Annotated in this window: 245 protein-coding genes and 2 tRNA genes (2 of these 247 only partly in view); 119 read left to right on the top strand and 128 right to left on the bottom strand. The window is 62.4% G+C overall.

Features of this window, described 5'->3' with window-relative positions; genetic code table 11:
• Both E4S61_RS12525 and E4S61_RS12520 read left to right on the top strand, forming a co-directional pair.
• A protein-coding gene (locus E4S61_RS12525; RefSeq protein ID WP_135304270.1) for a PAS domain S-box protein crosses the window boundary here: on the top strand, nt 1-638 show its final stretch. 1375 nt of this gene lie to the left of the window's left edge; 638 of the gene's 2013 nt are visible here — the last part of the coding sequence; the start codon falls outside the window, past its left edge; it ends in the stop codon at nt 636-638.
• A gap of 67 nt (nt 639-705) precedes the next feature.
• A complete protein-coding gene (locus E4S61_RS12520) occupies nt 706-1218 on the top strand; it encodes a DUF5813 family protein (RefSeq protein WP_135304269.1) in 513 nt (170 codons plus the stop codon).
• Between the two features lie 53 nt (nt 1219-1271).
• On the opposite strand, the gene E4S61_RS12515 is transcribed toward E4S61_RS12520, so the two are convergent.
• Both E4S61_RS12515 and E4S61_RS12510 read right to left on the bottom strand, forming a co-directional pair.
• Nucleotides 1272-1502 carry an Lrp/AsnC family transcriptional regulator gene (locus E4S61_RS12515; protein ID WP_135304268.1) on the bottom strand — a complete coding sequence of 77 codons (231 nt, stop codon included), beginning with the start codon at nt 1500-1502 and terminating at the stop codon, nt 1272-1274.
• Nucleotide 1503: 1 nt separating this feature from the next.
• Nucleotides 1504-2190, bottom strand: coding sequence for a potassium channel family protein (locus tag E4S61_RS12510; protein WP_135304267.1), 687 nt, complete (start codon nt 2188-2190; stop codon nt 1504-1506).
• A 107-nt stretch (nt 2191-2297) separates the two neighbouring features.
• Here E4S61_RS12510 and E4S61_RS12505 point away from each other — a divergent pair, with 107 nt between their 5' ends.
• Nucleotides 2298-2528, top strand: a complete 231-nt coding sequence (locus E4S61_RS12505; RefSeq protein WP_135304266.1) for an Lrp/AsnC family transcriptional regulator — start codon at nt 2298-2300, stop codon at nt 2526-2528.
• Nucleotides 2529-2572: 44 nt separating this feature from the next.
• Nucleotides 2573-2893, top strand: a complete 321-nt coding sequence (locus tag E4S61_RS12500; RefSeq protein ID WP_135304265.1) for a hypothetical protein — start codon at nt 2573-2575, stop codon at nt 2891-2893.
• A 2-nt stretch (nt 2894-2895) separates the two neighbouring features.
• Here the strand turns inward: E4S61_RS12500 and tmk are convergent, their stop codons facing one another.
• Complete coding sequence (tmk, locus tag E4S61_RS12495) at nt 2896-3489, bottom strand: dTMP kinase (RefSeq protein WP_135304264.1); 594 nt, start codon at nt 3487-3489, stop codon at nt 2896-2898.
• Nucleotides 3490-3607: 118 nt separating this feature from the next.
• Between tmk and E4S61_RS12490 the strand changes: the two genes are divergently transcribed.
• The 5 genes from E4S61_RS12490 to cofG all read left to right on the top strand — a co-directional run bounded on the left by E4S61_RS12490 (nt 3608) and on the right by cofG (nt 8449).
• Nucleotides 3608-4513, top strand: coding sequence for a complex I NDUFA9 subunit family protein (locus E4S61_RS12490; protein WP_135304263.1), 906 nt, complete (start codon nt 3608-3610; stop codon nt 4511-4513).
• A 234-nt stretch (nt 4514-4747) separates the two neighbouring features.
• Nucleotides 4748-5932 carry a tubulin/FtsZ family protein gene (locus E4S61_RS12485; RefSeq protein ID WP_135304262.1) on the top strand — a complete coding sequence of 395 codons (1185 nt, stop codon included), beginning with the start codon at nt 4748-4750 and terminating at the stop codon, nt 5930-5932.
• Complete coding sequence (locus tag E4S61_RS12480) at nt 5904-6686, top strand: hypothetical protein (RefSeq protein WP_245180714.1); 783 nt, start codon at nt 5904-5906, stop codon at nt 6684-6686. Before E4S61_RS12485 ends, E4S61_RS12480 begins: the two co-directional genes overlap by 29 nt.
• On the top strand, nt 6686-7291 hold the full coding sequence (gene cofC, locus E4S61_RS12475; RefSeq protein WP_135304261.1) for a 2-phospho-L-lactate guanylyltransferase: 606 nt from the start codon (nt 6686-6688) through the stop codon (nt 7289-7291). The genes E4S61_RS12480 and cofC overlap by 1 nt, the downstream gene beginning before the upstream one ends.
• Nucleotides 7292-7324: 33 nt before the next feature.
• A complete protein-coding gene (cofG, locus tag E4S61_RS12470) occupies nt 7325-8449 on the top strand; it encodes a 7,8-didemethyl-8-hydroxy-5-deazariboflavin synthase subunit CofG (RefSeq protein WP_135304260.1) in 1125 nt (374 codons plus the stop codon).
• A 214-nt stretch (nt 8450-8663) separates the two neighbouring features.
• On the opposite strand, the gene cofH is transcribed toward cofG, so the two are convergent.
• Entirely contained in the window at nt 8664-10016 is a 1353-nt protein-coding gene (gene cofH / locus E4S61_RS12465) for a 7,8-didemethyl-8-hydroxy-5-deazariboflavin synthase subunit CofH (RefSeq protein ID WP_135304259.1), read from the bottom strand.
• A 90-nt stretch (nt 10017-10106) separates the two neighbouring features.
• Entirely contained in the window at nt 10107-11126 is a 1020-nt protein-coding gene (locus E4S61_RS12460) for a sodium:calcium antiporter (RefSeq protein WP_135304258.1), read from the bottom strand.
• Between the two features lie 133 nt (nt 11127-11259).
• On the opposite strand from E4S61_RS12460, the gene E4S61_RS12455 reads away from it, so the two are divergent.
• A complete protein-coding gene (locus E4S61_RS12455; RefSeq protein ID WP_135304257.1) occupies nt 11260-12165 on the top strand; it encodes an NAD+ synthase in 906 nt (301 codons plus the stop codon).
• A 34-nt stretch (nt 12166-12199) separates the two neighbouring features.
• Nucleotides 12200-13234 carry a phosphoribosylaminoimidazolesuccinocarboxamide synthase gene (locus E4S61_RS12450; protein WP_135304256.1) on the top strand — a complete coding sequence of 345 codons (1035 nt, stop codon included), beginning with the start codon at nt 12200-12202 and terminating at the stop codon, nt 13232-13234.
• Here E4S61_RS12450 and E4S61_RS12445 read toward each other — a convergent pair.
• Both E4S61_RS12445 and E4S61_RS12440 read right to left on the bottom strand, forming a co-directional pair.
• The gene (locus E4S61_RS12445) at nt 13231-13866 is read right to left on the bottom strand and encodes an RAD55 family ATPase (RefSeq protein ID WP_135304255.1); all 636 of its coding nucleotides are present in this window, start codon (nt 13864-13866) and stop codon (nt 13231-13233) included. The two genes, E4S61_RS12450 and E4S61_RS12445, sit on opposite strands and share 4 nt — an antisense overlap.
• Nucleotides 13867-14170: 304 nt before the next feature.
• A complete protein-coding gene (locus E4S61_RS12440) occupies nt 14171-15151 on the bottom strand; it encodes a formyltetrahydrofolate deformylase (protein ID WP_135304254.1) in 981 nt (326 codons plus the stop codon).
• A 307-nt stretch (nt 15152-15458) separates the two neighbouring features.
• Here E4S61_RS12440 and purS point away from each other — a divergent pair, with 307 nt between their 5' ends.
• Both purS and purQ read left to right on the top strand, forming a co-directional pair.
• A complete protein-coding gene (gene purS, locus E4S61_RS12435) occupies nt 15459-15713 on the top strand; it encodes a phosphoribosylformylglycinamidine synthase subunit PurS (RefSeq protein ID WP_135304253.1) in 255 nt (84 codons plus the stop codon).
• Nucleotides 15710-16387: a phosphoribosylformylglycinamidine synthase I gene (gene purQ, locus E4S61_RS12430; protein WP_135304252.1), complete on the top strand. Its 678-nt coding sequence runs from the start codon at nt 15710-15712 to the stop codon at nt 16385-16387. The genes purS and purQ overlap by 4 nt, the downstream gene beginning before the upstream one ends.
• Here the strand turns inward: purQ and E4S61_RS12425 are convergent.
• A complete protein-coding gene (locus E4S61_RS12425; RefSeq protein WP_135304251.1) occupies nt 16384-16911 on the bottom strand; it encodes a hypothetical protein in 528 nt (175 codons plus the stop codon). The two genes, purQ and E4S61_RS12425, sit on opposite strands and share 4 nt — an antisense overlap.
• A gap of 226 nt (nt 16912-17137) precedes the next feature.
• Between E4S61_RS12425 and E4S61_RS12420 the strand changes: the two genes are divergently transcribed.
• Entirely contained in the window at nt 17138-17437 is a 300-nt protein-coding gene (locus tag E4S61_RS12420) for a hypothetical protein (RefSeq protein WP_135304250.1), read from the top strand.
• Between the two features lie 30 nt (nt 17438-17467).
• On the opposite strand, the gene E4S61_RS12415 is transcribed toward E4S61_RS12420, so the two are convergent.
• Nucleotides 17468-18544 (bottom strand): archaeosine biosynthesis radical SAM protein RaSEA, encoded by a 1077-nt coding sequence (locus tag E4S61_RS12415; RefSeq protein ID WP_135304699.1) that lies wholly within the window; start codon nt 18542-18544, stop codon nt 17468-17470.
• Nucleotides 18545-18830: 286 nt separating this feature from the next.
• On the opposite strand from E4S61_RS12415, the gene E4S61_RS12410 reads away from it, so the two are divergent.
• A complete protein-coding gene (locus E4S61_RS12410) occupies nt 18831-19010 on the top strand; it encodes a hypothetical protein (protein WP_135304249.1) in 180 nt (59 codons plus the stop codon).
• Between the two features lie 46 nt (nt 19011-19056).
• Here the strand turns inward: E4S61_RS12410 and E4S61_RS12405 are convergent, their stop codons facing one another.
• Nucleotides 19057-20187 (bottom strand): sensor histidine kinase, encoded by a 1131-nt coding sequence (locus E4S61_RS12405; RefSeq protein WP_167768489.1) that lies wholly within the window; start codon nt 20185-20187, stop codon nt 19057-19059.
• Nucleotides 20188-20421: 234 nt separating this feature from the next.
• Entirely contained in the window at nt 20422-20787 is a 366-nt protein-coding gene (locus tag E4S61_RS12400; protein WP_135304247.1) for a VanZ family protein, read from the bottom strand.
• Between the two features lie 105 nt (nt 20788-20892).
• Between E4S61_RS12400 and E4S61_RS12395 the strand changes: the two genes are divergently transcribed.
• The 8 genes from E4S61_RS12395 to E4S61_RS12365 all read left to right on the top strand — a co-directional run bounded on the left by E4S61_RS12395 (nt 20893) and on the right by E4S61_RS12365 (nt 30675).
• Nucleotides 20893-22332 carry an SLC13 family permease gene (locus E4S61_RS12395; protein WP_135304246.1) on the top strand — a complete coding sequence of 480 codons (1440 nt, stop codon included), beginning with the start codon at nt 20893-20895 and terminating at the stop codon, nt 22330-22332.
• A 92-nt stretch (nt 22333-22424) separates the two neighbouring features.
• A complete protein-coding gene (locus E4S61_RS12390; protein ID WP_135304698.1) occupies nt 22425-23078 on the top strand; it encodes a helix-turn-helix domain-containing protein in 654 nt (217 codons plus the stop codon).
• 190 nt (nt 23079-23268) lie between these two features.
• Nucleotides 23269-25116, top strand: coding sequence for an ABC transporter substrate-binding protein (locus E4S61_RS12385; protein ID WP_394346449.1), 1848 nt, complete (start codon nt 23269-23271; stop codon nt 25114-25116).
• A 53-nt stretch (nt 25117-25169) separates the two neighbouring features.
• Nucleotides 25170-25304 carry a hypothetical protein gene (locus tag E4S61_RS26525; protein WP_280663806.1) on the top strand — a complete coding sequence of 45 codons (135 nt, stop codon included), beginning with the start codon at nt 25170-25172 and terminating at the stop codon, nt 25302-25304.
• Nucleotides 25301-26293 carry an ABC transporter permease gene (locus tag E4S61_RS12380; protein ID WP_135304244.1) on the top strand — a complete coding sequence of 331 codons (993 nt, stop codon included), beginning with the start codon at nt 25301-25303 and terminating at the stop codon, nt 26291-26293. The genes E4S61_RS26525 and E4S61_RS12380 overlap by 4 nt, the downstream gene beginning before the upstream one ends.
• The gene (locus E4S61_RS12375) at nt 26290-27210 is read left to right on the top strand and encodes an ABC transporter permease (RefSeq protein WP_135304243.1); all 921 of its coding nucleotides are present in this window, start codon (nt 26290-26292) and stop codon (nt 27208-27210) included. Before E4S61_RS12380 ends, E4S61_RS12375 begins: the two co-directional genes overlap by 4 nt.
• Nucleotides 27207-29309 (top strand): dipeptide ABC transporter ATP-binding protein, encoded by a 2103-nt coding sequence (locus E4S61_RS12370; protein ID WP_135304242.1) that lies wholly within the window; start codon nt 27207-27209, stop codon nt 29307-29309. The genes E4S61_RS12375 and E4S61_RS12370 overlap by 4 nt, the downstream gene beginning before the upstream one ends.
• 4 nt (nt 29310-29313) lie before the next feature.
• Nucleotides 29314-30675 carry a hemolysin family protein gene (locus tag E4S61_RS12365; RefSeq protein ID WP_135304241.1) on the top strand — a complete coding sequence of 454 codons (1362 nt, stop codon included), beginning with the start codon at nt 29314-29316 and terminating at the stop codon, nt 30673-30675.
• Nucleotides 30676-30718: 43 nt separating this feature from the next.
• Here the strand turns inward: E4S61_RS12365 and arcS are convergent, their stop codons facing one another.
• A complete protein-coding gene (gene arcS, locus E4S61_RS12360) occupies nt 30719-32506 on the bottom strand; it encodes an archaeosine synthase subunit alpha (protein ID WP_135304240.1) in 1788 nt (595 codons plus the stop codon).
• A gap of 102 nt (nt 32507-32608) precedes the next feature.
• Between arcS and E4S61_RS12355 the strand changes: the two genes are divergently transcribed.
• The 3 genes from E4S61_RS12355 to E4S61_RS12345 all read left to right on the top strand — a co-directional run bounded on the left by E4S61_RS12355 (nt 32609) and on the right by E4S61_RS12345 (nt 33692).
• A complete protein-coding gene (locus tag E4S61_RS12355; RefSeq protein ID WP_135304239.1) occupies nt 32609-32818 on the top strand; it encodes a ubiquitin family protein in 210 nt (69 codons plus the stop codon).
• Nucleotides 32819-32848: 30 nt separating this feature from the next.
• Complete coding sequence (locus tag E4S61_RS12350; RefSeq protein WP_135304238.1) at nt 32849-33103, top strand: hypothetical protein; 255 nt, start codon at nt 32849-32851, stop codon at nt 33101-33103.
• 61 nt (nt 33104-33164) lie between these two features.
• Nucleotides 33165-33692, top strand: a complete 528-nt coding sequence (locus tag E4S61_RS12345; RefSeq protein WP_135304237.1) for a hypothetical protein — start codon at nt 33165-33167, stop codon at nt 33690-33692.
• 7 nt (nt 33693-33699) lie between these two features.
• Here the strand turns inward: E4S61_RS12345 and E4S61_RS12340 are convergent, their stop codons facing one another.
• The 8 genes from E4S61_RS12340 to E4S61_RS12305 form a co-directional block, all read right to left on the bottom strand.
• Complete coding sequence (locus tag E4S61_RS12340; RefSeq protein WP_135304236.1) at nt 33700-35274, bottom strand: FAD-dependent oxidoreductase; 1575 nt, start codon at nt 35272-35274, stop codon at nt 33700-33702.
• Between the two features lie 185 nt (nt 35275-35459).
• Complete coding sequence (locus E4S61_RS12335) at nt 35460-36068, bottom strand: class I SAM-dependent methyltransferase (RefSeq protein ID WP_135304235.1); 609 nt, start codon at nt 36066-36068, stop codon at nt 35460-35462.
• Between the two features lie 58 nt (nt 36069-36126).
• Nucleotides 36127-36645, bottom strand: a complete 519-nt coding sequence (locus E4S61_RS12330; RefSeq protein ID WP_135304234.1) for a DUF3368 domain-containing protein — start codon at nt 36643-36645, stop codon at nt 36127-36129.
• On the bottom strand, nt 36645-36935 hold the full coding sequence (locus E4S61_RS12325) for a UPF0175 family protein (protein ID WP_135304233.1): 291 nt from the start codon (nt 36933-36935) through the stop codon (nt 36645-36647). The genes E4S61_RS12330 and E4S61_RS12325 overlap by 1 nt, the downstream gene beginning before the upstream one ends.
• A gap of 152 nt (nt 36936-37087) precedes the next feature.
• Complete coding sequence (tgtA, locus tag E4S61_RS12320) at nt 37088-38560, bottom strand: tRNA guanosine(15) transglycosylase TgtA (protein WP_135304232.1); 1473 nt, start codon at nt 38558-38560, stop codon at nt 37088-37090.
• A gap of 45 nt (nt 38561-38605) precedes the next feature.
• Nucleotides 38606-39037 (bottom strand): type II toxin-antitoxin system VapC family toxin, encoded by a 432-nt coding sequence (locus E4S61_RS12315; RefSeq protein WP_135304231.1) that lies wholly within the window; start codon nt 39035-39037, stop codon nt 38606-38608.
• The gene (locus E4S61_RS12310; RefSeq protein WP_135304230.1) at nt 39034-39309 is read right to left on the bottom strand and encodes a hypothetical protein; all 276 of its coding nucleotides are present in this window, start codon (nt 39307-39309) and stop codon (nt 39034-39036) included. Before E4S61_RS12310 ends, E4S61_RS12315 begins: the two co-directional genes overlap by 4 nt.
• A gap of 42 nt (nt 39310-39351) precedes the next feature.
• Complete coding sequence (locus E4S61_RS12305) at nt 39352-39897, bottom strand: NUDIX hydrolase (protein ID WP_135304229.1); 546 nt, start codon at nt 39895-39897, stop codon at nt 39352-39354.
• Nucleotides 39898-39981: 84 nt separating this feature from the next.
• On the opposite strand from E4S61_RS12305, the gene E4S61_RS26520 reads away from it, so the two are divergent.
• On the top strand, nt 39982-40107 hold the full coding sequence (locus tag E4S61_RS26520) for a hypothetical protein (RefSeq protein ID WP_280663805.1): 126 nt from the start codon (nt 39982-39984) through the stop codon (nt 40105-40107).
• 76 nt (nt 40108-40183) lie between these two features.
• On the top strand, nt 40184-40372 hold the full coding sequence (locus E4S61_RS12300) for a hypothetical protein (protein WP_135304228.1): 189 nt from the start codon (nt 40184-40186) through the stop codon (nt 40370-40372).
• Between the two features lie 27 nt (nt 40373-40399).
• Here E4S61_RS12300 and E4S61_RS12295 read toward each other — a convergent pair whose 3' ends face one another.
• The 3 genes from E4S61_RS12295 to E4S61_RS12285 all read right to left on the bottom strand — a co-directional run bounded on the left by E4S61_RS12295 (nt 40400) and on the right by E4S61_RS12285 (nt 42288).
• Nucleotides 40400-40702: a VanZ family protein gene (locus tag E4S61_RS12295; RefSeq protein WP_245180710.1), complete on the bottom strand. Its 303-nt coding sequence runs from the start codon at nt 40700-40702 to the stop codon at nt 40400-40402.
• A gap of 187 nt (nt 40703-40889) precedes the next feature.
• Nucleotides 40890-41486, bottom strand: coding sequence for a tRNA (pseudouridine(54)-N(1))-methyltransferase TrmY (gene trmY, locus E4S61_RS12290; RefSeq protein ID WP_135304227.1), 597 nt, complete (start codon nt 41484-41486; stop codon nt 40890-40892).
• Between the two features lie 139 nt (nt 41487-41625).
• Nucleotides 41626-42288, bottom strand: a complete 663-nt coding sequence (locus E4S61_RS12285) for a hypothetical protein (protein ID WP_135304226.1) — start codon at nt 42286-42288, stop codon at nt 41626-41628.
• A 173-nt stretch (nt 42289-42461) separates the two neighbouring features.
• Between E4S61_RS12285 and E4S61_RS12280 the strand changes: the two genes are divergently transcribed.
• The 3 genes from E4S61_RS12280 (at nt 42462) to E4S61_RS12270 (ending at nt 45829) form a co-directional block, all read left to right on the top strand.
• Entirely contained in the window at nt 42462-44045 is a 1584-nt protein-coding gene (locus E4S61_RS12280) for an ATP-binding protein (RefSeq protein ID WP_135304225.1), read from the top strand.
• 255 nt (nt 44046-44300) lie between these two features.
• Nucleotides 44301-44570: a hypothetical protein gene (locus E4S61_RS12275; protein WP_135304224.1), complete on the top strand. Its 270-nt coding sequence runs from the start codon at nt 44301-44303 to the stop codon at nt 44568-44570.
• Nucleotides 44543-45829 (top strand): tyrosine-type recombinase/integrase, encoded by a 1287-nt coding sequence (locus tag E4S61_RS12270; RefSeq protein WP_342447922.1) that lies wholly within the window; start codon nt 44543-44545, stop codon nt 45827-45829. The genes E4S61_RS12275 and E4S61_RS12270 overlap by 28 nt, the downstream gene beginning before the upstream one ends.
• 22 nt (nt 45830-45851) lie before the next feature.
• Here the strand turns inward: E4S61_RS12270 and E4S61_RS12265 are convergent, their stop codons facing one another.
• The 3 genes from E4S61_RS12265 to E4S61_RS12255 are packed head-to-tail and all read right to left on the bottom strand — an operon-like array spanning nt 45852 to nt 50482.
• A complete protein-coding gene (locus E4S61_RS12265; protein ID WP_135304222.1) occupies nt 45852-47054 on the bottom strand; it encodes an SAVED domain-containing protein in 1203 nt (400 codons plus the stop codon).
• Nucleotides 47051-49366, bottom strand: coding sequence for a ThiF family adenylyltransferase (locus E4S61_RS12260; RefSeq protein WP_135304221.1), 2316 nt, complete (start codon nt 49364-49366; stop codon nt 47051-47053). The genes E4S61_RS12265 and E4S61_RS12260 overlap by 4 nt, the downstream gene beginning before the upstream one ends.
• A gap of 3 nt (nt 49367-49369) precedes the next feature.
• Nucleotides 49370-50482 carry an SMODS domain-containing nucleotidyltransferase gene (locus E4S61_RS12255; RefSeq protein ID WP_135304220.1) on the bottom strand — a complete coding sequence of 371 codons (1113 nt, stop codon included), beginning with the start codon at nt 50480-50482 and terminating at the stop codon, nt 49370-49372.
• A gap of 218 nt (nt 50483-50700) precedes the next feature.
• Between E4S61_RS12255 and E4S61_RS12250 the strand changes: the two genes are divergently transcribed.
• Complete coding sequence (locus E4S61_RS12250) at nt 50701-51177, top strand: zinc ribbon domain-containing protein (protein ID WP_135304219.1); 477 nt, start codon at nt 50701-50703, stop codon at nt 51175-51177.
• 234 nt (nt 51178-51411) lie between these two features.
• Nucleotides 51412-52047 carry a hypothetical protein gene (locus tag E4S61_RS12245; protein ID WP_245180705.1) on the top strand — a complete coding sequence of 212 codons (636 nt, stop codon included), beginning with the start codon at nt 51412-51414 and terminating at the stop codon, nt 52045-52047.
• Nucleotides 52048-52086: 39 nt separating this feature from the next.
• On the opposite strand, the gene E4S61_RS25430 is transcribed toward E4S61_RS12245, so the two are convergent.
• Entirely contained in the window at nt 52087-52251 is a 165-nt protein-coding gene (locus E4S61_RS25430; protein WP_167768488.1) for a hypothetical protein, read from the bottom strand.
• A gap of 364 nt (nt 52252-52615) precedes the next feature.
• Between E4S61_RS25430 and E4S61_RS12240 the strand changes: the two genes are divergently transcribed.
• Nucleotides 52616-53917: a hypothetical protein gene (locus E4S61_RS12240; protein WP_135304218.1), complete on the top strand. Its 1302-nt coding sequence runs from the start codon at nt 52616-52618 to the stop codon at nt 53915-53917.
• 311 nt (nt 53918-54228) lie between these two features.
• Here E4S61_RS12240 and E4S61_RS12235 read toward each other — a convergent pair whose 3' ends face one another.
• Together E4S61_RS12235 and E4S61_RS12230 are read right to left on the bottom strand one after the other, a co-directional pair.
• The gene (locus E4S61_RS12235) at nt 54229-54789 is read right to left on the bottom strand and encodes a hypothetical protein (RefSeq protein WP_135304217.1); all 561 of its coding nucleotides are present in this window, start codon (nt 54787-54789) and stop codon (nt 54229-54231) included.
• A complete protein-coding gene (locus tag E4S61_RS12230; protein ID WP_135304216.1) occupies nt 54786-55658 on the bottom strand; it encodes a ParA family protein in 873 nt (290 codons plus the stop codon). The genes E4S61_RS12235 and E4S61_RS12230 overlap by 4 nt, the downstream gene beginning before the upstream one ends.
• 623 nt (nt 55659-56281) lie before the next feature.
• Here E4S61_RS12230 and E4S61_RS12225 point away from each other — a divergent pair.
• The gene (locus tag E4S61_RS12225; protein WP_135304215.1) at nt 56282-57109 is read left to right on the top strand and encodes a hypothetical protein; all 828 of its coding nucleotides are present in this window, start codon (nt 56282-56284) and stop codon (nt 57107-57109) included.
• Nucleotides 57110-57550: 441 nt separating this feature from the next.
• On the opposite strand, the gene E4S61_RS12220 is transcribed toward E4S61_RS12225, so the two are convergent.
• Both E4S61_RS12220 and E4S61_RS12215 read right to left on the bottom strand, forming a co-directional pair.
• Complete coding sequence (locus E4S61_RS12220) at nt 57551-58054, bottom strand: hypothetical protein (RefSeq protein WP_135304214.1); 504 nt, start codon at nt 58052-58054, stop codon at nt 57551-57553.
• A gap of 239 nt (nt 58055-58293) precedes the next feature.
• Complete coding sequence (locus tag E4S61_RS12215) at nt 58294-61653, bottom strand: hypothetical protein (RefSeq protein WP_135304213.1); 3360 nt, start codon at nt 61651-61653, stop codon at nt 58294-58296.
• Nucleotides 61654-62248: 595 nt separating this feature from the next.
• Between E4S61_RS12215 and E4S61_RS12210 the strand changes: the two genes are divergently transcribed.
• Both E4S61_RS12210 and E4S61_RS12200 read left to right on the top strand, forming a co-directional pair.
• Nucleotides 62249-62704, top strand: coding sequence for a hypothetical protein (locus E4S61_RS12210; RefSeq protein ID WP_135304212.1), 456 nt, complete (start codon nt 62249-62251; stop codon nt 62702-62704).
• 1229 nt (nt 62705-63933) lie between these two features.
• Entirely contained in the window at nt 63934-64587 is a 654-nt protein-coding gene (locus tag E4S61_RS12200; RefSeq protein ID WP_135304211.1) for a 3'-5' exonuclease family protein, read from the top strand.
• Between the two features lie 309 nt (nt 64588-64896).
• On the opposite strand, the gene E4S61_RS12195 is transcribed toward E4S61_RS12200, so the two are convergent.
• Nucleotides 64897-65301 carry a hypothetical protein gene (locus tag E4S61_RS12195; RefSeq protein WP_135304210.1) on the bottom strand — a complete coding sequence of 135 codons (405 nt, stop codon included), beginning with the start codon at nt 65299-65301 and terminating at the stop codon, nt 64897-64899.
• 85 nt (nt 65302-65386) lie between these two features.
• Between E4S61_RS12195 and E4S61_RS12190 the strand changes: the two genes are divergently transcribed.
• From E4S61_RS12190 to E4S61_RS12175, 4 genes are all read left to right on the top strand, one after another.
• The gene (locus tag E4S61_RS12190; protein WP_135304209.1) at nt 65387-65668 is read left to right on the top strand and encodes a winged helix-turn-helix domain-containing protein; all 282 of its coding nucleotides are present in this window, start codon (nt 65387-65389) and stop codon (nt 65666-65668) included.
• On the top strand, nt 65668-66435 hold the full coding sequence (locus tag E4S61_RS12185) for a hypothetical protein (RefSeq protein ID WP_135304208.1): 768 nt from the start codon (nt 65668-65670) through the stop codon (nt 66433-66435). The genes E4S61_RS12190 and E4S61_RS12185 overlap by 1 nt, the downstream gene beginning before the upstream one ends.
• A gap of 119 nt (nt 66436-66554) precedes the next feature.
• Nucleotides 66555-67727, top strand: a complete 1173-nt coding sequence (locus E4S61_RS12180) for a hypothetical protein (RefSeq protein ID WP_135304207.1) — start codon at nt 66555-66557, stop codon at nt 67725-67727.
• Between the two features lie 2 nt (nt 67728-67729).
• Entirely contained in the window at nt 67730-68701 is a 972-nt protein-coding gene (locus tag E4S61_RS12175; protein ID WP_135304206.1) for a hypothetical protein, read from the top strand.
• Nucleotides 68702-68826: 125 nt separating this feature from the next.
• Here E4S61_RS12175 and E4S61_RS12170 read toward each other — a convergent pair whose 3' ends face one another.
• From E4S61_RS12170 to E4S61_RS12135, 8 genes are all read right to left on the bottom strand, one after another.
• The gene (locus E4S61_RS12170; protein WP_135304205.1) at nt 68827-69693 is read right to left on the bottom strand and encodes an AAA family ATPase; all 867 of its coding nucleotides are present in this window, start codon (nt 69691-69693) and stop codon (nt 68827-68829) included.
• 3 nt (nt 69694-69696) lie between these two features.
• A complete protein-coding gene (locus tag E4S61_RS12165) occupies nt 69697-70575 on the bottom strand; it encodes a hypothetical protein (RefSeq protein WP_135304204.1) in 879 nt (292 codons plus the stop codon).
• Nucleotides 70576-70741: 166 nt separating this feature from the next.
• On the bottom strand, nt 70742-73342 hold the full coding sequence (locus E4S61_RS12160) for an N-6 DNA methylase (RefSeq protein ID WP_135304203.1): 2601 nt from the start codon (nt 73340-73342) through the stop codon (nt 70742-70744).
• Between the two features lie 43 nt (nt 73343-73385).
• The gene (locus E4S61_RS12155) at nt 73386-73613 is read right to left on the bottom strand and encodes a recombinase family protein (RefSeq protein WP_135304202.1); all 228 of its coding nucleotides are present in this window, start codon (nt 73611-73613) and stop codon (nt 73386-73388) included.
• Nucleotides 73614-73714: 101 nt separating this feature from the next.
• Nucleotides 73715-74146 (bottom strand): hypothetical protein, encoded by a 432-nt coding sequence (locus tag E4S61_RS12150; protein ID WP_135304201.1) that lies wholly within the window; start codon nt 74144-74146, stop codon nt 73715-73717.
• A gap of 148 nt (nt 74147-74294) precedes the next feature.
• The gene (locus E4S61_RS12145) at nt 74295-74681 is read right to left on the bottom strand and encodes a hypothetical protein (RefSeq protein WP_135304200.1); all 387 of its coding nucleotides are present in this window, start codon (nt 74679-74681) and stop codon (nt 74295-74297) included.
• A 248-nt stretch (nt 74682-74929) separates the two neighbouring features.
• Nucleotides 74930-76372 (bottom strand): ATP-binding protein, encoded by a 1443-nt coding sequence (locus E4S61_RS12140; protein WP_135304199.1) that lies wholly within the window; start codon nt 76370-76372, stop codon nt 74930-74932.
• A 482-nt stretch (nt 76373-76854) separates the two neighbouring features.
• Nucleotides 76855-76927: transfer RNA gene (locus E4S61_RS12135), tRNA-Pro, on the bottom strand.
• Between the two features lie 129 nt (nt 76928-77056).
• On the opposite strand from E4S61_RS12135, the gene E4S61_RS12130 reads away from it, so the two are divergent.
• From E4S61_RS12130 to E4S61_RS12115, 4 genes are all read left to right on the top strand, one after another.
• Nucleotides 77057-78229, top strand: coding sequence for an NAD-dependent epimerase/dehydratase family protein (locus tag E4S61_RS12130; RefSeq protein WP_135304198.1), 1173 nt, complete (start codon nt 77057-77059; stop codon nt 78227-78229).
• A 1-nt stretch (nt 78230) separates the two neighbouring features.
• Nucleotides 78231-79163, top strand: a complete 933-nt coding sequence (locus tag E4S61_RS12125; protein ID WP_135304197.1) for an NAD-dependent epimerase/dehydratase family protein — start codon at nt 78231-78233, stop codon at nt 79161-79163.
• A gap of 63 nt (nt 79164-79226) precedes the next feature.
• Complete coding sequence (gene hpt / locus E4S61_RS12120; RefSeq protein ID WP_135304196.1) at nt 79227-79772, top strand: hypoxanthine/guanine phosphoribosyltransferase; 546 nt, start codon at nt 79227-79229, stop codon at nt 79770-79772.
• A gap of 79 nt (nt 79773-79851) precedes the next feature.
• A complete protein-coding gene (locus E4S61_RS12115) occupies nt 79852-81231 on the top strand; it encodes a uracil-xanthine permease family protein (protein WP_135304195.1) in 1380 nt (459 codons plus the stop codon).
• A gap of 33 nt (nt 81232-81264) precedes the next feature.
• Here the strand turns inward: E4S61_RS12115 and E4S61_RS12110 are convergent, their stop codons facing one another.
• A complete protein-coding gene (locus E4S61_RS12110) occupies nt 81265-82350 on the bottom strand; it encodes a guanosine monophosphate reductase (RefSeq protein WP_135304194.1) in 1086 nt (361 codons plus the stop codon).
• Nucleotides 82351-82477: 127 nt separating this feature from the next.
• On the opposite strand from E4S61_RS12110, the gene E4S61_RS12105 reads away from it, so the two are divergent.
• Nucleotides 82478-83455 carry an NAD-dependent epimerase/dehydratase family protein gene (locus E4S61_RS12105; protein ID WP_135304193.1) on the top strand — a complete coding sequence of 326 codons (978 nt, stop codon included), beginning with the start codon at nt 82478-82480 and terminating at the stop codon, nt 83453-83455.
• A gap of 19 nt (nt 83456-83474) precedes the next feature.
• Here the strand turns inward: E4S61_RS12105 and aglM are convergent, their stop codons facing one another.
• Nucleotides 83475-84779, bottom strand: a complete 1305-nt coding sequence (gene aglM, locus E4S61_RS12100) for a UDP-glucose 6-dehydrogenase AglM (RefSeq protein WP_135304192.1) — start codon at nt 84777-84779, stop codon at nt 83475-83477.
• 167 nt (nt 84780-84946) lie between these two features.
• On the opposite strand from aglM, the gene E4S61_RS12095 reads away from it, so the two are divergent.
• From E4S61_RS12095 to E4S61_RS12080, 4 genes are read left to right on the top strand one after another with little or no spacing between them, the layout of a single operon-like run.
• Nucleotides 84947-85804 (top strand): DUF4129 domain-containing protein, encoded by an 858-nt coding sequence (locus E4S61_RS12095; protein ID WP_135304191.1) that lies wholly within the window; start codon nt 84947-84949, stop codon nt 85802-85804.
• On the top strand, nt 85801-86472 hold the full coding sequence (locus E4S61_RS12090; RefSeq protein ID WP_135304190.1) for a DUF7269 family protein: 672 nt from the start codon (nt 85801-85803) through the stop codon (nt 86470-86472). The genes E4S61_RS12095 and E4S61_RS12090 overlap by 4 nt, the downstream gene beginning before the upstream one ends.
• A complete protein-coding gene (locus E4S61_RS12085) occupies nt 86469-87740 on the top strand; it encodes a DUF58 domain-containing protein (RefSeq protein WP_135304189.1) in 1272 nt (423 codons plus the stop codon). The genes E4S61_RS12090 and E4S61_RS12085 overlap by 4 nt, the downstream gene beginning before the upstream one ends.
• The gene (locus E4S61_RS12080; RefSeq protein WP_135304188.1) at nt 87737-88432 is read left to right on the top strand and encodes a DUF7519 family protein; all 696 of its coding nucleotides are present in this window, start codon (nt 87737-87739) and stop codon (nt 88430-88432) included. Before E4S61_RS12085 ends, E4S61_RS12080 begins: the two co-directional genes overlap by 4 nt.
• A gap of 21 nt (nt 88433-88453) precedes the next feature.
• Here the strand turns inward: E4S61_RS12080 and E4S61_RS12075 are convergent, their stop codons facing one another.
• Entirely contained in the window at nt 88454-89431 is a 978-nt protein-coding gene (locus E4S61_RS12075; protein ID WP_135304187.1) for an AAA family ATPase, read from the bottom strand.
• Between the two features lie 350 nt (nt 89432-89781).
• Between E4S61_RS12075 and E4S61_RS12070 the strand changes: the two genes are divergently transcribed.
• Both E4S61_RS12070 and E4S61_RS25425 read left to right on the top strand, forming a co-directional pair.
• A complete protein-coding gene (locus tag E4S61_RS12070) occupies nt 89782-90036 on the top strand; it encodes a hypothetical protein (protein ID WP_135304186.1) in 255 nt (84 codons plus the stop codon).
• 145 nt (nt 90037-90181) lie between these two features.
• Nucleotides 90182-90322 carry a hypothetical protein gene (locus E4S61_RS25425; protein ID WP_167768487.1) on the top strand — a complete coding sequence of 47 codons (141 nt, stop codon included), beginning with the start codon at nt 90182-90184 and terminating at the stop codon, nt 90320-90322.
• 23 nt (nt 90323-90345) lie between these two features.
• Here E4S61_RS25425 and E4S61_RS12065 read toward each other — a convergent pair whose 3' ends face one another.
• Complete coding sequence (locus tag E4S61_RS12065) at nt 90346-91536, bottom strand: hypothetical protein (RefSeq protein WP_135304185.1); 1191 nt, start codon at nt 91534-91536, stop codon at nt 90346-90348.
• Nucleotides 91537-91597: 61 nt separating this feature from the next.
• On the opposite strand from E4S61_RS12065, the gene E4S61_RS12060 reads away from it, so the two are divergent.
• Nucleotides 91598-92332: a 5-formyltetrahydrofolate cyclo-ligase gene (locus E4S61_RS12060; RefSeq protein ID WP_135304184.1), complete on the top strand. Its 735-nt coding sequence runs from the start codon at nt 91598-91600 to the stop codon at nt 92330-92332.
• A 69-nt stretch (nt 92333-92401) separates the two neighbouring features.
• Nucleotides 92402-92575, top strand: coding sequence for a hypothetical protein (locus tag E4S61_RS25420; RefSeq protein WP_167768486.1), 174 nt, complete (start codon nt 92402-92404; stop codon nt 92573-92575).
• Nucleotides 92576-92578: 3 nt separating this feature from the next.
• Here the strand turns inward: E4S61_RS25420 and E4S61_RS12055 are convergent, their stop codons facing one another.
• The 3 genes from E4S61_RS12055 to E4S61_RS12045 form a co-directional block, all read right to left on the bottom strand.
• Entirely contained in the window at nt 92579-93985 is a 1407-nt protein-coding gene (locus E4S61_RS12055) for a dihydrolipoyl dehydrogenase family protein (protein ID WP_135304183.1), read from the bottom strand.
• 100 nt (nt 93986-94085) lie between these two features.
• Nucleotides 94086-96602, bottom strand: coding sequence for an efflux RND transporter permease subunit (locus E4S61_RS12050; RefSeq protein ID WP_135304182.1), 2517 nt, complete (start codon nt 96600-96602; stop codon nt 94086-94088).
• A gap of 1 nt (nt 96603) precedes the next feature.
• Nucleotides 96604-98535: a COG1361 S-layer family protein gene (locus E4S61_RS12045; RefSeq protein ID WP_135304181.1), complete on the bottom strand. Its 1932-nt coding sequence runs from the start codon at nt 98533-98535 to the stop codon at nt 96604-96606.
• Nucleotides 98536-98719: 184 nt separating this feature from the next.
• Here E4S61_RS12045 and E4S61_RS12040 point away from each other — a divergent pair, with 184 nt between their 5' ends.
• Complete coding sequence (locus E4S61_RS12040; protein WP_135304180.1) at nt 98720-99346, top strand: TetR/AcrR family transcriptional regulator; 627 nt, start codon at nt 98720-98722, stop codon at nt 99344-99346.
• Between the two features lie 94 nt (nt 99347-99440).
• Nucleotides 99441-100049, top strand: a complete 609-nt coding sequence (locus E4S61_RS12035) for a PAS domain-containing protein (RefSeq protein ID WP_245180702.1) — start codon at nt 99441-99443, stop codon at nt 100047-100049.
• Nucleotides 100050-100061: 12 nt separating this feature from the next.
• On the opposite strand, the gene E4S61_RS12030 is transcribed toward E4S61_RS12035, so the two are convergent.
• Nucleotides 100062-100637: a response regulator gene (locus tag E4S61_RS12030; RefSeq protein ID WP_135304179.1), complete on the bottom strand. Its 576-nt coding sequence runs from the start codon at nt 100635-100637 to the stop codon at nt 100062-100064.
• Between the two features lie 146 nt (nt 100638-100783).
• Here E4S61_RS12030 and E4S61_RS12025 point away from each other — a divergent pair, with 146 nt between their 5' ends.
• Nucleotides 100784-101071 carry a hypothetical protein gene (locus E4S61_RS12025; RefSeq protein ID WP_135304178.1) on the top strand — a complete coding sequence of 96 codons (288 nt, stop codon included), beginning with the start codon at nt 100784-100786 and terminating at the stop codon, nt 101069-101071.
• Here E4S61_RS12025 and E4S61_RS12020 read toward each other — a convergent pair.
• Nucleotides 101068-101919 carry an NAD(+)/NADH kinase gene (locus tag E4S61_RS12020; protein WP_135304177.1) on the bottom strand — a complete coding sequence of 284 codons (852 nt, stop codon included), beginning with the start codon at nt 101917-101919 and terminating at the stop codon, nt 101068-101070. The two genes, E4S61_RS12025 and E4S61_RS12020, sit on opposite strands and share 4 nt — an antisense overlap.
• A 111-nt stretch (nt 101920-102030) precedes the next feature.
• Here E4S61_RS12020 and E4S61_RS12015 point away from each other — a divergent pair, with 111 nt between their 5' ends.
• Nucleotides 102031-103089 carry a KaiC domain-containing protein gene (locus E4S61_RS12015; protein WP_135304176.1) on the top strand — a complete coding sequence of 353 codons (1059 nt, stop codon included), beginning with the start codon at nt 102031-102033 and terminating at the stop codon, nt 103087-103089.
• A 24-nt stretch (nt 103090-103113) separates the two neighbouring features.
• On the opposite strand, the gene E4S61_RS12010 is transcribed toward E4S61_RS12015, so the two are convergent.
• Nucleotides 103114-104115, bottom strand: coding sequence for a hypothetical protein (locus E4S61_RS12010; RefSeq protein ID WP_135304175.1), 1002 nt, complete (start codon nt 104113-104115; stop codon nt 103114-103116).
• Complete coding sequence (locus E4S61_RS12005; protein ID WP_135304174.1) at nt 104108-104305, bottom strand: DUF4177 domain-containing protein; 198 nt, start codon at nt 104303-104305, stop codon at nt 104108-104110. The genes E4S61_RS12010 and E4S61_RS12005 overlap by 8 nt, the downstream gene beginning before the upstream one ends.
• 220 nt (nt 104306-104525) lie before the next feature.
• Between E4S61_RS12005 and E4S61_RS12000 the strand changes: the two genes are divergently transcribed.
• Nucleotides 104526-104969, top strand: coding sequence for a universal stress protein (locus E4S61_RS12000; RefSeq protein ID WP_135304173.1), 444 nt, complete (start codon nt 104526-104528; stop codon nt 104967-104969).
• A 63-nt stretch (nt 104970-105032) separates the two neighbouring features.
• Here the strand turns inward: E4S61_RS12000 and E4S61_RS11995 are convergent, their stop codons facing one another.
• The 9 genes from E4S61_RS11995 to E4S61_RS11955 form a co-directional block, all read right to left on the bottom strand.
• The gene (locus tag E4S61_RS11995) at nt 105033-105464 is read right to left on the bottom strand and encodes a universal stress protein (protein WP_135304172.1); all 432 of its coding nucleotides are present in this window, start codon (nt 105462-105464) and stop codon (nt 105033-105035) included.
• A 74-nt stretch (nt 105465-105538) separates the two neighbouring features.
• Nucleotides 105539-106384 (bottom strand): hypothetical protein, encoded by an 846-nt coding sequence (locus E4S61_RS11990; protein WP_135304171.1) that lies wholly within the window; start codon nt 106382-106384, stop codon nt 105539-105541.
• A gap of 39 nt (nt 106385-106423) precedes the next feature.
• A complete protein-coding gene (locus tag E4S61_RS11985) occupies nt 106424-106966 on the bottom strand; it encodes a hypothetical protein (protein WP_135304170.1) in 543 nt (180 codons plus the stop codon).
• Nucleotides 106967-107029: 63 nt separating this feature from the next.
• Complete coding sequence (locus E4S61_RS11980) at nt 107030-108364, bottom strand: ABC transporter ATP-binding protein (RefSeq protein WP_135304169.1); 1335 nt, start codon at nt 108362-108364, stop codon at nt 107030-107032.
• The gene (locus E4S61_RS11975; protein WP_135304168.1) at nt 108354-109421 is read right to left on the bottom strand and encodes an ABC transporter ATP-binding protein; all 1068 of its coding nucleotides are present in this window, start codon (nt 109419-109421) and stop codon (nt 108354-108356) included. The genes E4S61_RS11980 and E4S61_RS11975 overlap by 11 nt, the downstream gene beginning before the upstream one ends.
• Entirely contained in the window at nt 109418-110458 is a 1041-nt protein-coding gene (locus E4S61_RS11970; RefSeq protein ID WP_135304167.1) for an ABC transporter permease, read from the bottom strand. Before E4S61_RS11970 ends, E4S61_RS11975 begins: the two co-directional genes overlap by 4 nt.
• A gap of 2 nt (nt 110459-110460) precedes the next feature.
• Nucleotides 110461-111414: an ABC transporter permease gene (locus E4S61_RS11965; RefSeq protein ID WP_135304166.1), complete on the bottom strand. Its 954-nt coding sequence runs from the start codon at nt 111412-111414 to the stop codon at nt 110461-110463.
• A 16-nt stretch (nt 111415-111430) separates the two neighbouring features.
• Nucleotides 111431-113416, bottom strand: coding sequence for an ABC transporter substrate-binding protein (locus tag E4S61_RS11960; RefSeq protein ID WP_245180699.1), 1986 nt, complete (start codon nt 113414-113416; stop codon nt 111431-111433).
• A gap of 197 nt (nt 113417-113613) precedes the next feature.
• On the bottom strand, nt 113614-114741 hold the full coding sequence (locus E4S61_RS11955; RefSeq protein WP_135304165.1) for a PGF-CTERM-anchored ABC transporter substrate-binding protein: 1128 nt from the start codon (nt 114739-114741) through the stop codon (nt 113614-113616).
• A 59-nt stretch (nt 114742-114800) separates the two neighbouring features.
• Here E4S61_RS11955 and btuC point away from each other — a divergent pair, with 59 nt between their 5' ends.
• Genes btuC through E4S61_RS11940 form a run of 3 tightly spaced genes read left to right on the top strand, consistent with a single transcriptional unit; the run spans nt 114801 to nt 119612 of the window.
• A complete protein-coding gene (btuC, locus tag E4S61_RS11950) occupies nt 114801-115871 on the top strand; it encodes a vitamin B12 ABC transporter permease BtuC (protein WP_135304164.1) in 1071 nt (356 codons plus the stop codon).
• Nucleotides 115868-117151, top strand: coding sequence for a heme ABC transporter ATP-binding protein (locus E4S61_RS11945; protein WP_245180697.1), 1284 nt, complete (start codon nt 115868-115870; stop codon nt 117149-117151). The genes btuC and E4S61_RS11945 overlap by 4 nt, the downstream gene beginning before the upstream one ends.
• Nucleotides 117152-117173: 22 nt before the next feature.
• Nucleotides 117174-119612 (top strand): DEAD/DEAH box helicase, encoded by a 2439-nt coding sequence (locus E4S61_RS11940; RefSeq protein WP_135304163.1) that lies wholly within the window; start codon nt 117174-117176, stop codon nt 119610-119612.
• A 3-nt stretch (nt 119613-119615) separates the two neighbouring features.
• On the opposite strand, the gene E4S61_RS11935 is transcribed toward E4S61_RS11940, so the two are convergent.
• Nucleotides 119616-120482 carry a mechanosensitive ion channel family protein gene (locus E4S61_RS11935; RefSeq protein WP_135304162.1) on the bottom strand — a complete coding sequence of 289 codons (867 nt, stop codon included), beginning with the start codon at nt 120480-120482 and terminating at the stop codon, nt 119616-119618.
• A 229-nt stretch (nt 120483-120711) separates the two neighbouring features.
• A complete protein-coding gene (locus tag E4S61_RS11930; RefSeq protein ID WP_135304161.1) occupies nt 120712-121125 on the bottom strand; it encodes an Lrp/AsnC family transcriptional regulator in 414 nt (137 codons plus the stop codon).
• A gap of 102 nt (nt 121126-121227) precedes the next feature.
• Between E4S61_RS11930 and carA the strand changes: the two genes are divergently transcribed.
• Nucleotides 121228-122274, top strand: a complete 1047-nt coding sequence (carA, locus tag E4S61_RS11925; protein WP_135304160.1) for a glutamine-hydrolyzing carbamoyl-phosphate synthase small subunit — start codon at nt 121228-121230, stop codon at nt 122272-122274.
• A 202-nt stretch (nt 122275-122476) separates the two neighbouring features.
• On the opposite strand, the gene E4S61_RS11920 is transcribed toward carA, so the two are convergent.
• The 9 genes from E4S61_RS11920 to E4S61_RS11880 all read right to left on the bottom strand — a co-directional run bounded on the left by E4S61_RS11920 (nt 122477) and on the right by E4S61_RS11880 (nt 131603).
• Nucleotides 122477-123403 carry a 2-dehydropantoate 2-reductase gene (locus E4S61_RS11920; RefSeq protein ID WP_135304159.1) on the bottom strand — a complete coding sequence of 309 codons (927 nt, stop codon included), beginning with the start codon at nt 123401-123403 and terminating at the stop codon, nt 122477-122479.
• Between the two features lie 121 nt (nt 123404-123524).
• Entirely contained in the window at nt 123525-126776 is a 3252-nt protein-coding gene (carB, locus tag E4S61_RS11915; RefSeq protein ID WP_135304158.1) for a carbamoyl-phosphate synthase large subunit, read from the bottom strand.
• Nucleotides 126777-126907: 131 nt separating this feature from the next.
• Nucleotides 126908-127138: a hypothetical protein gene (locus E4S61_RS11910; RefSeq protein WP_135304157.1), complete on the bottom strand. Its 231-nt coding sequence runs from the start codon at nt 127136-127138 to the stop codon at nt 126908-126910.
• Between the two features lie 97 nt (nt 127139-127235).
• On the bottom strand, nt 127236-127997 hold the full coding sequence (locus tag E4S61_RS11905) for a hypothetical protein (RefSeq protein ID WP_135304156.1): 762 nt from the start codon (nt 127995-127997) through the stop codon (nt 127236-127238).
• A 118-nt stretch (nt 127998-128115) separates the two neighbouring features.
• Complete coding sequence (locus tag E4S61_RS11900; RefSeq protein ID WP_135304155.1) at nt 128116-128652, bottom strand: DUF5815 family protein; 537 nt, start codon at nt 128650-128652, stop codon at nt 128116-128118.
• 59 nt (nt 128653-128711) lie between these two features.
• Nucleotides 128712-129494, bottom strand: coding sequence for a hypothetical protein (locus E4S61_RS11895; protein WP_135304154.1), 783 nt, complete (start codon nt 129492-129494; stop codon nt 128712-128714).
• Between the two features lie 87 nt (nt 129495-129581).
• Nucleotides 129582-129998, bottom strand: a complete 417-nt coding sequence (locus E4S61_RS11890) for a DUF7124 domain-containing protein (protein WP_135304153.1) — start codon at nt 129996-129998, stop codon at nt 129582-129584.
• Nucleotides 129999-130041: 43 nt separating this feature from the next.
• Nucleotides 130042-130263: a hypothetical protein gene (locus E4S61_RS11885; protein WP_135304152.1), complete on the bottom strand. Its 222-nt coding sequence runs from the start codon at nt 130261-130263 to the stop codon at nt 130042-130044.
• Between the two features lie 89 nt (nt 130264-130352).
• A complete protein-coding gene (locus E4S61_RS11880; RefSeq protein WP_135304151.1) occupies nt 130353-131603 on the bottom strand; it encodes an NAD(P)/FAD-dependent oxidoreductase in 1251 nt (416 codons plus the stop codon).
• 129 nt (nt 131604-131732) lie between these two features.
• Here E4S61_RS11880 and E4S61_RS11875 point away from each other — a divergent pair, with 129 nt between their 5' ends.
• Nucleotides 131733-132329 carry a DUF6149 family protein gene (locus tag E4S61_RS11875; protein ID WP_135304150.1) on the top strand — a complete coding sequence of 199 codons (597 nt, stop codon included), beginning with the start codon at nt 131733-131735 and terminating at the stop codon, nt 132327-132329.
• 10 nt (nt 132330-132339) lie between these two features.
• On the opposite strand, the gene E4S61_RS11870 is transcribed toward E4S61_RS11875, so the two are convergent.
• From E4S61_RS11870 to E4S61_RS11860, 3 genes are all read right to left on the bottom strand, one after another.
• Nucleotides 132340-132942 (bottom strand): hypothetical protein, encoded by a 603-nt coding sequence (locus E4S61_RS11870; protein ID WP_135304149.1) that lies wholly within the window; start codon nt 132940-132942, stop codon nt 132340-132342.
• Nucleotides 132943-133101: 159 nt separating this feature from the next.
• Entirely contained in the window at nt 133102-134421 is a 1320-nt protein-coding gene (locus tag E4S61_RS11865; protein WP_135304148.1) for an NAD(P)/FAD-dependent oxidoreductase, read from the bottom strand.
• A 7-nt stretch (nt 134422-134428) separates the two neighbouring features.
• Nucleotides 134429-136669: a sensor histidine kinase gene (locus E4S61_RS11860; protein ID WP_167768485.1), complete on the bottom strand. Its 2241-nt coding sequence runs from the start codon at nt 136667-136669 to the stop codon at nt 134429-134431.
• A 130-nt stretch (nt 136670-136799) separates the two neighbouring features.
• Between E4S61_RS11860 and E4S61_RS11855 the strand changes: the two genes are divergently transcribed.
• Nucleotides 136800-137675, top strand: coding sequence for a homoserine kinase (locus E4S61_RS11855; RefSeq protein ID WP_135304146.1), 876 nt, complete (start codon nt 136800-136802; stop codon nt 137673-137675).
• Nucleotides 137676-137707: 32 nt separating this feature from the next.
• Here the strand turns inward: E4S61_RS11855 and E4S61_RS11850 are convergent, their stop codons facing one another.
• Entirely contained in the window at nt 137708-137923 is a 216-nt protein-coding gene (locus tag E4S61_RS11850; protein ID WP_135304145.1) for a hypothetical protein, read from the bottom strand.
• Between the two features lie 138 nt (nt 137924-138061).
• On the opposite strand from E4S61_RS11850, the gene E4S61_RS11845 reads away from it, so the two are divergent.
• Both E4S61_RS11845 and E4S61_RS11840 read left to right on the top strand, forming a co-directional pair.
• On the top strand, nt 138062-138886 hold the full coding sequence (locus E4S61_RS11845) for an NAD-dependent epimerase/dehydratase family protein (protein ID WP_135304144.1): 825 nt from the start codon (nt 138062-138064) through the stop codon (nt 138884-138886).
• A gap of 46 nt (nt 138887-138932) precedes the next feature.
• Nucleotides 138933-139907, top strand: a complete 975-nt coding sequence (locus tag E4S61_RS11840; RefSeq protein ID WP_135304143.1) for a C-terminal binding protein — start codon at nt 138933-138935, stop codon at nt 139905-139907.
• A gap of 25 nt (nt 139908-139932) precedes the next feature.
• Here the strand turns inward: E4S61_RS11840 and E4S61_RS11835 are convergent, their stop codons facing one another.
• Entirely contained in the window at nt 139933-140385 is a 453-nt protein-coding gene (locus E4S61_RS11835) for a peroxiredoxin (RefSeq protein ID WP_135304142.1), read from the bottom strand.
• Between the two features lie 118 nt (nt 140386-140503).
• On the opposite strand from E4S61_RS11835, the gene E4S61_RS11830 reads away from it, so the two are divergent.
• Entirely contained in the window at nt 140504-141154 is a 651-nt protein-coding gene (locus tag E4S61_RS11830) for an adenylate kinase (protein ID WP_135304141.1), read from the top strand.
• Between the two features lie 34 nt (nt 141155-141188).
• Nucleotides 141189-142082: a DUF106 domain-containing protein gene (locus tag E4S61_RS11825; RefSeq protein WP_135304140.1), complete on the top strand. Its 894-nt coding sequence runs from the start codon at nt 141189-141191 to the stop codon at nt 142080-142082.
• Between the two features lie 34 nt (nt 142083-142116).
• Here E4S61_RS11825 and E4S61_RS11820 read toward each other — a convergent pair whose 3' ends face one another.
• Complete coding sequence (locus E4S61_RS11820) at nt 142117-142746, bottom strand: YIP1 family protein (protein WP_135304139.1); 630 nt, start codon at nt 142744-142746, stop codon at nt 142117-142119.
• A 184-nt stretch (nt 142747-142930) separates the two neighbouring features.
• On the opposite strand from E4S61_RS11820, the gene E4S61_RS11815 reads away from it, so the two are divergent.
• The 12 genes from E4S61_RS11815 (at nt 142931) to E4S61_RS11765 (ending at nt 149576) form a co-directional block, all read left to right on the top strand.
• The gene (locus tag E4S61_RS11815; RefSeq protein WP_135304138.1) at nt 142931-143185 is read left to right on the top strand and encodes a hypothetical protein; all 255 of its coding nucleotides are present in this window, start codon (nt 142931-142933) and stop codon (nt 143183-143185) included.
• A 96-nt stretch (nt 143186-143281) separates the two neighbouring features.
• A complete protein-coding gene (locus E4S61_RS11810) occupies nt 143282-143803 on the top strand; it encodes a stage II sporulation protein M (protein WP_167768484.1) in 522 nt (173 codons plus the stop codon).
• Nucleotides 143804-143869: 66 nt separating this feature from the next.
• Nucleotides 143870-144448, top strand: a complete 579-nt coding sequence (gene cmk, locus E4S61_RS11805) for a (d)CMP kinase (RefSeq protein WP_135304136.1) — start codon at nt 143870-143872, stop codon at nt 144446-144448.
• Nucleotides 144449-144450: 2 nt separating this feature from the next.
• Nucleotides 144451-145341 carry an RNA-guided pseudouridylation complex pseudouridine synthase subunit Cbf5 gene (locus E4S61_RS11800; protein WP_135304135.1) on the top strand — a complete coding sequence of 297 codons (891 nt, stop codon included), beginning with the start codon at nt 144451-144453 and terminating at the stop codon, nt 145339-145341.
• 72 nt (nt 145342-145413) lie between these two features.
• Nucleotides 145414-145484, top strand: a tRNA-Pro gene (locus E4S61_RS11795).
• 229 nt (nt 145485-145713) lie between these two features.
• Nucleotides 145714-145920: a DUF7563 family protein gene (locus tag E4S61_RS11790; RefSeq protein ID WP_135304134.1), complete on the top strand. Its 207-nt coding sequence runs from the start codon at nt 145714-145716 to the stop codon at nt 145918-145920.
• The gene (locus E4S61_RS11785) at nt 145917-146420 is read left to right on the top strand and encodes a hypothetical protein (protein ID WP_135304133.1); all 504 of its coding nucleotides are present in this window, start codon (nt 145917-145919) and stop codon (nt 146418-146420) included. The genes E4S61_RS11790 and E4S61_RS11785 overlap by 4 nt, the downstream gene beginning before the upstream one ends.
• Complete coding sequence (locus E4S61_RS11780) at nt 146417-146785, top strand: hypothetical protein (protein ID WP_135304132.1); 369 nt, start codon at nt 146417-146419, stop codon at nt 146783-146785. The genes E4S61_RS11785 and E4S61_RS11780 overlap by 4 nt, the downstream gene beginning before the upstream one ends.
• Nucleotides 146778-146906, top strand: coding sequence for a hypothetical protein (locus E4S61_RS26515; RefSeq protein WP_280663804.1), 129 nt, complete (start codon nt 146778-146780; stop codon nt 146904-146906). Before E4S61_RS11780 ends, E4S61_RS26515 begins: the two co-directional genes overlap by 8 nt.
• The gene (locus E4S61_RS11775; protein ID WP_135304131.1) at nt 146903-147415 is read left to right on the top strand and encodes a hypothetical protein; all 513 of its coding nucleotides are present in this window, start codon (nt 146903-146905) and stop codon (nt 147413-147415) included. The genes E4S61_RS26515 and E4S61_RS11775 overlap by 4 nt, the downstream gene beginning before the upstream one ends.
• Nucleotides 147415-147921 (top strand): hypothetical protein, encoded by a 507-nt coding sequence (locus tag E4S61_RS11770; protein WP_135304130.1) that lies wholly within the window; start codon nt 147415-147417, stop codon nt 147919-147921. The genes E4S61_RS11775 and E4S61_RS11770 overlap by 1 nt, the downstream gene beginning before the upstream one ends.
• Entirely contained in the window at nt 147918-149576 is a 1659-nt protein-coding gene (locus E4S61_RS11765) for a DUF7845 domain-containing protein (protein WP_135304129.1), read from the top strand. The genes E4S61_RS11770 and E4S61_RS11765 overlap by 4 nt, the downstream gene beginning before the upstream one ends.
• 509 nt (nt 149577-150085) lie before the next feature.
• Here E4S61_RS11765 and E4S61_RS11760 read toward each other — a convergent pair.
• The 19 genes from E4S61_RS11760 to E4S61_RS11670 all read right to left on the bottom strand — a co-directional run bounded on the left by E4S61_RS11760 (nt 150086) and on the right by E4S61_RS11670 (nt 163155).
• Complete coding sequence (locus tag E4S61_RS11760; RefSeq protein WP_135304128.1) at nt 150086-150865, bottom strand: hypothetical protein; 780 nt, start codon at nt 150863-150865, stop codon at nt 150086-150088.
• Nucleotides 150858-151868, bottom strand: coding sequence for a hypothetical protein (locus E4S61_RS11755; protein ID WP_135304127.1), 1011 nt, complete (start codon nt 151866-151868; stop codon nt 150858-150860). Before E4S61_RS11755 ends, E4S61_RS11760 begins: the two co-directional genes overlap by 8 nt.
• Nucleotides 151869-152153: 285 nt before the next feature.
• A complete protein-coding gene (locus tag E4S61_RS11750) occupies nt 152154-152546 on the bottom strand; it encodes a helix-hairpin-helix domain-containing protein (RefSeq protein ID WP_135304126.1) in 393 nt (130 codons plus the stop codon).
• 91 nt (nt 152547-152637) lie between these two features.
• Nucleotides 152638-152853, bottom strand: a complete 216-nt coding sequence (locus tag E4S61_RS11745) for a hypothetical protein (RefSeq protein WP_135304125.1) — start codon at nt 152851-152853, stop codon at nt 152638-152640.
• A 4-nt stretch (nt 152854-152857) separates the two neighbouring features.
• Nucleotides 152858-154249, bottom strand: a complete 1392-nt coding sequence (locus tag E4S61_RS11740) for a hypothetical protein (RefSeq protein ID WP_135304124.1) — start codon at nt 154247-154249, stop codon at nt 152858-152860.
• 70 nt (nt 154250-154319) lie between these two features.
• On the bottom strand, nt 154320-154610 hold the full coding sequence (locus E4S61_RS11735; RefSeq protein ID WP_135304123.1) for a hypothetical protein: 291 nt from the start codon (nt 154608-154610) through the stop codon (nt 154320-154322).
• A gap of 192 nt (nt 154611-154802) precedes the next feature.
• Complete coding sequence (locus E4S61_RS11730; protein ID WP_135304122.1) at nt 154803-156158, bottom strand: hypothetical protein; 1356 nt, start codon at nt 156156-156158, stop codon at nt 154803-154805.
• 4 nt (nt 156159-156162) lie between these two features.
• Entirely contained in the window at nt 156163-156933 is a 771-nt protein-coding gene (locus E4S61_RS11725) for a hypothetical protein (RefSeq protein WP_135304121.1), read from the bottom strand.
• Entirely contained in the window at nt 156926-158587 is a 1662-nt protein-coding gene (locus E4S61_RS11720) for a hypothetical protein (RefSeq protein ID WP_135304120.1), read from the bottom strand. Before E4S61_RS11720 ends, E4S61_RS11725 begins: the two co-directional genes overlap by 8 nt.
• A complete protein-coding gene (locus E4S61_RS11715) occupies nt 158584-158811 on the bottom strand; it encodes a hypothetical protein (RefSeq protein ID WP_135304119.1) in 228 nt (75 codons plus the stop codon). Before E4S61_RS11715 ends, E4S61_RS11720 begins: the two co-directional genes overlap by 4 nt.
• Nucleotides 158804-159172, bottom strand: coding sequence for a hypothetical protein (locus E4S61_RS11710; RefSeq protein ID WP_135304118.1), 369 nt, complete (start codon nt 159170-159172; stop codon nt 158804-158806). Before E4S61_RS11710 ends, E4S61_RS11715 begins: the two co-directional genes overlap by 8 nt.
• Nucleotides 159173-159190: 18 nt before the next feature.
• Nucleotides 159191-159571 carry a hypothetical protein gene (locus E4S61_RS11705; protein WP_135304117.1) on the bottom strand — a complete coding sequence of 127 codons (381 nt, stop codon included), beginning with the start codon at nt 159569-159571 and terminating at the stop codon, nt 159191-159193.
• Between the two features lie 85 nt (nt 159572-159656).
• On the bottom strand, nt 159657-159947 hold the full coding sequence (locus tag E4S61_RS11700; RefSeq protein ID WP_135304116.1) for a hypothetical protein: 291 nt from the start codon (nt 159945-159947) through the stop codon (nt 159657-159659).
• Nucleotides 159948-159951: 4 nt separating this feature from the next.
• Complete coding sequence (locus E4S61_RS11695; protein WP_135304115.1) at nt 159952-160404, bottom strand: hypothetical protein; 453 nt, start codon at nt 160402-160404, stop codon at nt 159952-159954.
• Nucleotides 160394-160732, bottom strand: a complete 339-nt coding sequence (locus E4S61_RS11690) for a hypothetical protein (protein WP_135304114.1) — start codon at nt 160730-160732, stop codon at nt 160394-160396. The genes E4S61_RS11695 and E4S61_RS11690 overlap by 11 nt, the downstream gene beginning before the upstream one ends.
• Nucleotides 160733-160734: 2 nt before the next feature.
• On the bottom strand, nt 160735-161199 hold the full coding sequence (locus E4S61_RS11685; protein ID WP_135304113.1) for a hypothetical protein: 465 nt from the start codon (nt 161197-161199) through the stop codon (nt 160735-160737).
• Between the two features lie 2 nt (nt 161200-161201).
• Nucleotides 161202-162698: a hypothetical protein gene (locus tag E4S61_RS11680; protein WP_135304112.1), complete on the bottom strand. Its 1497-nt coding sequence runs from the start codon at nt 162696-162698 to the stop codon at nt 161202-161204.
• Nucleotides 162695-162979, bottom strand: a complete 285-nt coding sequence (locus tag E4S61_RS11675; RefSeq protein WP_135304111.1) for a hypothetical protein — start codon at nt 162977-162979, stop codon at nt 162695-162697. Before E4S61_RS11675 ends, E4S61_RS11680 begins: the two co-directional genes overlap by 4 nt.
• The gene (locus E4S61_RS11670) at nt 162976-163155 is read right to left on the bottom strand and encodes a hypothetical protein (RefSeq protein ID WP_135304110.1); all 180 of its coding nucleotides are present in this window, start codon (nt 163153-163155) and stop codon (nt 162976-162978) included. The genes E4S61_RS11675 and E4S61_RS11670 overlap by 4 nt, the downstream gene beginning before the upstream one ends.
• A 148-nt stretch (nt 163156-163303) precedes the next feature.
• On the opposite strand from E4S61_RS11670, the gene E4S61_RS11665 reads away from it, so the two are divergent.
• From E4S61_RS11665 to E4S61_RS11640, 6 genes are all read left to right on the top strand, one after another.
• Nucleotides 163304-163579 (top strand): hypothetical protein, encoded by a 276-nt coding sequence (locus tag E4S61_RS11665; RefSeq protein ID WP_135304109.1) that lies wholly within the window; start codon nt 163304-163306, stop codon nt 163577-163579.
• A 52-nt stretch (nt 163580-163631) separates the two neighbouring features.
• Nucleotides 163632-164531, top strand: coding sequence for a hypothetical protein (locus E4S61_RS11660; protein WP_135304108.1), 900 nt, complete (start codon nt 163632-163634; stop codon nt 164529-164531).
• Between the two features lie 233 nt (nt 164532-164764).
• Complete coding sequence (locus tag E4S61_RS11655; protein ID WP_135304107.1) at nt 164765-165046, top strand: DUF7692 domain-containing protein; 282 nt, start codon at nt 164765-164767, stop codon at nt 165044-165046.
• A 218-nt stretch (nt 165047-165264) separates the two neighbouring features.
• A complete protein-coding gene (locus tag E4S61_RS11650; RefSeq protein ID WP_135304106.1) occupies nt 165265-165777 on the top strand; it encodes a type IV pilin in 513 nt (170 codons plus the stop codon).
• Nucleotides 165778-166798: 1021 nt separating this feature from the next.
• Nucleotides 166799-167281 (top strand): type IV pilin, encoded by a 483-nt coding sequence (locus E4S61_RS11645; protein WP_135304105.1) that lies wholly within the window; start codon nt 166799-166801, stop codon nt 167279-167281.
• A gap of 267 nt (nt 167282-167548) precedes the next feature.
• Entirely contained in the window at nt 167549-168544 is a 996-nt protein-coding gene (locus E4S61_RS11640; RefSeq protein WP_135304104.1) for a Cdc6/Cdc18 family protein, read from the top strand.
• 135 nt (nt 168545-168679) lie between these two features.
• Here the strand turns inward: E4S61_RS11640 and E4S61_RS11635 are convergent, their stop codons facing one another.
• Nucleotides 168680-171031: a HEAT repeat domain-containing protein gene (locus E4S61_RS11635; protein WP_167768483.1), complete on the bottom strand. Its 2352-nt coding sequence runs from the start codon at nt 171029-171031 to the stop codon at nt 168680-168682.
• 850 nt (nt 171032-171881) lie between these two features.
• Here E4S61_RS11635 and E4S61_RS11630 point away from each other — a divergent pair.
• Together E4S61_RS11630 and E4S61_RS11625 are read left to right on the top strand one after the other, a co-directional pair.
• A complete protein-coding gene (locus tag E4S61_RS11630; protein ID WP_245180694.1) occupies nt 171882-172148 on the top strand; it encodes a hypothetical protein in 267 nt (88 codons plus the stop codon).
• Nucleotides 172149-172150: 2 nt separating this feature from the next.
• Complete coding sequence (locus E4S61_RS11625) at nt 172151-172927, top strand: DNA adenine methylase (protein WP_135304101.1); 777 nt, start codon at nt 172151-172153, stop codon at nt 172925-172927.
• 2 nt (nt 172928-172929) lie between these two features.
• On the opposite strand, the gene E4S61_RS11620 is transcribed toward E4S61_RS11625, so the two are convergent.
• From E4S61_RS11620 to E4S61_RS11610, 3 genes are all read right to left on the bottom strand, one after another.
• Nucleotides 172930-173178, bottom strand: a complete 249-nt coding sequence (locus tag E4S61_RS11620; RefSeq protein WP_135304100.1) for a type II toxin-antitoxin system HicA family toxin — start codon at nt 173176-173178, stop codon at nt 172930-172932.
• Between the two features lie 6 nt (nt 173179-173184).
• Nucleotides 173185-173481, bottom strand: coding sequence for a type II toxin-antitoxin system HicB family antitoxin (locus tag E4S61_RS11615; RefSeq protein WP_135304099.1), 297 nt, complete (start codon nt 173479-173481; stop codon nt 173185-173187).
• 153 nt (nt 173482-173634) lie between these two features.
• On the bottom strand, nt 173635-173970 hold the full coding sequence (locus E4S61_RS11610; RefSeq protein WP_245180691.1) for an ArsR family transcriptional regulator: 336 nt from the start codon (nt 173968-173970) through the stop codon (nt 173635-173637).
• A gap of 394 nt (nt 173971-174364) precedes the next feature.
• Here E4S61_RS11610 and E4S61_RS11605 point away from each other — a divergent pair, with 394 nt between their 5' ends.
• Genes E4S61_RS11605 through E4S61_RS11590 form a run of 4 tightly spaced genes read left to right on the top strand, consistent with a single transcriptional unit; the run spans nt 174365 to nt 176901 of the window.
• Nucleotides 174365-174829, top strand: a complete 465-nt coding sequence (locus tag E4S61_RS11605; protein WP_135304098.1) for a helix-turn-helix transcriptional regulator — start codon at nt 174365-174367, stop codon at nt 174827-174829.
• Nucleotides 174826-175407, top strand: coding sequence for a DnaJ domain-containing protein (locus E4S61_RS11600; protein WP_135304097.1), 582 nt, complete (start codon nt 174826-174828; stop codon nt 175405-175407). Before E4S61_RS11605 ends, E4S61_RS11600 begins: the two co-directional genes overlap by 4 nt.
• The gene (locus tag E4S61_RS11595; RefSeq protein WP_135304096.1) at nt 175397-175708 is read left to right on the top strand and encodes a hypothetical protein; all 312 of its coding nucleotides are present in this window, start codon (nt 175397-175399) and stop codon (nt 175706-175708) included. Before E4S61_RS11600 ends, E4S61_RS11595 begins: the two co-directional genes overlap by 11 nt.
• A complete protein-coding gene (locus E4S61_RS11590) occupies nt 175705-176901 on the top strand; it encodes a tyrosine-type recombinase/integrase (RefSeq protein WP_135304095.1) in 1197 nt (398 codons plus the stop codon). Before E4S61_RS11595 ends, E4S61_RS11590 begins: the two co-directional genes overlap by 4 nt.
• A gap of 159 nt (nt 176902-177060) precedes the next feature.
• Here the strand turns inward: E4S61_RS11590 and E4S61_RS11585 are convergent, their stop codons facing one another.
• The 3 genes from E4S61_RS11585 to ilvD all read right to left on the bottom strand — a co-directional run bounded on the left by E4S61_RS11585 (nt 177061) and on the right by ilvD (nt 179977).
• A complete protein-coding gene (locus tag E4S61_RS11585; RefSeq protein ID WP_135304094.1) occupies nt 177061-177849 on the bottom strand; it encodes a formate/nitrite transporter family protein in 789 nt (262 codons plus the stop codon).
• Between the two features lie 98 nt (nt 177850-177947).
• A complete protein-coding gene (locus E4S61_RS11580; protein WP_135304093.1) occupies nt 177948-178190 on the bottom strand; it encodes a hypothetical protein in 243 nt (80 codons plus the stop codon).
• A gap of 56 nt (nt 178191-178246) precedes the next feature.
• Complete coding sequence (gene ilvD, locus E4S61_RS11575) at nt 178247-179977, bottom strand: dihydroxy-acid dehydratase (RefSeq protein ID WP_135304092.1); 1731 nt, start codon at nt 179975-179977, stop codon at nt 178247-178249.
• 123 nt (nt 179978-180100) lie between these two features.
• Here ilvD and E4S61_RS11570 point away from each other — a divergent pair, with 123 nt between their 5' ends.
• The 7 genes from E4S61_RS11570 to E4S61_RS11540 all read left to right on the top strand — a co-directional run bounded on the left by E4S61_RS11570 (nt 180101) and on the right by E4S61_RS11540 (nt 185713).
• A complete protein-coding gene (locus tag E4S61_RS11570; protein ID WP_135304091.1) occupies nt 180101-181066 on the top strand; it encodes a beta-ribofuranosylaminobenzene 5'-phosphate synthase family protein in 966 nt (321 codons plus the stop codon).
• Nucleotides 181067-181146: 80 nt separating this feature from the next.
• Nucleotides 181147-181983, top strand: coding sequence for an RAD55 family ATPase (locus E4S61_RS11565; protein WP_135304090.1), 837 nt, complete (start codon nt 181147-181149; stop codon nt 181981-181983).
• Nucleotides 181984-182071: 88 nt separating this feature from the next.
• A complete protein-coding gene (locus tag E4S61_RS11560) occupies nt 182072-182989 on the top strand; it encodes a hypothetical protein (protein ID WP_135304089.1) in 918 nt (305 codons plus the stop codon).
• On the top strand, nt 182982-183545 hold the full coding sequence (locus E4S61_RS11555) for a hypothetical protein (protein ID WP_135304088.1): 564 nt from the start codon (nt 182982-182984) through the stop codon (nt 183543-183545). Before E4S61_RS11560 ends, E4S61_RS11555 begins: the two co-directional genes overlap by 8 nt.
• A gap of 32 nt (nt 183546-183577) precedes the next feature.
• Entirely contained in the window at nt 183578-183901 is a 324-nt protein-coding gene (locus tag E4S61_RS11550) for a transcription factor S (protein ID WP_135304087.1), read from the top strand.
• Nucleotides 183902-184025: 124 nt separating this feature from the next.
• Nucleotides 184026-184307: a hypothetical protein gene (locus tag E4S61_RS11545; RefSeq protein WP_135304086.1), complete on the top strand. Its 282-nt coding sequence runs from the start codon at nt 184026-184028 to the stop codon at nt 184305-184307.
• Nucleotides 184308-185104: 797 nt separating this feature from the next.
• Nucleotides 185105-185713, top strand: a complete 609-nt coding sequence (locus E4S61_RS11540; protein ID WP_135304085.1) for a response regulator transcription factor — start codon at nt 185105-185107, stop codon at nt 185711-185713.
• Nucleotides 185714-185760: 47 nt separating this feature from the next.
• Here E4S61_RS11540 and E4S61_RS11535 read toward each other — a convergent pair whose 3' ends face one another.
• Nucleotides 185761-186633 carry a ZIP family metal transporter gene (locus tag E4S61_RS11535; protein ID WP_135304084.1) on the bottom strand — a complete coding sequence of 291 codons (873 nt, stop codon included), beginning with the start codon at nt 186631-186633 and terminating at the stop codon, nt 185761-185763.
• Between the two features lie 45 nt (nt 186634-186678).
• The gene (locus E4S61_RS11530) at nt 186679-187371 is read right to left on the bottom strand and encodes an SDR family NAD(P)-dependent oxidoreductase (RefSeq protein WP_135304083.1); all 693 of its coding nucleotides are present in this window, start codon (nt 187369-187371) and stop codon (nt 186679-186681) included.
• A 149-nt stretch (nt 187372-187520) separates the two neighbouring features.
• On the opposite strand from E4S61_RS11530, the gene crtD reads away from it, so the two are divergent.
• From crtD to E4S61_RS11505, 5 genes are all read left to right on the top strand, one after another.
• Nucleotides 187521-189008 (top strand): carotenoid 3,4-desaturase, encoded by a 1488-nt coding sequence (gene crtD, locus E4S61_RS11525; protein ID WP_135304082.1) that lies wholly within the window; start codon nt 187521-187523, stop codon nt 189006-189008.
• On the top strand, nt 189005-189886 hold the full coding sequence (locus E4S61_RS11520; protein WP_135304081.1) for a prenyltransferase: 882 nt from the start codon (nt 189005-189007) through the stop codon (nt 189884-189886). Before crtD ends, E4S61_RS11520 begins: the two co-directional genes overlap by 4 nt.
• Nucleotides 189879-190757, top strand: a complete 879-nt coding sequence (gene cruF, locus E4S61_RS11515) for a bisanhydrobacterioruberin hydratase (RefSeq protein WP_245180689.1) — start codon at nt 189879-189881, stop codon at nt 190755-190757. Before E4S61_RS11520 ends, cruF begins: the two co-directional genes overlap by 8 nt.
• A 91-nt stretch (nt 190758-190848) precedes the next feature.
• The gene (locus E4S61_RS11510) at nt 190849-191217 is read left to right on the top strand and encodes a DUF7344 domain-containing protein (RefSeq protein ID WP_135304080.1); all 369 of its coding nucleotides are present in this window, start codon (nt 190849-190851) and stop codon (nt 191215-191217) included.
• Between the two features lie 113 nt (nt 191218-191330).
• Nucleotides 191331-192422, top strand: coding sequence for an NADH:flavin oxidoreductase/NADH oxidase (locus tag E4S61_RS11505; protein WP_135304079.1), 1092 nt, complete (start codon nt 191331-191333; stop codon nt 192420-192422).
• 273 nt (nt 192423-192695) lie between these two features.
• Here the strand turns inward: E4S61_RS11505 and E4S61_RS11500 are convergent, their stop codons facing one another.
• The 4 genes from E4S61_RS11500 to E4S61_RS11485 form a co-directional block, all read right to left on the bottom strand.
• A complete protein-coding gene (locus E4S61_RS11500) occupies nt 192696-193703 on the bottom strand; it encodes a DUF368 domain-containing protein (protein ID WP_135304078.1) in 1008 nt (335 codons plus the stop codon).
• A gap of 100 nt (nt 193704-193803) precedes the next feature.
• Nucleotides 193804-194049 carry a DUF7127 family protein gene (locus E4S61_RS11495; protein WP_135304077.1) on the bottom strand — a complete coding sequence of 82 codons (246 nt, stop codon included), beginning with the start codon at nt 194047-194049 and terminating at the stop codon, nt 193804-193806.
• Between the two features lie 131 nt (nt 194050-194180).
• Nucleotides 194181-194489 carry an SHOCT domain-containing protein gene (locus E4S61_RS11490; protein WP_135304076.1) on the bottom strand — a complete coding sequence of 103 codons (309 nt, stop codon included), beginning with the start codon at nt 194487-194489 and terminating at the stop codon, nt 194181-194183.
• A 31-nt stretch (nt 194490-194520) separates the two neighbouring features.
• Nucleotides 194521-195087 carry a DoxX family membrane protein gene (locus tag E4S61_RS11485; protein ID WP_135304075.1) on the bottom strand — a complete coding sequence of 189 codons (567 nt, stop codon included), beginning with the start codon at nt 195085-195087 and terminating at the stop codon, nt 194521-194523.
• 114 nt (nt 195088-195201) lie between these two features.
• Between E4S61_RS11485 and E4S61_RS11480 the strand changes: the two genes are divergently transcribed.
• Together E4S61_RS11480 and E4S61_RS11475 are read left to right on the top strand one after the other, a co-directional pair.
• The gene (locus E4S61_RS11480) at nt 195202-195552 is read left to right on the top strand and encodes an ArsR/SmtB family transcription factor (RefSeq protein ID WP_135304074.1); all 351 of its coding nucleotides are present in this window, start codon (nt 195202-195204) and stop codon (nt 195550-195552) included.
• Nucleotides 195553-195555: 3 nt separating this feature from the next.
• Complete coding sequence (locus tag E4S61_RS11475) at nt 195556-195831, top strand: DUF7521 family protein (RefSeq protein ID WP_135304073.1); 276 nt, start codon at nt 195556-195558, stop codon at nt 195829-195831.
• Nucleotides 195832-195886: 55 nt separating this feature from the next.
• Here the strand turns inward: E4S61_RS11475 and E4S61_RS11470 are convergent, their stop codons facing one another.
• Nucleotides 195887-197203, bottom strand: a complete 1317-nt coding sequence (locus E4S61_RS11470) for a phosphoribosylglycinamide synthetase C domain-containing protein (RefSeq protein ID WP_135304072.1) — start codon at nt 197201-197203, stop codon at nt 195887-195889.
• 288 nt (nt 197204-197491) lie between these two features.
• Between E4S61_RS11470 and E4S61_RS11465 the strand changes: the two genes are divergently transcribed.
• A complete protein-coding gene (locus E4S61_RS11465; RefSeq protein ID WP_135304071.1) occupies nt 197492-197764 on the top strand; it encodes a DUF7553 family protein in 273 nt (90 codons plus the stop codon).
• Nucleotides 197765-197909: 145 nt separating this feature from the next.
• Here the strand turns inward: E4S61_RS11465 and E4S61_RS11460 are convergent, their stop codons facing one another.
• The 6 genes from E4S61_RS11460 to E4S61_RS11435 form a co-directional block, all read right to left on the bottom strand.
• Nucleotides 197910-198809 (bottom strand): hypothetical protein, encoded by a 900-nt coding sequence (locus tag E4S61_RS11460; protein WP_135304070.1) that lies wholly within the window; start codon nt 198807-198809, stop codon nt 197910-197912.
• On the bottom strand, nt 198806-199222 hold the full coding sequence (locus E4S61_RS11455) for a hypothetical protein (protein ID WP_135304069.1): 417 nt from the start codon (nt 199220-199222) through the stop codon (nt 198806-198808). The genes E4S61_RS11460 and E4S61_RS11455 overlap by 4 nt, the downstream gene beginning before the upstream one ends.
• Before the next feature lie 216 nt (nt 199223-199438).
• A complete protein-coding gene (locus tag E4S61_RS11450; RefSeq protein ID WP_135304068.1) occupies nt 199439-200725 on the bottom strand; it encodes an ornithine cyclodeaminase family domain in 1287 nt (428 codons plus the stop codon).
• A 73-nt stretch (nt 200726-200798) separates the two neighbouring features.
• Nucleotides 200799-201185: a hypothetical protein gene (locus E4S61_RS11445; RefSeq protein ID WP_135304067.1), complete on the bottom strand. Its 387-nt coding sequence runs from the start codon at nt 201183-201185 to the stop codon at nt 200799-200801.
• A gap of 50 nt (nt 201186-201235) precedes the next feature.
• Entirely contained in the window at nt 201236-201988 is a 753-nt protein-coding gene (locus E4S61_RS11440) for a class I SAM-dependent methyltransferase (protein WP_135304066.1), read from the bottom strand.
• A 3-nt stretch (nt 201989-201991) separates the two neighbouring features.
• Complete coding sequence (locus E4S61_RS11435) at nt 201992-202876, bottom strand: aldo/keto reductase (protein WP_135304065.1); 885 nt, start codon at nt 202874-202876, stop codon at nt 201992-201994.
• An 82-nt stretch (nt 202877-202958) separates the two neighbouring features.
• On the opposite strand from E4S61_RS11435, the gene E4S61_RS11430 reads away from it, so the two are divergent.
• Nucleotides 202959-203666 carry an SOS response-associated peptidase gene (locus E4S61_RS11430; RefSeq protein ID WP_135304064.1) on the top strand — a complete coding sequence of 236 codons (708 nt, stop codon included), beginning with the start codon at nt 202959-202961 and terminating at the stop codon, nt 203664-203666.
• A gap of 38 nt (nt 203667-203704) precedes the next feature.
• Here the strand turns inward: E4S61_RS11430 and E4S61_RS11425 are convergent, their stop codons facing one another.
• Nucleotides 203705-204121, bottom strand: a complete 417-nt coding sequence (locus E4S61_RS11425; protein WP_135304063.1) for a hypothetical protein — start codon at nt 204119-204121, stop codon at nt 203705-203707.
• A 61-nt stretch (nt 204122-204182) separates the two neighbouring features.
• Nucleotides 204183-204794: a translation initiation factor IF-2 subunit beta gene (locus tag E4S61_RS11420; protein WP_135304062.1), complete on the bottom strand. Its 612-nt coding sequence runs from the start codon at nt 204792-204794 to the stop codon at nt 204183-204185.
• 197 nt (nt 204795-204991) lie between these two features.
• Here E4S61_RS11420 and E4S61_RS25415 point away from each other — a divergent pair, with 197 nt between their 5' ends.
• The gene (locus tag E4S61_RS25415) at nt 204992-206245 is read left to right on the top strand and encodes a hypothetical protein (RefSeq protein ID WP_167768482.1); all 1254 of its coding nucleotides are present in this window, start codon (nt 204992-204994) and stop codon (nt 206243-206245) included.
• Nucleotides 206246-206269: 24 nt separating this feature from the next.
• Here E4S61_RS25415 and E4S61_RS11410 read toward each other — a convergent pair whose 3' ends face one another.
• Nucleotides 206270-207367: a CapA family protein gene (locus E4S61_RS11410; RefSeq protein ID WP_135304061.1), complete on the bottom strand. Its 1098-nt coding sequence runs from the start codon at nt 207365-207367 to the stop codon at nt 206270-206272.
• 87 nt (nt 207368-207454) lie between these two features.
• Here E4S61_RS11410 and E4S61_RS11405 point away from each other — a divergent pair, with 87 nt between their 5' ends.
• The 3 genes from E4S61_RS11405 (at nt 207455) to E4S61_RS11395 (ending at nt 209882) form a co-directional block, all read left to right on the top strand.
• Nucleotides 207455-208111: a sugar phosphate isomerase/epimerase family protein gene (locus tag E4S61_RS11405; RefSeq protein WP_135304060.1), complete on the top strand. Its 657-nt coding sequence runs from the start codon at nt 207455-207457 to the stop codon at nt 208109-208111.
• Nucleotides 208112-208150: 39 nt separating this feature from the next.
• On the top strand, nt 208151-209260 hold the full coding sequence (gene pdhA / locus E4S61_RS11400; protein ID WP_135304059.1) for a pyruvate dehydrogenase (acetyl-transferring) E1 component subunit alpha: 1110 nt from the start codon (nt 208151-208153) through the stop codon (nt 209258-209260).
• Between the two features lie 94 nt (nt 209261-209354).
• On the top strand, nt 209355-209882 hold the full coding sequence (locus tag E4S61_RS11395) for an HTH domain-containing protein (protein WP_135304058.1): 528 nt from the start codon (nt 209355-209357) through the stop codon (nt 209880-209882).
• A gap of 2 nt (nt 209883-209884) precedes the next feature.
• Here E4S61_RS11395 and E4S61_RS25410 read toward each other — a convergent pair whose 3' ends face one another.
• Nucleotides 209885-210040, bottom strand: a complete 156-nt coding sequence (locus E4S61_RS25410) for a hypothetical protein (protein WP_164509642.1) — start codon at nt 210038-210040, stop codon at nt 209885-209887.
• Nucleotides 210041-210188: 148 nt separating this feature from the next.
• Here E4S61_RS25410 and E4S61_RS11390 point away from each other — a divergent pair, with 148 nt between their 5' ends.
• Nucleotides 210189-210962: a DUF4013 domain-containing protein gene (locus E4S61_RS11390; protein ID WP_135304057.1), complete on the top strand. Its 774-nt coding sequence runs from the start codon at nt 210189-210191 to the stop codon at nt 210960-210962.
• Between the two features lie 55 nt (nt 210963-211017).
• A complete protein-coding gene (locus tag E4S61_RS11385) occupies nt 211018-211578 on the top strand; it encodes an NUDIX hydrolase (RefSeq protein WP_135304056.1) in 561 nt (186 codons plus the stop codon).
• 19 nt (nt 211579-211597) lie between these two features.
• On the opposite strand, the gene E4S61_RS11380 is transcribed toward E4S61_RS11385, so the two are convergent.
• From E4S61_RS11380 to E4S61_RS25405, 4 genes are all read right to left on the bottom strand, one after another.
• Nucleotides 211598-213379, bottom strand: coding sequence for a histidine kinase N-terminal 7TM domain-containing protein (locus tag E4S61_RS11380; RefSeq protein WP_135304055.1), 1782 nt, complete (start codon nt 213377-213379; stop codon nt 211598-211600).
• 81 nt (nt 213380-213460) lie between these two features.
• Complete coding sequence (locus tag E4S61_RS11375; RefSeq protein WP_135304054.1) at nt 213461-213793, bottom strand: hypothetical protein; 333 nt, start codon at nt 213791-213793, stop codon at nt 213461-213463.
• Nucleotides 213786-214832, bottom strand: a complete 1047-nt coding sequence (locus E4S61_RS11370) for a zinc-binding dehydrogenase (protein WP_135304053.1) — start codon at nt 214830-214832, stop codon at nt 213786-213788. Before E4S61_RS11370 ends, E4S61_RS11375 begins: the two co-directional genes overlap by 8 nt.
• 52 nt (nt 214833-214884) lie before the next feature.
• Nucleotides 214885-215046, bottom strand: a complete 162-nt coding sequence (locus E4S61_RS25405; RefSeq protein ID WP_167768481.1) for a hypothetical protein — start codon at nt 215044-215046, stop codon at nt 214885-214887.
• Nucleotides 215047-215161: 115 nt separating this feature from the next.
• On the opposite strand from E4S61_RS25405, the gene E4S61_RS11365 reads away from it, so the two are divergent.
• The 4 genes from E4S61_RS11365 to E4S61_RS11350 all read left to right on the top strand — a co-directional run bounded on the left by E4S61_RS11365 (nt 215162) and on the right by E4S61_RS11350 (nt 218048).
• A complete protein-coding gene (locus E4S61_RS11365; RefSeq protein WP_135304052.1) occupies nt 215162-216085 on the top strand; it encodes a molybdopterin-binding protein in 924 nt (307 codons plus the stop codon).
• A 73-nt stretch (nt 216086-216158) separates the two neighbouring features.
• A complete protein-coding gene (locus E4S61_RS11360) occupies nt 216159-216983 on the top strand; it encodes an aldo/keto reductase (protein ID WP_135304051.1) in 825 nt (274 codons plus the stop codon).
• Between the two features lie 42 nt (nt 216984-217025).
• Nucleotides 217026-217700: an MBL fold metallo-hydrolase gene (locus E4S61_RS11355; protein WP_135304050.1), complete on the top strand. Its 675-nt coding sequence runs from the start codon at nt 217026-217028 to the stop codon at nt 217698-217700.
• A 69-nt stretch (nt 217701-217769) separates the two neighbouring features.
• The gene (locus tag E4S61_RS11350) at nt 217770-218048 is read left to right on the top strand and encodes a hypothetical protein (protein WP_135304049.1); all 279 of its coding nucleotides are present in this window, start codon (nt 217770-217772) and stop codon (nt 218046-218048) included.
• Nucleotides 218049-218205: 157 nt separating this feature from the next.
• Here the strand turns inward: E4S61_RS11350 and E4S61_RS11345 are convergent, their stop codons facing one another.
• The 4 genes from E4S61_RS11345 to E4S61_RS11330 form a co-directional block, all read right to left on the bottom strand.
• Nucleotides 218206-218517, bottom strand: coding sequence for a DUF7126 family protein (locus E4S61_RS11345; protein WP_135304048.1), 312 nt, complete (start codon nt 218515-218517; stop codon nt 218206-218208).
• A gap of 2 nt (nt 218518-218519) precedes the next feature.
• On the bottom strand, nt 218520-219437 hold the full coding sequence (guaA, locus tag E4S61_RS11340) for a glutamine-hydrolyzing GMP synthase (RefSeq protein ID WP_135304047.1): 918 nt from the start codon (nt 219435-219437) through the stop codon (nt 218520-218522).
• Complete coding sequence (gene pyrG / locus E4S61_RS11335) at nt 219437-221098, bottom strand: glutamine hydrolyzing CTP synthase (RefSeq protein WP_135304046.1); 1662 nt, start codon at nt 221096-221098, stop codon at nt 219437-219439. The genes guaA and pyrG overlap by 1 nt, the downstream gene beginning before the upstream one ends.
• Before the next feature lie 116 nt (nt 221099-221214).
• Nucleotides 221215-221282, bottom strand: the 3' end of a protein-coding gene (locus tag E4S61_RS11330) for a hypothetical protein (RefSeq protein WP_135304045.1). Its footprint extends 115 nt past the window's final position; 68 of the gene's 183 nt are visible here — the last part of the coding sequence; the start codon falls outside the window, past its right edge; it ends in the stop codon at nt 221215-221217.

Raw genomic sequence — 221282 nt, 5'->3', positions numbered from 1 at the left:
TGGAGCAGTCGAACGAACGACTGGAGAGCTTCGCCAGCATGCTCGCCCACGAGCTCCGAAATCCAGTTGCGGTCGGGCAGATTTACGGACAACAGCTCTCCTCGAAGTCAGACTCGGACGCGGTCGAGTACGTCATCGAAGCGTTCGACCGTATCGAAGACATGATCAACATCATGCTGGTGCTAACTCGGGGAGAGGAAGCGGTCAGCGACCCAACGGCTCTCCAGCTCGTACCCGTCGCACGGGACGTCTGGGAGGAGATCGACACGACCAGCGGGACCCTCGAGACCGATGGCGACTACACGGTCGCGGCCGACGAGACGTACCTCAGACACCTCCTTCGAAACCTCTTCGACAACGCGCTCCAGCACGGGGGTCGGGACATCACCGTCACGGTGGGCGAACTCCCGACCGGGTTCTACGTCGAAGACGACGGGACGGGCATCCCGCCTGACGAACGCGACACCGTGTTCGAGGCGGGCTATACGACTGCGGCCGACGGGGGCGGGTCCGGACTGGGACTAGCGTTCGTCAGCGAGTTAGCGACCGCGTACGGCTGGGAGGTAACAGTGAACGAGAGCGAAGCCGGCGGCGCGCGCTTCGAGTTCCGAGACATCGATCAGGAACAACGGACGTGAGAGTGCGAATCGGCGACGACTCGACGAGGCGACGCGCTTTTCCGGCTCAGACGGCTATAGAGTCCCAATGACCGACGTTCCACCGGACGTTGCCAACGCCTTCGAGAGCCGCGAGCAGTTCGCCGGGAGCGACGAGGGGTACGCCATCAAGACGACTCGTTTCGACGGTCGCGTGACCGCGAGCGAGGGCGAGACGTGGGAGACGAACTACGCGGTGACGGTTCGAGCGCCGACGTTACAGGCCGCGACGGCCGACGACGTGGGGCCGGCCGTCTGTGATGGTTGGTTCGACACGCTGGAGCGCCGTCTCGAAGACGCGCCCAAGGCGACGCGCGTCGCCGTCGAACTCGACGAGTACGCGGTCGAACGCGACGGCGAGGAAGTCGTCGTCACCTACCGGTTCAGCCTCGGCGGCGAACGGCAGGCCGCCGACGTGGCGAAGGCGTTCGTCGAGTACGTCGAGGGCACCTACGTCGAGGGAATCGTCCCCGGCTACGACTACGTCGGCACCGTCGCCGAACTGATGAACTCGGCGAGTTCCGGCGGCAGCGAGGGGACCCGCGGCGGCACGCCGCTGTAGACGATAGCATACGGCGGCCTCGCCGCCGTTTCACTGCGAGCGCGAAGTGAAAATCAGTCCATAGCGATGTACGTCTGCGTGCTCTCGACGCCCTTGATGTCCTGAATGTGGGTCGCGGCGACGTCTTTGACCTCCGCGGGCGTGTCCACGTTTACCTTGGCGATGAGGTCGACGTCGCCGGCGACGATGTGGGCTTCACGGACGCCGTCGATAGCTTCGATTTCGTCTTTCAGGCGGTCCGCGTCGCCGGTGTGAGCTTTGACCATGACGTAGGCAGTGACCATATCAGGCACCTCCGAGTGCAGTCGCGCGGCCGGATTCACCGGCGACGATGCTTCGGACGTCGCCGAGGGTGTCGAAGTCGGCGAGGACGACGATGTGGTCGCCCTCTTCGAGCGTCTCGTCTGCGTCTGGAATCGTCAGTGCGGCCTTGCCCTTCCCGTGGGCGAGGAGCCGGGCGTTGGCGGGCAGTTCCAGTTCCGAAAGCGAGTAACCGTTCATCGGCGAGGCGTCCGTAATGGTGAACTCGACGAGCTGGAGGTTCTGTGCCACGTCCGCGACAGCGCGGATGTTCCCGCCTAAGAGCGCGTTCTTTGCGGCGATCGCACCGAGTCGTTCGGGGTAGATGACCTCGTCGACGTCACCGGCGTAGCGGCGGTAGATCTCCTCGCGGTAGTCTTCGTCGATACGCATGACGGTTCGACAGCCGTGCTGTTTGCCGATCATGCAGGCGACGAAGTTGTCGTTCAGGTCGCCGGTGAGTGCGCCGACCGCGTCGGCCGAGTCGAGGTCGGCGAGCGACAGCGTCTCCTCGATGGCACCGTCGCCCTCGATGACCTCGAAACCAGCGGTCTGGGCCCGCTCGACGGCTCCTTCGTCCTGTTCGATGAGGACGACGTGGTGTCCGCTCTCTTGCAGTACGCGCGCGGTTCGGAGGCCGACGCGGCCTGCACCCACGATAACAAATCGCATGTCAAGCCGTAAGACACGGGGATGAATAAAAGTATCCCGGCGGGCGGACCGATGGCGAGGGGCGAACGCGGGAAACTTTTTGGTGGCATGGTACATCATCGCACAGTATGGTCACGGCGTTCATCATGGTCAAGACGGTGGCAGGCAAGTCCGACGAACTCCTCGAAGCCGTCCGTCAGTCCGAAGGCATCACCGAGGCGCACATCGTCGCCGGACAGTACGACATCATCGCGGAGGCGAGCGGGCCGGAGGTGTACGACGTGATGCAGTCGGTGGCGACGCGCGTGCGAGACTTAGAGGGCGTCGCCGACACGCGGACGTACATCTGTCTGGAGTGAGTCGGTTCCGACACCGCAAAGAGCATCGCCGTCGTAGCGACTGTATGGTCAGCGTCGTGGGACTCGTCGGCTTGCTCGTCATCGTGCTGGTAAACAGCGCCGTGACGGCACTCATGACCCGCTTTTTCCGGGTTCGGATGAACACCCGCTGGGGCGGCCTGCTCTACTCGATACTACTCTGTCCGGTCGCCATGTTCGTCCTGTTCATGGTGTTGGCGACGCTCGGGTTCGGCGGCGACCTCACGCTTGGCCCGGGGTTCGTCGTCTTCCTCACGATCGTGGTACCGCTGGCGATCGGGATGACCTTCGACTACATCTGGATGCCCGCGCCGGACGATGTCGAACTCCCGACGTCGACGAACTGAGTTCAGAGACGCTCGACGATGGCCGTCCGGACGCGGTCGTACACGTCGTCCGGTTCGGTCGTCGCGTCGACCGTGACGAACCGCTCGGGGTCGTCCGCTCGGAGACGGTCGTAGTTCTCACGGACGCCGGCCAGATAGTCGGCTGTCTCGAACTTGTTGGTGGCACCGCTGCGTCGAGCCGCTGTCTCGGGGTCGAGGTCGAGATACACCGTCAGGTCCGGCGGGCGCGTCCACGGGGCGTGGATCTCGCGGACGTACGCCAGCGGGTCCTCGAACCAGTCGGTCTCGGCGAGCGTCGCGCCCTGATAGGCGTAGCGCGAGTCGGAGTATCGGTCGGAGACGACCAGTCCGCCATCTTCGAGCCCGGGACGAACCGTCTCAGCGAGGTGGGCGGCGTGGTCGGCGGTGTAGAGGAACAGTTCGGCTACCGAGTCGGCGTCGGCGTCGTCGATAGAACGCTGGACGGCCTCGCCGTACCAGCTATCGGTTGGCTCGCGGGTGAACGTCGCGTCGGTCGGCAGGGCGTCGTCGGCCCGTAGCCGCTCCCAGACCGTGGTCTTCCCGCTCCCGTCGAGTCCTTCGAGCGTGACGAGCATATCCGAGCGTCGGCACGGGGGCACGTAAGCGACTCGGACCCCCTCAGACCCCTCCCGCCGCGGACTCCCAAACTGGTTGCGGCGTACCTTTAGGAGGCGGCCGGGCGAGCGTTCGGGTATGGACGTACTTGTCGTCGGCGGAACTGGCTTCGTCGGACAGTATCTGTGTCGGGAACTCGACGATCGAGACCACGAGGTCACCGCGCTGTCGCGGAACCCCCACGACGCCGACCTGCCGACGGGCGTCACCCGAAAGGAGGGCGACGTTACCGACTACAACAGCATCGAAGGTGCATTCGAGGGACAGGACGCCGTTTTCTTCCTTCCCGCACTGACGCCGCTGTTCAAACCCGACGGCGGTAACGAGATGCACGAGGTGGTCCACCTCGGTGGGACGAAGAACGCGGTGCGGGCCGCCGAGGAACACGGTGTCTCCAGATACATCCAGATGAGCGCGCTGGGGGCGGACCCGAACGGGCCGACACACTACCTGCGAGCGAAGGGAAAGGCCGAAGAAGCGGTCAAACGTTCAGACCTCGACTGGACGATTTTCCGGCCCTCTATCGTCTTCGGCGAGGGCGACGAGTTCGTCTACTTCACCAAACGGCTCAAGCAGATCTTCGCCCCCGGCGTGCCGCTGTATCCCCTGCCCGGCGGCGGGCAGAAGGCGCACTTCCAACTCGTCTGGGTCGAGGACTTCGTCCCGATACTGGCTGATGTGCTGGACGGTGAGGAGTACGTCGGCGAGATATACGAAATCGGCGGCCCCGAAGTCCTCTCGCTTCGGGAGGCGACGGAACTCGTCTACGAGAGCGAGGGCAAATCCATCACCATCGTCCCGCTCCCGATGGAACTGGCGAAGGTCGGACTTCCGGTGTTGGGGAGCCTCGGGTTCCCGATGGGCAGCGACCAGTACGAGGGGCTAGACTTCGACAACACGCCCGGCGACAACGACGTCGACGCGTTCGGCTACGACGTGAGTGAGTTCCGGACGTTCGGTGACTACCTCGGGGTACGGCGGTAGGTCGGAACGACGCCCGCGGAAACAAAGTTTCAGCAGTTTGAATATTAGGCCACAGGCACCAGTTTCATCGACACGCCGAGTCGCCGAGATACTGCTCTCGTAGCGCGGCTAGCGCCCGTTCTCACCGTCTAATCGGTGTGTTTTCATTCCTGATTCAGACTTTCAGCGGTGATATTTGGGGAAAAAACTTATAGGCACTATCCTACTTACCCCTTTTAAGCGGAAGACCTAATCATGAAACTCGCGATGATCGGCTTCGGGCAGGCCGGCGGCAAAATCGTGGACAAATTCCTCGAGTACGATCGGAACACGGACTCGGGAATCGTCCGCTCTGCTGTGGCGGTCAACACGGCGAAAGCAGACCTGCTCGGACTGGAACACATCCCGGAGGAGAATCGAGTGCTCATCGGCCAGGCCCGCGTCAAGGGCCACGGCGTGGGCGCAGACAACGAACTCGGCGCGGAAATCGCCGAAGAGGACATCGACGAGGTGCAGGGGGCCATCGACAACATCCCCGTCCACGAGGTCGATGCGTTCCTCGTCGTCGCGGGTCTCGGCGGTGGGACCGGGTCCGGCGGGTCGCCGGTCATCTCGAAGCACCTCAAGCGCATCTACACCGAGCCCGTCTACGGCCTTGGCGTCCTGCCGGGGAGCGACGAGGGCGGCATCTACACGCTGAACGCCGCGCGCTCGTTCCAGACGTTCGTCCGCGAGGTGGACAACCTCATGGTCTTCGACAACGACGCCTGGCGAAAGACCGGCGAGTCCGTCGAGGGCGGCTACGACCACATCAACGAGGAGATCGTCCGTCGATTCGGCGTCCTCTTCGGGGCCGGCGAAGTCGAGGCCGGCGACAACATCGCAGAGAGCGTCGTCGACTCATCCGAGATCATCAACACGCTCGACGGCGGCGGCGTCTCGACGGTGGGATACGCCTCCGAAGACGTCGACATCACGTCCAGCGGCGGCGGGGGGCTCCTCTCCCGGTTCACCGGCGACGACGGCGGCGACGACGGGCTGGATACGGCGAACACGACCAACCGAATCACGTCGCTCGTCCGGAAGGCGGCGCTCGGTCGACTGACACTGCCCTGTGAGATTGAGGGCGCAGAGCGCGCGCTCCTCGTGATGGCCGGACCGCCGGCGCACCTGAATCGGAAAGGGATAGAGCGCGGCCGGAAGTGGCTAGAGGAGCAGACGGGTTCGATGGAGGTCCGCGGCGGGGACTACCCGACGAACTCCCCGAAGGTCGCCGCGTCCATCCTGCTGGCGGGCGTCCACAACGTCCCGCGCATCAAGGAGCTCCAGCAGGTCGCCATCGAGGCCCAGGACAACATCGACGATATCCGTGAACAGAGCGACGGAAACTTGCAGGACTTGGTCGAAGACGATGAGGATGAACTCGATCCGCTATTCTAAGGGCGCCGCCGTCCTCCTGTGCGTAGTGGGGCTTCTCGCCTTCGCTGGCACCGCGAGCGCCTTCTCCGTCTCCGCAGAGGGCGTCCCCGGAGAGACCGCCGTCGGCGACGAAGTATCGGTCACGTACACGGTCGACGACCCGTTCACCGGGACGTCGAACCAGTGGACGCTCCGCGGCCAGACGGAATTGCAGGACGTGAGCTGGACCGTGACGGTGCTTCGGGCCGGCAGCCAGGTCGATCAGACGACCTACGGCGGCCAGAACTTCACCAAGGCGCTCGACATCGACAACAACGGCGACGAGGTTCGGGTGCAACTCTCCGGAACGACGCCGGCCGTCGAGAACTACACCTACGAACCGCCACAGCAGTACACCGTCGCCGAACTCACGCGCGTGAGCGGGAACAACGAGGAGACGTTCCGGAACGACACGGCCCACCACTACACGAAAGAGAGTAGAGAGGCGCGACAGGCAATCGATAGCGCCCAGCAGGCCGTCGACAATGCCGGTGGGAACCAGGAGGCCGAAAACCTCATCGAGAGCGCCATCTCCTCCTACGAGAACGACAACTTCGAGAACGCACAGAATCTCGCCGAGGACGCCGAATCCACGGCCCAGGAGGCCGAGCAGAGCCAGCAGACCACAAAGACGCTGCTGCTGGCCGGCGGTGGGCTGGTCGCGCTCCTCGTCCTCCTCGGTGGCGGCTACGTCCTGTACACGAAGACCCAGGGCGACGACTACAGCAAACTGTAATGCGTGTCGTCGTCCCCGTCTCGGGGTCCGACCCGAAGACGCGACTTTCTCCCGTTCTGTCCCCTGACGAGCGCCGCGAGTTCACGAAGGCGATGCTCACCGACGTGCTCGCTGCCCTCGACGGCGCGGGCTACGACCCCGAGGTCGTCTCGACGGCACCGATAGAGTGTGACGCGCCGGTGACGGTCGACGATCGCGGACTAGACGCCCTCGTCAACGACCTGCTCACCGAGGAGGCGCTCGCCGTGGTGATGGCCGACTTACCCCTGATTACGCCCGAAACGGTCGAGCGCTTGTTCGCACCCGACGCCGACGTGGTACTCGCGCCCGGCCTGGGCGGCGGGACGAACGCCTTCGTCTGTCGCCATCCCGACTTCTACGTGGACTACCACGGCGCGTCGATTCGGGACCACCGCCGTATCGCCGCGGAGGTCGGGGCCGACCTCACGGAGGTGGACTCCCGCCTACTGGCGACGGACATCGACGAACCGGCGGACCTCGCGGAGGTGCTATTACACGGCGACGCCGCGGCCAGCGAGTGGCTCGCCGACGCCGGGTTCGAACTCGCTCTCGACGACGGGCGCGTCGGCGTCGAGCGTGAGTGAACGCTTTTCACCGCGGAGCGTCGAACGGCGTACGTGATTCCCGGGGCCGACGAGTACGACATCGACCTTGCCATCGCCGACGCGGACGTCGAGCGCCTGCTGACGGCGAGGCCGGCGAACGTCCAACGCGCCGACGAGCTCTCGTACTGCCGGAACGTGTTCGTCCCGCTGACGACCGCCTGCCGATACACCTGTACCTACTGCACCTACTACGACCCGCCCGGACAGGCCGACCTCATGTCTCCCGAGGAGATCCGCGAGACGTGTCGGCGAGGGGCCGACGCCGGGTGTACGGAGGCGCTCTTTACCTTCGGCGACGACCCCGACGACCGCTACACGGCGATGTACGACCAACTGGCCGAGTACGGCCACGACACGATTCACGAGTACCTCCGCGAAGCCTGTGAAATCGCACTCGAAGAGGGGCTGCTCCCTCACGCTAACCCTGGCGACCAGACCCGCGAGCAGATGGCGACCGTCGCGGACCTGAACGCCTCGATGGGCGTGATGCTGGAGACGACGGCTGACGTGCAGGCCCACGGCGGCCCGCGCGCGAAGAACCCCGGACAGCGCCTGGCGACTATCCGAACCGCGGGCGAACTCGGCGTCCCCTTCACGACCGGCATCCTCGTCGGCATCGGCGAGGGGTGGCCCGACCGGGCGAAGAGCCTGCTGGCCATCGCCGAGATGCACGAACGCTACGGTCATATTCAGGAGGTCATCGTCCAGCCCGTCGCCGAGAACGAGCGCTGGCAGGGTGGTTCGCCAGACCTGGGAACGATGCGCCGCGTGACCGCGATGGCCCGTGCGGGCCTCCCCGACGACATCTCGGTACAGGTGCCGCCGAACCTCGCGCCGGCCCGCGAGCTGACCGACTGCGGCATCGACGATCTCGGTGGCGTCTCACCGGTGACGGTCGACCACATCAATCCCGAGTACGAGTGGCCCGCCCTTCGGGAGTTAGAAGCCGTCGCCGACGCCGCCGACGTGCCGCTCGTCGAGCGCCTGCCGGTGTACGCGCACTTCGTCGACGACGGCTGGCTCTCGGACCCAATCGAGGACGCCGTCGAAGCCGACACCCCGGCCGGCGAGCGATTTCGGTCGATACTCGCCCGGGGCGAGAACCCGGCTGACACGTCAGGTACACCGCCGAAATGAGAGCGAAAACGGACCACGACGCGTACGACAGGGGCCGCCTAGCCATCTAGGTTGTACATATATACCGGCTCCGCCTCCAATATTTTGCATACCTGGGACATGCCTCTGACAGCTTTCCCGGGTACGACGCCGTTTCGAGTCGGTCACGACTAGTCAGTGGCCGACTCGGTTCTGCCGTCGAGAACGGTTCACCGGAGTGACGACGACGCCACAGTCACTCCAACAGCGGCGTCCCGTCCGCTTTGGGACCGAGCGTCGGTCCCACGACATCGGAATCCGCGTCGACCGTTCGGCGCTGCCGATAGTCCGTCGAGCGCTCGACAGGCGTCCGGCCGAGCGCGGTTATCATGTCGACGTACTCCCGAACCGACCGGAACTCCCCGTAGCCGCCGCCGGCACGTTTGGTAATCTCCTCTGAGAGGATCGTTCCCATAAAGTCGTCCGCACCGCAGTTGAGCATCTTCAGTCCCTGTTCGTCGCCGTATTTCACCCACGAGGACTGGACGTGCTCGACGTTGTCCAGGAAAAGCCGCGAGACGGCGATCATCAACTCGTCTTCGTCGGTGGTGGCTCCGCCCTCGATCATCCCCCGTTCGTACAGCGGCGTCTCTTGGTGGATAAACGAGAGCGGGACGAACTCCGTAATCGCGCCGGTCCGGTCCTGTAACTCTCGTATCGTCCGGAGGTGCATGACGCGGTGTTTCGCGTTCTCGACGTGGCCGTACATGATGGTCGCCGTCGTGTCGAGGCCGACGTTCGCGGCCGCTTCCATCGCTTCGACCCACTCGCCGCTGTCGATCTTACCCGGGCAGATGACGTCTCTGACTTCGTCGACGAGAATTTCGGCGGCGGTGCCGGGGACGCTGTCGAGACCGGCGTCTTGTAGCCGTTCGAACACCGCCTCGTAGGACCACTCCGTCCCGCGGCGGGCGTGGTACGCTTCCTCGGGCGTCATCGAGTGGACGTGGACGCCGTCGACGCTCATCGCGCGAATCTGCTCCGTGTAGGTCCCCGGATCGGTATCGTACTCGCTCGCGGGCCGGTAGTTCAGGTCGCCCCGTTCGCTCGTCTCCAGTATCTCCAGGTGCTCGTCGTCCAGTGCGAGTGCCGGGTGGAGACCGGAGACGGACGTGACTTCGTAGATGCCGCGTTCGACGGCGTCGGCGACGATCTCACGCGATTCCTGGGGTGTCTTCGTGAATCCGCCGTGTTCCTCCTGATAGTCGCTGCGGAACTGCTCGGAGCGGTCCTTGAAGTTACAGAACAGACAGCCCGTGTTGCAGGCCGTCGTCACGTTGTTGTTGAGGTTGGCGACGAACGTCACCTCCTCGCCGACCACCTCGGCGCGCCGCCGGTCGGCCGCTTCGAGGACCAGTTCCTTGCGCTGGTCGTCGAGACCCGCCCGGTCTGTCCCGGTCGTGATGAGTTCGACGCCGTCGTCGACTGTCAGGCGTTCACCGTTCCGGGCCTTGGCCAGCGCGTTCTCGAAGGACTGGTCGGTCGTCGGTTGGTGGGCGAAGTCGAATTCCTCGCCGCTCTGCTGTGCCGCGTCGAAGGCGTCCGACATTGCCCTATCGGACGGTGACGACGGCCAAAAGCGTGTGGGTCGGCGGCGAGAGCGGCAGCAATTTACTCCGATTCGAAGCGCGTCTCGCCGTCACCCCGACGGCAAGATACCGACGACGATTCCGGCTGTCTCGGCGACCACCCACGCGACAAACAGGACGTACGCGCCCAGCAAGGCGTAGGACTCGGTATCGCTCAGTTCGAGATCCGTCCGGAGGACGGTGAACAGCAAGATAGTCGCCGCGGTGAGGATGCCGAACATCGGCACCGCCATGGCGAAGTCGATGGGTGCTGCGCCGGCAATGAGTACGCCAGCCGGAATAGCCACCAGCAGGTCGAACGTGTTCGACCCGAGGACGTTCGCCAGCGACGCGACGCCCCGGTCATCGCGGGCCGCACGCACGCTGACGAGCGTATCCGGTAGACTCGTCGTGGCGGCGAGGATGGTCACGCCAAGTAAGAAGCCTGGGACGCCGAACGACTCGCCGATCAACCGAATCGAGTGGACGAGTCGCTCGACGGCGACGAGGATGACCGCCAGCCCCGCGAGCAAGAAGAGCCATTGGCGGCCAACGGCGATCCCTTCGGCGTCGGCCTCGTCGGCTTCGTGTTCTGTCGTGTCCTGATACTGGATGAAGATATAGAGGCCGTATAGCGCCAGCGGGATGAGCGCGAGCGGCCGCGTGACCGACCCCGAGAGCGTCCCCTCGACGGGATAGTAGATGACCGCCAGTGCGAACGTGATGAGCAACACCGAGACGGCGAGCATGTAGAACTGGGCCTCTTTGTACACCAGCGTCCGGTTGGACTCGATGTAGTCGTCGGTGGCGATGCCCGCCACTGCCGGGATGACGAGGACGTTGAATATCGCCGACCCGACGATGGCCCCGACACCGAGCGCAAGCGACTCTCTAAGTGCCGCGACGACGACGCTCGCCAGTTCCGGAAAGCTCGAACCGATGGCGACGACGATAGCTCCCTGGACGACCTGTGGGAGACCGTAGTACGTCGCCAGCCGTTCGCTCGCCGTCTCCAGCCAGTCACTCCCTTTCCATATCGCCCCCGTCGCCAACAGGATAACGATCCCCTCGACGAGCAGATTCGCGCTCATGTGGTCGGCGCTATGTCGTCGGTAACAAAGTCGTTTCTCTGTGTGACGGGATACCAACACATTGGCACACAGGGATAGTCAATCAATTGTTTAAGGACTAGTCGTATATGTCACCGTTCGGTCTGTCTTATCTATGGAAGAAAACAGCTGTTCGATTCAGGGCGAAGATATGCAGTATCCCGGCACTTACATACCGACACGGATGGACGATCCGACGGCCGTCGAGTCGGCGCTCGTCGCGTTCGTCCGTGAACGGGTCGAAACGGCGAACGCAGCGGGCGTCGTCGTCGCCATGAGCGGCGGCCTCGATTCGACGGTGACGGCGGCGCTGGCCGTCGAAGCGCTGGGAAGCGACCGCGTCCTCGGCCTCGCCCTGCCCTGTCACAAGACCGACGCCTCGGCCGCGATGGAGGCCGGTGCGATCGCAGATCACCTCGGTATCGACTTCGAGCGCGTTCACCTCCGACCGCTGCTCCACCAGTTCGACCAGAGCGTCGCCCCACTACTCGATCCGGACGAGACGGACGAGACGACGCCGACGGTCGACCGCGCGCTCGGCAACGTCGTCGCCCGCTTCCGGATGGTGTGTGCGTACTACGCCGCCAACCGGACGAACCGCCTCGTCCTCGGCACGTCGAACCGCTCGGAACTCCTGTTGGGCTACCTCACGAAGTACGGCGACGGTGCTGCGGACCTGTGCCCGCTGGGGGACCTCTACAAGACGGAGGTTCGGGATCTCGCCGAACACCTCGGCGTCCCCGAGCGCATCGTCAAGGCGGAACCGACCGCCGGCGACTACCCCGCTCAGACCGACGCCGACGACCTCGGTGCGCCCTACGAGACCATCGATCCGTTTCTCGGACGGCTCGTCGACCGAGGCCTCCCGATGAAGGCCGCCGCAGAGGGGTTGGACCTCGGCCTGGAGACAGCCGAACGACTGGTGAGGATGTACCAACAGACGGCGCACAAGCGAGCGGTCCCGCCGACGCCGGGACTGGCCGGGCGGTCTCGACAGTCCTCACCGAGCAGTCGCAAGTGAAAACGTCTTTGTCCCCCCACGCGAAGCGACGCCAATGACGAGCGTCAAGGAGTTCCGCATAGACGAACCCGCAACAGCCACAGACCTCGGCCGCGGGGCGTTCGTGTTCACGGACGACTACTCGGTGTTCGACTGGGGGAAGATGCCGGACCAGATTCCACAGAAGGGGGCCTCACTCTGTGCGATGGGGGCGTTCAACTTCCAACTGCTAGAGGAGAACCACATCCCGACCCACTACGAGGGCGTCCGCGTTGGCGACAGCAACGACGTGTTAGACCTCGGCGAGGCACTGTCGACCGGCGAAGTCCCGGCGGAGATGGTCATCTCGCTGACGCAGGTGCCCGACCTCCCTTTCGAGGACGGGACCTACGACTACGAGGCGTTCCACGACGCCGCCGGGCAGAACTACCTCGTTCCGCTGGAGGTCGTCTTCCGCAACCGCGTCCCTGTCGGCTCCTCCCTGCGTTCGCGCACGGAGCCGAGCGACCACGGACTGGAGTACGACGAGTGGCCCGTCGAACCCGTCGACTTAGACGAACCCATCGTCGAGTTCTCCACGAAGTACGAGGAGCAGGACCGCTATCTCGACCGCGAGGAGGCCGACCGCATCGCCGGTGCGGCGGACATCGACCAACTGGCCGAACTCGCTCTCGCGGTCAACCACATCGTCACCGACCACGCCGCCGATGCCGACCTCGTCCACGAGGACGGGAAGATAGAGTGCCTCTATCACGAGGGACAGGTCCGCGTCGCCGATGTCGTCGGCACCTTCGACGAGAACCGCTTCTCCTACGACGGCCAGCAGGTCTCGAAGGAGGTCGTCCGCCAGTACCACAAACACACCCAGCCCGAATGGGTGGACGCCGTCAGCGACGCCAAGCGCCGAGCGAACGAGGAGAACGTCGCCGACTGGAAGTCCCTCTGTGAGCGCTCGCCCGAACACCTCGACGATTCCGTCGTCGCGGCCGTCCGAGATCTCTACTGCGCCGGGACGAACGCCTACGTCGGCGGCGATATCTTCGACGCCCCGCCCCTCCCCGAAGCCGTCGACGCTGTCCGAGACTTCTAGGCGATATCACGGCTCGTATCGACCACGATTCGCTCTGTGAGTTCCAGTCGCATCGCTTCGGTCAGCGCCGGGCCACCGCGAAACTTTGGGACCGACAGCCAATTCTCGACCGTGTCGCCATCCACGCATGTCTGCAGATCAAAGACGATATCGGCCATGTAGGTCGTCCGGTCGCGCTGGTCGGGCACGTCCCGGCCGTCGAGACAGTGCAAGACGGCGACGCTACCGGTTTCGAGCAAGCGACCGCGGAGCGTGACGAGAAACTCCCTGAGCTGTGCCGGGTCACGTCGCTCGATGACATCCATCGGGTCGACGACGACGACCGACGCCGAGTCGAATCGCCGGACGTATTCGAGGGCGTCCGTCAGCGGGGTGTCGCGGTCCACCGCGTGGACGTTGATGCGCGTGAGGTCGCAGCCGCTGTCCTCGATGGCCGTCCGTACCGATAGTGTCGTCCGTTCAGCGGTTAGATATAGAGTCTGCTGTTCCGAGGCAAGTCCGTAGAGGAGCAGTTCGGACTGGCTGGCCGGCTGCGCGGTGAGCGCGACGATGCTCCCTACCGGAATCCCGCCGCCGAGTTCTCTGTCGAGCGGAACGATACCGGTTCGGTAGCGGTCGGTCGTCGGTGACACGGTTGGCGACAGTCGCCGCTGTTCGGGTATTGTAACGCGTCGTCTACGGTCTCTGACCTCCCGTACAAAGAGCGTGAGAGCCGTGTTAGCCGCCAGCTTCCGTCCGGCAGGCAGCGGCTTCCGTGGACTGTCGCTCGCATTGTCGTGAGTCTCGCTCCGCTCGAATCGTGCGTCTCACGGGTCACTTCGCTCCCCGTTCGACGTTCCGAGGGTCTGACCGAAGGGCAGACCCTCGCTAGTCGTCCGCTTCAATGAGATAGCCGACGAAGGAGTCAGACACGCGCTATCGCGCGTCTTCCATGGCTTAATCGTCTGCCTCAGCTTCTGACTCCGCCTCGTCGCCAGCTACGAACTCGCCGAGTCCGTCGATGGGGCGATCCGGGTTCTCGTCGTCGAGCGTCTCGGGCGCGCCGAGTTGCACGTCGGTCTCCTCGGGGTCGCGGAGTTTCGTCCGGCCGCGGTGGACCGTCACCTCGTCGTTGAGGTGGAGTTTGATGGCCTCGATGAGCGCCTCAGCTTCGAGCGGTTGGCCGAGTTGCTGGAGTTCCTCTTCGGTGGCGTCGTCGGGGACGTTGAACGCTCGCTGGGTGATGATGGGACCCTGATCCAAGTCAGTCGTCACGTAGTGAGCGGTGACGCCGGCGATGCGGACGCCCTCCTCGATGGCCTGCATGTACGCCGACGCGCCGGGAAACGCGGGGAGCAGACTCGGATGGACGTTGATGATACGGCTCTCGTAGCGAAACACCACGTCTGGCGAGAGGATGCGCATGTAGCGAGCCAGTGCGATGAGGTCGGCGTCGTACTCCGCGAGCAGTTCGAGCAAGTGCTCTTCGTCGGGCGTGCCCTTCTCGTCGCCGATGTCGTGGAACGGCACGTCGTACTTCTTCGCCAGCGGTTCGAGGTCGCTGTGGTTGCCGATGACCACCTCGATGTCCGCACCCAAATCGCCGTTGGCCCACGCCTCGAACAGCGCCTCCAGACAGTGCGATTCCTTCGTGACGAGGACGGCGATGGACTGGGTCTCGCGGTCGGCGGGGAACCGGACCTGTACGTCGACGCCCAACTCGTCGCCGAGTTCGGTGAGGTCCTCGCGGAGTTTCTCCTCGGTCGTCACCATGTCGGCGGTGTCGACGTGCATCGTCATCCGGAAGACGCCGTCGCGGACCGCCTGGTCCAAATCCTCGATGTTGATGCCGCGCTCGAAGAGGAGCGAGGTGACCTCCGCGATGAGTCCTGTGTCGTCGTCGCCGACGACAGTTATCTCGGTGAAGCCGCGGGTCACGCCTGCCACCTCCCTACGGTGTAGCGATTCATTGCCACTCTGTTCTGCGGGCGCGATGCAAAAGGCTTCGTTTTGAGCGTGGTGCCGCCGGCTCCACGTTACACGTGAACGGTGAGCGGAGCGAGCCGTGAACGGCGCGAGACCGCAGGCTCCACGGAAAGTGCGGAGGTGAGCGGAACCAGCAGATAACCCGCGACCACGCGCTGCTCACGGCGACGCAGTCGCCGTTCGCCATAGCGCGAGACCGATGGTCTCGCGCTGCCCCAGAACACAAGCGTTTTCTCCGCCGCACGCCCGCCACCGAGTAATGACTGCCTTCACCGCCACCGTCACCGTTCGGCTGAAACACGGGGTCCTCGACCCGGAGGCCGAGACCACCCAGCGCCAACTCGAACGCCTCGGGTTCGAACTCGACGACCTGCGCTCGGCCGACCGATTCGAGATCGACTTAGACGCAGAGGACGCCGCCGGAGCGGCCGAGCGCGCCGAGGAGATGGCCGAGCGCCTGCTGGCGAACCCGACTATCCACGACTACGACGTGGAGGTCGAACAGGCCGAATGACGATTGCAGTGATTCAGTTCGGTGGGTCGAACTGCGACCGTGACTCTGTGCAAGCGCTGGAGTCGCTGGGATTCGACGCCGAACTCGTCTGGCACGAGGACGGACTGCCCGCGGACGTCGACGGCATCATGCTCCCCGGCGGGTTCTCCTACGGCGACTACCTCCGGGCCGGTGCGATGGCCGCTCGCTCGCCCATCATGGAAGAGGTCCGCGAGGCCGCCGACGAGGGGACGCCCGTACTCGGCGTCTGCAACGGCGCGCAGATTGGCTGTGAGTCCGCGCTCACCCCCGGCGTGTTCACGACCAACGAGAGCGCGCGCTTCCAGTGCGAACACGTCCACCTCCGCGTCGAAAACGCCGACACGCCGTGGACCCGCCACTACGAGGAAGGCGACGTCGTCGAACTGCCCATCGCCCACGGCGAAGGCCGCTACGAGATCGACGACGAGCGACTCGACGAACTCGAAGCCGACGACCGTATCCTCTTCAAGTACTGCGACGCCGAGGGTAACGTCACTTCGGAAGCCAATCCCAACGGCTCGAAACACGCCGTTGCGGGCATCACCGGCGAGTCCGACCACGTCGCCGTGATGATGCCCCACCCCGAACGAGCGTCGCTCGAAGACCTCGGTCGTACCGACGGCGAACCGGTTTTGCAGGGTTTCGCCGACTAACCGCTACATCCAATCGTCGTCCCGATGTGGGTCACGCCGGTCTGCCCGTCGGGTTCGACGGCGACGCCGTAGGTCTGGTCGTTACAGTCGAACTCGTCTCCTCGGACCGGAATATCGCTCGTCCCTCTCGCCGTCGTCACTGTCACCACGTAATCCGACGGCCGGTGGAACACGATGACGACGGTGGCGTTGGCGGGCATGGAGACCATCCGTTCGTACACTGTCTCGTTTGTCGGAGAATGGCGGACCGAGAGAGGCAACTCGCGTTCGGGACCGTCGTTCAAGATCGTCACAGCGATTGGCTTTGGACTCCCGTCAGCCCGTTCGCCGACGTGGACGTAGCTCACCGCCCCTGACTGATCGCGGTGGCGAAACGGATACAGCACGTCCTCGGTCGGTTCGTTCTCGGCGACCTGTACCGCCGGCGGTTGCTGGAACGGACCGAAACCGCCACCGAGGGCGGCGAACAAGGCGAAGAGACCGACAGCTCCGAGGAGGGCGAGAACGGCAAACAGGCGTCGCATGACGGAGTAGTGACTCCGGGCCGGTATCTGTCTTCTGCCGTCTCCGGCGGTGAGCAAAGGATAGGATGGGGCCAGTGGAGCGTGTGACAGGTTCCGCGGCCCCTAGAACATCCTATGGAACCGGAGAGGTAAAAGCACCACCCTACCGGAGTGAAAGTGAAAGAGATATTCTCGGTGCGTGAGAGCCGCCGCCAGACTCATTCATCGCTGCGACGTACTATCTGGTATGCAGACAGACGAAGCGAGCGAAACAGCGGACACAGTCCGGGTCTGGCTGGTCGAACGGACCTACTCGGACGACGAGCAGAATCTCATCATCTTGACCTACGCGACGCCGGACGGCGAGCGCGACTTCCGCAAAGAGCGGGCGTTGACCTCCTACACCGGCGACCACCGTGAGACGCCAGTCTCGATGCTGGTCGAGCCGGGCAACCTCGGGAGCGTCGACGACGAGGAGACACGCGACCGCTACGCGAGTGAAGCCGAACGGATGCGCGAGAAGCACACGCCCGACGCCACGCTCTGAGGGCGGTATTGACGATACTGAGGGAGTTCGCTATCGAGCCAGCGGGAGCGAGTAGCTCCGTTCGCGCTCCAGCACGGCGTCCCACGTCGCTTCGCAGTCGCAGTCGACTTGCTCGAAGACGCTCGGGTCCTGCCGCAGGTCGAAGTCCTTGATCGCGCGCTGGACGCGGTCGTCACAGTCCCCGCAGTTGTGTGGGCCGCGGTCGCTGCCGTGGCCGACGGGGTCCGAGACGACGATGACGTCCTCGTCGGCGGTCGCTTCGAGCACCTCGGCGACCGACCAGAGCCACGGCGGGCGGTAGCCACCGTCGTGGTACAGTTCCTCGACCATCGTGTACCGTTGGACGTTACAGGGGTTCATCGAGACGGTGTGACAGCCGTCGACGGCGGCGCAGTTCCTGACGGAGCGCTTCATATCCTCGACGGCTTCGGATTCGGAGAGGAACGGCGGCTTCATCAGGAGGTACGCCTTGATGCCGGCTCCGGCGTCCTGTGCCGCGGCGCAGGCGGCCTCGAAGTCCGCGAAGTCGAAGTACTTGTTCACGCTGTCGTGGCGCACGCGGTCCGTCGCGGTTTCGAGGCCGACGGCCACGTCGGTGTCGAGGCCGACGTCGACGAAGTCGGCGACTCGCTCTTCCTCGACGAAATCGGGCAGGGACTCGACGACGATGCGCTCCCGGTCAGCGAACTCAGAAGCGATGGCCTGTCGCGTCTCGGCGGGGACTTCGCGCTCGTCGAGGAAACTCCCCGAGGTATAAATCTTGATGAGACCCGACTTCCCGTCCGCGTTCTCGGCCTCGTGGTCCAGACAGTGCTGAATCTGGGCCATGAGGTCCTCGTGGGCGACGCTGCCGCCCTCGACGGACTCGGCGACGTACCCGCACATCGTACAGCCACCGGCGCGCGCCCACCGGCAGCCGCCGGTGTTCAAGATGATGGTCAGGCTCTGGTACACCCCACTCGGCGTGTTGTCCTCGTCTAACCAGACGCGAGTCGGTTCGCGCGGGTCGTACGTCGAGTCGTTGCGCGAGCGCACCTCGCGCATCACCGAGTTGTGGGCGTCCATGCCCTTGCCCTGCTCGTAGACGTCGGGACTGGGCTTGCTCATTGTGCCGGGGTAGCCGACGGGCGCGTAAATCCGCTTCGACCGCTCGCTATCGACCAGCATCTAATATTGGATTTCTAATCATTGGTCGACTCGGCAGCTGATTTCGAACGCTCATGCCGGTCGTAGATGTGCCATAAATACACCTGTCAACCGCAGTATAGCGTGAATACGACCTATCAGAAATCGTCTGTCATGCTAAAACGTAAAGAATCCACAATTATACCAATACCGAAAGGAATGTCCGTTCCGACGCTAACCGAGGGAGTAGAGGCTATACTCGTCGCCGATGTATTCGCTACTCTCATCCGCAAGTGAACCGCTGTTCGAGATTGCTATCGCACTGGGACTGCTCTGTCTCAGTTTCGGGTCGATGCTCGCTGTCGTTACGGTGGCTCACATCCAGCCTGGAACGACGGAATCCCTCGGCGAGCGCTCGACGAACTGGGAGCGAAATAGGGCTGACTGAGTGCGGCTGTAGTTACCTTCAGGAATAGATCCGTTTCCAGCGTCGGCTACAGAGAAGAGTATGCGACAATCTGTGCTGTCTCGACCGTTGCCTGAATATCTGACTCGATTGTCGTATCGATAGACGGAAACTCGACTGTGAATACACTTCCGTCCGGACCGGTCTCGGTGAGTTCGATGGTTCCGTTGTACCGCTCGACCAGCACGCTCACGAGGAAGAGTCCGACCTGATGGTTGCCGTTCTCGTTTCGTTCGAAGAGGGTCGCACGTTCCGCCGTCGAGATTCCCGGACCGTTGTCGGCGACGCGGACGGCGACGGTTTCGGGCGTCTGCTCGACAGTTATCTCGATGTGGGGGACGCCGCTATCGTTGTGTTCGACGGCGTTCGACAGGAGGTTACTGAAGATGCGTCGCATCATCTCGTCGCCGAGAACGAACACGCCCTCGTGGATATCTCCCGTCACCTCTACTGAATCGTACGTCGCTCGCAAGTCTGCAAGCTCGGCTTTGAGAAGGGCGGAGAGGTCGATCTCGTCGAGCGAACTGTCGTCTCGGAACGCCTTGATGAGCGTCCGCACGTCGTCGATTACACGGGTCATATCCTCACTCTGGCTCTGAATCGCTCGCAAGTGAGTTTCGATGTCTTCGTCGTGTCCGTCACGGATCAACTCGGCCCGGCCGACGATGACCTGTGCGTTGTTCAGCACCTCGTGACGGAGGAGGCTGTTGAGGTAATCGAGTCGTTCCCGTTCCGCTTCGGTGGCGGCCGCTCTGACTCTGGCACGTTCGGCGGCCTGCGCCTGTTCGATGGCCCGCGCTTCGATGAATCCGATGACGGCTCCACCCGCCGCTCCGGTGGTGAAGACACCGTGTGCCCAACCGACGGCTTGCGACGTGTTCAGGCCGGGCGTGACCAGTATCAGCGGGACGTTGATAGCGAGGAGTATCGCGGCAGTACCGAGACACCAAAGGGCGACTCGGGGGTAACGAGCGGGGCTGGTGGCGGCCCGCCGCAAGAGCAGACCAACGACGATCACGATTCCAGCGAGTAGAGAACTGAACGCGTACACAGAGAGATTTTGCACCGTGTAGAGTTGGTCCATGCCATCGGAAGCGAGTTGGACTGCGAACTGCGAGAGAAGTACGAGGCCACCGAAACCGACGAACAGCCAAGGCACGTGCTTTCGACCACGATTGGGGTTCAGTATCCTCGACATATATGGACTGATACGAGGAGACGTATCTCCTATAAGCGCACGCCCCAGATATCAAATATGGTACTGTTGCGGGGAGCGCCGCATTTGGGCGCGGCACGCGGGCTACAGGAGACTCGTAGATGATACTTTCGTGAATAGGTCCACAGTATCGACTGGACCGAGCACTCACGGCGGCACCGTCGGCCGAGTGACGGGTCACCGCCCGTACCACAGCCAAGCGAGACCGGCGAGGACGGCTCCGATGACGTTAGCGACGAAGTCCAGCCTGCTCGTCCCTCTAGACGGGACCAGCCCTTGCAGGAGTTCGATGCCAGCGCCGAAGGTGACGGCGACGCCGGCGAGGGCGGCGACGGCAGTTACCTTCCGGGCGGTCCGTCCCCACGCGAGCAATCCTGTGAGGACCCCGTAGCCGAACGCGTGAACCCACTTATCCAGCGGGATACCGAGCAGCGCCGGGACCTGTCCGCCAACGCTCTCCGGTGCCGGGAGCAACGAAGTGACCAGGAGGACGACGGCGAACGCGATCGCGGGCAGTTGTCGTCGTGTCCCCGTTCGAGTCATACCGAAGAGAGGCGGTACCCGCGGATAAGTGAGACGGTCACCGCGTCCCGACGCGGAGCGAGCGCTTCATCAGATACTTCCCCGCTACCGGCGAGGACGAGGGTAATGGAAGACGGCTTCCTCGTCGAGACGCGGTTCGGGTGGCTTCCCTCCCCGCAGGCCGTCGGGTTGCTGACGGCTGCCGTCGTCCTCCTCGCAGGCACAACGCTGTCCCCGCCAGCCGACCTATCCGTCGCGGTCCAGCGCGTCCTGTCGGTGTTCGCGGCCGCGCTGGCCCTCTGGTTGACGAGACCGGTCCCGTACGTCGTCTCCAGCGTCCTCAGCGTGACGTTACTGTTCGCACTCGGGACCGTCGATTCGTTCGCCGCGGCAGCGAGCGGGTACGCCTCGACGCTCGTGTTCTTCCTCCTGTTGCTCCTGTTGCTCGGCAACGCCATCTCCGACGTCGGCCTGGACAGGGAGTTAGCGCGCCGCCTCCTCTCGGCGGAGAGCACGCCCCGTCGGGCGCTTCGCTCGGTCGCCGGGAGCGTCCTCGTGCTGGCGCTAGTGATGCCCTCGGCCATGGCGCGGGCGATAACGTTCATCCCCGTCGTCGAGCGACTCGCGTCGGGGTTCGGACTGGAAGACGGCAGCGAGTTCGAGCGAACGGCCTTTCTCCTCTTGGGCCACGTCAATCCCATCGCGTCGATGGCGCTGATGACCGGTGGCGGGATGGCACTCGTCACGTCGGAGATCGTCAATCGGTCGGTGCGGACAGTGACGTGGGTGGAGTGGGCCGTGTTGATGGTCCCGCCGACAGTCCTGCTCTACGTGCTCGCGGCCGTCACCGCCGGCGTGTTCACCGCCGTCGGCGGAACGGCGACCGCGACCGAGGAATCGGCCGCGGACGCACCGCTGGCGGCGGATGGCGACGGGACCGAGTCACTGACGCGCGACCAGCGTCTCGTCGGCGCGGTGGTGGCCGGCGCGGTAGTGAGTTGGATTCTCGGGTCGTTCGTCGGCGTCCCGACGGTGCTTCCGGCCGCCGCCGCCGTCGCCGCGCTCTCGTTCCCCCACGTCGGCATCGTCACGGCCGAGGACATCGCGGAGATTAACTGGGGCGTCATCTTTCTCATCGGTGCGATGCTGTCGATTCTGCACGTCATGGAGACGACGGGGGCCATCGAAGTCATCGTCGACCTCCTCACGCGGTACGTTCCGTTCGCGGCGTTGGCTCACTGGCAGGTCGTCGCCGCGTTGTTAGGTATCGCCGTCGGCGTCCGCGTCCTGTTCTCGACGGGCTCTGCGGCCATCGTCGTCGCGTTGCCTATCGTGTTGGAGTTCGGCGGCATCTTCGGTGTCGACCGCCTCTTCCTCGCGCTCGCGGTGTTGCTCGTCGTCGGGTCTACGACACTTCTCCCGTTCAACACGACGGCGGTGCTGGTTTCGATGGATCGGGGGCCGCTGTCTCACCGCGATGTCGCCGCTTTCGGGCTTCTGACGATGGGGCTCTCGCTCGCCGTCGTCGCCGTCTCCTGGCTCGTCTACTGGCCGCTGGTAGCCTGAGCAGTAGCCGTGACACCTATATGGGCGACCGGATTCTTGCCGACAGGGAGACTGTGCTACGCGTCGAGTTCACGACGATGCCGACGGGCGTGATGGCGAAACTAGCCGAGCGACTCCCGGCCGTCCGGAGCATCGAGCTCGACAACGCGTTCTACGTCGAGGACGGGACGTGGATCGAGTCGCTGACCATCGCGTCGAACGACCCGTTCGACCCCGAGTCGCTCGTCGCGGACATCTCCGGCGTCTCGCTGTTTCACACCAGCGAGATACCAACCGCTTCGGCGGACGTGGACATCCAGCGGCTGACCGTCCTCGCAAACGAGTCGTACCCGTTCATCCTCGGACTGGTGTTGCGCCAGGAAGCCATTCCGAACCGCATCGTCCTCCAGAACGACGAGTTCGAAGTCGTGACGACGACGCGGGACTGGGACCAGTTTCGCTCCTTGGCCGACGAGGTGCAGGCGACGCTCGGAGAGTTCGAGTTGCTGTCGGTCACGCAGAACGAGGAACCCGGCGAACCCCTCGATAGCGGGCGTCTGACGGAGGTGCTCGTCTCGAAGCTCACCGACGACCAGTTGGCGATACTGGAGACGGCGTACAACCACGGCTACTTCGACGTGCCCCGGGAGACGTCGGCGACGGACCTAGCCGAGGAACTCGATGTCGCACAGTCGACGGTCAGCGAGCGATTGCGGACCGCCGAGCGCACGCTTCTGGAACTCATCTATGGTCCCCGCGAGGAGTAATCGGACAGACGCGTCAGTGAGTGACTTGTCGGCCCAGATATTTTCGCCCCGACTTAAAGAACGATAGCTATCGAGCCCCATAGGGAGTAAAACGATTCCAGATAGCCCGCAAGATGGGAGCGAGATGGAGCCGAAAGATGATGATGAATACGCCAGCGGAACCGGTCGAGAACTGACCCGCCGCGGGTACATCGCTGCGACTGCGGCGACGCTCGGGACGGGCGCACTCGCGGGCTGTGGAGGTGACAGCGGCGGCGGGGGCGAGAGTCTCACGCCGGAAGTCCCCGGGGACGCCCCCCAGACAGTCGAAACGCAGTACTGGCGCAACTGGGAGACCATCGACGCCGACTCGCCACCGCTCGATTACAGCGCGTCGGCGGGGGCGGTCCTCGACCCGCTCCCCGTCGAGTTCTCCAGCGAGGACGACCCGTGGATGCGCGAACACGCGCTGATGGTCCAGCGCGGGCTCAACGACGTCGGTATCGACGTCGACCTCAACGACCGGCCGTTGAACCAGTTGTACGCCCAGAGTTGGGCGACGAAGGGGCTCGAAGCAGTCCTCTCGATGAGCACCCACGGCCCGGACCCACAGCGCGGGCTCGACCCGAATCCGCTGTTGATGCGCCGGACGAAGGGGAGCCTCTCGAACTACGATAACTACTATCACCCCAATCTCCAGGAGATTCTGGTAGAACAGGCACAGACGACCGAGCGGGAGAAACGCGAGAGGCTCGTCGACCGGGCACAAGAGCTATTCGCCGAAGACGTCGGCGCGCTCATCACGCTGTTCCCGGACGTCATCACGGCCGTCAACACCGAAAAGTGGGACGGCTACGTCGAGACGCCCGGCAACGGCCCGACGAAGGACTCCTTCGTCTGGAGCGAGGTCAACCTCCAGCCGCGGACCGACGACGCGACCTACGTCAAGGGCGTCACCACGTCGATGAACTCGCTGAACCTGCCGTGGGCCGCCGGCGGCGCGGAGGCCAAACGACTCACGTTCGTCTACGACGGCCTCTTCGACGCGACGCCGGACCTCGACGTGGTTCCCGCGCTGGCGACCGGCGGCGGGTTCGTCGACGACACGACGGTCGAACTCTCCCTGCGTGAGGGCGTCGAGTGGCACGACGGCGAACCGTTCACCGCCGAGGACGTGAAGTTCACCGTCGAACTGTACAAGAAGCAGTCCTCAACCAGTCAGACGCCGTTCTACGAACCCATCGAGTCCGTCGAGGTGCTCGGCGACCACGAGGTTCGGTTCGACCTGAAAGACCCCGACGCGTCGTTCATGACTCAGCGGATGGTCCGTAGCGTCATCATCCCGAAGCACCGGTGGGCGGACGTCGAGAACCCGTCGCGGCACAACCCCGAACCGCCGGTCGGAACCGGCCCCTTCGTATACGAAAACTGGGAACAGGGTACGCGCTTCGAAGTCTCGCGCAACGACGACCACTGGATGTTCGACGACGACTGGCGCGCCGAGGCGCTCGGCGAGCAGGCCGAGAGCGGCCCGGGTATCGACGGCGTCGTCTGGATAAACGTCGGCAACATCGACGCGATGATCGGGTCGCTCCAGAGCGGCGAGATCGACGCCATCGGGACGACGCTCTCGAACATCCAGGCCGACCGCGCGGCCAACAGCGCCGACATCGAAAAGATGTCGACCCCGAACTTCGCGCCACTGGATACGAAACTGATGTTCTCCTGCCCGCTCGTCCGGGACAAGGAGTTCCGCGTGGCGCTGGCAAAGGTAGTCGACTCGAAGGGATTCGCCGAAGACCTCTTGCAGGGACAGGCGACGGCACCTGACGGCGAGAACCCCATCTCGGAAGTCACGCAGTGGCATGCCGAGACGACGGGGTACGACTTCGATATCGATGGAGCGAAGGACATCCTCCGGAAGGCCGGCTACACGTGGGACGGCGACGACAACCTCCGCTTTCCCAACGGCGAAGCGTGGGCCGCGTTCGTCGAGCGAATCCAGCCCGGAAACGCCCACAGACGACGCTCGGAACTCGGACAACCGGACTTCTCGTGAGGACGACGATGCACACAGACAGTAACCGATCCCAAGACAGACAGAGACAGAGAATGTCACACACTGAACTACGCGCCGACCGGCCCGTCGACCGACCCGCTAGCGCGTTGCTCGACGGCCGCGGGACGGCCCACACAGACGCACAGTTCGCGACCCTCGCAGACACGAACCGGGAGGACGCCCGATGACGAAGTTCCAGCGGTTCTTAGCGAAGCGCCTCGCCATCTCCGTGGCGCTGACGCTGGTGGCCGTCTCGGTCATCTTCGTCGTCTTGCGCCTCCTCCCCGGCAGTCCGTTCGAGGCGCTCGTCACCTCGGGCAACCTCAACCAGCAGCAGATCACCGAGATACGGGCCATGTACGGCCTCGACCAACCGCTGTGGCGGCAGTACGTGAGTTACATGGGGAGCATCCTCACCTTCGAGTTCGGCTACTCCATACTGCGGAGCCGGCCAGTCTGGGAGGTTCTCGAACCGCGACTGGTCAACACGCTCATCCTGTTGGTCCCGGCGCTGGTGACCACCGCAGTCCTTAGTTCGGCGCTGGGGATGTATGCGGGCTGGAACCGAGGAAGCCTCTTCGAGAAGTTCAGCATCATCTCGACGACGTTCCTCCGGTCGACGCCGGTGTTCATCACGGGCATCTTCTTCATCATCGTCTTCGGGTACAACCTGGAACTGCTGCCAGCCTTCGGGATGCGGTCGGTGACGGCCTCGCCCGACGGGTACATCGAGACGTTCGCCTCGCTGGACTTCCTCTATCACTACATCCTGCCGTTCACTATCGCGGTGCTGTACTATAGCGGTGACTTCCTCCTCCTCGCTCGCAACGGCGTCATCGAGAAGCGCGGCTCGGAGTTCCTCAAACTCCACCGCGCGAAGGGACTCACCGAGATGCAGCAACTCGCTCGCGCGGGCCGAAATTCGATGCTGCCCATCCTGACGTACTTCGCGCTCCGTCTCGGGATGATATTCCAGGGCCTCATCCTGCTGGAAGTGGTCTTCGGCTGGCCGGGTATCGGCCGCGAGCTCGTCTTGGCAATTCAACAACAGGACTACCCGCTCGTCCAGGCCGCCGTGTTCGTCATGGCGCTTGCGGTTATCATCGCGAACCTCGCCGCCGACATCCTCTACGCGTACTTCGATCCGACCGTCTCGACCAACGGGAGTGCAGCATGAGCACCGAAACGAAACCCAAAGCGGAGTTGTACAAGCGTGTGAATAACCTCGGGTCGGTCGTCCGCGACCAGTTCACGTTCCTGCGGCAGGACCGACTGGCCTTCGGCGGGATGCTCGTCGTCGCGGCGTTCGTCTTCATCGGCCTGTTCGGGCCGATGCTGGCCCCGCACGATCCCATCGAGTTCACCGTCCGAGGCGAGGGTGACGCTGTCCTCCGGCTCACCGGCCCGACCGGGGCCGCGCTGCTCGGGACGACGGCCTACGGGAAAGACGTCCTGAGCCAGTTCCTCGCCGGCGCGCGGCCAACGTTCATCGTCGGTCTGTTCGGTGGACTGGGGACCGGCGCGATCGGCTTCCTCGTCGGCCTCGTCAGCGGCTACTACGGCGGCTGGGTAGACGAGGTCCTGATGCGGCTGACGGACTTGACGTTCTCCCTGCCGTTCATGCCGATGGCGCTGCTGTTGCTGACGTTCGTGACGCCGAGCGTCTGGCTGATGACGGCCATCATCGCCGGTTTCCTCTGGAAGATGCCGGCACGAGTTGTCCGCTCCGAGGTGCTGTCGGTCCGCGAACGGACGTTCGTGAAGTCCGCGCGGGCGAGCGGTGCCAGCGACCTGCGGACGATGTTCTACCACGTCGCGCCGAACGTGTTGCCCATCGGCTTCCTCTACACCGCCTACGGCGTCGCGTGGGCCATCGCTGCACAGGCCAGCCTCGCGTTCCTCGGCTTCGGCGACCCGACGATGACCAGCTGGGGCCGGATGCTCCGGCAGGTGTTCGAGTCCGGTAGCATGCGCATCGCGTGGTGGTGGGTGCTCCCGCCCGCCATCGGTATCGCCGCAGTAACCACCTCCGTGTTCCTCATCGGCCGTTCCTACGAGGAAGTCATCAACCCCGAAATCCAGACCGACCAATGACCCTACTCGAAGTCGAAAACCTCGAAGTCACGTACGCGACCGAAGACGAGACAGTCCACGCCGTCAACGACGTCTCATTCAGCATCGACGAGGGCGTCAACTACGGGCTCGCCGGCGAGTCCGGGTCCGGCAAGTCCACCGTCGCAGAAGCGCTATTGGGCCTGCTCCCGGGTAACGGGACCGTCGAGAGCGGCACCGTCGAGTTCGACGGACGAGACCTCACGTCACTCTCGGAAGCAGAGCGCCGGGACGTCCTCTGGGAGGACATCGCGTACATCCCCCAGAGCGCGATGGACTCGCTCGACCCGGTGATGTCCACCGGCGACCAGATCACACAGGCGATTCACACCCACCGGAACGTCTCGGACGCGAAGGCTCGCGACCGCGTCCGCGAACTGTTCGAGATGGTCGGTCTCGACCCCGACCGCGTCGACGACTACCCCCACGAGTTCTCCGGCGGGATGCGCCAGCGAGTCACTATCGCGATGGCACTCGCCCTCGAACCGGACCTCATCATCGCCGACGAACCGACCACCGGGCTGGACGTCATCGTCCAGGACAAGATCATCGACAAGATTCTGGAGATTCAGGAGCGAATGGACAGTTCGCTGTTGCTCATCACACACGAGATTGGCGTCATCGCCGAGACCTGCGACGAGCTGTCCATCCTCTATGGCGGGAAGGTGATGGAACAGGGCAGCGTCGACAACGTGCTCGTCAACCCTACTAACCCCTACACGATGGGACTGAAGAACTCCTTCCCCGAAATCGACGAGGGGGACGAAGACCCGGTCGCCATCCCCGGGTCGCCGCCGAACCTAAACGGGGAACCGACGGCCTGCGTCTTTCAGGACCGGTGTCCGTTCGTCACCGAGGAGTGTCGGGAATCGCATCCCGACCTCGTCGACCTGCCCAACCGGAACCACCGGTCGGCCTGTCACCGCGTCGAGGAAGCGGCCCAGATGCGCCGGGACGCCGACGACCCGACGACGTGGGACATCCCCGAATCGGACGCGGAGGAGACAGACCGCGGTGAGGTCGTCCTCGAAACCAATGGCCTGGAGAAGTACTACGAGCAAAGTCAGACGCTCCTGAGCCAGTTCCGCGGCGAAGACCCCGACTACGTGAAAGCCGTCGACGACGTCTCGCTGTCGGTTCGGCGCTCGGAGGTCCTCGGCGTCGCCGGGGAGAGCGGATGCGGGAAGTCGACGCTCGGTGAGACCATCGCGCTCCTCGAAGAACCGACCGGCGGCGAGATGACCTTCGACGGGGAGCCGTACGAGTACTATCAGAACAGGAACATACAGGAGTTCCGCCGGAAGGTTCAGATCATCTTCCAGGATCCGTTCGACTCGCTCAACCCCCGTCAGACCGTCCGCAAACTCGTCGGCGAGCCGTTGACGATCCACGACTACCGAACCGAGGAGCGGGAACAGGCCATCATCGAGACGCTGGAGAAAGTCGGACTTACCCCCGCCGAAACGTTCCTCGATCAGTACCCCCACGAACTCTCGGGCGGCCAGCGTCAGCGCGTCGCCGTCGCCAAGGCGCTCGTGCTCGACCCCGACTTCCTCATCTGTGACGAACCGGCGTCGATGCTCGACGTCTCGCTGAAGGTCAACTTGCTGAACCTCTTGCGGGGACTGGCTGACACCGAGGACATCGGCATCGTCTACATCTCCCACGACCTCGCCAGTCTGGTGCAGGTCTCGGACCGACTCGCCATCATGTATCTCGGTCGGATCGTCGAGAAGGGCGACGTCGACCGCATCGCGAACCGGCCAAAACATCCCTATACGACGTCGTTGCTGTCGGCGGCCCCGGAGAAGGACCCGACGGCCGACCGTACCCGCGTCCTCCTCGACGGCGAACCGCCGGATCCAGTCGACCTCCCATCCGGGTGCGCCTTCGCACCCCGCTGTCCGAAGGCCACAGAGGAGTGTCGGGAGGCCGAACCGGGCCTCGAGGAAGCCGGCGACGCGGACCACCGGGCGGCGTGTTACTTCCCCGACGACGAGACGGAGCCGGCCGTCTCCGGCACGTCCGCGAGCGACGACGGGTTCGAGCCCCCAGCCGACGCCGACTCGGTAAGCGACTGACGCCATGGAAGGGTTCGTGTCGAGCGGCGTCCCGGGAGCCATCGTCGATCTCCCGACCGATCTCGCGGCCGTCGCTGGCGTCGGCGCGCTCCTCGTGTTGCTGGTGCTATCGGGGTTCTTCTCGTCGGCAGAGATTGCGATGTTTTCGCTGGCTCACCACCGCATCGACGCGCTCGTCGAGGACGGCGTCGCCGGCGCGGAGACGGTGAAGTCACTGACGGCCGACCCCCACCGATTGCTGGTGACGATACTCGTCGGGAACAACCTCGTCAACATCGCCATGTCCTCGCTCGCGACCGGCTTGCTCGCGATGTATCTCGGGCAAGGCCAGGCAGTGCTGGCGGCGACGTTCGGCGTCACGGCGGTCGTCCTGCTGTTCGGCGAGAGCGCCCCGAAGTCTTACGCCATCGAGAACACCGAGTCGTGGGCGCTGACCGTCGGCCGCCCGCTCAAGCTCACGGGGTACATGTTGTACCCGCTGGTCGTCACGTTCGATACGCTGACTCGCATCGTCAACAGCGTCAGCGGCGGCGGCACCGCCATCGAGACGTCGTACGTGACCCGCGACGAGATCCGGGAACTGATACGGACCGGCGAGAACGAGGGCGTCATCGGAGCCGACGAACGCGAGATGCTCCAGCGCGTCTTCCGCTTCGAGGACACCATCGCAAAGGAGGTGATGACCCCTCGACTCGACGTCACCGCCGTCTCCCGAACGGCGACCGTCGACGAGGCTATCGTCGCCTGTGTCGAGAGCGGGCACGCCCGCCTCCCGGTGTACGAGAGGGACCTCGACGCCGTCTGTGGCGTCGTCGAACTCGGGGACCTCGTCGGCGACCGCTACGGCAACAACACAGGCGGCGAGACGGTCGACGGCGACTCGCTCGATCCGTACGTCGAGGAGACGCTCCACGTCCCTGAGAGCAAACACGTCGACGACCTGTTCCACGAGATGCGCGACCGGCGCGTCGAACAGGTCGTGGTAATCGACGAGTTCGGCACGACCGAGGGCATCGTCACGATAGAGGACATCGCCGAATCGGTCGTCGGCGAAATTCTCGACGGGGACGAGGACCCGCCTATCGAGGTCGTAGACGAGCGAACGGCGGTGGTCGACGGGACGGTCGACGTGGAGACAGTCAACGACGCCGTCGGCATCGACGTACCGGACGGCGAGGAGTTCGAGACGGTCGCAGGAGTCGTTTTCAACTGCGCCGGACGGCTGGTCGAGACGGGCGAGACGTTCACCTACGACGGTATCGAGTTGGCCGTCGAAGCGGTCGACAGCGCGCGAATCGAGCGGGTTCGCATCACCGAACCCGACCCCGAGGCGGTCGAAGAGGGTGACACGGCAGTAGTTGGGTGACGATACGGCGGCGACGCCCGCGACGGCGAGAGGAAGGAGCCGCCTACCGCTCCTCGACGTGGCGCATCTGGACAGCGATCCCGCGCGTCGAAGACTGCATCTCGGGGCCGCTCATCTCCGCGCGGCCGACGCCGAAGGCGGCGTCGCCCCGTACCACCACGTCGTCGCCGATGCGGATGTCGTCGCTGGCGTCGACGATGCCCGGCGCGAGCACCGAACCGTGGGGGACGAACGGTTCGATTTCCACCGTCTTGGTCGGCACGTCGCTCTCGACCCAGCGGCGCGCGCCCGCGGTGGTAAACGAGAGGACGCCGTACTGCTGTGCGAGCGCCGCCAGCTGCTCGCCGTCTTCGTCGTCGACGCGCAGTTGCGGGTAGCGCCCCTGTGTGCCGATGTCGCCGAACAGTTCGTCGCCGGCCCCCTCGCCGAACTGGTAGTCGGCGACGGCCCGGATTGTGTTCGCCTCGCGGGTGGACTTCTGATAGGTGTCCCAGCCTTCGAGTTCGGCGGCGAGATTTCCGAGCGAATCGGCCGTCGTCGGGTGGTCGCGAACGGTGTACGTGAAGTCCAGACCGAGCGATTCTTCGACGCGTTCGCAGATATCGCGGTAGCCCTCGCCGGGGACGTGCGCGATTATCTCGGGGTAGTCGGCGTCTTCGAGGTAGCGTTCGAGGACGCTGGCAACGAACTCGATCTCGTTGGCGCTCCACCGGCCCGTCACCACCGAATCGTAGTGCTGAGCGGGATAGGTGAGTTCGAGTTCCTGTGGGACGACGCCGATGGGGGAGGTCATCGACACCATGTGAGCGCGCCAGTGGACGGCATCGTGGTACTGCTTGTGGCTCTGTGAGTCGCTGTACGGTTTGCGAGCCGAACAGGGGACGAGAACCAGCGGCCGGTCGTCGAATCGCGGGACGTAGCGCTCGGTAACTCGCTGGGCGAAGCGCTGGATCTCGACGCGGCGGATGGCGTCCTCGGTGGCCGCCGAGAGCTGCGCGCGGCGAATGAGCGGCGTGCGCTCCTCGACGTAGCCGTACCCCTGATCGAGTCGGCGGACTACCGCCGTCAGCCAGTTGTCCTGCCGGGCCTGTCCCTCGACGTAGTCTCGCAGGCGGCCGTCTCGGACCCGGCGGCGGACCCGCCGGAGTTCGGCCGCCAGCGCGTTGACGTTGTGTTCGACGCAGTCCTCGCGGGTGAACTCCTCGCGGGGCACCTGACAGGCGGGACACGAACACGGGAGTTCCGCTAGGTCTTCGAGGAAGTACGCCTCGTCGGTCGTGAGATAGCGGCCCTCCGTCCCGCGAATCACGGCGCGGTCCGGGTCCACGAGGTCCACGCCCGCGTAGACGAGCGTGGCGACGTTTCGCGGCGTGGCGACGCCGGGGAGATACAGCGCGGTGTCGGCGGGCGTGCTCTCGCGAGTAGTCGTCACCGCGTCGACGAACGCCGCCGCGTGGCCGACGTAGCCCGGTGCGCCGGAGAGGACGTACGCGTCGCTGCCGTGGTCGGTCGCGGTCCGCGGCGAGACGACAGCGGCGCTCGGGAACCCCACGTCGGGGTAGGAACCGGCGAATGCGTCCTCGACCTCGTCGGGCGTCCCGGCGGGTAGCCCTCGATGGGGGAGTATCGTCACCTGCGAATCGTCGCCCTCGGGCGTCTCCTGAGCCTCGGCCCAGAGCCCGCCCGCGTCGGCGAGAACGGCGTGGACGTCGCCCGGCGTGGTCGCGTCCACGTCGTCCACCAGCGCCGGCGTCGTCACGGACTCGGCGAGGCGTAACTCGCCCAGTCGCGCGGCCCCGTCGCGCTCGTGGACCTCGAAGTAGTCGGTCATGCAAAGGCGTCGGCCACGCGCGACCAACTATCTTGCCTTTGGGCCTGAATCGCTGCGAGCGACCGGACAAGAGTAATTCCCATCGCGCCCGAAACCGGAGCTATGAAAATCAGCATCAGCGGCCAGTTCCGGAGCGCCACGGCCGAAGAGACAGTGAGTACCGACTTCGAGGACGAATCGGTCCGCGAGGCGCTGTCAGCGTTCGCCGAGGAGTACCGAGCGGCCGAGCGCCGCCTCCTCGACGAAGACGCGGGAACCGACGGTCGCCGCCGAGACGTTCGCTCGGAAGGGCGAGACGACTGCGGTCCGTGACGTTTTCACCCTCGGTCGGCAACGGCGACTATGGTCGGCTCTCGAACCGCCACGGCGCTCGTCGGTCTCCTCGTGAGTCTGTTCGTCACCGCCGCGCTGTGGTGGTACTTCGACAGCCTGTTCGTCTTCCTGTTTCTCCCGTTCGTCCCGTTCCTGTTCCGCGGCCTCAGCGAGGACGAGTCCGACCGGCGAGTCAAACAGTGCCCACAGTGTGGGTTCCAGACGGAAGCCGCCGAGTTCGGCTACTGCCCGCGGGACGGGACGCGGCTAGAAACGCGACGCTGACCGCCCCTGCCCACGCTGGCCGCATACTCATATCACGTCCGTGAGTAGCCGCCGTGTGAGAATGAAGATACCACGACTCACCCGAACTGATTCGGGCAGAGAAACGGACGAGTCGACGAGCCGACCGCAAGAGACGACGCTACGTCGTACGGTGTCGCTGGGAGTCAAGGGCGGACTCATCGGCACGGCGGTTATGACGCTGTACCGGCTTCCGATCTTCCGGTCGTTGCCCCCGACCGCCGAGTTCTGGGCGAAGTACGTGGGGAGTGAGGACGCTGAGGCGTACTTCTGGGAAGGGCTACTGCTACACTTCCTCTACGGAGCCGTCGGCGGCGGCATCTTCGGAGTCGGGTTCAACCTGTTCGAGTTCGACGGTGAGAACGACCGGATACGCGCCGGACTCGTCACCGGAACCGTCTACAGTGCCCTCATGTCCGTGTTCGGCGCGCGCGTGCTCCTCCCGTACCTGCTGGACGAGTCCCTCGAACACGACGAGAACCTGGTGTTCCACGCCGGCCACGTCGTCTACGGGTTGTCGCTGGGAACGTGGCTCGGGTCCCGAAACGTCTTCGGCGAAGTGTACGAGTGAGGCGTCCTCACGTAGCCGACTCGTCGCCCGACAGCGATACGTCGTCGAGGTCGACCGCGTCGAGTCGGTCGACGGCTGGCGTGTCGAGGACGTCGCCGTCGCAGTCGAAGCGAGAGCCGTGACACGGGCAGTCCCACGAGCGCTCCCCGTCGTTCCACTCGACGAGACAGCCCAGATGGGTACAGCGAGCGGAGACGGCGTGTAACTCGCCGTCCGCGTCCCGGGAGACGCCTACCGGCGTCCCGTCGTCCCTGATGACGGTCCCCTCGCCTCGGCCCAACGAATCGACCTTCTCGGCTGGCGACGGGTCGAGGCGGTCCCCGACGAAGTGTCGCATCGAGTCGGCGTTGTAGTGGAGAAACGCTCGCAGCGACGCCCCCATCTGCAGCCGATTCGGGTCGTAGACGTCCCTCCACGGTGGCTCCCGACCGAGGACGAGGTCGGCGAGCAGGCGACCGGCGGCGACGCCGTTGGTTAGCCCCCACCCGCCGAACCCCGTCGCGACGTAGACGTGGGTCGAACGGGGCGTGTGCGGGCCGACGAAGGGGACCTTGTCGACGGAGACGTAGTCCTGCGTCGACCAGCGGTACTCGATGGACTCGACATCGAAGCGCTCGCGGGCCTGCCGTTCGAGCGCCCGGTACCGCTCTTCGGTGCTACCGCCCTGCCCTGTCTGGTGGTTCTGCCCGCCGACGAGCACCATCGACTCGTCGCCGCCGGGACGGGGGCGCACCGAGAAGTACGGTTCTTCGGAGTGATAGTACATCCCCTCGACGGGGTCGTCGCGCAGTCGCGCCGCGACGACGTAGGAGCGTTTCGGATACAGGCGGCTGAAGTAGAGCGCGCGGTCGACGAACGGGAAGTTGGTGGCCATCACCACGTCATTGGCGAGCAAGTCGCCGTACTCCGTCTGAACGCGGCACGGGTCCCCGTCGTCGACGTCGAGGGCCTTCGTGTTCTCGAAGACGTAGCTCCCGTCGCCCGGGATGTCCCGAGCGAGAGCGAGCAGGTATTTCCGGGGGTCGAACCGGGCCTGTTCGTCGAAGCGAACGGCCGCTTTCACGTCGTAGGGCAACGGCGTCGATTCCGTGTAGGTGGCCGGGAGCCCCACACGCCTCGCGGCGTCGACCTCGTCCCGGACCTCTCTGCGGCCGTCGCGCGATGTCGCGTACGTGTAGGCGGGGGTCCGCTCGAACTCGCAGTCGATGTCGCGCGCCTCGACGGTCGCCTCCACCTCGTCGATGGCCGCCTGGTTCGCCTCGGCGTACTGTCGGGCCTTCGCCTCGCCGAAGTGTTCGAGCAGGTGGTCGTACCGTAACCCGTGTAACGAGGTGAGCTTCGCCGTCGTATGGCCCGTCGTGCCGGTCAAGATGCGCTCGCGGTCGACGACCGCGACGGACTGCCCGGCCTTCTTGAGTCTCGCCGCCGTCGTAACGCCGGCGATACCGCCGCCGACGACGACGGTATCGACCGAGAGGTCGCGCTCCAGTTGGTCGTAGGTCGTCGGCGACGACGTGTCGAGCCAGATCGACGTCGCCGCCTTCGCCGGACTACCGTCCGAATCGATGTCGTTTCGTTCCATAGACTGCCCGGGACGACAGGAGCGACCGAAAGCCCGCACTCGCCGAGAACTACCGCCCGAACGCACGTACGAGGGTTTCAGTGGCTACTATCGTACCCAGATGTAGTTCGGGTATCGGGCGGAAAAGTTCGGGGCAGGCACTTGCCAGGGTGGGTTCGGAGCAGTTCCCAAGAGTGGGGCGAGACTCAGTCCAGCTGTTCGGCCACCAGCACACCGACCTGGTCGGAGACCATTTCGACGGCCGTGATGGCGTAACCGGCGTCGGTAAAGGCGTCAGCCAGCATTCCGACCGTCGCGGGGTCGTCCACCTCGGGGCTGTAGAACGGGTCCTCGGGGTTCGGCTCGTCGAAGAACATTACGTCGCCCAGCACGATGCGGCGCGGTTCGAGGGCCGCGATGGCGTCGATGGCCTCGCGCTTCTCGTCGTCGGCCAGATGGTGCATGGCGAAGTTCGAGGTGACGATATCGACGTTCCCCTCGAATCCGGGGTCGCGAAAGCGCCCCTCGCCGAACTCGACGTTCTCGATGCCCTGTGCGTCGGCTTTCTCGCGGGCCTGTTCGAGCATTCCATCGCTGATGTCCCGACCGACGACCGACTCGGCGGTCTCGGCAACGCCGAAAGCGATCGCCCCCGTACCGGTTCCCAAATCCAGCACTACGTCGTCGGGTTGGGGGTTGGCGTGGGCCACGACGAGGTCCGCACAGGCACGGTACTCGGGGGAGTTCTGACTTTCGTCGTAGTCGGCGGCGTGGTCGGAGAAGCGGTCCGCGTGTTCGTCGAGTGACTTCTTCATGTGTCGAGCGTGGGTGTCGACAGTGAAGTACGCCGCGGCTCGGTGTCGTACTTCTCGCCTATTCGGCGTCGTCGAGCGTCTCCAGTTTCCGGAGAAGTTTCGCGTACAAGTCGGGCGAACAGTACCAACCAGCGTCTAGCAGGTCGTCGATGAGTTCCCGACCGTCGTCTGCAGTGACCGCTCCGTCACGGACGAGTCTGAGAACGAGATACGCGGTCCCTCGCGTCCGGATGTTCTCCGTCTCCGCGACCGCACGCCCGGCGGTTTCGTCCATCACGGCCGTCGCATCGAGTTCCGCAGCGAGTGCCAGTACGGCCACGTCGGCTTCCGAGAGGTTCGGTATCTCGTCGGCTTCGTCGAATAGTGGACTCTCTTCACAGGCGCGGACGGTGAGGTCACCGTCGTCGATTGCCCGCCGCACTCGGCGGGCGTCGGGGTAGCCAGCCGCAAGTCCGTCTTCGACGACTTCGGCGTGTACGCGCTCCGGGACGAGGCACATCTCGTCGAGGGAAGTGACGATATCGAGATGGTCACTCTTAGCTAGCGTGATGAGCGGCGTCGCATCGAAGACGAACATCAGATATCGTCGATATCGTCGCTCAGTCGGTCGTCGTCAACCCACGAGACATCACGCTCTGCAGCTAGCTGTCGAAACTCCCAGACCGTCGTGTCGGCTATCTCGGCGGCCCGGGAAAGGGTAACTCTCCCTTCGTCTAACAGAGACAGTGCGCGCTCTCGTCGCCATTCGCCCAGTCCTTCCGTGAGGAGTTTCCGGACGGCCGTACTCCGCTCTATGTTCTCCGCTTCGAGGTACTCCTCTAGTTCCGCTTCGAGGTCATCCGGGACACGGGCCGATATCGTTCCCATGCTGTATACGATGTACGCGATGTATACAAAGGTTCGGCCGTTCGCTTTTCCTGGTTCCGAGGATTGCGCTCCGTTCGCCTCTCGCTACTGCTCACGAGTCGCTTCGCTCCTCGTTCGCTTTCGAGGGCCGCTCACTTCGTTCGCGCCCCTCGCTACTCTCGCGCGTGCAAATCCCGCAACCGGACCCGCTCTGGAACCCGTTCTAGCGCCGTCGCCGCCCAGTCGTCGTGAACCAGCGTGAATGACACGTCGGGATGCAACTCGACGAAGCGGGTGACGCCATCGGCCGCCGCCTCGTGGGCCGCTCGGTCCATTCGGTCGGGGACCTCGGCGGTCAGCGGATAGGTGTCGCCGAGTTCTCGCGGGTAGGGACCGAACGGCGGGCGAACCCCCCACGTCTCGTCGTAGCGGTCGTTGGACCCGCCCTCGGTCAGCAACACCTCGTCGCCCTCGATGTCGAAGCGGTCGAGACGCTCGTGGTGGCGCAGGACCTCCGGCCGTCGTGCGCTCTCGGCGGACGTGTAGAAGAACGTCCCCTTCGAGACGCGGTCGGTGCGTTCGAGTTGTTCGGCGTGGTCAAGTAGCGCGCGGTAGCCATCGAGCATCGTCGGGTGGCCGCGGGCGCGGGTGTCGACCAGTTCCAGCAGCGTTCCGGAGCGGATGGCCTGCCGGACGGTCCGTATCTCGCCGTACGTGACATAGAGGTTGTGGCGGGCCAGCAGCTCGCCGCGGACTTTCTCGGCCATCCCGGCGAGTTCCGCGGGCGTGTGGTCGGTACAGACCGGACACTGACACGGAAAGTACTCCATATCGTCGAGGTGCTCGGTGCCACGGACGGTCAGGTAGCGGTCGTCGCGGGCGTACAGCGCGTATGCCGCCGAATCGAAGAGGTCACAGCCCAGCGCGGCGGCCATGGCGAACATCATCGGGTGGCCCGCGCCGAAGAGGTGGACCGGCCCGGACTCGCCGAGGCCCCGTTTGCAGGCGGCGACCACGTCCGCGAGGTCGGCGTAGCGGTACTCGTTCATCAGCGGGACGACCGCACCGAGCGGGAACACGTCCAGTCCCGTCGATTTGGCGTCTTTCGCGGCCCGTTCGCGCAGATCGGGATACGTCGATCCCTGGACCGGCGCGGTGACGAGCATCTCGCCGGTGTCCGCGTCGACTGCCCGTTCGAGTCGGTCCTGCGTGGTCGCTAGTTCGGATTCAGCCTGTTCGCGGTCTACGTCCGGTGGCGTCGGGATGTCCACGGGCGTTCCGATGTCGCTCCCGATATCGCGTTGGAACTGCAGAATCTCCTCGGTCGTCACGTCGATCTCGCCGTACTCCGAGAGCTGGAAGGACCCAGAGTCGGTCATGATCGCCCCCGAGAAATCCAGCAGGTCGTGGAGTCCGCGGTCCAGCGCGGGGTCGCGTAAGTCCTCCGAGCCGTGGAGGATGTAGCTGTTCGTGATGAGAATCTCCGCGCCGAACTCCGATTCGAGCGTCGACGGCTCGACCGTCTGGACGTGCGGGTTCACCACAGGGAGGATGGTCGGCGTCTCGACGGTAACGCCGGCCCGCGGGACGGTCAGTTCGCCCAGCCGACCCGCGGCGTCGTAGGCGCGGACCTCGAAGTTGGTCATTGTCCGTCGTGGGCGGGGCGCGCGCCTAAGGGTTGTGTTCCGCGGCTATACGTCCGCGGGGTCGAGACGCTCGACGAGGCCGTCGAAGTCGTCGTCGAAACTGAGAATCGCATCGATGTCGTTACGTTTGCATTGCGAGACAAGAGTCGCGTCGGTAAAGCTCAGCCGCTGGTCGTCGTACTGCTCGAACACGTCGATAGCAGCGGCGAACAACGACGGTGAGACGTGGAGCATCTCGTACACTGCTGGAAACGACCCCGCGCCTCGGAGCCGTCGTCCGAGTCGCTTGGCTGCCTCGGTGGAACCGCTCCGCTTGAACGTTAGCGTTACCGCCTCGTCGTAAACGTACTCGCTGACGTACGGCTGTCCATATTTTCCGTCGAACACTACTTCGAGCGCTCGGCTCGCGGGTTCGTGCCGCGATGCGTCCGTATCGTGGTCGGCGTAGACGACACCGGTATCGAGCAACACGCTCATCCGTAGAGGATGTCGTCGATGTCTTCTTCGTCCGTCTCAACGCCAGAACTGAACCGACCTTCTCGCATCGCTTCCTTCTCTTCCTCACTCAGCGGAACCGTCGTCTCCCGGAACGAATCGATGACCGCCTCGCGGGACTCGTAGGCGTCGTCGATGAGCCGTGAGAGCAGTTCTTGCTGTGTAACTTTCTTGCCGACCTTCAGTCGAATCTCAGCCTGTAACTCTTCGAGTTGCGCTTTGGCGTCCTCGTCGACCTTGACTGCCGTCGCCATGGTTACTCAGTAACTATTACAACTCAATAACTCTTGGGCTAGCTATCCCTCGAACAGCGCGTAGTACATGATACCGACCGCCGAGCGCCCGTCTCGGAAGTCTCCCGACCGAACGCTCTCGACTAACTCCTCGAATGCCGTCGTCTCGACACGGATGGACTCGTTGAAGTCGAGGTCCTGTTCGGCGCTCGGTTCACAGCCTTCGGCGACGAAGTAATGAAAGACGGAGTCGGCGTAGCCGTTGGCCGGTTCGGCGGTGTAGAGGTGGGACACCGAGTCGGCTTCGTACCCGGTCTCCTCGCGGAGCTCCCGGTCGACGGCCGCCGCGGGTTCGTCGTCGTGGCCTTCCATGCTCCCGGCCGGAAGGCCGCGGTTGAGCCGGTGGACGGCCTGTCGCCACTCTTCGATGACGACCACGTCGCCGTCGTCGGTGAACGGCAGTATCACGACGCTGTCGCCCTCCCGCAGGAAGTCGAAGTCGGTCTCGCTCCCGTCGGGGAGGCGAACGTCTTCGTGAACCACGTCGAAACCCGGACAGGCGTACGCGGTCTCGGCTGCGAGCGTCTCCCACGCGAGGTCGTCTGACATATCAAGGGCTGGGTTCGGCACCGCCAAACCGGTGACGGTCCGGCCATAAGGTGTACCCGTCACCCGCCCGAAGCTGTGGTCGGAATGAAAGCATCCACTCTCGTGCTCGTGTTCGGCGCGCTCTTGTTCGTGCTCCCGATTCCCGGCACGTTCATCGCCGGTGCACTCGTTCTGCTGGCCGGTGCGGTCGTCCGGTGGCTCGGTTCCTAACTGACCCACGGACGAGTACGAACAGTCCGGACTCTCCGTAGCCAACCGTTATGGGGGATTTCGACACCAACCAGTCGTGTCGTCGTCCTTCGGAGACGCGCTCGCCCTCCGAATGCCGATGCTGGTCTTCGGCCTCGGTCTCTTTGCCGTGACCGACGCGCTCGAAACAGAGAGCCTGCTCGTAGGGGCGCCGCTGGCCGGGCTTGCGCTCCTCGTTCTGGCCACCGCCATCCTGTGTCTTCAGCTGGCGGGCATCAGATGGTAGTCGGCCGACACGTCGTGCCAGTGGCCGCTATGAGGGTCGGAACCGTCGAAGCCACGACTGCACGCCGGCGAAGGTAACGTATCGCCGGAGCAGATACCACGGCGCGACCAGCAGTGCGCCCACGATGTTCGCGAGGGCGTCGCCGAGCGAGAAGTACCGACTCGGGAGGAACGACTGGCCGACCTCGATACCGATCCCGTACAGGACGGTGGCGAAGACGACAGCCAGTACGGTCCACCGTCGCTCCAGTAACCAGTCGTCGGTCGCATAGACCAGCGTTCCGGCGAGTACCGCGTATGCGACGAGGTGCCGCCACTTATCTAGAGGCAAGAATAGCAGTCGGAAGCGGTCTATTGCCGTCCCGGGTGGCCCGGCAATGATCGAGGTGTAAAGATGAACCCGCCGACGAGGGCGACGGCGCTCCATCGCAGCCAGCACGGGAGGAGTGGCAACCGAACGGTCATCGCTTGGCTTCCCTCGTCGGCACGCTCTCAAAAGCGTTTCTCCGGCCAGTGGTTCAATAGTCGGTGAACCCGTCGGTATCGAGGTAGTTGTGTGCGACGGTAATCGCGTGATCGGCGTGTAACCGTTCGGGACCGAGCGAGACGCGTTCGGCCGCTCGCTCGCCCAGCAGCGCGGCTTCGTCCTCGGTGAAGTCGTGGTGGTCAGAGAGGACAAACAGCGGATTCGCGGGCGGGTCGACAGAGACGACCGGGTCACCGTCTTCGTGTAACTGGACGACGGTACTATCGCGGGCCGCGTCCTCTAGCGTCCCTTCGAACCCGCGTCGGGTCAGCGAGACGCCGGGCGACGTTTCGACGGGAATGTGACCGATGGCCTCCTCACGCTCTTCGAGCGCGTTGCGGACGAGGGCCGCCGTCGACCGCTCGTCGGGGTTGAGTCGCCGCAGGTCACCGCCGTCGAACGTGACTGTGTACTCGTCGGCCAACACGAGGTGAGCGCGAACGTCCTCTCGGATGTCGTGGCTCAGGAAGAAGGCGCTGTTGACACAGCGACAGAGCACGTCCAACCGACCGGCGGCCCCGGCGAGGTCGTCGAGCGAGAACTCCGGCGATGTCGGGGCGTCGTGGCCGACGACGACGAACTGGCGCATGGGTAGCGATTTCGGCGAGAACGGTTACGTGTGTCGAGTTTCGATCGGCGGAGAGACGGAGAGAAGAAACACCGCACCGCATCGTTCGGCCCGTACCCGGCCGAGTTACCCTTCGTTACGTCGCGGTAATCGCTCGCGTTCAGTCGTCGCGTTGGGTGCGGAGCAGTTCAGCGTAGTACGACTGCATGACGTCGACGGCTTCCTTCCAGTGTTCCTCGCTCTTCATGTCGTGAAGTTCGATCCCGACGAGGTAGCGGGCGGGAAGCGGTCCGAGGCCGGACTGGCTGGTGCCGCGCTTGTGGGGGTACTCGGCGTCGTCGAGCGCCGCGCGGACCTCGTGGAGTTGTGCGCGCATGTGTGGCGTCCAGTAGTCGCCGCCGGTCTTGTGCTTTCTCCAGCCGTCGGTGGTCGCCGTCGCGTACTCGCGGGACATACCCACGATGTCGGCGCGGCGTTCGAGGCACTCAACGACGGGGCTCCAGTCGGCGTCATCGAGCGGCTCGCGATCGAGCGAGCCGTCTTCGAGTACGTACGGTTCTTCGACGTCGTCTTTCGCCCACAGCGCGTCGACGTAGGCGGTCGCGGCTCGATATGCCGCTTCCTCGGAGAGGTGCGGGAACTGGTAGCGGTCGACCTCGAAGAACGCCTCGATGCACGCCTCGCGCTGGCGGTCGTCGTGGGTGATGAAGCCTTTGCAGATGTTCTCTGACATGTGCTCGGCGAGGTCGTCGATGCAACGGTTGGGAGCGTCTGCAACGGTCTCGGTTCGTGCGTCGGTTTGGGTGATTTGCGTGGATGACATCGGTTAGGCCCTGTCTAAACACATCTTGGCCGTTTTCTACCCATAAGTGTAAGCTAACCGAACATTAACTGCGGTCGCTTACCCGCCGGTAAGTGGCCGGTCAGTTACCGACTTCTCCGATAATCCGTAATAATAGTTAACTCCACAGGCACTAACGTCTCCGTGACAGGTTGATGACGCCGTCACTTCACGTTCTCTACGTCGGCGAAGCGATGAGCCCGATTCACGCGTTCAAGGAGCACGAGACGGATTTCACTGTCTGTCTCGCGGCCACGCACGAGGACGCCCTCGCGCGCCTCGGCGGAACGGCTTTCGACTGTGTGGTGTACGCAGGCGAGCCTGGTGATCGGGACATGTTCCTCGACGGGGTGGTCGAGAACCTCCCGACGTTACCGGTCGTCGTCTACGATGGGGACTGTTCCAACCGTTCCAACTGTTCCAACCCTCCCACGGACCGTTGTGACCGCACCGTAACCGACGCCGATACGGTACCGGCGGCCGTTGCCGAGTTAGTTACGGAGTCGAGTCCGCACCTCGACTCGGTCTCGGACGATACCGGTGAAGAGTTGGGGTACGACTATCGGGACACGCCGCTGTGGGACAATCCCGAGTTCATGAAGTCGGTTCTCGACAACCTCCTCGACGCGTTCTTCGTGTTCTCGGTCAACCGCGAAATGGTCGAGTGGAACACCCGTCTCGAAGAGATAACCGGCCGTAGCGGTAAGGAGCTCGCCGAGAGTGACCCGATGGCGTTCATCGCAGAGGAACACCGGGAGGAAGCGTTCGAGAGTCTCGCATCGGTACTCACAGAGGGCCACACGACGGGCGAGTACGACCTCGTCTCTGTGGACGGTGAGCACACACCCTGTGAGTTCGTGGTATCACTGGTCACGGAGAACGGCGAGCCACGCTACATCTGTGGCATTGCCCGCGACATCAGTGACCTCAGACAGAAGCAGGCCGAACTCGAACGGAAACAGGCCGAACTCGACCAGGTGGTCGACGAACTGGAACGCTCGAACGCCGAACTCGAACAGTTCGCCTACGTCGCCTCCCACGACATGAAAGAGCCACTGCGGATGGTGCGCAACTACCTCCAGTTGCTCGAACACCGCTACAGTGACGAACTCGACGAAGACGCCACGGAGTTCATCGGCTTCGCCGTCGACGGCGCGCGTCGCCTTCAGGGGATGATCGATCAACTGCTGACGTACTCGCGCATCGACCGCGAGGGCGACCCGTTCAGAACAGTCGACTGCGAATCCGTCCTCGCGACAGTCCAGCGCAACCTCGAAGTCGCCATCGAGGAGGCCGGCGCAGACGTCGAGAGCGAGCCGCTGCCGGTGGTCACCGGCGACAGCGACCAACTCGTCCAACTGTTCCAGAACCTCGTCAGTAACGCTATCAAGTACAACGAGGAGGCACCACACATCTACGTCGACGCGACCCGCGAGGGAGACGTCTGGCAGTTCACCGTCGAAGACGACGGCATCGGGATTCCTGAAGACCAGGTCGACCAGGTTTTCGACGCATTTTACGGCGACGCCAGTGGCGTGGACGAGGCGGACTCGACAGGCATCGGCCTCGCCATCTGCGACCGCATCGTCCAGCGACATGGCGGCGACATCTGGGTCGAGTCCACCGTCGGCGAGGGGACGGCGTTCCACTTCACGCTACCCGTCGAGGACGCAGAGTTAGAGCCGGAATCCGCCTCACTCGTCGAGATAACGAACACGAACGGCTCGAAAGCGGAGTGAGTGTCGGTGAGAAACATCAGTAACCGTTACTTTTCCACACGAGATCCAGTGACCGTGTAACAGCAGGGCAGCGATACCGCTGGTCGCTGAGAGCGTGTGCGGTTCCGCTCCAACCATCCTACGGGCATCTCTGTAGTCGTCGTTTCCCTGCGTTCACACCGCCGTTACGGAGATCGGTCCCTATTATAGTCAACGCTCGTGTCATTTGACAGTACAAGAATAACATGTATTACTGATTACCAATTATAGTCGTCTGTGGAGGGTGACGAAGGAGCCGGAAGAGAAGACAGACTCTCGTTAGCCGAGCTATTCAGCCGGGAGTTCATGCAGGAATACACGGATTTCGACTCGGTAGCGGAATTCTGGGCTCAGAGCCCGTGGGAAATCCAGTCGAGAGACGACATAGCGCGGATACCCGACAACCCCCTCGATGGATATATCAGCCAGCATTCGGCGTTCGCTGATGCAGACGAGATGAGCTGGGTAGCTGGGACGGAATGGGCGGCGAAGCGAGTCGACGACTAACGCTCACCTGTTACGTGTGTGCCGCTCACGAGTTCGTTCGCGGCGCAAAAATGGGCCGGCCCTCATTACACCAGCGCTACCGTAAGAGCGGTTTCGCGGGTCCGGGCGTGCGGCCGCCTAACGGCGGCCGTTCCGGGCTTCCACCACCGGGGCCACCACGGGATTTTGCGCTTTCCGCGTGGCCGTACGGATCTCGGGCTTCCCGGGGTGCGCGAGGACCGCGCCCTGCGGCAGCACAAATGAACCCTGAAGACCTAGAGCCATTGACTCCTACGGACGGCGTTGAGCTATATAAACAGGATCGACGCGATGAGGTTTCCGAAGCCACGCTGCAATCGCATGGCTACCGACTTGAGCGATTCATCGAATGGTGTGCTCAGGAGGGCATCGAGAATCTAAATGCCGTAACTGGTCGAGACACGCACCGGTTCAAGCTCTACCGGAAAGCCGAGGTGAGCTCGCCCACCCTGAAGAGCCAAATGGACACGCTCCGCGTGTTCTTGCGGTTCTGCGAAGACATCGACGCGGTACGGGACGGCGTCGCCGAATCAGTAACAAGTCCGACGTTAGACGCCGACGAGAAACAGAGCGGCGACATCCTTCCCTCAGAGCGGGCCGCAGACCTCCTCGCGTACCTCGACAAGTACGAGTACGCGACCCATGAGCACGTGATCGCGCGGTTACTCTGGGAATCCGGAGCGCGCACTGGCTCACTCCTGGCAATCGACCTCGACGACGTGCGCCTCAGAAACGCGTACATCGAAATCCGCCATCGCCCCGATACAGGAACACCGCTGAAGAACGGAGCGCACGGCGAGCGAGATATCGCATTGTCGTCGCAGCTGGTCGGTGTGTTACGCGATTACATCGAGGAACAGCGCCCGGAGGTGACTGACGAGCACGGACGGAAGCCCCTGTTGGCGACTGGACATGGCCGGATGACGACGAACACGTTTCGCTACTATACGTACCAGCTGACCCGCCCGTGTGTGACCGGAGAGGAATGTCCGCATGACCGAGATCCGGAAGAGTGCGACGCGCGGGACCGGCGGTACGAGGCGAGTAAATGTCCGTCATCCCGGTCGCCACACGCGCTTCGGCGTGGCGCGATCACGCATTTCCTATCAGAAGACGTGCCCGATACAGTTGTGTCCGACAGAATGAATGTGAGCAAGGAAACACTTGATGAGCACTACGACGCGCGTTCGTCGCGGCAGAAGATGAACCAGCGACGCGAACACCTACCAAGCTTCGACTAAGAAGTCGTCTCAGACCCTCTAATTAATTTTCTAACTCACCTGCCTTCTGGTACTCTCGACTATTATCATCGAATGCGTACGTCTGAATTGGCGGGAAAGTGTTTGTCTGTTGGCCGCAAAGGAACGCGAGACCAGTCGGAACGGCCATAAATAGGTGTATTTTCTTAGTATTCTGTAGCTCGTCAAGCGCGTTCCGAATTCCTTGTTTGAATACGGTTGCCGCATGAGCAGCCTCAGCAGAGGAAAGATGAGTCCCTATTCCATCATCAGGTGTGAATTCGAGTATACCATTAAAACGAGGAAGCTCAGGTTTGGTGTTCCCCACTTCGGGCTCAACTCGGTCAGTAACGTTGACCAGCACTGCTAAATCAGTATTTGACACCGAATTTGTCCTCAATTCCCAATCGAGTCCACTATCTCTGGAGTCTCTGTAATTGGACCAAATTCCGTCTGAGGAGAACGTAGGCTTCCACTCTGCTTGGATTGACGAGGTTGTCGAGGTATGGTAGCCGAGTGCAAAAGAAGCGGGTAGGTGGGCCTGTCCACGGAAAACTACTCGCCGCTCTGGGGCGGATTGCTTGACTTGGTTCAGGATATCCCCTAAGACAGGGAGCAGATAATCGTTCCATTCGTCCTCGATCGGCAACTCCACCGCCTCAAAATAGCTCGACCAGTCTATTTCAAGAGCTAAATCGCTACCATAGGAAGGTTCGGCATAGGTATCTAAGCTACACTCAATCGGCCTATCAGCGTCGATTGATTCGTTGATCGCATCTAATCTTTCTTGTAAAACTGACTTCGCAATCTCCCTGTAAGCGTCTGCACTAGACGAATCCAAGGATTCCATATGCCAATTCGAGAAGTCATACAATGAGCTAGCTTGTTTGAGGACGTCATTTGCTCCGGAATAATCGAGTTCAGGATACAGAGTGATAACAGTAAAGAACGTATCATCGGCCCTCCATCGTTCATGGATGGTAGGGAGTTCAATATCGAGAATCGCCTCCGAATTTGCTACTTCTTTACTGAGTAGAACGACAGCCCCCGAAATTCCCGACTTTCGGAGTTCGTCTTTCAACTCTTGATGCATTGGTGCCGCCCGAAGATGGGATATGTCTCGCCAGAGAGGAATTCCGTGATTCTTTAGCGTCTCTTCAAGTTGGTCCGGCACGTCTGAGTCTTGGTGTTTATAGCTCAGAAAGACGCTTCCCAGGGGGTTTGTCATTTCTTTGCCCCTCCATTAGAAGCGCTGCCATCATCAAGTGTAGTTAACTTCTCCCAGTCACCATCCTGGTAGAATAAGTAGACATTCATCGTGTAGCCTGCTGACTCATCGCCTCCGAGGACAAAGAGGAGAGGGTTCTTGCATGCGTAATCCTTGTTGAATGTGATCTCCTTCATAGAGTCTATATCATCACTGGATAGTTCAGGAGCGCTGGAAGGATGATAGTGCCATTCACCGAGATAGTGGATTCCCATACTATCTCTCGCATTTTTTAGCCACTCATCGACCTTCTCAGTCCCCCGAAGGAAACGGGTTGGTTCCTCAATAGAGTCCCTTGGAGGATCTCTTGCATTAACGACAAGCGCTGTAGTCTCTTCAATATCTGCCCCTGCGACAATCCCACCAGTCTCGCAAGGATGTGACTGGCGAGCACGATCCTTCATAGCGCTGTAACATTCTTGAGGCAACTGCACCTGTGCCTGGGATTTCTCTGCTTCGAATGTTTTGACGTCTTTGAACGGTCTATCAGCTTCAGTTACTTGAGGGAGACTGTCTTCGTCATTCGTCTCTAACACTGTAAATTCGAACCCGCCTCGTCCAATCTCCAGAGATTTACTAAGGAACCGAGAGATGGTACCAGCCCAAGTCATGACTCGATCCATTCGGATGACCGATGCTGGGTGCCAGCACCCGACTCGCTCAGGAACAGCATCGTTCTCGTCATCCCATTCAATTTGCTCTTTCAGCCGCCAAGCTCTCATCACTTCTTGATAGTCCTCGTACGGAAAACTATGGGAGAATGCAATGAAGTTGAATAACCGGTTGCCACGACGTCCCATTGATGCAGAGGAAAACAGTACTGGATTTTCCCATTGACGTTCGTTTAGTGCACGTCGAACGGTCCTTGAGGCAGTACAATCTATGATGATGTCAGCCGAATCAATCTTCTCCATCCGGTCATCAGGTGGAAAGTCTTCGTCAATACTCACAGCTTCGACGTGCGGGGATATTTTTCTTAGCCGCTTAGCTAATGCTGAAGCCTTATTTTCTCCCAAGTGTTCTAACGTTAGAGTATGGCGAGCCATGTTGCCGATTTCAACTGGTTCCCCGTCAACAACAATTAAATTCTGACACCCGGCCCTCACCAAGTTCTCGGCAACAGTACTGCCCAACGCTCCCGCACCAATCAATAGAACATTTTTGTCCCAGAACCAATCCGAAAATGCACCTCGCCGCGAGAGCTGCTCATGTGCCCAATTTTCTGACTTTAGCCACTGAACATCCGCACCTCGCTTCCCGAATCTCGCAGCAAACTCTCTCCCCCGTTCGGTAGGACGGTGACCCCCGTAATCCGTCGGATCTTCGAAATCCTTGATCTCAATCGGTTGCCAATGGACTACAACAGGATCACCAGCAATAGTCTCTGGAATCGGGAATCCCACGAGAAGAAGTTTGAGTGATTCGTCCTCTAAAATTGGCCTGATTTCGGCGAGTAGTTCATAAGGGTCTATAGAAGTCGAGCCCAAAATTTGTGCTAAATCCTGCCAGGTTTCTGGAGGTTCCCATGGTGTCCGAAATGGGACTTCTTCTAAGAATACCCAGGCGCCTGTGTGACTACTTGTCCGATGTTCGTCTACAAATTCGCCCCAGTCCGATTCCGTCACCTGTCCCACCTCCTCATGTTCAAAGCTCTCAGTTACGACAATGTCCGAGGACAAACTCAACTGGGTGAGCTCAACAGTCCCCCGAGCGCCGACACAGTTCATCCACTGGTCTAAGGACTCTCGAGTCTCCTCAAAAGCTACTTGTGGATGATCTCCCGTTTTAGTATTAAACTCAGGAATCTCGAACGGTTCGTCGGGATTCCGAAGTTCCCCGTTTGAAGCCTTACTCAGCCATTGAAGCGCCCTCTGTAGATGCCAAGATAATCTATTCTCTGCACTGTGCGGTTCACCTGTTGCTCCAGATTGATTAAGCGAAAATCCATACCTTGCGACGCATATGTTTCCCTGTCTCCAAGGATTGTCTGTATCTCCTCGTACGTTCAGTCGCTGATGCGGATAAGTTGAAGTAATACTGTTCTGAGCTGACGGGTAGATCGTAATACTACCAGCAGGATATGAGGATGAGATATGAACAAACCAATCGGTTTTCCCAGGAATTGATGAGTCCGAATTAATATCGTCAGGAGAGAGACGAATCTTGAGAACCCATTTCGAGTCGCTGTCAATAAAGCAAGGATCCTCTAGGATCTCTACGTTATCAAGTTCCCCAACTGAGGCTATTCCCGCCTCAATTTCGGTCGGCAGCATCGGTTAATTGGACCACGCGAACTCTTGGTCTGAAACTTCAGTGCTTTCGGAGGAAGAAAATGAAACGGCCTTCCCGTCCTCATTATCCGAGTCCGACCCCTCGTACGGGGGAAATTCATCTCCAAAGAGCCTAACCCATTCATCCCGAGACTGTGATTTGTTGTCTTCGCCGTATGCAGTTCTAGCTATATCGGCAGCGTCAACCACACACGAATGGAATTCAGCGAATTCGTCTCCGTCGATTCGGTCAAAGACATCGACATTCGGGAGACCATGTGCCGGCAATTCGGGTGACCGGTTCTGAGCTGCATGGCTGCGATACTCATCCCGAATCTGTTCCAAAGTGCTCGTTACACCTTGTGCGACTGAATCCAACGAGTTAGGGCAGCATTCACCGACAAGGTGTTCTAGTGGGTAACTCGAAGGACCTTCAACATCTGGTGTTTTGCATCGCCGCCACCACTTGAGCGCTTTAACCACATTCACATAATGGCCGTCTGTCAGACTGTTCTTTTTTGAAGTGAACTCGAGTGTTTTCAGCGGATGGGTTTTCTCCCACTTTTGTAGACGCCGATCGGGGATATATAGCGGTTCATCTTTCCACTGTCCGCCCCCTCCTTTAGCATTCATCCCAAGAGCTTCAGAAAGAACCGATTTGTTCTCAATCCCAAGATTCTCTTCTACTTCGAACGCGCCCATGGACTCTACAGCTGATCTAGCTGCCTCTGTTGGGGTTGCAGTTAATACTAAATCAATCTCTACGCTATCGCGCTCAATCTTGAACGACCTATCATTCCTCTTCCACTCATCATCGTCGTAGTGTTTTTGAAGGAATGGAACACACAGCTCTAATGCTTCATCGGGATTCGTTTCTCTCTCAATGTTGCTGACGAAGACTATGTCAACGTCAGACTTCTCATCTCCTCGCGGTTTGACAGCAGTTGACCGCTTGTAGCTCCCCTGCAAGAAATCCGCAACGTAGAACTCAGAAACAGAATCATCGTCTTGTAGCTTCTCACGTAACCGTCTGTGACCACTTTTGTAGTCCTCGATATGGTTATCTTTGGGTCTGATGTTTGAGAGAAATTCGGCAAATAGCGTTGGAATACTTGCCATATCGAACCATTTGCTGCGGCGACACTATAAGTGCTGTTCAGAACCGGTTTACTTCTCGATGGGTTGAGTCAGAGAGATCGTCGTTATCCTCGATCCGGTTCGAGAGGTTTCCCTGATCCCCCCATGAACATTAAGAAGAGCGTCTGAGATATTGTTTACCGCCACAGGTTATCTCCAAAGAGATTACTCTCACTTTCCAAGGGCTCATATACCTAAATATGCCGTATTGCACGAACTGTGGAAACGAAGTTGGGAAGACTCACTACTACTGTGGGCAGTGTGGCGACCCACTCACTGATGAAACAGATAGAGATGGAGTCGCACCAAGGTCCACTGCTCAACGAACAGGATTCCTCAGTGGGAGAACTATCGAGTACCTAAGCGACGTACTGGAAGAAGGACTTGACGAAAATCACCCAGGTCATACTCACCTAGAACGGGATATCGCGGCAGCGCTAGTTGATTTCGGGATGGTCGGTGCGATAGAGGACCTGAACTTGCTTGAGGTATTAGCCTCCGGGAGTCAAGACGATTTTCTGGACGACACGGAATCAGAACTGATGTATATCGGCTTTCTCCGCCTCATCCGACTCTATGATCAGAGCATCGGCACTGACTGGGAAGAGGAGTTGTCGGAGCGACTCACAACGGCTGTGGAAAAAGCCAAAGAAGAGCTTGATGAGGACCCGCCCTGAAGTCACGAGAGAAGATATTCGAAGGCTCGTTGTGCATTCTTCCCCGCAGATGTGAGCGAGACACGTTTTTGCCGGCCAGATTGTCACCTTCGACAAGAGTCAAGCAGTCGTGGACGCGCCAGACGTCCGTCCAGTCGAGGTCCAAGGACTCGACGTGTGCGTGACCAACCACTCAAACTGAACCCCGCGATACCCGAAATTGCCTTCATTACAGGTCAACACTTCGCTCGATATATGACGGATCCCTGGAGAAGCACCATCGAGACAGCCCTGAATCGTACGGAACAAGCTTTCAGAGATAATCCCGCCAACTTCAGTGATGAACGCGCAGTTGCCGAAGACATCCGAGCCCGACTGGTAGATGCAATAGGGACGGTAGATGTTTCGGAAGTCGAGATCGAGGACGGGACTGCCCGTGGCTCTGTACCAGATCACAAAGAGTACACTGCCCGCTATCGAGACGTGACCGAAATTGACTGTGCACACTGTGAAATCGGCGGCCAGAAATTCCCGTTTCCACACAGAGAGCGAATGGATCTTGGCCTGTTCGACGACGGGGTCACCCTCACATTAGACGGAGGAACCCAACAATTCGATCCAAGTGACCTCTTGGCTGGACTCGAGTTCAAATACGTTAAAAACATCAATTACCTCCGGCACAGGCCGGAGAACTCCGGGAGCAAGTACAAGGATATCGCTGACGACATCGAACGCCTCGGTGACCTCCCCTCCGACGTAGAGCGTTGGTGTCTCGTCTTCGGGAACTATGGATTGCTCCGCCACGATGACGGGCAGATAGCGAACAGCCTCCACGAATTAGCTACAGAAAACGATGTCACCCTCCGATTCGTGCTACCAAAGCTGGACTAACCAGCGGTGAGCGCTGACGGAGGGCGCCTCGTTACCTGCTCACTGACTCCGTCCCTCGAACTGAAGTTCTCCATCCTCGATCCAATACGCAACAGCGTCACTGTCTAAATCAACTCCTAGCTCCTCCAGTTCCTCGCCAGAGAGGACGATAGCAACACCAAGTGGATCACCATTCCTGTCAAAATTCAATTTCGCTTCTCGCATCAAGACAGATGTCGCTCCGAGAATCGGTTGAAGTCTCGGAATCAAAGCTCATTCAACAGGACATGTCGCGGCATATTTTCAAATAACAGCTGATCACCCAGCTGTAGCGTCACGCCGAGTGTAACGATGACACTCGGAGTGTCCCTTCGGCGCTGCGGTCACGCCGAGGCCGGCACCCGTCGCAACACGGGGTGTACCTGATCTCCTAGCTAGTCACCTTACGTCTAAGCTGTAGCCTTTGCTCGTCTTCCCTCGGCTTTAGCGTCACTGTGAGTGCGCCATACTCACTGTAATTGTGTCTCAGAGCGTCTAAAACGCCCGAACCGCCCTTAGCCTTTAGGAGGACAATCTGCAAGTATCAAGTATGCCGCCTGGTCCCCCTGACCTCCAAAGCGACCGTGACGCACAGTACGACGACTACCAAGTCGGCTCCTTGCAGGACTTCGATCGGGCCTATCCTCTCGACATCGACGGGCACGACATCTGGATCTTCGAACGGGAAGACGTCGGCAGGAACCCCGACGGGAGCTGGCACAAAGACCCCGCGGTGTTCGGCGACCTCAACCCCGACCCGCACGGCCCCGATCCCGACGTGTGGCCGCTTGAGTACGACCCTGGCGCTCCAGCCGATGTCGAGGACCTCGTCCGCGTGATGGGAGCGTATCCCGCGCCACACGTCGCCTGGGTGACCCACGAGTACCTCGAGGCCCGCGACGGCTACGACCCGCGCCGTGTCGAGGTGGACCCACAAATGCTCCCGCCTTGGAAGCGCCCGGACGGCCTGATGTCCGGTGAGACGGTCACGCTTACCGGCGGCGAGGAATCGTCGATGACACTCACCGAGGACCGGAAGGAGGCCCTGTGTCGGCTCGCCGGGCTGTGGAACGGCGAGGTCGTCCGTGGCCAGCACATCCTCCTGGACAAGTGTCCGCGCTGGAACGAGGTGTTCAGCGATCTCGACGACGCCGATCTCCAGCGACTCTTCGAGGATCCCAACCTCAACGACGATCTGGTCGAAGCCTTCCGCGACCACCAGTGGTTCGAAGAGCGAGCGAGCGTCTTTCTGAAACCGACGCGTGTCCTCCGCCGAAAGGTCTGGTGGGCGCCGACGCTGAAGGCGAAGACGCTCCTCACCGGCCGCGACGACCTCCCAGATCTGCGCGGCGACCCTCGAGAGCGTCTGCTACACCGCGTCACCGTCGGTCTCGCCGCCCTCTGGCACGCCGCGAAGGGGAGAGACGTCGAGACGTACGTCCCGGTAGGTGACTACGTCATAGACCTCGTCATCCACGGTGACGATGGCGAGCAGGCCTTTATTGAGGTCGTCACTGGACACCAGAACTGGCAGCTGCATCGCTCTACCTACCTCAAGCTATCCGACCTCCAGTCCCAGGGCACACCGTGGGTAATGTTCGATAGCCGGACGACTGCATTCCAGGTCCAGAACCACTGGCAGCGCGCCGGCCTCGCCGAACTCCCCACCGGGACGTTCGACAGTGAGCCGCGCCTCAGCTGGGCGCGAGAGAAGAGTCGCAAAGCGTTCGCCAAGCGGGAGGTGGACTGGGCCGTCAAGGACTGGGCCACCACCGACTGGCTCTGGCGGAACACACTCGGCCGAGACGGCCTCGACATCGAGAGAGAATTCGTCATCTCGCTCGACTGGTAGGTGGCCCGTTCCGCACATTTTCCTGAACTCCCTCTAATGGGGTACTGTACCATTCTTTTACTGGTGCGCTGACGCCCCCTTGAACTGGCCGTCAGCGGGAGATTTAACACGTTCCGCAGGTGGTTTTCCCGCCGGAACGCCAGCGGGCCGTCGCGTTTGTCCTGCGGAACTGGTAGGTTCGGGAGACTATAGTCTGATTCACCAGCGAGTAGATCCGAGAGGATTACCGCTCACAATCTCTCCAGTTCTACCCCTTGTATTCCCTATCGGAATTCCTCTCGGTTGTCTACTCGACCTTCCGAGAGGATCGTCTATAGTTTCCGGAGTGCGCGCTGTTTCTTCGTTTCTCGGAGTGCATCCATAGCTTCCGGAGCAACCTCGTCCAAGCCAACTCGAAGTAGATGGCTTAGAAACTCACTTTGACTGTCGATATCGACATCTGCCTGCGTTCGGGCGTCGATCTCCGAGATAACCTGCTTTCTCCACTCTGGTTTCGAGTCGAGTACTGTGACAACCGCGGCAAGGTTCCCGTCCCAGATGTGTAACGCGCGATCGTTCCCTTCGAGATCGTCAAGAGCGGCGTCAAGCGCAGTCAGTAGTTTTTCATCTACCTCTCCGCTTGAAGGGTGATTGTTCTGTAGAGTCCCGGAGGGAACACCTTCGTCGGTAGAAGTCGGGTCGGAACTATCTTCCTCGTCTTTCGTCTCCGACGTAGTATCTGAGGCCGCAGGTTCACTAACCGTCTCCTGTTCCTTGTCATCCTCTGGATTCTCTTCGCCCGATGAGACATCGTCTTGCTTGACCGCGTCCAGCCGGTCGCCGGTTTCCGTGTTCACACGGAGGGCCTCCAAGTCGTCTACCTCGTCCGTCATACTCGTTGCACCTCCGATTCTTGCAAGCGATCAACGAGCGCTTCGGCGTTCCGAACGAATGCGCGTCGTGCCTTCTCAGCTGTTTCTGACGGTGAGGACAATCGAAACGCTGTCTGCCCGGCTGCCGCGGCGTTCCTCACATCCTGACTGTCCGGCACTGCTATCGGAGCTACTGTCTCTGAATACTCCTCCCGGAGCGCATCGAGATACGCATCTGCGAGCCGTGTCCGAAGATCAACCCCGTTCGGGATGACCATCGTCACCTCGATTCCAGCGTCAAACGTCGATTGCATCCGCTGGATATCCGCCTCTAACCGCCGTAGCTGGCTCACATCGAATTTCTCTGGCTTCACCGGGACGACAACGTTCCGAGCGGCCCACAGGCCGTTATATGAGACGTTAGTTGAGACACCGGGTAGGTCGATTAAGACGATATCATACCGGAGCGGGTCGATATAGTCAGTCAAGAAGCGATCGAACCGCCCATAGCGCTCTCGTATATCGTCGATTTCGTTGAGTTCTGCATCTAATGCGTCTAAACCTGGATGACTCGGAAGAATATCGACGCGCTCATTTGTCCGAATGATGAGCTCCTCAACGACCTCCTCCCCGAACTTCTCCGCAATCGCGTCCCACTCGTCCTGAAATACCGTCGTTACGTTCGGCCACGCTTCATCCGATTCGATGTGCTGTCGGTAATTGTCCCAGACGCCGAATTGCTTCGCCAGGTCGCCCTGCTTCCCTGCGAGATCGACCAACAATACCTCGTGACCCTGCCGCGCACAAGCAACCCCGAGATGCGCTGTTGCCGTCGTTTTACCCGTTCCGCCCTTGTCAATGTAGGTTGCCGCTCTGAGGGTCTCCGTCATTCTCGGTCACCTCGATGACCGAGAGGACACCCGCTCGAATCGGCTCTTGCGACGTCTGGAGGGAATCCTCTCATTCTATTCGGGGGTAGCCACAACTCGCGGTTAAAACTCTGCCCCGGGGGACCAACACCCGGGCCACCCATCTGAGTACCCCGCATAGACGGCAGGATTAGGGGCGTTGGACGCTGAGGATTGCCGTACACATAGAACGGTGGAAACCGCAATCAAACAGAGGGTTGTAGTTTAAATTATACCGTACGGCCGCCCTACGGAGCACTGAGGGATTCAGGCCCCTTTGCCAAGTAACCCGAATTCCTCCGGGATTAGCCACCCACCCGCATTTCTACTCACCAAAGATCGTCCAACCCGTCGCTTTCCCCGAAATTCCATCGTCGTGTGTATCCCAGTAGTTCGGCCTGGCAGCTCTCTCGTCACTTGGTTCATTTCCAACTCAGTGGATTCGAACCCGCTGCATTCCCTGGATTTCCATTACCACAAAATTTAACAGAGAATCGAAGACCCTCTTTCCATCGAAGAACGCAATAGGGAGAGTCGATTCTGGACTCAAAGTCCCTAACCCATTTATTAATAACAGCACTACCTGTTCCTGGGTGAAAACCCGCATGAGCACACCGACCCAAACCATCGAACTTGATGCCCACCTCGTGGGCGCACTAAACAATCGCCGCCGGCCAGGCGAGACAAAAGCAGATGCCCTCCAACGGGTCCTCGAAGAGACATACAACGGAACCGACGTCGAGGAGTTCCTCCGGGACTGCTATACTCGTGGCGCCGAATTCATCGCAGTTCCTGAGGACTCCCTCGCAAATGGCCGTCTCCATCTCGTCGTCTCCACCCTCGAAGAAGAGCTCGCCGAATACATCGAGGAGAACCACGGCGTAGTCATCGACGGAGATCATTTCGTCACAGGTGTCTCAGTCGGCGATCGGTACACCGGCGACTTCCACACTCACCGCCGAATCCCAGTCGCCGTACCGGAGAACCTGCAAGGCGTTGACGCCGTCGATCTCGAAGACGGGATCGAAGCTCTCCGAACGTTCGTCCGCGAAGACCGCGAGCCGACACCGCGCGGTGATGCGACGATTGAGCTCCGAACACTCGTCAAGGAGCTCGTTGACGCGGGTGCCGAAGCGGTCACCGTCAACCACGAGATGTGGATCATCGGGGATCAAATCGAACTCCTCGGATACTTGCCAGCCGGCGATGGCTACGATGTCGCCGGTGAATACGACACGGTCACGATCGACGGCGACGAGTACCCGCTCAACTGTCGCTTCACCCTAACCGGACTCGACACGCACGGAGAAGAGCCGGTGTACGTCAGCGATGACTGGACGAGAACCGATCCGGTCTCTGTTGACGGCGGACTCAAGAACGTCCGTGACCTCCTCGATGCAGACACCATCGAGGATATCCAATCGAACCGCTGATCAATCGCTTAATCGCTGCACGCAGCCTGATTCTCACCGGGAGTGTTACTATCTGTTTTATCGAAGTCAGATAGATGCGTCTGCTCGGGATGCACTGCTCCCGGTCTGACACCTCGGAGCCATCGTAGTTCCGGAACGATCTCCTTGCCGATGATTGTATCTGGAGGATTCACCTGCCTGAAGACGAACTGCCAGCACTCGCCTTCTAGTTCGTCGATACTTTTTGAGGAGACTTCATTGTCATGGACACGAATTGTGCCCCAGTTTTTCGTTCGAATGAGGAGCTTGTCCTGACTAGTAGTCCTATCAACGTCTACAGCCTGGAATCGTCGCGGCCCCCAGTAATGTAGCTGGTACGGCTCTTCTCCCTCCGGCAATGGTCCTGTGTATGGGTCAGGGAGACGCTCAACTATTGGCGCTGGCGGTGAGTTTATTCGTAAATTATCGGTGGTCATTGTTGCTGAGTTTCGTGCCGCATCGCTCACAGACGAGTCCGTCATTGAACCAGTCCCAGTCGCTGTGCCGCTCCTCGCAGTTTTGACACCATTGCTGGACTGAATCGCCGATCGCGGTGACTGGGATCACGAGATGATATCGTAATCTCGCCAGGGATTTTCCTGCCTTTTCGGCCGCTCGACACACCGTCTCGTGGACCGCGCGTCGCTCTAGCCCGTCAAGGCCGCACAATTCGCCGAAGAGATACCAGTCCGGCTCTGTTACCTCAACGAACAACAACCCGAACCGGGATGTCGTGTTGCTTCCGTCATCGGCGGCGAACCGAAACCGAAGATCACTCGCTCGACTCGCGGCCTCCGTTTCAACCGTGGCCATCGCCTCCCGGAGCGCTTCTTCCGAGACATCCCGGTTCGCTGCCGTCTCGCTTATGCAACCCTCCGGGATCTGTACTCTAGCCGAATCACCTGGTGAATTCGCGTCTATTGACATACGTTTAGTTTGCTTGGTGGCGGTGATCAGGGGCCGCCGATGCCCCGCCCGACAGCTCCGTACGAACGAACCTGTCGAGCTGTAGAGCAACGACGGGCCCCACAGTAGCCCGACTCGGTGGAGACCCCTACCGCGCTCCGCTGGCGAGCAGGCGGATTGCCGCCGCACAGCGACGCGGCTCTCCGACCGCTCCGGACACCACAGAAAGCCAGAGGCATTGCCACCGAACGAGACGTGACTCACCCGCTACCACCCCCATATGTCGCCGCCGACTCCCCCTCGTCATCAGCTGTCGCGTCAGTGCCAAGCCCGAAAAGATCCCGCGCCGCCGCGACCCATTCCGCTGCGGACTCCGATTCGCGGAGAAGACGGCGTATCTCCCGGGTTACGGCCACTTTGACATTCTCGCTATTAGTTAGGACTTCTAGTGCGGATGTCAAAGTGGAAAGATCGATGATGAGCATCTCTCCTGACCGATGCTCATATTCCCCGATCGTGAGGAGGCCGATGCGTTCGAGCGCATCTACCCAGCGGGAGATCGTCTTGTAGCTGACATCGAGCGCGTCTATGTCGATTCCCAAATTGTTCGCGGACACGAATGTCCGCGTCGCCGGCATCGTTGCGAGGCGATGGATGGCGCGCCGATTCAGCTCGATAATCTGGCCGCCGGCGGCTCCGGGATTCGGACTCGACGACAGCGCGCCACCGGCTCGTCTGAGGAGGTCGTCTGGTCGGACTCCGTCGATGTCGTCAGCTGCGGCATGGTGGATGAGTTCCGCAAGGTCAAGCGCAGCATCGGGAACGTCAAGGGTACTGCGAATGCCGTCGGAAAGTTCGTTGAGACGGACAATGTCATCGACGGGGAGGTCAGTTGGGACGTTCGTCAGGAGGTAGACGTGCTTCGTTTCATCCGCGAGCACGGGACGGACCCGGTGGACGATCTGCTCAAGTTCATCTTCGCGGTGTTCGCGGAACAGGGTCCCGACAAGCCCCGTGTAGGTCTTCGCTTTGACAGCCCGGCCCTTTCCCTGGTTGTCCTCATAGTCGAGTTTCCGCCAAATCGGGTCGCCCCCGGCACCGTCTCGGGGGCCGTGCTCCGTCCCGCCAATACGGACGTCGTCGTTTTGGACAGCGAGGAGTTCGGCTTCGCGCTGGAGTTCGTCTACGGGTGGATGCGGGGCTCCGAGCACGACGACAGCGTCGCAGTCGCTCCGGTTGAAGCCGCGAGCCGCGTGGAAATGCATAACCATCGCGTTCTCCGGGATGTCGAGCCAGGAGTGGGCATGTTGAACGACATCGTACGGTCCGACGAGGAGCGGCTGCTCGTATAGGTCGGCGAGGTTGTCAACCGCGTCTTGCATACGGGTTTGGACTGATTCGTAGTCACTGATCGTTCCTGGATGGAACTGCCCGTTGAGGACTTGTGTCACATTCATGTTGGCCGTGACCGGTTCGTCCCCAGCGAGCGCGATGTCATCTGGATCGACTTCCCAGATGCGCGCGACTTTTTCAGGCCGTGCTGTCGCGTTCAAGATGAGCGGATCGTCGGGGAGCGTCTTTGGATGCGGTCGGGTTCGGGTGACAAGCCCATGGTCAGTTTTCGGGTCGCCAGAGTCAATGACTAGCTCCGCCGTGCGACGGGCTTTGTCCGCGTATTTGAGGCGCGGTACGAGGTGATCCTCGTCTTCCCTCCACCCGCAGTCATCGTTCGGACAGACGCGCTGTCCAGCCTGCTCCATGAGATCGTCGCCGCACGCCGGGCAAGATATGAGAGTCTTTGGAGCGGCAGCAGCAGCGAGCACGACGTCCTCGTTGAGGCCAGCGTCACTTGCCGCGGCGAAAATCGCGTCGTGGAGCATCGGGGCGAAATCAAGGTCGATGTCAGCTCCAGCTCCGTCTTCCGCGATGTCGATTGCCGCGTCCTCAACCCGCCGGAGCTGCGTCTCGCAATATTCCAGTTTTGCGCGGGCGAGATTCTCAGCGGGATGAGGCTCTGAGGCTCGCTGATCCAGCTCGTTTTCACGCTCGTACGCGCTGAGATTACGGCGGTACGGATTACTAATGGAGGGTGGATCGAGCTCAGCGAGGTCATCCGGAGCGGTCGGATCCGTGAGTGCGTCGATGATGTCACCGGCGAATCGCGCCAGTTCTTGGTGCGTGGCCTCTGTCCCATCGAGTTCGGCAAGCGTGGCAGCAGTATTTTTGAAACGTGTGAGCGCTTCAACCCCGATGGACCGGTCTGTCTGAAGCGTTGCCGGCGATTCGTCAACAATAACGTCTCGATCAGAAGTGACCGTGCTCAATCGCAGGTATTCGTGCACCCCGACGATGTACGATGCCTCCTTGAGCTCGTCGAACTGTTGCACCCACGGACAACCGTCATCGTCGTGCTTCGGGAGAATCTCACTGAGTTCAATGTGCGCACGGATCGGTCCGTATGACTGTTCGACGTAATCGTAGAGTCTGCGAATCGGGTGCGCGTCCTCCAGATCATACACTGGGCACATATGCCCGCAATCACTCAGATGCTGGTCGTGCTTCGGGCACACTTTGTCTTCCGCCCAGTCCGCTTGCCGGCAGGCATCATTGCGCTTCTGGCCGGCGCCGAGCAGGTGGTAATACTCGTCTTCGGGGGGAGTCACGTCGTCTTTGAGGAATTCGTCGGCCTTGGCGTGTTGCTGGAATAACAGGGTGTGTGACTGGTCACGCTCGTAGGCAGCGAGCGCCGCTGTCGTCGTCTTCCCCGTTCCTGCCTCGTCGGCCCAGATCGTCAGGCCATCATGATCTCGGAACGCATCATACCGCTTCCCTTGCATCGCTTCTCGACGAGCGTCAATATCGAGCGATTCCCGCTCAATATCGAGTGGTTCACACGTTGTGACTCGGGATGCTGGCCCATCTTCTTCGACGTACGCTGGGATTTCAGCACCGAGCTCTCGCGCTTCTTCGACGGCGCGCCACCACGCAGCACCGTCCAGGTGCCACGGCTTTTGACAGTCTATCTCAGAATGTGCGGCCGCAAAGTACCCGAGAACACCGAACGCTTCTCCGGTTTTGTGGTCGTGGAACACCTGCCGGTCCGGGCTGTGAAGGCTCTCATTGCTATCGCTGGGACGATAGACACTCGGATCCCAATGTGACCAGCCTGCTGAATCCGTGCCCGCATACAACTGATCGAGGTTCAGATCCGCTGGTTTCAGTTTGTCAATTGCGGCGTAGATGTCTCGAATCCGGGAAGTCTCTTCGTCACTGCTGGTTGCTTCTGGCTCGTAATCCGTGAGATCGAGATTGTTGTCTTCATCGCCCGTGTCATACCCTGTCTCATCGTCAAGGGCCTCCTCGCCGAGCTCGTCGAGGAGGATTTCCTCGAGTGCGTCATCGTCCCACTCCCGGATGCTGATCCCAGTACCGGGGACATGGTCACCGGTCACGACGCAGACGTGCTTCTGGTCGTAGATTTCGACCGATGGTACGGCGTCGTTCGCGCCCCAGGGTTCGTCATCCAATTCGAAGGTTGCCTGAGTGATTGCCTCAGGGAGTCGCCCTCGGTAGAGAACGTGGACGCCGGTGCCGCTCGTACTGATATCGGCGTAACTCACACCGAGCCGGTCTAAAACACCGAGAAACGCTGGGTGAACTTCGCCGGTTTCTGGACAGCGAATATTGTCGCCGTCCACGAATGCGTAGGAGTCACCGGTGTCAGTGTATTCACCGTCGTGACTGTCAATGATCGTGACAACACCATCGGATCGCGGGTGTGTTTCGGCTGCTGTCAGTGCCTGGTCAAGCGTGGTCCAGAGCTTCGCGTTGCTCCATTTCCAGCGTGCGTCACAATCATCGCATTCATCACAGCCCTGAACACCCGTATCAGTACAGTTGCAGGGGATCTCCTCATCATTCGGATCCGCCCACGGTGCAAAAGGTAGTTTCGTGGAACGAGCCATCCATCGTTCGTCGTTCTTCCAATCGGATGGCCAGACGTCAGATTCCGGATTTTCGAAATTGGCGTCGTGCCATGAGCCGACAACGGGTGACCGGTGATGGCTTGTTTTGGATTGGTTCATCGCCGGGAAAACCGTACGACAGGAATTGGATTTAAAGCGAGCCAGAAACCCCGCTTTCGACTGAAAGCCACTGGAATCTACAGCGCACATCAATCTATTTCAGAGCATGGCCAAATCCTCAAATAGAACGATGACCAGGCAAGATTATTCAAATCCAGTTGCAGAGTTTCTGGATCAAAAGGGAGCTGTGGAATTGGTATTTGATATCGGTGAAGGAGCCAAGCGATTCAAAGAATTAAATGCATCAACGTCAATTAGTGGAAAGACCTTAACAAAGAGGCTTAAAGAAGGTGTTAACCTCGGGTTGTGGGAAGGTGAAGAATTCGTTGATGGCAAAGGCGGTGACGCTAGTGGTATTGAGATTGATGAAGTTAATCCAGATTGGGTAGGGCAGCGGGATTCTGACCGCTCTGGTGTTAACCCAAAAGTTCAAAGATATGTGATCACAGATCGAGGGCGAGAAATAATGGCCCAGATTTCGAAGAGTGGTCTTGCAAGAGCTATTGTTAAACAGCGAGAACAACAGGAGGAGGTTGAGAAGTTGTCGGAGAGTTTGATCGAATGGGCGGAGAAAAATGAGATATAGTATATGAGTGAATATCGTTAGCTTAGAATCCTGTACATGTTTACTCGACTGATTTTACTTCTCGTTTGTTAGTCGGCAAATGTACTTCGGGGAGGACGTGGTCGGTCCGTAGTCAAGCGACACAAAGGATGACCTCAAAGAGTATGCCATACTGGAACGTGAACACCGTCATCAGATACAACGCGACTTGAAGACGGGAATTAAGCGCCTCACCTGAGATTTCGATCCTCCTATATCAATATCAGGCAATTCGTGACTGGAGAGGCGTATCTGAGATAGTCGGCCAAGCGATGCTGAAGCAGGGGGTGGACAGATAGAAGCCGTCGCTGACGAAGCTCGTGACGCTCCCGGTGTGCCGCTGTCATCAGTAGTAACAATTGAACCACGCGCCTATCGGCAGGCCGCGTCCGCCGCATGGCGGGAACATGACTGCCGGGGAACGTGGGGCTCCCGACGGGAAGCGAGAGGACGCTCCTCGGGCTTCAGGCGATTGCCGACGCCGGCGTGAGTAAACTCGTTTGTCGGTCAACGATCCGTGACAGAGCCTTCAAACACGTCGGAGTGACCCTGTCAACCGGGCGCGACGGTCTAGTTGGGCTCCTGGATAGCAGTTATGCGTGCATGCATCACTCGTCTCGGCGACGCGCCGTGGTTTCCACTACCTCGTACATCGTCGTGAAGTCGTCCCTGTCACCGCAGCTACGCCACTCACACCACTCCTGGAAAGCCACGCGTACTTACGCGCTCAGTGGATGCGTCGACGCATGCCAGGATCGGTGATAGATACACACGGCATGCCTAACCTCCTCCGCACTGCCGTTGTGGACACACTAGACGCATACGACCAGGATTGCGGTCGGCGCGGCCGTGACCACCTCACAGAAGCCGTCGCACGTACTCACTACGCATTCCGGCGTGACTACCCTAAGATCGAAAAAGATGGCCCGCACGCCGCCGCTAACGGCCTGCTCGTCTATTCAGTTCCAATCGAAGAGTGGTCGAACCTTGCACAAGAGATGGAAGTGTGGGCGAAGGCAGAATCCTGGAGTCGGCGCGTACACGTACACTGTGCTGACCGTGTCGCACGCTCTGATTCGCACGTCACGATCGACAACGTCCGCTCTCATTACGAAACCGAGGATCGCCAACCCATTGTCGTCGAACACCCGTGACCGTCCGCAAAACTCCCGGCGTATATAAGCAACCGTGAGTGTCCTCAGATATGCAATATGGGCACGATAGCTCTGGACATCGAGACGATCAGCCCGCATCTCGACTCCGGTGACGACGTCGATTTTCTCGACAGCAGAGATTTCCGTCTTCTCGCAATCGGCGTCGGATACCGCGAAACACCGCACAGCGACATTGAAACCGACGTCCTCTGGCGCGAAGAAACCCGGAGTGGCGACGAATACCGCCTGCTCTGCGAACTCGGAGACTGGGCGAATCAGCGCATCTACGACAAAATTCTGACGTTCAATGGCGTCAATTTCGACGAGCGTCACTTACGCGGCCGCGCCGCGGTCCTAGCAGAGGAACTCGGAGATATGGGAGTCCCTGACGTCGTCCATCACATCTGGGAAGGCGGTCACCACCGGGATCTGATGCACGACATTACTCGGTCGCACGGACATCGTATGAGTCTCGACGACGCGGTCGAAGAGCACTGCGGATACCGTCCCGCATCGGTTTCGTGGGACGGTGAAACCATCGAGAACGGAGATATCCCGGCGCTCGGAGAGGACCTGCTTGCGTACCACACCGGGCTGTCAGATATGAGCGATGAGCGCGCCACACACCTCCGGGACGTGCTGGAGACGTACGTCGTGGAGGACATCAAACCGCTGTTCGACCTGTACGACGCACTCAGCGAGGATCGGTAGTTACGCGTCGAATCAGCGTCGAGTTGTTGCGTCGTAGTAGAATTGTCAGCCTCGAAAATGACGCCGTTTCCCTCATTGACTTCGACTCGGGGATACGCCCAGGACAGCCGGAAATGGGTCTGCGTCTACCGAACGACAATTAAGTTCGAATCCATCAGAAACATCGCCCTTTCTTTTCAAGATATCGCGTGTGTTCTGGCGGAGAATCTCGTGTCGGTGTCATGGTTAGTTGGAGTGGTCTTCCACTCTAGCGCGTCAAGGCCTGTGCTGCGGCTATCGGGGACTACTGAGTCATGCGGACCCGGGGCGTTACTCCTCACGATTGATATCGATGTCAGCGCTTACAGAATCGCGGGAGATAATCATCATATCGCTATTCATGGTGTCGATTCCGTGGTCGCTCGCAACCGCGTTGTGCGCGGGCTGAATGACCTCGTACACCTCGGTCGGAGCGGCGTCTGTCTGGTCGCGTACGACCGGCCAATCGTCGGTCGCAAGCACGATGACAATGTCCTCGTCAGCGTAAACGATGTTGCCGATGCTCACCAATTCGTCGGCGTTCTCGTGGATCCATTCCGCAACGGCGTTTCGCGCGCCCATGACGACGGTGTTCGAGGCTTTTGGGGGCGTGGCGCGCTGGATGTATAGGGTACCTACGGGAGTCGGTGCGTCGGTCGGTTCGCAATCGGCGCGATAGTCTTCTTTCGCGCTCATTATATTCTTGCGTAGTTTCCACGAATGGATATACCTTTGGTAGGCCTACCAAAGGTTTATACAGTTTCTGCCAGTCGAATAGCCATTGTTAGATCAGACAAAGAATAAGATGGCTGCTGCTCTCCTACTAGGTATGTCCGAGCGAAAACGGGCAGAAAGCGGTGAATACACGCGAGAGTACTCTGACGACGATATCCTCCAGCTACTCCCGGAGGACGGATCACCAGTCACCATCCCAGAGATCCTCGAAACGAGTGATATCCCAAGAAGCACGCTGAACTATCATCTAAATCGGCTCGTGGAGGTAGGGAAGGTTGAGAAACGAAAACCTTCAGCAAACGTTGTACTGTGGTCACAAATAGATTAATGTGGAGTAAATACGACTTCGAAGAAATCGAAGAACTACACCGAGAAGCTGCGGAAGACTATACCAACAGGTCACACGCGAATAGAGATGAAGCCCGAACCCTCCTCACCGCCACTCAAAACCTGCACGATTTCCGAACGTTCCTTGAGAAGACACATGGACCAGCAGTAGACGATGAACATGAGATGCAGCTGTTCTACCTGCGTCGCGGAATCCGCGCACTTTTCTCTATCTACTGGATGTGCAAAAACCACAGTTACAGCGCATGCTACGGCCGTATCCGATTTCTATTTGATTTGTACCTTGTAGTGCGGGAGTTGAATCGGGAGAAAGAGAAGACGAAGCGGAAGTATCAGGAGTTCAAGCAGGACATGGAAGAGAACGATTACGGCCCGTATGATACCCTTCCAATGACGGATTATATCGGTGGGAAACGCCGGCAGCTGAAAGGCGATCTTGCTGAGGAAGAGGATATGTACGGGGGAATGTATGATCGTCTTAGTAATCTCGGGTCACATCCGCACACGCTGAAGTCCGCCTGGAATGACGGGGAATGGAATGAAGAGATGGAAGAAGACGTGCTGCGTTTCGGTGTGATTTTCGCGTATGCTATCGCTGCGCAGTATATTCGCACGTTCGAGGATTCTCGGATTGATCGGTTTGTCCGGGAGGAGATGGACGGTGTGATTGTGCAGGTGTTGTTAGTGTTCGGCCATCTTCCAGTGTTTCTTGAGGAGGATTTGGAGTTCGGGTCGCAAATCGGGTAACGGGATCTCATGTAACAAAATGATGAATAATCTTCTTGTCAATCACGCTGGCACGTCTAATTGAGAACCACAGCATAAAACGCCCGCGGACGATACAACCAACAACGGATTACCTCAGTATGGACTTTGACCCCGCCGATTACAAAGACAAATCCAAGCGCGAAGTCCTCCGCGAACTCGTCGAATACGTCGTCAAATCCGACGAGGACATGGAGGAGAAAGGAACGCGGAGCGGCGGGGACACCGACCTCAACATCTACCTCTGCGACAACCAAGGCCTCGAGATCGGGGACTTCGATCACTGGGTTCACCAACTCACCGAAGACGACCGCATTACCGGACACGCGGCGAACTTCGCTAAGAACCACACCTTCTCAGAGGATGTCGCCGGCGATGACATTGCAGTCGTCACGATCACTACACCCGATAAGGGACGAGAAGACGAGTTTCTCTTCGTCACCACGAACGGATCAGGCGGCGACGACTACCTCTGGGTTATCACCACCGTTCACTCCGATTGGCGCGACAAAACCATTGAACGACTCCTCGATTATCTTCCGTGCGTCGAACGGCTCTACCTCTCTTCGGACGACCTCGAGGAACTCACCGGGGGAATCCGCGACTCTCGTGTGTCCGGGTTCACTGCGAAGTACCATGCACCCAACCGGGAGCGCGACGCGACACTCAGGTTCAGCGGCGCCGAACCCGGTGACTTGGAGACAGCCGAAGAAGCGTTTGATGCGAAACCGACGCGCATCGACTTCGATCAGAAGAACTCACCGGCCACCGCCATCCAGGGTGCGAACACGAATAACGGCCGCATCTCAATGCGGTCCGTGCGAAATGGGTCAGAACCGAAAGCGGTCGAAACCCTACTCGGGATCACTGAAGGGTACCAAGAACTGGACCAAGCACGGTTCGATGTTGAGTATCCTGCGGAACTTGCTAAATTGGAAAATGGGTTCACTGTGGATGGCTTCACCGCGGTGGAACTCACCGATCCAGACCGCGACGATGCCACACCGGACGAACTCGTTGAGGAACTCGAAGCCCGCGTACTGAACGGGAATCAATACCGGCACGGCATCCGCGACGGTGGTACGAAACTCCGTGTGTGGGACACTGATCATGACGAGACGTTCGATGTCGCTCTGGAGCCACCGAATATCGTGCTGTATGCGCGTGATTCTACGACCGCGTTGAGTCTCCGCGAATTCGTGCGCGACGTTTACGAGGAGCTTGATTCGACGTACTCGTTGCAAAAACGGCAGAATCCGGTGGCAATTCAATAGACATGACGGTGACAGCAGGAGAACGACAACGGCGAGAGGTGAACACCTACAATCTGTTCTACTCCGCTGTCACCGCGCGTGCTGACCCACCTCTGTCGTCTCGCGGCGTCCGAATCCCTGTGATGTTCCCTGTGTTCGACGATTCATCGGAAGGTCGTGATGTAGAAGCAGAGCCGGATATCGTGCTGTACGACGGGTCAACGTGCGTGCTATGCGAAATTAAGAGCGGGCACAATATCAATGACCGCGATATCAAGCAGATGGCAGAGTGCGACAAGGTCACGATTGAGACCGCGGAGGAGGAACTGAAAAACGCACAGGTGCGGGAGAAGACGGAATACGGCGGTTCTGTGACCGCGGTGGAATCGGTTATTGTCTATCAGGATATGGACGAGGAATACGTCGAGGAGACCGCAAGCGAGTCCGCGGATTTCCGTGATTCGCTTGACCGACTCACCGAGCACGCTGTTTTGATGACGCAGGATTACGGCAGGGATCTCCGCGTGCTCGCTGGGGAGTTCAACGACGATGGTTCGATGCAATCAGCGCTGCGAGCCGGCGTTACACTCCCGGAGAATCCGCCAGACGAAATCATGCTTACGGAGGGGATGGAACCGGAGATTCTCGCGGTCGCGGTGACGGATATCTGGGGTGAGCAGGCATTAGATTACGACGACGGAGTGAGGATTTCACGAGAGGAGATTCGGGATTTCTTCGCGCCGCGACATAACGTAAATCCTGGAGATTTAGACCTCGTCTTCGACTTCTTGACGGATATCGATGCATGTGAAGAGATTGGGACGCATCGTTACGAGTTCCGCCGGGAGCATATGGGATCGATTCTTGGAGTTGAAGAGATGGTGGTGGAGCAACGCGTGGAGGATTATTTCCGGGAAGACGATCAAGAGACATTCGACACGTTCACTGACGACGACGAAGACGGTGATGAGGACGAGTCCGACGAGGAATATTGATAATCTTGGGACGCAAGTCACGCTACCGGAGATTCATCTATTCACTGTAGCCATCGGCTTCAACACGGTACAGTACTTAGGGAGGCGTAGAGTTCTCGAGGGCTATGCCGTTCTGAATGGGACGTTCAGTTTCCGTCGAGAAAGTGTTCCGCGACTGCTTCTTCGAGATGCGTCGGGGAGATTGCGGCTGCGCCGCGTTCGATCGCGTTCCGAGCAGCTTCATTCACGATTGTCGTGAGCGTGGCTGCTGTCGCCCCCTCCGTTTCCGCTGCAACTCTTGACAACTCTTCGGAAGAAACGCGAGCGGGCCGGTCCGCGAGCTGTTGTTCCAAGATTGCAGTTCGTGTTGGCTTGTTCGGCGGCGTGAATTTGAACCGGCGGTCGATGCGCCCATTCCGAATGACGGCCTCGTCAAGTTCTTCGGGCCGGTTCGTCGCACCGATGAAGAGCGTATCATTCTCGGCTGTGCGTTCGAGGTACGCCAGGAATTCGGTGACGACCTTATTGTCTTCCTGGTGCTTTTCCTCGCCGCCGCGACGTGGGAGCAGCGTGTCCAGTTCGTCCGCGATGATTACGGCGTGACCGTGCTCATCACCGATACGGGCAGCTTCCCGGAAGAGTCGCTGGACGTGGTCCGTGCTCTCGTTGATCCAGCGACTCTGAAGTCGGCCAGCGGTCAACACGACGAACGGGTACCCTAGTTCGCCTGCAAGCGCTGTCGCGGAGTACGTCTTCCCCGTGCCCGGCGGCCCGCCGAACAGCAGGTTCGGAACCTCGATACCGAAGCGCTCGTATTCGTCGCGCTTGGGTCCGAGCGGCCGGATGACCGAGCGCCGAAGCTCCTGTTTGAGGTTCTCCATTCCGCCGACATCGTCGAGCGTGCGCTCCGGAGCGGACCGCCAGGGGAACGACAACTCGATATCGGATCCCGGCAGGATGTCATTCGAGTTGCTGACGCTGCTGTCGGTCGGTGTGGATGCCGTTGTCGTCATGGTTTAGACGGGATAGATTTCGCGGACTTTCACTTCCGGACTAGGCCCGTGCAATTGGATGGTGTCAGCGACCTCATCCTGATACCGTACCTCGGCGACGAGTTTCGTGATCCGCGCGGAGCTAACCGGGACGTTGTACCGCCGGCGAAGCCGTTCGGCATACGCCGAGTTGTCCTCCTCAAGGTCGGGTTCGTGGACGGCACGATCTCGGAGAGCGAGCCGAATCACCGCGAGGTCACGGAAATCTGCAAGGCCGAGCTCCTTCGCTCGCCAGTCTTGCGTGTTAGCCTGGCTCCTGTCGTCGTCACCATGCAGGTAATCATGGCAGTCACGGCAGACGCTCGTCCCGACGTCGGTCTCGTACTCCCAGTGGTGATATCCGAGGTAGTCCTCGTCGAGTTTCGCCACCGAGCGGTCACACAGCGGGCACGTGACTTCCCAGTCCCAGCCCCATACACTGGCGAGACTCTGGGTTTCATCTGTGAACTCCCGCGTGTGCGGGAGCGTATCATCTACAACGCCGACGCGGAGTTGCTTCTCCCAATACGACTGGACGATCTCCCGGAGTTGGTCAGTCGGCGCCGCCGTTTTTCGAATCCCTGGAACGACGACAACTGACCAGCGACGGAGCGTCACGTGACAGTCATCGCAGTCAGGCTGGAGTCGGACGAATGGCTCCGGGAGTCCTTCGTAGTACCGCTCGATTGACTCGCCGCATCCTGGACAGAGAACAGCACAGTCTCCGTCTGTGAAGCGCCCCTGTTCGATTGCGTCTTCAAGAACGATTCCGATGTTGGACGTGGAATCCGATGTCGCTGGATTTCGATGCGTCTGTGATTCGGGTCCGTTGGATACAAACGGCCGCGAAGCGTGTTTACTCATGGGTGGATCTGACAGCCTCAGAGAAACCCAGTCCGGGTGTACCAGCACCCGGACGCTTTCCGTACGTCCCGTGGACTAGGGCTTCTCATACTCCGGTAGGAGATGAACTAGTATAAAAAGCGGGACTTTGAGGCGTCATGTCCAAGTGAGAAGCAAAGGGATGGCCCTACCTTGAGGCGTCTTCGGCTCCGAGATACTCGTTATACTCGGTCAACAAGGCGTAGGTGAACACGAAGAAGGAGAGGAGGATGATATCAGCATTGAGCTCAGGGTCCTCCAGAAGACGTCCATGTGCAATCTCGTTTCGTTGTTCCCGAACGCTCTGCATGACCTCCAACAATTCCCCGCTGAAAAAATCATCGAGCAAAACTTTCAGACGTAGTGGCTTCCAGTCCGCGCTTCTGTATCGGTATTCAAGTCGAGTATTCCCTTCCTCTGTTTCCCGTTCATCGACCCGTCCACCAGTACTTTCGACGTAATCCTGAAGCATACCTTCGAACTGCGAAGCCGTTCCGCCCATAAACGACCAGTACCGGCCCTCAGAATACACCGCCAACAATTCAGCAACCAGCCGTTCACGGGACGTGAATAACTCTGCGGACCGGAACGTCTCTTCCAGTCGAGAAATCATTTCTTCATCAACAAGGTGAGTATCCAGGTCTTCCATCTCGGCAACCTGATCGAGCGCTGCTTGGAGCTGCTCAATCTGGGTTTCGTACCCAGCTAACGTTGATAGAGGAGATACTGCATCATACGTTTCCGAAACAGCAGGCCGATAAGGGGAGTCAACACCTTCGAGAATAATCGTCCGAGCAGTTTCCCGGGATTCTTGAGAACTGTAGGGGCTGAGCGCGTTGAGCCGGTCGAGTGTTTCCTTACTTAGCTGCTGGATGAAAACTGGGAGGTGTCGTAGTGGCTGTATCTGTACTTGAACGTAGTCGGCGTCGAAATTCGGGAGTTGCGCTTTGTTTAGCCGCTGGTACAACGGTGTATTTAGGAGCGTCTGAAGGGCGTCTGGGCTTGGTGTTTCTTCGCAAGAGATTCCTACTACTCGAGTATCATAGAGCACTTCGTCCGCATCGACTTCGACTTGGTACCAAGCTACCTCGGACGTAGTAGCTCCTGTGACAAGGTCAGGATTGGTTATTGATATTGAGCGTGGTAGGACTCCGTTCAACCCGTGTCGTTCGCGTACTGCTGGAGCAATCCTTTCTTCGACGTGTTCAGCAGCGTTGGCATCGATGGGTTCGAGGGCCGTGAGAACCTCGTCAATATTCCTTGCATCGAGATTGTTTTCCTCGATAAACTCACGAAGATCGAAAAGGTAGTAATCGATATGTTCGCTAGTGATCGGATTTTCCTCAGGAATCGATTTGATAACAGGAGTGAAAAACCTATCATCGATCCCTGAATCTGCACACTGCTCCTCATCGAAGTAGAAACCTCGATTATGGCCAGTCGCCATCCCTCTTGCAATTCTTTCGGTGACATCCTCAAGCGTCGGGAGATTGCCCGTGAAGAACGGAGCCGCGCCGGGTGCATCTAGGAGCGTACGGAGCGTCGTTGTAGAGATATCCGAATGGACGCTTACAGCATCGACGTTATCGACGGTCTTAGCCGCTGCTATCGAATGTACTGCTCCACAAACACGGTCAAGGTTATCGAATGAGGTTACATTCAGAATCCCGATCTTTGACTCACCCGAAGTTCGCTCGACACACGCTATTACTGGCTCAACCCCGACAATTGGGAACGTTATTTCAGGGAGTTTGACTAGCCTCTTGAGTACGACGCCGTCTGGGAGAACCCGTTCCCGAAGATTGCGGACAGCGTGAGACGGCAGTACGAAACAACCTCGGCCCGAATCAGCCAATAACTGGCACGCTGCATTCACAAACTGATGCTCAATCCGTGAGTGCGATCTCATATTCGAATTATTTCGATCTTCGTTTTCTCGAAGACCGCGGCCTTCTGGCGGATGAGCTACGACACAGTCGAATCCAGCTTCTGGTAATGAGTTTCTCTCTTCGTCCGAGGTCGGATGCTGGTCAAGCGATCGTTGTGGATCGGTAGAGACCTCATCAAGCATAGAGAAGAAGTTGTCAGTACGGATTTGCCAGTCTGTGATTCCTCGTTCACGAACTCGTGTTTCCGTAATCGCACACGCTAATCCGTTCTGGTCCACACCCATGGAATACGTCGGCTCATCAATGGCATCGATTGCAGCTGTGAGGAGTTCACCACTTCCACACGCGGCGTCAAGAACCGACGTGCGGTCACCGGCAGTTACCCAATTTGCGACGAGGCTCGCAACTTCTCGTGGTGTATAGTAGGTCGTTAGATTTGCAGCCAATACCTGTTCGAAGAGCTCCATAACGCTGTATCGTTCATCTTCAGAGAGGTAGTCCATCTGAAGCTGCTCCCGTTCAAGAGTACCCGTTATGAGACTACTCACAGCTGATTGGATCCCATCTAGTTCAACACCACCAAGATACGCAGGGAGATACGAAACGTCGAAATTATTGATGCTCCCCTCCAGCAAAAGTACGGCACCTTCTATCGAGATGAGCAAGTAATCTGCCGCATCAAATTCCTCTTCAATCACTTCCAGACGATCGTCAGAATGATGACCCGCTTGCTGAGACTCGCCATACACTACGAGAAGGGTTTCCGACCCGTCAATCAACAGCAGGCCGTCGGCGAGTTCGGCAACCCGTGACACCCCTTCGATTTCTCGGAGCTCTTGCCTGAAATTCGAGATAGACATACTCGTGACCACCCCTCACTTGATGATGAACGTTTTCCTGATATCATGACGCGCCCAAGAAGTAAGCGACCACTCGGTCGATCACACCCTCTTCGATATCCTCCCACAACTGTTGGAACCCTTCACGATCGTCTTTCGTTCCGCTGGCGACGTCAGCATACGCTCGTGCGTCTCGAAACGCGGCTTCACCGAGGTGGTCACGAATCTCCTCGACCTGGCGGTCTGGATCCTGGGTATCGGTTGACACCCGGGTGTAGTAGGCGGTCGTCATGGGGTAGTTCTGGATACGGAGGGGTAACTGAAAAAGGAGCGAAGTTTTGGGTGACTCACCCAAAACAGTTGATTTTGGGATACGAAACGGCGTGGAGAGACCTAATCGAGATGTTTCTTTGCCTTCGAACTGAGCTCACCTGCTTTTGTTTCGGCTTTTCCCATGTACTTGTCGCTCAACTGGTACTCTTGTTGGGTGCTTCCCTCTGGTGTCGTAGCAACGGCCGCTTCGCAGTAATAGGCAGTTTCGTCAAGTGACTCAGTAACCTCATTTGCTACCCCGTCAGGGACGTTCGAAGCGTGTTCACGAAGTTGAGAAGATAGGGTTTGCATTATTCGAGCAGTTGAATATTTTGAACCATCTCTTCCCACTGTCCTTTCAACTTGATCCGCCAATACAACAGTTCTGGCGTACCAATCCTGGCGGGTGCCCTCATCCTGTGATTTTAGCTGGTAGGTTGCTACGATGATTCCGGCAAGGGCACTCAGAACACCACCAAGGATAGTAAGGCCAGTATCTACGAGGGCGCTCATATCCAGAGCTATCTCGAGTTGGTTGAATAAAACCTCCACAATGGAGGCAGGCCTGAATAGAGTGCACACTCGGCGCTGTGTCCATTCTCTGGACGCAGGATACAGATCGATCAGTTATAATTACTTTTCAACCGATATACCGCGCCAACTAATACCGCTCTGGGATGGACGGCCGGCCGTCGAACTGTTCAATTTTCTTGATCCGCTCGGATCGGTTGAGAGCGTTATCTGCGGCCGACATGATCTCGGCAGCGCTGCACGCATTATTGAGAATACCGACCTGTTCAGACCGACCCTGAGCCCTGAGTTCCTCAATCCCTTGTTCCGTGACCGCCCAAAACTTGCTCGGCATATCATCTTGCACCGGATCAGCAGGTAACGCTGTGACGACGCCCGTCTTCTGGAGTGATTCGAGACGGTCACGAATCTGGTCACGTCCCAAATCGGTATTCCGATAGTCTAGCTCTTCAACGCTCAACACCCCGGACTCATGGGCTTTAATTTGCTGCATGAGACGGAGATCCGTCGTGTCCATAGGGTATCGTAGCTCGCAGAGTGACTTACACGCCGGGAAAAATGCCCTCCAAGTGTTCATACCCATGTAGGACAGGAACAACTCCTCACGTCTTCATCTAGTTTTGATTCCAGACTGTGTCAATCGAGTATACTTTCCATAGTCACTCGTCTCCAACGCAAATCACGAGTGCAGAACAACGACGCTGCTCTCAGCGTTTATGAGGAGAGACTCACTATGCCAGATATCATATTGAGTCTATGGCGGTGCTATTCGTCTGGCTCTGGCTCCAGTTGTTCTCCGGGGAATACAGGATCGCTGTCTGCCCGTCCAGCCGCTTCGACCAATTCGGCACTGACAGCACCAGCGATGTCCGCCAGCATGGACTGATGGAGTAGCTCACCTCCATGCGCGAACGCAACTATATCCAGCAGGTCGCGGAGAAAATTCTGTGTGTCGTACGTCAAGATATCTCTATGAACGATAACCAGCTTATCGCCGTGTTCACAGGTTACCATCTTCGATGGATCTGTCGTTCGTAGTGACTCCGAAACTTTCGCTTCCCACTCCTCATCCGGTAGTGCAACCCACGAGAACACGTCGTGCCGCAACTCCCACGTCTCCAACTCCTCATCCGTAAGATCGTCCTCGTCAACAAACTCGTAGCTGAACGACTCTTTGTACTCCTCATGATATTCTTCAACCCCGCGAATCTGGTCGCCGTTGACGTCAGTAGTGTCCTCAATATCCGGCTTGATTCGGTCAGGAATAGTGACTATCTCATAGCCGTCCGCGCGAGCATTGTCGAACAAGTTTTGACTGCGATTCTGCTCATCATGTGTCGCCACCACAACGTCCCGTTCTGCGTTCAGGATCTTGACAGCGTGGACCTGCACCGGCTTCCAGTCTAACTCATCATGCGTCTCACCAGTCACGAACTTGTTCAGATCATCGACTAATCGGGATGCCACAGTCTCTGACTCACATGCTTGCAGGATCTTCTTCACTCGCGTCGAGTACGCCGTCCGGCCTACGTTCGACCGCTCACGATTCAGCGCGTCGTTGATTTTCTTCGTCGTGTTCGTAATATCGTAGCTAAACAAAAAGTTCGGCTCTGACGCCACACGAAGCCCACTCACGAACACTGACGCATCCTCGTTCTCTGGGACTTCGTACACGTCCCCGAACCGGGTCTGTTCTAATAATTCTGCGTCAGTGTAATGAATGAAGTTCTGCTTTGCTGCCTCAATATCTTCGTCGGTGATTCCATCCAGTACGACCTCGGTGCCTTCGATGTCTTTCTCCGGCGGGTGAATCTCCACGTGAAGGGTCTCGATTTCTTCAAACCCGTGTTTCGGGGCTTCCTTGACCGTGAACGTGTTATGCGGTGAATGAATCGTAATGTCGATCCCGTGCCGGTGGCAAGTCGCAATTGCGTCCTTGATTCCGACGCCGAACTTCCCAATTACCTTGTCGGGGTTATTCAGCTTCTCTTCGTCTTCAGCTTGGGTGAGATGCTCGTACCGGAATCCGCGTCCATAGTCCCTGATATGCCACGTTCCGTCGTCGCTGTAGATTTCTGGATCATCCGTGTCCGTAAGGGCGGCCTCGTCCAGGGCGTTCGCAATGATTTCGCGTGCTGCATCTGCCGGCCCCCACGCCTCTAGGACTTCCTCCATGTTCAAATCGAATTCCCGTGATGACGTTGACATACGTATCTGGTCGCTATACAGTCAAATAATAGTGACTACAGGCACGTGCGTCTGAATCGCGCGAATGGGTCTTGTGCAGGTATGCCAGGACTGGGGCTCCGAAATCTATTGTCGGCATAAGAGGCCCACTAGGTCGGCAGCCGAGATAATCTGTACGTCCCGAGCAATCGGAGACCTTCACCTCTGAGTGCGCGGATGGCCTAGCGCGGAGGAGGTTGCTGCTTGAGGCCCGCGTGAACCTGGAGCGCACGCTCCGATATCATCGTGGGGGCGAGAGACTTGGACCGCGCGAGGGTGCTTGGGCGCGCGGAGCGTGGTAGCTATTCGGCCGCGCAGTGGTCTCGGCTCTAGATAACCGCAGGACGGCGTAGCCTGTGGCCGTGAGTGCGTGTGAACCTCGGAGCGCAATGCGGCAGAAGCGAACCCTGAACCCGTCGCTATGTGGCGATTTTCCTCGACTCCTGAATAGCCGTGGGGTTTAATGGGCCGGCGCGAATTCGAATCGCGGTTACGGCCACCCGAAGGCCGAAGGATACCAGGCTACCCCACCGGCCCGTGCGATAGCAATCGGAGAAAGGAGAGGCCGATTTTTAACCCTTCCGGAACGAACGAGTCCGGCCCGTGGAGACAGCAGCCGGGCAAAAGATACTTACTCGATGCAGGTTACTCACGAACTGAGTAACTATGACGATACTAGTCACCGGGGCCGACGGCTACATCGGCTGGCCCACCGCGCTGCGCATCGCGAACCGCACGGACGATCGCGTTCTCCTCGTGGACAACTTCGCCCGCCGCGAGTGGGTCGAGGACGTCGGCGCGACGAGTGCGACGCCCGTCGCGTCCATCGACGAGCGACTCGCCGCCGCCGAGGAGACGCTCGGGGTCTCGAACATGTCCTTCGTGGAGTTGGACCTGACAGACCGCGACGCCGTCGACGAACTCCTGCAGGTCCACGAGCCCGAAACGATTGTCCACGCGGCCGCCCAGCCCTCCGCGCCGTACTCCCAGATCAACGGCGAGCGCGCGAACTATACGCAGCACAACAACATGCAGGCGACGCGGAACCTGCTGTGGGGCCTCGAAGAGAACGACATGACCGACACCCACGTCATCGAAACGACGACGACGGGCGTCTACGGCGCGCCGGAGTTCCCGATTCCCGAGGGCGGCGCGGCGATGGAGAATCAGGGCGAACGCGACGACGTGCCGTTCCCGGCGATGGCCGGCAGCTGGTATCACCTCACCAAATCCCACGACGCGGCGAACCTCCGACTGGCCAACAAGCAGTTCGACATCCCGATCTCGGACGTGCGCACGGCCATCACCTACGGGACCGAGACCGAGGAGACCCGCGAGGACGACCGCCTGAAGACCCGCTTCGACTTCGACTACTACTTCGGGACGGTCACGCACCGCTTCTGTGCCCAGGCCGTCGCCGGCTACCCCGTCACCGTCTACGGGAAGGGCGAACAGCGTAAGCCGTTCGTCTCGCTCGAAGACGCCGTCGAAGGGCTCGCGCAACTCGCACTCGGCGACGCCGACGAGCGCCCGGACGACCTCACCGTCTACAATCAGGTGACCCGAGCCATCAGCATCGTCGAGATCGCCGAGACCATCGCCGAGGTTGGCGGCGAGCACGAACTCGACGTCGACGTCGAGCACTTCGAGAACCCGCGCGACGAGGACGAGACCCACAAGATGGAAATCGAGTACGACCGCTACGACGACCTCATCGGCGGGCAGTCCCAGTCCTTCGAGGAGGGCGTCGAGGACATCTTCCAGACGCTGACCCGTTACAGCGACACCATCGAGTCCCACGAGGACCGCTTCCTGCCGGGCGTACTCAGCGAGGACTGACATGGACGTTCTCGTCACGGGGGCCTGCGGGTACATCGGGAGCGCGCTCTTGCCTATCCTGCAGGACGACGACCGGGTCGACCGCGTGGCGGTCTTGGACGACCTCTCGTCGGGCTCGCCTCGGGCACTGCTCGGCATCCTCGGCGACGGGTTGGCGTTCCGACGCGGCGACGTAACCGAGTACGGCGACGTCGAGAGCGCGATGCGGGGCGTCGACCGCGTCGTCCACCTCGCGGCGATAACCGGCGCGGCCAGTACTCACGACCGCCGCGAGGAGACGTTCGCGGTCAACTACGACGGCACCGAGAACGTCCTCAACGCGGCGGGGAAACTCGATATAGACCACGTCGTCTTCGCCTCCTCCTGTAACGTCTACGGCCGCGCGACGAGTACGGACATCGACGAGACGGTCGACCCTGATCCCATCAACCCCTACGCGGAGACGAAACTAGAGGCCGAGTCCCTGCTCGCCGACTACTGCGAGGAGTTCGACATGACCGGCACGGCGCTACGGATGGCGACCAACTACGGCCACTCGCCCGGCGTCCGGTTCAACCTCGTCGTGAACTACTTCGTCTTCCGCGCGCTGACCGGCCGCCCGCTCACCGTCTACGGCGACGGGTCGAACTGGCGGCCGTTCGTCCACGTCCGGGACGCCGCGCGAGCGTACGCCGACGCAGTCCTGCGCCCGGACGCGTGGGACGAACTGGCCTACAACGTCGGCACGGACGAGGGTAACTACCAGATAGCCGATATCGCCGAAATCGTCTCCGAGGAAGTCGCGCCGGTCGACGTGACCTATCTAGAGGACGAACATCCCGGTCCGTCCTACCACGTCAACTTCGACCGACTGGCCGAGACGGGCTTCGAGACCGAGTGGACGCTGCGTGAGGGCATCCGCGACCTGGCGACGCGCTTCACCGCGCGGGCCTGAGCGCCGGGGACGGCTGCTACCGCAGAACGATTCGCTTTTCCCGCGCCTCCGCAAGTCGCCGTCATGGAACGCCTCCGCGAGTCGCTGCACGAAGCGCCCATCATCGACAAGGACGGCTACGAATACCTCGTTCATCCGATCAGCAACGGCGTCCCGATGCTGGACCCGGCGCTGTTGCGGGAAGTCGTCGTCCAGGTCATGCAGGAGGCAGACTTAGACGTAGACAAAATCGTCGCGCCCGAGGCGATGGGTATCCATCTGGCGACGGCGCTGTCCCTGCAGACGGACATCCCGCTGGTCGTCATCCGCAAGCGGGCCTACGGCCTGCCCGACGAAGTCGCACTCCACAAGTCCACGGGCTACTCGGAGTCCGAGATGTACATCAACGACGTTGAGGAAGACGACAGGGTGCTTATCGTGGACGACCTGCTCTCGACCGGCGGGACGCTCGCGGCCATCTGCGACGCGCTGGACGGTATCGGTGCGGAGATCTCGGACATCGTCGTCGTCATGCGGAAAGTCGGCGAGTCGGCGATGGACGACGTCGACCACGACGTTGAGAGCCTCGTCGACATCACCGTCGAGGACGGCGAAGTGACGGTCCATTGATGGCTCGCGTTCGCGTTCTCTCGGCCGCGAAGCGATGACGAAACCATTATGCGGCAATCTCTGGAGGAACTGGCTATAGATGGCAACCGACTCAGACGGGGAGATAGAGCTCGAATACGAGCGCGACGACAAGCCGCCGTTGCCCACGTCGCTGCTGCTGGGACTGCAACACGTCGCAGTGATGATCGTGCCCGCGACGGCGGTGGCGTTCATCGTCGCCGGAGCCGTCGGGTTGAGCGCGGGCGATACAGCGTACATCGTTCAGATGGTGTTGCTGTTTTCCGGACTGGCGACCATCGTGCAGGCCTACACCGTCGGCCCGGTTGGAGCGAAACTCCCCATCGTGATGGGGACGAGCTTTACCTTCGTCGGCGCGGCGAGTTCCATCGGCGCGAGCTACGGGTTGGCGGCGGTGTTCGGGTCGATTCTCGTCACCGGGTTCGTCGTGGAGGGGCTCGTCGGCTGGCAGTTCAAACGCATCGAGCCCTTTTTCCCGCCGCTGGTGACCGGCCTCGTCGTGGTCATCATCGGCCTGTATCTGGTGCCGGTCGGGATGGATTACGTGGCCGGCGGCGTCGGCGCAGCGGACTACGGATCGCTGACGAACCTCGGCCTCGCGTCGCTCGTCCTCGGCATCGCCGTCCTGCTGAATCTCTTTACGACCGGTGTGACGCGACTGTTGAGCGTCCTCGTCGGCATCGTCGTCGGCTACGCGACGGCCGCCGCGCTCGGCGTCGTCAGTTTCGCGCCGGTCGCACAGGCTAGCTGGTTCGCCGTCCCGCAACCGGGCAAGTTCGGCTTCGCGTTCGAACCCGTTCCCATCGTCACCTTCGCGTTCCTCTTTCTCGTCTCGGCGATGGAGACGGTCGGCGATATGTCGAGCATCACAGCCGCGGAGGGCCGCACGCCCACACACGAAGAGTTCCGCGGCGGCCTCTTCACCGACGGCCTGTTGAGTTCGCTCGGCTCGCTCGCCGGGACGTTCCCGGTGACCTCCTTCTCGCAGAACGCCGGCATCGTCAACTTCACCGGCGTGATGAGCCGTCACGTCGTCGGCATCGGCGGGCTCATCCTCGCGCTCCTGGGTCTCAGCCCGAAGGTGGGTGCCGTCGTGACGACGATCCCGAGCGCCGTCTTCGGCGGCGCGGTTCTGCTGATGGTCGGGATGGTCGCCGCCAGCGGCGCGCGACTCATCTTCCTGCACACACAACTCGACCGGCGCAACATGGTCATCATGGCCGTCTCGCTCGGCCTCGGACTCGGCGTGGCGACCCGACCGGACGCATTGTCAGGGCTGCCCGCGGCCGCCGAGACGTTCTTCGGCCAACCGGTCATCCTCACGGCGCTGACGGCGCTGTTGCTCAACACGTTCGTTCCCGGCGAACAGAGCCCGCTGTTCGACGCTGAACCCGGTGAGTCGCCCGCGGAAGCGATGGGCCTCTCGAACTCGGACGACTAGTCGTCGCGCTCCGCGTCCCTTCTCCCGTCGCGCTCAGTCGTCGGCGTTGGCTTTGGCGTGTTTCGTGCTGTCGACGCTGACCGTCTCCCACTTGCGGTCCGAGTGTGCGCCCTCGCGCTCTTTGGCGCTGTCCGCGACGCGAATGAACTCGGCCTTCTCGCGGGCCGCGTCGATGGTGTGGCCGCCGCAGTACGACAGGCCCGAGCGGATGCCCGCACAGAACTCCTCGGCGACGTCGGCGACCGGCCCCTTGTACGGCGTGAGCCCTTCGACGCCCTCGTCAGCAGTGACGTTCTCGGCCTTATCCGAGCGCTTCTCGGCAGCGGCCGTCGTCGCCATCCCGCGGGAACGCTTATAGCGCGTCCCGTCGATTTCGACGACTTCGCCCGGCGCTTCCGCCGTCCCGGCGAAGAGGCTGCCCATCATCACCGTGTCCGCACCGGCCATCAACGCCTTCACGGCGTCGCCGGAGGTCTGGATACCGCCGTCGGCACAAATCGTAACCCCGAGGTCGCGGGCGATGTCGGCGCAGTCGTCGACAGCCGTCAACTGCGGGACGCCCGCGCCGGCAACCTTCCGGGTGGTACAGTGAGAACCGGGGCCGATACCGACTTTCACGCAGTCGGCACCGGCCGCGTGGAGGTCCTCGACGCCGTCGGGCGTGGCGACGTTCCCCGCGACGATGTCGAGCGACGAGTACTCTTCGCGGAGGTCCGCGACGGCGTCGAGCGTGCGCTCCATGTGACCGTGGGCGACGTCGACGACGACGGCGTCGACGCCAGCCTCGACTAGCGCCGCGGTCCGCTGGACGTGGTCCTCGTCGATGCCGACTGCCGCCGTGACCGGGACGCCCGCCGCGGCCACCGCCTCGACGGTTTCGGCCTGTTCCTCGACAGTGAGGAACCGGTGAACTGTCCCGACGCCGCCGGCCTCGCCAAGTGCGATGGCGAGGTCCGCTTCGGTGACAGTGTCCATCGCCGCCGAGACGAGCGGCGTTTCGAGGTCGATACCGGGCGTCAACTGCGTCGAGAGGTCGACGTCGCTCCGGCTATCGACCGGCGACCGCTGGGGAACCAGCAGTACGTCACCGTAGCTCAACCCCGTTCGGAGTTCGTTCATGACCGCGATTGCCAAGGGGTGTCACGGAAATAAACCTCTCGATTCCCCCGCTGAATTGCCCGACGGCCGCCCGGTCGAACGCGAAAATCGCGGGGTGTTTATACCGTGTCGTGTCAACCCACGATGCATGGCGGATTCCCCCCACGTCGCCGTCACCGGCGCTGCGGGCTACATCGGCAGTCGAGTCGTCTACCAGCTACAGGAGCAGTATCCCGACTGGGAGATAACCGCGCTGGACAACTTCTATCTCGGGCAGGTCCAGTCTATCGGGGACGTCGACGTTGAGCACGTCGACATCCGCAACCGCGACCGCTTGGACGCCGCGCTCGACGGAGCGGACATCGTGATGCACTTAGCGGCCATCTCCGGTGTCGACGACTGCGAGGACAAGCAGGACTTGGCCTACGAGGTGAACATCCAGGGGACGAACAATGTCGCGTGGTTCTGCCGGCGGACCGGCGCGGGGATGGTCTTTCCGTTCTCGATGGCCGTCATCGGCGACCCGTCGGACTTCCCCATCTCCGTCGACAACCCGCGCGGTCCGCTGAACTGGTACGGTCGGACGAAACTCGTCTCCGAACGCGCCATCGAGGACTTCGCCGACGGTGCGTTCCCTGCTCACCAGTTCATGATCTCGAACCTCTACGGGAGCCACGAGATAGGCGACCAGTCCGTCTCGAAGGGTACCGTCATCAACTTCTTCCTCGGGCGCGCGAACGCGGGCGAGACGTTGACCGTGTACGAACCTGGCACGCAGTCACGCAACTTCGTTCACGTCAAAGATGTCGCTCGCGCGTACGTCCGCAGCGCCGAGCGGATGGTCGAGCAACTGGACGACGGCGAGACGGGCGTCGAGAAGTTCGAGATCGCCAGCGACGAGGACCCGAGCGTCCACGACGTCGCCGAACTGGTCCAGTCGGCCGCCGCCGAGGCCGGTATCGACGTGGACGTCTCGCTGGTCGAGAACCCCCGCGGCGACGACGAGACGATGGTCGATTCGTTCACCGTCGACACGAGCCGCACCCGCGAGGTGCTCGGGTGGGAGCCGACCTACACTGTCGAGTCCGTGATTCGAGACGCGCTGGCCGAGAACGGCGACGAGTAGCGTTTCGCCGTTCCCCTGCTCACCACGTCAGCCCTTCGTACGTGATACCGTCGCGCCGCCCGATTATCCGCCGACCGTCCACGACCACCGGGTTTGCCATCGCGTCGAACTCGCCGTCCAGCGCCGCGAACTCGTCCCAGTCGGTGACGACCACCGCGCCGGACGCCCCCTCCAGCGCCTCAGCCGCCGACGCGACGTACTCGATTTCGGGGTAGCGTTCGCGCATGTTCTCCGTGGCGACCGGGTCGTAGGCGACCACGTCGGCCCCGCGTTCCTGTAGTCCCTCGATGACGGGGACGGCCCGCGTATTCCGGATGTCGTCAGTACCGGGCTTGAACGCCAACCCGAGGACGGCCACGCGCTTACCGCGTACGTCGACGTGGTCGTCGAGCAGGGAGAGGAGGCGCTCGGGCTGGGCGTCGTTCAACTCGACGGCCGCCGAGAGCACCGCCGGGTCGTAGCCCCGTTCGCGAGCAGCGGCGATGATGGCGTCCGTGTCTTTCGGAAAACACGATCCCCCCCAGCCGACCCCGCTCCGAAGGAACTGCTCGCCGATGCGGTCGTCCAGTCCGATGGCGTCGGCTACCTCGTAGGCGTCGACGCCGAACTCCTTACAGACGTTGCCGATGTCGTTGATGAGGCTGACCTTCGAGGCGAGGAAGGTGTTGTTGGCGTACTTTATCATCTCGGCCTCGGCGATACCAGTCTCGACGACGGGGACCTCGCCGTCGGCGGCGTCACGAAGCGGGGCGTAGAGGACGCGCAACAGGGCGAAGGCCCGCTCGTCGTCGGCCCCGAAGACGAGCTTGTCGGGATTCAGGAAGTCTTCGACGGCGGTGCCCTCCCGCTGGAACTCGGGATTCGAGGCGACCAGGAAGTCCGTCCCACGTTCGAGGCCCGCATCGGCGATGCGGGCGGCGAGTCGCTCGTCTGTCGTCGTCGGAATGACCGTCGATTTGGTGACGACGAGGTGCGGTTCCTCGCGGTCCTCGCCCGCAGCCAGCGCCTCCCCGACGGAGGCCGCGCCGGCCTCCATGTACTGTAAGTCGATGCTGCCGTCATCGTTCGAGGGGGTGGGCAGGGCCAGCATCGTCAGGTCCGTCTCACGGACGGCGGCGTAGTCCGTCGTCGCGCGCAGTCGCTCGCCGCCGTGTTCGGCGACGAGTTCGTCCAGTCCGGGTTCGTGGATGGGCGACTCGCCGTCGTTGATCGCGGCGACGATGCCCTCGTCGATGTCGATGGCCGTCACTTCGTGGCCCAGCTCAGCGAGACAGGCCGCGACGGTGGTGCCGACGTAGCCGCTCCCGACGATGCTGACGTTCATCGGCGATGGTTTCGCCATCACCCCCCTTGAGAATTCGGTTCCTTCGAGGCGGAATCTGCGGTCAAATCGCGAGTCCGACCGAAACAGACCTGTTGTCCCGCCGGACTGTCCCATCGGCAGTTGCGTCCGTTGCAAGCGTAATCGGCCTATAACAACGCCGTCGCCTGATGCAGACCGAACCAGTTCGGCGACTCGCGTCGCCACTCCAAGGGACAATGAATGCACAACGAGCAGTGTCGGTCAGCATCGCCGTCGCCGTCGTCGTCGCCCTGACGTTCTCCGCGTCGACCCTGGGGTCGTCAATGGAGACCGACCCGTCCGACGCCATCGACGTAGAGTACGAGGCGCTTCCCCTCGGCGACAGCGGTGACGACGTCGAGGAGGCCGCACAGCAACTGCACGACCAGTACGATCAGCAGACGAGCCAGTCACAGTCCCAGTCGTCTTCATCTTCGTCTTCCTCGTCGTCTTCGTCTAGCTCACAGAGTCAACAGAGTTCGAGCGCGAGTTCACAACCGGACCCCGTCTCACAGAGTACCCTCCTCGATCTACTGGCGGCGCTGTTGGTGCTCGCCGCGCTCGTAGGCGTCGCCTACTACTACCGAGAGCGCCTGCGGGCGCTGTTCGGGCGGTTCGTCGACGAGTCGAGCGACGAGGCGCGAGGCGAGCGGGCAGTCCCCGCCCCGGAGAACGAGGTGCAGCGGGCGTGGGTCGAGCTGGTCACGCGAGCAGGGGTGAGTCGGCCGCGGATGCGGACGCCGCGAGACTGCGCCCGCGCCGCCGTTGAGACAGGGTTCGACGCCGACGCAGTACATCGACTGCGCCGGGCCTTCGAGGACGTGCAGTACGGCGGCGCACCGCCGACCGAGGAGCGAGAGCGCCACGCCCGCGAGACGTTGCGGACGCTGGATGGCGGACGGCTGGAAAGCGACGGCGGCCGATCGACGGGTGACGATGAACGACCGGAAAATGACGGCGAACAGCAGGAGGACAACAGTCCACAACGGGAGGACGACAGCAGATGAGCGAGGTCTCTAGCGTGCGCCGACTCGGCTGGGGGCTGCTGGTGGCACTCGGCACCGCCGCGTTGGGGGTTGCAGTCGTCCCGGGTGCGGCGTCGTCGCTCCCGGCCGAGGCGCTGGTCGATGCGTTGGGGAACGACTACTTCCTGCTCGGCCTGTTCGGCGGCGTCGCGCTGGCAGTGTTGGCGTGGATGGTGGGTCGGCGCGCAACGGGCAGTGTCACGCAGGCGGACCCGCCGGACCCGGAGACGATACTCGACGCGCCCCGACCGGGTGAGGGGTTCGACGGTCTTCTCGGGACAACTATCCCGCGTCACCGCGACAGCGGCGAGACCGCCGAAGCCCTCCGCGAGCGGTTACGAACCGCGGCCGTCCGCGCGGAGATTCGAGACGGTCGTTCACGCGAGCAGGCCCGCCAGCGCGTCGCTGGCGGCCGCTGGACGGACGACCCCGTGGCCAGTGAGTTTCTCAGCGACGAACCGTCCTCGCCCGCACTGGGCGAGCGAGCGAAGCTGTGGCTGCTCGGCGATTCGTGGGTCCAACACGGTGCGCGAGCGACAGCGAGGGAACTCACCCGAGAGACCGAACCGGAGCGCTCTATAGAGGGTGAGCACCGCACGAGCCAGCCAGAAGCCAGCAGCGGCGAGACCAACGGCGGTGAGATGCGATGACGGCAGTCAGGGCAACTGGCCGCTGGCGCGGCATCGTCGCCGTCGCGCTGTTCGCTGTCGCCGTCGGCATCCTCACCGACCGCCCGCCAGTGATGCTCGCGGGCGTCGTCGGCGCGGGCTTCGCGCTGTATCCGCGCCTGACTGGCCCGCCGAGCGTCGAGTTCGAACTCGACCGCCGGGTCGACGACCACCACCCGGACCGGGGCGACCCGGTCACGGTGACGACGCGGTTGACGAACGTCGGCGACAGCACGCTCACCGACGTCCGAATAATCGACGGCGTGCCGCCGATGCTCACCGTCGCGTCGGGCAGCCCCCGCCACGGCGCGGTGCTTCGCCCCGGCGAGAGCACCGAGTTCAGCTACGAGGTCGGGGCCGACCACGGCCGCCACCAGTTCGACCCCGCCACCGTCGTCGTTCGCGACCCGACGGGCGCACACGAAGTGGAGACGACGGTGGCCGCCGGGACGGAGATCGACTGCGCCGAGTCCGTTCCCGCGGTCCCGCTCCGCCAGCAGACCAACGGCCACGCGGGTCGGCTGGTGACCGACGACGGCGGGAGCGGCATCGAGTTCCACACCGTCCGCGAGTACCGCCCTGGCGACCCGATGGGCCGCATCGACTCGAAGCGCTGGGCGCGCACGGGCGAGCTCACGACCATCGACTTCCGCGAGGAACGCCGGGCCTCGATACTGTTCCTGCTCGACGCCCGCGAACCGGCCTATCGCTCGCGGAGCGACGACGAACCCAACGCCGTCGCCCACGGACTGGCCGGTGTCGAGCAACTGCTCTCGGCGCTTGCCGACACCCGCGACTTCGTCGGTCTGGCCGCGTTCGGTCGCGAGTTCTGCTTTCGCGCGCCCGGTGTCGGCCCGGACCACCAGAGCCGCCTCCGACAGTTGCTCCAGACCCACCCGACGCTGTCGGCCCGACCACCGACCGCCGACGAGGACGGCGACATCCAGCGACAGACCGAGCAACTGCGCAAACGCCTCGGTCGGGACACGCAGATCGTCGTGTTCTCGCCGCTGGCCGACGAAGCGATCGTCGAGGCGGTCCGCACGATGGAGGCTGACGGCCACGCGACGACGGTGGTCAGCCCCGACGTGACGGCCGACGGCACGCTCGGGCAGGAACTCGCGCGGGTCGAGCGGACGAATCGCCTCCACTCGCTTCGAGGGGCCGGGGTTCCGGTCGTCGACTGGGGACCGACCGCGTCGCTCGGCGCGGTCTTGCTCGACGAGCAACGGCGGGGGTGGTCGGCGTGAGCGAGTCGATTGCTCACCGGCCGACGCCAATTGCCAGTAGCCTGGCGGTGCTCCTCGCGGCCGGTGCGACGGCGATACTCGTCCGCACGGCCGCCCAGCACCGCGTCGTCGCGCTCACGCTCCTCGGCGTAGCGATTCTCCTCGTCAGCGGGCGCTATCCCGACGGGACGGCGCTGGACCGCCCCGTCCAGTATCTCGGGACGGCCGTCGGCTTGCTCGTCGTCCTCGCCGCGTTCGCACTGGCGCTCACCTCGCTTTCGACATCCGGCGCGCGACTGGAACTGTTCCCAGGACTGGTCGGTGTCGTCCTCGTCGGATTGGGCGTGCGTCCGGTCAGCCAGCGCTTCGCCCGTCGGTTCGTCTCCGCCGGTCTCGCCGCGCTCGTCGTTGCCGTCGCCCTCAGCGGCATCTTCGAGCGGGCGGGACCACTCGCGCTGCTCGCGGCCGTTGCGGCCGCTATCGTCGCGTGGGACGTCGCAGAACACGGCATCAGCCTCGGCGAGCAGTTGCGGACCGACGCCGACACGCGCTCGGTCGAGCTGGTCCACGCCGGAATCTCGACGGCCTACGGTGTCGTTCTCGTCGTCGTGACGCTACTGCTCTTCGAGAACGGCGCGGCTGGACTGCCGCTCTCGACGCTACTGGCGTTGCTGGTCGGCGCGATTGCCCTGATGGCCGCACTGTACCGCTAGCAGGCGAAGCCGGAGAGAAGACTAGTTTCGACCGTCCGCGTAACTGACCGTCGGCACCGGCACCGAATCCAGCAAGTCGTCGACGACGGCGCGCTTGTCCACGTCGTCCACGCGGGCGTCCGGCGTCAGGACGAGGCGGTGTGCCAGCACGTCGGGCGCGATGCGGGCGACGTGGTCCGGCGTGACGTAGCTCCGCCCGCGAACGACCGCGAGGGCTCTGGCGACCTCGAAGAGACGCTGTGTCGCCCGCGGGGAGACGCCCGTGGCGACGCGGTTGTCTTCGCGGCTCGCGCGCGCGAGGTCCACGACGTACGCGCGAACCTCGTCCTCGACGTGGACGGACTCGGGTGCCTGCCGGAGTGCCGCAGGGTCGATAGCCGCGCTGGTCCCCACGGTGGGCGTCCGGTCGGTTCGGGCGGCCCGCCGGTCGATGAGTTCGCGCTCACCGGCTTCGTCGGGGTAGCCCAAACTCGTCTTCACGACGAAGCGGTCGACCTGTGCCTCCGGCAGCGGGAACGTGCCGTCCTGCTCGATGGGATTCTGCGTGGCGATGACGAAGAAGGGCTCCGGCAGCGCGTGGGTCTCCCCATCGATGGTGACCTGTCCCTCGCCCATCGCTTCGAGCAGCGCCGCTTGGGTCTTCGGCGACGCGCGGTTGATCTCGTCGGCTAGCACGACGTTGCCGAATATCGGTCCCTCCCGGAAGTCGAAGGCTTGAGTCTGCTCGTTGAAGACGTACGTGCCGGTGATGTCCGCCGGTAGGAGGTCCGGTGTGAACTGGATGCGCGAGAACGAGAGCCCGAGCGCCGACGCGAGCGAGCGCGCGGTGAGCGTCTTCCCGGTGCCCGGGACGTCTTCGAGCAGGACGTGTCCCCGGGAGAGAAACCCCGAGAGGACCGTTTCGAGCGTCGATTCGTCGGCGATGACCGCTCTCGACACCGCATCGAGGACGGTGTTACAGTGCTCTGCCGCTCCCTCGACATCTGCATCAGTACCCATTGAGCGAGCACTCTCGGAACGCGGGCTTTGTTATCGCCGACCTACTCCGTTCCGCTCGCAGTGTAGCTGTCGTTTGCTGTCATGTTTGCATCGTGTCTGTCCGAGACGCGGTCCACGCAGTCGGATCGAGGAGTCGCCGGATCCGACCGGCCGACCCACCGAGATCGAGTCCTACCGAGCGGTGGCCAGTTCCGGGATCTCCGAAGCGCAATTCGGCCATTTTCAGCACTTTCAGCTGCTGTAAAAGGGTTATAAAACGTTCTAAAACGACAGTGAGATGGTGAATTCATGCCAATAATATCTCTGTTATATGGGGGTAGGGGTCGTGGCTTCGAATAGAGAACCCACTCATGTCCACCGCAGAGTCGTCCCTTCCACGCCCGTCCGCCCTCGCAACTGCCCGCTCCCTGCTCTCCACGCTCCGTCAGTCGGCCATCGCCGCGGTCCGGGGAGTCGCCTTTTGGGCGACTATCCCGCTTCCCCTCGTCATCGTGGGGACGCTGGTGACCGGTACCGCCGCCTCGACCCCGCTACTGGTTGTCGGCCTCCTCCTCTTGAACGCCGTCTGCGCCGTCGTCGGCCAGCGTCACTCGACCGGCAACTGACTCGGAACGTCGCCCTCGCTGCTGTCACCGACCGAACGTCTGACGATCGTCTGACGGTCGTCGTCCAATCCCCACTTCGTCTGCCGGTTTTCACTTTCACGCCGGTTGGCTGGCGTATATACCCGTCCCGCTCTTGGACGGAGATATGTTCGACCAGTTGCGGCGCTCCGTCACCGAGCGGACAGAGTCCCTCCGTGAGTGTCGACAGTGTGGCACGACCGTCGAGGAAGCCGCCGGTCGCTGTCCGGCGTGCGATTCGACGGAGATCGCCCACTACGAGTTCTGAGGGCGTCGTGGCGGGCGAAACCGTCAGCGAGTGCCGTACCGTTCCCGAAAGAGACCGAGCAACAGGTACGCGTACAGGCTCGCGCCGACGAGCGCGACCAGTCGGCCGAGAGCGACGAGCGGCGTAATCCCGACCAGTAACGCGGCGGCTTCGACGCCGACGCCGGCGGCCAAACAGCCAAGCGAGACGAGCGCCGTCCGGTCGCTGGCACCGAGGAACGTCCCGACGGCGGGCGGGTAGAACTGGTAGGCCACGCCGACGATAGTCGTTCCGAGAAAGCCCAGCAGGTTCAGTCGATAGTGCGCGAGCGGCCCACCCGCAACCGCGTCGGCGAAGGCGAAGTGCAGGCCGAGCGTGACGCCAGCGACGCCTGCAAGGACGCCGAGCAGCGGGCCGTAAAACCCGACGCGGCGTCGGGATGAACGGCGGAAGAGGGCGACGAAGACGAGCGCGAACCCGAGGACAGCGACGCTCTCGGCGACGGCACCGACGCGGAACCAGACGCCGCCCCAGAGGTTGCCGGCGACGAGTGCGGGACCGACGGCTCCTGCCGGAAGGACGAGGGCGACGAGGGGAACTGGCGGCGACGCGACGAGAAATCGGGGAAGGAGGCGGAACCCGACCGCGAATATCAGCAACGCGCCGACCCCGGCCGCGAGGAGGTGGCTAGCACTGGCCGCGCCGCGACCGGCCAGCGTTGGCAGTCCAGCGGTAACGGCCACCGTCTCGTAGGCTCCCGCAACAAAGTACGCGAAGACCACCGGCACGAACGCGTTGGCGAGGCGGTCGATCCGCCGCCGCTCGGCGTTCGCCTCGCCGGTTCCCGTTTCGGCCCCGGAGAGATTGTCACGGACCGTCCAGCCAAGCGCCGCGACGAACCCGACCGCTCCGAGCGCCCAGCAGGCCGCACCGGCGACGGCGGCCGCCCGAGTGAGCGGTGCCATCGGCGCGACTGCCAGCCCGCACGTCCCCAGCGTCAAGAGCGGAAGGGTAGCGGCGGGCGCGCGGGAAAAGGCGAGCGAGCGGTCGAAGTACGCCGGGACGAGCGCGTACCCCTTCCCGACGACGGTGTGGAGGACGAACCCGTAGAGGCCCAGCGTGACGCCGGTTCGATGGGGGACTCCGAACAGCGCCGCCAGTTGCCACGCGACGAGGAAGAGCGCGCCGACGGCGACGTGACGGCGGGCCCACCGGGAGACGCGTTCGGCCGTCATCGCTCTCGTCTGGAACGCGACCGGACTAAACGCTTTTTGCGAACGTGGGCGACCGACCCCCATGGACAAGCAGGCGATACGAGAGGCGGTGTGGGACGCCCTCGAATCGGAGGGAGTCGCGCGCTTCCCGTTTCCGCCCCACGACCGGATTCCGAACTTCGAGGGGGCCGAGCGGGCGACCGACCGCCTGACCGAGACGGCCGTCTGGAACGCCGCCGAGACGGTGAAGGCCAACCCCGATTCGCCGCAGCTCCCGGTTCGCCGGGCGGCGCTGCGGGCGGGCAAGACCGTCTACATGGCCGTTCCGCGGCTTCGGGACGAGCGGTGTTTCTACGAACTCGACCCCGCAGGGGTGGACGATATCGAAGCCGCGCCCGCCGTCTCGAACGTCGCCGACCACGCCGAACAAGTCGGTCCCGAGGCTGTCGAGAGCGTGGACCTCGTCGTCTCGGGGTCAGTCGCAGTCACCGAAGACGGCGCACGCATCGGCAAAGGCGAGGGGTTCAGCGATCTCGAATACGCGGTACTCGCCGAACTCGGTCTCGTCGACGAATCTACGACTATCGTCACGACGGTCCACGAACTGCAGGTGGCCGGCGGCCCCGAGGGCGTCGTCGAGAGCGAAGTCCCCATCGACGCCCACGACGTGCCGATGGACTCCGTCGTGACGCCCGACCGGACCATCGAGATGGAGACGCCCTACGACAGACCCGACGGTGTGGACTGGGATGCGCTCGAAGCGGAGCGAATCGCCGAGATGCCCGTGTTGGCCGCTCGCGCGCCCGGGCACGAGTGAGCAGAGAGCGCCGACGGAAGCCGCCGCCCTAGACGCACGCTTATGTACGTGTATCTCGAATGACACCACATGGCACACCAGCCCGAACGCCCACAGGAGTACGTCTGCGAGGGGTGTCACACCGTTGTCGCCGGAACGGTCCACGGTGACCCACCGGACCACAGTTATACGCCGCCCGAGAAGTGTGCGGCCTGTGGCGGCACCGAGTTCGTCGAGGTACAGAACTACCCCTCGTCGGGGTGAACGTCAGTCGTCGAGTTCGGCCACGCAGTCGCGGATGAGGCCGTCGAAGTTCTCGGGGAGCGTCGGGTGGTACGCTCTGTCGGGCAACTCGCGCACGTCCAGTCCCATCTCGACGACGAGTTGGAGCATCTTCGCGAAACTGTCGGCGTGGTAGTGCAGGCCCTGCCACCCGATGACGGTGCCGTCCGTGGCGTCGACGACGAGTTTCGAGAGCCCCTCGGGGACATCCTTGGACTTGAAGACGCCGTCGTCGCTGGCCTGTCTGGTGGCGGTGACGATATCGTAGCCCGCCTCTTTCGCACTCTGTTCGTTGTGGCCGACGCGGGCGAACGGATAGACGCCCAGTCCCGAGAAGATGACGTGGTGGTGAACGTTCTCGTAGGCCTGTGGCTCGCTCCCGGCTTCTTGCCGGAGGATGTTCTCGGCGGCGGTGAAGCCCTGCTCCTTGGCGACGTGAAGGACAGGTTCCTTCTCGTTGACGTCGCCAACGGCGTAGACGTGGTCGGCGTCCGTCGTCTGCATCGTTTCGCGCACCCACTCGCCCTCGGCCGAGACTGACGTGTTCTCCAGTCCGAGGCCGCCGAGGGTGGGCCGTCGGCCGGTGAAGAGGAACAGCTCGTCGGCCTCGTAGGTGTCTTCGGTCCCGTCGTCAAATTCCACATAGAGACGGACGCCGCCGTCTTCGGTCTCTTCGAGGCGCTGCTCGTGGCAATTGGTGGGAATGTCGATGTCCCAGTTGTCTTCGTAGATAGAGAGCGCTTCGTCGCCGAAGGCCGGGTCGGCCTCGTCGATGGGGCGCTCGTCGTGTTCGACGACGGTGAGTTCCATCCCGCCTGCTTCGGCCAGGTAGGGGACCATCTCCATCCCGATGTACCCGAAGCCCATCACGAGTCCCGAGTCGGGGAACTCGGTGGCGTGTAAGACGTCTTTGCTCGTCATGAAGTCCACCTCGTCGATACCCGGGAGGTCGGGAACGTTGACCGACGAGCCAGTGGCGATGACGACGTAGTCTGCCTCGTACTCCTCGCCGCCGGCCCGGACGGTGTGGTCGTCCACGAACGTCGCCGTGTCGTGGATGAACTCGACGTGGTCGCGCTCGGCCATCGAGTGGATAGAGTCACGACGGTGGCCGGCCCACCCGCGGGTGTGGTCGTTCTTCTGTTCGACGACGGCCTCTAAGTCCACGTCGGGAACGTCGCCGACCAGTCGGTGGTCGTGACGGGCCTGAAAGCGGTGGGCTCCGGCCGACAGTACCTCTTTCGATGGCATACAGCCTTCGAGGATGCAGAGGCCGCCGCCGGGGTCGCCGTCGTCGATGAGGGTGAGTTCGATGTCCGCTTCGTCGACGAGGTCGCCGGCGACGGCTGCGCCGGCGCTCCCGTACGCGCCGATGATGACGACGTGGGTCATATCGGAGGCTAGGGGTGCCCCCGGATAAAGGCTTCAGTACCGTGCATCGAGCGGACAGAAACGACCCGAGAGCAGACGGGGTGACGGGAGCCAGTCCGTCTCAGTCGTCGCCCTCAGTCGGGCGAGTAGGCTGTGACCAATCGAGGTCGAACAGCGACCTGAGCGGACGGCGCTGGTTAGTCAGCCGGTCCCACACCACGAGTACCGACGGGAGAACCAGCAGCGAGGTGAGGAACGCGTAGGCGATGGACATCGCCGTCAGGATGCCGAACTGCCCGATGGCGGGGAATACCGCGAGCGCCAGCACGCCGATACCGAAGACGGTGGTGAGCATGCTGCTGAACAGCGCGCCACCGGTCCCGCGGACCGTCCGGTCAAGTGCCGTCACGAGGTCGTGTTCGTGCATCTCGTCGGCAAATCGGTGGGTGACGTGGACGGAGTAGTCCACGCCCAGCCCGATGGTGATGGCGAGCATCGTCGCCGTGATGGCGTTGAACGGGATGGCGAGTAGCCGCATCGTCGCCGCCAACAGGGCGACGGTGACGACGACCGGCACCATGTTCGCAATGCCGAGCGAGGGGCGGCCCTCTAAGACGTGGTAGATGAAGACGAGGAACGCCGTCGCACCGGCCAACGCGATCGCCAGCGACTGGATGGCCGATTCGAGGATGACATCCGTGACCGCCTGGAAGACGACGATCGAGCCGGTGGCCGTCGCCGAGTGGGGGAAGTCACTGGCGACACTTCGGGTATCTTCGGTAACTTCGGAGTCACTCGCGCTCGATTCGACGGTGTAGACGACGCGTGTACTCCGGTAGTCCTCGGCGAGGTAGTTCAACGCCTGGTCCCGCGAGGAGGACTCCAGCAGGTACTCGTAGATCTCCCCGAGATTGTCGTCGGGAACGCCGTTGTCGTTCTGGTCGTTGCGTCGGACCAACTGTCGGAACTCGGGGTCGCGGGCGGCCCGATCCTGGATGACCGTGACGATCGACGTCGAGGCGGCCCGGCCGTCCTCGCGGACGAACGAATCCGGTGGGTCGTCACCGGCGCGATAAATCCGTTCGAGCGTGGAGTCCTGCCGCATTGGCCCCTCTACGAAGATGGTCGCCTGCCCGCTCTGGGTCGAGTCGAACTTCTCTTCGAGGAAGTTCGTCCGCTGGGTCACGGTGTAGTCGCTCGGCGCGAACGGTTCGGGCAGGGACATGATCCAGTCGGGGTTGTCCTCCGGGGGCAGGAAGTCGTCCTGCGAGAACGACGTCGAGACGCCCGTCGCGTAGACGCCAGCGCTCGCCGTGAGTACCAGCGTCAAAAGGAGGAAGACCACAGGCGCTCGCTCGGCGATGGCGACGCCGCCGCGGAGCACGCCGCCCAGTCTCGACCCCTCGGAGCCCAGCGGCGTCTGGGCGAACGTCGGGATCGGATACCGCTGTCTCAGTTCGTCTAACTCCACCTTCGCGGCGGGCAGGAACACGCCGAAGATGAGGAACGTGAACGTGATGCCGATGGCGGCAACGAACCCGAAGTCCTGAATCGGCGGGAGCGAACTGGTGAGGTTCGCCGCGAAGCCGATGACCGTCGTCCCGGTGACGATGAAGAAGGCTACGAGCAACTGGTCAGTCGTGATGCGCATCGATTTATCGATACCGACGCCCTCGACGCGCTCCTCGCGGTAGCGGTTGATGGCGTGGATGCCGAAGTCGATGCCGACCGCGAGCAACAGCGGCGGCACCGCGATGAGCATCTGTGAGAACGGGATACCGGCCAGTCCCATAAACCCGAACGTCCAGACGATGGCCATGAACAGCGCGATCAGGCCGAGTGCCATGTCCGCGAGGTCACGGTAGGCGATCGTGAGGAAGAAGAGGATGAAGAGGACCGCCGCGGGGACGGTGAGTATCAGCGAGTCGATGACGACGTTCGAGAACTCCGCGGCGAGGATGCCCGAACCGAACACGACGATACTCCCGTGGCCGGCCGCTCCCACCGTGAGCTGGGCCTGCTGTTGGATGCCGGTCAGGGGGCTCGAACCGCCCTGTCCTGACCCCGAGGAGATACCGGCGGGTATCTCGTGAGTGACGAGTCCGAGCGTGGCCGAGGCGGACGCGGAGCCGCGGTTGAAGTCGCTGCTGACGAGGCTGGTGAACTGCGGGTTCTCTGCGGCGGCCCGCCGGACAGCGGCATCTATCTCGGTCGTGGTGGCGGACTCGATGGCGCGAATCTGCTGTTCGGGCGTCGTCGCCGTCGGGTCCAGTTGCATGGCGACAATGCTCGCGGCGCTCGACGTGGAGGTCACGCGGAGCCCGTCTTTCTCCTGAAGCCACTTCTGAGCCTTGAGCATCCGCACCATCGCGTCCTTCGAGAGGACGTTGTTGCCCTTCTGAATGAGCTGTGTGTTGCCCGTATCCGCCGAGAACGCCGGCGAGAACTCGTCGTTGACCTGTGAGAACGCCTCTTCGGCGGGCAGACCGGTCGTGAACTGCGAGGTCCCGGCATTCGTCGAGACGTTGCCGAGGCCAGCGCTAAAGAGGAGCGTCACGACGAGGAACGTCAGGACGACTTTCCGCGAGTCGTCGACGATGCGGTCGTCCGCCCAGTCGATGTAGCGCTGGTGATCCATCCTATTGGTACCTGGCGTAGCCGCCGATTGCCAGCACGCTCACGAGTAAGACGACGGCCGCGATGCCGATGAGCGGGAAGCCGCCGCCGTCGTTCTCGGAGTTCACGTCGACTGCGACCCGGTATGTATCTGAGACCGGCGAGTCGCCGTCGGGTTCGGTGTACTGGAAGTCCAGCGAGACGGGGTAGGCCTTCTCCATCGCCCCGCCGCTGGCGCTGATGCCGAAGCGAATCGTCGTGGAGTTGCCGGGTCCGAGGCTGGCGACGTAGGCCTCGTCGTCGGTCACCGAGATGGGCGAGTCGGCGAACAGTTTCGCCGAGATGTCCGAAAGCGTGACGTCCTCGTTGTTCGTCACCGTGAGTTCGATGGTCTCAGAGCCGCCGGGACTGACCGTCGTGTTGGTCGACTCGACGACGAACTCGTCCTGGCTGGCCGCGACGTTGGCGCGGACTTGCAGCCCGCCGCTCTCCTTCGTATCACCGCTGTTGCCCTGATACTGCGCAACGAAGTCGAACTGTCGCGGCCCCGCCTCGGCGCTGTCGGAGGCGTCCACACCGAAGCTCACGGTGGCTGACTCGCCCGCGCCGAGGTCACCGACGGCGTACTGAGTCTCCTGTGGCGAGAGGTTACTGTGGTCGCTGTCCCACTTCAAGACGACGTTCTCGACGGTCTGCTGGCCCTCGTTGGTCAGCGTCGCTTCGAGTTGACCGTCCTCACCGGCCTGCAGCGTCGCGTTGACGTTCGAGAGGGAGAAGTCCTGTTCGGGTCCCGGCTGGAGGCCGACCGACAGGCCCTCCTCGACGCCCGAATCGCCCTCGGGGTCCTCGTAGTTGACCGACGTGGTGAGCGCATAATTACGGTTCTCGGCGTTCGGCCCGGCCGTGGCGTCGACCGTAACAGTGCGGGTCTCGCCGGGCTCCCACTCGCCGACGTACTGGGTCGTCGAAGACGCCTCGCCGAAGGTGATGTCGGAACTCTGGGAGGCGACGGTCACCGTCGAGTCGCTGACGGTCACCGGTCCCTCGTTGCGGAGCGTCAGCGAGTACGATCCGGTGTCGTCGACGGAGACGTCATTTTCGGTACTGACCACCGAGAACGTCTGCTGGGGGTCCGGAGCGATGCCGACGGAGGTGCCGACGGACTGCTTGCGGACGCCGTTCTCGTTGTCGAAGCCGACAGAGAGGTTGAACTGATAGGGTTCGGGCTCCGCGCTCTCAGCGGCGGAGACGCTGTACTGGAAAGTTCGGGACTCGCCGGACTCCCACTCGTCGACGTAGCGGGAACTCGCCGTGCCACCGCCCACGCCGAGGTCCTGATTCTGGCTCTGGAGGGTAACGGCGGCGTCGCGGGCGGCCGATTCACCGGTGTTCTCGACGGTGACGCCAACGGTCCCCGTCGAACCGACCCGGGCACTCGAATTGACGTTCGTCACGTCGAAGGTGGCGTCGTCGGAGACGCGAACGGTGACGTAGGCGGTCTCCGACGCCTCGGAGTCTGTTCGGCTCCCGTCTTCTTCGGAAATGTAGCTCGTGTACTCGTAGTCGAGTTCGACGGGCACTCGGTAGCGGCCGGGGTCGGCGTCCTCGTCGACGCTGACGGCGAACGACACCGTCGTCGGCGGCCCGGACGTGAGCGTGCCAATCGACTGTCTGGACGTGACGACGTTTATCGGCGCGTCGCCGCTCTGGACATCGACTTTGAGGGCGCGAGCGGTCGTCACCTCGTTGCTCAGACTCGGGTTACGTGCCGACCCCGTCGTGACGTCGCCGCTGTTGACGAGGACGACATCGAGGGTGGTCTCCTCACCGGGAGAGACGGTGTTGTCGGCAAGTGTTGCGTCGATGTTCGGACTTCCGGTTACCGCCGCGGCGGCAGTGCCGGCGGCAAGCAGAAGTGCAACAACGGTCAGCGTCAGTGGTGTACGGCGGTTCATACGTTGATGGAAGTGGTGTCAGAAGAGGTCGCTGCAGTCGATACGAATCTCGGGTCGTCGGCGGTGGCGGACCCGAACGTCCAATCGGTCATCTCGTATCGAACGAACGTTCGGTCCAATATCAACGTTCCGGTCCCCAACTGGTACGAAGGGTTTTTCATGCCCGACCGAATATTCGTTCGGGATGACCGACGAGATGCCGTTCACCGGCGAACCGGTGGACTCGCACGAGGCGATCATGCGTGCGACGTTTTACGCGCTACAGGAACACGGATATGCGGGACTCTCTATCCAACGCATCGCCGACGAGGCCGACCTCAGCAAGTCGACGTTCTACCACCACTTCGACGGGAAAGACGACCTGTTACTCTCTTTTCTTTCGTTCATCCTCGAAGAGTTCGATCGCGTCTTCCAGCTAGAGACGTCCGGCGACCCGGAGGCCGACTTGAAGACGTTCTTCGGCATCATCCTCGGCTCGTACGACTTCTGCGAGGAGATACCGGCAGAGGAAGAGTTTCTAGAGGCGTACGTCGAACTCCGTGCACAGGCAGTTCGAAACCCGGAGTACCGAGCGAAGTTCACCGAGACAGACCGACGCTTCACTGAGCGCATCTCGGGACTCATCGAGGAGGGAGTCGAGAAAGGCGTCTTCGTGGACGTCGACCCCGACCGTACCGCACAGTTCCTTATGGCTACGCTCGACGGCATCACGCTCCAGAACGCGACGCGAAACGACGACCCCATGCCGGCGATGCGCGACGCCATCGACGACTACATCGAGAACAGAGTACTGGCCGCGGACACCGAGTGACGTTACGCGGCCATCGAGACGAATTCCTGTCAGATCGGCGCGTCTCGGCTCGTCTCGAAAAACGTTAACCCGTCGCCCGACGAGAGCGTGAACGATGGTCGAAGGAGTGGACGACGAGACGGGGGACACGGGACGACTGCGTAGCGTCGGCGGCATCGTCGTCTGGATCGCCGGCGGTGCCGTCGCGCTCGCGGCACTCCTGCTGGCCGCGGACAGTCTCGTCGACCTCCCGGTGAGCCGAGAGGTCGCGCTCGGACTCGGCGTCGCACTTGGCGGCGGCTTCGGTGCGCTCGCCCAACTGCTACAGTCAGAGGACGACCTGGAGACGACCGACGAGACGATGACAGTCGATGTCTCCCCGTCAGTATCCGACGGGCCGGAACCGACCGACCTCTTCGATGGCCACCCCGACCCGGTGTTGTACTACGCCGAGACGGGCCACGGGCTCGTCGTCCGCGCCGCGAACCGCGCCTTCGGCGAGCGCTTCGACGTGCCGCCCGATCGACTGGAAGGGACACCGCTCTCGGAGACACTGCCAGTCGCGGGCATCGAGACGCTCGATACTGAGACAGTCCTCGAAGGAGACGTAGACACCGTCGTCACCGCCGAGACCCCGGGCGGCCCCGTCTCGTTTCGGCTGCGCACGGTCGATGGCGCGAGTAGCGGCTACCTCGTTTTCACGCCCGTCGATACGTCGTCGTAGCGTTGGCTCTCGTCACTTCGACCCGCGTCCGGTCTGTTCGAACGCGGTACCGGTGTCCTCGAACTCGACGAGCGCGTCGTCCATCTCCGCTTTCAGTCGGGTGACCCGGCGCTGGAGCGCGTCGACACGTTCGTCCGCTTCGAGCGTCTGGGGCTGTTTCTCCTCTTCCAGTAGCGTGAGTTTCGACGTGAGTTCGAGATACTCGGCGAGTCGGTCGTCGTAGCGACGGGCGGCCAGCTGCTGGTCGATGGCTGCGACGAGCGCCTCCTTCTCGACGGGTTTACAGAGATAGTCGTCGAACGGCAGTTCGATGATATCGAAATCCGGATCGACCGCGGTTATCATGATGACGCGAGTCGAGACGTCTCGCTCGCGAATCTCCGCGAGCACCTCGTCGCCGGCGACGTCCGGCATCCGTCGGTCCAACAGTACGACGTCGATATCGTCGTCGATGCGGTCGAGCGCCGCCTGCCCCCCGTACGCAGTCTCCGTCTGGTAGTGGTTGCGGAGCCGCAACGCGTAGACATCTGCGACCTCCTCTTCGTCGTCGACGACGAGGACAGTCGCGTCCGCAGTGGACTCTGACACGGTACTGCCTAATTGCTGTCCCCCCTCATATAAGTACTAGTGGCCGTTCAGTACCGCTACTCGGCCGGAGATGACTCGGGACACACCGAGGAGCGGTGACGTAACGGAACTTTAAAGATTGCGTCACGGCGAGATTCGGAACAGGAATGCTCGCGCCACCGCTGCAACTCGTCGACAGTTTCCTGCTTAACTACACCGTCGGCGACGTGCTACTCTTCGGGTTCGTCGTCGGGATCCTCGGCATCTTGCCCATGCGGTCGCTCCGCGTGCTCGGCATCCACACCATCAGTATCGGTGCGCTGTTACTCATCCTCCCCACGGGAATGCTGGAACCGAACGCCGGCAGCTTTCTGGGGACGGCGTTTCAGTACAAAGTCGTCGGCATCGTCTTGCTGGCGCTCGCGCCGGTGCTGTACGCCGTCGGCCGCCGCTAGGCTAGTTTCCCGAGCGCAGTGAAAAAATCGAGCGGTGGCCCGGCCAGCCGGATGGGTTCGCTCGCTCGTGTCAGCGACACCCGTTCCGGCGGCGAGATCTCTTGGCGCACTCGCCCGTCGCTTACGACGACGCCGTTTTCGGCGTCCGTCAGCTCTACCAAGATGTCGCTGTCGGCGCTCACCACCAGCGGCGGCATCCCGTCGTCCGGGGCCATCCCCGTGACGACGAGGGCGGGAACGTCGGGGTGGACGAGCGGGCCGCCCTCACTTAGATTGTACGCCGTCGAACCCGTCGGCGTCGCTACCAGCACTCCGTCCGCGTGGCCACTGGTGTACAGCGATCCGTCGACGTACACTTCGAACTCCCCGCCGCCGCCGCTCCCGCGGTGCGTTCCCTGGACGACTACCTCGTTGAGCGCGGGCGAGAGCTCCCAGCCGGGACCGCTGGCCCGCAGCCGCGGCATCGCCCGGGTGCGAGCGCTTCCGGTCTTCTGGATGTGTTCGACCTCCGCGACGACCGTCTCGACGGCCTCCTCGGGAGCCAGGGCATTCAGAAAGCCGACCTCGCCGAGGTTGACGCCCATCAGCGGCGTCGACCCCGCACCGCGGGCGGCGTAGAGAAACGTCCCGTCGCCGCCGATGCTGACGACGAGGTCGCAGTCGCGCATCTCCTCGACCGGTCTGCTGGTCGGTCGGGCCGCCTGCCACGCGTCGTGGTCGACGAGCGCCTCGCCCGTCGTCTCGTCTACGGCCACCGACGCGTCCACGTCCGCGAGGCGGTCGGCCAGCTCACTCGCAAGCGACATCGCCCGGTCGTTGTCCCGCTGGGCGACGATACCGACGGTCATTACCCGTGAGTTTCCGGCGGGTACGTATAAACCCTGCACGACGGCAAGGTTATATCCGTCTGGGAATAAATCGGATTCCATGGCCTGCGTCCGTGGCCGGTGGTCGGGACGATGAGCGACGAGGAGGGGGACGACTGGTTCGAGAGCGCCGTCGACGAAGAAACCGCGACCCAGTCATCCGACGCCGCACGCTCCGCCGATAGCGACACTGAGAGTGCCGAGAGTCCGGTCGAAAACAGTGGAGACAGTCCGTTCGACGACGGCAGTGAAAGCCCGTTCGACGACGGCAGTGAAAGCCCGTTCGATGCCGACGAAAGTCCGTTCGGGGGTTCCGATGGCAACGATCAGTTTAGCGAAAGCGACGGCGGCAGTGGCGGACTCTTCGACGACGACTTCGCCAGCGCGTTCGATTCGGCGGCCGGTCCGGATGGCGGCGGAAGCGACGGCGAGTTCGCGGACGAGGATTTCGAGTCTGACATCCCGCGCATCGACATCGGCATCGACGGACTCGACCAGATGATACAGGGCGGAATTCCCGAACGGCATCTGGTCGTCACCGTCGGGTCGGCGGGGACCGGCAAGACCACGTTCGGACTGCAGTTTCTCCATCACGGGCTCGAACGGGGCGAGAACTGCGTGTTCATCACGCTCGAACAGTCCCACTCGGCTATCATGGACACCGCAAACGACCGCGGGTGGGGCTTCGACGAGTACGAGACCAACGAGCAGCTGGCGGTGGTCGACTTAGACCCCGTCGAGATGGCCAACAGCCTCGACAACATCCGCGGGGAGCTACCCGATCTTATCGAGGACTTCGACGCCGACCGGCTGGTGCTCGACTCCGTCTCGCTGCTGGAGATGATGTACGATAGTCCCGCTAAGCGCCGTACCGAAGTGTTCGACTTCACCCGCTCGCTGAAGGCCGCTGGGGTGACGACGATGCTCACCTCCGAGGCCAGCGAGGACAACCCCTACGCCTCCAGACACGGCATCATCGAGTACCTCACAGACGCCGTCTTCGTCCTCCAGTACGTCCGTTCCGAAACTCGGGAAACGCGACTGGCCGTCGAAATCCAGAAGATACGCAACGCCAACCACTCCCGGGAGACGAAGCCCTACGAAATCACGATGGACGGCATCAGCGTCTATCAGCAGGCGAACATCTTCTGAGACCGGGAGGTCTGCCGACGATGCTCAGCTGAGGATGAGCGGTCCCATCGAGAGCGTCTGTTTCGCGAGCGTTGCGAGCCGTAAGATGTACGCCGTAAAGAGAAGAAACGGCAGCGCAGAGATGGCGAAAGCGGCGCTGACAACCCAGAGAATGTGCGAAAACCCGAGGAACGTTCCCTGGAACGTCGTCGGATCGACGAAGACGACCATTCCACCGGCGACGGTGAGCGCGATGACCGCTGCGTACAGAATCGCCCGCGAAAGCTTCACCAGCGCCCACTGGATGTAGAGGTCTTTGATGTACTCTCGGACCGGCCCGTACATCGTGAGTGCTTCGAGGAGAGCCGTGAACGCTTCCCGCTCCTCGTCGGCGAGGTCGTCGCCCTGATCCAGTCTGAGCCGTCGGATGTCGTGCATCTTCCGGTCGTAGTTGTAGTCGAGCGCGGGCGACAGCACGTCGAACGTCCCGAAGTCGACGTCTTCGAGATGCTCACGAGCGCGGTCGGCGTTCTCTAAGAGGTCCTCGACGTAGACGTCGACCTTCTCGGCGAGGTCCCCGTGCTCGTCCGCAGAGAGCGTTTCTCGGAGGGTCTTCGCTCGCTGTTCGCTCGTCTCGATAAGCGCTTGCAGGTACAGCGCGGGGTCGGCCGGCGTCGTCGTCCCGAGCAGCTCGTCGGTGTTTTGTCGGAAGTCCATCGTGATATCCATCCGCTCGCGCTGGCTGCCGAGTGACCCGATTTCCTGAGAGAGGACGAGTTGGTTGATCGTGACGACCAGCGTCGTCCCCGTGATAATCGCGCCGACGAGTCCGGCGAACAACGTTTCGACCATGTCGCTCGATTGCATAGTCGACTGAATGGACACCGGTTTCAACGCCCCCCAGAGCATGAACGTCGCGAAGATGAGAAACGCCACGCCGATGGCGAGTCCCCATCGGTTGGCCTGGAGGAGGAGCCAGAACCAGTACTTGTTCACGTCGGTCCGTTCGCGCAGCGTATCGTCCGTCGAGAGATTGGTGTCACTCATCGAGTACCCGACGCTTGAAGACGAGTAGCTTCGTCCCGCCGCCGTCGTAACTGATAGATTCGACGAGTTCCCATCCCTCCGTGCCGAGTTCGTTCAGTTCGTCCGTCGGGTCGACCGTCTCCCGCTTGGTCAGCCCTTTCGGCGGTTCGAACGTCTTGTACTCCCATTTGGGGCGCGAATCGGCGGACATTGCGAGTCCAACTGCACGCCGTAGTTCCGTATATGTGTCCGTCCGAGTCCTCGCTGCCTGCGTCGTTTGAGCCGAGAAGAGAGAACAGAGAGAGTGAACAGGTACAACTGACGTCGCTCGTCGCGTCCGGTGTCTGTGGGAGTGGCGGCCGACGGGTTTCATAGCACGTGACAACGAGATGGCGCTATCTTTTTTATCGCTCTCCGGCGAAGCCCCGGACATGACGTTGCTCGTCCCCTACGACGGCTCGGATCTCTCGGAAGCGGCCCTCGAACGCGCGACAGAGTTCGCGGGGTACACCGGTGAGGACGTACTGGTACTCGCGGTCGTTCCCGACGAACCGGACTACGCGTTAGAACGCGGCTGGCTCAGCGCCAACGACCCGTTCGATCCCGAGACCATCGCCGACCGACTCCGCGACCGGGTCGCGGACGTGGCCCCCGACGCCGAGTTCCGCTACGAAATTCCCGAAGCCGTTAGCGAGATGGCCTCGGTCACGACGGACGTAGTCCGGACGATTCGCTCGGTGGCGAACGAGGTGGACGCCTCTATCGTGTTCGTCGGCAGCGAGAACGCGGGCCGCGTCTCCAGTCCCGTGTCGAGCGTCGGCGCACCGGTCTCGGAGGACCCGCAGTACGACGTGCACATCGTGCGGCACGCGTAATCACGGCAACACAGCCGTGGTTTCTCACGCGTAATCACGGCAGTCCTCGCGGTCGCCTCACCGTCAGCGGATGACGGTTACGGGCACCGTCGCCCGTCGAACGACAGTCTCGGCGACGCTTCCGAGTAGAATTCGTGAGACGCCCGACCGGCCGTGGCTCCCCATCACGATCTGGTCGACGTCGTGATCCTCAGCGTACTCGACGATGGTCTGGGTCGGGCGGCCGACCTCCAGAACGCGCTCTACCGTCTCGACGCCGCTCTCGCGGGCTTCGGCTTCGAGACTGTCGAACAGCGTCTCGGCCGCCGACTTCTTCTGTTGGTACCACTCCTCGGAGAACGACGGCATGGACGCCTGCGCGCTGTAGCCCGCCTCGGCCGGGTTGATGACGTGGAGGAAGACGACTGCCGCGTCCGGGTAGTTCTCGGCGACGAATGTCGCGGCCGCGCTGGCCTGATCCGACCCGTCTACGGGGACGAGAATACGCTTTGCCATACGGTTTCGCCAGCGGCTATCGGCTTGAAAGTTTCTACGCTGCCGCGGCGGCGTTTGGAGACTCGGCAGTACGGTTAGCTCACGAGGCGGCCAGCGTGCGTCGTCGGGTCGAGTTCGGCAAGCCGTTCCCCGCAGTCGACGCAGGCGACGGCGAGCACCTCGTGGACGCCACAGCAGGAGGTCTGCACGTCGCTGGTCCCCTCGACCCGCCCGCCACAGGCCGGACACACCGGCCACTGTGAGCGAATCGTCTCCAGCATGTTCACCCGCTGTTCGAGCGGGACATCCGACCAGCGGTCGGTCCACTCGGTCAACGCCTCGTGTGCGGCCACGTCGACGCTGAGCGCGCTCTGTGAGGGCCACTCGCGGATTCGGTGGCCGACGGTCACGGATGGGTGGTCGCCGCGTTCGACGGTCACGTCGTCGGGTTCGACTTCGAATGCGTGCGCCAGCGGGTCGCGCAGGTCGGTGCGCTCCGACCGGGCATCTAGCTGGTCGCCAGCGGCGGCGACGAACTCGTCTGTGAGTTCGCGGTCCTCGCCCTCGCCGGTGACGATTCCCTCCTCGGCCAGAAACGCGTCGGCGTCGACGGCGTTCTCACGGTGGTTCCTGACTTTCTCCAACGTGTCGAAATCGTCGGGTTCGGTGGACGTGGTGTCTTTGCCAAATGCTCGAAGCACGCGCTCGGGAAGGTACTGTTTCGTGAGTCGCGGCGTCCCCGGAACGAGGTATCCGCGCAAGGCGATGGCCGCCACAGAGACGACGGCGACGGCGGCGGCGAGTTCGACTGCAACCAGCGCCGCGAGTCCCGATAGCGCGACTGCGATGACGAGGTTGACCGCGGTACACGGAAGACAGCGGTTCTCACCGGTATGTTCGGGATTTCGAATCCGCGCCAGCGGCGACGACCCCTCAGACATGGCCGCTCCTTTCGGTGCGACGGAGCAAAGCCTGCGCCGTCATGCTGACTCGATGCGGACCGTCGTCTCGGCGGCCAGTCCGTTCTCGGCCGCCTCGGGCACGTCCAGCGACGCGCCGATGGTGTACTCGCCGGGGCTGGCCGGTTCCCACTCCGTCTCGCTAACCTTGAACAACTGCGACCAGCGGCGGGTGAACCGCTTTCGCTCGCCGCGGTCGAACGAGAAGACGCGCTCTTCCTCGGGAAGGTCGACTGGCACTTTCGACGCTTCGGGGTGGCCGTCTACGTCCCACGTCCACAGACGCGGTGTGGGCGTCCGAATCGTGATGGGAATCGGAAACGCGTTCTTCAGCGTCACACGGACCGGGATATCCGTCCCCGCTTCGTAGGTGTCCTGGGGCGTCTCGACAGTGACGCCGAGCGCGCGGTTGCGGAGCCACTCGGGGACGAGCAGGCGACTCAGCGTCTCGCCGGGGACCGACCGCATCGCCGCCGGCGTCGCATCGTCGCCGCGGCGCTCGCCCGGGGCGAACGAATCGTCGTCGTCGCGCTTGAGCGCGTGTGAGTCGTAGATGCGTCGCATTGGAGTCGATAGGTGGTGTGCGGTGAAAGCGTTATGCCGTCAGTCGTACGCGTCGGTATATTGTCAGTCGTCGGCGTACGCGCCGCCGGCCGCGCCGTCCTCGCCGCGGTCGCCGTACTCGTCGTCGTACAGCAGACACGCGATTCGGTGGCTGTCGCCGGTCGGTATCTGGTCGGGGTGAGTCGTCTCACAGGGCGAGGTGAACGCCGCATCGAGGTGATCGGCCGCCGCTTCGACGCCGTCGTCGTGGAGTTTATCGATTCCGATAGAGACGGCTTCTTCGGCGTCGGGGTCGGCCAGACGGTCGGGTAGCCCGAACTCCGCGCGGACCAACTCGCCCAATTCGGCCCGTGAGGCCTGCGTCGGGTCGTCCACTGCGTCGCCCTCCGTCACGGCCGTCACTGAGTCGACGTCGTCGGCGTCGGCTGCCCGCAGTTTCAGGTCCATCACCGAGCGCCACACGTCCTGTTCGAGGTCGTACTCCGCCGGTTGGATGACCTTCGGACAGCGCGTGTGGAACCGACATCCGGAGGGTGGGTCGAGCGGCGACGGCACCGTTCCGGGAAGGAATATCTGTTCGCCCTCCCACAGCGGATCCGGTTCCGGCACCGCCGACAGCAGCGCCTCCGTGTAGGGGTGATACGGCGGGTCGAACACCTCCTCGGTCGTCCCGACTTCCGCGAGTTCGCCGAGATACATCACCGCGATGCGGTCGGAGATGTGCTCGACGACGCTCAGGTCGTGGGCGATGAAGACGTACGAGAGGCCGTACTCGTCTTGTAGCTCCTCCAAGAGGTTAAGGATCTGGGCCTGCACGGAGACGTCCAGTGCCGATACCGGTTCGTCGCAGATGATGACCTCGGGGTCGACGGCCAGTGCCCGGGCGATGCCGATGCGTTGGCGCTGGCCACCGGAGAACTCGTGGGGGTAACGATGGGAGTGGCTGGCGTTCAGTCCCACCGTCTCCAGCAGGTCGTAGATGCGCTGTTCGCGCGCCTCGCCCTCGGCGATGTCGTGGATGTCGAGCGGTTCGCCGATGATGTCGCCGACGGTCAGCCGGGGGTTGAGGCTGGCGAAGGGGTCCTGGAAGATATACTGCAGGTCCTTCCGGAGGTCGCGGAGCTTCCCTGACCCTATCTCGGTGAGGTCGTCGCCGCGGTAGTACACCGATCCGTCGGTCGGTTCGGTCAACCGCAGGATGGCGCGGCCGAGCGTCGTCTTCCCGCAACCGCTCTCGCCGACGACGCCGAGCGTCTCCCCCTCGCGGAGTTCGAGGTCGACGCCGTCGACGGCCTTCACTTTCTGTTCCCCGCCGAGCAGGGAGTCGAGAAATCCGCTGCTGGAGTCGTAGTACTTCTTCAGTCCCTCCACGCGGAGGATGGGGTCGTTACTGGACATCTCGTCCCTCCTCGATACGGTCGAGTTCCTCGCCCTCGACGGTCACTTCGTAGTCGAGTTCGCCGTCTAAGTCACCGGTGTAGGCGAGGCACGCAGCGGCCCGTTCGTCGTCGATTGTCGCTGGGTTGCCGGTCTCGGGGTCCACCAGCGGTGGCTCTTTCCGGGTACAGGACTCCTCGGCGTAGGGACATCGGGGGTGGAACGAACAGCCCGGTGGCACGTCTACGAGGTCGGGCATCGTCCCGGGGATGGTCTGTAGCCGGTCGCGGTCGTCGCCGATGCGCGGAATCGAACTCATCAGGCCGACCGTGTAGGGGTGTTTCGGGTCGTAGTAGAGGTCCTCGACGGTGGCCTTCTCGACGGGCCGACCCGCATACATCACCATCACGCGCTCGCAGATCTTCGCCACGACGCCGAGATCGTGGGTGATGAGTTGGATGGCGGCGTCGAACTCCGCGGCGAGGTCCTGAATCTCGTCGAGTATCTTCGCCTCCGTCGTGACGTCCAGCGCCGTCGTCGGCTCGTCCGCGATGAGCAAGTCCGGGTCACAGGACAGTGCCATGGCGATGACCGCTCGCTGTTGCATCCCGCCGGAGAACTCGTGTGGGTAGTCGTCGTAGCGGCTCTCGGCGTCGGGGATGCCGACCCGGTCGAGCAGTTGAATGGTCCGCTCGCGGGCCTCGGCGTCGCCGTAGTCGAGGTGGTGACGAATCGCCTCGGATATCTGTTCGCCGACGCTGTAGACCGGGTTGAGCGCGGTCTGTGCGTCCTGGAAGATCATGGCGATCTTGTTGCCACGCACGTCCCGAATCTCCGAGTCGCTCATCTCTAAGAGGTCCTCGCCCTGGAAGATGATCTCGCCGCTCTCGATGCGGCCGGGGCTCTCGATGAGACGCATCAGCGAGAGGGCGGTGACCGACTTTCCGGCCCCGCTCTCGCCGACCACGCCGAACGTCTCCCCGCTCTCGATGCGATAGGAGAGGTCGTCGACGGCGGTTACGACCCCCTCTTCGGTGTAGAAGTTCACCGTGAGGTCGTTGACTTCCAGCAGCGTCATCCGCCGCCTCCCTGCTGGACGTTGTCGACTTCCTGGGCGTCCAACGCGTCGTTGACCCCGTCGCCGATCATGTTCATCGCCATCACGAACAGGAAGATGGCTCCGCCGGGGAACACCGTCGCCCACCACGGGATGGACGCGCCGGGGCCCTGCACGAGAGTCTCTCGGGTCTGGTCGAGCATCGTCCCCCACTCGGGGGTACCCGGTTCGAAACCCAGGCCGAGGAAGCCAAGCGCCGCCACGCCGATGACGACGGTCCCGATGGAGAGTGACGCCTGCACGATGAGCGGTGCGATGGCGTTGGGCACGATGTGTCGGAAGATGACCGAGCGGTCGCGCGCGCCGAGCGCCCGCGCGGCCAGCACGTACTCGTTTTCCTTCACGGAGAGTATCTCTCCGCGGATGAGGCGGGCGTAACCGGCCCATCCGGGGACGGTGAAGGCGATGACCAACTGCCAGTAGCCGCCGCCGAGTAAGGCGACGATGACCAGCGCCAGCACGAGGCCGGGGAACGCGAAGATGACGTCGACAAAGCGCATCAGTATCTCGTCCACCCAGCCGCCGTAGTAGCCAGCGACGGCCCCGTAGATCATGCCGATGGTAGCCGTGATGCCGACGACGACGAAGCCGATGGAGAGGCTGTACCGGCCGCCGACCAGCACCCGCGAGAACAGGTCCCGACCCGAAGCGTCGGTTCCCATCGGGTGTGCGAGCGTCGGCGGGTCGTACCGGCCCACGGTCGACCCGGGTTCGAGGTACAGTATCTGACCCGGGTCGTAGGGCGCGAGTGAGAACGGCTGGACGGGGATGCCCGCGATAGTGATTGGTTTAGCGAACACCGACAGCAGGGCCATCGCCGTGACGACGTAGACACCCAGCATGGCGACTCGGTTCTGTCGGAAGCGTCGCAATGCTCGTCGCCATCGGCTCTCTGTGCCGCCGCTCGTCGCTTCGGACCAGTCCGACAACGCCTCTCGTTCGGTCACGCGGTCGGTGTCGAATCCGGAGACTCGGATGCGTCCTCGTTGTGTAGACATAGTTAGTCGTATCGTATCCGTGGGTCGAGTACCGCATAGAGGATGTCCGCCACCAGGTTCGCTAAGATGATGGCGACCCCGATGAACAGGGTGATCCCCAAGATGAGGTCGATTTCTCGGTTCGAGACGGCTCTGATGAGCGAGCGCCCCAGTCCCGGCCAGCCGAACACCGTCTCGACGACGACCGACCCGGAGACGATGCTCGCGGTCAGGAAGGCGGCGACGGTGGTCACCGAGATGAGCGAGTTCCGCAGGACGTGCTTCAGGACGACCGTGCGCTCGGGGAGTCCCTTCGCCCGCGCGGCGGTGACGTACTCCTTGTTCATCTCCTCGGCCATCGACGACCGCATGATGCGCATCAGCGTCGACGCCGAGGCGGTGCCGATGGTGATGCCCGGAAGGAGGAGATACCACAGCATGTCCGGGGAATAGAGCGGCTTTCGCGGGGCCAGTACCGGCCAGAGATTGAGCGTCAGCGCGCCGATGAGGATGAGCATCAGCCCCAGCCAGAAGTTCGGGATCGAGATGCCCGACAGCGCGACGAAGCGACTGACGTGGTCGCCCAGTTCGTCCTTCTGAACCGCGGCGTAGATGCCGGTCGGGACGGCGATGATGACCGCGAACACCCAGCCGAACAGGCCAAGCGCGACGGTCTCGGGGAGTCGCTCGACGATGATGGTGCTGACCGCACGGTCGGTGCTTATGACCCGACCGAAGTCTCCCTGGAGGACGCCGCTGAGCCACTCGAAGTACTGCACCCATATCGGATCGTTCAGCCCGTATCGGGCACGGAGTCGCATCTCCTCGGCGGGCGAAATATCGGGGTTCAGCGCCACCACCACGTCGATGGGGTCGCCCGGCGTAATCTGGACGAGGGCGAACGTAATGACCGAGACACCGAACAGTATGGGGAAGATGAGCAGAACGCGTTTGGCGATGTAGCGTCGCAGACTCATGGATTAGGGACCGCGATTATCGGTCGAGGTAGGTTATCTGCTCGTCGGCCGGGTTGTACATGGCGTAGCCGATGATGTCCTGTGTACTCGGATAGGTGTTGAATCCTTTGACGGCGTTGTTCACGACACCGACCAGCGTGCTGTGGGTCCCGTAGGAGTTGGCGTTCTGTTCTAGAATCATCTTCCAGACTTCTTCGTAGCGTTCGCGCCGCAGTTCGGAGTCTTGGGCGACTTCGGGACCGTATCGGGCCTGCTCCATCGCCTCGTTGAGTTCCTGGATGTCGATGTTCTGGAAGTTACAACACTGGGCGAAGTTCTGCGGACTGTGGACCGATTTGGCGTAGCCGTGCGGATTGAACCCACCGGAGAGACCGATGAACGCCAGTTTCCCCTGCTTCCAGTAGTCCTGTGAGAGGAGTTGGCTGATGAAGGTGAGGAACTCCTTCGTGTTGACGCTCACGTCGAAGTACTGCGTGCCGTCTATCTCTTGGCTCATCGACTCGGCCATGAGTTCGACAGTTCTGACGCGGTCGTCGTTGTCGGAGTTGGTCTCCAGCGTCACCTCGATGGGGAACTCGATGTCAGCCTCGCCCGCGGCCTCTTCGGCCAGTTCGGCGGCGGCCTCCGGTTCGTAGGTGTTGTAGCTCTTGAGGTTCTCGACCATCGCCTCGTAGTCAGTCGAACCCGTTCTGGCCGCGAGCGGCGGGAGCGGGACCCACGCGGGCTTCTCCCACCCCTGGAAGATGTTCTCGGAGATGCTCTGGCGCGGGATGAGCTTGTTCGCGGCCCGGCGAATCTTCGCGTTGGTCCAGGGCTCCTGTCTGACCGGGAACTGCAGGAAGGTGTAGCCGGCTCCGTTGGTCGGCGCAGTTCGGTAGTCCTCGGAGTTCTGGTAGTTGGTGAGCGTGCTCGCGGTGAGGCCGTAACTCATGTCTATCTCGCCGCTTTCGAGCGCGGCAGCGCGCTGGGAGTCCGACCCGATGATGGCGACGTCGACTTCGTCGACGGCCGGGCCGTTCGGGAACTCCGAGGGCCCCTCGAACCAGTCTTTCATCTCCGTGTCGAACCAGTAGTTCTCGTTCTTCGCGAAGAGGATGTACTCCTCGTTGTTGAACTCCGCTAGCTCGAACATTCCGGTCCCCAGCGGCGTGTTCCCCTCCCGGGGGTCCATCTGCCCGAGTTCGAGGTCGGTCATCTTCGTGGGGTACACCGGAAGCCCACCGAGTTCGCGGATGGCGGCGGCGTCCGGAAGTTGCGAGTACAGTTCGACGGTGTAGTCGCCGTTGGCCTGGATGTCGAGCAGGGAGTCGTATATCTGCCCCGACAGGCCGGAGTTCTGGACGCGTTCGTAGGAGGCGACGACGTTGGATGCGGTCAGTTCCTCACCGTCGTGGAACTCGATTCCCTCGTGGAGCTGGAAGGTATAGTGCATCCCGAACGTTCCATCTTCGACGGCCTGCGTGGCCTGTTCGGGAGTCAGGACCTTCGCCTCGTCACCGGCGGAGGGGCTGTCGGGGTTGTCGGGGCTCTCGATGATGACCTGTGCGTCCGTGTCGATGTAGACGCTTCCGTCGTCGGTCTCAGCGTACTGAGCCGACGTCATGTACGACGTGTAGTCGCTGGCCGTGACGTCGTTGACCGCGGCCTGTTCGTAGGACTCCGCCAGCCACGGATACAGTTTCCCGGCGGCGTCGGTGGTCACCATCCCCTCGTAGAGGAGGTTGTGCAGGATAGTGGCCGACGCGGAGGTGCTCTCGACGTAGTCGAAGGTGTCTGGATTCTCGCCGATGGCGGTCTTGAACGTCCCGCCTTCCTTGATGTTGCCCGGTTCGACGGTGACGCGTTCTTGGACGGGGTCTACCGAACCACCGCCACCGTCACCGCCATCACCGCCGGTGAGACCGGAACATCCGGCTACGGAGGCGGCACCGAGACCGGCGACGGTTTGCATCAGGTTGCGGCGGGACAGGACGTCGGAGAGCGTGCGTTTGTTGTCAGTCATGCGAAATCACAAATGGACTATTGTGACAGTTATGCCCCTAAACAAAAAATTTTGCGCAAATTTACACTGTAGCTACCGGAATTGAACCTGACGAGTCAGGAATTATTGACAGTAAACCGGGCTATACGTGCGATTTTACTATTGAATCGGACTAGCGTAGTAAAATTTTATAGATAATTATATATGTTATATTATGATTAGTCTCGGCCGCGGGCCATCGACATTGCAGCGACTATGGCGAGGAGCGTAGCGACGACAGTAAACCCGGGTCCGTTCCCACCCGTCGTCGATGCTGGCGAGTTCGTGCCGGGCTCCGTCGCATTCGTCGATGCCGACGACGGTCCGGTCTCCGTCGAACTATCCGTCGAGTTGTCGGCTCCCGTCGTCACGGCCGACCGCGGGACGTAGGTGTCCTCGTTATACTGCTCGGGATAGAGCTGTCTGGAGGCGTTGTGGACGACGTTGACCACGCTCCGCGGGGCTGGCTGGTTCAGGTCTCGCGTTCGCAAAACGATAGTACTGTTCGTCTCCCCTGCGGTCGTACTGGCGTACGGTTCCTGATTCACGAGACCCGTCGTCCCCTCGGTGAGAACGAGCACCTCGGGGTCGAGTTGTAACAGCACCTCGTCGCTCAACGGGGGATAGTCGGTGTGGTTGCGCGCGGCGACGTTGTCGGCTCCGACGGCCTCGAACAGCGCGTTGATGAACGTCCCGTTCGCGGCGACGTAGCCGTCGCCGAGCGGGTACAACACCTTCGGGCTCTCTTCGGTTTCCGCAGAGACGTTCTCGACGGCATCGACGTTGGCGCTCATCCACGCGTTAGCCTCGCCTGCACCCTCGCAGTTGCCGGTCAGGCGGCCGACGGTCGTCGTCTTTTCGCTAATATCCTCGATACTGGTCGCCGCGGGCAGGTGATACACTTTCAGCCCCGCATCCCGAAGCGCCTGGACGTCGCCCGAACTGGCGTTCGGCGCGATGACGAGATCGGGGTTCGTGCCGACCACCTTCTCGACGTTCACGCCGAACCCAGCGGAGACGTTGGTTCGGCTATCGGCCCCCTCCAGATACGAGGCGTACTGCGTGAGACCGACCACCTGGTCGCGCCCGCCAATCTCCCACATGGTCTGGGCTGCCGAGGGGTTGGTCGTCACCACCCGCTCCGGGCGTTCCTCGATGGTTATCTCGGTCCCCGTCGCGTCGGTCAGCGTCACCGGGAACGGACACTGTGCAGCCGTCGTCTGCGTACTCGTGGCAGCTGCCGGTGCGACACCGACGGTAGAGACGAGCAACAGCAATCCAACGAACAGCGTGGCGAATCGTCGCATCGTGTTGTCCGGGGGGCAGTAACAATAAATATTTACCTACTGCAAGTGACCTTGCAGCCATGCACGTAGGGGGACGGGTCGCCTCGTGGTCGATTGCACTCACGGCGTTGCTGGCGCTCGTCGTCACCGTGAGCGCCGGCATCGGCCCGGTGTGGATTCCGCCGGAGGCGGTGACGAAGGTACTCTTAGAGGCCATCGTCGTGCCGACGGCCGTCAACGTCTCCGGAGCGACGCTCGACGTGACCACCCGGTCCCTGTTTCAGTTCCCCGTCGAAGACTTACAACGGCAGATCGTGATGCAGGTCCGGCTCCCCCGAATCCTGCTGGGAGCCATCGTCGGCTTCTCGCTCGCGGCGGCGGGCACCATCATGCAAGGTATCTTCCGAAACCCGATGGCCGACCCCTCCATCATCGGCGTCTCCTCGGGCGCGGCAGTCGGCGCGGTGGGGTTCATCGTCGCACCGATAGCGTTCCCGTTCGGTCTCGGCCTCCGCGGGGCGGCCTTCGCGGGCGCACTGGTCGCGGCCTTCGGCGTCTACCTCATCGCCACGCAGAACGGCCGCACGCCCGTGGCGACGCTTCTGTTAGCTGGTGTCGCCGTCCAGACGTTCCTCGGCGCGGTCGTCTCCTTTCTCCTGCTCCACAGCGGCGAGAGCATCCGGCGGGCGCTGTTCTGGCTCATGGGCCATCTCAAGGGCGCGACGTGGCCGGAGGTGTGGACGAGCCTCCTGCTCGTCGCGCTCCCGTTCGTCGGCTTGCTCGTCTACGCGCGGGACCTGAACGTCCTCTTGCTCGGCGAGGAGGACGCACAGAGTCTCGGTATCGACGTCGAACGGACCAAGCGCTTGCTGCTGGCGTTCTCGTCGCTCGTTACGGCCGCCGGCGTCGCCGTCACGGGCGTCATCGGCTTCGTCGGTCTCATCGTTCCCCACGCCATGCGACTCGTGGTCGGTCCGGACCACCGCATCCTCCTCCCGACGGCGGCGCTCGCGGGCGCGTCGTTCCTCGTCGCCACCGACACCGTCGCTCGCTCGGGGACAGCCGAGATGCCGGTAGGCATCCTCACCGCCGCGCTCGGTGCCCCCTTCTTCCTCTACTTGCTCCGGAAACGGGAGGTACACGAGCTATGAGAGACCAAGTCGACCGCTCGCTCGACAGTAGTGTGGGCAACACCGATGCGGATCCGATGCTCGAAGTCTCGGGTCTGTCGGTCGAACTCGGCGGTCAGCAGATTCTCTCGGGCGTCGATTTCGCCGTCGACCGCGGCTCGCTTGTTGGCCTTGTCGGGCCGAACGGGGCGGGCAAGACGACGGTGTTGCGGACCCTGCGTGCGACGCTCACCCCCGACGAGGGGAGGGTGCGCGTCGCCGGCAAACGCCTCGACGGCCTCTCCGCGCGGGAGGTGAGCCAGCTGGTCGCGAGCACGCCCCAGACGACGACGCTCTCTTTCGAGTTCACCGTCGAGCAGGCCGTCGAGATGGGGCGGACGCCACACCTCGGGCGGTTCGACCGCGTGGACGAGACTGACCGCGAGGCCGTACAAGCGGCGATGGAGCGGACCGATGTCGCGCAGTTCGCCGACCGGGCGATCACGTCGCTATCGGGCGGCGAGCGCCAGCGCGTCTTGCTCGCTCGCGCCCTCGCACAGGCGACGCCGGTCCTCCTGCTCGACGAACCGACGGCAAGCCTGGACATCAACCACGCCGTCCGCACCCTCGAACTGGCGTCTTCGCTCGTCGCCGAAGGAAAGACGGCCGTCGCAGCCATCCACGATCTGAACCTCGCCGCGCGGTACTGCGACGAACTCGTGTTGCTCGCCGACGGCGCGGTACGAGCGGCGGGCACTCCTCGGAAGGTACTCACGACGGAGACGCTCGGTGACGCCTTCGACGCCGAGACGCTCGTCACTCGCCAGCCCGGCTTCGACGCGCCGCTGGTGACGCCGCTGGCCGACCGCGACCCCCTGGATGCGCACGTTCACGTCGTCGGCACCGGAACGCAGGCAGCCGCGGCTGTCGCTCGTCTCGTCGCCGCCGGCCTCACGGTCAGCGTCGGCGTCGTGCCGGCCGGTGACGCCGCCGCCGAGCGTGCGGACGAACTCGACTGCGAGGCCGTCACCGTTCCGCCCTTCGCCGGCGTGGACGAGCATTCGAGGGAGCGTGCGACCGAACTGGCCCGCGAGGCCGACGCCGCCGTGCTCGCCGGTGACGTGGGCGACGCCAACCAGTCCGTCGTCGCGGCCGCTCGCCGTCTCGTCGCTGTCGCCGGCGAGGGGGTCCCGCGCATCGAATCGGAGCGAACGGTCGTCACGACCATAGAGGGCCTTCCCGAAGCCGTCGCCGACCTACCGGGGCGCGCCGACCGTCGGCCACAGCAAGAGCGCGTACGGCAGGAACAGCAAGACCGATAGCCGTCCCTGTCGTAGCCCGCCCGTGGACGACACCATCGCGTGGCTCCGAGAGCGGCCCTACTACGAGGGTCAGATCGCCGACGAGCGGACGGTCCCCGGCCGCGAAGCCACCGTCGCCGACACGTCCCTCGATTCGCGACTGGCCGGTGTACTAGCCGACGAGGGAATCACCGACCTCTACGCCCACCAGACGAAGGCCATCGACGCTGTCAGAGACGGTCAGAACGTCGTCCTCGCCACGGAGACGGCCAGTGGAAAGAGTCTGGCCTACACCGTTCCCGCCTTCGAGCGCGCGCTGGATAGGCGCGCGACGACGCTATACATCGCCCCGCAGGTCGCGCTCATCAACGACCAGACTGAGACGCTCTCCGAGTTGGCGCAGGGACTCGGATTCGCCTCGGGCGTCTCGGTCGCCCAGTACACCGGCCGGCAGTCCAAATCCGAGAAAGAAGCCATTCGAGAGCGACAGCCCACCGTTCTCCTGACGACGCCGGACATGCTCCATTATGGCATCCTCCCGCACGCTCACCGCCTCTGGGACTGGTTCGTCCAGCGCCTCGAAACCGTCGTCGTCGACGAGGTTCACGGCTACCGCGGCGTCTTCGGCAGCCACGTCTCGCTGGTCATGCGCCGACTCGCCAGAGTCGCCGAGCGCTTCGACAGCGACCCCGAATGGGTCTGCTGTTCGGCGACCATCGGTAACCCCGTCGAACATGCGGCGACGGTCACGAACCAGTCCGAATCGTCGTTCGCGCTCGTCGACGAAGATACGAGCGCGAGCGGCCCGCGCCACTGGCTGCTGTGGAATCCGCCGGAGTACGACGGTGTCTCCGCGAGCATCGCGAGCGCAGGCTCGTCGGACTCGTCCGACGGTGGGAAGGGGTGGGGCAGCGGCCGCCGGAAGTCCAGCCACGTCGAGGCCAAACGCCTGTTCGTGGACCTCGTCTCGCGGGGCCTCCAGACGGTCGTGTTCGCGGGGTCGCGCCAGACCGCCGAGCGCTACGCCAGCGACAGCGCCGACGAGTTGCGCGACCGAGGCGACCACGACCTCGCGGACGCCGTCGGCGCGTATCAGGCAGCGCTCACCGACGACCAGCGCCGTGACCTCGAAACCCGCCTCCAGTCCGGCGACCTCCGGGGAGTGTGGTCGACCAGCGCGCTCGAACTGGGCGTCGACGTGGGTGGACTAGACGCCGTCTTGCTCGACGGCTACCCCGGCACGCGGATGCGAGCGTTCCAGCAGGCCGGTCGTGCCGGGCGCGGCACCGACCCGGCGCTCGTCGTCCTCGTTGGCGGCGAGGACCAACTCGACCAGTACGTGCTCCGCAACCCGGCGACGCTGTTCGAGAAAGAAGCCGAGCGCGCCGTCACGAATCCCGAGAACGAGCAGTTGCTCCCCGACCACGTGCAGGCGGCCGCCGGCGAGAACTGGCTCTCGGCTGACGACGACCGGCACTTCGGCGCGACGTTCCCGGACGTGGTCGCCGACCTCGAATCGGCGAATAAACTCGACCGCCGGAGCACGGACAAGGGTGTTCGCTGGACCTCGAACGGGCGCCCCCATCACGACATGAGCCTCCGCACCGTCGACGACCGCGAGGTGAAACTGGTGGCGAAGGGCGACGTCATCGCCAAGCTTCCCTTCGAGGACGCCTTGCGCGACGCCCATCCGGGCGCGATCTACCACCACCAGGGGCGGCGCTACGAGGTGACCGACCTCGACCTCTCTACTGGGGTCGCCGAACTCGACCGGACGTGGGCGAACTACTACACGCGAGTCCTCCACGACAAGACCATCACCGTTGAGGCCGACTTACAGGAGCGCCCGCTGCCGACCCGCGAGGACGTGCCCGTCCGCTTCGCCTCGGTGACGATGCGAAAGCAGATTACGGGCTACGAACGGCGCGATGGCTCGTCCGGCGAGGTGCTAGGTCAGCGCCCGCTCGATTTGCCGGAGACGACCTTGGAGACGAAAGCGCTGTATCACACCGTGCCAGTGGACCTCGAAGACGAGATTCGACGCGGGGCGTATAGGGGTTCGTCCTCCGATGATAGGGCAGGCGATGTCGGCGGTTCCAGCGGGGCGGCAACCGCGGCGGGCGATTTCCCCGGCGCTATTCACGCCGCCGAGCACGCCATGATCTCGATGTTTCCCTTCGAATATCTCTGTGACCGCGGCGACATCGGCGGTCTCTCGACCCCACAGCACCCCCACACCGACGCGCCGACCATCTTCGTCTACGACGGCTACCCCGGCGGCATCGGCCTGACGCGGGCGGGCTATCACGATATCGGGTCACTGATGGACACCACGCTGTCGATGCTCCAGTCGTGCGGCTGCGAAAACGGCTGTCCGGCCTGCGTGCAGTCGCCTCACTGCGGCAACGCCAACGACCCGCTCTCGAAACACGGCGCGATTCATCTCCTCGACGGTCTGACCGGCAATAAACCGTCGCAGTGAGCGCTATCGATCAGTCCCGTTCTCCGGTCCCTCGACGGTCACGTCGCCGGACAGCTCGACGTTCTGCGGGTCGCTGAGGTCGATTCCCGCCGCCCGGCACGCCTCGTGGACACCACGAATAAAGGCCGAACGGACCTGTGATGCCCGATTCTTCCGCCTGACCGGAATCCAGAGGCGGGCGGTCAACACCACGGAACTGTCGGTCAGTTCACTGACTTCGACGCTCGGTTCCGGTTTCTCGGTGACGTGGTCGAGACTGCGGGCGACGTCGGTGATGACTGCCGCCACCTCGTCGATATCGGCCTCGTACGCGACGCCGAACTGATAGGCGATGCCGACCGGGTCCGTCGACGTGTGGTTCGTCACTGCGCTCGTCGCCAGTACGGTGTTGGGGACGACGATGCGCTCGTTGTTCGGCGTCCGCACCCGCGTCACCCGGAGGTCGATGTCGACGACGGTCCCGCGCTTGTCTTCCCACTCGATAGTGTCGCCGACGTTCAGGTCCGGGTCGGTGACGATGAACGCTCCCGAGACGAAGTTCCCGAGCACATCCTGTGCGGCGAGGCCGACCGCTATCGTGATGCCGGCCGCGATGAGCGTCGACCCGGCGAGACTTCCCCGGAAGCCAGCGACGCTCGCCGAGACGACGATAGTTATCACGACGACCGCCAGGTGCGTCGTACTCATCAGTGCGCTCTCGACTGTCCCGTCGAGCTTCGAGCGTGCGAGACTCCAGCGGACGCCCGGGACGACGAGCAGTCGGCCGACGGCGTAGAGCAAGAACGCGACGGCCAGAAACTGAGCGCCATCCTCCGCAAGTTGGACGTACGTCGAAGTGATATCGCCCGGAATGGGGCCAGAAAACTGCATACCCCCGTTATCGGCTGGGCAACAATGAATCTCGGGATGGCCGTTCAGCCGCTCCCTCTCTGCCCCTCTATTTCCGAGGAAGGTACTAGTGTTCCCTAACTCGCTCGTCCAGAATTAGCCTCACTCGGCGACTATCGGTTCGCTCGTCGATTCACTGACGTTCATCCGACTCGCTCGTCCAATATTAGCCTCACTCGGCGAATCCTCGGTACGCGTCGGTTCCCGTCGGTCAGCCGACGCGTTCGTCGAGGATTAGCCTTGTCTTCGTACTCACGACCTCGTCTAACTCTCGCGCACGCGTGATGAGTTCGTTGACGGCCCCCGTGTCGGCAGCGTCAACGACCACGACGATGTCTTCCTCACCGGACACTTGCCAGACGAAGTCGACCGTCGGCCACTCGGCGATGCGGTCGGTGACGGCCTCCGTATCGACGTTAACGTCGACGCCGACCTCGACCATCGATTTGACGTTCCCGGTGCGAGTGGCGATGGTAAAGCGCTCGATGACGCCGTCCTCGACGAGTCGCTCGACTCGGTTCCGGACGGTCCCCTCGGAGGTCCCGACTTGGTCTGCAATCTCCGTGTAGGGCGTGCGGGCATCCTGTCGGAGTATCGAGAGTATCTCGCTGTCCAGTTCGTCCATCGAGATGCGACCCTTCTCACCTCCCGAACTTGAGGATTACGAAAATCGTAACTCGACTTCGAAAGCAACCCTTATGAACCGGAATCTTGTACGCATCTCGTAATGACAGACGCATACGTAGCACTGGAAGGCGAACGCGTCATCGAGGCCCGCGCTCGCTCGCCCGGCACGACACGCGGCGAAATCGTCTTCACGACCGCTTACACCGGCTACGAGGAGAGTCTGACCGACCCCTCTTACGAGGAGCAGATTCTCACGTTCTCGTACCCGCTCATCGGCAACTACGGCGTCCGCGAGGAGCGCTTCGAGTCCGACCGCGTCCACCCCCGCGGGGCCGTCGCCCGCGAACTCACCGACGACGTGGCCGAGTGGCTCGAATCCGAAGGCGTGCCCGCTGTCGATCACCTCGACACGCGCGACATCGTCACCGAGATCCGCGACGAGGGGGCCATGAAGTGCGGCATCGCCGCCGGTCCCGACGCGACCGAGGAGGACGCGCTCGATGAACTGCGCCAGTGCAAGCACATGTCCGACCACACGGACATCGGCGCGCAGGTCTCCGTCGACGAGGTGGAGACGCACAACGCCGACGCCGACGGCGAGACCGTCGCGCTGGTCGACTGCGGCGCGAAAGGCTCCATCGTCGAGTCGCTGGTCGAGCGCGACGCCGCCGTTCACGTCTTCCCCTACGACGCCACCGAGGACGACGTGGCGGCCGTCGACCCCGACCTGCTGTTCATCTCGAACGGCCCGGGCGACCCCGAAAACTTCGAGCAGGCCGGTGAACTCGTCGAGACCTACGTCGGTGACGTGCCGCTCGCGGGCATCTGTCTCGGTCAGCAGGTCGTCGCCAACGCGCTGGGCGGCGAAACCTCGAAGATGGAGTTCGGCCACCGCGGCGTCAACCAGCCGGTGCGTGACCTCCGGACGAACCAGGTCGTGATGACGACCCAGAACCACGGCTACACCGTCGCCGAACCCGGCGACAAGCTCGACGTGACGCAGGTCAACGTCAACGACGATACCCCCGAGGGACTGGAGAACGACGACCTGAACATCATCACGCGCCAGTACCACCCCGAGGCCAACCCTGGCCCGCACGACTCGCTCGGCTTCTTCGACGACGTGCTCGGGATGGCGCAGGATTAGCGAGAGGCGCGCGTAGCGCGGCTCTCGGTAGTTCGAACGGGGAGCGCAGCGACCCGTGAGTAGCGAGGAACTGAACGAAGTGAAGTTCCTCGAAGAAGCGCAGCGGCGAACGAAGTGAGCCGCAAGCAGTAGCGAGGGGCGCGACTGCAAGGAGCGGCCCTCGATTTTAGCGAACGGCTGAACGGAGTGACGGCCCCTCGGTTCACCTATCCGCGAACCGCTCGGCCCACGGTCGGAGGACGGCCGTGACAGCCTCGTTCATCGGCACGTCTACGTCGGTCCCCTCGGCGTGGCGGACGACGGCGGCGTTCAGCCCATCGAGTTCCATCGCCTTCTCGTGTGTCAGGTCGTAGTGCAGCGAGGAGTACGAATCCGGATCGAGGTCTCGCGCGAACTCGACCCACTCCGCGGCGGTGTCGTCGGGAAGCGCCACGCCGTTCGCCCGGGCGACCGCACACACCTCCTCGACGATACGTCGATACATCCGCCACGACTCCTCGTGGGCGCGTATCTCGCCGACAGGCAGTCGCGTCGCGGCGGTCATCCCCGAGTGGGCACAGATGAACGCGAACTTCCGCCACAGTTCGACGTGGATGTCATCAGCGAGAACTGCCTCGATGCCCGCACAGGAGCGGAGAGCGCCGTCGAGCGTTTCGATACGGGCGGTGCGGGCGTCGTCCAGTTCGCCGTAGACGAACCGCGCTGGGCCGCCGGTGTGTTCGACGACGCCCGGTTCGGCGATGGTCGAGAAGATGTAGGCGACGCCGCCGACGACGCGGGACTCGCCTACCTCCTCGGCGAGCCATCGCTCGTTATCCACGCCGTTCTGGAACGAGACGACGGCGGTGTCGTCGCCGAGGAGCGGTTCGAGATCGGCGGCGGCCTCACGAGTGTCGTGTGACTTCACACAGAACAGCACGTAGTCGACGGCTCCGATTTCGCTCGGGTCGTCCGTCGCGGGCAGTTCGACCGCAGTATCGCCGGCGACGCTCTCGACGCGAAGTCCGTCGGCCCGAATCGCAGCGAGGTGGTCACCGCGCGCGACGAGGTGGACCTCGTGGCCGGCGTCGGCCAAGCGAGCGCCGAGATAACCGCCGATGCCGCCGGCTCCGAACACTGCGACGTTCATAGCGGGCACTAACGCCACCCAGAGGGGTAGCTGTTTGGTCGACCGAGACTGCGAGCAGTTGCGACAGGCCGGCAGGAACGGGCTCAGTTGGCCCGTTTCAGACGTGGCGCGAACCGTCGGGTTACTCGTCGCCCCAGTCGCGGGCTGTCTTCGGGCGCTCGCTGATGGCCTGGACGGACAGCGGTTGGTCGTCTGAGTTGATGGCCTCCAGCGCGGCCTCGGCGCTCTCAATGGTCGAGAAGTACGTCACAGTCTCCTCGACGCAGGCTTCGAGCACGTCGCGGTCACGGGAGACGACGAGGTCCACCTCGCCGTTCTGGATGGCCTCGATGACGGCGTCGGTGTCCTCGTAGTCGTCTAAGTCCTTCACGTCGAAGTGCTCCTCGTAGCCGAGGACAGGTAGGTCGACGATGGCGGTTCCGGAGAGCGGAATGGGCTTGCCGACGCTCATCTGGGCCTTCTGATAGGCCTTGCCGAACGATCCGGCCGTACCCATGACCTCGCCCGTGGACTTCATCTCCGGGCCGAGACGCGGGTCGGAGCCCGGCAGGCGGTCGAACGGCAGGACGACCTCCTTGACCGAGACCTGCTCGGGAATCTGCTCTTCGATGTCGAGTTCCGCCAGCGACGTACCGGCCATCACCTGCGCGGCGAGCTTGGCGATGGGGACGCCCGTCGTCTTCGAGATGAACGGGACTGTACGCGAGGAGCGCGGATTCGCCTCAAGCACGTAGACCTCGCCGTCACGCACCGCCAGTTGGACGTTCAGCAGGCCGACGGTGTCGAGCGCGTCGGCGATTTGCTCGGTGACTTCGCGGATCCGCGGCATCACGTCCTTGATCTCCTGGGAGCGGGGCGGAATCATACACGCCGAGTCGCCGGAGTGGACCCCGGCCGTCTCGACGTGTTCCATCACGCCGCCGATGAGCACGTCGTCCTCGTCGGCGACGGCGTCCACGTCTAGCTCCACCGCGTCGGCGAGGAACTCGTCGACGAGGATGGGCTTATCGGGCGAGACGCGAACCGCCTCCTCGATGTAGGTCTCTAAGTCGTCGTCGTTGTAGACGACATCCATCGCGCGGCCGCCGAGGACGTACGACGGACGGACGAGGACCGGATAGCCGATGTCGTGGGCTAGATCGAGGGCTTCCTCTTGGCTGGTGGCGGTGCCACCCTCGGCCTGTGCGATGCCGAGGTCGTCCATCAGCTGGTTGAAGCGGTCGCGGTCCTCCGCTAAGTCCATCGCCTCAACGCTCGTGCCGAGAACCTCACAGTCGAGGTCGCGGCGCTGGAGTTCGTCTTCCAGTGGTTCGCCGATGTCGACGGAGGTCTGGCCCCCGAACTGGACCATCACGCCGTCGGCACCGGTCGACTCGATCACGTCGGCGACTTCCTCGGCGGTGACCGGTTCGAAGAACAGGCCGTCGGAGGTGTCGTAGTCCGTCGAGACCGTCTCGGGGTTGTTGTTGACGACGTGGGCGTCGATACCCATCTCGCGCAGGGCGCGCACGGCGTGGACAGAACAGTAGTCGAACTCGACGCCCTGCCCGATGCGGATGGGGCCGCCGCCGACCACGACGACGCTCTCGACGTCGGGGTCGATCTGGAGTTCGTTGCGGTCGATGCCCGAGACCGGGTCACGCGTCGAGTAGTAGTACGGCGTCGTCGCCTCGAACTCGCCAGCGCAGGTGTCGACGAGTTTGTAGTCGCGGTGGGTCGTCTCGTCCTCGACGGTGTCGACCGTGACGCCGGAGCCGTCCGTGGCGGCCTCGACTTCGGCCTCGTCGCCGCCGTCGGCGTCGAGGCTGGCGGGGAGCCACGAGACGTGCGTGTCGTTGAACTCACCGCCGGCGAGTGCGGTAATCTCCTGGTCGGTGAAGCCGGCCTGTGCGGCCGTCTCGTAGTCGCCGTTCATCGCGGCTTCGGCGGCGTCGGCGACCTCCTGGAAGCGCTCGACGTACCACTCCTCGATGTCGGTCAGGTCGACGATCTCCTCGACGGTGTAGCCGCGCGTGAACGCCTCGAAGATGGCGTACGGGCGGTCAGGCGAGGCGCGGACGAGATATCCCGTTTCGAGTTCCTCGTCGTCGAGTTCCCCGAAGTCCACGGCGGGGTTGTACTCTGAGGAGCGAAGCGCCTTGAGCAAGCTCTCGGGGAACGTCCGGCCGATGGACATCGCCTCGCCGGTCGATTTCATCGCCGTCGAGAGTTCGAAATCCGTGTCGCGGAACTTGTCGATGGGCCAGCGCGGGACCTTGGTGACGACGTAGTCGATGGCGGGCTCGAACGCCGCGGTGGTCTCGCCGGTAATCTCGTTCGTGATTTCGTGGAGGCGCTTGCCCATGGCGACCTTCGCGGTCACGCGGGCGATGGGGTATCCCGTCGCCTTCGAGGCCAGTGCGGAGGAGCGAGAGACGCGCGGGTTCACCTCGACCACTCTGTATTCGCCGCCGGGCGTCCCGTCGTCGCGCCAGGCGTGCTGGATGTTACAGCCGCCCTCGATGCCGAGTTCGCGGATGACCTTCAGCGCGGAGTCGCGCATCTCCTGGTGACCCTCGTCGGGGATGACCTGCGAGGGCGTGACGACGGTGGATTCGCCGGTGTGGATGCCCATCGGGTCGATGTTCTCCATGTTACAGATGATGATACACGAGTCGTCGGCGTCGCGCATCACCTCGTACTCCAGTTCGACCCAGCCCTCGATGGACTCCGTAACCAGAACCTCGCCGTTGCGGGAGAGGCGAAGTCCCTTGCGGACGCGCTCGACGAGTTCGTCCATCTCGTCGACGACGCCGGACCCGGACCCACCGAGCGTGTAGGTGGTGCGGGCGATGACCGGTAGGCCGCCGACCTCGTCGACGGCGTCCTGTACGCGGTCACGAAGCGCTTCCTCGTCGAAGTCCGTAACGGACTCGTCCTCGTCGAGCGAGATGGTCGTCGACCGGGCCACCGGCTCGCCGATGTCCTCCATGCGCTGGCGGAAGAGGTCGCGGTCCTCCGTCGCGTAGATCGTGTCGAGTGGCGTGCCCATCACGTCCACGTCGTACTCTTCGAGGACGCCCTCCTCGGCGAGTTCGGCCGTGACGTTCAGGCCGGTCTGCCCGCCGAGTCCGGCGATAACGCCGTCGGGGTCCTCCTTGCGGATAATCTCCGTGATAGCCTCGGTGTTGATGGGTTCGAGGTATACCTTATCGGCCATCTCCGGGTCGGTCATGATGGTCGCCGGATTGGAGTTGACCAGAACCACGCGCGCGCCTTCCTCTTGGAGCGCCCGGCAGGCCTGTGCACCGGAGTAGTCGAACTCGGCGGCCTGTCCGATCTTTATCGGGCCACTCCCGATGAGCAGGATAGTGCGGTCTTCCTCGTCTGTCATTACCCGATTCGAACCCACACATCGTAATAAGCCCGGCGAAAAGATACGAGTCTCGAAGGTGGGTTTCGAATATCGTAATGCGACGGAGTCACACGGGAGACTGTCACGCGCCCGGGCGGCCGCGGGATCGCTTAGTTGCCGAGTTCGCTGACCTGGTAGCGATACGGCTGGTCTTCGATGACTTCGACTTCGCCCGTCTGCGCGCGGCGACCCAGTACCGTCGCCACGCGGTGGACGCTGTCGAAGTCCTCGTCGTGTTCGGCCAGCAAGTCCAGAATCTCCCGCGCCGTGAACGGCCCGTCGGCGTCGGCGTCGTTGAGCACAGCCCGGATGCGCTCGAACTCCCCCTGACGTATGGCCATAGAGTATTACAACACCCCAAACATCAAATAACACCGTCAGACAGCAGTCAGACGGCATTTTAGCGAAAATCGACGGACGACGAGCGCCCCGGCTCTGTCAGCCGTCGTCAGACATCACGGGTGTCACCGTCTCACGCTGGAAATCTTCGGGCCACCGCTGTTCGACCCACGCCGGTCGTTCGACGACCGTCTCATCGATGGCGCTGTACTCGAAGCGATAGCGCACGGAGACATCTTGATACGGGTCGAAATAGCGGACCGAGAACGTCCGTACCCACCCGCTCGACGTGACGGTGACCCGGACAGTGTAGTTGCGCACGCGATCGAAGGTTGCGGGCGCGTGATCGGCGACGACGATATACCCGCCCGCTAGCTGCCGCACGGCCACCGGACCGGCCGGGAGATACGTCTCGACGAGCCGCCCGGTGTGGTGGCCGAACCGTTCGCTCGCGGGGACCGACCGATTCCGACGGTACTGGATGCCCAGCGGTCGCCGATGGCGGCTGTACCGAACGTCGCCTTCGACGAAAAGGCGGTCGCTGTAGGCCCCGGTGGTCTGCGTGCTCAGGTAGCGATAGCGCCGCTCGTCTTCGACAGCGAGCCACGTCTCCCACTCCCGGTCGTCCGTCGTCCAGTTGACCGTGAGCGTGTACGAGCGGTTGTCGAGTGCGTCTCGATGTGCCTGTGCGAGGAGCGTGGGATTCACGCTGTCGTTCGCCAGCCCCGGGACGCCCGTGGCTCCCGGGTCCGCGTCAGGGACCGGCGCTGGCGTCACCGTCTCCGGCCGCTCGCTGGCGGCGAACCCGCTACAGCCGGCCAGCACGAATAGGGCCGCGAGAACGACCGAGCGCAGGCGCATTACCGACGGTTAGACTGCGAGATAGAAATACTCGCGGTGGGGAGACGGGCGCCACGCGGCCTCGCTTCGTCTCGCGGTTACCCGCTCGACATTCGAGAAACGTCTCCTCGGACACGACTCACACCGCAGAGTCGTGTCGGTCGTCGAAGTTTCGCTCGGCACGGTACTGCTCGACGAACGCTTCGACGTCGAACTCCAGCATCTGTGCCTCGAACTCCGACATCACGGCGTCGTCCTCGCTGTGGCTGACGGCGTGTTCCATCAGTTCGACGATGAGTTCTACGACGATCTCGTGGAGGCGACGGGAGTCGAAGTCGGTGACCCACGCCATCGAAAAGCCGACCGCGCCGTCGTCGGCGGCGTCGGCGACGGCCACTTGCTCGGGGAACTCCTCCATGACGACGCCCATCAGATGCGCCATCGTGAACTCGTCGTGGTCGTCGGCCGGTTCGACCGTCTCTGTGAGGATGTCGGCCAGAAACTCGGGGACGAAACGCGAGAGCGGGTGCGCGCCGAGGACGACGGCGTGCGTCTCGCCGCAGGCGCAGTCGAGCGCTCGAATCCCCATGTGGAGGTCGTCGTGCGTATCGATGACCTCGCCACAGGCGAGTTCGAGTTCGGACTCGCGTCCGCCGGGTACGCGCGGTTCTGCCATTGACGCGTCTAGGAGGGTCGCGGGATTAAAGGCCGCGATACGCCGCTACCCGACCGACGCTATACTTCGAACTCCGCTTCGGTCGCGGCGTCGGCCGTGGCCTGCTGGTAGGCGTCAGTGATGACGGCGATGCCGTAGACCGCGACCAACTGTCCGATAATCGTGTTGATAGCGAGCGTCACGACCGGCGAGAGCGGAATCGGAATGAGCGATAGTGGGAGCGTGACGACGATGCCTAAGAGGACGAGGACGACGAGCAGTCCCGTCACTGCGAGGGCGTCGTCGGTAACGATACTGACGCTGTTGCGAATGGACTCGATGACGCCGCTGTCGTTCAGTGCGATCTCTTGTCGGACGAACGTGAACAAGATGGCGGCGATGATACCGGGGATAACGAGAAAGACCGTCCCGATAGCGACGAGGATGCCAGTGAGGATGGCCGCGAGTATCGCGGTCAGCGCCGTCGACCCGAGCGCTCGCGTGGCATCACTGGGAAGCGGACTGCCCGCGTCGTCGGCGAACGCACGGATGGCGACGATTCGGAGTGCCTCGGCGATCAAGAATAGGACGAAAAGTCCTAGCAGTGCCACGGCGATGGAGGTTCCGAGCGACAGCGGCGCTTGCTCCAAGAAGGCCTGTCGGGCCTGCTCCAGTTGCGCTTGATTCTCAGGCGCAGTCGGGATGAAATCGAGCAGTCGCTCGTACAGCGCCACCGAGAACGTCTGGGAGAACACCGCGTTGGCGATCCCGAGGAGGATAAACACCGCGGTGAAGAGTGCACCCTTCTCGGACGCGAAGTCGTCGAAGCCGTTTCGGAGGGCCGCACCGATGCTGAGGGACATAAATAGATTCCCGACCGACTTCGTAATAAAACCAACTACTCGGACTCAAATATAACGATATTTGACATGACTCGCTGCCGGCGTCGCCTACGGCCAGTCGTCGCGTTCGTCGTCTTCGTTGGTCGTCGCCGCGGGGGCGTCGGGTTCGCCCAGTTCCCAGCCGGCGGCCTCGGCGGCCTGTTCGACCGGGAGATACTCCCAGCCGGCGGTCTCGGCCAGTTCGGCGTCGGCGTCCTCGGTGCCGACGAAGACGTGCCGGTCGGTGTCGAACTGCTCCTTGACGTTTTCGAGGCTCTCCTCGCGGCCGCGCGGGCCGGAGAAGAAGTCCTGTCGGATGCGATGCTTGCGCGTGAAATTCGTCACGACGTACGTGGGTTGATCGGAGATGACGCCGACGTACTCGGACCACTGGCGCGCGTCGTTGAACACGCTGTCAGGGTAGGCCAGTTCCCGCAGCGCGTCTAAGTCGAAGGCGAGCGTCATGTCGCCGCTGCCGCCATCCATACGCGTGACTCCGCTTTCTGCGGAAAAAAGGGCGTCGTTTTCACTATCGTCGATGGCGCTCTTGCTCGCCCAACAATTCAGCCTGTCGTTGCACGTCGGCCATCTCACGGGCCGCTTCGTGCCCGCTCTCGCCGTGACTCTCGTTCACCGAGGCGTCCAGACGAGAGCCGGTGAATCCGCTGTCCTCGCCATCGTCTACCTTGTCGTCGGCATCATCGCTGCGAGTCACGACGCCGACGAGCCAGTGGGCGAGCGCTCGAAGCATAGCCGGATAGACGGTGGCAAGGAGCAAAAAACTGCATGCCGATTACGTGATTGTCGCGCCGGAGCAGGAGGCTGTCGCGCTAGAGCCGGTTACTCCGCGGGCGCGGCCGTCTGGGCCTTCACTTCCTCTAGGTCGACGTCTTTCTCGACGAGGAGCTCCTTCTTGTCGGCGACCTGTCGCTCCTCGCGGATGAGCTGTTTGAACTTCGACTGTTGGGAGAGGTCGCCGATGAGCACGCCGCCGACCAACTGCCCGTTCTCGAAGGCGAGCCGACGCCACTCGGTGTCGGAGTACTTCTGCTCGATTTCGTCGTCGCCGCGGGTCGGGTGACCGAACGAGAGGAACGGGAAGTCGAAGTGGGTGATGGAGTACGAGGAGACCCAGCGGAAGGCTTCGGCCTCGTCGTCTGCGACCATGTTCGACCCGGCGACGGATCCCTGTTCCTTGGCCGATCCCCACGCGCCGTTTTGCGCCTGCGCGTTGAGGATGGTATCGTAGAACTTCGTGAGGTCGCCGGCGGCGTAAATATCCTCGACGTTCGTCTGCATGTACTCGTCGACGACCACGCCGTCGTCCAGTTCGAGCCCGGAGCCGGCGAGGAACTCGGTGTTGAAATCGAGGCCGATGGCGACGCCAGCCCACTCGCCGTCGTAGTGATTGCCGTCGGGGTCGACGGCACCCGTGACGTGGCCGTCGTCGTCGACTTCGAACTTGTTGACACCGGACTCGAAGACCGGTTCGACGCCGTTCTCGCGCAGGGCGTCGTGGATGATCTCCGCGCCGTCCTCCGAGAGCGCGTAGCGCCACCAGCGGTTGCCGCGCATGAGGAACTTGGCGTCGATCTCCTGGGCGGCACAGACGGCCGCGAGGTCGATACCGAGCAGACCGGCCCCCACGATGATACCAGTCTCGGACTCGGCGGCGTGTTCGCGGATGCCGCGGGCGTCCTGGAACGTCCAGAAGTGGTGGACGCCGTCGGCGTCGCTGTTCTCGACGGGAAGCTGGGCCGGTGTCCCGCCGGTGGCGACGAGGAGCTTGTCGTAGTGATAGGTGGTCCCGCTGTGGGTGTTGACCTCGTGCGCGTCGGGGTCGATGTCCGTGACGTGCGTGTTAAGTTCGAGGTCGATGTCGCGTTCCTCGTACCACTCGGGTTCGTGAATCGAGATCGGCGCTTCGGGGAGTTTCCCCTTGGCGAACTCCTTGATGAGGATACGGTTGTAGAGGGCTTCGCCCTCGTCGGTGATGATGGTGACGTCTGCGTCCGGGTCGTTTTCCCGAATTGTCTCGGCCGCGGAGGCACCCGCGATGCCGTCTCCGATAATCACGTGCGACGTGCTCATGTGCGGTAAATAGGAAATCGGGCTTAATGTGGATTGCTATCTCCGTATCGTTTGCGATAGCACAGGATAGCGTGGGGAAGCAACCGGGAGCAGGGCATTGAAGGCGTTCGCGCCCGCAGTTTGGATACGATGAAACTCCGTCAGAACGTCAAGCACTTCGCGGCCAAGCAGGCGCTGACGCTCCCGGTGGTCGGCCAGAAGGTCAACGACCGACTAGTCGACTTTCACGCGGACTACTTCGCCGAGAAGTCGGCCGAGGGGCGGGCGACGGAACGCCGGCCCCATCTGGCCGACTTCTTCGACGCGACGATGGACACCTACGTCGCGGCGCTCGACGCCGGGTACCCGGAGGCCGAGGCCCGCGAGATAACGCACGTCCAAGCCAACTTCGACTTCTACAATCACGGCTGGACGGAGATGATGGAGTTCCCGAGCGACGAACTGCAGGAACACTACGACCGCTACGCCGACTTCTTCGAGCGCCACGGCATCACCATCTCGGACCCGCTCGGCGCGTTCCGCCCGGGCGACGGTATCCGAGAGGCCCCCTCGACACCGGAGAAACTCGACGACCCCGAACACCCCCACGCCGAGGGTGGGTTCGCCGACGACGTGTACGTCGAGACCGACGACGGCGAGACGATCGTCGGCGGACAGGACGAACCCGCCGACGTCTCTGTTTCTGACGCGCCCGGCGTCGACGACGAGAGCGCGCGAAGCGACTGACGGCTTGCGTTCAGCGGTCCCCGGCGACGACGTCGAACAGTGCGAGACACTCCGAGTGCAGTCGGCTCTCCGCCCCGATGGTCTGTACCGCGAAGGCGTAGCTACCGGGTTCGAGCATCGCGTCGACCGACACCGCTCGCTCCGTCGAATCAACGCCGAGAACCCACGTAAACTGCCCGCCGGGGTCGAGCGTGACGAGTTGCGACGACGAGGGCGTGGTGGCGGCCGATGTCCATTCGCCGTCGGTCCACCGCTGGAGGTACCAGCTTTCGGTGAACACCGAGAGGTCGCCCGCCCCGCGCCATCGGAGCGTGAACCAGAGCGGACTGGCGAGGGACCCCCCAGTGAGCGTGACCACTGGCCGACTCGGCGTGAAGGTGAGGGGTGCCGTCTCCGACTGGGTGTGCGAACACACCGTCTGGTCGGTCCGCACGTCGAGCGTAGGGCATGCCCGGGCCTCGAACCGCTCCCAGTCCCGTCCCGCCGTCTCGGTCGCCGACGGCACTGGCGCTGGCGTCACCGGGTCGGAGCCAGTTCCCTCAGCGTCCGCTCCGAATCCGGTACACCCGCCGAAGAGCCCCGCGAACCCGGCGAGGAACGTCCGTCGGTGCATCGACTCGTCGTTCGGTCTCCGGTCACAAAAGTCCGGACGTCGGTGTCAGGACGTTCTAGCTATTCGGTGGCCCTGCGGGCCATGCTACTCGCGGGTCGCTCCGCTCCCCGCTCGTTTAGTTGCCCGTTGGGCAACGCTGCTCGCGGCGACGCCGCTCGCTTACTTCGTGGCCCTGCGGGCCACGCGCTCCGCACACTCGTACCCCGCCACCACGCCGCCGTTGAGCGAGCGCTCGGGATACTGTGCCTTCGAGGCCATTCCGGCGTAGTAGACACCTTCGGCCACCTCGTCGCCGAGGTCGTACGGGATCACCATGTCGAGGTATCCGCGTTCGTACACGGGCGCGGTCCGCGGGTTGCGTGCAGTTCGCACCCAGTTGACGGCGTCGCGGTCGAACTCCGGGAACAGAGCCTCGATACCTGAGAGCCACGTCTCTCTGACTGCCTCGTCGTCCTGTTTCCAGATGTCCTCCTCGGGAGACTGGACGTATCGGGCGACGTACAGCAGGTGTTCGCCGCCGTAGCGCTCGGCCGGGACGAAGTTCGTGTGTTCGATGAGCGCGCCGAAGGGAGCCTCGTCGGCGATGTTGAGCCAGTAGGTGTCGAACAGCGACTCCTCCATACTGATGACCGAACAGACAGTCCCCTGGAAGTCGATGTCGCAGGCGTAGCCGGTGAGGGCTTCGAGCACGTCCGGCATCGTTGCCACGACGACGCTCTCGACATCGTGCGTGGTCGTCTCATCGCCGTCGGTGGCGGTCAGCGACGCGACCTCGCGGCCGGACGTATCGAGGTCGGTCACGCGCGTGCCCGTCTCGATGTTCTCGCGGCCGACGGCGTCGACGAGCGCGTCCAGCAGGCGGCCGAAACCGCCGTCGAGGTAGCCCAGAATCTCCCCGTTGAGGATGTCGCGCTCGCCGCGGAACTTCACGCGACCCAGCAGCCACGCGGCGCTCACGTCGTCTTTCCGGTCGCCGAACTTCGCGTCCAGCAGCGGTTCGAAGAAGTTCTCGTAGACGCCCCGAGTCGTATGCTCGACGACGAACTGCTCGATAGGCACGTCCTCGTAGTCCTCCAGTCGCTCGTAGCTGTCGAAGGAAGGGATACCGCCCCGCATGTCGACGTCGAGGACGAGCATTCCGAGTCGGAACGTGTCGTACAGCGAGAGGTGGGGGTACGCCAGAATCTCCCAGGGCTTGTCCATCGGGTGGACGACGCCGTCGACGTAGTAGGCGTTCTTGCCGATGCGCCACTCGACGTCCCGACCGAGGCCGAGTTCCTCGGCGAGTTCGACGATGGTCTCCTCGGATTTCGAGAGGTGGTGGTAGAACTTCTCGATGGGGTCGCCGGCCGTCTCGTACACCGCGGCCAGCCCGCCGAGGTCGTCGCTCGCTTCGAAGACGCGGACCTCGTGACCCTGCTGCTGAAGTCGATACGCCGCAGAGAGGCCGGCGATACCGCCGCCGACGACACCAATCATACTCGCCCTACCAGTCGTCCGGAGATTTACCTTGCGTTTCGACACTCGCGTCCGCGGTCGGCGACTTCCCGGGCGAGACGGCCGCGTCGTCGGCCGCCGAATCGTCGTCTCTCGCCCGCTGAAACTCCAGGACGGCGATGGTCCCATCGGGATGGTTGTCCTCGAACCAGACGTTGCCGCCGTAGAGGTCCATCATCACGGTGACGAAGTAGAGGCCGAACCCGCCGGCGGTCTGATTCGGCGTGAGCGAGCGCTCGAACACCGTCGCCTTCAGCTCGTCGCTGATGCCGAACCCGTCGTCGGCGACGTGAACCTGTACCCAGTCGCCGGCGTTCTGGGTGGTGATTTCGACATGTGGGTCGCCCGCGTTGTGTTCGACGGCGTTCTCGACGATGCTCGTGAGCACTTCGTCCGCGAGGCCGTTCGCCAGCACCTGCTTTTTGCCCACATCGAGCGTGACTGTGGCTCTCGGGTAGTCGCCACCGACGGTCTCGACCACTCGCTGAATCGCCGCCGAGAGGTCGACGGTCTCCAGTCGCTTCCCCTCGCTCGCGGCCACAGTCTCGTTGATGTCGCGGATGGTCTCGCTCATCGACGTGAGTTTCTCACACCACCGCTCGATACTGTCGACGTGGCGCTGCTGGTCGGGCGGAACGTATTCGCGGAGGTGATCGGCGCGCCCGCCCACGACCAACATGGCGTTGCGGAGCGAATGGCGCAACACGCCGTTGAAGAATTCGATCTGCTCGTTCCGTCGTTCGATGGAGGCGCGACTCTCGCGGAGTTCACGCTCTCGCGTGACCTGTTCTAAGGCGACCTGTGTCGTCCGAGCGAGTATCTCCGCGTACTGCTCGTCCTCCGGGGCGTAGGTCTCGCCCTCGGACCCGATGGCGACGACCCCGTGGTCGCCGAGGGGGAGCATGAGCGCCGTCTCTAACGGGCCGACGGTCTCCTCGTTGAACGACGCGACGCGGCGTTCGCCGGTCTCGTAGGTCCGCCAGAGGTGCCGGTCCGGCGTCTCCGCCGGGTCGACGTAGAGCAGGTCGTCGTCGACCTGTGCCTCGACGGCGTCGCTGACGACTGTCGGTTCGAGGTGACCGCGTTCGTTGTAGAGGAACACCCCGGCGGCGTTCTGGTCGAGGATGGTCGTCGCGAACTGCACCGTCAGTCGCGCGACCGTCTCTCGCTGGTCGGCCTCGATGAACTGCTGGGTGGCCGCCTGTAACGCTTCGAGACGGTCCTGCCGGCGGCGCTGTCCAGTCACGTCTCTGAGTACGACCAACTGACCCCGGACCGCCCCATGTTGGTCGGTAATCTCGCTCGTCTGCGGATCGTAGTACCGCGACGTTTCCGTTGCCGCGAACACGTCGCCGCGCTCGATGTTCGTCAGCAGTTTCGGGTCGTCGGCGGCGAGTGACCGCCCGGCCGGGTCGTCTCCGAGTATCGTGGCCGCGGCGGCGTTGTAGTCGATGACCGTCGCTTCGGTGTCTACTACCAGTACGGGGTCGGGCAATTCGTCGACGAGGAGGTCTCCTGCCAGCGGTGCGACGGTGAGGAAGTCGTATCGGAACAGCGCCACACCGATGAGCAGGCCGTTGAGCGCGAAGGTGAGCGGTGCGGGATTGATGCCGGGATGTGGTGTCGCACCGAGGACGAACAGTGCGTGCGCGCCGGCGGTGAACACTCCGGCGGTGAGTACCATGAACGTCTGCTTCCGGTAGAGGTTCCGAGAGCGCAGCAAGAACTCGCCGAACAGGACGTAGCCCGACCCGATGAGGCTGAACGAGATCACCGTCTGTATCGCGTACACCGTGCCGGTCCGGCCGACGAACAGTGACAGCCCGTTCCGAGTCACCAGCGTGACATCGGCGACGACGAGGCCATGCAGCGGATTGGTCAGCGCCAGCAGGGCGTAGCCGGACGGGAGTACCAACAGGACGCCGACGCGGACGGGCGTGAGCCACTCTCGGCGGCCGGTGTACGTGAGCGCGAAGACGACCCACAGGCCGACCATCGCTCCGGAGGTGAGCCTGATGAGCAAGAACAGCGTCGCTGCGACCTGTTGATCGGTCGTCAGCAGCCACGCGGCCTTGAGAAAACACCAGCCGCCGGCAGCGGCGATGAGCCAGCCGAACGGGACTGCGCCCGAAAGCGACCGGTTTCGCCACGCCGCGACGGCGAGGCCGAAGCTACAGACACCACCAACGAGGCTTCCGACGACGACCAGCATCGTCACGTTACCTTCCATGCCGCTCCTTGCCTGTCGGACATCGCTCCGGGTATTAGCACTTTGGGCGGCGTTCTCAATCCTGAGACTGTTTCGTGGGTCGCTGTGGCGGTTCGCTACCTTTTTGATGATACTGGGGAAAATCGCAGGCATGCTGACCGTCCGGGCGCCGGCCACCAGCGCGAACCTCGGGAGTGGCTTCGACGTCTTCGGTGTCGCGCTGGAGCGCCCGGCGGACGTCGTCCGCCTCTCGAAGGCCGACCGGACGACCATCGACGTGACCGGGGCCGGGAGCCAGTTCATCCCTGAGGACCCGGAGAAGAACACCGTCGGCGCGGTAGCGGAGGCGCTCGACGCCCCCGCCCACATCGAGATCGACAAGGGCGTCAGGCCGGCATCGGGGCTCGGCTCGTCGGCGGCGAGCGCCGCCGCGGCCGCCGTCGGTCTCAACGAACTGTACGACCGGGGGTACTCCCGCGAGGAACTGGTGCCCATCGCCGCGAAGGGCGAGGCCGTCGTCTCGGGCGATGCCCACGACGACAACGTCGCCCCCTCCATCATGGGCGGCTTTACCATCGCCACGGAAGCGGGCGTCCGACAGGTCGACGCCGCCATCCCGCTGGTGGCCTGTCTCCCCGACATCGTCGTCTCGACGCGGGACGCCCGCCGGGTCGTTCCCGAGACGGCCCGCGTCGAGCAACTGGTCGAGACCGTCGGCAACGCCGCCACGCTCACGACCGGGATGCACCGCGACGACCCCGAACTCGTCGGCGAGGGGATGCACGACACGGTGGTCACGCCCTCGCGGGCGAAACTCATCGACGGCTACGAGGCAGTCAGAGAGGCCGCGCTCACCGCTGGCGCGACGGGCGTCACCATCTCCGGGGCCGGCCCGACGGTCATCGCCGCCTGTGAAGAAGACCGGCAGCGAGCCATCGCCAGCACGATGCTCGACACCTTCGGCGACCGCGGTATCGACGCCCGCGTCTATCAGACCCGTATCGGTCGCGGCGCACAGATTTTCTGACTCGACCAGCGGCCGACCACTCGGCAAATCGACTACCGCAGTCCCAAGTCCCGCTCGGTGGGCGTCACCTCGACGGCCGTTCCACAGTCCGGACACGCATCCATCTCATCAACGATAAACGTCTTCTCACAGTCCGGGCAGGTCCGCAGCGCCGTCGTCGCCCAGTCCGGCGAATTCGTCGGGTGGCCGGGTGAGTAATCCTCTCGGCTGAACGTGGTTCTGAGCCGTCGGAGAAAATTAAGTCGCATTGTCACTCATCTCTCAGACGAGGGAATATGTTTTGTGGCCGACCAGTCGAACGAACAGGTCTCGTCAGTCGGCCCACCGGTGACGCGGCAGTTCCCCGAGGGGCGAGCAACTAAACTGGCCCTGCTCGAACGCCACGTATGGACGTTCTCGTCACCGGTGCGAACGGCACGGTCGGCACGGCTATCACGGACCACCTCGGCGAGGAGTACGCCTTCACGCGTCTCGACGTCGAGCGGAGCGACGAGACCGACGCGGTCGCGGACGTGCGCGAGTACGACGATATCCGGCCGCACTTCGACAGACAGGACGCCGTCGTCCATCTCGCGCTGACGCCCGGCACCGGCGGTCCCGACGACCGGTCGCTGGGGTGGTCCCAACCACAGTCCGATAACCTCGAAAGCATCCACAACGTCTACGAGGCGGCCGTGGACGCCGGACTCGACAGTATCGTCTTTGCCTCCTCGAACCACGCCGTCGGGATGGCCGAGGTACGCAACGCACCCGAAGTGTATCACGACACTGGCGTGCGGGCGGGCCACGACGAACCGCACCGGCCCGATTCGCGCTACGGCCTCACCAAGGCCTACGGCGAGGACCTCGGGCGACTCGCGGCGGAGGCCCACGGTATCCGCTTTTACGGCCTCCGCATCGGCTCGGTGCGCGACCCCGAGTACGACCATCCCTACGGTGACGCCGAACGCGGCGTCGAGGAGGGTCGCTGGGAACGGGGTAGCGACGACTACGAGGAGCAGGTGGCCCGGATGAAGGGACTCTGGCAGTCCCGCCGCGACCTCGCACACATGGTCGAGTGCTGTCTAGACGACGAATCCGTCGAGTGGGACCACTTCTACGGCGTCAGCGGCAACGAGCGCCGCTGGCTGGACGACCTCGAATACGCCCGCGAGACCATCGGCTACGAGCCACAGGACGACGGTGAGGAGTGGGACGGACCGCCAGCGTGAGTGGGTCCGGGACAGCCTCTTTGTAGTGCCCGTCCGGAACACCGGCATGGACTACACGGTCGTTCTCTCTGATAACAAGACGGTCGACCCGACGACGCAATCGGAGATTCTAGAGGCCGCGGGGGCGACGATCGAGCTTCTCGACGAGAAGACCGAATCGGCGGTCGCCGACGCCGTCCAGGGCGCGGACGGCATCATCGTCGACGCGGGCACACCTATCACCGAAGCGGTCCTCGCGGGGACCGAGACGCTTGGCGTCGTCGGCCGGGCGGGAATCGGCGTCGACAACATCGACGTGGACGCGGCCGCCGAGCACGGTATCACCGTCGTGAACGTCCCCGACTACTGCCTCGACGAGGTGTCGACCCACGCGCTCTCGCTGTTGCTGGCCTGCGTGCGAGCGGTTCCGCACTACGACCGGGAGGTCAAAGACGAGACGTGGGACTGGGAGACCGGCCAGCCGCTCCACCGGATGGCCGGTCGCACGCTCGGGCTCGCCGGGTTCGGCCGCATCGCTCGCCGCCTCGCGTCGAAGCTCCGCGCCTATCGTCTCGACGTAATCGCCCAGGACCCGAACGTCGACGCGGCGACGATGGAAGACTACGGCGTCGAGAAAGTCTCCTTCGAAGGACTCCTCGACTGCTCGGACTTCCTCTCGGTCCACACGCCGCTCTTCGAGGGGACCCGCCATCTGTTCTCGACCGATGAGTTCGAACGCATGCGCGACGACGCCGTCCTCGTCAACACGTCACGAGGACCCATCCTCGACGAAGACGCGCTGGTCGCGGCGCTGGACGACGGCGAGCTAGCGAAAGCAGGACTGGACGTCCTCGACAGCGAACCCCCGTCCCCGGACAACCCGCTGTTCGACAGAGACGACGTCGTTCTCACGCCCCACGTCGGCTGGTACTCAGAGGAGAGCCGCTCGGATCTCTCACGGGGCGTCGCCAGCGACGTCGCGGCCGTCCTGCAGGGAGAGGCCCCGTCGAATCCGGTCGACCCCGAGACGCCGTGGCTCTGACGCATCTGCGCTGAGAACCGACGGGCTACCCGCCCTGGACGTACTCGTTGCGCGTGTCGTTCAGCACGTCCCGCGCATGACCGGACGGGTCAGAGAGTTCGGGATCGTATACCGCCTTTACCTCGTCGTCGGCGAGAACGAACGTCCGCCGGTCGGTGCGTCCTTCGCTGCTATCGAGGCCGAACGCCTCGGCGACACTGCCCTCGGGATCGGCGAGCAGGTCGAACAGCAGCCCCTCTTCCTCGGCGAACTCGTCGTGGGTCTCCACGTCGTCCATCGAGACGCCATAGACGGTGATGCCGCCCTCGCGGAACTCCGGGAGGACCTCTTGGAAGTCGCGGGCCTCGATGGTACACCCGCCGGTGAAGTCTGCGGGGTAGAAGTAGACGACTGTCGGGGCCGAAAAATCAGGACTGACCGTCTCACCGTACTGGTTCTGTGCGCTGATTTCGGGGGCGCGGTCGCCGGGTTCGAGCATACCCTAGCGTAGGCCGCGATGAGTTTACCGATTTGGGTCGTGGCGAGGGCACAACGCTTTCGGTTCGGACGAGTCGTGTTTGGACAACCATTTAACGCACGCCGGAGAATCCGTGAGCATGTCGAACCCACGAATCCTGATTCTCGGGCCGCCGGGAGCCGGTAAGGGGACACAGAGCGCGAACCTCGCCGAGGAGTACGATGTGCAACACATCACGACCGGCGACGCGCTCCGAGACAACAAGGACATGGACATCAGCGACATGGACACGGAGTACGACACGCCCCGTGAGTACATGGAAGCCGGCGACCTAGTGCCCGACGCCGTCGTCAACGCCATCGTCGAGGAGGCACTCTCACAGGCTGACGGATTCGTCCTAGACGGCTACCCGCGCAATCTCGACCAGGCCGAGGAACTCGAAGGGATGACCGACTTAGACGTCATCCTCTCGCTGGAAGTCCCCCGCGAGGAACTCGTCGAGCGCCTGACCGGCCGCCGGGTCTGTGACGACTGCGGTGCGAACTACCACGTCGAGTTCAACCCGCCCGAGGAAGCGGGCGTCTGTGACGAGTGCGGCGGCGAGCTCATCCAGCGCGACGACGACAACGAGGAGTCGGTCCGCAACCGTCTCGACGTCTTCGAGGAGAACACCGCGCCGGTCATCGACCACTACGAGAATCGCGAGTCCTTCGTCATCATCGACGGCGAGCAGACCCCCGACGAGGTCTGGGACGACATCGAAACCGCGGTCGACGCCCGCGTAGAATAAACGTTGATAAGCCGTCATCGCTGAACACAGTACAATGGCACGCACCGCGCCGAAGGTAGACCGACTCGCCGACGAAGGCGAAGCAATGACCGACGCGCTCGCGACGGTCCTCTCGGTCGCCGAGGAGAAAGGCACCGTCACGTGGAGTGACGTCAGCGACGACCTCACCAGCGGCGAGTGGGGCCGACTCATCGAATCGGGCTTGCTCATCGACGCCGACGGCGAGGGGTTCGTCATCGACGACCCCGACGGCGTCCGCGAGGCGCTCGACGAGTCGGACCCCGAACCAGCCGACGACGACGAGGACGGCGGGTGGAGCACGTGGGACAAACTCGCCGGCCTCGCGACGCTGGGACTGTTCGCTGGCTACTCGCTCACCTCGGTCCGTGACGCCATCGGCGGCGTCATCGACATCGCGCTCGGACCGCTCGCAGAGCTCGTCCCGTTCTACGTCGTCATTCTCGTCTTGGCCGTCTTCACTGGCACCACGTCCTCGATTCTGCAGGACCAGCTGATGGACATGGACGGGATGCAGGACAGTCAAGAGCAGATCAAAGACATCCAGAACCGCCTCGAAGACGCGAAGGAGCGCGGCGACGACGAGGCCGTAGAGCGCATCGAGCAGGAGCAGATGGAGGCGATGACCGAGCAGATGGGGTCGATGTTCGCCATGTTCCGCCCGATGGTCTGGATCATGCTCATCAACATCCCCGTCTTCCTCTGGATCTACTGGATGGTGTTCGGCACCGGGATGACCGTCGAGGCACCGGTCATGACGTTCCCCATCATCGGCGAAGTCGCCAGCTGGCAGGAGGGCGTCGCCGGACCGATGCAAGCGTGGATCGTCTGGTACTTCCTCTGTTCCATCTCCTTTACCCAGATCATCCGGAAGGCGCTCAACGTCGAGACCAGCCCGACCGCGAGCTGACGACCGCTCGTATTTTCACGATGGCCCACCTGGGTCAGGACATTCCGGGAAACAGACGCGTCACGAAGAAGAGTCCGGCACTGATGACAACGGGAACGACAACCGCGACGAGCGACCGAATCAGTGAGAGGTGGAGCGAATATCGAATCGCGTAGCTCCAGAGCCACATGCTCCAGAAGAACCCGACCATGCTGACGGTACTCGCGACCGTAAACAGCGGGTGGGTCTGTATCTGTGCGACGACGGCTCCGGCCGCCGGGTCGATCTGCGTGTAGATGATACCCTTCGCCATTACAGAGACGACGGATGCAGCTATTTGGCCGACAAATCCCCAGCCAGCGAGTTTCAGTAACTTCCGGAAATCGCCGCTCCCGTCAAAGAGGTACGTCGCCACAGTGAAAAACGCCCCCGCGTAGAATATCCACAGCAGGAACATCGTCAGGATGGTCGTGATCCATCCGAACGCTACACCCGCGTAGAGATACACCATCGCTTCTCCCGAGACTCCCTGCGAGCGAAGCGGAACCAGTACCAGGGAGTTGATGCCGACGAACACACCGGCCAGCGCAACGACGACGGCCGGACCGAGGAGAGCGGGGTCCCGCCGTTCCCGGGCGAAGAACTCGTTCGGAGACGTGACGAGGTCAACGACCTGTCGGTTCATAATCTCGACCTCGACTCCATAATTTTTATATCTACTGTCTTCTGTGTACGATCGACACACATGTATATGAATGGGTGGCCATCTAATACTTCTCTATAGAGTATTATTTAATGCAATGAGAGTGAGTTTTTTATGACAGGAAAGTATACGGGTCGATGGGGAAATAGTCCCCGCGATTGCCACTATGGGAGAATCCACAGAATCCAGTTCGCCTGCTAGTGTAGCACTGCTCACCACCATCGCCGCCGTTGCGATGCTCGCCCTCACTGTTGGGAGCACTGCAGCCGCGACGCACGCCGGTATCGTCCTGACGGGTGCCGGTGCCGCGACGCCCATTCCCGGCGATGCGATGGTCGGCGTCACCGTCTTTAGCGCTGGCGCGAAGATGATGCCGAACGGTCCCGGTGGTATCGCCGCCAAGGCCGGCGTCATGGGGTAAACGGGAGCGAACTTCCCGTTTTTCATGCTTGTTGCTCGTTCGAATCGAGTATTTCAGTCTCTCTCCCGTAGCCGACGATACGTTCTGTGCGGCGTAGTGCTCTACGGTATCGGTTTCCTCCTCGGCGGTGCGCTCGGGTCGACGACCGGGGCCGTCGACCCGTCGGCGCTCCCGGCAAACTGGTCGCCAGCATCACCCAGCCTCGCCTCGATAACACTGTTCGACATTCTCGGCGTCAACCTTCTCAACGGACTGTTGATGGCCGTCGGTGCAGTGTTTTTCGGCACGCTCACCGTCGTGTTAGGGTTTCAGAACGGGTTCGCACACGGCGTCGTCGTCGGGACGAGTCTCGTCGAGTCAGGATCACCGGGGCTGGTCGCGCTGTTGTTCCTGCCCCATGCAGCCATCGAACTGCCCGCGATATGGCTCGCACTCGCGGCTGGCCTGCGTCCGGTCGGTGGGTTCCTGGCATATCTCCGCTCGAACCGAGCCGACCCCATCCGACGTTCGGACATCGAAGACGCAATCGCGTTGTTCCTCATAGCCGAACTACTGATTCTGGTCGCCGCATTCATCGAGTACTTCGTTACGCTCCGACTGGCCCGCTCGCTCGTCTGAGTCAGGTCGTCGTCTGACACCGCGTGAAGACACAACTCCTTTTATCGCCTCCCTCGGAGAACGACCATGTTGATCACCGTCTCCGGTCCCGCTGGGAGTGGCAAGAGCACACTCGCCAAGAGCTTGGCCGACGCGCTTTCCTACGACCACGTCAGCGGCGGGGACATCTTCCGTTCGCTGGCCGAGGAACGGGGGATGACACCGCTTGAACTGAACAAGGCCGCAGAAGAGGACGACCAGATAGACCGCGACCTGGACTGCCGCCTGCGTGACATCGCCGCCGAACGCGACAACCTCGTACTCGAATCCCGTCTCGCGGGCTGGATGGCCGGCGAGTACGCCGACATCAAGCTCTGGCTCACCGCACCGCTTTCCGTCCGCGCCGACCGCATCGCCCAGCGGGAGAACAAACCCTTCGACCAGGCCCGTGCCGAGACCGAAGAGCGCGGCGAGAGCGAAGCCCAGCGTTACAACGACTACTACGACATCGACTTCGACGACCTCTCTATCTACGACCTCTCGGTCAACACCGCCCGCTGGGACCCACAGGGCGTTCTGAGCGTGACACTCCACGCGATCGACTCCTACCGCGCCGACGGCGACGAGGGGAAAGCACCCATCGAGAACATCCGGTACGAGTTCTGACAATGCCCTTCCGTGGCCCACCCGGCGAGCGCGATCCCGATACCCTCCGGTCGTTCGGCGTCGTCAACCTCGATAAACCGCCGGGACCGTCCGCTCATCAGGTCGCCGCGTGGGTCCGCGACGCCACCGGACAGGACCGCGTGGCCCACGGCGGGACGCTCGACCCGAAAGTCACCGGCTGTCTTCCGATCCTGTTGGGCGACGCCGCACGGGCGGCCCGGGTCTTCGACGACGCCGTCAAGGAGTACGTCGCCGTCCTCGAACTCCACGGCGACGCTCCGGCGGACTTCGAGACGGTCGTCGCCGAGTTCGAAGGCGAGATCTACCAGAAACCGCCGCGCAAGAGCGCCGTCAAACGACAGCTACGCGTCCGCCGCATCCACGCCCTCGACGTGCTCGAACGCGAGGACCGCCGCGCGCTTTTGCGCGTCCGCTGTGCATCGGGTACCTACATCCGGAAGCTCTGTCACGACATCGGGCTGGCGCTCGGCACCGGCGCGCACATGGGCGACCTCCGCCGCACCGCCACGGGCACCTTCGACGACGCTGCCCTCGTGACGATGCACGACCTCGTGGACGCGTTGGCCTTCACCGAGGACGGCGACGACGCGTCCCTCCACGAGGCCATCCAGCCCGCAGAACGCGCACTCGTTCACCTCCCTCGTGTGACCATCGCTCCCAGCGCCGCCCGCGAAGTCGCCAACGGCGCGTCGGTGTTCGCCCCCGGCGTCATCGACGTTTCCCCGGCCGAGGTCGGCAACATCACGCCCGAACGGGAGTCGCTCGTTGCCTGCTACACCCCCGACGGCGGTGCGGTCTGTCTCGGCACGCTGGTCGGCGACCCCGACGCCGACAGCGGTACCGTCGTCGCCCTCGAACGCGTGCTGGTCTGACCCCCGGTACGACGGCCCACGGCGTCGGCAAAGCGAAGCCCTTAATTAAAACACCCCCCTCCTCCCGAGTGCGGGACCGTGGGGTAGCGGTATCCTCGGCGCATGGGGTGCGTCGGACCTGAGTTCGAATCTCGGCGGTCCCACTCAATTTCTACCCGGATGGAAATTACGCGACTCACAGTGCTACTGCAACCAAATTCCTGACTACTGCCAAGTGCAGTAAACACCCGTCTTTAAGTACGAGGTGGTCGGCGTGAGTTCCGACACCTCGGAGACGGACGCAACCGCGCGCGTCTGCGAGTTCTGTGGGTTCCCGATTACCGACGAGGAACAGCGCTGTCCGGCGCTGGATAACGGGAGGTGCTGTCCCTGATGCCGTCTTGCGACAACTGCGGGGCGCACGTCTCCGCGGACTACCGCCGCGTTCGAGCGGGTAACGACGGCAAACTCCACGCCTGTCCTGCCTGTACGAACCCGGCGACCCGCCAGCGCGACGCTGCTGGCGTTTCCTCAGCGTACGCCGTTCGAAGCGACGAGAGAGGTCAGTCCATCGCCACCGACGGAGGTGACGACGCGTGACGACCGACGTGACGCTGGAGACGCCATGTCTCGCAGATACCTGCTGGCAACGCACCGCCGTCGACTCCGGTCGCGTCGACGACTTCGACCTCTGTCCGCAGTGCTTCCCGAACGGCTGGGACGACGTCACCGAGGAGATCGACACGTTCCTCTACAGCTACCGGAACGGGTCGAAGCTTCACCGAAGCGTCGACTACGACGGCGAAACCGATTTCTCGATGTTTGGCCCGAACAGTGGCGACAACGGGCTGGCCGCGAAGCTCGAAGACCCCGAGTTCGAACCTGACTACGAGTTCGAGTGGGACCGTGAGAACCGAGGCGAGCCGATGACCGATGGTGGTACCGTCGAGAACGGTACTGACCACTCTGGACTACCGCTCCGAGATGCCAGACCGTGCGACTACTGTGAGTGCGAATCAGTGCGTCCAAGTGGCCGCTGTGGTGCCTGTGGTCGCTTCCGTTCTGTGGACACAGCCACTCACCAGGAGGGAGAGCAGTGACGCTCTACCCGACCGGCGGGGAAGCGGCCACGCTGGCGCTCGGCTACTGCGTGCTCTCGTGGGTCGCTGGGACGCTCTACGGAGCGTACGCGTGGGAACGCGCGAATGACAACCGGTCACTCCGCGAACTCTGTGGATTCGACAGCGAGGAGATCGTCACCGACGGCGGCCGCGAGACGTTCGACTGTGACAACTGCGGCGACGAAACCCTGACCTCCGAACGTTTTCGCTACCTCCGACCGGACCAGCCCGACGAAGGTCCTATTCAGTCCGACGACCTCTGCCCGCGTTGCTCGACGCGGAAGGACAACTCGCGGCTGTTTCGCTCCGGTGACGACCTGATAGGCGGTGATTCCGATGCGTAGGTCTATCGCGCGAGAGCATCTGCTCGGCGCGATCGTCTGGGCCTACGCTGGTGGCTCGGCGACGGTCAAACAGTGGTCGCCCACGGCGAAGGCATCGCGGTTCCGGAGGGTCGTCACGTGAGTACCGATACGCTGGCCGACCCGAAGGCCATCGGGACCGACGTCGAGACGCTGGTCATCGACGCTATCGACGTGCTCGATGCCGCGGTCGATGCCGACGACCACTACGACGCGGTCACGACCGGCCTGTTCGAGCCATCGACTATCGATGCTGGCGTTCCGGTTCGATGGGCGACGCCGCTTGTCGAGAGTGAGGAGCGCCTCGAAATCAAGGCGTGCGTCCTCGAACGGTCGAAAGGCACGGCTACGGCCCACGGTTCGTGGTGTTTCAAGGGCCGCGACACCGGACAGCACCGCTGGTTAGTCGATGAGTCCGCGGTTTACGTCCTCGCGGTCTATGAGTCCGGAGCGGCGAAGGAATTGGTCGCCGTCGCGGTCGTCCCGGCCAGCATCATCGACGAACATCTTCGCGGCCGCTGGTACGCGGTTGACCGACGCGAAGGGACCTGTGCGCAGTTGCGTTGGTCGAACGTGCTCGATGCCGCGGTCGTCGAGGGGGCCGATGACTGATGCCCTCGACGTCACAGGCAGGCGACCGCCGCGAGCGGTTGCACTGCGAGGGTATCCGGAAGCGTATCAGCGAAGATCCGGCGAGGTGGCTCGACTGGGACCTGCTGTCTCACGAGTTCCGCCGGAAGATGGTGCTGACGCTCATCGACGGGATGGACAGCGTCGAGCGAGTTCGCGCGTGGCGAGCTGCCGAGCGCCGGCTGGCCGCCCGTTACGATCGCGAACCACGGGCGAAGGTTATGCAGCGCCTCGACCAGCGTGAGGAGTGGCTCGACCTCCACGGCGAGCGCCCCGACCGGCTCCCGCACGGCCCACGACGGCCGTGTGACTGTTGCGGCGACGAGGACGGCCCGACGGCCGCCGAACTGCGCGAGCGCGACGAGGAAGAACGTGCGAACGTGAGCGCTGGCTATACGCCCGACAGCGTAGACACGAGCGAGACCTCACCGGAGACCGAGGCCGCGACGCTCGGTCAGTACGCGACCGACGGAGGTGAGCGCCAGTGACGGGTGTCGTCACTAGCATCGAGGACGTCATCGACCTCCAGCCCCACCGTATCGGTGCGCACACCATCTTCGACAACGGTGGACTTTCGCCGTACTGGGCGATGGTGAGTCAGTACGAGCCTGACCTCGATGAACGAGAGGAGACGTTCACCTTCGACGACATAGAGTACGAAATCGTCCGGTCGAGCCACTGGCAGGGGAAAATCGAAGCTCCGCCATCGGCGACATTCGACGGTGCGATGAACGAGTACAAACTCGGAGTGTACGCCGCGGACGACCCGCACAACGAACTGGGCGCTGACTTCACGTTCAGGCCCGGATTTCCGAAGGCTTGCCACGTGGAGACCGGCGACCTCATCGGCGGGATGCCGACCGAGTGTCCCGAGTCTGTCCGTGTCCAGATTGAATCGACGAACCTCTCGCAGTTCGAGGTTCTTGGTCTGCTCCAGTCGCTCGCCTCGTACCTCTCTATTGATGCTGGCTACTTTGTCGAGGCTCACGAGTGGTCGCGCATCTACGCGCTTGAACTCTACGGGCGCATCGAGCGCGACACTGCAACGGGGAAGGTCGCCGGGAAGGGCGGCGTCCTCGAACACCTCTCGCAGTTCTCGAACGGGCGCGGTCGCGGCGAACATCACTGGGACCACGAGGCTATCAAGGGCCACTACGAGGCCGTCGCACTGTCTCCTGACAACTGGAAGCGGCTACTGCCCGACCAGACGCTAGCGAAGCGGCTGAAGTGCTATCAACCGAAGTGGGTCCGATCGGAGACATCGAGCGACGACCCTCTGTTTCACCACAAAATCGAGTGTCAGTACTGGGCCGACTACTACCCTGACGGCGAGTCACCGATTCAGTGGACCGGCTACGATACGGCAGTCGCGGAGTTCCGCGAGACCGTTGTGAACGCGCTCCATTGGGCTGGTGTCGATTTCGCGCCTGATTCGGACGTCTGGATTGAAGACCCGTACTTTGAGCCGGGGCAGGCTGATGACGCGGTCGGCGTGCGTCCGAACCCAATGCCCGACCTTGAGCAACAGACCCGCGCCGACGCGGCTGACCAACTCGCTGGTCCGGGGACAAGCGAAGGCGCATGGGACGTGCTCGTTGCGATGACCGACGGCGGCGGTCGGCACTACCAGGAGGTCGCCGACGAGGCTGGGAAATCAGCGTCGACGGTCTACCGTGCCGCCGAGCGCTTCGCCGATATCATCGAGGTCGACAACGGCATGGTTCGGTTCCGTGACGGCGTCGTTCGCGACCAAATCGAGGAGATCGCCGAGCGCTGGCAGTCGACGAAAGAGACCACGATGGACTCACTGAAGCGCGTGGCCGACCGAGCGTCGCCGTTCTCGCGACGAGATGACGGCGAGCCGAGCGCCCTGGAGCGCTGGGCGAACCGTCACGGCATCGTCGTTCACTCGACGAAAGACCCGCTGGAGATGGAGTTGAAGCGGCCAGTAGGCTTGCAGGAGATGCTGAAGATACTCCGCTCGGGGCTAGACGCCGCGGAGGCGTCACCGCTCCCCAGCGAGCGGTTCGAGAACGCACTCATCGACTGGACGGGGCTTGACGGTCAGGTCCGGAAGGGCCGTCGAGTCGTGAACAACGGACGGTTCCTCGGTAAGCACGAGGTCCACCGGTCCATCTGGTAGCCGGCTCCAGCAGAGAGGCATCACTATCCAGCGGGCGGTTTCATTTATATACCAACCGCGTTCCATCCCGTTCATTCACGTAATTTTGTTCGGCGATCGGCCCGACAGCCGGTGGCTTCGCGGGCGCTTTCGCACCAGCTGGGCAAGGCCCCCTTAGGTAGTGTACCGAAGGGTACTCAATCCAAATACCCACCCCTCCCTTCGGTCGGGCTGGACCGCACCGCAAAACCGCAATACTACCGCCACCGCACTGCAGTCGATTGCCTGGTTGCTATAGAGATCTATACGAGAGCCTGGGTATCGCAGAGGACGCATCGGATGATGTTGTCAAGGTCGTGGCCAGCCGGCTTTCGGCGAACTTCCACCCAGACAACAACGGCGGTGATTGAGAAGAGCACAAACGGATTCAACGGGCAAAAGAAGCGGTGCTGGATGGATGACGAGCCCTCAGTCCGGAAGATGACTGGTGGCTCGTGATAGAAGGGTGCCCAATTACAACGAATAAGCGATTAGACCGCGAGTTCCAATTCGACCTGAGATGTGTAGGAGACGCCGTCGGCGTCGATTGTCACCTCAAGCGCCTCAGCGCTGTGTTCATCTGCGATATGCGATAACTCGAATGAGTAGCGGTCCGCATGTCCGGGCGCTACTTCAGTGTCTTCTCCGTAGTCGCCAGTGACTGTTTCGCCATTTTTGTGGAGGGTGACGATATCTGGGATATCTATGTGGAGTTCGTAAGGAAACGTATCCCCTCCGTTGTTCTCAACTTTTACTAAGAGGGCTTGCGAGGCTCCTGCCGTCGGGAAGACGCGGACGGCCTCTGGCACGATCTTGATATTGACCCCTTCAAATGCCGAGAGTGGGTCAATCCCGCGCCGTTTTACGGAGTAGCCCATTGTCCCTACTAGAACAATTGGGCAGATGTACTTGATAACAATTTCCCACTCAGTGAAGGGAGACCCTGGGTGCCGAGTTAAATAAGCGAATATGATGCCGGAAGAGGCGTGGAGAATCAAGAATACGAAGGACCCGCCGATAAACAGCAGTGTCGGCGCACTCCACCGCTCTATCGTTTCGATCATATCGACTCTGAGAGTCGTCGCATGGCCAAAGCTATAAACAAGATTGAATATTGATAGATGCGCTGCTAAGAAGAAAATAACAAGATAAGCGGCCCACTCGTTCATTCCTTCTTTCACGGGATCAATCGAAAGCATCCCGAAGACAACCAGAGTTAGAGAAAGCAAGTACTGAATTTCGAACTGGATGTCCCGGCGGCGTTCAGACATCAACGAAATATCCGTGGTAGGTATCGTAAATATAGTCAAATGCATCCTTCACCAACTCAGGCCGTTCCTCAACGCGCCCTTGTTTTTTGACACTAATCTGCCCCATATCGTCGGTATAGCCTGCGATGAAGTTGTAGTATGTTCTATCAAGCCGGAACTGGCCCTCTAATCGAACAACCCTCGCATCGTGATCTTCTTGGAGATCTTCGACGGTAGGGTTCCCGATGATGTCGGTGCGACCCCCAATGCGAATGTCCTCAAGTTCGGCCTCATCGACAAGCATTTCGACGAGATCTATCTCGAGGGCCGAGGCAGTATTGTTTGGATCCAGAGATGTCTGGTCGCTCTGCTCAACCAGTTGGTCTTTGAAATCATTGACGAAGTCTTGTACAAACTGGTTTGCCCGTTGGGTCGCGTAATCATTATGTCCTACAGATTCTGTGATGATACCAGAATTATCCAGAACGTTAGTCAGGTTGCTAGCTTTTGCAGGCAGACTACAATCGATGAGTAGGTTGTTCTCATCGAGATCGAAATGAAAACCAGTCTCATAAACCGTTTCGTCAGCTTTGATTTCGTTAAGTGGGGTGAGCTTATAATTTATAGATTTAGTCCAGTGGATGCCAGTGACGGTATTTATATTGATTTCATCCAGTTCAAAGCCAGCTCGAGCTAATCCGGTTTCATCAAATTCTGCAGGATTGGCTTCCAATATAGTGGCAATTCGCTCATGTTGGGGCTCGTCCCGGTCTACACTTTGGTCAATTGAATCAATAGCAACGACGTACCGACTGTAGGGTTGTCGCTCGCGTTGTATGTTGGCAAGACGCTGTTTGAGGGCCTCATACTCATCCTCTGTCCAGCCATCCTCCACGAGGTGGCTTATAAGAGTGTCAGAGCTTCGTGATGTGACGCCAATATCACGTTCCTCTATTAGTGTTCTCAGGATATTGATAGGCATCAATTGAAGAGCAGTGCGAATCTCTTCATTACTGGGTGACATTAGATATTCAAGTAATATCTACCCGTATAATTCTTCTCATCGATATTACGACTAAATACCATTTGACAACGTGGTTCGCCAATCTTAGACTGATACAGGATGTTGATATTGCCCACGATGGTAGCTGTTGTTGAGGGTCGGCACCCGCGTCTGGAAGCCTGACGGCTGGACGACCGTTACGTCTCTCGACGGCGTCGAGGCAACCGCTTGAAGTGTGTAAGAACACATGAGCAAAAAACCGCTACCGCACCCGCACAGCATAGAAAACACTCGACGGGGTAGTTGTTACAACTCTTCGACGAGTGTCTCCGCTCGCTTCTCCCCGATTCCATCGACCTGCTGGAGGTCGTCGGCGTCGGCCGCATGGAGATCGGCGACGCTGTCGAACTCCCGAGCCAGGTCACGCGACAGCTCCTCGCCGATGCCGTCAACCGCGTCGGTCATGTCCCGAATCGTCGTCGCACGGTCGTCAACCAGCACCGCAAGCCGGGCTTCGAGCTCCGCTTCGTCTATCTCGTTGTCGAGATACTGCTGGTGAACCTCTTCGACCGGAGACAGCCCATCCTCACCGTTATCGACTATCTGCGAGAGCGCGGGAGACAACTGTCTGAGCTTCGGAAGCCAGTAGACAGCCAGCAAGCCCCAGATTATCCAGTCGACCAGCGTTATCTCAGTCATATCTCGTATCGCTGTCGACCACACGCCGGGCACCAGCGCCGGTCGAGGTCGGCCGCACAGCGAACACACGCGATGAGCGGGATATCCACGCTCACGTGCTCTCACCGCGCGTCTTCCACGCGCCCATCAGGACACCGAGGACGCCAGCCACGACGAGGCCGACCGGATAATCCCGAAGCATCCACCACTCGATACAGCGGCCGAAGCGGTCAGCGACACAGCCGTACATCGCGTACCGGACCGCGAACACGGCTGCGAACAGGCCGACGAGGACGATCGCCGAAAGGACGGCTTTGCGAACGGTCATACGCTTATCCCGTTAGTCTCCCCGCGGCGCTCGACGCCGCGTTGATGAGCGGCTTTCGGTAGCGATACGCCGCGACCGCTGCACCGCCGGCCAGAAGCACGAGCCCGCCCGTCGAGGACGCGCCCCCGCCGCCGGTCGAGCCGGTCGGGCCGAAGATGCCACCGCTGTCCGAGAACGACAGTTCCGTCGTCCCGTTGAACGAGGTGCCGTTCTCAAACGTGCCCGAGTACTCCATTGTCGGGTCATCTATTTCCGAGGCGTTGCTCGTGGCGTTGTCGGAGAGCTGGCCCTGGTAGAACGTCACGGGTTCGTCGAACTCGTTCGTGCCGTTGTAGAGGACTGTCCCGTTCTCGTCGACGATCTGGTAGTCGAACTCCTCGACGGGTTCCGGCGACTCAACTGTAACCGTCGTTCCGCTGCTGTTGTGTGAGCTCTCGAACTCCTCGAACCGCACGTCGAGACGCTCTTCGAGCGTGGGCGTACTCGTCCCGGTCGAATCGGTCGTATCCGATCCGATGATGAGCTGGGACTCGGGGATGGCTTCGATGGCCTTGAAGCCGACGTACTCGTACACTGCCCCGTCTTGGCTGAGGACCGTCACATTGTACGTTTCGAGGTCTTGCAACCGGACATAGGCTTTCTCGTCGTAGTTGAACGTCGTAGTCGTCACCGATCCATCCGGCCTCTCGACGCGGAGTATCGGGTCGTCGCTGAACCGGTCACCGGCTGTCTGGTCGACCAGTGTGAACTCGTGTTCGAAGGAGCCAGAGAGGTCGTGGACTCCTCCAGAGCCATATCCACCGTTTGCACCAACTTTGTCAAGGTAAAAGTCAGAATCAGCACGATAATACAATTTACTAGTCGCGTCGGGCGCGTCAGACTGGAGTGTCCCCGTATAGGATGTTGGTTCTTCGGCCCCAGCCTCCCAAAGTTTGAATTTTATCTCAGATCCTGTGTAGTTCAATGTAAAACGGTAGTATGTATTATCAGAGACTGAATCGACAACCGAACTAGACTTAGATACGGAGCTGTTTTCTCTAGTCTCAAGTACCACATTTCCGGTTGTCGCAAATTTCACCCAGTTATAGGCACCATTTGAGCCAGATACGCCGATTTGGGTCTGAGTGGTTCCAGGATTGCCGTAATAAATGAGGGAGTTTATTTTCCCATCTTGGCTGGAAATATTTGGACCAGCATTCCAATTGCCACTAGTATCAGTCCCTGCTAGAGAATAGACTCCGTCGAGCGACCGATTCGTGATTGTTCCAGATTCCCACCCATCAGCCGACCCGTCTTCAAAGTCATCGAATAGGTCACTAGATGCTCCAGATGCCAGCCCCATAGAGGGATTGTCAATTCCGTAGAACGGCGCGGCCATGGACGTAACCAATACCATAGCAACCGCACCAACTCTCAGGAGCGTTCGTAACTGTTCAATTCTCCGACCACTATCTCTATCTTGCATCTTAGTGTAGCACCTCTGAAATCCGTTCAATCGCCTGTCTAGCCAGCGAGCCGAGACTGTCGCCCTCGACGACGCCGCTCGCCGTCCCGACGACCAGCAACACGAGCACGACTGCACCGATGAGCGAGCCGACACGCGCCCATCGAGCGAGAATCACGAACAGGTCCGCCGCCTCTCGCAGGTAGTAGAGGCCGACGACGACTGCCGCCAGTGCGCCGATCGCGATGCCCTCGATGCCAATGTAACTCGCCAGCAGTTCGAGGAAGCCCCGAACCAGTTCGTAGACTACCACGCCCGCGCACCTCCGTAGAACTGAGCGCGGTCGCGCGGGGGGACCCCCTCGTGTCCTATCTGAAGCACGCGCGCGTGTGAAGCGGCGAGTTCGACCCGCTCGTTGGCTCCGCTCGACCCCGATATCGAGATTCGACCATGGGGGCAAATCCGCTCAGATTTTTTAATTTTTTCTGAGCTAACTGATTTCGTCTCAGGCACCCCCCATCGCCTCCTGCCAGTTGCGAAAGTCGATGCTGACCTCCGCGTCCAGTTTCGCCTGTGCCTTCAGATTCGGCCACTTGACCGGCGCGAAATGCGGTGCCTTCCAGATGACACCCTCACCAGCGTCCATGTCCGACGTGAGGTCAGACTTCAGCGGGCAACCGCGATCGCCGGGAAGCGTCCGGCCGATCGGCGGCTTGTTGCCGTTCATCGTCAGCCGCCAGCGCATCTTCTGGCGGCCGAACTGGTGAACCTCCGAGAGCGCGTGAGCCTGATAGCCGAAGCTCACGCCTTTCTTCCGGGCGTCAGCGTACTTGTTGCGGAACCAGCGGAGCTTGTCGTAGTGCTCGTGGACGTCTTTCTCGGCATCCGGGTCGAGCAGGTTGCCCGCCTCGTCGAAGTTGATGAACGTTGGATGCGGGAAGACATCGCCCGAGATGCGATGGGCAACGAATGCGAACCACCACTGGTCGGCGTCAGTCGCTTCGTTCGGACCGTCCTCTTCGATAGGCGTCACCTCTCGGTGGTCGAAGTAGTTGAACTTCGAGACGGTCTCACACCCGCGATGAAGCGGGTCTGGGAACATGACGTAGAACTGTCCCGGCATCAGTTGGGACATGAGGTCCTGAATCGACTCGTACCGTATCACGTCCCGCGCGATATCTTCCGGCCGAACTTCGAACTCATCGACGTTCACGTTCTCGGGCACGATCCGGACGCGCTCGTCCATGCCCGCGGGGAGTGCAAGCGTAGCGAACGGTGCGAGCGAGAGCCACTCGGTCCGCTCGTTCGTGCCGGACTCGTCGACGGACTCCGCCCAGATGCAGGTCTCGTTGTTGACCTCCATCATCCAGAGTATCAGCGACAGCGCCAGCGTCGTCTTCCCGCCACCCGGCTCGCCGTGTGCGAACAGGTCCGTACCGCCAACCGCACGGATATCGCTGACTCTGTCCGGGTCGTCGGCGATCCACTCCAGCGTCTTTGCTCGGTAGCGAGGATAGCGTTCGAGTGCCTTGTGCGACGGGTTCGGGTCGCGGAAGTCGTAGTCGACCTCGCCCGCGAGTTCGCGCAGGAGTTCGAGGTCGCGCTCGTCCGTGTGAACTATCGCGTCCACAAACGCCCGCGGGAACTTCGCTACGGCCGCATCGTTCCGGTCGGCCGACGCGAGGTACTTGTGCAACGGTGGGATGCTGAAGTACCGATGCAGTTCCTCGCCGTCGTTGTGGTTCGGTGCTTGGACGTTCCCGAGCGCCTGACACGACTTCTCGTGTGGCTTCGTAATCGTCGCTAACTGTTCTCGAATCTTCGCCTGCGAATCGGCTTTCGGGTCGATTATCGTACTCATCGAATCACCAGTCTGGAGGGGCCGTGTCGTCCGCTTGCCCGACGTCCGGGCTTTCCTTCGCGCGGCCGCTCAGGACGCGAACGCCGCTTCTGAACGTCGGGAGAAGGTAGTGCGCCGCGAACAGGCGGCGAGCCTGTGCATCCGTCTCGGTCGTGCCGGTCAGGATTTCGATAGTGGATTCCTCGCGGTAGACGCGCGTTATCCACTCTCTGTCGAGTTCACCATGCGTCGCCAGCAAAACGTCGTGGCCCCAATCGAGTACCTCAGAGCGCTCGTCGAAGCCGTCCAGCAGCGAGTCGAGTGCCCGCTGTTGCCACTGTTCGAGTTCGGAGATCGCGGGTCGCATCGCCACGAACTGCTGGCGGGTCGCCTCGTGAGCGTCCTCGTCGTCCGCGGCGTCGATGTACTCCGTTGCATCGCCGCGGAGCCGCCGGAACGCGTCGCGATGGGCTGGATGGACATAGTGTGCCAGAAACCGCTCTCGGAGTTGTCTCGCCGTTTCTTCATCGAGACCAGTCATCTTTCCTCGGCGCTTGCTCGGGATGACCAGCGCGGCCAGCAGGACGCCCTGTGAGCCACGGAACTGGCGCGTCATGTCCGAGTAGACGCGCTGGTCGAGACGACCGAGCGTTCGGATAGTCATCTCCTGGAGCCACGTCAGCACGCGTTGCTCCGACGAGAGACCGTTCTGGAGTTCCGTGGTCAGCTCTCGAACGTCCTCTGTGAGCGTGACCAGCGCCGGTCGGTATGGCTTTGGAACGTCGCCGTCAGCCATCGTCGGCGACCTCCCCGTTTCCGAGTGCTGAGCCGTTCTCCCGGCGCTTGCCGGTCACGTCGTCGTCGCTCTCGCCGTCCTCGACGGCGGCCGGAATCTGTTCGTCCGGGTCGAGCATGCCCTCGACGAGTGTGCGATCGTGGTCGGCGACCTCTCGGTCGACGTCGCGTTGCTTGCTGATGCGCTCGCCGTCGAGTTGGGACTTTACCTCGTCGAAGCGCTTGGCGTCATCGACGTCCTCAGCGTAGGCCACCATCGTCCCAAACGCCGTCCGGAGATGGACGGGCGCGGGTTGCACGGCGGCGAGGCCATCGGTCGGGTGGAGCGCCCAGACAGCGAGCCCGGCGACCGTGACGGTCGTGACTGCCAGCGCCGACGCGATGCCGTAGTGGACCGAACCGAACGCCAGACCAACAGCGCCGACGACAGCCACCCACTCGCCAGCATGCTCGCGGTCGAGTGGCGGCCAGTCGATAGTCCAGCCCTCCGGCTCGTAGAACAGGAGTTCGTCGGCCTCCGGGTCCACGAGGAACAGTTCGTCCCACTTGCCGTCGATCGGGACGCGCGTTCGCAGTTGCTCGACGTTCTTGATTCGAGCGTTCTTCCCGAACACACGGGCGAGGAACGGGAACAGGCCGGGTTTGACGACCGACACGCTCCCATCCGGTGTCCGGACGATGCGCTCCTCACGGCCCTCGGCATCGAGGAGGTCGAACGCGTCGTCTCCCGTCGGCGACTCGGCGTGAGTCAGCGTTGGCCGCAAGAACAGCGCCTTGCTGACATTCGTGGTGTAGGTCTCCAGCATCACGATGCCGATGACCGCGACAACGTAGAGTGCCAGCAGGTACTGGGCGTTCACAACGAGGTTCGCCAGCGACTTGTAGAACAGCAGGCCGCCGAGGCCGGTCAGCAGCGTCAGCCCGACCAGCCACGGGAAATAGCCGTACTGTGGGCCGATACCGGCCTTGTCGAGAGCCTTCTTGGTTCCTGAGCCGACGACGAACCCGCCGATGAGTATCCACAGCAGGAAGTCGGTGATGACCGACGCGATGTAGTCACCAGCGCTGTTGATATCCACGCCTTGCGTGGTAGCGATGCTCTTGTGCTTGAACGTCCATCGCGCGTAGTCCTCGCCCTCGATCCACATCGTCACCCGCACGGGTTCGTCGTGCTGGCGGAGCGGGACTTTCACCGTCGGTCGGCCACGGTCGAACGTCACCTCGTGGGTGACGTGGGTGACGTTTCGAGCGACCGGCTCGGTGGTCGTCGTGTTGCCCTGTTTGACCGTCTTCGTCCCTTTCTCCCAGTAGACGACATGGACGTCTTTCGTCCGATCTTCATAGGTCCACGTTCGGAGATACACGGCGTTCCGGCCGACGGTCGTTCCCGACGGCAGGTACTCGCCGCTATCGGACGATCCGACGTTGGCGAACGGGTTGTTAGCGGGCCAGTAGACTGACCAGTACGCCGACTGCTCGCCCATCCGAACGCCGGGCGGCGAGTTCGCCTGGTGTGGGCCATCCTGTTTCAGCTCGTCGAGCGTGAACTCGGAACTGTTGCCAGCGCTGTCGTCGGCCGCGTCGGCGAACGCGACGATTGGCGACGCCACCAGGAGGACGACCAGCGCCAGCAGCGCGATGGACTGCCGAGTCATCGCTTGTCGGGAGCCTCCACGCGTCGGGCGCGACTATCGACTCGTTTCAGCGCCACCAGCAGGCCGAGAACGACCAGCAGCGCGAAGCCAGCCAGCCGGTACTGTCCAGCGGCGGCCGTGGTCGTAGCGACGAACGCCGCCGCTCCGAAGCCGGTCAGCGTCGCCACGGCGTCCGGAGCTACGCTCGGATGCGCCAGCGCTCGGAGCGCGTAGGGCTTAGTCATCGGCGACCTCCGTGGTCGGCGCGATCGTGGCGTCGATCTCGTTGAGGCCGTACCGTGGAACGTCGCGCAACCAGTCCGAAAACGGCTGTGTCAGCATCGAGGCGATGGTAAACACAAGGCCAAACCACGCCAGCGAGAGTGCCGCGACGCCCGGCGTCGTAAGTGGAGGATTCATCCGTGACCCGATAACGACTACCGGAACCAGTGCAAGGAGCGCTGTCGGAATGAACAGCGCTCGCCAGTGCCACTTTGGTCGCGGTTCGCCACGTTCGACGTCTGCGAACTCCGGAATCGGCGGCTTTCCTCCGTACTGGTTATACGCCCGGATGTAGGCCACTAGCGAGCCGTATTTTCCAGTCATACAGCCCTCCTGACCCGTTCAGACATACTCGTCCACCTCGACGAAGATGAAGACGAGTCCGACGATAGCGACGACGATACCGACGTACTGCGACGTCGAGATGTTGAAGACGCCTGAGAGCGCCCCAGCACCGATACCTGCGATGCCGAAGTTCGTGACGAAGTACGGGTGCGAGACGACGAACTCGATGGCCATGCCGATGAGGTCGCCGAACTGGATGAGGCCGAACGACGTCGCCGCGCCGATCGCCATCGCCACGCTCGTCACCCACTTCGTCGTGCGGTCCCACGAGACGCTGAGGTCCTCGCTCCGAGCGTAGGCGATGCCGAAGCGGACGAGGACGAACGCTCCGAGGATGGCGACGAACGCACCGATACCTGCCAGCGGGTCTATTGGCACGGTCGCTCACCTCCGGGACGACGAGTGGTTCCCTCTCCCGGCGAGAGGTGACTGTACGGCTGTTCTGTGTAATGATTTCTCTGTTTCATCTGTTTTCGAAGTACGCTTGAGCGCGGTCGATGCCCTTGTCCGCCAGCACGGTCACGTACAGTACCGTCGCGGCCACGAGCACGGGCGTCTTCACGTCGGCGAGCCCGATCTCGGGGAAGATGGTCGCGGCCGAAGCCGCTATCGCGGGGTACCAATATCCCGACGTCATCGAGATAACGCCCCATAGCGGGTCGAACAGGCCGAAACCGAGTTGCCCGAGAGTGCTCACCAGCAACGCACCGGCCGTGAGCGGATGGTAGAGCAGTTGCTTGAGTTGTTGTTTCATGGTCTCAGGTCCCCGGAATCAGCATGTACAGTTCGTACAGCGCTTTCGGCGTCCGCTTCGCCACTTCCCAGCCGATCCAGACGCTCAGGCCTGCGAGCCCGACGGCCAGCACCGGAGCGGCTGGCCCAGCCGTAGCGATAACGTTCCCGGCGACCTGCTGGATGACAGCGATGGCACCCAACAGGTCGATTCCGATGCCGCCGAAGGCATTCACCAGCGTGATGCGGACGAAATCTAACGAGCCAACGACGATGTCGAAAGCCGATAGAACGGTATTGACGGCGAACGCGCCCAGATTCAGGAATCCGTTCACGATGTACAGCGAGATAATCGTGGCAATGAACCCGAACGGATTGCGGCCGAAGCGGACCAGCACCTTGGCGACGCCCGCCAGCGGTGCGAGTGCCTCTAAGAGTTCGTAGACGCCCATCTCGCCGCCGCTTCCGTCAGCGGACACGGTTCACCACCCACGCGGAGATGAACAGCGTCGCCAACGCGATGAGCAACGCCAGCAAGAAGCCAGCTATCCCAGCGGATGTGATGTACGGCACTGCCGCAGCGAACCCGCTCCGGATGATGACGGCAGGCAACCCGGTCAGAACTCCGTAGAAGGCTCCGACGAAGTTCGTCAGCCCACTCATAAAGCTAAGCGGGATATCGACCAGCGCCAGAAACGCCGAAATGGTGCCCCAGAAGTACGCGCCGATGCCCGCACCGAACAGCACGGTTCCGAGGCGTCGCCACTGGATTGAGGTACCGTCGACGAAGTCACTGGCGCTCACCATGGTTAGCCTTCCTCTTCCTCCTCAGCGTCGAGGAAGCCGGGCGTTGGCACGTCAAAGCCAGTCCCAATCAGCGGGAAGAAATTCGACGTATCTTCCTCGCTGATGTACGCCAGCAGGACGTAGAAGCCCAGCAGCACGACGCCGATCGCGATGACGAACGATATCGGACTGGCGAACAGGCCGCCCGGGCCGATCGAGACCGCACTCGCTATCGCTCCGAAGTTAATTATCATCGCCGCACCGCCGATGAACGAGTCGATGAGTTCGCCGATCGACGTGATGAACGACCCGGTCGGGATGATAAACACGTCCGCCAGCGTGAAGATGCCGCTGGCCAGTGCCGACCCGACCGCGAAGAACACAGCGCCAAGGCCCTGAAAGATGACCTCGCCGATGCTCTCGGCCTTTGCGGCCCGGTCGAACAGACGACGGACGCGAGGCCCGCCAGCACCGCCGGACGCGGACATGTTTACGACCCTCCGACCTTCCGCTTGAGGCCGACTGCGACCAGCACACTACCGAGTAGACCAGCGACCTTGCCCCAGATAGAGGCGAAGAACCCGCCGCCGGACGCCCCAGTCGGGCCGACAGCGCTCATGTCCTGAAGCGTGCTTGCCTCCTCGTCCTGGAGGAGCACGACCAGGTGGACACGGTAGTTCGTGTCAGCGGAGGCCGACGCGACGAAGGTCGCGGTCGTCCCCTGCGAACCGAACGAGTCCGTGACGCTGGAATACGTGCCGTCTTCGTCGGTGAAGTTGCCGAACTCCTCGCTCGAATCGACGCCGGTCGCTACCTCAGCGACCACGTAGCGAGACTCGACGAGTCCCTGCTCGAACTCCATCGTGAGCGAACCGTGTTGCAGGTCGATTGCGGTCGGCACCGACATGTCGGCGTACAGTTCGAGCTTCTGCGGGTAGTTGTAGTCGTCAGCGCTGGAGAACTCGGTCGAGTACTCCTCGCTGTCGGAGAGGTCCGAGAACTGGTACTGGACGTCGTAGACGTGGAGGTCGTTCACGACCGCGTCGTCGTACATCGGACCGAGCGTGTCCAGGGCGGTCAGGTTAGCGACGCCGCCCTCGTAGTAGTCCGTGATGGTGGTCGCTTCGAGCTCGGTGTCACCGTCAGTGTTGCGCTGGATTTCAGCGAGGTCCTCGTCGCTCTTCGTGTCGAGGTCGAGGCCAGCCAGCGTCACGGTTGCGTCGGCGTCGGATGCGACGATGTCGACCTGCTGAATCGAGTCGAACGTACCGTCACCACTACCGGCGAGCGGGAGGTTCGAAAGTCGTTCGCTGAAGACGTAGCCGTTACCCGTGCTGTTGGCGATAACGTCGTCAGCGGACGCGTTCGCGCTGGCGTTGACTTCGGCGTAGCGGTAGTCACCGTCGCCGTCGACGGCACGGACCTCGACGGTCGAGCCGGAGGCCAGCGTATCGACGTTCAGCACGCCGAACATGACCCGCTTGTTCGGGTCGCTCGTAATGCTGACATTGTCGGCGTAGGTCGCCGTCGCGGTCTCGCTGCTGGCGACGGTCGCGGCGAGTTCGAGCTTGTCGACGCCGTCGGCGTCAGCGTCCGTCACCGACATGGACGAGGATGCACCGGAGCTGGTCGTCCAGTCCGAGGCGACCGTCCAGTTTGCCGAGTTACCCGTCTCGCCGTCGATGCGCGGGAACAGGCCGTAGCGCTCCGCGTCGATCTGGTCGAAGCGGACGCCGACAGGCGTGTCCTGCGACTGGTTCACCGTCGCCGGGAGCGTTGCGACCTCACCGGAGTCATTGTAGTACTCCAGCGCGTCGCTCATCTCGCTCCGGTCGTGCGAGCCGACGACGAGTTCGTCCTCGACGAAGGTCGGGTTCGGTGCTTTCTCGCTGGAGAAGTTCAGGCCGGGAGCAGCAGCGGCGCTCCCGGTGATGGGCGTTGCGACGATGGTCAGTGTAAGGAATACTGCGAGTATGGCGCGTCTCATGCGTTCTGTTGGCGGTTCCGGTCGCTACCCGTGGTTTCAGTGTGGTGCGTAGTGCCGCCATCAGTGGCGGGCGTCGGAGTATCAGCAGTGGCAGGAGCGGTGTCCTCTCGTGCTCGCTTGACGAGTCGCCCGACCAGCATCTGGCCGCCGATGTAGAGCGTTCCGAGCATGAGCGGCGCCGCTAGCAGATAAGCCGACAGGCCAGCCCAGTTCGCCGTTGCGAGGACGGCCGTGATGGATGCGTAGCCGGCGAGATGTACGAAGCGGTCGCGCTCGGTCACGCGCCACCTCCGGCCAGCAGCGAGGCGGCGAGGTCGCGGCTCGCTCCACCCGCTTCTTGGCGGTAGCGCGCGCGGCGGCGCTCGTCCATGTTTCTGTAGTCGATTCGCCAGTTCCGATGCGCGGTCTCGTCCGCGCTGTCCGGGTATTCTGCTTCACCGGACAGGTCTTGGTCCATGGGTAGGGGTACTGCCCGCGGTGTTTCCGCGGGTTAGCGCCCCGTCCATGGCGTTTATTTTATATCTGACGCTGATGTACAGAACGTGGCCATCTTATGGCCATCTACACAACATTTAATACCCAAGCCGTGGCCCCGGCGCGTGACGATGCCCCAAGCACTGCAAAGCCGAAGCGGGTCTGGACTGGTGACGATTCCGAAAGAGTACCTCGAACGCGACGATCTCCTTGACGATTATGGCGAACCGGCCGACAAACAACTGACCGTCGAGCGCCTCGACTCGGGGATGTACGTCATTCGCGTCTGTGAGGACGATGGCGATCTCCCTGAAATTCGAGAGTGTCCGGTTATCGACCAACTGGCCTCGCAGAAGGCTCAGCAGTTACTGTCTGAGAACGTTTTTGGACAACAGCAGGGTGATTGATAAATCAGCCAAACCATCATATTTATTTCCAATCTCTACCATTAACTCTCTAATGGGGTTGGATATCTGGAAGGGGCTCAGCCAAATCGAGGTAGTTGTTCAAAGAGTCTTTTGGAGAATAATAGAAAGTAAGTCGTACAAAGACACAGCAAACCTATGCCGAGCTATACTCAATATATTAGAATACTGTCTTCAAAAGCTACTTCCATTTACTCTATTTTCAGGTGTTTGTATCGTAGGTGCGCTGATGAGCGTCTTATTAGGAACTGAAGTTAACTCCCTATTTCTACTAGCATTCATATTATTCTCTAGTATATTTATCTCAATAGCTGGTGTTTCACTATGGAAGGCTGGAAAAGATTTACGTTCAAAATTAGGCCTACATTGGACGCTCAACACACCAACTTACGAATTTGAAGGAAAGATAGAATCATGGCGAGTTGTACAAGACGAGGTAGACCTTTTTCATAACTGGACACCAGAAGGCCTTCGAAAACCAGAAGTTTCTGAAGATTTAACTCTTTACGTGTCTTGTATAAATTATTTACATGGTGTCATCGTGCTGACTCTCGGCATGGCGATTACAATCTATATTGTTGATGCTAACCTTCAGATGGGGAGTTTGGAAGCAAATACTGCTGTCAGCACATTTGCTGCATTTATTAGCGTTCTTCTAGGTTCAGTCTTCGGTGCACTCTTCCTCGGCGTGATTACTTTCTCGCCTGGACCAACCGAGGCAATTGCTCTATCTGTAATGTTCATTCTGCCAATGGTCTATTTCGCACCAGCAAGCCATAATCTGCTAAAATTTCTTGAATCTAAGCAGGTAGACATTCTAATCCAAGCGAAGAGAAAATATAGGATCCCCCCAGTAGTGGCTGGAGTCATTCTATTCCTGTTTTATCTGACTGTCCTGATAGTTACCTACTCCATAGTAGCGGAAATCCAATAGAACCGATAACGGACATCTGGTTTCAACCCCGACTCCCCCCGGTCACGCATCCAGCAAAACCGAATCCCGAATATGAACACGAGCGCATAATGTGCGTGTTCACCAGTGACCCATCGCGGTCGCCTCGACGCCACTCGCTCAACAGCGAGATGGGTCGATTCTACGGTACTTTATATACTCCGTCGGTTTGAGTGACCGCAAATATCTAGGATATCGGCCTCGTGTTCACGAGCATGGCCGACAACGCACCACAGTCAGTGCGGATTCGAACCGGTGAGGGGAACGAATATCGTCTCGACGCGATCGACCGAGCTGCCGAGCGCTATGATCGGAACCGAAGCGATGCTGTCGCCTGTGCTTGTGACGATGCCGTTCGGTTGCTTGATGCCATCGAGGACGTGCTCGGTCGTACTGACCTCACCCACAACCAGCGCGAAGAGATCGCCGCTCGTTTCGACCGTGCTGTCAGTGTTGATATCGAGGTCGACCTCTTGACTCGCGTCTGCGATGAGTGAGATGAGCCTGATATATACGGGTCTATCTTTCTCAAACTAATGCTGTCTCTAACCTTCTAGTCAGAATTGATAATCCGAGGGTTTCGTTTATACCAGATGGTAAGTAAACAGTAGCTATCACGGTAAAACGGCCGAGTGGGAAACCCCACCCGAAGCATACGATTGTAGTAATCGTATTGATATAGGCGTTTCGTCGCTCGGCCTGCCGTGCGAAAACAATGGAAATACGAAACCTATTCGACGACGAACAAGGCGTCTCTCCTGTTATAGGAGTGATACTCATGGTTGCAATCACCGTCATCCTCGCAGCAGTCATCGCGACCTTCGTGCTCGGCCTCGGAGAAAACCTGAGCAGTCAGGCTCCGCAGGCCAGCTTCAGTTTCGATTACGAACAAAGCGGATCTGATACCCTGACTATAACGCATGATGGTGGCGATACGATCGACGCAACGACTCTCAACGCCACGATATCCGGGGAAAGTGTCTCCGGTGCAACTAACGATGGATGGGGTTCAAATAGTGTCCATGGCTCGGGAGATGGAGATCTCTTTGCAAGTGGTGATGTGAGTGCTGGTACTACCGACACGGTCACCGCAGAAGATTTCCACGATGAATCTTCGGTGACCACGGACGAGCTTGACCTCAGTGGCGCTACTGTCAAAGTCGTCTACTCATCTCCCGATGGTGGCAGTTCAGCTACCCTCGGTAACTGGGAAGGCCCCGACGCGTAACGCTCGCTAACCTTTTCGCAGTCGGCTTATTTTGCAGAACTATGAATGACCCGACAGACAAAGACACGTTAGTGGAGTCGTTCGCGGAAACGTACGGCTCATCGAGCGAGGCTAGTTCTGTGGAATTGGTTCGGCAGTATCATCGCGTTCTCCAGTATACGAGTAAGAAACCCAACAAGGGATCGAGTGCCGTTGCGTCAGCATTGGACCTTCCCCGAAGCCGGATACGTAGCTGGGTAGATAGCGATGGGCGGCCGGACGCTGTTCGAGGAATTCAGTGCGCGGAGTCGCGTGGTTGGTTAGATCTAACTTGGGAGGGACAGACACTACGGAGCCTTACCGTTCTCGTGGCGTGGATATTCAGCGGCGGTAGCATCAACGAAACGTATACTCCCTCATTTGCTCTTTCCGGCGGCGAACGAAATATTGTAGAGTCCGCACTTGACGATTTGGGCGTCGGCTGGAACGAATTCAATACCAATGAATCAGAACGGGCAACTGAGCTTCGGCCTGCCAAAGAGGCCAGTGTACTGGGACGACTATTATTCACACTGGGCGCACCGTTGGGGGCAAAGAATCGGGACACAGAACTCTATCTACCGAAATATCTCGAGGAAGCGCCGGAGGAACTTCGCTTAGTATTTGCACGGACGTACATCGCAAATCGAGCAACCGACCGTTCAGATCGGCCAACGACACCGCTACAGTTGGCCGAAAAGCGAAATTCGGAGTTTCGAAACCAGCTTCGGTCGTTTTTCGAGTCTCTCACGGATGAGAACGGAATCAGAGGGAAAGCAGAGACGTACCGATTATCGGCTGAAGCGGCTGACAAGCTTGCGTTGAAACCGGTTGTTCGCCCATCCTCGGAGACAGATGAGTAACTGTATAATTTCGGCCAAAAGCTTTGATAATGGCCTTTCAAGACAGTCTTGAAGGTGCCAACGCCCGCTTGTAGAGGGTACTACCATCCAAACAATAGTACGTGTTTAATACAAATGATACTGAGGAGTCGAATGGCAACATGGACCTGAAAGAACTGTTCAATGATGAAGAGGCAGTCTCGCCTGTTATAGGCGTGATACTTATGGTTGCAATAACCGTCATTCTCGCGGCGGTCATCGCGAGTTTCGTACTCGGGCTGGGGGATCAAGCTCAGCAGACGACTCCACAGGCGAGTTTCTCGTGGGACTACGAGAACGACTCCAGTCTAGCATCTACTGGTGATTTCGGGGGTAGCGGCCTCGGTGGCGAAGGATTACTCACGATCACGCATGATGGAGGAGATACACTTAAGGGACCGACGCTGACGTTGAACGATGGTGGGGAAGACGGTCCGACGGCAAAATGGTCGGCTAGCACTAATGCCCCCGACGTCGATGAAGTCACAGCGGGGACGACTATCAATGTCGGAGTTGACTCACACGACACCGTATCAATCGTCTACACTAGTCCCTCTGGCGATAATAGCGCAACGCTATCCGATTGGAGCGGCCCCGACGCATAACTCGCTAATCAATTTTTTCGGACAGCAGAGTGGCTACTGGTAGCGGTTTGATACTACAGCTTTACCAAGGGACCGGCATGGAGCCCTTAGCTTTCGTTTTTGCTCTACGGCCTTGGTTAGCTGTTTTATACTTTTCTTTGATAATTCAATGGGCTACTCAACAAGCGGAGAATTGAGGAGACAGCCACTCGGTTTTACTATCTCCTACTACTTTCACTACGGTTTGGCTACATTTTAGTCACTAACTGCGGACCAGTCCGGTAAGCAATGATAAAAGACGCCACAGCTCTTCGTCATGGGGCTGTTCCGCAGGACCTTCACCACCGCGATGGACAGATTGACCATATCTCCTCAATACTCGACCCGTCCAGCCTTGAATGGGCAGAGGACGTCTGTATTTTCGGGCCTTCTGGAGCTGGTAAAACAACGATAGCGAAGTACGTTCTTCGCGAACTTGAACGGGAGATGCTCGATATCCGTTGGGGCTACGTCAACTGCATGGCCGACAACACGGCCGCGAGTGCGATCTACAAACTCGTGCGTGACCTCGGTCTCGGGGCCGATCTCCGCGAAGGCGTCTCCACGTCGAAAATGCTCAACCGACTCGAACAGTTCGACGGGCAGATTGTCGCCGTTCTCGACGAAGTTTACTCCGTCGAGGAGCGAGCCGTACTTGCCCTTGAAACCGTACCGAACGTCTCGCTGGTCGCAATTACAATTGACCAGGACGAGTGGTTCACAGCACTCAGCGCACAGGCGAAATCTCGGATGCAGTGTGCGGCGACGGTGCGGCTGGAAAAGTACCACCATCACGAACTCGTCGATATTCTCGATAGCCGTGTCTCGCACGGCCTCCGGGCCTCTCGGGTCGATGACGAGGCAGTCGAGTACATCGCCGACCTCGCTGCTGGGAACGCTCGGAAGGCGATTGCGACGCTCCGGCATGCCGCGGTGTACGTCCGTGACGGTCATACCGAGCGGCTGGACGTCGGCGCGGTCGAAGCGATATCAGACGACGTCGACGGCGAGCTTCGGAACCGTAACGTCCGGTCACTTGGGTCGCATCATCGTCTCTTGCTCCGTATCATCGAGAATGCGGGCAGCATCGACGCTGGGACGCTTCATGCCCGCTACGACGATAGCGCCGAGAATGCGAAAAGCCGGTCGACACGGCATCGGTATCTGAACGACCTCCAGTATCGAGACCTCGTGGAAATCGACAGCGACGGTCGAGGGTCGACGTACCACGCCCTCCGTGAGTAATATGGAGTAGCACAAGTATTCATCCAATCCAATGTGACAGATGACAAGTGTGTTGAAATCAGTAGGTGAAATATAGGAGAGTAGATTCAGCGAGTAGTTAAGTAGAATACGACTGATCCAAAGAGGTACTAAAACTCACTCAAACTCGGCCTCAGCTTCATTTAGGGCTTCGTCGCGAGCGTCTTGGAGCGCCTGTTTGATTTGATTTGCGTCGATTTGCTTAACGTGCCGTGTCATCAGATGGATTTCTTGGGAGAAATCCTCATTTTCAATGATTTCGTCGAGGGCCTGCTGAGCCGAGGCGGTATCAAGATTTCTGAGGGTGAAGAGTGCAAATCGTCTGAGTACCATCGCGTTACTTTCGTTGTGGATGATCTGCTTAGCAGGTTCCTCTGCGATGGGATCGCCGATCAGACCAAGTGCCTGTATCGCCGCTTCTCGCAGATCTCGATCATATGACTCATCGGTCGCGTATTCGACAATAGGCTCGGCTGCGGCTTTATTTCCTACCACACCGAGAGCATTTATAATCTGGTGAATGACGACAGCGCTCCCTTCTTTCTCTAGCAAGTGTAATAGAGTTTGGACTGCTTTCCGCTCGTTAACCGCCTTGCGGAGCTGCCACGCTGCGATTGCTCGGTCAAAATTGTGGTAGTCGTCCTGATTGCCACAAATATCCATCAAATGCTGATCAGCCTTAACCCCGCCGAGATCGGCGAGGGCTTCCATTGCCGATTTTCGGACATCTTGAATTGGGTCAGTTGTTGCTTGAATGAGTGTGTCGGTTGCATCACGTTTCCCTTGTTTTCGCAGCGCTATAGCTGCTGTTCTACGCATTTCAGCGATGTACTCCTCGCGCGCAGATAGGACTTCCATCAGTATCTCTCTGGAAGACTCCGAGGGGATGTTACCGAGAGCCTGCACGGCTCTGATACGAATATCATCATTGGTTTCATCCATCAGTGTTTCTAAAATTTTGATGGAGCTTTCCTTTCCGAACATGCCGATTGAGGCAAGCGCAAGCTCACGCTCACGCTTTGTGGCATCTGAATCCGCAGCTATTTGCTCAATTTTAGGGAGCATTCTAACCACGCCAAGTTCCCCAAACATGTGCATGACAGCAGCACGGACCTCACTATTTGAAATATCGGAGATTTCCTCAATATGGTTTGCGACGGACAAGTCGCCGATTTCCTCTAGTGCGTCGGTAGCTTTGACACGGAGTTCGTATCCTTCGGTTTCATCTAGAAGTAACTCCACAATCGGCTCAACAGCTTGAACCGACCCGACGGTCCCCAGACTAGTAACCGCCTGAAATCTCACTTCAGGATCGCGGTCATCTAGAGCCTCAATCAACGGACCTACTGCGACTGCACGCTCTTGGTTGGTAAGGGCGTTCGCCGCTCGCCGACGGACTTCAGAGTTTGTTCCTTCTGAATCGGTGAGTACTTTCTCAAGCGGTTCAACGACTCGATGGTCATTGAACTCACCCATGATAGTGACTACAAACGCCTTGAACCGGTCGGGGTACTCGTCTGAGTTGAGAACCTTCTCCAGCGTATCTAGAATCTCTATTCCAACGACCCCTTTTTCTGCAAGTTGTTTTAACGAAGCAAGAGAATTATTGACAACACTATGCTGGTCGTTATCAGCTATTACCTGCTGGAGAGGGTCAACAACTCTTTTATCGTCGAATTTATCAAGTCGGCCGGCAATTTGTTTGCGAACCCTGCCTTGAATACTGTCGTCTAACAGTCGGTTGATGAGGATCTCCATCGATTCTCTGTTTCCCCGATTAGCAAGAATATCTACGGCTCGGATTTGGTCATCGACTGACCCAGTCTCAAAGAACGATTCAAGTGCGCTAGCTTCTGATTCCGACTGTACCTCGTTGTCATCCGAGGCGACGACGTCATCGGGCGTGAGTTGTGGATCTTCAGGACGGCGTAGATGATGAACATCCTCCTCACCCCAGTCTTTTGCTAGTTTTTTCTCCGGGAATTTATCAAATGCAAATTCATTTTCTGTCCGCTCAGCCTCGATATTTTTCCTAAAAATATCAGATGAAAATACATGATTTGCAACGGTAACTGGTTCAATACGTGCAGTTAGATTCACATTTGTCCCGACGACTCCCTGCTCCTCACGGATAGGATTATGTCCCTCATACACCGTACCCATGTGGAGGGCAATCCGGATTTCTAGGTTTGGCAACCCCATCTCCTGCCAAGGATGATTCTTGAACAGATCACGGATATCTAATGCAGCGCGTGCAGATGATCTCGGGTCATTAAATGTCGCGAAGATTCCGTCTCCCCATGAGTTCTTGGCTGCAGCCCCATGATCTGATAGTTTTTCGTTCAATATTGACAGCACCTCAGAAAAAAATCGTTGATACTGGAACGGTTCCAATTTACTGTAGTCTTTCACATCCGCAACCAGAATACTCACTGTCTTCGTGTTCAAGTCATCGTCTGTATCTGCCATGTGTAAAATTTCCAACTTGAACATATTAGCCGTTTTGTATAAAATACGTAAATAAACAAACCTAATATTAATATATTCATGTGTCGGAAGATATCCTTTGGAGACTATACGGGTCCTAGTTAACTACCTCGAATGCTTGATTCTGAGTGTTGTTTCCGGGCATAGCTGGTCGTATAACACTGTCCCGGAAGGAATTGGGACAATAATAAGAGAAAATCAATCAGACAGGTAGCGGGTGTTCACTAGGACCTGTAACTCTTCACATAATGTTTTAGCCAATAGGATATTAGATATTAGCCATTTATTCACTTATTATCAACTATGTTGGCCATATAGAAAAAGCGTAAATCACCTTCTTTCGGACGGAGCAGCTTTCAATACTGAAACAGAAGCTCAACTCTGATTTGCTCCTCTTTGGCGCTCTATGGCTTAACAATGGAGGGTTAGAATCACGTGTCGTTAACTAGAATTGTGTGGGCACCTTATCAGTCATATTCATCGCCAGTCACGCCCCTGTTAACAGCGTCGCCAACCTGCGGCCTAATTCCCTTCAACTTCCTATATCTCACACACCCGTTCTGTCAATCAGTAAATCGCAGAAGAGATAGCTTCGTTTGCACCCCAATAAGGGAGTGCGACTTACTTTGTCCCATGTATTCACCAACTACATTCCATCGCGAAACACCAGACAGCGGTACTTCGTCCCATTTCGTCCCATCTTCGTTCCACGGTAGTCTACCAAGTTTTGAGCATACTGAGTAGCTAATTCTCTTGTCGCGACGACGTGTAATTTCACTTCGTCCCACGCACACGCCCCAGCGCTTTTAGACCCGTTCTCGTCGGGCGGATTATGGCATCACGCAACTGCTGGACGGTGAGTGTGGCACTTGGGCCACAGAACGAAGCGAAAGTACACGTCAATCTCGACGTGCTGGACCACGACGCTCGGGTAGTCGCGCAGCGAGCCGACGGCAGAGAACGCTGGACGTTCGGCGTCGAGGACGGTGAGGCCAGTCTCGTCAAGACAACCGAAGCCGACGACGTGGTCGAACTGCCCGAGGTTCCGCCGTGGGTCGAGACGGTACTGTTCGACGTGGGTATCACGGAGGTGGCTTGACCATGTCGGACGCGGTTTTCCCGTTCCCGGGCGGTAAAAGCCGACTGGTATCGTGGATTCTCGACCACGTTCCGGAGCATCGGTGTTTCGTCGAAGCGTTCGGCGGCGCTGCTGGTGTGCTGGCGAACAAGAACCTAGACACGAGCAAGGTAGAAATCTACAACGACCTCGACGAAGATCTCGTTCACTTCTTCGAGGTACTTCGAGAGAAGCCGGGCGAACTAGTCGAGTGGCTTTCAGCGGTCCCATACTCGCGCTCCGTCTACAACAACTGGGCGGAATCATACTACCGCGGATACACGGTTGAGCGAGCTGATCAGTTCTTCTACCTGCGGTATACACAGTGGGGTTCGAAGTACCACTCTCAGAGTGGCTTCGGGACGAGCAAAGTATCGAGTCGGGCGGTCAGTTTCTCAAACAAGCTGGACCGACTACGGGAGTTCGCTGACCGATTCGACGACGTCGTCATCGAGAACCTGTACTGGCGGGACCTCACCGAGAAGTACGGCGACGCGGAGACGGTGTTCTACTTCGACCCGCCTTACGTCGGGACCGAGGACTACTATCCGGCCAGCGACATCGTCCACGAGGAGTTCGTCACGACGCTGGCCGACCTCGACGCCCGCTGGGTCTGTTCGTATCAAGACCTGCCTGACGGTGTAGACGACTTCTACGTGCTTGGCAAGGACGACCGAAACCACATCAACAGCGGCAAAAGCGGCTCAGCGAACAAGACGCGCGAGCATCTGCTGAACTTTGATTCGGAGGACGTGTCGTGAAGCTACGTGTTGCGTTCGACCCAGCGACACCACGCTTCGAAGTCTTCAGCTCCGGACTGGTCGGCAATGCTTCGCAACGTCCCGATACTGATGCTGTCATGCATCGGGACGCTCACGACGCGGATATCGTCCTCGTTGGTGGGATGCTCGTACCGGAGTTTGACGTGGCTCCCAGTTCGATCGACAATGTAGAATCGGTTCTTCGTCAGCGCCTTCACGACCTCACGACCGGAGAAATCTGTGGAGGGCATGCAGCGCTACTGCATGAAATCGGGGAGTTCGTCGTTCTCGTCGCGCGCCTGCTCGACTTCGTCGGGGTCGATACCCAGTTCTTCGAGGGCTTCACGCTCCTCTTCGGGCGAGTCGATGGACTCGCCGGTTTCGCCCTTGTGGAGTGCGACCGCTTCGTCGAGGTTTTCGAGTGCCTCCTCGCGCGTGTCGCCTTGGGTGGTGACGCCGGTCTCGACGTCGGTGATGACCCAGCCGTCCCCTTCGCGCCACATCCGAATCTCGTCCTCGTGGTCGAGGTCGCCGTCGCGCGTCGAACTGGCCATTCTAGTCGTATTAGCGGAATCAGCGGCATAAGCGTTCGGCTGGTCAGTTGGGGATATGAAAACCAGCCGCCGGCCGACGACATGGGGTTAGGGGGGAGAGACGTCGGCCGACGACCTACGTCGGAGTCCCGCGGCTTTCTTTATAAAGTCTCTCTATTCACTTGGTTCAGATTCATCGCGGAGATCCGCATCCCCTCGAAGGTACGCTTCGCCTTTCTCGGAGAGTGCGTAATACTGCCCCTCTCCCTCAATCACATATACAAGTCCTGCGCCCTCCAATTTCGGAACTCGGCGTTTGAGAGTAGTGTAAGAAATAGACTCTCCTCGCTCTTCGAAGTTGTTCTGAATTCCTCGAAGGTTGTGGCCGGCTCCCGTGTCAGAGAGAAACTCAAGGATACGGTCATCACTTCCCGTCATCCACTCTGCACGGCGGCGAGACATGGTTTCATCGGCGAAGAGCCACCTCAAACCGTCTTCGATTCTATCCATAGTAGTGATTTAGTGGTTCTAATTGGACCAAAGATGGCACAACAGATAAGTACAATGGGCCATGATTGGTTCATCACGGTCGACGCGACGCTCCCTCGGGCGTTGTACTCTCGTGAAAACGGGTGCGACGCCGTGTCTCCAGCACGGACGTCGCGTCGATCTAACCGAGACCGCATGAACGGACACGAGATTCGGGGACTTGAAACCTCCCTATGGTTCGACAGCGAATCGGCAGAGAAACAACTCCCTAACGCCGCTTACGCGTGTCACAAGGGGGCGTGTCCAACCTGTGGCGAGTCCATTGACGGACTCGACGCTGACCGGCGCACGACTGTTCGTCCGTGCGGACACGCTGTGTCTGAGCGGACGCTGACGCTGATTATTGGTGATACCCATGAGTAACGACGACAACACTTCGATAGAGGAGAGTACCGACTGGACCGACCTGACTGGCTTTCAGCGCGACCTGCTGGTGGCCATCAACCGTATTGAGACGCGCGATGACGATTCCGAGCCCTACGGCTTGGGCCTCCGCGGCGAACTGGAGGAACTCGGGTACGACCGAGTGAATCACGGCCGAATCTACCCGAACCTCGATACGCTCGTCGAGGCGGAACTGGTCGAGAAGACAGAACTGGACGACCGGACGAACAGTTACACGCTGACCGGCGAGGGCGTCAGTATGCTCCAGCGCCGAGCGCGTCAGCTGGCGGAACTGTGTGACCTGCCGATGGCGATCGCTACGGACGGCGGCCGCGAGATTGAGGAGTGGCACCACTGTGTCTGCGGCGCTCGGTACCGCTCTCGGTCGGCGGCGCTTCGCTGCTGTGGCGATCGGTTCGGTGGTGAGCAGGCGTGACGGCTATCGACTGGCCTGCTGGCTTCCAGCGGATGGACGCCGACCGACGAGAGCCGAACCGGAACTTCGAGGCGACGCTGGCGCAGACGACGGAAGATATCGAGACGGAGATGGACCGCCTCGACCCCGACGAGTGGCGGGCGTCCATCGGAAACAGCCACACGAAGTCGAACACACTCCCGCTCCACAAAGCCAGCCCGGATGATCCGGGGTTTGTCCTCCGATGGACGATGGACGGCGAGCAGTTCGCGGTGGCCTGTGACGCGTACTCTCGACTCCGTGACAACGCCCGAGAGGTGTACTTGTGGGTCCACGAGACGCGGATGCGCGGTTCCCGCGCAGTGGAAACAGGCGAGAGTGAGTTCGCGGCCGCGCGTTTACCGAGCGGAGACGGTGACTCCGTCGTTGCGTCACAGCCGCCGCATGACGTACTCGACGTAGCTCCCAACGCTCCCAAGGGCGTGGTTCGGGCCGCCTATCGAGAGAAGACGAAGGAGATGCACCCGGACCAAGGAGGCAGTAAAGAGGGGTTTCAGCGGCTGAAGAATGCGAAGGAGGCAATGGTCAATGGCGAATAAGCGGACCCGATTCGTCGCCTCGTCGGAACGCCCGTCAGTCACCTACGGCCCAACGGTCGACGCGCCAGAAGATGCCTACGTGTTGGCGGTAACAACGAAGTCGGAGGGTCGCATCGAGGTCAAGTTCGATACGGCCGCGATGTACGATCTCTGGACGGAAGTGAAGGGCACGCCGTGGCCGGAGCGTGACCTCGAAACGGGCCAGAAAGACCGCCTCGTCCGGCAGGTTCTCCATGCGGCGAACGGCGCTGATGAGGAAATGCTTCGGGAGGCACTAGATGTACTGGGGGCGGAGCGATGAGTGAGGACGATCGCGACGCTGATGATGTCCTCGACGAGCTGCGAGAGATGCTGGACGACGACGTCGGTCTCGATTCCACGGCGCCGCGGAAGGCGTTCGACCTCTGGATGCAGCAGCAACAGGATGCGGCCGAATCGACCCTTCAGTCATATCGCTATCGCGTTCGGCCGTTCCTTCAGTTCTGCGACGAGAAGCACTTCGATGACCTGAGCGAGTTGACGACGCGTGATATCAAGGAATTCGAGGCTCGCCGTTGGAACTCAGACCTTCAGCGAAACACGCTGAACAACCAGTTTGGGACGCTACGGCAGTTCCTGAACTACTGTCTGGACCTGAACGCGGTCTCGGATGATGTCGTGACGGCGCTGGACGTGCCGGACCTCTCGAAGGAACAGCGGGTCAACACGGAGAAGCTCATCACCGACCGTGCGCAGGAGATTATTGAGAATCTGGACCGCTACCGGTACGCTTCGCGAGACCACGTTCTGATGTTACTCCTTTGGCGTACGACGGCGCGTATCGGCACGATTCGCTCGCTGGATTTGGAGGACGTCTATCTCGATGAGGCGGACCGTGAGCGGCTTCGAAATGAACTGGAGTCGGGCGGTTACGCGCCGCACGTCATCGAGAGCATCCTCGACGAAGCTTCGCTTCCGTTCCTGTATCCGCGCCATCGACCGGAGAGCGAGACGCCGCTGAAGAATCAGGTGGGCGGCGAGCGTATCATTAATATCGCGGAGTGGGTTGCGGACGTTCTTCGAAGCTATCTACGGGTTAACCGCGACGACGTTACCGACGAGCACGGCCGTGAGCCGCTCCTCACTTCGCAGAAGGGCAGTGGTCGGCTCTCGAAATCAGCGATGCGGAACTGGATTTACATCCTCACTCAGCCGTGTGAGTTCGGCGAGGAGTGTCCGCACGATCGCGACCCGGAAGAGTGCGAGGCCCGCGTTCATGGCCACGGCTCGAAGTGTCCGAGTTCGCGGAGCCCGCACAAGATCCGGACGGGCTCGATTACGCATCACCGCGATCGCGGTTGGCCGGTTCCGGATTTGGCGGAGAAGGCGAACACGAGTGAGGAACTGATTGAGGGCGTCTATGACCAGCCTGAGCAGTTGGTCCGCGGCGCGTCTCGTCGAGAGCATCTCGATAAGCTGGACAGCGCGACGACCGATTCAGACGACGATTCATAACCAATGTTCAGACATATAGTTACGGGTAGATTTGCATGGAAATACGTAGACTGCGAGGAGATGACCTCGGCGGTCCCACTCAACGTTTTCACAGATGTCCACTGTCGATTCCCAGGGAGCGTGAAGCCGACATGCTTCGCTTAAACAATATCTGAGAGATCAACTGGACGAATCGTCAGCACCGGCCACTTCGGCGATGTGAGAGAAGGTGACCAGTCCGATCCCGCCGACGATGTTTCCAGCGGTGACGACGGCCGTCGAGACGGCTACCGTCAGCAAGGTGATGTCAGCGCCGAAGAGGACCCCAAAGAGGACGTGCAGAATCGTGACGACGACGTGGTCGAAGGGACCGAGCGTCAGCAGGACCCCGACGATATACGCCAGCGTCATCCGACTTCTGACGCTGTTGACGGCCTCCAGAAGGAACGAGAGCAGGGCGACGAGCGCGCCGCCGACGATGCCTTTGGCGAACTCGGCCGTCGGCGCTCGGTGAGCGATCTCCTCGGCAGTGTGACGCAGTACCTCCGCCGCGCCCGACGGCAGCGTACCGTCGATCGTGAAGACGAACGTGAACAGGCCACCGCCGACGAGATTGAAGACGAAGGTGAGGGCCCAGAGACGCAAAAGCGGTGTGACCGCCCACGAATCGTCCCGGGCGGCCATCGCGGCGATAGGATCGAAAAAGTTCTCGTTGAACAGCTCGGTCCGGCCGACGATGAGAAACACGAGAGCGACGCCGAAGGCGAGCGCTCCAGCGATAGCGGCGATACCGCCGTATCGCGCCGGGATGTGCGCCTCGACGATACCGAGCGCGACGATGCCGAAGACGACAGTAAATCCGGCGATGAAGCTGTTCGATATCAGTTCGAGTACCGACTGATTCAGCCGTCGCTCGCCTTCTTCGGCCGCTCGGTCGAATATCTCGGCGGGGTCGGGAGCTATGGCCATGTAGTAGCCCTTGCTCCGATTGTGAAAAATATCCGTCGGAAACTAGAGAGACGCCTGGTCACACGTCGTCTCGGCGCTTCGAGAAGGAGCACACACGCTCAGTTTCGCGTAATCTCGATCAGGCCGCGTTTCAGCGCTTCTTCGAAGCGGTCGTCCAGCGGCATCGACTCCCAGTCCTGTGGGAGTTCGTCGTCGGGGAGCGAAGAGAGCGAATCGACCAGCGAGCGGTGGAGAAACCGGCCGTTCTCCTCGCAGTCGTCACAGGTGCGGATGATCGACCGGACGCCGAAGGAGCGCGTGACGGTCGCACCACAGTTGGCACAGACGTACGTTTCGGGCACACTCCCTGATTGGACCTCCACCTACTCGGGCGTTGCGACACGAGGCGAGCGGGGCGTTACTCCCACTTCGCGCCGGGGTTCGTCACCGCACCGTTGGCCGCAGAGCCGAAGTCACGATGGTACTTCGCCAGTACGCCGTTCGTATAGGTCGGTTCGGGAGTCTCGCGGTCGGCCAGTCGTTTTTCGAGTTCCTCGTCGGAGAGGTCCACCGAGAGTTCGAGATCGTCGATATCGATGGTGATGGTGTCGCCGTCTTCGAGGGCGGCGACGGGCCCACCGACGTAGGCTTCGGGGGCGACGTGGCCGATGGAGAAGCCACGGGTCGCACCCGAAAAGCGGCCATCGGTGAGCAGGGCCACGTCCTCAGAGTGGCCCTGGCCGGCGACGGCGCTCGTGACGCCGAGCATCTCTCGCATCCCTGGGCCGCCGCGCGGACCCTCGTTGCGGATGAAGATGGCGTCACCGCTCTCGACGTTGCCCGCTTGGACGTACTCCATCGCGCTAGCTTCCTCTTCGAAGACGCGGACAGGACCTTCGTGGTGGAGGTGGTCCTCGCCGGTGATCTTGATGACCGCGCCGTCGGGCGCGAGGTTGCCCGAGAGGATGCGGATAGCCCCGCGCTCGTGGATTGGGTCTTCGACCGTGTTCAGGAAGTCGACGTCGAGGTCCGCGATGGTCGGCGGGTCGAGCGCCGCTAGCTCCTCGGAGATAGTGTTGCCCGTCACCGTCAGCGCGTCGCCGTGGAGCAGGCCAGCGTCGTCGAGGGCCTGCAGGACGACCGGCACGCCGCCGACCTCGTGGAGGTCGTTCATGACGCGACTGCCGCCGGGCTGGAGGTCCGCGATCTTCGGCGTCCGGGCGCTAATCTCGTTGAACTGCTCGATGTCGAGGTCGACGTTCGCCTCGGCGGCCAGCGCCAGCAGGTGGAGGACGGCGTTGGTCGACCCGCCGACGGCCACCTGCAGCGCGATAGCGTTCTCGAAGCTCTCGATAGTGAGGAAATCAGAGGGCTTGCGGTCGTTCTCGATCACGTCCAAGACGAGTTCGCCGCTGTCGCGGGCCACGTCGTAGCGCGACTCGTGTTCCGCGGGCGGGGAGGCGCTCCCCAGCGGCGCGAACCCGAGCGCTTCGGAGATAGAGGCCATCGTGTTCGCGGTGAACATCCCGCCGCAAGAGCCCGCGCCGGGACAGGCGTGGCGTTCCATCTCGTCGAGTTCGTCCTCGGACATCTCGCCGTCGGCGACGGCACCGACGCCCTCGAAGACGTTCTGGATGGTGATCTCGCGGCCGTCGTGTTCGCCGGGCATGATGGAGCCGCCATAGAGGAAGACGCTCGGGAGGTCCGTCCGAATGGAGGCCATCATCATTCCCGGCATGTTCTTATCACAGCCGCCGATGGTGACCAGTCCATCCATACGCTCGCCGAAGGAGACGAGTTCGACGGAGTCAGCTATGACTTCCCGGGAGATGAGCGACGCCTTCATCCCTTCGGTCCCCATCGAGATGGCGTCGGAAATGGTGATGGTCCCGAACTCGATTGGCATCCCACCGGCGTCGTCGATGCCGTCGTAGGCGGCGTCGGCTACGTCGTCCAGATGGACGTTACACGGCGTGATGTCGGCTGCGGGGTTGGCGACGCCGACCATCGGCGAGGCGAGGTCCTCGTCGTCGTAGCCCATCGCGCGGAACATCGCGCGATGTGGGGCCTTCTCGACACCCTCGGTGACTTCGTTGCTCCGGAGGTCCGGGTCCTTCTCCGGACGCTCGCGGCGTTCCTGCTGACTCATATTCGAACCCAGACTCCGGGTCGCCTTAAACGCCTTGTAATCGTGGTATCGTCCCACATTACACGGTGGCGAATCCCACCGCTGGCAGTAGCTTCTTTCCCGCCCGTCTCGAAGCCCCGTCCAATGGCGACGGTCACGACCGCGGCGCGACTCCACTTCGGCTTTCAGAACCTCTCGCTCGCCCACGACCGCCTCTACGGCGGCGTCGGCCTCGCGCTCGACGAGCCACGGCTCGTCGTTTCCGCCGAAGCGAGCGAGGCAGTCGACTGCGACGACGCGGCCGCCGAACCCTACGTCCGCCGCGTCGTCGAGACGCTGGACGTCTCCGGAGCGCGCGTCACCGTTGAGGAGCGCTTTCCCCGACATGTCGGTCTCGGGAGCGGGACCCAGTTGGCGCTCGCGGCCCTTATCGCGGTGGCGCGAGCCCACGACCTGACTGCGGACGCCCGGACGGTCGCGCCGCGACTGGGACGGGGTGGGCGGAGCGGTATCGGCGTCGCCGCGTTCGAAGACGGCGGGTTCGTCGTCGACGGCGGCCACCCCACGGAACGCTTTACCGCCCAACCACCCGCCGAAGGCGACTGGGACGTGCCGCCGGTGTTGGCGCGCCACGACGTGCCGGCTCACTGGCGGTTCCTCGTCGTCGTCCCCGACACCGACCCCGGCCAGAGCGGGAGCGAGGAGGACCAGAGCATGCGACAGGCTATCGAGCGGGCCGATCCCGGCATCGCCGACGAGATTTCGACCCTGCTCACCCGCAAACTCCTGCCGTCGATCGCCACGCGGGACCGCAGCCGGTTCGGCGACGCCGCGGCCCGGCTGGGTCGTCTCAACGGTGCGTGGTACGCAGACGAACAGGGCGGTGTCTACCGCCCGCCCGCGGGCACCATCGTCGAACACCTCGCAGACGCTCCAATCGTGGCCGGGGCCGGCCAGTCCTCCTGGGGACCGACCGTCTGGGGGCTGACAGACACCGACGGCGCGGCGGCGGCACGAGAGGCCGGTGTGGACGCCCTCGACGCGGCGGGCGTCGACGGCGACGTGTACGTGGTTGCCCCCCGGAACACAGGCGCGAAGGTAGACGAGTAGCAGTAACACTGTCGTCACCCTGTTACCAATCGTTGTAGCGGGGGCCAAGCGTTTAAGCGACCACACGGGACAGAGAAGATATGGAGCGTATCCCGTTCGGTGTCAAGCAACTGGACGCCATCGTCAACGGTGGCGCGCCGACCGGTAGCGTCGTACTGCTCTCGGGGGAGTCGGGGGCCGGCACGCGGGGGTTCATGCACACGAGCGCGGTCATCAACGGTCTCGCCGAGGTGGACGACGACCTCTTCGACCTCCACTACGGGACGTTGTCAGCCGAGGCGGTCGTGCCGGAGGCCGTCCACTACATCTCGTTTACCGCGAGCGGCGAGCAACTCGAAGCGGAGATGCGACTGGCGATGGACGAGGAGGTACTGGAAGCGGGACTGTCGGGCGTGGAGTTTCACGACCTCTCCGAGCGGTACTTCCACATGAGTCCGGTGCCCAGAGAGTGGTACGCCGAGGAGACACCGAACATCAAGGACCTCCGGGCGCGCCACGAACGGGAGGACCTGTTGGGGGCGCTGGGGGCGAAACTCAGCGAGGTCGCGCCCGGCAATCTAGTCGTCATCGACTCGCTTTCGGACCTCATCAGCGGCATGGGCGAGGACATCGACTGGGCCGACATCACCTTCCTCGTCTCCGGTCTCCAGAAGGCGGCCCACCAGTGGGGCGGACTCGTCCTGTTGCATCTCAACAGCGAGACGCTCTCGGACGTGCGCGAAGGGCAGTTGAGCGACGCCGCTCACGGCACGATGGAGTTCTCGTGGGAGTCCGGCGGGTCGACTCGCGCCCGGACGCTCGTCGTCAAGCAGTTCCGCGGTGTCCTCTCCCAACTGGAGGAAGAAGACATCGTTCAGTTCGAGACCGAACTCGGCGACGCCGGCTTCGATATCAGCGACGTACGCAAGATACGTTGAGACCGGATCCTCCGCCGGTCTGGTCCCAGTCTCGGACGCTGAAATGGGCGGCAAACGCTTAACTATCCGGTTCGTCAAACCGTACTCAATGGCCAGTGAGTCGACGGAAGAGGGGGCCGTCACCGTCGAGTTGTCGCCGGGACTCGACGAGTGGCTCGACGAGCGAGCGGCGACGCTCGGCGTCCCCCGCAAAGAGGTCGTCAGACAGTTGCTGGCGTCGTATCAGGCCACGGCCGACTTCGAGGACGAGTCGCTGTCGGCACTTGTCGACGTGGAAGCGGCCGTCGAGAACGCGATGCAGGACCAACTCGACGCCGCGGTCAGCGCCGCCGTCGCCGACGCCCTCGACGGGCAAGTCGAGACGATGGCGGAGTCGGCCGTCGGCGACCATCTCCCGGAGATCACCGACGCCGTCGAGGGGCGACTCGACGACCGATTCGACGCCGTCGAAGCCGACTTTCGAGCGAAAATCGAGGACGTGCGCGAACGGGTCATCCAGGTGAAGACGGAGACCGACGCGAAAGCGCCGACCGATCACGACCACGCGGAGTTCGAGGCAATCGCCGAACTCGAAAGCGAAGTCACCGAACTGCGACGCGAACTCACCGACCGCACAAACCGTCTCGCGGAGGACGTCGACGATCAGACTAGCCGCGTCGACGACGTCGAGACGCAGACTGGCGACATCGAGGACCGGCTCGACGACGTCGAAGACAAACTCAAACGCGTCGCGTGGGTCGTCAGCGACCTCCGAGAGGACCAAGGCGGCCGCGACAGCCATCAGCGGGCCGTCGACCGAATCAAGCGCGCCGCGGCACAGGAAGGGGTCTCGGCGGCGGCCTGTGAGAGTTGCGGCGAGTCGGTCGAGATCGGCCTGTTGACCGACCCGCAGTGTCCCCACTGCGAGACCACCGTCTCCGACGTACGACCGGAAGGCGGTATCTTCCGCACGAAGGCTCGCCTCGTCACCGCCGCACAACTGGAGGCCGGACCGAACGATGAGTGACGACGGCCACGACGACCCGTTCGACGAACTTGGCGAGCAGGCAGACCGGGAAGGCGACCCGTTCGAGCGCCTCGACACACCCAATAACCCGTCTCCCGGGGCAACTGACGACGCCGTCATCGAGGAATCCGATCTCGACGAGACGGCGGCCGCTTCGGCTTCGACGCTCGACGAGGAGTTCGAAACCATCGGGGACGACGACCTGCAGTCGACCGGAGAAGCCGATCCGTTCTCGGGGATGGCCGACCGCGGCGGCGACCCCTTCGGCGCTGGCGAGAGCGTCTTCGAGGCGGTCGATGTCGGCTCCGTCGACGCCGACGAGGTGTGGGCGTCGCTCGCTGAGGACGACGGTGACCAGTCGACGGCGGGCGTCACTCGCTATGCAGACGTCTCGAAACACCGGTACTGTGAGCAGTGCGAGCACTTCGCCGGGCCGCCAGAAGTCCGGTGTACGCGCGAGGATACCGAGATCGTGGAGTTTCTGGACATGGAGACGGTCAGACTCGTGGACTGCCCGGTCGTCGCGGAACAGCGTCGACTCGGCAACGAGGAGTAACGTCTTTTTGCGGGGGCCGCCCAGTAGCGGCTATGCAGTTCTGCGACGACTGCGGTTCCATGATGCACGCAGACGGCGGCGAAATGGTCTGTCAGTCCTGTGGCGCGCGCGTCGCCAAAGACGAGGACCGGGCGGCCGACTTCGTCACGACGGACGAACAGAGTGACGACGACGTCATCGAGACCGAGGAGGGCGCGAACTTCGAGGGGAAGCCGACCGCCAACGACGTGACCTGTGACGACTGTGGCCACGGGAAGGCGTGGTACACCATCAAACAGACCGGGTCGGCCGACGAACCGCCGACGCGGTTCTTCAAGTGCCAGGAATGCGGCCACCGCTGGCGGGAGTACAACTAACTCGTCGCGGCGCTCATTTGCCGGGTGTGCCCCTATCGGGCTCTGACCTGTCTTTTGAAGTGTACTGTCAGAGTTCACGTTACACGTTCCGTCGATTCGTGGGGCGACGAAGGAATCACCCGGCGTGCCGGACAAGGAAGAGGACTTCCCGATGGACGACATGGCGGACATCGACGACTACTATCTCCTCTCGACGTCCGGCATCCCGCCGGAGGACTTCGAGGACCTCTATCTCCCAGTGTGTCACGTCGACCAGCGCCTGAGTCTGCCGCTCCTTCGGCGTGCGCTCGACGAGATAGAGACCATCGAGGGCATCGATGCCGAGCTCAAGACGGAGACCATCGACATGATCCACGACCTCGGGGAGTGTTTCCCGAACGAGGGTCTCAACGACGACGAGACGTAAGCCGCGCCGACGCTCTCACCTAATGCCGATTCGTACTCGCGTGGAGATTCTCTTACCCAGCAGTGCCGACGAAGAACGTTTTGTCGACGACGGCAGGGAGCTGATAGGGAGCGCGGGGCCGACGAGCCAGCGTTCTCCCGGTCGCCGCGCTCCTGACACTCGTTTTCCCAGCGGTGCTCTCCCGCGGAGATATCTCGGGCGACGACGCCGAGAGAGACCTGTCACTGCTCGGGGACATCGGCCGCCGTTCTCACACGAGTGATTCGATTATTCAGGGCCTAAAGCGCCCGTCGGCCGGGAAACCGGCGGTGGTAGCGCGCTACTTCGAGCCACAATGGTGTGGCCCGAGACGGTCCCTCTCGACCGATTACTGTGGCTTCGAACGGGTTCGAAGCCATCCGAAGGCATTCGGTCAGGCGCGGAAAATAGACGGTCGTGGCGAGAAGGGGCGAGCCGCCCATCTTCAAGCATACCCAGGAGAGGTACTGACGCGGGCCCGGCGGGCGAGACATCCATTCCGCGAGTACCCGATACATTTGGAATGTAAACGAGAGCTTTCCGCCTCTATCTCGCGTGCAACGGTCGCACAAGATAGCAGGAATTCAGCGTCCGTATTCCTGCCGTAAGACCGGTGTAATACCAGAGGAGCGGGGCTAAGAGGCGTGAAACCGACGGGAGCATCTCCAGTCTTTTATTACGTCCACCACTGAGGGGGCGATACCGATGAGTCACTCTCCTCTACTATCCGAGGAATCGAAACGAGAGGTCGTCTATCTCCTGTGCTGTCGACTGGAGACATGATTCGAACCGTGGCCGACGGCGGGTCGTGCGTACAAGAACACGCGAGCCAGGAGGAGAACCCCGAACCGACCGTGTTGGTCGTCGACGACGAGCAACCGCTCGCCGACGCGTACGAACGGTGGATTTGCGATACGTGTTCGACGCGCGTCGCCTACGACGGGAAAGAAGCGATACAGTTGCTCGACGAGTCGGTCGACCTCGCCTTGCTGGACCGGCAGATGCCGGGGTGTTCGGGCGAGAAAGTAGCCAAGACCATTCGGGAGCGAGACATCAACTGCCGTATCGCCATATTGTCGGCGCTCGAACCCGACGAAGCCATGCTCGACGTGCGGTACGATACGTATCGGATGAAACCGCTGACGAGCCCCGAGGAGTTACACGACCTCTTCGAGTCGTTACAGCGGCGGGCGACGTACGAACCGGAGGAACGTCGGTTGCTGGCGATAGTGACGAGGAAGAGAGATGTCGAACAGCACGTCGACCAGGAGACGCTGCAACAGTCAGCGGCGTACAGCGACCTGACCGACGAACTCGACGCCCTGCGCGAGGAGGTCCCACGGGCTGACGAGATACTCGACGACGAAGGGTTTTCCGACCAGTTGTAGGCTGCGACCGGTCGAATCGGCCGGGATACCGCGGTGAACGACGGTTCTCACGGAGCGACTGTCACCCACGCGAGGACGACCAGCGCCGCGCCGGTGACCGTCGACCCGACGGCGTGGCTCCGGAGTTCGTCGAGCAGGTCGTGGGAGTGTTCGTGGAGCGAACAGACCTCGTCGATCTCGCTGCCGGCCTCGCAGTTGGGGAGAAAGTCCATCGCGACGTGGAGAAAGATGCCAGCGGCGAAGCCGAAGACGACGGCGTTGACGACCGGCGTCTGCGGGAGCGTCAACAGGGCCGACGGGATGGCGGTGAGACCGACGCCGGCCGCCGGGAGCAAGAGCGCGGTGGCGGACTTCCCGTCACGACGGAGGCGACGCGCAGCGGCGTAGCCGGCCGGTCCCTTGTGTGAGACGATAGCCAGCCCCAGCAGTAAGCCGAGCGTCGGCATCGAGGCATAGACGAGGCCGATGATGAGTCCCGCCGAGAGCGCGTGCGCGGCAATAGCGGCCGTGGTCGTATCGAAGGACGTATCCAGATGAGTCAGTCGGTGACCGACGGTGTGGGTACCGTAGCCGGCGACGATACCGAGTGCGATACCGATGCCGCCGATGCGCGGCGTCCCGGCGGCCGTCCCGAGTCCCATCGCCTGCGGGACGAGGAACATCGCCGCCGAAGTGACCATCGCACCGCTCGCCAGCCCGTATCCCCAGACGAGGCGGTGGGGGCTCGTCCGGTCGGCCCGCGACCCCAGCCACGCGCCGAGGGCCATCGCGACGAATGCGACCCACGAGATGACGAGCACCTTTCCTGCCCCGCCGGCGACACCGACGGTCGACAGTACGAGTAAGCCGAGGACCCCGAGGACCCCGAGAGCGGACGGACGTCCAGAGTTATTAAAAACACTTCTTTCGTTAATAGGCATTACTGGAGACCAGTGTAGTGTTGCTAATAAAACCCTCGGTCGGACTCATCGGGTCGCGTCCCGATAGCCCGTCCAGTCGATGACAGCGCCGTCGAGTGCCGATTCGGGGGCGTCAGTGAGTGCCCACAGAATCATCTCGGCGACGTCGGTGGGGTCGCGGCCGCCGTCGCCCGAGAGGTCGGTCGCCACCTGCCCGGGGTCGAGTGCGCCAACCGTCGCGTCAAGGTCGCTCGCGAAACCGCGAGCGACGGCTTCCGCCGCGGCCTTCGAGACGGCGTAGGACCCGTAGCCGGGCAACCCCCGTCTGGCGACAGCACCGGTCGGAACGACGACCCGTGCGTCGGATGCGAGGTGCGGAACTGACTCGCGTATCGTCGCGAACACGCCGCGCGCGTTCGTCCGCAGGTGGTCGTCGAACGCCGCGTACGATTCCTCTGGGAGCGGCGTCTCCCCCGCGTCACCGTGATAGATGGCCGCGTTGGCGACTACACCGTCGATCTCCCCGCCGACTCGTGCCGCACGCTCTACCAGTCGCTCGACGTCGAACTCGTCGCGGACGTCGGCCCGGACTGCGGTCATTTTCCCCTCGTCAGCATCGATTTCGTCGGCCACCGCAGCCAGTTCATCGGCGTTACGGGCACAGACGACGGCGTGGCCACCTGCGGCCGCGATCGCGCGTGCGACCGCTCTCCCGATTCCGCGACTCGCTCCTGTCACGACCACCGTCGCGTCGTTCATAACTCCGCGTTGGGATGCCAGCTTCATCTCCGTTTGCACCGGACCCCCTCGAATCGGTGTTCCCCTCGACGTTCGTCACCCCTGCTACGCTGTCACCCCAATCTGTTTGGCCGCGGGTTTATTGCTGGTCCGGCCGCCAGATATACGTAATGAGTGACCTGTCTGATGAGGAGGTAGTCGTCGTTGGCGGCGGGTTCGGCGGACTCTCGGCAGCCTGTTATCTGGCTGACGCAGGTGCGGACGTGCGACTCCTGGAGAAAAACGAACAGTTGGGCGGCCGAGCCTCCCGACTGGAAGCGGAAGGGTTCGAGTTCGACATGGGGCCGTCGTGGTATCTGATGCCCGACGTGTTCGAGCGCTTCTTCGCGTACTTCGGGAAGGAACCGAGCGACTTCTACGAACTCGAACGACTCGACCCCCACTACCGCGTCTTCTTCAAGGACGGCGACCGGTTGGACGTGACCGGGAACAACGCCGAGATGCGCCGGAAGTTCGAGGCGTACGAACCCGGCGCGGCCGAGGCGTTCGACGACTACCTCGCCACCAGCGAACGACACTACGAGACGTCGATGGAGAAGTTCGTCTACGAGGACCGCTCGCGCCTGCGCGACTGGATCGACTTTGACGTGCTGACCGCCGCGCCCATCGGCCTCCAACTGCTCGGGTCGATGCAGGGCCACGTCGAGGACTACTTCGAGCACCCGAAACTCCAGCAGATAATGCAGTACACGCTCGTCTTTCTGGGCGGGTCGCCGAAGAACACGCCGGCGCTGTACAACATGATGAGCCACGTCGACTTCAACCTCGGCGTCTACTACCCTGAGGGCGGCATTGCTTCGGTAGTAGACGCGCTCGTCGAACTCGGCGAGGGACTGGGCGTCACCTACGAGACAGACGCCGAAGTCGAGGAGATTTCCCGCCGGAAAGAGGGATTTCTGGTCGAGACGGTCCACGGCGAGACGCTCCACCCCGACGAGGTGGTCGTCAACGCCGACTACGCCCACGCCGAGCGCGAACTGCTGCCCGACCACGAGCGCCAGTACGACGACGACTACTGGGACGACCGGACCTACGCACCCTCCGCCTTCCTCATGTACATGGGCGTCGAGGGCGACGTTGACCCGCTCGCTCACCACACGCTCGTCCTGCCGACTGATTGGGAACCACACTTCGACGACATCTTCGAGGAGGCCGACTGGCCCGACGACCCGGCGTACTACCTCTGTGTCCCCTCGAAGACGGACGACAGCGTCGCGCCCGATGGTCACTCGAACCTGTTCGTCCTCGTCCCCGTCGCGCCCGGCCTCCACGACGGCAACGCGATTCGCGAGACGTATCGCGAGAAGATCCTCGCCGACATCGCCGACAACACCGGCGTCGACCTCCGGGACCGCATCGTCTACGAGAAGCAGTTCGCCGTCTCCGACTTCGGCGAGCGATACAACGCCACCGAAGGCACCGCACTGGGACTAGCACACACGCTTCGTCAGACCGCACTGCTTCGCCCGAACAACCGCTCGTCGGCCGTCGACGGTTTCTACTTCACGGGTTCCTTTACGACGCCCGGCATCGGAATGCCGATGTGTCTCATCAGTGGCCAGAACACGGCCGAGCGGCTCATCAGCGACTACGAATGACACTCGTCACCGACCGTCTCGCGGCGATTACCCCCTCCGCCGAGACGCGTCTGGGCTATCTGCTCCGCCTCTCACGGCCGCGGTTCTGGCTCTATCAGGGCGGCCCGGTCATCGTCGCCGTGACCTACGCCGCCACCAGTCTCGGCGAACTGTTCTCGCCACTGTCGGTCGCGCTCTTCCTCTATTTCACGCTCCCGGCGAACGTCTTCCTCTACGGCGTCAACGACATCTTCGACCGGGGCGTGGACGAGCACAATCCGAAAAAGGACCAGGGCCGGGAGGTGAGCTACCAGGGCGACTCGGTCGTTCTCGGGACGATCGTCGGTTCGGGCCTGCTCGCGACCGCGTTCCTCCCGTGGCTGCCGACGCTGGGTGTCGTCGCGTTGCTCGCGTGGGCGTTCCTTTCGATAGAGTACTCCGCGCCGCCGCTGCGCTTTAAGACGACGCCGTTCTTCGATTCGGTCTCGAACGGGCTGTATATCCTCCCCGGCGTCGTCGCCTACGCCGCCGTCGCAGGCATTGCCCCGCCCGTAAGCGCCGTCGCCGGGGCGTGGCTCTGGACGATGGGGATGCACACGTTCTCCGCGATCCCCGATATCGACCCCGACCGCGAGGCGGGCATCCGGACGACGGCGACGTATCTTGGCGCGTCGAAGACCTACTACTACTGTGCGGCATGCTGGCTCGCGGCCGCCGCGACGTTCGCGCTCACGCACTGGGCGTTCGGCGCGCTCTTGCTCGTCTATCCGGTGCTCGTCTTCGGCATCCTCGCCGCGGGCGTCGACATCGAGGAGGCATACTGGTGGTATCCGGCGGTCAACACGCTCGTCGGAATGACGTTCACGCTTCTCGGCCTGTGGGTGATGCTGTATGGCTGAGTGGTGCGAACGGTGGTCGACGTGGATGTCGGCGGCGGATCGCCAGACGGCGACCGCGCGACTCGACGCGCTCGTTCGGGAACACCGGTTCACCATCGCTGTCGTCTTTCCGCTCGTCGGGGCGGTGACGCTGCTCGCCAGTGCCGAAGGGCTGCTCCCGCCGCCGTTGACGTACAACCCCTTCTTCGTCCTCTTCGGGACGATGGTGATGCGCCTGCCGCTGGTCGCGGGCGTCTTCCCGCTGCTCGACCGCCGTGCGACGGCCGCGCTCGTCGCGCTGACGGTGTACTCCTACGGCATCGAACTGGTCGGCGTGCGAACCGGCTGGCCCTACGGCGAGTTCAGCTACGGGGTCGAGTTGGGACCGATGCTGTTCGGCGAGGTACCGCTCGGTCTACCGGTGTTTTTCTTCCCGCTGGTGCTGAACGCTTACCTGCTCGTTCTCCTCTTGCTCGGCCGGCGTGGTGAGTCTGCGCTCCCGCGCCTGCTCTCGACGCTCGCCGTCGTCTTGCTCGTCGACCTGGTGTTGGACCCCGGCGCGGTCTCCATCGGCTTCTGGGAGTACACCGTCGAGCAGTTCTACGGCGTCCCGTGGTCGAACTACGAGGGCTGGCTCCTCTCGGGCACCGTCGCCGTCCTGCTGTTCGATTGGGGCTTCGATCGGGCTGGCCTCCGCCGCCGCCTCGAATCCTGCGAGTTCATGCTCGACGACTTAGTGAGCTTCGTCGTCCTCTGGGGCGGCATCAACCTCTTCTACGCGAACTGGGTCCCGGTCGGGCTGGCAGTGCTACTGGGCGCGGGCCTGCTGTGGACTGACCGCTTCGACTTCGATCTCTCGGAGACACGCGTTGGACGAGCGGTCCTTCGGTAATCATCACGGCGTTCTCACTTTGAGAACGGAGTATCGTCCACCTTTGAACCGGAGCGATGTTTTATGTGAACAGATGCCAATATAGATACCCGTGTCGTCTCAATCTTGCTACCCAGATAAGGCACCACAGGTGAGCCAACTACTGGACGTCTTGAGCCACACCGTTCGCCGCGAAATCGTCCACTTCTTCGAGAACTACACCGACTCCCAGACCGTCTCCTTCGACAAGCTTGTCTCGCATATCGGGCGTCGAATACCCGGGATGCGTAAGGGAGAACTCGAGGTCGGACTCGTTCACACGCATCTCCCGAAACTGGCGCACACGGGTTGGCTCGACTACGACCGTCGGACCGACGAAATCCGATATCACGGACACGATAACGCCGAGGCGTGGCTCCGAGACCTCCACGTCGTCTTCTCGGATGGAGCCGGTCGCGGTTCCGGCGGAACTGTCCAGTGACGACATCCATCTGCCGAACGGTCGTCTCAAAGACACCTGCGAAACGACGCGGCTCTCCGGCAGGAGCCACTGCCGTCCCTGCGGTTATCCGACTCGGCCGCTAACGGCCTCCGATGACAGCGCTGTTCTCTTCGCTTTCCCTGCGTGAGACGACGATACCGAACCGAATCATGGTCTCGCCGATGTGTCAGTACTCCTGTGAGGACCGCGACGGCCTCGCCACGGAGTGGCACCGCACCCATCTGGGCTCGCGGGCCGTCGGCGGCGCAGGCCTCGTGATGACCGAAGCCACCGCTGTCGAGCCGCGGGGCCGCATCTCCCCGGAGGATCTCGGCATCTGGAGCGACGAGCACGCAGCGGCGCTCGAACCCGTCGCCGAGTTCGCCCGCGAGCAGGGCTCTGTGCCCGCCATCCAACTGGCCCACGCCGGCCGGAAGGCCTCGACGAGTCGGCCGTGGGAGGGCCACGACCCGCTCGGTCCCGACGAGGGCGGCTGGGACGTCGTCGGTCCCAGCGACGACCCGTGGCCCTATGCCGACGACGAGGCTCCGAAAACGGAGAAACTGGACCAAGCGGGCATCGAGTCGGTCATCGACTCGTTCCGCGCGGCCGCCGAGCGCGCCCGCGACGCCGGCTTCGAAATAGCCGAAGTTCACGCCGCCCACGGCTACCTCCTCCACGAGTTCTGCTCGCCCGTGACCAACCACCGCGAGGACGACTACGGCGGCGACTTCGAGGGCCGGACACGCCTCGCCCGCGAGGTCACCGCCGCCGTTCGAGAGGTGTGGCCCGACGACAAGCCCGTGTTCGTCCGTATCTCCGCGACGGACTGGCTCCCCGACCGCGAGTCGTGGACCGTCGAGGACTCCGTCCGCCTCGCCGACGACCTCCACGAGGTCGGCGCGGACCTCATCGACGTCAGCGGCGGTGCGATCACGCCCGACTCCACGCCGCCCTACGCCGGCCCGAACTACCAACTCAAGTACGCCGAACGAATCCGCGAGGAGACCGACTCCGATATCGGCGTCGGCACCGTCGGCGGCATCACGACCGCCCAGCAAGCCGAGGCCATCGTCGGCAACGACCGAGCCGACCTCGCCATCGTCGGCCGCGAACACCTCCGAGACCCGTACTTCGCGCTCCACGCCGCCGAGGAACTGGGTGCTGAAGTCGAACCGCCAGTGCAGTACCACCGCGCCTTCTAGTTCGAGTTGGCGTCGCTGGTGGTTTCTTGAGGGGGGTAGATAACCGAACAGCAGCGTTCGCAGAGAGCCAGAAAGCCCCGACTGTCTGCAGTCCCGCGGCTCGCTGCGCGCGCTTCGCGTGCTTGCATCGCCGGGGTTCCCGCAGACAGTCGCCCCTTTCAGTCCCACCCTATAGTCTGTACCACAGCCGACACGGGTGGAATTGAAAGCGGGGCTTTCTGGCCGTTCACAATCGGACTCCCCAGCCGTCAGAAATTCAGTATCGACGTTACACTACACAGAGTCGAGGTCGAGGTCGACGGCGTACCAGTCCAGTATCAGGAGGAAGACCGCGCCGACGACGGCGGCACCGGCGAAGGCCAGCGCCACGTCCGTCGTGAAGCCGGGCCCCGTGATCGCCACTTCCTGAACGGGGGCACGGAGCGCGCCGACGACGAGGCCGACGAGGAAGGCCATCGTGGCACGCCGGTTGCGGTCCAGCGCCCGGCGGACGACCCGCGAGATAGTAAAGAGGCCGACGAGGCCGCCGACGATGAACGTCACGACGACGGTGCCGTTCTCGATTACCGGCGTGAGCGGGCCGCCGGTGACGAGCGCGAGCAGCGAGTCGATGAACGCGCTGAGCGTGTCGGACATGCGGGTGTACTGTCCGAGGATGACCAGCAGGAGCGACCCCGAGATGCCGGGGAGGATCATCGCGCTGACGCCGATAGCGCCCGCGACGAAGATGAGCGGCAGACCGCCGCCCTCCAGAAATTCGACGGGACCAGCTAGTAGGAACGCGAGGACGACGCCGACGACACCGGCGGCGGCCTGAAAGGCAGTTCCGATGGAGAGTTCGCGCAGCAGGATGACTGCGGAGATGGCGATGAGACCGAAGAAGAAGCCAAAGAGCAGCGTCGGGAAGTTCTCGCTGGCGATGTGGACGATGCGCGTGACGAGGATGACGGCGGTGAAGACGCCGACGGCCAGCGCGAGGCCGAACCAGCCGTCGATCTCCTCCCAGATGGCCAGCGCTCTGCGGACGGAAACGCCGCCGTCGACCGGCAGTAGCGCCGTGAGGAAGTCGACGATTCGCTCGGGCGTGATGGCCGTGATCATGGCGATGAGACGGCCGTAGATGCCCGCGATGAGGGCGATGGTCCCGCCGGAGACGCCCGGGACGGCGTCGGCACTGCCCATGCAGATACCGATGAGGAACGTACGGGCCCACTCGCGTAGCGGGGGGACGGAACCACGGAGCGTCGGCAGCTCCTCGGTCGTCTGATCGGCGGTCGTCATTGTGCCTCCGTACCGCCAACGCGGTGAAAGCCCTTGTGGAGTCTATCGAGTCGGCGAGAATCGTGATCGAACGCGCGCCACCGAACGGCACACCGCTCTCTCAGGCCGCGTTCTGGATAGTGAGGACGCCGTTGTTCACCGTGATGTCGCCGTCGTCGTCGGGGAGCGGGACATCGAACTCCGTTCGCTGTCCGGGGGCGTCGACGGCGACGATCGCTGTGTCGCCGACTATTTCGACGGTCACGGCGTCGCTCGCCGCGGGGCCGAAGTCGACCGCGACCGTCCACTGGTTTCCGTGTTCGGAACGCGAGACGTGTAGTTCGTCGGCGTCTGGAGTAGCGTTCATCGCGCAACTATGTGTAGGTGCTACACACGGATAGGTAGTCGGCTGGCATGTGCCAAAGTCGAAGCGAAGACGGCAGTCGCTCGGATTCGTCGTCAAAATCGTCGAAATGCGTCTCGCTCGGATGGCGCGATTTATCGGTTCGACGCGAGGCGGGCACGTCGGCGGTCGAACTCCTCGTCGTCGATCTCGCCGCGAGCGTACTGTTCGCGGAGGACGGCGAGCGCGCGGTCTTCGGTGTGCACTTCGGCCCGCGAACGGACAGTCAGCCAGTAGAGCACAGCGATGGAAAGCCCGACGAGGAGTGCAAGCCAAGCTACAGTTCCGGTTTCGGGCAGGGTCGCCTGCGTCAGAATGATTCCAGCGGCAATCGCAAGCGCGAGTGCGCCGACGACGACGAGTGCCAGAGAACGGGTTCCGCGAGTTCGAATCGGGTTTTGCATGAGTCGTCTCTCCGTGTGAGAATCGGCGTGGTTAGCCGAGGACGTATTCGAGGACGGGGAAGCGCTCGACGAGCGCCTGGCCGCCGATCTCGTACTGTTCGATGTACGTGTCGAGTCCGAGGATGCGGCCGGCACCGAACGCCGCGACCGCGAGGAACACGAGCATGTACGCGAAGTCACCGTTGATGAGGCCGTGGGCGATGTCCCAGTTCCCGAAGTAGAACATGAGCATCATCAGCGCGCCGAAGAACGCCGCGAGGCGGACGACAGCGCCGACGAGGAGCCCGAGACCGATGAGGAGTTCACCCCACGGGACGGCGACGTTGGCGAACTCGACGAACCACGGCGTCGTGCCCATCCACGCGAACAGGCCGGCGAGGGGGTTACCGTTGGTCGCCGCGACGTTCGCTAAGTAACCGCCGGCCGAGAACGGCTCTGCGGCCACGATCTTCGTAAAGCCGGAGTACGCGAACGCGTAGCCCATCATGAGTCTGAGTGCAAGGACGAACCACGCGCTGAGGCTGTGGACGCGGCCGCCGACGGTGTGCCCGCCGACCTTGCTTTCGAGTTGGTTGACGCCGGATTTGATGGTAGACATATTTACTTCACCTTCGACTGAATAGAGGGGAGCAGACAGCATATAACAGTGAGCCAGTGTTCTCGGTCAGAAAATCGGGGTAGCTATTTGACCCTCCCCCTGGACTAGCGGCGTGTGACTGCGGAGCCGAGCCCACCGGACCTCTTTGCGACGCTCGACGACGACTACGCCCGCGACATCCTCGTGGCGACGAAGACCACGCGACTCTCGGCGAAGGAACTCAGCGAGAAGTGTGGGATGTCCCGGCCGACGGTCTCTCGTCGCGTCAACGCCCTCGTCGAACAGGGGCTCCTCGAAGAGTACACCCACGTCGACCCGGGAGGCCGCCATTATCGGGAGTACGAAGCGCGCCTCGAACGCGTCGAAGTGCTTCTCCGAGCGGAGGGGTTCGACGTTCAGATAGACTGGCGACCCGATCCCGCCGACCGACTCACGTCCATCTTCCAAGATATGCGGAGCGACTGACCGATGGAACACACGCTATTCGTCATCGCGAAGCTGTTCACGACCGCGCTGGCGCTGGTCATCGCGTACCAGGCCTACCGAGGCTACCGACGAAACGGGGCGCAGTTGCTGCGCTACGTCGGCCTCGGGTTCGGGCTGATCGGTCTCGGCGGCCTGTTGGAAGGCGTGCTGTTCGAGGTGCTTCGCGTGACCATCTTCGAGTCGGGGTTCGTCGCGGCGGTGGTCGTCGCACTGGGGATGATATCCATACTCTACGCGCTCTACGCGCCGAACCCCTGAACAGCCGAGGCGGTACGTCAGAGGGGTCGGCCGCCCCAGCCGTCGCCCTCGGTGGCTAGGTTTGCGGGCCGAGGTATCCCCACGCCTGCAGTCGGTCGCCGTCGCCCTTGCGCCACCGCTCGCCGATGTCGTCCCGGTAGTACATATTCGGCATGACGATATCGTCGATGCGGTCGTACGCCTGCGCTCGGGCCTGTTGCATCGTCTCGCCTTTCCCCGTCACGACGAGTGGCATCCCGTTGTCCCCCGCGGCGCGCCACTGGCCGTCGACGCGCTTTGCGTCTTCGAGGTGAATTCCCTCACGGCTCTCCGTCTCGAAGACGACGGCGGCGTTGCGCGAACTCTCGTCGTAGGTCTTCTCGTCGTCGAACGGGAACGGTGGGAGGACGATGCGGACGCCGATCTGGTAGCCGTTGTGGACAGCGACCTCGGGGTCGTTCCCGTGTGCGAGGTCGGAGAAGAACTGGCCCGTCGGCGATTCGAGCGATTCCTCCTGCAACGCAATCGTCGGGTATCCGAACCGCGGGGTGAACTCAAGCGGGTAGATGCCGGTCTCGTTGACGATACAGTTGATGTCGATACTCCCGACGTACCCTTCCGCAGCGAGCCACTCTTCGAGTTTGCCGAACGTCTCCTCGAACAGCTTGTTCCGCCCGCCCCAGAACATCGATGTGCCCATTTCACCTGTTGACGGACCGATGTTGCCCGGAAACAGTTTCTTGTGCTCGAAGTTGAAGTTGACTTGGTTGATGAACTCCTCACCGTTGAAAAACCCACAGATAGCGATCTCCACGCCCTCGACCTTCCGCTGGAGCTGGAAGCCTTTCATCCGATGGCCCCACGCTTTTTTGTAGGCACGAAGGACGTCGACGACATCGCTGCCATCGTTCTCGTTGCCGACGTAGAGGAGTCGCTTGACGTTCTGGACCTCCCCGAGCGGTTTGATCACGTACGGTGCTGGATTCTCTTGGACGTGCTGGATGCCGGCGTCGAAGTCCTCAAAGACGTGGTGCTCGACCGTGTTCACGCCGTGTTCTTCGAGGATCTCCATCGCGTAGCCGCGATCCTCTTCGAGTCGGTCGGTGTTCGGCGTGCCGCCGACGACGGCTTTCCCCTGCTCGCGGAGGTCCTGGGCAAGCTCACCCGTCCCGATATCGGAGCCGACCCAGATGTCGTCGAAGATGATCACGTCAGCCCACTCGACTTCTGCCTCCCAGTCGTCCGTTTTGGGCACGAACCCGTCGCCGATCTCCCGGTCGTTCTCGGCTTCGACGTAGTACTTCACGTCGTGGCCCTCGCGGTGGACTTGCCACGCGAGGTCGGTTATCAACGCGGCGTCGGCCGAAACGAAGAGAAAACGCTTCGAGTCCATGGTCCCGTTTCAGCCAGCGGGACCTTGAGTGTGGGTACTGCACCACGACACGCGACGAGTGGCTATTTTGCCGGTAGCTCGGTCGCTCGTGGCGCTCCGACGGGAGCCGGACGGGACGGTTCTCTCCGGACGATCGTCGGTAATCCGGGGCGGGCGACACATCGAGCGACCAGTCCGAGGACGCTCAACCTGAAAATCGCCCCCGCCTGCCGGCGCTCGCCGTCGGCGACAGGCGCAGGATTCTCCACGACGGGAACCGTTTTATCCCTCTTGGGAGAATCGCCGACCATGACACGCGAAGAACTCGCAACAGCCAGCGACGTGCTCGAATCCGCCGCCGAGGAGACCGACAGCGACGACGCCAACGAACGCCTCGACGAACTCGCCGACCAACTCGAACGGCTCTCGACAGCCGACCGGGGTCCCGACCACGGTCGTCTCGCCCGCATCCAGTCGGCGCTCAGCGAAATCGCTGGTGGGGACGGCGAGGACGTGGCCGAGACGCTCGACGACGCCGACGACAAGATCAACGAGTACCGCTCGGATCTCGAAGGCGTCTGAGGCGACGTCACGGCTGGCCGATGCGGTGAACGATCGATTCGTCGCTACCAACTCGCTTTCTCACTACTGTCAGTCGAAACCGAGAGGGTGGGTTGTACTGACTCCGCGGAGTGGCGACCATCGACGGAGCGCTCGACGCGATAGTTCAGTAGCGGCGCAAGTCGTAGAACGCACTTGCGAGGTGCGTGCGCGTGTCGGGGTTCAGTTCGCCAGCTGGCCGCGGTGCAGTCGCGGTGCCGTATCGGTCGAACTCGGTGACGACGCGGTAGCCGACGGTCCGCTCCGCGCGTTCGTCACCTCCCCGCCCCCGCTCGGCGTCGGCGAGTGTCATCGTCCGATCATCGACTACGCGAGCGAGTCGCCCGGCGTCGTCTAAACTCACTACGACCCGGCAGTCGCCGTGGAGTCGTTCGATACCGCGCGCGAGCGTGACAACCTGCGCGTAGCCGTCGCGGGTCGACACCTCGTAGGTACCGTCGTCGGTCTCTCGCCACGCGGTTCGGTGCGGGCGGACGAATTCCCCGAACATGCCCGACGACCGTGGGCTGTGAGTCGCGTACGTCCCGTCGTCACCGAACTTCGGGCGCGCCGAGACGCCGTCGGGCGTCGGCGCGTCCCAACTGGTGCGGATAGCACCGTCGGTCAGGTGGATCACCGAGGTGGCCGGCAGTTCGCCTCGGCCGACACCGTTCCAGTGAAACAGCCCGAGCAATCCGGGAAACGGGTGAGGTACCCGCCCGGCAGGGCGACGGCGAGTAGTGAATACGTGCGTGTGTTCCCGGCGAGAGTGCTCGTGGTGTTGCCGGTAGCGAGCGGCGTCGTATCCCGAGTCCCCCGCCGAGTCACGAGTCATGCGAACACGAGTCACCGCCCGATGGTCGGCGACGTAGCGGTGGCGCGCGGCGGCGATGATTCGCTCTCGCGGCGTCTCGCCGGACGGGAGTTCGGGATCGTACGGTCGGAGGTCGGCCAACCGGACGCCAGCGTAGCCACCGCCGACCGCGGCCGCCCCGCCGAGACCGGCGAGGAACTGCCGGCGGTTCATCCGCCGTCCTCGGCCGCCGGCGTCGGTCGAACCGCGCGACCGAACACGACGCTCCGGTCGCCGTCAGGCCCTGTCCAAATCACGCGAAGCCCGGTCGCATCGCCGACTGGATGACGGAGGACCGCGCCCGGTTCGAGGGGATAGGACGCTTCTGCATCCGCGTCTCGGCTGACCCATACCGTCTCGCCGTCACCGTCGTCCGACCTGATTCGGAGAGCCGCGGTGTTCGCCGGCGTCAGCCGGTTACCTCGGTCGAACCGAACGGCGCACGCCGTTCGGTCGGGGAGCCATCGGTACGAGAAAAAGGCGTTCGGCGGGGACTCGGGGTACGATTCGGCCGACGGGGGAGCGGGAGTGAGACCACAGCCAGCGAGCGTCGTCGACGCGGCCGTGAGGAGGGTTCGGCGGAGCACGCCTGACGTTTCCGACGGGGTCGAATAAGCTTTCTCCAGTGCCCGCTATTCGGCCGTTTCGACCAGCTTATCCGCCAGCATCGGGACGAACGTGCGCGATCCACCTTTTTCATCCTCGGGTGCGCAAAGCGCACCACTCGTTGAAAAATCTGGACCAAAAAAGGCCGCTCGCTGACTCACGGTGCTTCGCACCGTTCGTCTCTCGCGGTCGGTGCGCTATTCGGCCGTTTCGACCAGCTTATCCGCCAGCATCGGGACGAACGTGCCGATGTCGGTGACCATCCCGACGGCCTGTGCGGAGCCGCGGTCGAGCAGCTGCGTGACCGTCGCGGGGTTGATGTCGACACAGACGACCCGCGTGGTCGAGGGGAGACAGTTGCCCACGGCGACCGAGTGCAGCAGCGTCGAGAGCATCAAAACCATGTCGGCCTCGTGTGCCTGTTCGCGGATGGCGTTCTGGGCCTCGACGGCGTCGGTGATGGTGTCCGGAAGCGGCCCGTCGTCCCGAATGGACCCAGCCAGCACGAACGGGCGGTCGTTCTCGACGCACTCGTACATGACGCCCGATTCGATAGTCCCCGACTCGACGGCCTCGGGGATGGAGCCCTCGCGGATGACCTCACTGATGGTGTAGATGTGGTGTTTGTGGCCGTGGCGGGCGTGGTCCAACGTCTCGGTGTCGACGCCGAGTGACGTGCCATAGAGGTCGCGTTCGATGTCGTGGACGGCGAAGCCGTTGCCGGCCGAGAGCATGTCGACGTACCCCTCGCGGACCAACTGAGCGAGTTCCTCCCGAGCCCCCGAGTGGATGAGTGCGGGTCCACAGACGGCCAGCACCTTCCCGCCCTCCTTTTTCGTCTCTCGGATTGCGGTCGCTATCTTCTCGATGGTGGACTCGGAGGGGCGCTCCGAGGAAACGCCGCCCTGCATGAACCCGAACGCGCCGCCCGAGTCGCGAGGGCGTTCGGGCGGTTCGACCTTGATGCCGGTGTCGCCGGTGACGATGCGGTCGCCTTCCTCGACGGCGTTGAGAACCTTGGTGTACGCTTTCGGACTCTCTCCGTCTTCTCGCGGGCTCTGCCCGCTCGAACGGTCCGCGGAGCTTCGCTCCGCGGGATCTTCCACCACCACTGCACAGTCCATCTCGATGTTTTCGACACCGATCCACTCGCCGTCGTAGCGGACGTACGTCGGGTGGTTCGTCGTTGAGTAGAAGCCGTGGGGGACGACCTGGTCGGCGGGTGCGGGTTCGAGCGTGGCGTCCTTGGGGTCAGCGGGGTTCGCGCCGTTCTGGTGCAGTTCGTGGACGATGGACTGCAGGTGTGCGGGGTCGTCGGCCTCGACGAGGAGTCGGGCGTAGGACTCGTCGTCCTTGTGGCGGCCGATATCGAACTCCTCGACGGAGAACGACCCGCCCATGTCCATCACGATGCCGAAACAGGCCTGCATCATCCCCGAGTCGATGATGTGGCCCGATAACTCCACTTCACGAGAGACGGTCATAAACGGGGAATAGAGGCAATCGGGTAAGACGGTTTTGGGTCCGTGACAACCGTGGTCCCGCCGTCTTGGCGCGCTACGTTGCGTCGACCCGGCGCTCGACGGTCCACTGACAGTCGGCGTCGGACGCCCGCAGTCGGTCGTAGAACCGCCGCAGGCCGTCGGGTTCAGTGGTCGGCAAGACGTGCAGGCGCACGGTTCCGTCGCGGACGGCCACGCGGAACACGTCGGCCGTCTCCTCGTCGCGGACCAACCACAGCGGCATCGGGAGGTCGTGAAAGTCGCCGTAGCGGTACGGTCCGTCGGCGAGGAGGTTACGCACCGTCGCGGCGAGTTCCGGCGTCGCCCGCTCCTCGTCAGGAATGAGTTCGAACTCCGTGCCGCCCTCGTACTCGACCCCCTCGTCGTAGGGGTAGCGGCGTTTCGGGTGGGCGGGAATCGAGAACGACGGCTCGGTCGTCATGCGGCTTGGTGACACGTTAGGTCGCCATCCGGTTTAAAGTCGCGGGCGGATTATGCCGGTTCGGAGCCCTCCGGCAGTGTCAGCGCGACGCTGTACATCCGGCCGACCGACTCGGAGCCGATAGTCGCTTCCAGCTCGTCGGCCCGTTTTACCAGCGGGTCGCCCAGTCCCGGCGGGAGTCGCGCGGCGGCGTGGCGGGCCGCCGCGGCGTGCGCCGAGAGGTGATTCGCCGTCCACGGCACCGGGTCGAGCAACGTCTTTTCGCGGTCGAAGGCCCAGCCGTGACCGACGAACAGGCGGCGGAGGAGCCGCGCCGGATAGAACGAGAGCGCGGGCCGACCGTCCGCAAGTTCGCTCGCGGCGTTCTCGACGGCGAAGAGGTCCCCCACCGCGGCGTCGTCGGGGAGCGGCGCGTAGTCGTCGAGAACGAGGTGCGCCCTCGGTGAGGCGATGCGGGTGAGTTCGGCGGCGACCGAATCCAGCGCGGCGGGCGCGAGGACGTTACAGAGGCCGTGGGCGGTGACGAAGTCCACGGAATCCGTTCGGAGCGGCGTCTCTCGGAGGTCGGCCTCGATAACGACGAGGCGATTCGACTTGCCCCCGCACCGCTCGCGCACGAGAGCGGCGTGTTCGGGGTCGTCGGTGACGGCGTACACCCGCTTTGCGCCCGCCGCCAGCAAGCCCGCCGTGGTGTTGCCGACGCCAGCTCCCGCTTCCAGACAGACGCGGCCCGCGACTGGTCTGTCGGCGAGAGCAGCCTTGACCGTCCGCGGGACGCCCGCTCCTTCGTTCCCGCTCGCCACGGCTCAGTGGTGGAGTTGTTCCGGAACGGGGCTGTCGTCGTGACGCGCTTCCTCGACGAGCGAGCGCTGTGCGGCCTCGTCCATCCCGTCATAGCGCGAGGCGGCGTTCATGACCATCGTCACGAGTTTCGGGTCGCCCGGCGAGACGACGGTGCTCAGGCCCTGTGAGGCCGCGAAGTCGAACCGGTCGCGAATGGTCTCGGGTGTATCGACCGGTTCGTACCAGTTCGCGTACGGCCGGTCCGCTTCCGGCAGTTCGTCCGTCGGCGGCCACGACCCCTTCGCGAAGGCCTTGATGCCGAGCGTGCCGATATCCTCCTCCTCGGCCCGCTCCAAGACGGCCTCGTAATCGTGTTCGCCGTCGTCCTTCGCGACGACGACCGGATTCAGCGGAAACATCACGGTTTCGAGGTCGTCGATGCGGTCGATGGCCGAGAGAATGAGATCGGGGTCACCGTGACTCGTGAGCCCGAGGTGCTCGATTTTCCCGTCGTCCATCGCGTCCCGAACCGCCGCCAGCGCGCCGTCGTCGCCCATGATCTCGTCCAACTCCGACTCGTACTCTAGTCCGTGAATCTGGTAGAGATCGATGGTGTCGATGCCCAGCCTGTCGAGCGAGCGGTCTATCTTGTCGGCCGCGCCGTCGTAGTCCCGCTCCTGGGTCTTACAGCCGAGGAAGATATCCTCGCGATACTGGCGGAGCTTCGGGCCGAGTTTGAGTTCGGCGTCGCCGTAGGTCGGCGCGACGTCGAAGTGGTTGACGCCGTGGTCGAGAACGTGTTCGACCATCTGGTTCGCACCCTCCTGTTCGAGCCAGTTGAGCGCGATGGTCCCGAACGTCGCGACCGTGCTGTCGTGTCCTGTTGTGCCGAGCGGTCGAGTCTCCATAGCGGAGGGTCGGGCCGGACGCGCAAAACTGTTGGCCGCCCCGCGGCGAGGACTTTTGCTCGTCGCCGTCTTCCCTCCGAGTATGTGTGGCCGCTACAGTCTGTTCACGCCGCCAGACGAGATAGAGGAGCGTTTCGACGCCACCTTCGACTTCGAGTTCAAGCCGCGCTACAACGCCGCGCCGAGTCAGTCACTGCCCGTGGTCACGACCGAGGAGCCCGACACCATCCAGCAAATGAAGTGGGGACTCGTCCCGGCGTGGGCCGAGAACCGCTCAGACCACGCCTACATCAACGCCCGTGCCGAGACGCTCGCCGAGAAGCGGTCGTTCGCCGACGCCTACGAATCGCGAAGATGCCTCGTGCCCGCGGATGGGTTCTACGAGTGGCAGGAGACGAACGGGGAGAAACAGCCCTACCGCGTCTGCCTGCCCGGCGACGACCTGTTCGCCATGGCCGGTCTCTACGAGCGGTGGAAACCGCCACAGCGGCAGTCGGGACTAGGCGAGTACGGAGCGAATACGGCGGACGACGAGGACAGCGAAGACGACATCGTGGAGACGTTCACCATCGTGACGACCGACCCGAACGACGCGGTCCGCGAGCTCCACCATCGGATGGCCGTCGTGCTCGCGCCCGACGAGGAGGAGACGTGGCTCACGGGCGAGACGGCTGAGGGGGCGAACTTACTCGACCCCTACGACGGGCCGATGCGGACCTACCCGATCTCGACGGCGGTCAACAGCCCGAGCAACGACTCGCCAGAGATTATCGAAGAGGTGGAGGTATAATCCCGCTCGCAACGTGCGTTTCCGCGTATAAGCCCGGCTTAGCGAACGAACTCGTGTGGATCAGTGTCTTCCGTGAGCACGCGGGAGTTGTCGTCTCCATTCTCGAAGGCTTCGCCAGCCAGCAGTAAGTAGATCGAACTGCCGACCGACAGAAAGAGACCAGCGAGTGGGACGGCGATTTCACTTCCCGAGAGCAACGGGAGCGCCTGCACGATGGCGATTCCAGCAAAGCACACGATACCGAGCCATCTGCCCCACGATCGTCGATACGTGATACCGACGCCCGCGGGAACGAGCAACAGACCGAGGACGAGCTGACTGCCGCCGAGGGCGAACGCGCCGATACTGAGAGCAGAAAGGAGGACGATGACGCCGGAGACTGCGTGGACCAAGCCGAAGACGCAGGCGAGGACGGCGAGCAGGAACACCCCTCGCGCGTCGCTGTTCGATGCCATGTCCGCGAATCGAACTACTGAAATAAAGCTCTAGTGGGCGAGAAAGCCGGATCGACTGCCTTCAGGCGATGTGCCCGAATGCGAGCGTCCCGCTGATGCTCTCGATGTAGGCCTCGACGACCTGCCCTTCGCGCGCGCCAGAGACGAAGATGGTGTACTTGCCCTTCTCGGCGACCCCGTCGCCTTCGCGGCCGGTGCCGGTGATCTTGACCTCGTAGGTCTCGCCCTCTTCGAGCGTGGGCGTCTGCTGTTGGGTGGTGTTGGTCGCGCCCTTCTGGACCGGGCGGAAGGCACCACAGGCCTGACAGCGGAGCATGTCGACGCCGTCCTCGGTCTTGAGGACGGTGTCGGGCAGGCCACACTCCGAACAGGTGACGTACTCGGCGACGTAGGCGTCGATGGCCGCCTGGAAGTCGCCCTCGTCGAAGGAACCGTTGTATCGAGCCTGGTCGCCATCGAACTGCCCGTTGGTCCCGAACTCGCGCTGGATGGCGCGGTGGAGGTGCTGGGCGTCACGCGAGAGCGCATCGGAGATCGAACTGAGGTTCGTCAGTCGCGTGAACGCACCGTCCGTCTGCCACTCTGGGTCCGGAATCGAGAGGCGGTCACCGGCCTCTCTGGGTTGGTCTGGCAGCACGTCGTACGCGCGGTCAAGCGCTGCTTCGTAGTTCATACCTGCTAAAGAGGATTCTGACGTATATGCGTTCTGTGATAGTCGCTGTCAGCGCGCCGACTCGATAGTTGCTATTCGATATGTGTAGTGACCGAGCGGCCCGGTAAGCCCGGCTTCTGGTTCGATACGGTCGCCATACCGAGATAGCGAAATCCTATGCTGGTCATAACAAACCCCGGCTCATTGCTGGCTCACCTATGGTGAACGATCCACCACTGAATCAGTCGCGTAGAGCGTTCCTGAAGACGGCCGGGCTCGCCGTCGGTGGACTCGGCGCTGCCGGCACAGCGAGTGCACACGACGATGACAATGACCGATACATCGTCAAGCAGGGCGACCGATGTTTCCGAATCAAGCCGCTGGAGGGCGACAAGCGTGTCGAGAAGTTCTACAAGTGGGGGAAATCGGAGCGGTACTTCAGTTCTACCGGGACGAAATCTCTCCAGCGAAAGGATACGAGCATCCTATTTCTCTACGACGGACCGAAGGGACTCAGCCTCGTCATCGTCCACGGCTCGCTCAAAGACGGGAGCGACGGCGGCGCGGTCTCGTTCAAGATTACGGACATCCCACGAAAGGCCAAGTGGGTCGTTAAGGACGATTACTACGACAGCGACAGCAACTACGACCGCTGGGACATCGAGAAACGCTCGGCGAAAATCGACTGGACATGGGACGAGGAGCGAACCGACGGCGGCGCGCTCCGCGGCCTCGACGTCGACGATCTTGACCTGACCATCTATCCGAAGTTCAATAAGGAGGCCAAACTCTACGGGAAGCACTACGACGGCCGTATCAAACGCTGGGAAGTGCTCTCCGGCGACCGGAAGGACCCCGACCGCTACAAACTGAAACGCGACAAGAAAGTCCGACTCAAGCGCGGGCGATGTGATGACGACGACGACCATCATCACGATGATGATGATCATCACGACGACAAGGACTGGGACGACGACCACGACGACGATCACGACAAGGACAGAGACCACGACGACGATCACGACAAGGACAGAGACCACGACGACGATCACGACAAGGACAGAGACCACGACGATAAGGACAAAGACCACGACCGGGACCGTCACGATGACGACCATCGCGATAGAGACGAGGACAAAGACCGCGACGACGACCACGACAAGGATCGAGACCGGGATAAGGACCACGACGACCACGACGACGACAAAGACCGAGATAGGGACCACGACGACAAAGACAGAAACCGCGACAAAGACGACGACCACGATAAGGACAAAGACCGGGACGGCGACCGCCACGACAACGGCGACCATAGAGGCCGAGACCACGACAAGAAAGAGGGGAAAGAGAGCAAGAAAAAGCGAGGCGGCAACGATGGCCGAGAGAAGGGCAAAAAGAAAGGAAAAGAGAAGGACAAGCGTGGACCACCTGAGCACTCGAACGCTCCGAACGGCGCAGGACCGCCCAACTGAACCGACGACTATCTCCGTCGCTGTTTAACACTTGCCGAGGGCAATTCTGAGTCCAGTGTCGCGCCGCTCAACGGGCGTCTCGAAGGGAGCCGACAGCGCACGCATGCGGTCGCGGAGCCACCGAGCGGCCGACTCTCTCGCGGGCGTCACTCGCTCGTTTTCGATTTCCACTGGAACCAAGTCGAGTGCGGTTAACGTGCCGCTGTCGATTACGAGTTCGAACAGGAAGCTCCAGTTATTGTGCAACCCGTCTTTGATGACGTAGTCGTCGACGAAGTCGCCGGCGTCGTAGATGATCGGACGGCCCCGATAGGTCTCGATACCCTGAATTACGTGGGCGCTGTGACCGTGGACCACGTCGGCCCCGCGGTCGATGAGCCAGCGAGCGAACGACTGCTGCGTCTCGGACGGTTCGACTTCCCAGTTCGGTCCCCAGTGGAGCGAGACCACGAGGAGGTCGGGGTCTCGCTCGCGGGCCCGGACCACCGCATCACCGACCCAGTTTTTGGTCAGTCTGTTAGTGGGTTTCAGCGGCGCGTAAGCGGACCCCGCGGTGTCCGAACGGGCGGCGTAACTCGGCGACTGGTCGGTCGCGGCGACGACGGCTATTTCGAGGTCACCGACCGCGAACGTGGCCGGTTCGAACGCCGCTTCCCTCTTTCGTCCTGCGCCGGCGGTCGGGATGCCAGCGGCGTCGAGGTGAGAGAGCGTATCCGAAAGCGCCGTCGGACCGAAATCGAGGACGTGGTTATTAGCAAGCCCCGCGAACACCGTCCCGGCGCGTTCGAGGGCGGGAATCGCCCACTCGGGGTGGGCGCGAAAGTAGTATTCCCGGCCGGGGCGGCGCTTTCCGCGGGCGGAGACACAACACTCCAGATTCAACAGCAGGCCGTCCAGCGCGTCGAGTCGGCTGGCCATCTCGCCCCAGAGACCAGCGGGGTCCTCGCGCCAGCGGTCGTTCACGTTCCGGCCCAACATCACGTCGCCGACGAAGCCGAGCTTCACCGTCTCGTCGGTCGAGACCCGGGCCGGACAGGCGGTTTCGACCTCGCTGACGCGACCCAGACAGCCGCCGAGGGCGGCGAGCGACGAAGCGAGGACGGTTCTGCGGGTCGTCACAATGTAACAGTGAGGACAGGCAACGCCTTGAACGTCGGCCTCGTCGGCGGGCCCGGTATTTTAGGTGACGACACGACGTAGGGACGTGCGATGCATCTTCTCGGGAAGTGTCCACCCGACCCCGACGAACTCGCTGCGGCGGCCAAACGCGGCTTCGACGGCGTCGAACTCCACCTGCGGCCCGAGCATCTAGAAGACGTGACGGCGACGGCCGAGACGGTCGAACGGTCGCCAGTGGACGCCGTCGCCGTCCACACGCTCCACGCCCGCCCGGACGAGGAGCGGCCGTTCCGCCGAAGCGACGAACTGGCCAGCCGCCTCGACGCGCTGCTGGTCGTCCACAGCCAGTACGCGCTGCACACCCACATCGACGACCTCGAAGCGTACGACTTCGCCGCCGCGTACGGCTACGAGAACAACCCCGGCGCGAGCGCGTTCCACCTCGAAAACCTCGTCTTCAGGCGTGGACATTCCCTCGTTCTCGATACCGCCCACCTCTACCTCTCCGAATCGAACTACGAGGAGGCGCTGACGGTGCTCCTGCGTGACCACGGCGACCGGATTCCCCTGATCCACTTCAACGACGCCACCCGAACCGAGGACGGTCTGGCGTTCGGCGACGGTGAGATGGACCTCGAACGGACCGCCCACCTGCTGTCTGAGCGGTACGACGGGCCGGTGGTCCTCGAAGTGATGCCTGACGCGCAGGCCGACGCTCGCCGGGCGGTCACCGAGTGGCTCTCGTAGCGCACCTTTTTGCCGGTCTGTTTCGTCTGTCCCGACAGCATGGCCGCTGACGTTCTCGACCGAGCGCCCGACGACCGCGTGCAGGTACTCGACGCCGACGGCGAGGTCGTCGCCCCCTCGCTCGTCCCGGACCTCGACGACGAGACGCTCGTCTCGATGTACCGTGACATGCGATTCGCTCGGCGCTTCGACGAGCGCATGATCAACCTCCAGCGGCAGGGACGACTCGGCACTTACGCCTCGCTGGCCGGACAGGAGGGCTCCCAGATAGGCTCGACGTACGCGCTGGCCGACGAGGACACCATCTTCTACCAGTACCGCGAGCACGGCGCGCTCGTCGCCCGCGGCCTCCCATGGGAGTATCTTCTCTATTGGATGGGCCACGAGCGGGGCAACGCCGCCCTCGCGGACATCAACGTCTTCCCGCTGAACATCTCCATCGCGGGCCACGTTCCCCACGCTGTCGGGTGGTCGTGGGCGGCGAAGAAGCGAGGCGACGACCGCGCGGGCGTGGTCCACTTCGGCGACGGCGCGACCAGCGAAGGAGACGTCCACGAGGCGATGAACTTCGCCGGCGTCTTCGACACGCCGACGCTCTTTTTCTGTAACAACAACCAGTGGGCAATCTCGGTCCCGCGCGAGCGCCAGACCGCGAGCGCGACCATCGCTGAGAAGGCACAGGCGTACGGCTTCGACGGCGTGCAGGTCGACGGAATGGACCCGCTCGCGACGTACGTCGTCACCGAGGCGGCCCGCGAACGGGCGCTCGACCCCGACGAAGGCGCGGCCCGTCCGACGCTGATAGAGGCGGTACAGTACCGCTTCGGGGCCCACACGACCGCCGACGACCCCGACGTGTACCGCGACGAAGACGAAGTCGAGGCGTGGCGCGATAAGGACCCGCTGGTTCGGTTTGGCACCTTCCTTTGGAACCGAGGGTTGCTGGACCGCGAGCAGCTGGACGCGATGAACGAGGAGATCGCCGAGACGCTCGCGGACATCGTCGACCGAGCCGAAGCGTCCGCCGCCGACCCGCGGGACCTCTTCGCAGATGTCTACGCCGAACCGACCGACGAGTTGCTCGCCCAGCACGAGTATCTAGAGACGCTCCGCGAGCGCCACGGCGACGAGACGCTGCTGGACGAGTGATGAGATACTGCAGCGATGAGAGAGTGATGAGACAGCGGCTATCGAACCCGTCTGTAATCCACACGCCTATCAGCCCCGTCGTGGTACAGCCAGTATGGTCCAGATCGACCTGACCAGCAGTCAGGAGCAGACGCTCACTGCGCTGGTCAATCGGCATCGTACGGCGGAGGGCCCGGTCAAGGGCCAGACCGTCGCTGACGAGGTCGACCGGAGTCTGGGAACGGTCCAGAATCAGATGCAGAGTCTCGCGCAACTGGGTCTCGTCGACAGCGTCTCCGGCCCGGAAGGGGGGTACGTCCCGACCGAGCTCGCGTACGACGCGCTCGGCAGGGAACCGCTCGAAGAAACGGAGTCGATGCGGATGGCCCACGAGTACGAACGCCTCGACGTCACTGTCGACCGCATCTCCCTTCGCGGCGTCCACCATCCCGAGCAGTGTCGTGCGCAGGTCCACCTCCAGCAATCCGTCGGGGAGTTCGACGTCGGGCAGGCCGTCGCTGTCGGCCCGACGCCGCAGCACGGGCTCGTCGTCGCCGGCGAGATCGCGGCCATCGACGACACGAGCAACACGCTGATACTCGACGTCGCGCAGATGGAAGCGCCGGTCGAAGCGCCAGAGTAGCGCTACCGATTCCACTCGTAGAACCACCAGACGCTCCCCAACAAGAGCAGCCCCGCGCCGAGTGCGGACGTTGCCGGTTCGGGGAATATGAACAGTACGAAGCCGACGAGAAGCATGGTGGCCGGTCCGAATTCGTCGAGGTGGTCACTGAGTGCCATTGACCGGCTGTACACGTCGTGCCGACAAAGAACTTCTTGCTCCATCTCGTCGGAATTATACGGCAGGCCCCCGTCTCCTATCTTCGTAGATACTGCGCAGAAACGCGTCAGAAGGTATTTACATAGCTTCGGTGATTGCTAGCCCGACATGATAGAAGATGGTCTCCGCTATCAGACACAGGGCGACGACTGGCTCGAACGCGTACTGCTCGGTGGTATCGTCGGACTCCTCGGCATATTCGTCATTCCGGCGTTCACGTTCAGCGGGTACATGTTAGCAGTGATGCGGCGAGTGATGGGCGGCGATACGCAGAACCCGCCGGAGTGGGGCGACCTCGACCTCGTCGAGTTGACCGTCGATGGATTACGACACACCCTCCTCGTCCTCGCCTACGTGTTTGCTCTCCTCGTCGTCGCCGGACTGCCGTTGCTCGCGTTCGTTCTGGGTGGGATGACCGTCGAATCGGGTAGCGCGTTACTGATGGTCGGATTCCTCGTCGCGTCGCTCGTCTATCTTGTGGGGATACTCGTGCTAGCGGTCGTCCTCCCCGTGGCGACGGCCAACTTCGTCGCGGAGGACAGCGTCACAGCCGGGTTCGATACGGACGTATTGCGAACCGTCGGGACCAACGGAACCATGCTGAAAGCCATTGTCTTCGGCATCGTGGTCAATATTATCGTCCAGGCGGTCGGGAGTATCCTGTTGTTCACCCTCGTCGGAATCCTCCTGCTTCCGTTCATCGGTTTCGTCGGCCAATCGGCCGTCATGTACATCTGGGCGCAGGGCTTCGCGGATGCCTACGACGAGGAGTACGGCCATCCGCCGCTCGAAGCACGTGGAGCAGGCGTCGAAGACGCTGTCGGAACGACGGGCTTCGACACAGAGACGAACGTGGACACCGACGAGGGGCACCGGTACTGATTCAATCGCGGGAAGTCGAAGCGCGTAAGACGCCCCTCCGAGATTGGTAGGCCATATGAGCAACGACGCGGCCGACGCGCATCCGAACGCCAGGCAGGACGTCATCGCAGTGGACGCAGACGACACCGAGACGGGGACAGTCAACCGCCTCGACGCCCACACCGGCGACGGCATCCGCCACCGAGCCTTCACCGCGCTGCTGTTCGACGAAGACGACCGCGTGCTGTTGGCCCAGCGAGCGGCGACCAAGCGCCTCTGGGACACCTACTGGGACGGCACCGTCGCCTCCCACCCTGTGCAGGGCCAGACGCAGGTCGAGGCCACGAGAGAGCGCCTCGAAGAGGAGCTGGGTATCACGCCTGCCCAGTACAACGATCTCCGGGTGACCGACCGCTTCGAGTACAAGCGATACTACGAGAACGCTGGACTGGAGTGGGAAGTCTGTGCCGTGTTGCAGGCGACCCTCTCGGACACGTCGCTCGATCCGAACCCCGGCGAGGTGGACGGCCTGCTGTGGGTCCCCTACGACCGCCTGCGCGAACACCCGGAGTACTACCGCCAACTGCGCCTCTGTCCGTGGTTCGAGATTGCGATGCGCCGCGACGAGGAACGGTAAGCGGTTCGTTCTCGCAGCGTCAGCGTTCTGACACCGCCGCGTCGGCAGACGCATTTGCCGACCGTTCGTCGCTCGCCCGGCCGGTCGGGAGGTCGTCGCCCGCTCCCGCCGCTGTGTCGCGGTCCGTGCTGGCCGCCGGCAGTTCGATCTCGACGGTCGTCCCGTCGCCGTCGTCCGGGACGAACTCCAGTGTCCCGCCGACGTTGCGGACGACCCAGTGGACCAACCAGAGCCCGACCCCGGAGCCGTGCTGAAGTGGCGTCTCCTGTCCGGCGAGGATGACGTCTCGTTCGTGCGGGGCGATACCGGGTCCGTCGTCGCTGACGCGAACGAGGACGCCGGTTTCGGCGTCGTCGGTCGTGACCGTGACCGCGACCGTCGGCGGCCCGTCACTGTGTTCGATTGCGTTGTCGAGCAGTTCGCCGAACGCGAGTGTCAGCGACGGGCCGCCCTCGACTCTGCAGGACTCCGGACAGGACAACGTCACCTTGCCGTTTGGCGTCTGCTCGCGAGCCTCCTCGACGACCGGGACGAGCAGTCGGCGCAAGAAGACCGGTCGAGTCTGCTCGTTCTCTAGGGCCTCCGAGACGCGCCCCATCTTGTTACTCCGATCGACGATCGCGTCGACCGTCTGCAGAATGCGGTCGATACGCTCCCGTTCCGAGTCGGGGACGCTATCGCGCAGAAGGTCGGCGTTCCCGCGGACGACATTCATCTCGTTGCGGATGTTGTGTCGGAGGAGGCGGTTGAGCACGTCGAGGCGCTGTTCGCGCTGGCGGCGGTCGGTCACGTCTCGCAGGCTGACGAGGTGGCCCGAGACGACGCCGTAGGCCCGATACAGCGGTGTCACTCGAACGTCGTAGTACCGCACCGCGCCGTCGCGCTCCAGTCGCGTCTCCGTCTGCGCTCGCTCGCCGGTCTCGGGCAGTGTCTCTGCGAGCGCCGGAAGCCGACGTTGCAGGGACTTCCCAGAGAGTCCAGCGGTGTCCTCGTCGAATAAGTCGGCGGCCGCCGCGTTGACGTCGACGATGCGGTCGCCCTCGTCGACGATGATGACTCGGTCGTCCATCTCGGCGAAGATGGCTTCCCGACCGAGGTCGCGGGTCACCGGCGCAACGTCCAGCAACCGTCCGCGCAACAGCGCCAGCGAGAGGACGATTCCGGAGACGACGTACGCCAGACTGGTCGGGTCGAGCGTCTCGGTGAACTCGCCGAGCGCGTACAGCGACTGCGTGACGGTCGGCACCGTAATGGCGAGCAGCAGCGCGAAGCTCTGGCTCTGGAACAGTTCGTTAGTCCGCAGCATCTGTCGGACCAGCAGGACGCCGCCAGCCAGAATCAGCGTCAACATGTACGCGAGGTGGGCCCACCGAGCCAGTCCCCAGACCGGCACCAATGCGCTCGTCTGGGCAAGAATCTCCGTCTCGGAGCCGGACCAGACCAACCCGTGTCCCTGATTCGACCACACGAGAGTGACGAACAGTGCCGGTTCCGCGAGCAAGAGCGTGACGCGTCGCTTCGTGAGCCAGTGGGGGTGGCCGGTGTATTCCAGGACCGTCACCAGCCACGCGACGGGGACGACGACGGAGAGCGTCAACTGCACCTGTAGTAACCGCACCATCGTCTGTACGTCCGGCACCGCCAGTTCCAGTCCGTAGGCGACGGTCCAGAGACTGGCGGCGACGACGAACGCCGCAAGGGGGCCGGCACCGGGTCGGTCCCGGTGGAGCCAGACGAGAACGGCGACGCCCATCCCCACGACGGCGGCCAACAGCACCACCGAAAGCGGCGATAGCAGCATCTGCTTCGACGGTAGCCTGACTGCGGGATAAACGTTCTCTGCCCAGTATCGTGAGCGATACTACCGCCGTCGTCGGCCCGGCTACGTTCGGCGGGAGCGAAGCGCTGACCACACGGCGAGACCGCCCAGCAGGAACGCCGGAACGAGCGGCAGCGCCAGATACGCCGCCCGGAGGGTGAGACCGAGCGACCGGACGAATCCCTGTGCGGCCGGGAGCGCGAGGATGGCGATGGGAATCAGGAGGAAACCGACGACGATCATCCCGACGAGGACCCAGCCCTCCCAGCCGAAGTCGTCGCTCGTCGCCGCCTGCTGCGGCGGTTCGCCGCTGGGACGATGGACGTAGCCGCCGTCAGCCGCGCCGCCGTCCGTGCTGCCGTCTCCCGTCTCGGGACGGTTCTCGTCCTCACTCATCGTACTCACTGTCCGGTATCACGACGACTTTGCCGAACCCCTCGCGCGATTCCAGCAGCTCGTGACCGCGGGCCGTCTCGCTCATCGGTAGCGTCGCCCGCTTTTCGACGGTGAACGTCCCGTCCCACACCCGTTCGAGAGCGTCCTCGGTCTCGCCGTAGGTCGCCATCGTCGACCCGACGACGGTCAGCTGGTTGCCGAAGATGCGGTTGACGTTCGTTTCGGGGGTAGGACCGCTGGTCGCGCCGCAGGTGAGCAAGCGGCCGCCCTTCGCCAGCGATCGTAGCGACTGTCGCCAGGTCTTCTCGCCGACGTGGTCCACGACGACGTCGACGCCGCGCCGGTCGGTGAGCTCTCGGATTCGCGTATCGAACTCGCTGTCAGTATAGTCGATGGCGTGGTCCGCACCGAGTCGCTCGGCGGCCGCCAGTTTCTCGTCGGCGCTCGCGGTTGCGAACACCTCACAGCCGACGTGGTCGGCTATCTGGACGGCTGCGTGGCCGACGCCGCCGCTCGCGCCGAGGACGAGCACTGAATCGTCAGGGCGAATCTCGCCGCGCGTGACGAGCATCCGCCACGCCGTCTGGAAGACGAGTGGGGCGGCGGCCGCCGTCTCCCAGTCCACGCCGTCGGGGACGGAGACGAGTGCGTCGGACGGTACCGCCGCCAGTTCGCTGTGGACACCCGTGGTATGCTCGCCGAGCACCTGATAGTCGACACAGAGCGTCGGTTCGCCCTGGCGACAGAACTCACAGGTGCCGCAATTGATGCCCGCACTGACCGCGACCCGGTCGCCGGGTTCGACGCGGGTCACGTCCGCGCCGACCTCGCGGACGACGCCGGCGGCGTCGCTTCCCGGAATATGCGGGAGTTCGAGGTCGAGTCCGGGGAGTCCACGGCGGGTCCAGACATCGAGGTGGTTCAGCGCGCCGGCTTTGACGTCGACCAGCGCTTCGTCCCGGCCGACCGTCGGGTCGGGCGCGTCGCCGTAAGTGACGACCTCGTGCCCGCCGTGGTCGGTGTACTGGACGGCCTGCATGCTCGGCTCTCGGGTCAGCGGCCGCAAAACACTGGCGGTCTGTGACGCTGGGTCACGCCCGCGAGAGGGGCTTCGACCGGTCGATTTCGAGGAGCGTCATCCGGTGGTCGCAGGCCCGTGCGTGTTCGTCTCGCTCGCTGACCGCTGTCGCGTGCCTCTCGTACAACCCCTCGAACGCGCACTCGTGGCACACGACGTGAAACACCCCTACCATACGCGTGAACTGACGCATCGCCACCATAAAAATACTGAAACGATCGTGGATGACGTGTTTGGGCCACGATCCCCGCGGCCGGAACCATTTACCCGCCAGGTGCCTTCGTCTGCATATGGTCGACTTCCAGTCCCGCGATACCCGGCGGGGGTTCAGTTTCGACGACGATGACGAGGAGGACGAGGAAGACGAGGCGGAGACGGTCGCGGACGCAGACGAGACGGGGACAGGCCAGAAGACGGAGACAGACGAGAACGGCGACGAAACCGACGCGGAGCGGAGCGAAACGGCCGACGCCACGGACGCGACCGAAAGCGACGAGCCGTCGGCGACCGAGGCCACCGGGACTGACGAAGATGCGTCAGCGGCGGACACGGAGCGGACTCTGGAGACGACGTCGGCGACCGAGTCGGCTCACTCCGACGACCGAGTGAACGAACAGGACGACGGGGTAACCCCGACCGCGGACCCGGTAAGAAAACCGAACGAATCGACGGCGGACGATACTGCCGCGACCACTGGAACCGCCGACCCGCCCGCCACCCAGAGCCGAGACCCACCAGCGGTGACGGCCGTCGACGCGGCGCTCGTCACGGTCGGGACGACGACGGACCGCGGCGAGGACCCGACCGGCGAAGCGCTGGCGGCAGCCATCGAGGCAGCCGGCTACGGCGTCACCGTCCGCGAACGCCTCCACCAGGACTACGACGGTATCCAGCAGGCCGTCAACACGCTCGTCGGTCGGGACGACGTCGACATCGTCGTCACTGCCGGCGGCGTCGGCGTCACCACCGACGACGTGACCATCGAGGCGGTCCACCCGCTGTTCGAGAAGTCCCTGCCCGGCTTCGGCGAGGTGTTCCGGAGCTTTCTCTTCGACGAGATCGGGACCGGCATCGTCTCGGTCCGAGCAACGGCGGGTATCGCCGACGGGACGCCGGTGTTCTGTCTGCCCGCCGACGAGGGGGCCGCCGGCGTTGCCATCGACGAGATAATCACCGCGGAAGCGCCCGACCTGCTCGACAATATCGAGGGCTGAGCCCGTCGGCCGGACGGGTCGCCGCTGTCGCTTCCGCCACTGCCGTTTTGCCACTGGCCCGCCAACGGCGCCTATGGAGACGATTCAGGTCCAAGGCGAGTCGGTCCCGGCGCTCGGTCTCGGCACGTGGCAGCTGACAGGTGCGACCTGCCGCGAAACCGTCCAGACAGCCCTCGATATGGGGTACCGACACGTCGACACCGCACAGGCCTACGGCAACGAGCGACAGGTCGGGATGGGGATCGACGCCGCCGACGTGGACCGCGAGGACATCTTTCTCACGACGAAACTCGACGGGAGCAATCGAGACGCGCGGCGCGTCCGCCAGTCCGCCCGCGAGAGTTGTCACCGCCTCGGCACCGACTACCTCGATCTGTTGCTCATCCACTGGCCGAACACGCCGTGGATGGTTTCGGTCTCAGAGACCATCGACGCGATGAACGACCTCGTCGACGACGGCCTCGTCCGAAACATCGGCGTCAGTAACTTCTCGCCGTCACGACTCGACGAGGCTCGGGACCTCTCTGACGCCCCCATCTTCACCGACCAGGTACAATACCACCCCTACTGGGACCAGACGCAACTGCTCGACTACTGCCGGATCCACGACGTGCTCTTGACCGCGTACAGCCCGTTGGCCCGCGGCGGCGTCTTAGAGGACCCTGCAATCGTCCAGATAGGCAACCGCTACGGCAAGTCTCCGGCACAGGTTGCCTTGCGGTGGTTGGTCCAACAGGACGGCGTCGCTACCATCCCGAAAGCCACTAGCCGTGAGCACCTCGAAGCGAACCTCGCTGTCTTCGACTTCGAGCTGACCGACGAGGAGATGTATCAGATTCGGTCGCCTTCGAGGGCAAAGACCGGATATCACTTCGTCCGCTCGCAGTTACCGTTCTGACGCTTCGGGAGGATTTTGACGCGGGCGTTCGTACGCTCAGCCATGGTAACCCCGCTATCGGACGACGTCTGGTGGTACGACCTCTCAGGAGTCAACGCATACCTCGTCGACGACGGAGGGACGCTGACGCTGGTCGACGCCGGGATGCCGTGGCACGGTAACGCGCTCCTCGGCGGCATCAGAGAAGCCGGCTTCGAGCTGCGCGACGTAGAGCGCATCCTGCTGACCCACTACGACTTCGACCACGTCGGCGGTCTCTCGGCGTTCGACAGCGTAGATCTGACCATCTACGTCGGCGCAGCCGACGCCCGATTCGTGACCGGCGAGGAGCGCCCGCCGCTCTCGAACCACAAGGGAGCGATTCAGCGCGTCGGCGGAACGTTCTGCTCGCCGCCGGACAATCCGGTCGAACCGCTGACCGACGGCGAGACGATCGGCAGTTTCACCACGTTTCTCACGCCGGGCCACACGCCCGGCCACGTCTGTTACGTCAGCGAAGAACTGGACGCCGCGTTCCTCGGGGACCTCGTCAGAGAGGAGCGGGGCACGCTCAAGCCCTCGCCGTGGCTGATAAGCTACGGCACGAGCGACGTGACCGAGAGCATCCGCGGGTTCGTCGAACACGCCCCGACGTTCGAGGTTGGCGGGATGGGTCACGGCGTCCCGTTCAAACGCGGCGGAAGCACGCGTCTCGCGGAGACGGCGGCGACGCTCTGAGCGATATAGCGAGCTATTGAGAACTCCTAGGCAGCTACTTTTAGTCCGACACGTTCGTCTGTAGTGAGGATGACACCGACAGCACCCCCGACGGCGGACACTCACCCGCCGAAATCGACGCTGTTCTGTCAGGACTGCGGCCACCAGAGCCCGGTCGACGATGACTGGATACTCGTCGCGACTGCTCGCGGGACGGCGTATCGCTGTCCCCAGTGCGGTGCCGATCTTACGATTCGGCCGGCGCTCGCGACCACGTCAGCGCGCAGCCAGCCCTTCGAGGCGTGGCAGCACCTCCGACACGCGTGGTGTGATAGCGTCCGTGCGTGGCGGGCGATGTATCTTGGGTAGTCGTCGCTCGGATATCGGCGACCCCGGAGTCGGCGCCTCTGACCGCGGTTTCAGAGGCGTCTCCCTCTTTCGTCATACTGTCCGTACCGGTGCCAGTTGGATAAGTTTCACGTAGGCCGCTCTAACCGCTACGCGAGACGCTGGCGGCGACGTGAACTCACAGCTCCTCGGCGACGGCCTCGGGAGGGAGCAGGTTCGGGTCGATGATGAGGTCCGCCTGCCGGCTGGCGAAGTCGGGCAGCGATCCTTCGGCGTAGACGACGATTCGAAGGTCGGGGTTCAGGTCCTTGGCGACGGCGATGGAGGTAGCTTGTGCCATCTCGGTCAGGAGGTAGACGTCGGCGTCGTGGACGCCGGCCTCCTCCAGTCCGGGACGGTTGCCGACGTCGGCGACGGTGACGGTGTGGCCCTCCGCTTCGAGCGCGTCGGTGATGCTGTCTGGATCCGAACCGACGAGGAGCACCTGCATAGTCACTCGTACTCGATGGTCGCGGGCGGTTTGTGGGTCACGTCGTAGACGACGCGGGCGACGTTCTCGTGTGCACCGGTGATGCGACTCTGCATGCGCTGGAGCGTCTCCCAGTCCAGTTCCTGTGCGCGAGCGGTCATACCGTCCCGCGATTCGACGGAGCGGACGGCGACGACCCAGCCGTGGACGCGGTTGTCACCCTTGACGCCGGTGGCCTTGCCAATGACCGCCGCCAGCGCCTGCCACGGTTCGTACTCTTCGAGTTCGTCCTCGACGACGTGGTTGGCTTCGCGGGCGACTTCGAGTTTCTCGGCGGTGACTTCGCCGATGATGCGGACGGCGAGACCGGGACCGGGGAACGGCATTCGCTCGGAGATAATCTCCTCTAGGTCGAGCGCGCGGGCCACCTCGCGGACCTCGTCCTTGTAGAGGTCACGCATCGGTTCGACGATGCCGTCGAAGTCGATGCGCTCGGGCAGGCCGCCGACGTTGTGGTGGCTCTTTATCGTGCCCTCGCTCTCGATGCGGTCGGGGTAGATGGTCCCCTGGACGAGGTAGTCGGCGTCCACCTCGCGAGCGACTTCCTCGAACTCCCGGATGAACTGTTCGCCGATGATGTGGCGTTTCTCCTCGGGGTCTGTCTCGCCTTCGAGGGCATCGAGGAAGCGGTCCTGTGCCTCGACGATTCGAAGCGAGTCCATGTAGTCGAACGTCTCGCGTATCTCGTCGGTCTCGCCTTTCCGCATCAGCCCGGTGTCGACGTAGACGGCGGTGAGTTGGTCGCCGATAGCCTCGTAGGCCAGCGCCGCCGCCGTCGAGGAGTCGACGCCGCCGGAGAGTCCGATGACAGCGTTCTTCTCACCGACCGTCTCGGCGATCTCGGTTTTCGCCTCCTCGATGAATTCTTCAACGTCCACCATCAGTGGCTCACCTCCTCAGTCTCGACGGTGTGGGGGTCGTCGCCGACGACAGCCTCAAGCAAGCCGACGAAGGGCGGACTCGCTCTCGTGGGGCGCGAACGGAACTCGGGGTGGAACTGCGTCCCGATGAAGTACGGGTGGTCATCGGACGCGAGTTCGAGTATCTCCATACGGTTTCCGGAGCGCCCGGAGAACTTCAGCCCGGCGGCTTCGAGGTCGTCGATGTACTCGGGATTGACCTCGTAGCGGTGGCGATGGCGTTCGGTGCAGGATTCGCCGCCGTACAGCGTGGCCGCGAGCGTTCCGGCTTCGATCTCCGTCTCGTTCGCGCCGAGTCGCATCGTTCCGCCCATGTCCTCGATTTCGTACTGCTCGGGCAGGATGTCGATGACGGGATGGGGCGTGTCCTCGTCGAGTTCCGTCGAGTGTGCGCCCGTCAAATCGAGGACGTTGCGGGCGTACTCGATGACCGCGAGCTGGAAGCCCAGACAGAGACCGAGGTACGGAACGCCGTTCTCGCGGGCGTAGCGGATGGCCTCTATCTTGCCTTCGGTTCCACGAGTGCCGAAGCCGCCGGGGACGACGATGGCGTCGGCGTCTCTCATTCGCTCGGCGTGGTGGTCGCCCATCTTCTCGGAGTTGACCCACCGGACGTTTACGTCGACGTTCTTCTCCAGTCCGGCGTGTTTCAGCGCCTCGTGGACGGACATGTAGGCGTCTTCTAAGTCGTACTTACCTACGAGGGCAACCTCGACTTCGCCGTCGGTTTGCTGGGTGACGAGGTCACGCCAGCGATTCTCGCGCTCGTCTTCGGGAAGCGCTTCGTCGCCGATGTCGAGACGTTCCATGACGTACTCGTCTAAGCCTTCCTCTTCGACCATCAGCGGGACGTGGTAGATGTCGTCGACGTCGGGGTTCGAGAACACCGCTTCGGTCGGCACGTCACAGAACAGCGCAATCTTCTCGCGGGTGTCGATGTCGAGTTTGTCCGAGCAGCGACCCACGAGCACGTCGGGCTGGAGGCCGATAGAGCGCAGTTCCTTCACGGAGTGTTGGGTCGGCTTCGTCTTCTGCTCGCCGTTCTTCGAGTAGGGGACGAGCGTGACGTGCGTGAAGAGAATGTCGTCTTCGTCCTCCTCGTGGGCGAACTGACGAAGCGCCTCCAGATAGGGCATCCCTTCGATGTCGCCGACCGTGCCGCCGACCTCGATGATACAGACGTCGTTGCCCTCGGCGGCCTCGCGGATGCGTCGTTTGATGTCGTCGGTGATGTGCGGGATGATCTGGACCGTGCGACCGAGGTAGTCGCCGGCGCGCTCCTTCTCGATGACGTGCTGGTAGGTCTTGCCCGTCGTGATGTTGTGATCGAAAGTCATGTCGATGTCGAGGAACCGCTCGTAGTTTCCCAAGTCGAGGTCGACCTCCCCGCCGTCTTTCAGCACGTACACCTCGCCGTGCTGGAAGGGGTTCATCGTCCCGGCGTCGACGTTCAGATAGGGGTCTATCTTGACCGCGGTCACGTCGAACCCGGCGTTCTTGAGAAGCCTACCCGTGCTGGCGGCGGTGATGCCTTTGCCAAGTCCAGACATCACGCCCCCGGTGACGAAGATGAACTTCCGACCCAGATCCGGGTCGTAGTCCGTCTCAGGTTCCGTCGGCATACCGACGGTGTGACTCGGGGCGTCTAAACGGTTTCGGGACTATCCCCGTTCGTCAGCGACTGTCAGTCCGCGACCTGCCGTGTCGACGACTGGTCGGTCCCACGGCTACTGGCAACTCAATGCGCGAGTGAGCGGCTGAGCGCGACCAGGAGGGCGATCGAGACCGCCGAAAACAGGGCGTCAT

This window comes from Haloarcula amylovorans (assembly GCF_004681185.1).
Taxonomy (GTDB): Archaea; Halobacteriota; Halobacteria; order Halobacteriales; family Haloarculaceae; genus Haloarcula; species Haloarcula amylovorans.
Note: the sequence above shows the minus strand (reverse complement) of the source record. Positions and strands in the feature narration are given on the sequence as shown.

What these genes read in the sequence shown, in the direction of transcription:
- E4S61_RS12180 (WP_135304207.1), top strand. Translation starts at nt 66,555, where the DNA reads ATGGACTTTGACCCCGCCGATTACAAAGACAAATCCAAGCGCGAAGTC.
- E4S61_RS11930 (WP_135304161.1), bottom strand. Translation starts at nt 121,125, where the DNA reads ATGGACGAACTGGACAGCGAGATACTCTCGATACTCCGACAGGATGCC.
- E4S61_RS11650 (WP_135304106.1), top strand. Translation starts at nt 165,265, where the DNA reads ATGGAAATACGAAACCTATTCGACGACGAACAAGGCGTCTCTCCTGTT.
- E4S61_RS11745 (WP_135304125.1), bottom strand. Translation starts at nt 152,853, where the DNA reads ATGACCGTTCGCAAAGCCGTCCTTTCGGCGATCGTCCTCGTCGGCCTG.
- E4S61_RS12325 (WP_135304233.1), bottom strand. Translation starts at nt 36,935, where the DNA reads ATGGGAACGATATCGGCCCGTGTCCCGGATGACCTCGAAGCGGAACTA.
- E4S61_RS12240 (WP_135304218.1), top strand. Translation starts at nt 52,616, where the DNA reads ATGCCGCCTGGTCCCCCTGACCTCCAAAGCGACCGTGACGCACAGTAC.
- E4S61_RS12370 (WP_135304242.1), top strand. Translation starts at nt 27,207, where the DNA reads ATGACCCTACTCGAAGTCGAAAACCTCGAAGTCACGTACGCGACCGAA.
- E4S61_RS11755 (WP_135304127.1), bottom strand. Translation starts at nt 151,868, where the DNA reads ATGTCACCCAGTAATGAAGAGATTCGCACTGCTCTTCAATTGATGCCT.
- cmk (WP_135304136.1), top strand. Translation starts at nt 143,870, where the DNA reads ATGTTGATCACCGTCTCCGGTCCCGCTGGGAGTGGCAAGAGCACACTC.
- E4S61_RS12005 (WP_135304174.1), bottom strand. Translation starts at nt 104,305, where the DNA reads ATGTCCGCCGATTCGCGCCCCAAATGGGAGTACAAGACGTTCGAACCG.
- E4S61_RS11750 (WP_135304126.1), bottom strand. Translation starts at nt 152,546, where the DNA reads ATGACTGAGATAACGCTGGTCGACTGGATAATCTGGGGCTTGCTGGCT.
- E4S61_RS11530 (WP_135304083.1), bottom strand. Translation starts at nt 187,371, where the DNA reads ATGAACGACGCGACGGTGGTCGTGACAGGAGCGAGTCGCGGAATCGGG.
- E4S61_RS12085 (WP_135304189.1), top strand. Translation starts at nt 86,469, where the DNA reads ATGACGGCAGTCAGGGCAACTGGCCGCTGGCGCGGCATCGTCGCCGTC.
- E4S61_RS11760 (WP_135304128.1), bottom strand. Translation starts at nt 150,865, where the DNA reads ATGTCTGAACGCCGCCGGGACATCCAGTTCGAAATTCAGTACTTGCTT.
- E4S61_RS11690 (WP_135304114.1), bottom strand. Translation starts at nt 160,732, where the DNA reads ATGGTGAGCGCCAGTGACTTCGTCGACGGTACCTCAATCCAGTGGCGA.
- E4S61_RS12160 (WP_135304203.1), bottom strand. Translation starts at nt 73,342, where the DNA reads ATGTCTATCTCGAATTTCAGGCAAGAGCTCCGAGAAATCGAAGGGGTG.
- E4S61_RS11870 (WP_135304149.1), bottom strand. Translation starts at nt 132,942, where the DNA reads ATGCACCGACGGACGTTCCTCGCCGGGTTCGCGGGGCTCTTCGGCGGG.
- E4S61_RS12170 (WP_135304205.1), bottom strand. Translation starts at nt 69,693, where the DNA reads ATGACGACAACGGCATCCACACCGACCGACAGCAGCGTCAGCAACTCG.
- E4S61_RS11365 (WP_135304052.1), top strand. Translation starts at nt 215,162, where the DNA reads ATGGTCGACTTCCAGTCCCGCGATACCCGGCGGGGGTTCAGTTTCGAC.
- E4S61_RS11970 (WP_135304167.1), bottom strand. Translation starts at nt 110,458, where the DNA reads ATGTCTACACAACGAGGACGCATCCGAGTCTCCGGATTCGACACCGAC.
- E4S61_RS12355 (WP_135304239.1), top strand. Translation starts at nt 32,609, where the DNA reads ATGAAAATCAGCATCAGCGGCCAGTTCCGGAGCGCCACGGCCGAAGAG.
- E4S61_RS12115 (WP_135304195.1), top strand. Translation starts at nt 79,852, where the DNA reads ATGGCAACCGACTCAGACGGGGAGATAGAGCTCGAATACGAGCGCGAC.
- E4S61_RS11815 (WP_135304138.1), top strand. Translation starts at nt 142,931, where the DNA reads ATGGGAGAATCCACAGAATCCAGTTCGCCTGCTAGTGTAGCACTGCTC.
- E4S61_RS11360 (WP_135304051.1), top strand. Translation starts at nt 216,159, where the DNA reads ATGGAGACGATTCAGGTCCAAGGCGAGTCGGTCCCGGCGCTCGGTCTC.
- E4S61_RS11680 (WP_135304112.1), bottom strand. Translation starts at nt 162,698, where the DNA reads ATGAGACGCGCCATACTCGCAGTATTCCTTACACTGACCATCGTCGCA.
- E4S61_RS12280 (WP_135304225.1), top strand. Translation starts at nt 42,462, where the DNA reads ATGACGCCGTCACTTCACGTTCTCTACGTCGGCGAAGCGATGAGCCCG.
- E4S61_RS11540 (WP_135304085.1), top strand. Translation starts at nt 185,105, where the DNA reads ATGATTCGAACCGTGGCCGACGGCGGGTCGTGCGTACAAGAACACGCG.
- E4S61_RS11920 (WP_135304159.1), bottom strand. Translation starts at nt 123,403, where the DNA reads ATGAACGTCGCAGTGTTCGGAGCCGGCGGCATCGGCGGTTATCTCGGC.
- E4S61_RS12365 (WP_135304241.1), top strand. Translation starts at nt 29,314, where the DNA reads ATGGAAGGGTTCGTGTCGAGCGGCGTCCCGGGAGCCATCGTCGATCTC.
- E4S61_RS12520 (WP_135304269.1), top strand. Translation starts at nt 706, where the DNA reads ATGACCGACGTTCCACCGGACGTTGCCAACGCCTTCGAGAGCCGCGAG.
- E4S61_RS11445 (WP_135304067.1), bottom strand. Translation starts at nt 201,185, where the DNA reads ATGACGACCGAGCCGTCGTTCTCGATTCCCGCCCACCCGAAACGCCGC.
- E4S61_RS12060 (WP_135304184.1), top strand. Translation starts at nt 91,598, where the DNA reads ATGGACAAGCAGGCGATACGAGAGGCGGTGTGGGACGCCCTCGAATCG.
- E4S61_RS11830 (WP_135304141.1), top strand. Translation starts at nt 140,504, where the DNA reads ATGTCGAACCCACGAATCCTGATTCTCGGGCCGCCGGGAGCCGGTAAG.
- E4S61_RS12270 (WP_342447922.1), top strand. Translation starts at nt 44,543, where the DNA reads ATGGGCGGCGAAGCGAGTCGACGACTAACGCTCACCTGTTACGTGTGT.
- E4S61_RS12265 (WP_135304222.1), bottom strand. Translation starts at nt 47,054, where the DNA reads ATGACAAACCCCCTGGGAAGCGTCTTTCTGAGCTATAAACACCAAGAC.
- tmk (WP_135304264.1), bottom strand. Translation starts at nt 3,489, where the DNA reads ATGCTCGTCACGCTCGAAGGACTCGACGGGAGCGGGAAGACCACGGTC.
- purS (WP_135304253.1), top strand. Translation starts at nt 15,459, where the DNA reads ATGACTGCCTTCACCGCCACCGTCACCGTTCGGCTGAAACACGGGGTC.
- E4S61_RS11550 (WP_135304087.1), top strand. Translation starts at nt 183,578, where the DNA reads ATGCAGTTCTGCGACGACTGCGGTTCCATGATGCACGCAGACGGCGGC.
- aglM (WP_135304192.1), bottom strand. Translation starts at nt 84,779, where the DNA reads ATGAACGTCAGCATCGTCGGGAGCGGCTACGTCGGCACCACCGTCGCG.
- cruF (WP_245180689.1), top strand. Translation starts at nt 189,879, where the DNA reads ATGGCTGAGTGGTGCGAACGGTGGTCGACGTGGATGTCGGCGGCGGAT.
- cofC (WP_135304261.1), top strand. Translation starts at nt 6,686, where the DNA reads ATGCGTGTCGTCGTCCCCGTCTCGGGGTCCGACCCGAAGACGCGACTT.
- E4S61_RS11610 (WP_245180691.1), bottom strand. Translation starts at nt 173,970, where the DNA reads ATGGATAGAATCGAAGACGGTTTGAGGTGGCTCTTCGCCGATGAAACC.
- E4S61_RS11495 (WP_135304077.1), bottom strand. Translation starts at nt 194,049, where the DNA reads ATGAACGCTACTCCAGACGCCGACGAACTACACGTCTCGCGTTCCGAA.
- E4S61_RS12015 (WP_135304176.1), top strand. Translation starts at nt 102,031, where the DNA reads ATGAGCGACGAGGAGGGGGACGACTGGTTCGAGAGCGCCGTCGACGAA.
- ilvD (WP_135304092.1), bottom strand. Translation starts at nt 179,977, where the DNA reads ATGAGTCAGCAGGAACGCCGCGAGCGTCCGGAGAAGGACCCGGACCTC.
- E4S61_RS12045 (WP_135304181.1), bottom strand. Translation starts at nt 98,535, where the DNA reads ATGAACCGCCGTACACCACTGACGCTGACCGTTGTTGCACTTCTGCTT.
- E4S61_RS11700 (WP_135304116.1), bottom strand. Translation starts at nt 159,947, where the DNA reads ATGAAACAACAACTCAAGCAACTGCTCTACCATCCGCTCACGGCCGGT.
- E4S61_RS11660 (WP_135304108.1), top strand. Translation starts at nt 163,632, where the DNA reads ATGGGGTTGGATATCTGGAAGGGGCTCAGCCAAATCGAGGTAGTTGTT.
- E4S61_RS25405 (WP_167768481.1), bottom strand. Translation starts at nt 215,046, where the DNA reads ATGGTAGGGGTGTTTCACGTCGTGTGCCACGAGTGCGCGTTCGAGGGG.
- E4S61_RS26525 (WP_280663806.1), top strand. Translation starts at nt 25,170, where the DNA reads ATGTCACACACTGAACTACGCGCCGACCGGCCCGTCGACCGACCCGCT.
- E4S61_RS12480 (WP_245180714.1), top strand. Translation starts at nt 5,904, where the DNA reads ATGAGGATGAACTCGATCCGCTATTCTAAGGGCGCCGCCGTCCTCCTG.
- E4S61_RS12220 (WP_135304214.1), bottom strand. Translation starts at nt 58,054, where the DNA reads ATGTCAATAGACGCGAATTCACCAGGTGATTCGGCTAGAGTACAGATC.
- E4S61_RS25430 (WP_167768488.1), bottom strand. Translation starts at nt 52,251, where the DNA reads ATGCGAGAAGCGAAATTGAATTTTGACAGGAATGGTGATCCACTTGGT.
- E4S61_RS12410 (WP_135304249.1), top strand. Translation starts at nt 18,831, where the DNA reads ATGTATTCGCTACTCTCATCCGCAAGTGAACCGCTGTTCGAGATTGCT.
- E4S61_RS11590 (WP_135304095.1), top strand. Translation starts at nt 175,705, where the DNA reads ATGAGTGAGGACGATCGCGACGCTGATGATGTCCTCGACGAGCTGCGA.
- E4S61_RS12195 (WP_135304210.1), bottom strand. Translation starts at nt 65,301, where the DNA reads ATGAGCGCGAAAGAAGACTATCGCGCCGATTGCGAACCGACCGACGCA.
- E4S61_RS12380 (WP_135304244.1), top strand. Translation starts at nt 25,301, where the DNA reads ATGACGAAGTTCCAGCGGTTCTTAGCGAAGCGCCTCGCCATCTCCGTG.
- E4S61_RS12255 (WP_135304220.1), bottom strand. Translation starts at nt 50,482, where the DNA reads ATGGCAAGTATTCCAACGCTATTTGCCGAATTTCTCTCAAACATCAGA.
- E4S61_RS11995 (WP_135304172.1), bottom strand. Translation starts at nt 105,464, where the DNA reads ATGGCAAAGCGTATTCTCGTCCCCGTAGACGGGTCGGATCAGGCCAGC.
- E4S61_RS11875 (WP_135304150.1), top strand. Translation starts at nt 131,733, where the DNA reads ATGAAACTCCGTCAGAACGTCAAGCACTTCGCGGCCAAGCAGGCGCTG.
- E4S61_RS11645 (WP_135304105.1), top strand. Translation starts at nt 166,799, where the DNA reads ATGGACCTGAAAGAACTGTTCAATGATGAAGAGGCAGTCTCGCCTGTT.
- E4S61_RS11420 (WP_135304062.1), bottom strand. Translation starts at nt 204,794, where the DNA reads ATGAACTACGAAGCAGCGCTTGACCGCGCGTACGACGTGCTGCCAGAC.
- E4S61_RS12260 (WP_135304221.1), bottom strand. Translation starts at nt 49,366, where the DNA reads ATGCTGCCGACCGAAATTGAGGCGGGAATAGCCTCAGTTGGGGAACTT.
- E4S61_RS12345 (WP_135304237.1), top strand. Translation starts at nt 33,165, where the DNA reads ATGAAGATACCACGACTCACCCGAACTGATTCGGGCAGAGAAACGGAC.
- E4S61_RS11910 (WP_135304157.1), bottom strand. Translation starts at nt 127,138, where the DNA reads ATGGCCATACGTCAGGGGGAGTTCGAGCGCATCCGGGCTGTGCTCAAC.
- E4S61_RS12330 (WP_135304234.1), bottom strand. Translation starts at nt 36,645, where the DNA reads ATGTTCGTCTTCGATGCGACGCCGCTCATCACGCTAGCTAAGAGTGAC.
- E4S61_RS11685 (WP_135304113.1), bottom strand. Translation starts at nt 161,199, where the DNA reads ATGTCCGCGTCCGGCGGTGCTGGCGGGCCTCGCGTCCGTCGTCTGTTC.
- E4S61_RS11965 (WP_135304166.1), bottom strand. Translation starts at nt 111,414, where the DNA reads ATGAGTCTGCGACGCTACATCGCCAAACGCGTTCTGCTCATCTTCCCC.
- E4S61_RS11615 (WP_135304099.1), bottom strand. Translation starts at nt 173,481, where the DNA reads ATGGCCAGTTCGACGCGCGACGGCGACCTCGACCACGAGGACGAGATT.
- E4S61_RS11885 (WP_135304152.1), bottom strand. Translation starts at nt 130,263, where the DNA reads ATGCTTCGAGCGCTCGCCCACTGGCTCGTCGGCGTCGTGACTCGCAGC.
- E4S61_RS11350 (WP_135304049.1), top strand. Translation starts at nt 217,770, where the DNA reads ATGACACCGACAGCACCCCCGACGGCGGACACTCACCCGCCGAAATCG.
- E4S61_RS11605 (WP_135304098.1), top strand. Translation starts at nt 174,365, where the DNA reads ATGAGTAACGACGACAACACTTCGATAGAGGAGAGTACCGACTGGACC.
- E4S61_RS12035 (WP_245180702.1), top strand. Translation starts at nt 99,441, where the DNA reads ATGGTCGAAGGAGTGGACGACGAGACGGGGGACACGGGACGACTGCGT.
- E4S61_RS12315 (WP_135304231.1), bottom strand. Translation starts at nt 39,037, where the DNA reads ATGAGCGTGTTGCTCGATACCGGTGTCGTCTACGCCGACCACGATACG.
- arcS (WP_135304240.1), bottom strand. Translation starts at nt 32,506, where the DNA reads ATGACCGACTACTTCGAGGTCCACGAGCGCGACGGGGCCGCGCGACTG.
- E4S61_RS11475 (WP_135304073.1), top strand. Translation starts at nt 195,556, where the DNA reads ATGGAACACACGCTATTCGTCATCGCGAAGCTGTTCACGACCGCGCTG.
- E4S61_RS11505 (WP_135304079.1), top strand. Translation starts at nt 191,331, where the DNA reads ATGACAGCGCTGTTCTCTTCGCTTTCCCTGCGTGAGACGACGATACCG.
- E4S61_RS11390 (WP_135304057.1), top strand. Translation starts at nt 210,189, where the DNA reads ATGATAGAAGATGGTCTCCGCTATCAGACACAGGGCGACGACTGGCTC.
- E4S61_RS12145 (WP_135304200.1), bottom strand. Translation starts at nt 74,681, where the DNA reads ATGGACACGACGGATCTCCGTCTCATGCAGCAAATTAAAGCCCATGAG.
- E4S61_RS12455 (WP_135304257.1), top strand. Translation starts at nt 11,260, where the DNA reads ATGGAAGAAAACAGCTGTTCGATTCAGGGCGAAGATATGCAGTATCCC.
- E4S61_RS11990 (WP_135304171.1), bottom strand. Translation starts at nt 106,384, where the DNA reads ATGTCTGAGGGGTCGTCGCCGCTGGCGCGGATTCGAAATCCCGAACAT.
- E4S61_RS11670 (WP_135304110.1), bottom strand. Translation starts at nt 163,155, where the DNA reads ATGGACCAAGACCTGTCCGGTGAAGCAGAATACCCGGACAGCGCGGAC.
- E4S61_RS12095 (WP_135304191.1), top strand. Translation starts at nt 84,947, where the DNA reads ATGCAGACCGAACCAGTTCGGCGACTCGCGTCGCCACTCCAAGGGACA.
- E4S61_RS11640 (WP_135304104.1), top strand. Translation starts at nt 167,549, where the DNA reads ATGATAAAAGACGCCACAGCTCTTCGTCATGGGGCTGTTCCGCAGGAC.
- carA (WP_135304160.1), top strand. Translation starts at nt 121,228, where the DNA reads ATGACAGACGCATACGTAGCACTGGAAGGCGAACGCGTCATCGAGGCC.
- purQ (WP_135304252.1), top strand. Translation starts at nt 15,710, where the DNA reads ATGACGATTGCAGTGATTCAGTTCGGTGGGTCGAACTGCGACCGTGAC.
- E4S61_RS12040 (WP_135304180.1), top strand. Translation starts at nt 98,720, where the DNA reads ATGACCGACGAGATGCCGTTCACCGGCGAACCGGTGGACTCGCACGAG.
- E4S61_RS11430 (WP_135304064.1), top strand. Translation starts at nt 202,959, where the DNA reads ATGTGTGGCCGCTACAGTCTGTTCACGCCGCCAGACGAGATAGAGGAG.
- E4S61_RS12340 (WP_135304236.1), bottom strand. Translation starts at nt 35,274, where the DNA reads ATGGAACGAAACGACATCGATTCGGACGGTAGTCCGGCGAAGGCGGCG.
- E4S61_RS11630 (WP_245180694.1), top strand. Translation starts at nt 171,882, where the DNA reads ATGGCATCACGCAACTGCTGGACGGTGAGTGTGGCACTTGGGCCACAG.
- E4S61_RS11905 (WP_135304156.1), bottom strand. Translation starts at nt 127,997, where the DNA reads ATGCGCCTGCGCTCGGTCGTTCTCGCGGCCCTATTCGTGCTGGCCGGC.
- E4S61_RS12020 (WP_135304177.1), bottom strand. Translation starts at nt 101,919, where the DNA reads ATGACCGTCGGTATCGTCGCCCAGCGGGACAACGACCGGGCGATGTCG.
- E4S61_RS12075 (WP_135304187.1), bottom strand. Translation starts at nt 89,431, where the DNA reads ATGGGTACTGATGCAGATGTCGAGGGAGCGGCAGAGCACTGTAACACC.
- E4S61_RS12305 (WP_135304229.1), bottom strand. Translation starts at nt 39,897, where the DNA reads ATGTCAGACGACCTCGCGTGGGAGACGCTCGCAGCCGAGACCGCGTAC.
- E4S61_RS12000 (WP_135304173.1), top strand. Translation starts at nt 104,526, where the DNA reads ATGACGTTGCTCGTCCCCTACGACGGCTCGGATCTCTCGGAAGCGGCC.
- cofH (WP_135304259.1), bottom strand. Translation starts at nt 10,016, where the DNA reads ATGTCGGACGCCTTCGACGCGGCACAGCAGAGCGGCGAGGAATTCGAC.
- E4S61_RS12050 (WP_135304182.1), bottom strand. Translation starts at nt 96,602, where the DNA reads ATGGATCACCAGCGCTACATCGACTGGGCGGACGACCGCATCGTCGAC.
- E4S61_RS11955 (WP_135304165.1), bottom strand. Translation starts at nt 114,741, where the DNA reads ATGCGACGATTCGCCACGCTGTTCGTTGGATTGCTGTTGCTCGTCTCT.
- E4S61_RS11570 (WP_135304091.1), top strand. Translation starts at nt 180,101, where the DNA reads ATGGCGACGGTCACGACCGCGGCGCGACTCCACTTCGGCTTTCAGAAC.
- tgtA (WP_135304232.1), bottom strand. Translation starts at nt 38,560, where the DNA reads ATGACCAACTTCGAGGTCCGCGCCTACGACGCCGCGGGTCGGCTGGGC.
- pyrG (WP_135304046.1), bottom strand. Translation starts at nt 221,098, where the DNA reads ATGCCGACGGAACCTGAGACGGACTACGACCCGGATCTGGGTCGGAAG.
- E4S61_RS11895 (WP_135304154.1), bottom strand. Translation starts at nt 129,494, where the DNA reads ATGTCCCTCAGCATCGGTGCGGCCCTCCGAAACGGCTTCGACGACTTC.
- E4S61_RS11865 (WP_135304148.1), bottom strand. Translation starts at nt 134,421, where the DNA reads ATGATTGGTGTCGTCGGCGGCGGTATCGCCGGCCTCTCTGCGGCGTAT.
- E4S61_RS12110 (WP_135304194.1), bottom strand. Translation starts at nt 82,350, where the DNA reads ATGAACGAACTCCGAACGGGGTTGAGCTACGGTGACGTACTGCTGGTT.
- E4S61_RS12130 (WP_135304198.1), top strand. Translation starts at nt 77,057, where the DNA reads ATGACGATACTAGTCACCGGGGCCGACGGCTACATCGGCTGGCCCACC.
- E4S61_RS12090 (WP_135304190.1), top strand. Translation starts at nt 85,801, where the DNA reads ATGAGCGAGGTCTCTAGCGTGCGCCGACTCGGCTGGGGGCTGCTGGTG.
- trmY (WP_135304227.1), bottom strand. Translation starts at nt 41,486, where the DNA reads ATGCGCCAGTTCGTCGTCGTCGGCCACGACGCCCCGACATCGCCGGAG.
- E4S61_RS12125 (WP_135304197.1), top strand. Translation starts at nt 78,231, where the DNA reads ATGGACGTTCTCGTCACGGGGGCCTGCGGGTACATCGGGAGCGCGCTC.
- E4S61_RS12515 (WP_135304268.1), bottom strand. Translation starts at nt 1,502, where the DNA reads ATGGTCACTGCCTACGTCATGGTCAAAGCTCACACCGGCGACGCGGAC.
- E4S61_RS12230 (WP_135304216.1), bottom strand. Translation starts at nt 55,658, where the DNA reads ATGACGGAGACCCTCAGAGCGGCAACCTACATTGACAAGGGCGGAACG.
- E4S61_RS12245 (WP_245180705.1), top strand. Translation starts at nt 51,412, where the DNA reads ATGACGGATCCCTGGAGAAGCACCATCGAGACAGCCCTGAATCGTACG.
- E4S61_RS11635 (WP_167768483.1), bottom strand. Translation starts at nt 171,031, where the DNA reads ATGGCAGATACAGACGATGACTTGAACACGAAGACAGTGAGTATTCTG.
- E4S61_RS11490 (WP_135304076.1), bottom strand. Translation starts at nt 194,489, where the DNA reads ATGCAAAACCCGATTCGAACTCGCGGAACCCGTTCTCTGGCACTCGTC.
- E4S61_RS12250 (WP_135304219.1), top strand. Translation starts at nt 50,701, where the DNA reads ATGCCGTATTGCACGAACTGTGGAAACGAAGTTGGGAAGACTCACTAC.
- E4S61_RS11850 (WP_135304145.1), bottom strand. Translation starts at nt 137,923, where the DNA reads ATGCGACTTAATTTTCTCCGACGGCTCAGAACCACGTTCAGCCGAGAG.
- E4S61_RS12510 (WP_135304267.1), bottom strand. Translation starts at nt 2,190, where the DNA reads ATGCGATTTGTTATCGTGGGTGCAGGCCGCGTCGGCCTCCGAACCGCG.
- E4S61_RS11825 (WP_135304140.1), top strand. Translation starts at nt 141,189, where the DNA reads ATGGCACGCACCGCGCCGAAGGTAGACCGACTCGCCGACGAAGGCGAA.
- E4S61_RS12285 (WP_135304226.1), bottom strand. Translation starts at nt 42,288, where the DNA reads ATGTCATCCACGCAAATCACCCAAACCGACGCACGAACCGAGACCGTT.
- E4S61_RS11375 (WP_135304054.1), bottom strand. Translation starts at nt 213,793, where the DNA reads ATGAGTGAGGACGAGAACCGTCCCGAGACGGGAGACGGCAGCACGGAC.
- E4S61_RS12395 (WP_135304246.1), top strand. Translation starts at nt 20,893, where the DNA reads ATGGAAGACGGCTTCCTCGTCGAGACGCGGTTCGGGTGGCTTCCCTCC.
- E4S61_RS11730 (WP_135304122.1), bottom strand. Translation starts at nt 156,158, where the DNA reads ATGAGTACGATAATCGACCCGAAAGCCGATTCGCAGGCGAAGATTCGA.
- E4S61_RS12225 (WP_135304215.1), top strand. Translation starts at nt 56,282, where the DNA reads ATGAGCACACCGACCCAAACCATCGAACTTGATGCCCACCTCGTGGGC.
- E4S61_RS11945 (WP_245180697.1), top strand. Translation starts at nt 115,868, where the DNA reads ATGAGAGACCAAGTCGACCGCTCGCTCGACAGTAGTGTGGGCAACACC.
- E4S61_RS11535 (WP_135304084.1), bottom strand. Translation starts at nt 186,633, where the DNA reads ATGCCTATTAACGAAAGAAGTGTTTTTAATAACTCTGGACGTCCGTCC.
- E4S61_RS11900 (WP_135304155.1), bottom strand. Translation starts at nt 128,652, where the DNA reads ATGGCAGAACCGCGCGTACCCGGCGGACGCGAGTCCGAACTCGAACTC.
- E4S61_RS11655 (WP_135304107.1), top strand. Translation starts at nt 164,765, where the DNA reads ATGGCCGACAACGCACCACAGTCAGTGCGGATTCGAACCGGTGAGGGG.
- E4S61_RS12425 (WP_135304251.1), bottom strand. Translation starts at nt 16,911, where the DNA reads ATGCGACGCCTGTTTGCCGTTCTCGCCCTCCTCGGAGCTGTCGGTCTC.
- E4S61_RS11520 (WP_135304081.1), top strand. Translation starts at nt 189,005, where the DNA reads ATGACACTCGTCACCGACCGTCTCGCGGCGATTACCCCCTCCGCCGAG.
- E4S61_RS11565 (WP_135304090.1), top strand. Translation starts at nt 181,147, where the DNA reads ATGGAGCGTATCCCGTTCGGTGTCAAGCAACTGGACGCCATCGTCAAC.
- E4S61_RS12070 (WP_135304186.1), top strand. Translation starts at nt 89,782, where the DNA reads ATGTCCACCGCAGAGTCGTCCCTTCCACGCCCGTCCGCCCTCGCAACT.
- E4S61_RS11840 (WP_135304143.1), top strand. Translation starts at nt 138,933, where the DNA reads ATGGACTACACGGTCGTTCTCTCTGATAACAAGACGGTCGACCCGACG.
- E4S61_RS12165 (WP_135304204.1), bottom strand. Translation starts at nt 70,575, where the DNA reads ATGAGTAAACACGCTTCGCGGCCGTTTGTATCCAACGGACCCGAATCA.
- E4S61_RS12055 (WP_135304183.1), bottom strand. Translation starts at nt 93,985, where the DNA reads ATGACCCACGTCGTCATCATCGGCGCGTACGGGAGCGCCGGCGCAGCC.
- E4S61_RS12105 (WP_135304193.1), top strand. Translation starts at nt 82,478, where the DNA reads ATGGCGGATTCCCCCCACGTCGCCGTCACCGGCGCTGCGGGCTACATC.
- E4S61_RS12450 (WP_135304256.1), top strand. Translation starts at nt 12,200, where the DNA reads ATGACGAGCGTCAAGGAGTTCCGCATAGACGAACCCGCAACAGCCACA.
- E4S61_RS11560 (WP_135304089.1), top strand. Translation starts at nt 182,072, where the DNA reads ATGGCCAGTGAGTCGACGGAAGAGGGGGCCGTCACCGTCGAGTTGTCG.
- E4S61_RS26515 (WP_280663804.1), top strand. Translation starts at nt 146,778, where the DNA reads ATGCGTAGGTCTATCGCGCGAGAGCATCTGCTCGGCGCGATCGTCTGG.
- E4S61_RS11380 (WP_135304055.1), bottom strand. Translation starts at nt 213,379, where the DNA reads ATGCTGCTATCGCCGCTTTCGGTGGTGCTGTTGGCCGCCGTCGTGGGG.
- E4S61_RS11770 (WP_135304130.1), top strand. Translation starts at nt 147,415, where the DNA reads ATGCCCTCGACGTCACAGGCAGGCGACCGCCGCGAGCGGTTGCACTGC.
- E4S61_RS12150 (WP_135304201.1), bottom strand. Translation starts at nt 74,146, where the DNA reads ATGAGCGCCCTCGTAGATACTGGCCTTACTATCCTTGGTGGTGTTCTG.
- E4S61_RS11740 (WP_135304124.1), bottom strand. Translation starts at nt 154,249, where the DNA reads ATGGTATTGGTTACGTCCATGGCCGCGCCGTTCTACGGAATTGACAAT.
- E4S61_RS11960 (WP_245180699.1), bottom strand. Translation starts at nt 113,416, where the DNA reads ATGACTGACAACAAACGCACGCTCTCCGACGTCCTGTCCCGCCGCAAC.
- E4S61_RS12235 (WP_135304217.1), bottom strand. Translation starts at nt 54,789, where the DNA reads ATGACGGACGAGGTAGACGACTTGGAGGCCCTCCGTGTGAACACGGAA.
- carB (WP_135304158.1), bottom strand. Translation starts at nt 126,776, where the DNA reads ATGACAGACGAGGAAGACCGCACTATCCTGCTCATCGGGAGTGGCCCG.
- E4S61_RS11450 (WP_135304068.1), bottom strand. Translation starts at nt 200,725, where the DNA reads ATGACCGTCTCTCGTGAAGTGGAGTTATCGGGCCACATCATCGACTCG.
- guaA (WP_135304047.1), bottom strand. Translation starts at nt 219,437, where the DNA reads ATGGTGGACGTTGAAGAATTCATCGAGGAGGCGAAAACCGAGATCGCC.
- btuC (WP_135304164.1), top strand. Translation starts at nt 114,801, where the DNA reads ATGCACGTAGGGGGACGGGTCGCCTCGTGGTCGATTGCACTCACGGCG.
- E4S61_RS11385 (WP_135304056.1), top strand. Translation starts at nt 211,018, where the DNA reads ATGAGCAACGACGCGGCCGACGCGCATCCGAACGCCAGGCAGGACGTC.
- E4S61_RS11470 (WP_135304072.1), bottom strand. Translation starts at nt 197,203, where the DNA reads ATGGACTCGAAGCGTTTTCTCTTCGTTTCGGCCGACGCCGCGTTGATA.
- E4S61_RS12415 (WP_135304699.1), bottom strand. Translation starts at nt 18,544, where the DNA reads ATGAGCAAGCCCAGTCCCGACGTCTACGAGCAGGGCAAGGGCATGGAC.
- E4S61_RS12310 (WP_135304230.1), bottom strand. Translation starts at nt 39,309, where the DNA reads ATGGCGACGGCAGTCAAGGTCGACGAGGACGCCAAAGCGCAACTCGAA.
- E4S61_RS11790 (WP_135304134.1), top strand. Translation starts at nt 145,714, where the DNA reads ATGCCGTCTTGCGACAACTGCGGGGCGCACGTCTCCGCGGACTACCGC.
- E4S61_RS12025 (WP_135304178.1), top strand. Translation starts at nt 100,784, where the DNA reads ATGCTCGCGCCACCGCTGCAACTCGTCGACAGTTTCCTGCTTAACTAC.
- E4S61_RS12335 (WP_135304235.1), bottom strand. Translation starts at nt 36,068, where the DNA reads ATGAAGAAGTCACTCGACGAACACGCGGACCGCTTCTCCGACCACGCC.
- E4S61_RS11485 (WP_135304075.1), bottom strand. Translation starts at nt 195,087, where the DNA reads ATGTCTACCATCAAATCCGGCGTCAACCAACTCGAAAGCAAGGTCGGC.
- E4S61_RS11890 (WP_135304153.1), bottom strand. Translation starts at nt 129,998, where the DNA reads ATGGATGGCGGCAGCGGCGACATGACGCTCGCCTTCGACTTAGACGCG.
- pdhA (WP_135304059.1), top strand. Translation starts at nt 208,151, where the DNA reads ATGGCCGCTGACGTTCTCGACCGAGCGCCCGACGACCGCGTGCAGGTA.
- E4S61_RS11500 (WP_135304078.1), bottom strand. Translation starts at nt 193,703, where the DNA reads ATGACGACCGCCGATCAGACGACCGAGGAGCTGCCGACGCTCCGTGGT.
- E4S61_RS11845 (WP_135304144.1), top strand. Translation starts at nt 138,062, where the DNA reads ATGGACGTTCTCGTCACCGGTGCGAACGGCACGGTCGGCACGGCTATC.
- E4S61_RS11620 (WP_135304100.1), bottom strand. Translation starts at nt 173,178, where the DNA reads ATGCCCTCCACAGATTTCTCCGGTCGTGAGGTCGTGAAGGCGCTGACG.
- E4S61_RS26520 (WP_280663805.1), top strand. Translation starts at nt 39,982, where the DNA reads ATGAAAGCATCCACTCTCGTGCTCGTGTTCGGCGCGCTCTTGTTCGTG.
- E4S61_RS12390 (WP_135304698.1), top strand. Translation starts at nt 22,425, where the DNA reads ATGGCGAAACTAGCCGAGCGACTCCCGGCCGTCCGGAGCATCGAGCTC.
- E4S61_RS11800 (WP_135304135.1), top strand. Translation starts at nt 144,451, where the DNA reads ATGCCCTTCCGTGGCCCACCCGGCGAGCGCGATCCCGATACCCTCCGG.
- E4S61_RS11625 (WP_135304101.1), top strand. Translation starts at nt 172,151, where the DNA reads ATGTCGGACGCGGTTTTCCCGTTCCCGGGCGGTAAAAGCCGACTGGTA.
- E4S61_RS12140 (WP_135304199.1), bottom strand. Translation starts at nt 76,372, where the DNA reads ATGTCAACGTCATCACGGGAATTCGATTTGAACATGGAGGAAGTCCTA.
- E4S61_RS12065 (WP_135304185.1), bottom strand. Translation starts at nt 91,536, where the DNA reads ATGACGGCCGAACGCGTCTCCCGGTGGGCCCGCCGTCACGTCGCCGTC.
- E4S61_RS11710 (WP_135304118.1), bottom strand. Translation starts at nt 159,172, where the DNA reads ATGACTGGAAAATACGGCTCGCTAGTGGCCTACATCCGGGCGTATAAC.
- E4S61_RS12485 (WP_135304262.1), top strand. Translation starts at nt 4,748, where the DNA reads ATGAAACTCGCGATGATCGGCTTCGGGCAGGCCGGCGGCAAAATCGTG.
- E4S61_RS25420 (WP_167768486.1), top strand. Translation starts at nt 92,402, where the DNA reads ATGGCACACCAGCCCGAACGCCCACAGGAGTACGTCTGCGAGGGGTGT.
- E4S61_RS12200 (WP_135304211.1), top strand. Translation starts at nt 63,934, where the DNA reads ATGGGCACGATAGCTCTGGACATCGAGACGATCAGCCCGCATCTCGAC.
- E4S61_RS12175 (WP_135304206.1), top strand. Translation starts at nt 67,730, where the DNA reads ATGACGGTGACAGCAGGAGAACGACAACGGCGAGAGGTGAACACCTAC.
- E4S61_RS11355 (WP_135304050.1), top strand. Translation starts at nt 217,026, where the DNA reads ATGGTAACCCCGCTATCGGACGACGTCTGGTGGTACGACCTCTCAGGA.
- E4S61_RS11975 (WP_135304168.1), bottom strand. Translation starts at nt 109,421, where the DNA reads ATGACGCTGCTGGAAGTCAACGACCTCACGGTGAACTTCTACACCGAA.
- E4S61_RS11555 (WP_135304088.1), top strand. Translation starts at nt 182,982, where the DNA reads ATGAGTGACGACGGCCACGACGACCCGTTCGACGAACTTGGCGAGCAG.
- E4S61_RS11985 (WP_135304170.1), bottom strand. Translation starts at nt 106,966, where the DNA reads ATGCGACGCATCTACGACTCACACGCGCTCAAGCGCGACGACGACGAT.
- E4S61_RS12155 (WP_135304202.1), bottom strand. Translation starts at nt 73,613, where the DNA reads ATGACGACCGCCTACTACACCCGGGTGTCAACCGATACCCAGGATCCA.
- E4S61_RS12010 (WP_135304175.1), bottom strand. Translation starts at nt 104,115, where the DNA reads ATGAGTGACACCAATCTCTCGACGGACGATACGCTGCGCGAACGGACC.
- E4S61_RS11720 (WP_135304120.1), bottom strand. Translation starts at nt 158,587, where the DNA reads ATGACTCGGCAGTCCATCGCGCTGCTGGCGCTGGTCGTCCTCCTGGTG.
- E4S61_RS12505 (WP_135304266.1), top strand. Translation starts at nt 2,298, where the DNA reads ATGGTCACGGCGTTCATCATGGTCAAGACGGTGGCAGGCAAGTCCGAC.
- E4S61_RS11880 (WP_135304151.1), bottom strand. Translation starts at nt 131,603, where the DNA reads ATGAGCACGTCGCACGTGATTATCGGAGACGGCATCGCGGGTGCCTCC.
- E4S61_RS11435 (WP_135304065.1), bottom strand. Translation starts at nt 202,876, where the DNA reads ATGGAGACTCGACCGCTCGGCACAACAGGACACGACAGCACGGTCGCG.
- E4S61_RS12460 (WP_135304258.1), bottom strand. Translation starts at nt 11,126, where the DNA reads ATGAGCGCGAATCTGCTCGTCGAGGGGATCGTTATCCTGTTGGCGACG.
- E4S61_RS11405 (WP_135304060.1), top strand. Translation starts at nt 207,455, where the DNA reads ATGCATCTTCTCGGGAAGTGTCCACCCGACCCCGACGAACTCGCTGCG.
- E4S61_RS12420 (WP_135304250.1), top strand. Translation starts at nt 17,138, where the DNA reads ATGCAGACAGACGAAGCGAGCGAAACAGCGGACACAGTCCGGGTCTGG.
- crtD (WP_135304082.1), top strand. Translation starts at nt 187,521, where the DNA reads ATGAGTGACCTGTCTGATGAGGAGGTAGTCGTCGTTGGCGGCGGGTTC.
- E4S61_RS25425 (WP_167768487.1), top strand. Translation starts at nt 90,182, where the DNA reads ATGTTCGACCAGTTGCGGCGCTCCGTCACCGAGCGGACAGAGTCCCTC.
- E4S61_RS12500 (WP_135304265.1), top strand. Translation starts at nt 2,573, where the DNA reads ATGGTCAGCGTCGTGGGACTCGTCGGCTTGCTCGTCATCGTGCTGGTA.
- E4S61_RS11395 (WP_135304058.1), top strand. Translation starts at nt 209,355, where the DNA reads ATGGTCCAGATCGACCTGACCAGCAGTCAGGAGCAGACGCTCACTGCG.
- E4S61_RS11855 (WP_135304146.1), top strand. Translation starts at nt 136,800, where the DNA reads ATGCTGACCGTCCGGGCGCCGGCCACCAGCGCGAACCTCGGGAGTGGC.
- E4S61_RS12400 (WP_135304247.1), bottom strand. Translation starts at nt 20,787, where the DNA reads ATGACTCGAACGGGGACACGACGACAACTGCCCGCGATCGCGTTCGCC.
- E4S61_RS11835 (WP_135304142.1), bottom strand. Translation starts at nt 140,385, where the DNA reads ATGCTCGAACCCGGCGACCGCGCCCCCGAAATCAGCGCACAGAACCAG.
- E4S61_RS12210 (WP_135304212.1), top strand. Translation starts at nt 62,249, where the DNA reads ATGACCAGGCAAGATTATTCAAATCCAGTTGCAGAGTTTCTGGATCAA.
- E4S61_RS11860 (WP_167768485.1), bottom strand. Translation starts at nt 136,669, where the DNA reads ATGGAAGGTAACGTGACGATGCTGGTCGTCGTCGGAAGCCTCGTTGGT.
- E4S61_RS11935 (WP_135304162.1), bottom strand. Translation starts at nt 120,482, where the DNA reads ATGCAGTTTTCTGGCCCCATTCCGGGCGATATCACTTCGACGTACGTC.
- E4S61_RS25415 (WP_167768482.1), top strand. Translation starts at nt 204,992, where the DNA reads ATGGTGAACGATCCACCACTGAATCAGTCGCGTAGAGCGTTCCTGAAG.
- hpt (WP_135304196.1), top strand. Translation starts at nt 79,227, where the DNA reads ATGGAACGCCTCCGCGAGTCGCTGCACGAAGCGCCCATCATCGACAAG.
- E4S61_RS11460 (WP_135304070.1), bottom strand. Translation starts at nt 198,809, where the DNA reads ATGAACCGCCGGCAGTTCCTCGCCGGTCTCGGCGGGGCGGCCGCGGTC.
- E4S61_RS11425 (WP_135304063.1), bottom strand. Translation starts at nt 204,121, where the DNA reads ATGGCATCGAACAGCGACGCGCGAGGGGTGTTCCTGCTCGCCGTCCTC.
- E4S61_RS11665 (WP_135304109.1), top strand. Translation starts at nt 163,304, where the DNA reads ATGCCCCAAGCACTGCAAAGCCGAAGCGGGTCTGGACTGGTGACGATT.
- E4S61_RS12350 (WP_135304238.1), top strand. Translation starts at nt 32,849, where the DNA reads ATGGTCGGCTCTCGAACCGCCACGGCGCTCGTCGGTCTCCTCGTGAGT.
- E4S61_RS11595 (WP_135304096.1), top strand. Translation starts at nt 175,397, where the DNA reads ATGGCGAATAAGCGGACCCGATTCGTCGCCTCGTCGGAACGCCCGTCA.
- E4S61_RS11725 (WP_135304121.1), bottom strand. Translation starts at nt 156,933, where the DNA reads ATGGCTGACGGCGACGTTCCAAAGCCATACCGACCGGCGCTGGTCACG.
- E4S61_RS12185 (WP_135304208.1), top strand. Translation starts at nt 65,668, where the DNA reads ATGTGGAGTAAATACGACTTCGAAGAAATCGAAGAACTACACCGAGAA.
- E4S61_RS11345 (WP_135304048.1), bottom strand. Translation starts at nt 218,517, where the DNA reads ATGCAGGTGCTCCTCGTCGGTTCGGATCCAGACAGCATCACCGACGCG.
- E4S61_RS11980 (WP_135304169.1), bottom strand. Translation starts at nt 108,364, where the DNA reads ATGTCCAGTAACGACCCCATCCTCCGCGTGGAGGGACTGAAGAAGTAC.
- E4S61_RS11715 (WP_135304119.1), bottom strand. Translation starts at nt 158,811, where the DNA reads ATGACTAAGCCCTACGCGCTCCGAGCGCTGGCGCATCCGAGCGTAGCT.
- E4S61_RS25410 (WP_164509642.1), bottom strand. Translation starts at nt 210,040, where the DNA reads ATGGCACTCAGTGACCACCTCGACGAATTCGGACCGGCCACCATGCTT.
- E4S61_RS11465 (WP_135304071.1), top strand. Translation starts at nt 197,492, where the DNA reads ATGACACGCGAAGAACTCGCAACAGCCAGCGACGTGCTCGAATCCGCC.
- E4S61_RS11370 (WP_135304053.1), bottom strand. Translation starts at nt 214,832, where the DNA reads ATGCAGGCCGTCCAGTACACCGACCACGGCGGGCACGAGGTCGTCACT.
- E4S61_RS12490 (WP_135304263.1), top strand. Translation starts at nt 3,608, where the DNA reads ATGGACGTACTTGTCGTCGGCGGAACTGGCTTCGTCGGACAGTATCTG.
- E4S61_RS11820 (WP_135304139.1), bottom strand. Translation starts at nt 142,746, where the DNA reads ATGAACCGACAGGTCGTTGACCTCGTCACGTCTCCGAACGAGTTCTTC.
- E4S61_RS12375 (WP_135304243.1), top strand. Translation starts at nt 26,290, where the DNA reads ATGAGCACCGAAACGAAACCCAAAGCGGAGTTGTACAAGCGTGTGAAT.
- E4S61_RS11585 (WP_135304094.1), bottom strand. Translation starts at nt 177,849, where the DNA reads ATGGCCATAGCTCCCGACCCCGCCGAGATATTCGACCGAGCGGCCGAA.